The following is a 230686-nucleotide window of genomic DNA, read 5'->3' on the forward strand; positions in this document are numbered from 1 at the left end:
TTTATCCTCGGTTCGGCCGCTTTTATCGGCTGGGCGATTCCTCATATGCATTATCCGGCTCTCTTAGGCAGCTATGCACTTAGAGGCTTAGGATATCCGCTGTTTGCATACTCTTTTCTCGTGTGGGTGTCATACAGCACCTCTCATCATATTCTCGGAAAAGCCGTCGGCTGGTTTTGGTTTATGTTTACGTGCGGGCTTAACGTACTCGGTCCGTTCTATTCCAGCTATGCGGTTCCGGTCTTTGGAGAAATCAATACGCTTTGGAGCGCTTTACTGTTTGTGGCGGCAGGCGGATTCCTCGCCCTATTTTTTAACAGAGATAAATTTACACCGGTACAAAAACAAGATCAGCCGAAATGGAAAGAACTGTCGAAGGCATTTACAATTATGTTTGAAAACCCTAAAGTCGGCATCAGCGGAGTGGTCAAGACGATTAATGCCATAGGACAATTCGGATTTGCCATCTTTCTCCCTACTTATTTAGCGCGTTACGGGTATTCCGTTTCTGAATGGCTGCAAATATGGGGGACGTTGTTTTTTGTGAATATAGTGTTTAATATCATTTTCGGTGCAGTCGGAGATAAACTTGGCTGGCGCAATACCGTGATGTGGTTTGGCGGTGTCGGGTGCGGTATTTTTACGCTGGCGCTTTATTACACGCCACAGTTGATCGGGCATCAGTATTGGGTGCTGATGATTATCGCTTGCTGTTACGGTGCGGCATTGGCTGGCTACGTTCCATTAAGCGCGCTTTTGCCGACGCTTGCACCTGATAATAAAGGCGCTGCCATGTCAGTGTTGAATCTGGGATCTGGTTTATGTGCGTTTATCGCGCCGGGCATCGTAAGTCTTTTCATTGGACCGCTCGGCGCAGGCGGGGTTATTTGGATCTTTGCGGTATTGTATTTTTTCAGCGCTTTTCTGACACAATTCTTGACGATTTCTGAGAAAAGCGCCGGTGTGTATACGGAGGAACGGCTTGTCAGAGAAAACGTGCAAACAAATTTCGAGAAAACGGTTAAGCAGTAGCCTCTTTGGTCAAACTAGTCATAAACGTGTGCAAAGAGGTGTAGAGGGTGAAACGATTCAGCACGGCGTATCTTTTGCTGGGCATTCTTTGCTCAGCCGCAGCATTTCTAATAGGTGCTCCTCCCCGCGCGCTTGGGGCGGAAGTGGAGCACTATGAACCGCTGCAAGTGCATGTGCAGCTTGAGAAAGTGTATTTGGACGGAGATGTCAGCATTGAGCATAAACGTGAAAAAGTGCTTTCTATGGATGATTTTTGGGCAGCCTATGCCGGCTGGACGCTTGTCGAACAAAAAAAGGGATATGTGCTCTTCCGGAAGCAAATGGACGATATTTCACCGCTCAGTAAGGTAAATGGGTATATCGGTGTATCGGATAATGGAGTGATCTCCACTTTTCATGGTCGGCCTGAGTCAGCTTCCGAACCGATTCAGTCTTTTTTTCAAATTGATTTAGAAAGGCTGGAAAGCCATATGCAAAAAAATCTGCTGAAGGGCATTCCATTTCGGACAAAAGCGGAGTTTGAGGATGTCATAGAACACATAAAGACATACAGCGGGTAACGTCCGCTGATTGAAGACATGTAATCATGTCTTTTTTTTCGTGGAAGAATGAGAGAGAAGCGAACGTATGTTAACTTTTCTATAAGACTTTGGCTGTTTTTATGGTACAATGAAGAACAGTCAAAGAGGTGAATTTGCGTGATCGAATTTGTTAAAGGGACGATTGATTATGTATCTCCCCAATATATTGTGATAGAGAACGGCGGCATTGGCTATCAGATTTTCACGCCGAATCCGTTTATATATAAGGAGAGAAACCAAGAAACGATTTTTACGTACCATCATATCAGAGAGGATGCTTTTTCGCTTTACGGTTTTTCAACAAGAGAGGAGAAGGCGCTCTTTACAAAACTGTTAAACGTGACCGGAATCGGTCCAAAAGGCGCACTCGCCATCTTGGGCTCAGGTGATCCGGGAGCGGTAATACAAGCGATTGAAAATGAGGATGAAGCCTTTTTGGTCAAGTTTCCTGGTGTAGGAAAGAAAACTGCTCGCCAGATTATTCTTGACTTAAAAGGAAAACTCGCTGATGTTGTGCCTGAAATGATTGAAAATCTGTTTAATCATGAAGAAAGGCTTGAAAAACAAACAGCAGAAACAGCTCTGGAAGAAGCGCTAGAGGCCCTCAGGGTTCTCGGATATGCTGAAAAAGAAATCAAAAAGGTGCTTCCTCACTTAAAAGAAGATACTGGACTCACAACAGACCAATATGTGAAAAAAGCATTACAAAAACTATTGAAGTAAGGTGATGTTCATGGATGAACGGCTCGTCTCAAGTGAAGCAGACAACCATGAATCAGTGATAGAGCAAAGCCTGAGGCCGCAAAATTTGGAACAGTATATCGGGCAGCATAAGGTGAAAGAAAATTTGCGCGTGTTTATAGATGCGGCAAAAATGAGACAGGAGACACTTGATCATGTTCTTCTGTACGGGCCGCCCGGACTCGGGAAAACAACGCTTGCTTCCATCGTTGCCAATGAAATGGGAGTGGAATTACGTACGACATCTGGGCCTGCGATTGAAAGACCTGGTGATTTGGCTGCCATATTAACGGCGCTAGAGCCGGGAGATGTATTATTTATCGATGAAATACATAGGCTTCATAGATCGATTGAAGAGGTGCTGTATCCTGCGATGGAAGACTTTTGTCTGGATATTGTGATCGGCAAAGGCCCTTCTGCCCGCTCGGTCCGGCTCGATCTTCCTCCTTTTACGCTGGTAGGCGCAACGACGAGGGTAGGGCTTTTGACGGCGCCGTTAAGAGATCGTTTCGGCGTAATGTCTCGCCTTGAGTACTATACGCAAGAAGAGCTGGCGGACATTGTCACAAGAACCGCTGATGTATTCGAGGTTGAAATTGATAACCCGTCTGCTCTCGAAATCGCGAGGCGATCGAGAGGGACGCCCCGCGTAGCGAACCGCCTGCTGAGAAGGGTCCGGGATTTCGCCCAGGTGCTGGGTGACAGCCGGATCACGGAAGAGATTTCGCAGGATGCGCTGGAGCGGCTGCAGGTTGACCGTCTCGGTTTGGATCATATTGATCACAAGCTGCTGATGGGCATGATCGAAAAATTTAACGGCGGTCCGGTGGGTCTTGATACCATTTCAGCCACGATCGGCGAAGAACCGCATACGATTGAAGACGTGTACGAACCGTACCTCCTGCAAATCGGATTTATCCAAAGAACGCCGCGGGGAAGGATCGTGACACCGGCCGTTTATCATCATTTCCAAATGGAGGCTCCCCGATATGACTGAATTTCCTAAGATCATTATGATTCTTGGTGCTGTTTTGCTTATCATCGGAGCAGTGTTGCATTTTGTCGGCAAGATGCCGGGAGATATTTTTGTGAAAAAAGGAAATGTCACGTTTTTCTTCCCGGTTGTCACTTGTATCATCATAAGTGTGGTATTATCAATTTTGCTTAATCTATTCGGCAGAATGAAATAACAAAAGACTAGAATAAAGGTGAAATCATCATGAAAGTCGATTTATTTGATTTTGAATTACCGGAACGTTTAATTGCACAAGTGCCGTTGGAGCAGCGTGATGCTTCAAGGCTGATGGTGCTTGATAAACATACAGGAGAGCTGACTGACAGCTCGTTTAAACACATTATCAGCTTCTTTAAAGAAGGAGATTGTCTTGTGCTGAACAATACCCGTGTGCTGCCTGCGCGGTTATTCGGCACAAAAGAGGATACTGGCGCGAAAGTGGAACTGCTTTTGCTGAAACAGGAAGCTGGTGACAGGTGGGAAACACTTGCCAAACCGGCGAAACGGGTAAAAAAAGGAACCATTGTGACATTTGGAGACGGAAGGTTGAAGGCTGTCTGCACGGAAGAGCTTGAGCATGGCGGCAGAAAAATGGAATTCCAGTATGACGGTATTTTCTACGAAGTGCTGGAATCCCTTGGAGAGATGCCGCTCCCGCCATATATTAAAGAACAGCTTGATGACAGAGAGCGCTACCAGACCGTGTATTCTAAAGAAATCGGCTCTGCCGCCGCGCCTACTGCAGGCCTTCACTTCACGGAAGAAATCTTACAGCAATTGAAAGACAAAGGTGTGCAAATTGAGTTCATCACTCTACACGTAGGCCTTGGAACGTTTCGCCCTGTGAGTGCCGATGACGTTGAAGAGCATAATATGCATGCGGAGTTTTATCAAATGTCAGAAGAAACGGCTGCAGCCTTAAACAAAGTGAGAGAAAAGGGCGGCCGGATCATTTCCGTCGGCACGACATCGACACGCACGCTTGAAACGATTGCCGGGGAACATGACGGACAATTTAAAGCATCAAGCGGCTGGACATCTATTTTTATTTATCCGGGCTATGAATTTAAAGCCATTGACGGAATGATTACAAACTTCCATTTGCCGAAATCGTCTTTGATTATGCTGGTGAGCGCACTTGCTGGAAGAGAAAACGTTCTGCGCGCTTATAATCATGCGGTGGAAGAGGAATACCGTTTCTTCAGCTTCGGAGACGCGATGCTGATTCTATAATTTAAGAACAGGAGGCCTCATCAAAAGTGGCTGAACTACCAATACGCTATGAATTTATAAAAGAATGCAAACAAACAGGAGCGCGGCTGGGCAAAGTGCATACCCCTCACGGCTCCTTTGAAACGCCAGTTTTTATGCCGGTCGGCACACTGGCGACAGTCAAAACGATGTCACCTGAAGAGCTGAAAGCAATGGATGCGGGCATCATTTTAAGCAACACTTATCACCTATGGCTCCGCCCGGGTCACGATATTGTCAAAGAAGCCGGCGGGCTCCATAAATTTATGAACTGGGACCGCGCGATTTTAACAGATTCAGGTGGTTTTCAGGTCTTTTCTTTAAGCAAGTTTCGTAATATAGAGGAAGAGGGCGTTCATTTCCGCAATCACCTAAATGGAGACAAGCTGTTTTTATCTCCGGAAAAAGCGATGGAGATCCAAAACGCACTCGGCTCTGATATTATGATGGCGTTTGACGAATGCCCGCCATATCCGGCAGAGTACGATTATATGAAGCGGTCAGTAGAACGGACAAGCCGCTGGGCAGAACGGTGCCTGAATGCCCACAACCGTCAGGATGAACAAGGGCTGTTTGGCATTGTACAAGGAGGAGAATATGAAGATCTGCGCACGCAAAGCGCGAAGGACTTGATTTCTCTTGATTTTCCGGGATATGCTATAGGCGGATTATCTGTCGGTGAACCGAAGGATGTCATGAACCGTGTGCTCGAGTTTACAACACCGCTTTTGCCGAAGGATAAACCGAGATATCTGATGGGAGTTGGTTCTCCGGACGCGCTGATCGACGGAGCGATCCGCGGGGTCGACATGTTTGACTGTGTGCTGCCTACCCGGATTGCAAGAAACGGCACTGTGTTTACAGCTGAAGGCCGTCTCAATATGAAAAATGCGAAATTTGAAAGAGACTTCCGTCCGATTGATGAAGAGTGTGATTGCTATACATGTAAAAACTACACTCGCGCGTATATCAGACACTTGATCCGCTGCAATGAAACATTCGGCCTTCGATTAACAACTTACCATAACCTTCATTTTCTGTTACACTTAATGGAGCAGGTAAGACAGGCTATTCGCGAGGATCGTCTGGGTGATTTCCGAGAAGAGTTCTTTGAGCGTTACGGCTACAACAAGCCAAATGCGAAAAGCTTCTAAATAAAAATGAAAACCAGGCTTACAGAAAGGGGTGAAAATCATGACAGGCACTTTAGGTACATTGGTTCCTATTATTTTAATGTTTGCGGTCCTTTACTTCTTGCTGATTCGTCCTCAGCAAAAACAGCAAAAGGCAGTACGCCGAATGCAGGAGGAACTGAAAAAAGGCGATTCAGTAGTGACAATCGGGGGATTGCACGGTACTGTTGACTCTATCGACGAAAGCAAAGTCGTCATTAAGACTGGTGAAAACACACGTCTTACGTTCGACCGCCGCGCGATCAGAGAAGTTTCTGCTGCTGAATAACAGCAGGAGCTATACATAGCAAACAAAAAAGAGCGGGTGAGTGAGCCCGCTCTTTTTTATGTGGAAGACCTGTTTCCCCTCATGTTCACGCCGAAAACCCCGCCCAGCATGCACACCCCTAAAAATCCAAGATGGAAGAGCAGTTGTTCCGCTGTAAATGTCTTTCCGAATCCTAAATACTGAAACAATAAAATAATCAGAGAAAAGCTCAAGGCAGTCAATGCCCCGATCATCCAGCCTCTTTCCTTTCCTTTACCGCCAGAAATGAACCCGCCGATGAACAAAGAAAGAAATGAGATGGCGGTGATCAGCCAGTTGAATGATGACTCTTCCAGTGAGGTTGCCGTCAGTAAAAGTGAAACGGCTAAACTTGTCAGGAGCATGGCTGAGAAAATGGCGATTAAGCCGTAAAGAATGCCTTTTCCAACTTGTTTCGTTTCCTCCATAAATGTCTCCTCTCTGCCTGTATTAAAAGGCTTCTGTTCTTTTTCAACAAAGCCGCCAGACATGCTGATGGCTCGTCTTTGTAAAAATGTATTCCCCTATCGCATGAATTAGACGTAAAAGCTTTATGAAATACGATCGCTTTTTCCTTACATAAATTGTTCGTTTTGTTGCATCCTATAATGAGTTGGAGGTGCAAGATGGAAGAGCTTCTCACTATTACGTTTCGCACAATCATATTGTATTTTGTAATATTGGTCATTTTTCGTTTTATGGGCAAACGGGAGATCGGGGAGCTTAGCATTTTAGATCTCGTTGTCTTTATCATGATGGCTGAAATTGCCGTTTTAGCCATAGAAAACGTAGAAGATCATCTATTTCACACTATTTTGCCAATGCTTGTATTAATGATCATCCAAGTGACTTTGGCATACTTTTCTTTAAAAAACCGAAAAGTCCGCCAGCTTCTTGACGGAAAGCCGACCATTATTATTAAATATGGGAAAATTGACGAAGACGCCATGAAATCACAGCGTTATAATTTCGATGATTTAATGGTTCAGCTCAGAGAAAATAACATCGACAGAGTGGCTGATGTATCATTTGCCATTTTAGAGCCGTCAGGCAAACTGACTGTTGTAAAGAAAGAAAACAGCGGAGAGCATCGGCAGCTCGAAATGCCGCTTATTATAGATGGCTCTATTCAAATGGAAAACCTGTCCAGGATTGAAAAAGATCAACAGTGGCTGCTTGAAAAACTAAGAAAACACGGATATGCAAACCCTTCAGATATTTCATTTTGCTCGTTTACTGACGGTGAGTTATTTATAGATAAAAAAGATGGGCACCGCACGTGACCTTTAGCGGACGATCAGACGTCCGATAATAGGAATGCGGCGAAGCTCATCTTTTTTAATTAAACGGAAAGCGAGTAAGAGGATGATATAGATGGCAGTACTTATTGCAATCCATCCGGCGACATTCACAGCCTCGGACGATCCAAAGCTTACATATTGTTTAATGCCGGAGCTGATGAATCCGCAAATTACAATAACAGCGAAGCTGAGCGCGTACTCCTTGATTTTAATACTGATCGGCAGCACCTTGCTTACGGTTGCCGCGTGTAAAAGCGTGACGAGCACCATACCTGTCACAATGGCTAATGCCGCGCCCATAATACCGAGAGACGGCCTGGTGGCGAGGACAAAAATAAGGCCGGTTTTGACAAGCGCTCCGATTAAACTGTTCATCATCGCAGCCCCTGCTAAATTAAGCGCCTGCAGCACAGCTTGAAGAGGGCCTTGGAAATAATAAAGTAGAAAAAACGGGGCCATCACTTTTATAAATACAGCTGCGCCTGAGGAACCGTACATCACCCTCATCAGCTCATCCGCAAATACAAATAAAATGACAACTGAAATGCCTCCGCTGAGCAGACACAGACGCATGGCCTGTTCCAAGCGGTATTCCACCACCTGCAATTTTTTCTGCTCCATTCCTTCACTGATCGCAGGAACAAGCGCGGTCGATAAAGAATATGTAATAAAGCTGGGCAGAGTCAGCAGGGTCATGGCAAAGCCGGTCAGCTCCCCGTATTGCTTTGTAGCGGCAACTGTCGCCACACCGGCGATGGCAAGGCTTTGAGCGACGACAATCGGCTCGAAAAACCAAGAGAGGTTGCCGATAAAGCGGCTCCCGGTCGTTGGAAGGGACACGCTCATTAATTGGGAAAATGTTTGTTTTCCGTTTTTAATCGACTGGAAAAAGTGCTTTCTGATTTTAATTGTCTTTTTATATTTAAAACAAACAAATAAATACAGAAGTGACGCCAGCTCCCCTGCAACTGAGGATAGCATTGCCCCCGCAGCGGCGTATTCAATTCCGTAAGGGAGAAAAATCGTCGTACAGACAGCGACGAGTGAAATGCGGACGACCTGTTCAAGGACTTGGGACACAGCAAGCGGGTTCATATTCTGTTTTCCTTGAAAGTATCCCCTCAGCACACTTGATATGGCGATAATCGGCACAACCGGCGTAATGGCCAGGAGCGGATACAGTGTTCTTTTATCTGTCAGCATCGTTTCAGCCATAACCGGGGCGAAAAACAGAAATAGCGGTGTAAAAATCAGGCTGAGCACTCCTGTGATGGTCAGAGACATGACTAAAATATTTTTTGTTTTTTGATGGTCTCCGCGCGCGCTGGCTTCAGCGACAAGCTTGCTGATCGCTACCGGCAGACCGAATTGAGTTAGTGTAGTGGCCAAGAAGAAGGTAGGCGCCGCCATCATGTAAAGCCCGACTCCTTCTTCACCGATAAAACGGGCGATAACCACCCGGTTGACAAACCCGAGCATTCTTGTAACCATTCCTGCTGCGATAAGAATAAGAGTGCCCCTTAAAAACGTCTGTTTCGCCATTTTTACCCCCTGCCTTCTCAAACTACCTGTAATCATATACAATAAAGATATGCGTATATATCGTCCAAGCATGACAAGTCTTCTTGAAAAACAATAAAAAAGGAGCGTGGAATTCATGGAGAAGCATCCTGCTGATCTATATAAAGACCACGTCAGGCCGTTTCTTTACAGCAAACTGGAAGAGTTTAAGATTCTCGGGTATGATGATGTTGAACTCGAAAGTTTGTGGTCATACTTAACAGGTAAGAAGTGGAAAAAGAAAACGGAACTGCACATTTATGAAATGACGAGCGATATTTTATCAGTAAAAATTGGCGAATTTATGAACTATGCAACTGTTGAGTCATTTAAAACGTCTAATTGGCTGGGCAGTGAAGAAGGCCAGGAAGCATTGGAAGAACTGCTGAGATAGCAGGTTGATTCGCACAGGTTTAAGGGAGGATATACATAATGAAAAAAGGACGCTTGATTGCGTTTTTCCTTTTCGTTTTATTGATCGGCACAGGCTTGGGCTACTTTACGAAGCCTGCCGCGAACAATATTACGTTAGGATTGGATTTGCAAGGCGGATTTGAGGTGCTGTATGATGTACAGCCCGTAAAAAAAGGTGACACAATCACAAAAGACGTTCTGGTCAGCACAGTAGAGGCGTTGAACCGCAGGGCCAATGTCCTCGGTGTCAGCGAACCGAACATCCAAATTGAAGGAAATAACCGAATTCGCGTTCAGCTCGCTGGGGTGACAAACCAAAACAGAGCGCGTGAAATTCTTGCGACTGAAGCGCAGCTTTCCTTCAGAGATGCAAATGATAAGGAACTGCTGAACGGTGCTGATCTCGTCGAAAATGGGGCTAAACAAACCTATGACAGCACAACAAATGAGCCGATTGTCACTATCAAACTGAAAGACGCTGATAAATTCGGCGAAGTGACCAAAAAGGTCATGAATATGGCGCCCAATAACCAGCTTGTCATTTGGCTGGATTACGAAAAAGGCGATTCCTTTAAGAAAGAAGTTCAAAAAGAGCATCCTAAATATGTATCCGCTCCAAATGTAAGTCAGGAGCTAAATACAACTGATGTAAAAATTGAAGGGCATTTCACAGCTCAAGAAGCGAAAGATTTAGCCAGTATTTTAAACGCCGGCGCGCTTCCTGTGAAACTGACTGAAAAATATTCAACATCAGTAGGTGCACAATTCGGGCAGCAGGCGCTCCATGAGACGGTGTTTGCCGGTATTGTCGGTATCGCAATTATTTTCTTATTTATGCTTTTCTATTACCGCCTGCCGGGATTTATTGCGGTGATTACGCTATCGGTTTATATCTACATTACACTCCAGGTCTTTGACTGGATGAATGCTGTGCTCACGCTTCCGGGAATTGCCGCGCTCATTTTAGGTGTCGGGATGGCTGTCGACGCCAACATCATCACCTATGAGCGGATTAAAGAAGAGCTCAAGCTAGGAAAGTCAGTCCGCTCTGCCTTCCGTTCAGGAAACAGACGGTCATTCGCGACGATTCTTGATGCGAATGTTACAACGATTATTGCGGCCGTTGTGCTCTTCATCTTTGGGACAAGCTCTGTAAAAGGGTTTGCGACGATGCTGATTCTGTCGATTTTGACAAGCTTTATCACTGCCGTTTTCTTATCAAGATTTCTCCTTGCTCTCCTTGTGGAAAGCAGATGGCTTGATCGGAAAAAAGGCTGGTTCGGCGTCAACAAGAAGCACATTATGAATATTCAGGATACAGATGAAAATACAGAGCCGCATACGCCGTTCCAAAAATGGGATTTCACGAGCAAACGCAAATATTTCTTTATCATCTCAAGTGCAATCACAATTGCCGGGATTATTATCCTGCTTGTGTTTAAGTTGAATCTAGGCATTGACTTTGCGAGCGGTGCACGGATTGAAGTCCAAAGTGACCATAAGCTGACAACAGAGCAGGTGGAGAAAGATTTTGAATCACTTGGCATGGACCCTGACACCATTGTTCTGTCAGGCGAAAAGAAAAATATCGGTGTTGCCCGTTTTGTTGGAGTGCCAGATAAAGAGACGATCGCCAAAGTAAAAACGCACTTTAAAGACAAATACGGGACAGAGCCAAATGTCAGCACAGTTTCACCGACAGTCGGTAAAGAGCTTGCGAGAAATGCTCTGTACGCACTTGCTATAGCTTCTATTGGAATCATTATTTACGTTTCGATCCGATTCGAATATAGAATGGCGATCGCCGCGATAGCTTCACTGCTATATGACGCATTCTTTATCGTCACGGTTTTCAGTATTACAAGGCTGGAGGTAGATGTTACGTTCATCGCCGCTATACTGACGATTATCGGGTATTCGATTAACGATACAATCGTTACATTTGACAGGATTCGCGAGCATATGAAGAAGCGCAAGCCGAAAACATTTGCCGACCTCAACCATATTGTAAACCTGAGCCTGCAGCAAACCTTTACACGTTCAATTAACACTGTATTAACTGTCGTAATTGTTGTAGTGACACTGCTCATCTTTGGAGCATCTTCGATTACAAACTTCTCAGTCGCTTTATTGGTCGGGCTGTTAACAGGCGTTTACTCCTCTCTCTACATTGCCGCACAAATTTGGCTTGTATGGAAAGGAAAAGAACTGAAAAAAGATTCGGTGCAATAAAAAATTCAGGCTGTCCTTTGCAGGGCAGCCTGTTTTTGAAGTTTCGTTGAACTTAAAATAGACATTTGCTATAATGACATACGCTTACATTTACACATATAAATGGTGTTAAGAGTGGGTTTTCAGATATGTAGGAGGGTTTATATATGAGGGTTCGCGAAGCGCAGCTGCCGGGCATAGGGCATAAAGTTGAAATCATTACTAGAAACTGCGATAAAATTTCAATTATCATTCATCATGACGGCCGGAGAGAGCTGTACTATTTTGACGAAAATGATCATGAAGAATGTATTGCCTCCGTGCAGTTTGATGACGCTGAAGCGAGGCAGATTTCTGCAATTCTCGGCGGAATGGCATATAAACCGAAAGAATTAGAAAGGGTCGAGGCAGCCCTTGATGATTTAATCATAGAGTGGTGTAAAGCAGAGACGGGCGCGCCTGCTATTCATCATACAATTGGTGATTTGGATGCGAGGCAGGAATATCATGTGACGGTCATCGCGATTATTAAGAAGAATCAGGATAAACAACTAAATCCGGGATCTGAAACAGTCATTGATGAAGGTGATACACTTGTGATGTCAGGTGATGGAAACGGACTGAAGAGACTGATCCGGGAAAAATTAACCGCAATTGAGGCTTGACCGAGCGTCAAGTCATGTTTAAAACCAGTCTTGACAGGGAAAGTTACCTCAGGTAAATAAACTTTGGGGGAAAGAGAATGAATAAACAATGGACAATAATTTTCGCACTTATTTTTACCTTAATTGTCGCTATTTTTGCAGTCATTAATGTAAGATCCGTAGAAGTTGATTACCTGTTTGGCAGATCGGAGTGGCCGCTCATTCTTGTCATTTTAGGCTCAGTTTTAATGGGCGCGCTGATCGTATTTTCTGCCGGCATTTTTCAGGTGATGAAATTAAAGCGGGAAATAAAAGCGTTGCGGAAAGAAAACAAAACAACACAAGAGACGATACATAAACAAGAAGATACACTGTATGCTGAACAGAACGACATACAGGATACATCAACCGGACTTGAGAAAAAAGACTAGTTTTCGAATAATATTTGAAACCCCTCAGCCTGCTCTAGTATAATAGGGTGGTTGAGGGGTGAATTTATGTTAGCGTCAAAAATGCGATGGGAAATCCAGCGACCAGATCAGGATAAGGTCAAATCACTCACAGAACAATTGCATATAACACCTCTTGTTGCGTCCCTGCTTGTAAAAAGAGGCTTTGATACGGCAGAAAGCGCAAGGCTGTTTTTACATACAAAGGATGCCGAGTTTTATGACCCTTTCGAAATGAAGGGCATGAAAGAAGCGGCAGATCGAATAAAACAGGCGATTTCACAACAAGAACAGATTATGATATATGGCGATTATGACGCCGATGGAGTTACCAGTACGTCAGTGATGCTTCACACGCTGCAAAAGCTGTCGGCTCAAGTTGATTTTTATATACCTGACCGCTTTAAAGAAGGATATGGCCCTAATGAACAGGCGTTTCGTTCGATTAAAGAACGGGGCTTCTCTCTGATTATTACGGTTGATACAGGAATTGCCGCTGTGCATGAAGCGAAGGTGGCAAAGGAACTCGGGCTGGATGTCATTATTACCGATCACCATGAGCCGGGACCGGAGCTTCCGGATGTCCATGCGATCGTCCACCCGAAGCAGCCTGGCTGCACCTACCCGTTTAAAGAACTTGCCGGGGTCGGAGTTGCGTTTAAGCTTGCCCACGCTTTATTGGGCGAACTCCCGGATGAACTGCTTGACTTGGCGGCAATCGGCACCATTGCCGATCTTGTCCCGTTGCATGACGAAAACAGATTAATTGCAACACTAGGACTTGAAAGGCTTCGTCGGACGAATCGGCTGGGCTTAAAAGAGCTGGTCAAGCTGTCAGGCGGAGACATCGGAGAAGCGACCGAAGAAACAGTCGGGTTCCAGATAGCACCAAGGCTGAATGCCGTCGGACGAATCGAACAGGCGGATCCTGCTGTTCATTTGCTCATGTCAGAGGATTCGTTTGAAGCGGAAGGGCTTGCCGCTGAAATTGACCAGCTGAACAAAGAGCGCCAAAAAATGGTCAGCAAAATGACGGATGAAGCGATTGAAATGGTTGAACAGCAAGGTCTCGATCAAACTGCAATCGTCGTGGCCAAAGCCGGGTGGAATCCAGGAGTCGTCGGGATTGTGGCTTCAAAGCTTGTGGACCGTTTCTATCGTCCGGCCATTGTGCTTGGCATTGATGAAGAAAAAGGGATCGCTAAAGGTTCGGCCCGAAGCATCAGAGGCTTTAATTTATTCGAGAGTCTTTCTGAATGCAGAGATATTCTTCCTCATTTCGGCGGCCATCCAATGGCTGCGGGGATGACGTTGAATGCCGAAGATGTGCCGGATTTGCGAAACAGGCTGAATGAAATTGCAGACAATACGCTCACGGAAGAGGATTTTATTCCTGTACAGGAAGTCGATCTCGTCTGCGGTGTCGAGGACATTACGGTTGAAAGCATCACAGAAATGAACCTGCTGTCCCCATTTGGCATGCTGAACCCGAAACCGCACGTTCTCGTAGAAAACGCTGTGCTGGAAGATGTCCGCAAGATCGGCGCTAATAAAAATCATGTGAAAATGACGGTCAGAAACGAGTCGTCTCAGCTTGATTGCGTCGGTTTTAATAAAGGTGAGCTCGAAGAAGGCATCGTCCCGGGTTCAAGAATTTCAATTGTCGGTGAGATGTCTATCAACGAATGGAACAATAGAAAAAAACCGCAGTTAATGATTAAGGATGCCGCTGTTTCTGAATGGCAGCTGTTTGATTTAAGGGGAAAACGGATGTGGGAAGACACAGTTTCCGTCCTTCCATCTGCTAAACGGGCCATTGTCTCTTTCAAAGAAGACTCAACAACACTTCTTCAGACTGAAGATCTTCGCCGTGAAGTGCACGTCATCAGCTCTGAAGATCAAGCGAAGGCGTTTGACCTTGATGGTGCATATATTGTATTGCTGGATCCGCCGCCTTCGTTGGACATGCTCGCACGTTTGCTGGAAGGCAAGACGCCTGAGCGGATATATTTCATTTTTCTCAATCAAGAGGACCACTTTTTATCAACATTTCCCGCAAGAGACCATTTTAAATGGTATTATGCGTTCTTGCTGAAAAGAGGCGCTTTTGACGTAAAAAAACACGGATCAGAGCTTGCAAGACATAAAGGCTGGTCTGTTGAAACAATCAATTTCATGACAAAGGTGTTTTTTGATCTAGGTTTTGTTAAAATAGAGAATGGTGTGCTGTCTGTGGTTAGCGGAGTAAAGAAACGCGACCTAACAGACTCACAAACATATCAGGCGAAACAGCAGCTGATGGAACTGGATCAAAAGCTGAATTATTCTTCTGCTGAAGAGCTGAAGGAATGGCTGAATAAGCTGATGAAACAAGATTCAGAGGCTTATGAAAGTACGAGGAGGACATAAAACAGATGGATTTAAAACAATACGTAACAATTGTACCGGATTACCCGAAAGAGGGCGTGCAATTTAAAGATATTACGACACTGATGGATAAAGGCGACGTATACCGCTATGCTACAGACCAAATTGTTGAATATGCGAAAGAAAAGCAAATTGATTTGGTCGTCGGCCCTGAAGCGCGCGGCTTTATTATCGGCTGTCCCGTTGCTTACGCGCTTGGCGTAGGTTTTGCGCCGGTCCGCAAAGAAGGCAAATTGCCTCGTGAAGTGATCAAAGTGGACTACGGCTTGGAATACGGGAAAGACGTATTAACGATCCACAAAGATGCGATTAAACCGGGTCAGCGTGTGCTTATTACAGATGACCTGCTTGCGACAGGCGGCACAATTGAAGCAACAATCCAACTTGTTGAAGAGCTTGGCGGCGTTGTTGCTGGTATCGCTTTCTTAATCGAGCTTTCTTACCTTGACGGCAGAAAGAAGCTTGAAGATTATGACATATTAACATTGATGAAATACTAAAGATAATCGCATAACGAAAAAAGCACTCCATGTCAGGGTGCTTTTTTCCTATTGTTTTGCATTTATTTTATATAATATTTGGCTATTTGAACTTCTGCTCTTTACATCTTTCGTTTTTTTCTTGATAATAAACTACAATACAGTTTACATTCTAAAAAAGGTGATTCCATGGCGAACGAACAAGTATTGACTGCCGAGCAAGTTATAGATAAAGCGCGCAGCTATCTATCTGATGAGCATATCGCATTTGTCGAAAAAGCATATCTGTACGCTGAAGATGCTCATCGCGAGCAATACCGCAAATCGGGCGAGCCATATATTATTCATCCGATTCAGGTTGCGGGGATTCTCGTTGATCTTGAAATGGACCCTTCCACAATTGCGGGCGGATTTCTGCACGATGTCGTGGAAGATACAGATGTGACGCTCGATGACCTGAAAGAAGCATTTTCCGAAGAAGTGGCAATGCTTGTGGACGGCGTAACGAAGCTCGGTAAAATTAAATATAAATCTCAAGAGGAACAGCAGGCGGAAAATCATCGCAAAATGTTTGTCGCTATGGCTCAAGATATCCGGGTCATACTGATCAAGCTGGCGGATCGTCTCCACAATATGCGGACGCTGAAACATCTGCCTCAGGAAAAACAGCGGAGAATTTCCAATGAAACACTGGAGATTTTTGCTCCTTTGGCGCATCGTCTCGGGATTTCAAAAATCAAGTGGGAATTGGAAGATACGGCGCTCCGTTATTTGAATCCTCAGCAATATTACAGAATTGTCAACCTCATGAAGAAGAAACGCGCAGAACGTGAGCTTTATGTCGATGAGGTTGTCAATGAAGTGAAGAAACGTGTCGAAGAAGTGAACATCAAGGCTGACTTCTCGGGACGTCCGAAACATATTTACAGCATTTATCGCAAAATGGTGCTGCAAAATAAGCAATTCAACGAAATTTACGATTTGCTGGCTGTCCGCATTCTTGTGAATAGCATAAAGGACTGCTATGCGGTGCTCGGCATCATTCACACATGCTGGAAGCCGATGCCCGGCAGATTCAAAGATTATATCGCAATGCCGAAGCCGAATATGTATCAATCGCTTCATACAACGGTTATCGGGCCTAAAGGCGATCCGCTGGAAGTGCAGATTCGCACCTTTGAAATGCATGAAATTGCGGAATACGGGGTTGCGGCTCACTGGGCTTATAAAGAAGGGAAAGCGGCCAACGAAGGCGCAACCTTTGAGAAAAAGCTTTCTTGGTTCCGTGAAATTTTAGAATTTCAAAATGAATCAACAGATGCAGAAGAATTTATGGAATCGCTCAAAATCGATTTGTTTTCTGACATGGTGTATGTTTTTACGCCGAAAGGAGATGTAATCGAGCTTCCGTCCGGTTCTGTTCCGATTGATTTTTCTTACCGGATTCACTCGGAAATCGGCAATAAAACAATCGGTGCCAAAGTAAACGGAAAAATGGTAACGCTGGACCATAAGCTTCGGACAGGTGATATCGTTGAAATTCTCACCTCTAAGCATTCTTACGGTCCGAGCCAGGATTGGGTCAAGCTTGCGCAAACATCCCAGGCGAAGCATAAGATCCGTCAATTCTTTAAGAAACAGCGGCGCGAAGAAAATGTCGAAAAAGGCCGTGAGCTGGTCGAAAAAGAAATTAAAAATCTGGATTTCGAAGTGAAGGAAGTCTTAACGCCGGAAAATATCCAGAAGGTTGCTGACAAGTTTAATTTCTCAAATGAAGAGGATATGTACGCAGCGGTCGGCTACAACGGCATTACAGCCTTACAGGTGGCAAACCGCCTGACAGAAAAAGAGAGAAAGCAGCGCGATCAGGAAGAACAGGAAAAGATCGTTCAAGAAGTCAATGCGGAACCTAAACCATACCCGCAGGGCAGAAAACGGGAAGCGGGCGTTCGTGTCAAGGGCATCGACAATCTTCTTGTCCGTTTGTCAAAATGCTGCAATCCTGTACCGGGTGACGATATTGTCGGATTTATCACAAAAGGCAGAGGGGTTTCGGTCCATCGTGAAGACTGTCCGAATGTCAAAACGAATGAAGCCCAGGAGCGGCTGATCCCGGTAGAGTGGGAACATGAGTCACAGGTTCAAAAGCGCAAGGAATACAATGTTGAGATAGAGATTCTTGGTTATGACCGCCGCGGATTGCTGAACGAGGTGCTGCAGGCAGTAAATGAAACGAAAACAAATATTTCATCCGTCTCTGGCAAATCGGATCGCAATAAAGTGGCAACCATTCATATGGCGATTTTTATTCAGAACATTAATCACTTGCACAAAGTCGTCGAGCGTATTAAACAGATAAGAGATATCTATTCTGTGCGCCGCGTCATGAACTAAAGGGGTTAGAAAATGAGATTAGTTGTTCAGCGAGTAACAAAAGCAAGCGTTACAGTGGATGAAGAGGTCGTCGGCCAAATTGGACAAGGCATCATGGTGCTGGTCGGCATCACTCACGATGATACAGAAGAGGATGCAGCTTATTTAGCTGATAAAGTTGTTCATCTTCGTATTTTCGATGACAGTGAAGGAAAAATGAATCTGTCTCTTTTAGATATAGGAGGAGAGATTTTATCTGTCTCACAGTTTACGCTTTATGGAGATACGAGAAAAGGGCGCCGTCCGAACTACATGAACGCCGCCAAACCTGATAAAGCTTTAAGTCTTTATGAAAAATGGAACGACCTGCTTCGTGAAAAAGGAATCAAAGTGGAGACCGGATCGTTTGGAGCGATGATGGATGTTCAGCTTACAAACTCTGGACCGGTCACGCTCATTATGGATTCAAAATAAAAAAAGCTGCCAAAAGGCAGCTTTTTTTATTGGAAATATTTCTCTAATCCGTTTTCAATCCCGTCTGTAACTTTTTCTTGGTATGAATTGCTATGTACAATGGCTTCTTCCTGCGGATGGCTTACATATCCCAGCTCATACAGCATAGCGGGCTGTCTATTTTCCCGAAGCACATAATAATCTCCGAATAATACGCCGCGGTCAGGAATGGAAGAACGCTTCACCACTTCAGAGTGTACATCTGATGCCAGTTCCTCATCTTTAGCAGGACTGTAGTAGTAAGCAGTGCTGCCTCTCGTGGAAGTATCCGCATAGCTGTCATAGTGAATGCTGATAAATGCGTCAGCGTTGCGATAGTGAGACGTAGAAACACGTGACTGTAAGCTGACAAAGGTATCATCCTGGCGTGTCACATACACATCGGCTCCGGCTGATCTGAGTTTACTGGCAAGCAGTTTTGCCGTTTTGATCGTCAGGTTTTTCTCGAATTTACCCGAATAGCCGATCGTTCCGCTGTCTTTTCCTCCGTGTCCCGGGTCAACAATAATCGTTTTATTGTTCAGAGAACCGTTTCCGGACGGGGAATCAGAGACAGGGGGTTCACCTGCTTTTTCTGCGCTTTTAGACGTTGAGACCACCCAATTGGCTACATAACCAGTCTGCCCGTTATCAAGCTTAATCTCATACCAGCTGCCCTTTGAACCTGTAATGGTAAACGAATCGCCTTTGGCAGCACGTTCAACGATCGAAGCTGATGTAGATGCATCACTTCTTACATTCGTTCCTCCGTATACAATATAGGCTTTTTTAGCGGAGGATGAACTGCCGGCATTTGTCGAACTTTCAGCTGGATCAGAACTAGATAAAAGGTAATGGCTTGCAACCCAGCCTTTCAGCCCGTTCACCTCGATGTGGGCCCAGCCGTTTTTCTCGTTGAGAATCGTAAGCTTCGTTCCGCGATCAAGTTTCGTTAAAATCGCTGCGTCATGTGAGGCGGAGGCTCTTACATTTAGTGAAGATACACCGACCGTGCCCGTTGAAGCACCGGAAGATTCGGTTTGAGCACTCTCAGAAGACGCTGAACTGCTGCGGCCTGATGTAACATATTCAGATGACACCCACCCAGTGGCATTTTGATAGGATATCTTGATCCAGCCTGAATCTTTATCGATGACAGACGCTTGGCTGCCTTGCGGGAATTTGCCGATGACTTCGTATGAAGTACCTGGTCCGGTTCTCATCCGCAGATCGGGGTCTGTTGATGTCACAGTATCACTGCTTTCCGTAGAGCTTGTGCTGGCCTGGTCTTCCTTTGTAATAAGCCAGGAGACCACCCATCCTTTTTCTCCGGAACCAAGCTGTATCTGCACCCAGTCTCCATCTTCCTTTAAAATCGGGTAGCGCTCTCCTTTTTTCGCTTCCGCTGTAATCCCGTAGCTAAGCCCCGGACCGCTTCTGACGTTCATTTCATCTGTTGCGATGACCGCTTCTCCTTGAGCGGCTGTAACGGAGGAAAGTGGCGGGAAAAGCGCCCCGGCGAAAATAATAGATACAATAAGAACAAAGTATTTCTTGCTCATTGTGTCCTCCTTTCTGATGATCATTAAAAAAGCATTCTTGCTTATTATCGTAAAGTCCTTTCTGATTTTTAAATAAAAATAAAATGATTTGTTTATACTAGGCATAAATACAATCAAAAAGGTGTGCAAATCATGAAATATCATCCAAAAATGGGACGTGCATTTCACGACGGTGAAGCAAATCTGCATTACAGCGATCACGCAGATCCCGAAACGACCGGTTATCTTACTGAAACAGCATCTGAATTTGGTCTTATGTCCAAAGAAGCAGCGATGAGGAAAAACAACCGGAATAAAGCTTGACAGAGAACCCCAATCCCATTATTATAATAGAAATTGAGTACATAGCAAATAATGAAAGATTTGAACCAATAATGGAGAAGAGTAGGTCAGATTGCATGGCTAGAGAGGAACCGCCCCAGGCTGAAAGCGGATCCCATTGCGTCTTTCTCGAAACAACACTCCGGAGGTTTCCTGCTGAACGCGTTAATCCCGTCATTAGGCAGTGAACGTGAACCTGCGTTAAAGGATCGAGCGGGAATATGAATATATTCCAACTAGGGTGGCACCACGGGTATAACTCTCGTCCCTACTATACATGTATAGTAGGGACGAGAGTTTTTTTCATTTTCATCATTACCGATCATTGTATATTTTATAAGGAATACATAAGGAGGCCTACATATGGGATATAGCATTCCAAGAGGAACACAGGATATTCTGCCTGGAGAATCAGGTCGCTGGCAGTTTGTTGAACAAATTATGAGAGACACTTGCCGCACTTATCAATATAAAGAAATCCGCACACCGATTTTTGAGCATACAGAACTGTTTGCCAGAGGCGTCGGAGAATCGACGGATATCGTACAAAAAGAAATGTATACTTTTCAGGACCGAAAAGGCAGAAGCCTGACGCTTCGTCCGGAAGGAACAGCAGCGGCGGTTCGCGCTTTTAATGAAAACAAGCTATTCGCAAATCCTGTCCAGCCGACAAAGCTTTATTATGTCGGGCCGATGTTCCGTTATGAACGTCCGCAGACGGGCCGCTACCGCCAGTTTTATCAGTTTGGAATTGAAGCGATAGGCTCGAAAGATCCTGCAATCGATGCCGAAGTAATGGCGCTAGCGATGAGTATTTATCAAAAAGCAGGCTTGCAAAACGTTAAGCTTGTCATAAACAGCCTCGGCGACCAAGAAAGCCGCAAAAGCTACAGAGAAGCGCTCGTAAAACATTTTGAGCCTCGCATCGAAGAGTTTTGTTCAGACTGCCAGTCACGTCTGCACACAAACCCGCTCAGAATCTTGGATTGCAAAAAAGACCGCGATCATGAGCTGATGAAATCGGCACCTTCGATTCTGACATATTTAAATGAAGAATCAGCCGCTTATTTTGAGAAAGTGAAACAATACTTAAACGATCTTGGCATTTCGTATGAAATTGACTCTAACCTTGTGAGAGGGCTGGATTATTACAACCATACCGCATTTGAAATCATGAGCAATGCGGAGGGCTTTGGCGCGATTACGACACTTGCCGGCGGAGGACGCTACGACGGACTTGTCGAACAAATCGGCGGTCCTGAAGCGCCGGGCATCGGATTTGCGATGAGCATTGAACGCCTGCTTGCCGCAATTGATGCTGAAAAAAGAGAGCTGCCTGTTGATCAGGGAATCGACTGTTATATCGTCACACTCGGCGAAAAAGCCAAGGATTATTCTGTTTCATTGGTGTACAAACTGAGAGAAGCAGGCATTTCCAGCGAAATCGATTATGAAAATAAGAAAATGAAAGGCCAGTTTAAAACAGCTGACCGCCTGAATGCCAGATTTATTGCGATTTTGGGTGAAGATGAGCTTGCCCAAAATAAAATCAATGTAAAGGATGCACAGACGGGCGAACAGATTGAAGTGGCACTTGATGAATTTATACATGTGATGAAGGCAAACCAAAAGGGATAAGGAGTGGAATGTATTGTTTGGAAGAACATATTATTGCGGTGATATAACTGAAAAAGCAATCGGTGAATCTGTAACGCTAAAAGGCTGGGTCCAAAAAAGACGGGATCTCGGCGGATTGATTTTTATTGACTTGCGTGACCGTACAGGAATTGTTCAAGTCGTGTTTAACCCTGATGTGTCAAAAGAAGCGCTTGCTATTGCGGAAGGCATCAGAAACGAATACGTGCTTGATATTCAAGGAAAAGTGGTGGCGCGTGAAGAAGGCACAGTCAATGCGAATTTGAAAACAGGCGCGATCGAAATTCACGCTGATGGAGTGACCGTATTAAGTGCTGCAAAGACACCTCCGTTTGCGATTTCTGATCAAGCTGAAGACGTATCAGAGGACGTCCGTTTAAAACACCGTTACTTAGATTTGCGCAGACCAGCTATGTTTCAAACGATGCAGATGCGACATAACGTGACGAAAGCTGTCCGCAGCTTTTTAGATGATAACGGGTTTCTTGATATTGAAACGCCGATTTTAACCAAAAGCACACCTGAGGGCGCACGTGACTACTTGGTGCCGAGCCGTGTGCACGAAGGTGAATTCTATGCGCTGCCTCAGTCTCCGCAGCTATTTAAACAGCTTCTGATGGTATCCGGCATTGAACGCTATTATCAGATTGCCCGCTGTTTCCGCGATGAAGACTTGCGTGCAGACCGCCAGCCTGAGTTTACGCAGATCGATATTGAAATGTCCTTTATGAGCCAGGAAGACATTATGTCATTGGCTGAAGATATGATGGCAAAGATTATGCGTGAAACAAAAGGTGTGGAACTCAAGCTTCCTCTTCCTCGTATGACGTATGACGAGGCGATGAACAGTTATGGTTCGGATAAACCGGATACGCGTTTTGATATGCTTTTGACAGATGTATCTGACATTGTGAAGGACACAGAATTTAAAGTATTCTCATCCGCTGTGGCAAACGGCGGTGTGGTAAAAGCCATCAATGTAAAAGGCGGAGCTGGCGATTACTCCAGAAAAGACATCGACGCTCTAGGCGCTTTTGCAGCTAACTACGGGGCGAAAGGACTTGCCTGGGTGAAAGTTGAGGCAGACGGAGTGAAAGGCCCGATCTCCAAATTCTTTGATGAAGAAAAGCAGTCTAAGCTGATTGAAGCACTTGATGCTGCTGAGGGTGATTTGCTGCTGTTCGGAGCGGATAAATTCGAAGTCGTAGCCGCATCACTCGGCGCCCTGCGCTTAAAGCTTGGGAAAGAACGAGGGCTGATTGACGAAAATCTGTTCAATTTCTTATGGGTCATCGACTGGCCGCTCTTAGAGCATGATCCGGAGGAAGGCCGTTTTTACGCAGCCCACCATCCGTTCACAATGCCTGTCCGTGAAGACCTTGAGTTGATTGAAACAGCGCCTGAAGACATGAAAGCACAAGCCTATGACCTCGTCTTAAACGGCTATGAGCTTGGCGGCGGTTCGATCCGTATTTTCGAAAAGGATATTCAGGAAAAAATGTTTGCGCTCCTCGGCTTCTCCCAAGAAGAAGCGGCTGAGCAGTTCGGATTCTTACTGGAAGCATTTGAATACGGCGCTCCTCCGCACGGCGGAATCGCGCTCGGCTTAGACCGTCTCGTCATGCTTCTCGCAGGACGTACGAACCTAAGAGATACAATTGCATTCCCGAAAACCGCAAGCGCAAGCTGCCTGATGACAGAAGCGCCAGGGGAAGTAAGCGACGCCCAGCTTGATGAGCTTCATCTTTCCATCAAGAAAAAAGTTAAGAACTAAATTGAGCAGTTCGATTCTTGAAAATCAAAATCGTCTGTGATATGATTTTGACAAGTTAAATAAAGTCCTGATGTGTTAGTTGTACACCTAGTTTTGACCGAACATTTTTTTGATTTGGGAGCCCGCATTTTTAAATGGCGTACATGCCTCTTTTCATTCGGTAAAGAGGACTTACAAGGTTTAAAAGAGGGCACCCACCTGCTGAGAGCGGGTTCAAAACAAAGGAAAGCTGCAACGGCACTATTGGGACTTTATTTTTTGTGCGCAGAAAAATCGGCTGCTCATGGATCAGCCATTTTATAGATGAAACCAGAATACGAATGTGGAGTGAGGTTCTTGTTACACCAGTTTTCACGCAATGAATTAGCTATCGGAAAAGAAGGCCTTGAAACGCTGAAAAACAGCACGGTTGCTGTGCTTGGGGTCGGCGGAGTCGGATCGTTCGCGGCGGAAGCTCTCGCGCGGTCAGGCGTCGGCCGCATTCTGCTTGTCGACAAAGATGATGTGGACATTACAAATGTAAACCGTCAGCTTCACGCGCTTCTTTCAACAGTCGGACAGCCGAAAGTTGATTTAATGAAAGCACGGATCGCAGACATTAACCCTGAGTGTGAAGTGATCGCGTTAAAAATGTTCTATACGGAAGAAACGTATGAGCAATTTTTTGAATATAATATTGACTATGTCATTGATGCGTCAGACACTATCCATTACAAAATCCATTTAATGAAAGAATGTTTGAAACGGGATATTCCGCTCATCTCCAGCATGGGTGCCGCGAATAAAACGGATCCGACACGCTTCCAAATCGCTGATATTTCAAAAACGCACACTGATCCAATTGCGAAGGTCGTCCGTACGAGATTACGCAAAGAGGGCATCAAAAAGGGCGTCCAAGTGATTTTCTCCGACGAAAGCCCGATTGTCATTCGGGAAGATGTCAGAAAAGAAGTGGGGAATGACGAAGCGAAAATCCGCAAAGCAAAAATGCCGCCATCCTCTAATGCTTTTGTGCCGTCAGTTGCCGGTTTGATTATGGGCGGACATGTTGTCATGGATCTTTTGAAAGACATTGAAATCAAACGCGTGAAGGATAAATAACGCATAAGAAACAGCCTTGATTATACGCAAGGCTGTTTTTGTTTTATTTTCTTTTCATTAATTTGTCATACACCTGCTTTAAGGCGGACTCGAATTTTCCTGTCTGTTTCGGCTTGTAATATTGCTTGTTCTTTAAAGGATCAGGGAGATATTGCTGTTCGACCCATCCGTTGTCGTAATTGTGCGGGTATTTATAGTCGATTCCTCTTCCTAATTCCTGAGCTCCTTTATAATGCGCGTCTTTTAAATGCTTCGGAATATCCCCGATTTTTCCGGCTCTGATATCTGCAAGCGCCTCATCGATTGCCAGAATGGCTGAGTTTGATTTTGGTGAGAGGCAAAGTTCAATGACTGCGTTGGCCAGCGGGATTCGCGCTTCGGGAAATCCGACTCGCTCCGCGGTCTGAATAGCGTGCAGCACTCTTGGACCGGCATGCGGGCTTGCTAAGCCGATATCTTCATATGCGATGACAAGCAGTCGTCTTGCGATGCTTTCCAGATCACCGGCTTCAATTAATCTTGCCAAATAGTGAAGAGCGGCATTGGCATCAGAGCCGCGGATCGATTTTTGAAAAGCGGACAATACATCATAATGCGCATCACCATCTTTATCGTGAGAAAAGCTCTTTTTCTGCAAACATTCCTCCGCGGTTTCTAATGTAATATGAATCACGCCGTCGGCTGACTCCTTCGTTGACAAGACGGCCAGCTCAAGCGCATTTAAAGCGGAGCGGACATCTCCTCCGCATCCGCGGGCAAAATGCTCCATCGCCTGATCATCGATGGATACAGAATATGTGCCAAGGCCCCGATGCTCATCATGAAGCGCACGTTCCAGAGCCTGTTTAATCAGTTCCGGTGTTAACGGTTCAAGCTCAAAGATCTGTGTCCGGCTTCTGATCGCCGGATTAATGGCATGATATGGGTTTGCCGTGGTTGCTCCAATCAAAATGATCATCCCGTTTTCTAAATAGGGCAAAAGAAAATCTTGCTTCCCTTTATCCAGCCTGTGAACTTCATCCAGAATCAAAATCACCTGGCCTGACATTTTAGCTTCCTGGGCTACGATTTCCATATCTTTTTTATTGTTAATGACAGCATTGAGCTTTCGAAAAGCAATACTTGTTGAACCGGCGATTGCTGTTGCGATTGATGTTTTTCCAATCCCGGGCGGTCCGTACAAAATCATGGATGACAAATGTTTTGCCTGAACCATTCTGCCGATAATTTTATCTTCAGCCACCAGATGCTGCTGGCCGATAATATCCTCTATTTTTGTCGGACGCATCCGATATGCCAATGGCTTCATCATCATCTCTCCTTACTTAATTACAGGGTAACGGAAAAGCGGACATTAGAAAAGGGGGAAGGCCCGTTTCCGCCTGCCTCAATGAAAATTAGCTGAAGGTATGTTATAATAACAGTTGGTCTATTAGATAATAAACGGACGAATCATATAGAAATTACCATTATAAATGTGGAAAATCATGAAATAACAGAGGTGTTCATGTTGAAAATATCAACTAAGGGAAGATACGGTCTCACGATTATGATCGAGCTTGCAAAAAAGCATGGTGAAGGCCCGACTTCATTAAAAAGCATCGCACAGACGAATAATTTGTCCGAGCATTATTTGGAGCAGCTGGTATCGCCGCTCAGAAATGCCGGTTTAGTGAAAAGCATCAGAGGCGCATATGGCGGATATGTATTAGGCAGCGAGCCGGATGCGATTACGGCGGGAGATATTATCCGTGTACTCGAGGGGCCGATCAGTCCTGTTGAAGTGCTGGAAGACGAGGAGCCTGCCAAGCGCGAGCTCTGGATTCGCATACGGGATGCCGTGAAAGAGGTTTTAGACAGTACAACATTAGAGGATCTTGCCAGCTATACAGACGGAGAGCAAGAAGCTTATATGTTCTATATTTAGATCAGAGGTGTAAACATAATGGAACGGATTTATTTAGATCATGCCGCAACGTCTCCGATGGATGAGCGTGTGCTCGAAAAAATGATACCGCATTTCTCCGGCAATTTCGGCAATCCATCCAGTATCCATTCATTTGGAAGAGAATCTCGAAAATGGGTGGACGAAGCAAGAGCGCAGATTGCAGCAGAAATCGGAGCGGCAGAGCAGGAGATCATTTTTACAAGCGGGGGAACGGAAGCCGATAACTTGGCGATTATGGGAACCGCGCGTGCAAGAAAAGATCTGGGCAAACATATCATCACGACAAAAATTGAGCATCACGCTGTGCTCCACACATGTGAAAAACTCGAGGAAGACGGATTTGAAGTAACGTATCTAGACGTTGACCAAAATGGAAGAGTCAGTGCAAAACAGGTGAAAGAAGCACTGCGTGATGATACAATCCTTGTGACAGTGATGTATGGAAATAATGAAGTCGGAACAGTGCAGCCGATCGATGAAATCGGTGAGCTGCTGAAGGAACACCAGTCATATTTTCATACCGATGCTGTTCAGGCATTCGGATTGCTGCCAATTGACGTAAAAAACAGCCATATTGACCTTCTGTCTGTTTCTGGGCACAAGCTCAACGGGCCAAAAGGGACAGGCTTTTTATATGCAAGTAAAGATGTGAAACTTTCCCCGCTCTTATTCGGAGGAGAGCAAGAAAGAAAACGCCGTGCCGGTACAGAAAATGTTCCCGGCATTGTCGGGCTGAAAGAAGCTATCAAGCTGTCAAGTGAAGAACGGGACGAAAAAAACGAGAAGTATCAATCGTTTAAAACTATCATTGCTGACACGCTTGAAAATGCCGGTGTGGCATTCGAGATTAACGGGGACAAAGAGCATAGTCTGCCGCATGTTCTGAATCTTTATTTCCCCGGTGTATCAGTGGAAGCGCTGCTGGTGAATCTTGACATGGCGGGAGTCGCTGTCTCAAGCGGATCAGCGTGCACGGCCGGTTCAGTCCTGCCGTCACATGTTCTGACTGCCATGTTCGGAGAAGAAAGTGACCGGCTGACGTCCTCGATTCGGATCAGCTTCGGCCTCGGCAATACGGCTGAGCAAGTGAAAACTGCTGCCAAACATGTGGCTGACGTTGTAAAACGGCTCACACAATAAGGCGGCTTAGTTATTGGAGTGAATGAAATGGAAAAACGGCCGGAAGATACTAGAGTTGTCGTCGGCATGTCCGGCGGAGTGGACTCCTCTGTGGCGGCCCTGCTGTTAAAAGAACAGGGCTATGATGTAATCGGAATCTTTATGAAAAACTGGGATGATACGGACGAAAACGGTTTTTGCACGGCGACAGAGGATTATGAAGATGTGATCCGCGTCTGCAACCAAATCGGAATTCCGTACTATGCCGTAAATTTTGAAAAGCAATATTACGAGAAGGTATTTCAATACTTCCTTGATGAATATAAAGCAGGCAGAACACCAAACCCGGATGTGCTGTGCAACAAAGAAATTAAATTCAAGGCATTTTTGGAGCACGCCCTGTCACTTGGCGCTGATTATTTAGCGACTGGCCACTATGCAAGGGTAGACAGAAGCGGCGGCAAAGTCAGAATGTTGCGCGGCATTGATGAAAACAAGGATCAAACGTACTTCTTGAATCAGCTGACAGAAGATACGCTAAGCAAAGTCATGTTCCCGATCGGCGAGCTTCAAAAAAGCCGTGTGCGTGAAATTGCCAAAGAAGCAGATCTTGCAACAGCGACGAAAAAAGACAGTACGGGCATCTGTTTTATCGGCGAACGCAACTTCAAAACGTTTCTCAGCCAATACCTCCCTGCACAGCCGGGCGATATGATGACGATGGACGGAGAAGTAAAAGGACGCCACGACGGGTTAATGTACTACACGATCGGACAGCGTCACGGCCTTGGCATCGGCGGAAGCGGCGAGCCGTGGTTTGCAGTTGGTAAAGATCTTGAAAAAAACATTCTCTACGTGGATCAAGGGTTCCATAACCCGCTTCTTTATTCCGACAAAATCACAGCAACAAATATCAGCTGGGTTCGTTCGGATATCATGAAGGGCGAAGAGATTGTCTGCACGGCAAAATTCCGTTACCGCCAAGAAGATCATAAAGTAACGGTGCGCATGACAGGTGAAGGCGAAGCGGAAGTCATCTTTGATGAACAAGTCCGCGCTGTAACGCCTGGACAAGCCGTTGTCTTCTATGACGGCGAAGAATGCCTTGGCGGCGGAACAATTGATGATGTGTACAAAGACGGAACAAAATTGTGGTACGTATAAAAGATGAAAAACCTCAACACTGAGTTGGGGTTTTTTAATGAAAGGAAGATGATCGGTGGATTATAATCAACTCGGTATAGAGGCGATGCAGGAAGGCGATTACGAGAAAGCGGCAGAGGCATTTACAAAAGCGATTGAAGAAAATAAAGAAGACGCGATTCCTTATATCAATTTTGCTAACCTGCTTTCATCCGTAAACGAGCTGGAACGGGCGCTTGCGTTTTATGATAAAGCGCTTGAATTAGACAATAACGCAGCCACTGCTTATTATGGAGCAGGAAATGTCTATGTTGTAAAAGAAATGTACAAAGAAGCGAAAGACATGTTTGAAAAAGCATTTCGAGCCGGGATGGAAAACGGCGACCTGTTCTACATGCTCGGAACGGTTCTTGTCAAGCTCGAACAGCCTAAGCTTGCACTGCCGTATTTACAAAGAGCGGTCGAACTGAATGAAAATGATACGGAAGCGCGCTTTCAATTTGGGATGTGCTTAGCGAACGAGGGCATGCTGGACGAAGCGCTCAGCCAATTCGAAGCTGTAACAGAGCAAGATCCGGACCACGCCGATGCATTTTATAATGCGGGTGTTGCTTATGCTTATAAAGAAAATCGAGAAAAAGCACTGGAAATGCTGGACAAGGCGATCGACATCCAGCCAGATCATATGCTTGCGCTTCATGCTAAAAAACTAATCGCCCCATCATAACAGGCACAGGAGGAGGGAAAAGCTCGTGCAGCAGCATCCGGATCAGCTTAAACTGGAGGAAGAGCCCTATTTAAAGGGGACAGTCAACACAGTCATCTATCATAACGACACCAATTTATATACGGTTCTGAAAGTAAAAGTCACAGAAACCTCCGAAGCGATTGAAGATAAAGCCGTATCCGTGACGGGCTACTTCCCTGCGCTTCAAGAAGAAGAGACCTACACGTTTTACGGAAAGATCGTAACCCATCCAAAATTCGGGCTCCAATTTCAGGCGGAGCATTTCAAAAAGGAGATCCCGACGACTAAGGAAGGCATCATTCAGTATTTATCGAGTGATTTGTTCGAGGGAATCGGCAAAAAAACAGCTGAAGAAATTGTGAAAAAGCTGGGCGACAGTGCCATTAATAAAATTTTGGCCGACGCTTCCGTGCTTTATGATGTTCCGAGACTGTCAAAAAAGAAAGCTGATACGCTAGCCGGCGCTTTGCAGCGGCATCAGGGACTTGAGCAAATCATGATTTCCCTGAATCAGTTCGGCTTTGGCCCTCAGCTGTCTATGAAAATCTATCAGGCCTATGAATCCGAGACGCTTGAAAAGATTCAGGAAAACCCTTATCAGCTTGTGAAAGATGTAGAAGGGATCGGGTTTGGGAAAGCGGATGAGCTTGGCAGCAGAATGGGACTTTCGGGTAATCATCCTGAGCGGGTAAAAGCCGCCATTTTGTACACGCTTGAAACGACTTGTCTGTCAGAAGGGCATACGTACATAGAAACGGAGCAGCTGATTATCGACACCCAATCACTGTTGAACCAGTCAGCAAGGGAAGGACAGCGCATCACAGAAATGGATGCCGCTAACGCGATTATTGCCCTTGGAGAAAATAAAGACATTGTCATAGAAGACGGACGCTGTTATTTTCCATCGCTGTTTTACGCAGAACAAAACGTTGCAAAGCGTGTGAAACATATCGCAAGCCAAACCGAATATGATGACCAGTTTCCTGAATCAGAATTTCTGCTCGCTTTAGGAGAACTGGAAGAACGGATGAATGTTCAGTATGCCCCGAGCCAGAAGGAAGCGATTCAAAAAGCCCTTTCCTCACCAATGCTTCTTTTAACTGGAGGCCCGGGAACAGGGAAAACGACGGTAATCAGAGGAATTGTCGAACTATACGGAGAGCTTCACGGCGTGTCACTAGACCCGTCAGCTTATAAAAAGGATGAAGCTTTTCCGGTTGTATTGGCCGCACCGACAGGAAGAGCGGCGAAACGGATGAGTGAATCAACGGGTCTTCCGGCAGTCACGATACACAGGCTGCTTGGCTGGAACGGCGCTGAAGGCTTTACCCATACAGAGGATCAGCCGATCGAAGGAAAGCTGTTAATTATCGATGAAGCCAGCATGCTTGATATATGGCTGGCGAACCACTTGTTCAAGGCGATCCCTGATCATATTCAAATCATCATTGTCGGAGATGAAGATCAACTGCCTTCTGTCGGTCCGGGCCAAGTGCTGAGAGACCTTTTGGCATCTAAGGTAATTCCGACTGTGAGACTGACAGACATCTACCGCCAGGCTGAGGGGTCATCAATCGTTGAGCTTGCCCACCAGATGAAAAATGGATTGCTGCCGAACAATTTGACTGCCCCGACGAAGGATCGTTCCTTTATTCGCTGCGGCGGCTCGCAAATAAAAGAAGTAGTCGAAAAGGTTGTCGCCAATGCATTGAAAAAAGGCTATACGGCAAAGGACATACAGGTTCTCGCCCCGATGTACAGAGGGAAAGCAGGCATCAATGAACTGAACGTGATGCTGCAGGACATCTTGAATCCTCCTAAAGAAAAACGGAGAGAATTGAAGTTCGGAGATGTTGTCTACAGAACCGGAGATAAAATTTTGCAGCTTGTCAATCAGCCGGAAAACAATGTGTTCAACGGAGATATTGGCGAAATCACGTCGATATTTTATGCGAAGGAAAATACAGAAAAAGAAGACATGGCCGTTGTTAATTTTGACGGCAATGAAATGACATTTACGAAAAAAGATTTTAACCAGTTTACCCATGCGTATTGCTGCTCTATTCATAAATCGCAGGGAAGTGAATTTCCGATTGTGGTTTTGCCTGTTGTAAAAGGCTACTATAGAATGCTCAGAAGAAACCTTCTTTATACCGCTATTACAAGAGCAAAGAAATTTCTCATTTTATGCGGGGAAGAGGAGGCGCTGGAGTGGGGCGTAAAAAATAATGACGCAACTGTCAGACAGACTTCCTTGAAAAACAGGCTGTCATTACAGATTGAGGAAATGGATGCCGAGCTTGAGGCTTTGCAAAAAGAGCTCCCGTTCAGTGTGCACGATGCCAATATTGGTATGGAAGGCATTACACCATTCGATTTTATGAAAGAAGAACAGCTGTAAAAAGGCTCCCGTGTTAGCGGGAGTTTTTTCATTTGCAGTGGAAGTGATTTCATCGTATGAGTCAAAGGCGCAAAGCAAAACCTAAGCCTGTTCAACAAAAGGTGGTTGATCACACTTTGAGAACATGCCATGAGATAGAAGGATTCCCAGTATACTCAGAACGAACTTCTTGTTATCTTGGGACAATTTCCGATATTTGTTTTTCTCTGACAGGAGATTGTCTCGGGTTTATTCTTGCACAAAAACGGTTTTTGCATCATCATCATGCGCTTTTACGGGCGTGTGATATCTCTTGCATTCTTGATGACCGCATATTGGCCTCGGTCAGTTCTGGCCAGCTTCTGCCTCTTCCGAAGTCATGCTTCACATACGAGCAGATGAAAATGAAGCTTGTGAAATCGCAAGAGGGAGATATATTGGGGATGCTGGAAGATGTATACTTTTGTTTGGACAGGGGCATAATCGTAGCATATGAACTCTCGGACGGTTTCTTTTCTGACCTGGCGGGAAGCAAGCGCCAGATCCAAAAAGCGGATTCGCTTGTCGAGGTGCGGAAAGATGAGATCGTTCTGAACGGATAGAGGTGTGAGATATGCTTATATGCCCGAACTGCAAAAGTAAGGATATCGGGAAAATTGGCGTAAACCAATATTATTGCTGGGGTTGTTTTATTGAACTGACAGTCGCGAAAGGGAAGATTGCAACTCATCAGGTGGAAGAGGACGGAACGTTAAGCAGCTTGGATGATTTGTTTTCTGAGGATGAACGCAGCATCAATTTTTGATCATGAAGGGAGATGCGCAGGATGAATCGGACGATGACTTCTCTTTTGGCATTAGGAGCCGGGGCTCTCGTGTACCGAATGGCGACTCAATCCGATATGCTGAATAATCGAAGCATGAAGCGGATGAGAAGAAGAATAACGAAAATGTTTTAATGTGAAAAAGGATACTCTTTGAGTATCCTTTTTGTTATGAGGAGAGAGAATAATTCCCACCGTTCCTCAAAAGATATAGAAGAGGTGAAAGCAGATGCTTCAAAAACCGGTGCAGCTTTTGTTGTGGGTGGCAATTTGTTTGCTGGTCCTGTTAACAGTTTACGTCTTTTTTATGCTTGATATGTTATGGTCGCCTTTTTGGCTCGTCATAAAAACGATCTTTATTCCCTTAATCATTTCTATTTTTATTTCTTATTTATTACTTCCGGTCACGGAGTGGCTGCACGGCAAAGGATTGCCGAGGACTTTGAGCATCCTGGTGATTTATGTTCTTTTTTTTGGCGGAATTGGCTGGGCGCTGTATAAAGGGGTGCCTGTTTTAATTGTGCAGCTGACGGATTTATCAGAAAATATACCTATGTTTGCCGAAACGTATAACGGGCTCCTTCTTCATGTGCATAACCATACTGATGACTGGCCTGACGGCATGCACCATCGTATAGATAAAATGATCCGCCAGACGGAGGCGTTTTTTGCGGGAACGATAGAAGGTGCAATCAGCGGGATCCGCAACGTGCTTGATTATTTCTTAATTGCGGCAACAATTCCTTTTCTCGTGTTTTATATGGTAAAGGATATTGAGTTGATGAAAAAGACAGTATGGTACTTGACCCCGAAGTCGTGGAGAAAGCGGGGAAGCGCCTTTTTGCGGGATGTGGATGACTCCCTTGGCGATTACATCCGCGGCCAGCTTCTGGTCTGCTTGATTCTCGGCGTGATGGCGGGCATTACGTTCTGGATATTCGGACTTCCGTATCCGTTGATCTTAGGTCTTATTTCTGGGATAACGAATGTCATACCGTATTTTGGTCCGTTTATCGGAGCGATTCCTGCGCTTTTAATTGCGATGACGGTCTCAGTCAAAGCGATTCTTGTTGTGGTGATTACAGTGTTTATTCTGCAGTTTATGGAAGGGAATATCCTCAGTCCGTTCATTGTCGGCAGAAGCCTTAAAATGCATCCTGTCGTCATCATGCTTGCACTGCTTGCCGGAGGAGAGCTTGCGGGAATCGTCGGAATGATTCTGGCTGTTCCTGCGACGGCTGTTTTAAAAGTGATGATGATCCATTTTTTACGGATGAGGACGGAGCATTGACATTGGCGTGCAGCTTGTCTATAATTTCTCGTAGAATACATACGAATCTCGAGTGACGGATCTGAGTACGCCGAAGCCCTGTTAAAGAGAGAAGCTCCGTAAGCTGAAAGGAGCTTTATCAGAAGATCGGAGGAAGCTAATCCTGAGTGCAGTTAATCACTGCCGCATATCCTGCGTTACAGGGTAAAAGGTGACGGGCGAATGTTAAGGCCCGTAATCAGGGTGGTACCGCGAGACAGCTCTCGTCCCTGTGTAAACGCGTGGTTTGCATAGGGGGAGGGCTTTTTTGCTGTCACTAAAGAGAATTTCGATTTTTATAGAGGAGGAAATACAATGAAACACTTAACTTCTGCGGAAGTGCGTCAAATGTTTTTGGATTTCTTTAAAGAAAAAGGACATGCGGTAGAGCCGAGCGCCTCATTAGTGCCTCATGAGGATCCTTCACTGCTTTGGATCAACAGCGGTGTTGCGACGCTGAAAAAATATTTTGACGGCCGTGTTGTTCCGGAAAATCCAAGAATCGTAAACGCTCAAAAAGCGATCAGAACAAACGATATAGAAAATGTAGGTAAAACTGCGCGCCATCACACATTCTTTGAAATGCTCGGAAACTTTTCCATCGGCGATTATTTCAAAGAAGAAGCCATTACATGGGCGTGGGAGTTTTTAACGAGTGACAAGTGGATCGGTTTCGACAAAGAGCTTCTCTCTGTTACGGTTCACCCTGAAGATGAAGAGGCGTATGAATTCTGGGCGAAAAAAATCGGTATTCCTGAGGAAAGAATTATTCGCCTGGAAGGGAACTTCTGGGACATCGGTGAAGGACCGAGCGGACCGAACACGGAGATCTTCTACGACCGCGGTGAGGCATACGGAAACGATCCAGAAGATCCGGAGCTTTACCCAGGCGGAGAAAACGACCGTTACCTGGAAGTATGGAATCTTGTGTTCTCTGAGTTCAACCATAACCCTGACGGTACGTACACGCCGCTTCCGAAGAAAAACATTGATACGGGCATGGGGCTTGAAAGAATGGTATCAGTCATCCAGAATGTCCCGACAAACTTTGATACCGATTTATTTGTTCCAATCATCAAAGCAACAGAAACCATTTCCGGTGAAACATACGGCACAGACAATGTGAAAGATACTGCGTTTAAAGTGATTGCCGACCACATCAGAACGGTTGCCTTTGCTGTCAGTGACGGAGCGCTTCCGTCAAATGAAGGCCGCGGCTATGTATTAAGACGCTTATTGCGCCGGGCTGTGCGTTATGCCAAAACGATCAACATCCACCGCCCGTTCATGTACGATTTAGTGCCGGTTGTCGCTGAAATCATGGCTGATTTCTATCCTGAAGTGAAAGAGAAAGCGGATTTCATCGCAAAAGTCATCAAAACCGAGGAAGAGCGCTTCCACGAAACACTTAATGAAGGGCTTGCCATCCTGTCAGAAATGATCAAAAAAGAAAAAGACAAGGGCAGCAGCGTTATTTCAGGTGCTGACGTGTTTAAATTGTACGATACGTACGGATTCCCGGTTGAGCTGACTGAGGAATACGCAGAAGACGAGAACATGACGGTTGACCATAAAGGTTTTGAAGAAGAAATGAATCAGCAGCGTGAACGGGCAAGAAACGCTCGCCAGGATGTCGGCAGCATGCAGGTGCAGGGCGGCGCATTACGCGAGGTGACCGATGAAAGCACATTTGTCGGGTACTCTCAAACAAAAGCTGATGCCAATGTCATTGTGCTTCTTCAGGACGGCCAATTAATTGATGAGGCTCATGAAGGAGAAAGCGTACAAATTATTCTTAATGAAACACCATTCTATGCTGAAAGCGGCGGCCAAATCGGGGATAAAGGCTATCTCCGCAGCGAACAGGCAATAGTGAGAGTTAAAGATGTGCAAAAAGCGCCGAACGGCCAGCATGTGCATGAAGGTGTTGTCGAGAGCGGTACTGTACAAAAAGGCTTGCATGTAACTGCTGAAGTTGAAGACCATATGAGAAGCAGCGTCATTAAAAACCATACGGCAACGCATTTATTGCATCAGGCACTAAAAGACGTTCTAGGAACTCATGTCAATCAGGCAGGATCTCTTGTGACTGAAAACCGTCTTCGTTTTGACTTCTCGCATTTTGGCCAAGTGACAAAAGAAGAGCTTGAGCAAATTGAAAGAATCGTAAACGAAAAGATCTGGGCGAGCATCCCGGTCAGCATCGACTTGAAGCCGATCGCTGAAGCAAAAGAAATGGGCGCGATGGCTCTGTTCGGCGAAAAATACGGCGATATTGTCCGGGTCGTTCAAGTCGGAGATTATAGTTTAGAGCTATGCGGCGGCTGTCATGTCAGAAATACAGCAGAAATCGGTCTGTTTAAAATCGTTTCTGAATCTGGAATCGGAGCAGGCACAAGACGGATTGAAGCTGTAACGGGACAAGGCGCTTACGTCGAAATGAACAGCCAGATTTCAGTATTACAGCAGGCTGCTGACGAGCTGAAAACAAATATCAAAGAAGTGCCGAAACGGGTTGCGGCTCTGCAGGCTGAACTGAAGGAAGCACAAAGAGAAAAAGAATCTCTTCTTGCGAAACTCGGCAACGTGGAAGCAGGAGCGATCCTGTCGAAAGTAAAAGAAGTTGACGGCGTGAGTGTGCTTGCGGAAAAAGTAAATGCGAAAGATATGAACCATCTGCGCACAATGGTGGATGAACTCAAAGCAAAGCTTGGCTCTGCGGTGATCGTGCTTGGTGCGGTACAAAACGATAAAGTCAATATCTCTGCCGGAGTCACAAAGGATCTCATTGAGAAAGGCCTACATGCCGGCAAGCTGGTCAAACAAGCTGCGGAAGTTTGCGGCGGAGGCGGCGGAGGCCGTCCGGATATGGCACAGGCAGGCGGCAAACAGCCGGAAAAATTAGAAGAAGCTTTGGCTTCTGTAGAAGATTGGGTGAAATCCGTTTTATAATTTGCCCATGTAGTGTAGAATGATGGTAAGATTAGGACCCCAGGCTGAACTTTGCCTGCGAATTTGGGAAAGAGGTGCAAAACGGTGAGCTCGTTTGATAAAACGATGAAATTTAATTTCTCCGATGATTCTGCTGAGACTAACGTAAATGAGGTGCTGATTACAGTGTATGACGCGCTTCAGGAAAAGGGCTACAATCCAATCAATCAGATTGTCGGATACTTGCTGTCAGGTGATCCCGCTTATATTCCTAGGCATCGTGACGCTCGCAATTTAATTCGCAAACTTGAAAGAGACGAATTAATCGAGGAATTGGTGAAGTCTTATTTAGAACAGCATAAAGAGGCGTAAATAAAAAATGAGAATATTAGGACTCGATTTAGGAACCAAAACACTCGGTGTTGCTCTGAGCGATGAAATGGGCTGGACTGCCCAAGGCATTGAGACCATAAAGATCAATGAAGCGGAAGGCGATTATGGTTTATCCCGTTTATCTGAACTGATAAAGGAGTATACTATAGATAAAATCGTGCTCGGCTTTCCTAAGAACATGAACGGAACAGTCGGCCCGAGAGGCGAAGCCAGCCAAACATTTGCGAAAGTGCTTGAAACAACGTACAATGTTCCTGTTGTGCTGTGGGACGAGCGTCTTACCACAATGGCGGCTGAAAAAATGCTGATTGCCGCTGATGTCAGCAGGCAAAAACGAAAAAAAGTCATTGATAAAATGGCGGCTGTTATGATTTTGCAAGGATATCTTGACAGCTTAAATTAAAGCCAGAGGTGAAGGAAATGGAACACGGCGAAAAAAATATTACAATTGTTGACGATCAAGGAAATGAACAGCTTTGTGAAGTGCTGTTTACATTTGAAAACGAAGAGTTTGACAAGTCTTATGTGTTGTACTACCCAATCGAAACAAAAGATGATGAAGAAGTAGAAATTCTTGCTTCCAGCTTCACGCCAAACGAAGACGGTGAAAACGGTGAGCTATTCCCGATCGAAACTGACGAAGAATGGGATATGATCGAAGAAACACTAAACACGTTCTTAGCGGACGAAGACGAAGAATAAAACACCGCGCCAAACCAAAGCCGGAGCCATACTGCTCCGGCTTTTTTCTGCTGTATCAAGGCCCCTTTCCACCTTTTTTTGTAATAAATTGCCGAAATACAATGAATCATGTAGTATAAGAGCTGATGGGAGGAGACCTAATGTATATCAATCAGCAAAAAAAATCATTTTTCAATAAAAAAAGAATCATACTGTCTTCCATTATTGTGCTGCTTCTCATCATTGGCGGGGCATTTTTATATGGGAAATCATTGCTTGAACCTGTAGAAAAAGACAGTAAAACGACAGTTAACATTCACATTCCGAGCGGCTCGTCTGTTTCGTCCATCGCATCGATATTAAAGAAAAACGATGTCATAAAAAGCGAGAAGGCTTTTCAGTATTACGTGAAATATAAAGGCGCTTCCGGGTTTCAGGCGGGATTCTACCATCTGAATAAAGGAATGGATTTGGATGAGATAATTCATAAGCTGACAAGCGGGGCCACAAGCTATGCCTTTCAAATTACCGTGACTGAGGGAGCACAGCTGACACAAATTGCGGCCGCTATTGCTGATGAAACGAAATACTCTAAAAAACAAATCATAGCGAAGCTGGACGATGAAACATTTATCAATCAGCTGAAGAAAGAATTCCCGGACACTGTGACAAACGATGTTTTCAATAAAAACATTAAGCATCCGCTGGAAGGGTACCTGTTCCCGGCTACATACCCTTTTGACGATCCTGACACGTCACTTGAAGACATTATCACGGCAATGATCAAACAGACAAATTCTTACGTGGAAACATACAAATCAGAAATGAAGAAAAATAAACTATCTGTGCATAAGCTGCTGACGATGGCTTCTTTGATTGAAGAAGAAGCGACTGAAAAAGCCGACCGCCATAAAATTGCGAGTGTCTTTTATAACCGCCTGAAGAAGAAAATGCCGCTCCAAACAGATCCGACCGTGCTGTACGCGGCAGGCAAGCATAAAGATCGGGTACTTTATAAGGATCTGGAAATCGATTCACCGTACAATACGTACAAAAACACAGGACTGACGCCAGGGCCGATTGCCAATGCTGGCATGTCGTCATGGGAAGCGGCGCTGCATCCAGATCAAACGGACTATCTGTACTTCTTGGCCAAATCAAATGGTGAGGTCGTATTTACAAAAACGCTAAAAGAGCATAATAAAGCAAAAGAAAAATACATTACCTCAAAAAATGAGAAATAAAAGGAGAGCAAAAAGCTCTCCTTTTATTCGCTTTCCGCAAGGTTTTATGATAAAATATATCGGGTTGTTTACCGATGTATCATGATGTATTCAGAGAGTGTCCTGTGTAAAAAGACTGGGGCACTCCTTTTTAGAACGGAGCTGTTTGTTGTGACTGACCGGTATGAACAAATAAATGACTATATAGAAGCATTATTGAAGCCTCGGCCGGAAAACGTGAAGAAGCTTGAAGCATATGCAGAAGAACATCATGTCCCGATCATGGAAAAAGCGGGCATGGAGGTGTTGCTTCAAATTTTGTCTGTGAAACAGCCGAAAAAAATACTAGAAATCGGAACGGCCATTGGTTATTCCGCCATTCGAATGGCGTTGGAGCTGCCGTCTGCTGAAATATATACAATTGAACGCAATGAGAAACGGCATGAAGAAGCGGTAAACAATATCAAGGAATTTCAGCTTGATGACCGGATTCATGTTTTTTACGGAGACGCGCTTGAATTAGCCGACGCCGTTCATGTAACCGCGCCTTACGATGTCATTTTTATTGACGCTGCAAAAGGTCAGTATCAAAACTTTTTTCATTTATATGAACCGATGCTTTCACCGGACGGGGTGATTTTAACAGACAACGTGCTGTTTAAAGGTCTGGTGGCAGAGGATTACAGCAAAATAGAACCGAAAAGAAGGCGCAGGCTGGTAACAAAAATTGATGAATATAATCATTGGCTGATGAATCATCCCGATTATCAAACTGCGATTATTCCTGTCGGGGATGGACTTGCGATTAGTAAAAAGAAGAGGTGAACGTCATGAAAAAACCAGAGCTCTTAGTGACGCCGACGAGTACGGCGGACATTTTGCCGCTGATACAGGCGGGAGCAACTGCGTTTTTAGTTGGGGAACAGAGATACGGCTTGAGATTAGCCGGAGAATTTTCTCGTGAAGATGTAACAAAAGCCGTAGAGATGGCTCACAAAGAAGGGGCAAAAGTATACGTTGCTGTAAATGCAATTTTCCATAACGATAAAGTAGGTGAGCTTGGCGAATATCTGGCTTTCTTAGCGGAAACCGGTGTCGATGCAGCGGTATTCGGTGATCCTGCCGTGCTTATGGCTGCTCGTGAATCTGCGCCTGACATGAAGCTTCATTGGAGCACAGAAACGACAGGCACCAACTACTATACATGCAACTACTGGGGACGAAAAGGCGCGGCGCGTTCTGTGCTTGCCAGAGAGTTAAACATGGACAGCATTGTGGAGATTAAAGAAAACGCTGAAGTCGAAATTGAAATCCACGTGCATGGAATGACGTGCATGTTCCAATCGAAGCGTTCTTTGATTGGAAACTATTTTGAATACCAAGGCAAAGTCATGGACATTGAAGGAAAGAAAAAAGAATCGGGCATGTTCTTGCATGATAAAGAACGTGATAATAAATATCCGATTTTCGAAGACGAAAACGGCACGCACATCATGAGCCCGAATGATGTGTGCATCATTGATGAGCTTGAGGAATTGATTGATGCAGGCATTGATTCTTTCAAAATCGATGGTGTCCTGAAAACGCCTGAATACCTAATAGAAGTCACCAAAATGTACAGAGAAGCGATTGATCTGTGTGTGGAAAACCGTGACGAATACGAAGCGAAAAAAGAAGACTGGATTGAACGCATAGAAAGCATCCAGCCAGTGAACAGAAAAATCGATACCGGATTCTTCTTCAAAGAAACGGTTTATTAATCAAAAGGAGGTTAAGCTATGACTGCCGTAAATGATAAAATATCCACAATCGTCAATGGGAAGCGTGTGATTACAAAAAAGCCGGAGCTCCTCGCACCTGCGGGTAATCTTGAAAAGCTGAAAATCGCTGTTCATTACGGAGCGGACGCGGTCTTTATCGGAGGACAGGAATATGGGCTGCGCTCAAATGCCGATAACTTTACGATCGAAGAAATTGCAGAAGGCGTTGAATTCGCGAAACAATATGGCGCGAAGATCTACGTAACGACAAATATTTTCGCCCATAATGAAAACATGGACGGGCTTGAAGAATACTTGAAAGCACTTGGAGACGCCAACGTTGCCGGCATCATTGTGGCAGATCCGCTTATTATCGAAACATGCCGCAGAGTGGCGCCGAATGTTGAGGTTCACTTGAGCACACAGCAGTCTCTTTCAAACTGGAAGGCTGTCCAGTTCTGGAAGGAAGAAGGCCTTGACCGCGTCGTGCTGGCACGTGAAACAAGCGCTCTGGAAATCAGAGAAATGAAAGAAAAAGTAGATATCGAAATCGAATCCTTTATTCACGGCGCGATGTGTATCGCATATTCCGGCCGCTGTGTCCTGAGCAATCACATGACAGCGCGGGATTCCAATCGCGGAGGCTGCTGCCAGTCATGCCGCTGGGATTATGATCTTTATCAAACAGACGGTGCCAACGCCGTTGCCTTGTATGGTGAAGAAGATGCGCCATTTGCGATGAGCCCGAAAGATTTGAAGCTGATTGAATCCATTCCGAAAATGATCGAAATGGGCATCGACAGCTTAAAGATTGAAGGTCGCATGAAATCAATTCACTATGTAGCAACAGTTGTCAGCGTATACCGCAAAGTCATTGACGCCTATTGCGCTGATCCGGATAACTTTGTGATTCAAAAAGAATGGCTTGAAGAGCTTGATAAGTGTGCCAACCGGGACACTGCGACAGCTTTCTTTGAAGGAACGCCAGGCTATGAAGAGCAAATGTTCGGTGAGCACGCCAAAAAAACGACGTTTGATTTTGTCGGCTTAGTGCTGAATTATGATGAAGACACACAAATGGTCACACTTCAGCAGCGCAATTTCTTCAAAAAAGGCGACGAAGTGGAATTTTTCGGTCCGGAAATCGAAAACTTTACACATACGATTGAAACCATTTGGGACGAAGACGGTAATGAGCTAGATGCTGCCCGCCATCCCCTGCAAATTGTCAAATTCAAACTAGACAAAAAGATTTATCCGAGCAACATGATGAGAAAGGGGAAGTAACACCCATGGGTAAGAATCCAGTAGTCATTGGGATCGCAGGAGGTTCCGGTTCAGGAAAAACGAGTGTCACACGGTCCATCTATGAACAATTTAAAGGGCACTCGATTTTAATGATCCAGCAAGACCTTTATTATAAAGACCAAAGCCATCTTCCATTTGAAGAAAGGCTCAACACAAACTATGATCATCCACTTGCGTTTGATAATGACTATTTAATCGAGCATATTCAAGATCTATTGAATTACCGCCCGATTGAAAAGCCGATTTACGACTATAAGCTTCACACACGTTCAGAAGAAACGGTTCACGTAGAGCCCAAGGATGTTATTATCCTTGAAGGCATTCTAGTTCTTGAAGACAAAAGGCTCCGTGATCTGATGGATATCAAGCTTTACGTTGATACAGACGCTGACTTGCGTATCATCAGACGGATTATGAGAGATATTAATGAGCGCGGCCGCTCTATTGACTCTGTCATTGAACAATATGTGTCAGTTGTCCGCCCGATGCATAACCAATTTGTCGAGCCGACGAAACGATACGCTGATATTATTATCCCGGAAGGCGGACAGAATCACGTCGCAATTGATCTGATGGTCACGAAGATTCAGACGATACTAGAGAAAAACCTTATGCAATAAGTTTTTGGAGTGGGTGGGCAAGGTCAAAAATATGATCTTGCCCATTTTTTGCCCACAGTTTTTAAGACAATGTATTTTCTTTTCATTCTATTGCTCTTTAGAACCTCGATAATAACATGAAAAAGACACAGCAATTCCTTACTGTGTCCTGTTTGAATTCTTATTGTTCTTGACTGCGAAAATTGAGGCACAAATAACACATATGATCTGTAAGATGATTCCGATCACCAATGAATAGTCAAGGACATTTTCTAATGCAAAGCCTGCTATAAGAAACCCTTCGGATAAAATAATGAACAATACTACATAGTTCATCCTCAACTTCATCATTTACAGCACCTCCCTTTCCATTATTATACTATTGGTCACACTTAACTTAAAACTAACTCAAGAACAAAGGTTAGGAAAAGTCTTTAAAAGATTTCATTTGCAACAGCATTGAATTGAACGATTGCTTCAGTTTTGGTATCTTTCATGATGTGCGAATAAATATCTAATGTTGTTTTGGAGGAAGCATGTCCTAAACGTTTTTGAGCTTCCTTCAATTTAACTTCTGCGTCAATCAGCAGTGATGCATATGTGTGTCTCAGGTTATGGGGAGTGATCCGGGTGACATCGGATTTTTTTATATAAGTGTCTAATTTATAATTGAAATTCCGGGCAGGGATAGGGCGGCCGGTTTTGTCTGTGAACACAAATCCCTCATCCTTATACTGGTCTCGGTTTTCCATTTTGATGTGATTCTGTATATGTTTCAGTATTCTTAATTGATTGATGACTTGGGGCGGCACAGGAACATTTCTTATTGAGGATGAAGTTTTGGGACTGAGCAATTTATAATTGTCTCTCAGACCGCCTTGCTGATACAACGTATAGCGAACTCGTATGATTGATTCCTCGAAGTCTATCTTGTCCCATTTTAAAGCCACAGCTTCACCAATTCTAAGCCCTGAATAAACGAGCAGGATAAACATTGCTAAATCTTGCGGTCGACCTCTCCTTTTTACACATTGTAGGAATTGAGATATCTCTTCCTTCTCCCAGAATTTAATGTCTTTCAGATCCTGATCATCTGTGACTCGTTCAGCGTCTTTTGCACGAGGCAAACGAATCCCCACAAGTGGATCAAGTTTGAAGTATTGATCTCTCATAGCATTTTTAGTCATCATCTTAAAAACTTGGTGTACGCCTGTTAGCGTGTTCTTTGCATAATCAGGGGCTATGTCATTCAGAAATTTTTGATACATAGACGCATTGATGTTTTTCACCTTGATGCTTCCGATATGTTTTTTTATGATGACCATGCTATCTTTCCGGGCCTTCCACGAGCTTTCTTTTACAGTGTGTTTGTACGTGTCAAACCACAAGTCTAAATACTCTGAAATTGTAATGGAATCGTTCTTCTCATAGAATTGTTGGTCAATATTTAATTCAGCCTCTGCAGCTGCGATCATAGCTTCTTTCTTTGTTCGGAAGCCTTTTTTAGTTTTTTCTCGACGTCTTCTGGTTATAGGGTCATTGTAAGTGATTCTATATTCCCAGTTATCCCCGCGCTTCCTATAACTCGCCATGGGTACTCCCTCCAAACTTTTTCTAAAATATAACTCTAATACTATTATGCAATGTTACATATTGTTTTTGTAGGAAAAAATACACGAAGTTGATACTAAGGCAGTAAATCAATAATAATTGATTCTATTAATTTTGAATTAAAATAACATATAAAATATATCTTTTTAGTCAGAATTATGGTATAATAAAGAAGAATCGGAAAATTATTTCTATTTAAATTTTTTGTTCTTTCTTTGACTCTTTCGTCATTAATCGACAATCTTTTTTTGTTCAGTATGTTAAATTAATTTTGAAATGGTGATTATGATGAGTGAAGGTATAGTTGATGTTAGAAATCATTTAAAGCGTATAATTGAGTCTTCGGATGAAAAACAGAAAGAGATTGCCGATAAAATTGGGATTAGTGCTGCCCACTTAAGCAAGTTTTTGAATGGGCAAGAAATTTCACTTTGGATGGTGTTGGAGATAGTGCGTTATCTTGATAAGGATAACGAGGTCGATATCATGCGCCAATGCTGTCTTGAGGCGACTAAGAAGAATATAAAAACTGCTTTTGAATATGCTCATTCAAAAAGTTTGGACTCAGTCACTTGTATGTTGCTTAACAAAACATTGGACGGAAATAACAGAGAGTTAAAGGAATGGGCAATAGTCTATCAGTGGCAACTATGGTCAAAACACAATCGTGTTTATAGCGAAGTTGATTACCTTGAGATGTTGAAAGAGCTGCAACCTAATTCTGACGACTTAAAAACACTTTTGCAAATTCTTGAGATGCTTTGTTTTTATTATAGTGAGAAGTATGATTTGTCTCTACACTACATAAGAAAAATTCACAATATGCTTCCTGAAATGAAAGATCCGTTTATTAAAAAAGCATTTTTAAGCCGCACAGATGAAGCTCTTGCCAATATGTATCTTAAGTTTGAAAATGAAATAGACAAATCTAGAAGAGTTGCTGAAAAGCTTATCGAAAGAAATTTTAGTGTTAATTCTGTGACTAATGGATATTTTATATTGGGTTTATCTTATTTATTTGAATCATACGAGAAAACATCAAACTTTCTCAAGAAAGGAATTCAGTTAAATAACACGAAAGAAAGATATTTTGTAGCAAATGACTTACGAGAACAATTAGCGATAACAAACCTATTCTGGAATAGACCTGTACCAGAAGAATATATAGTGACTGATTTTATTAAATCTGTTGTCAATAAAGCTAATTTGAAATATTTTTATGATGACAAATACTATTCAGCCTTAGCTTTTTATTTTGACGGGAGAAGAGAAAAAAATCAGGAGAAACTACTGTTATCGCTGCATGTTTTTTGTGAAAAGAAAGATTACTTTAGAGCAAATCTACCAAAAATAGAGTTGCTAAAATTAGGAGTTGATTATAATATATTAAAAAGGGAGGTGAAAATTAGTGAAAAAGACAATTATAGGAGTTTTGATTACTTTAGCAATAGCACTAGCATTTGTTTTTAGTGCAAATAGCGCGGATGCTCCGGCTTCTAAGAGCAATATAGTCGTTCCATCAACAGGAACTAAACAACTGGCTGATCCTCCAGTTGGAATGAGTTATAAGTTAACCAAAGAAACACCAAAACCTAAAAAAGAAAAAGCTATATTTTATTAAAAAGACGCTGCCAATTACATAGGCAACGTCTTTCGTGTTTTTGAAGGGGATTTCCTATTTTGACAAAATGAGAAAATAGGAAATCCTCATCACAACATTTATTTTCACAATGTATTCAATTATAATAGGAACTAATGTTCTGATGAGGGGATAAAGAAAATGGCAATTGTTTTTGATCAATTACTCAGTATTATTAAACAAACAAAAAAAGAAGATCAAAATCAATCTTCTTCTAAATCATCCAAAAACTTAGCTTTGGATTCACGATAAGACTTAAGAGCGTTTAACATAAATTCTCTTTCATCTTCGGTGATTTTTTTGCCTTCGTTGTCTATTATGTCAGCTTTTTTAATTGTATCGAGGGTTAAGTTTCTAGAGAATACTAATTCTTTTTCTTCTTCACTCATTTTATTTAGTTCATCTTCGACTGTAGCGAAGTAGGAAACATCTACATTAAAATATTTTGCAATCGCGTTTAGTTTTTCATAAGAGGGCTTTTTAATTTTATCTCCTGCCTCAAGTTTAGAGAGATAACCTTGTGTGACACCTGTAGCATCAGCCAGTTGACGGAGAGTCATCTTTTTTTGCTTTCTTAGTTTTGCGATATTCCGTCCAATTATTTTATTTTTTTCCATTAGAAAGCAATCACCTTTCTATTCAAAAAAATTCGTTGTTTACTGTAGTCAATATTATAACATGTATTGATTCCTGTAGGATACAAATTCATCAAATAGGGGTTTACAAAGTAATGAGTAAGGTGCTATATTTGATTTAAGTTATTCCTGTAGGAATATTTTAAGGGGGTGAGAATATTGAATAGTAATATCATTTTCGGTGAGAAAATTAGAGAAATACGCAAAGACAAAAATATGTCCTTTAATGAATTTGCTGATTTCACAGGGTTTACAAGCTCTTATATTTATAAGTTAGAGAATGGGAAAATAAATCCTACCCTAAAAAGCATTAATCAATTCTGCGAAAAATTAAATGTTCCTGTTGTGTATTTTTTTTAGGAAAGAAGTTTCCTGTAGGAATATTAGGAGGAGGGATAACTTTTGAAAATAGAACTTGAACAAACAGATATTGAAAGAATTACAAACGATGTTATCGCAAATGTGAGTGCGGCTTTGATACCTAAAATTCAAGAAATGATTTCAGTTTTATCCTCACAAGACCAACTTCTGACTAAAAAAGAAGTGTATGAGGGGATCTTGAAATGCACAGCTAGAACAGCAGAGGAGTTATATTTCAGTCAGCCTGATTTTCCGGTATTTGAACTACCGGGGCGGCCCGGATCAGGAAAAACACAACAGAGGTTTTCGCGGCGTGCAGTCGAGGCGTGGATTGCTCAAAAAAATTGCACTAGAGCGGAAAGGATTGGATGAAATGTTCTTAGTAAGTCATGTTTGGCAAAATAACAAATTTCATTTGGTGATCAGTGAATCTGAGTCAACTCATCAAAAAGCTTTGGATAAAATTCTTTCTCAAGACGGAAAGGTTATCCGAAGTGAAAGAGCTGACAATCTATTGGGAACAGTCATCGTTAACGGAAAGAGATCGCCCTGGCCTTTAACTAAGTCGGAAAGGATTGAACAAAATGTCTGAGGTTAAGTGGATTAAGTTAAGCACTCAGATGTTTGAGGACGAAAAAATTAAGTTAATAGAGCAAATGCCTGAATCAGATACGATTTTAATTATTTGGGTCAAATTACTTTCTCAAGCTGGGAAAACCAATGCTTCTGGATACATTTATTTAAGCGAAAACATACCTTATACAGAAGAAATGCTTGCAGCTATTTTTGGACGTCCTTTGGGTACAGTAAGGCTTGCACTGCAAACGTTTAGACAATTTGGAATGATTGACATTACTGATGACAATTACATATCAATCTCAAATTGGGAAAAGTATCAAAATCTTGACAGATTGGAAGAAATTAGGGAGCGAAACAGGATAAGAAAGCAGAGACAAAGGGATAAGCAAAAGCTTTTATCTGTTGATAAAAGTATGTCACGTGACGTCACGGAAAAAGTCACGCCGAGTCACGCAACAGATATAGATAAAGAATTAGATATAGATAAAGAAAAAGATAAAGATATATTGTCGGGTAAACCCGACGACTCATCTTCTTCAAAAAAAGAAAAGGAAGAGATTCCATACAAACTGATCATTGATCTATTGAACAAAGTAGCGGGTACACGATACCGACATACTACACCTAAAACAAAAAAAGACATCAAGGCACGCTGGAACGAAGGTTTTCGCTTTGAAGATTTTAAACATGTCATTCTAGTAAAAACAGATGAATGGCTCAATGATCCTGCTATGAATAGATTTTTACGTCCTGAAACATTGTTCGGTACAAAGTTCGAGTCTTATCTTAACCAAAAAGGAGGCTTATCACATGGAGGAAATCACAAGGGAGCGGGCAGCCGCAGTCAAGGGCGAAATATCTCGGAGGATGACATTCCATACTGATGAAGCTGGAAATCCTGTCTACTGCAATAAACATACAAGAATTATCAGCAGCAAAGAAAAGCCTTATCCTGTTCAACTGATGAAGCTGCATGACGGCTCAGTAAAATGCCCGATGTGCGAAAGGGAACAGCGCAATAAGGAGATTGAACAAGAAGCTGAGACATGGCGCCGGCAAGTAGAGAGAAAGGTTCTTTCTACACATTCGCTTATTGCTGATCCAACTCTTGTAAAGGCAACGTTCGAAACGTTTCATTGTTACAACAATGAGGACGCAGAGAACAAATGCCGGATGCTTGAACTGGTAGACCAGATCAAAGCGGGCGCGGTCATGAATATATTTCTAACTGGCGAGTCCAACGCTGGAAAGAGTCATCTTGCAATATCTGCTCTTAAAGAACTGAACAAACAGAATTCAGAAGAATATGCAAAATCAGCGCTTTTCGTTAATAGTGATGCACTTATGCGACGTATCAAAAGTTCTTTCAACGATGATTCTGAAAAGCTTACGGAGTTTAAGGCAATCGAACTGCTTACACGAGTCGATTACCTCGTTATTGACGACTTAGGGAGCGAAGTGGGTGACACAGATAACGAGAAAAGGACAGCACCTGATTTCATTCAAAGAGTTTGGTATGGGGTCTCTACTGGCAGACAAGGCAAGGTGACCATAGTGACAACAAATCTTACCGGCGTTGCTTTAGCAAAGCTTTATGACAGAAAGACCGTCAACCGCCTTACAGCCCATCTTGAACAAATTGATTTTGAAGAGAAGCAAAAGAACAAGGGGCGTAAGACACCGGCTCTGCTGAATTAAGGGGGGAAACAAATGGTACAAGCAGTGATGCCCGGCGTTTGGGAGCTCAAGCCAGAACGGAAGCTTACTGACGCTGAGCGCAAGCAAGAGGTTAATAAACTCATTGCTCACATTGATCAGAAAATAGCAGACTATCAAAACTCTAGGAGGAATGCAGTGTGAAACATGGTAAACGTCCAACACGCGCGCAAATGGACATTATCAAGGCAAACGGTCTAACTGTTGAAAACTGGCTCGTATCAAAAGATTTGCGGCAGGAGCATCGTCTCATTCTAGTTCATCGGAATACTGGGAGAGTTAGGAAGTGTTTGGCATGAGTGTCGTAGCCCTTGCTGGTCGGTTAGAAATTGCCTTGGTGGATCTTAATTTTGAATGGTCCCTGGTGCAAATGCGTCAGGTTGTTGATTATTGGTACGACGGAAAATCCATTTATGACATAGCTGAGCTGCTGAACAGAAAGCCGGATGAAATCATTTTGCTGATTGTAGACTTTGCAAGAGGCCGCGCGCTTCCGCCACGTCCCTACGGGTTAAATGCGAATAACCGAATCTTCATCAGTAAAAAGCATCTGAGAGAAAAAAAAGATAATTTGAAGCGGTTCGTGCAGGATAGTCCGGTGTATATTCCATTCATCGAAAAAAACTTTGTCTGGAATGATTGGGAGATCAAGAGATTCCGTGAAATGTGGGAAGCCGATGATTCAATCATCTGGATATCAAAGCAGCTTAATAGAGACATAGATGAAGTGTTATTCCTGATCATTGATCAAGCGGGCAAAGGTATCATTGATCCGCGGAAAAACGGACTTCTCGGAAAGGATGCGACAGAGCATGATCTTATCAGGCAGCGCCTTCCCTTTTGAGAAAGCAACCATTCACCAGCTTATGATCATTGTGAGGTATGAAGAATGCCCGGCTGACTATAAAAATGCTGCGATGCAGTTATTGATCAAGAAGGGAGCGGAGACAGTTGAAATGGACAGAACGCCAGCACTTGATTGAATGGCTCACTATTTTGGGCGGATACGGAAAAGCATTTCTGGAACGCCAGTCAGACAATGAAATTGAGACACTTTACAATCTACGCATCAAACAATTAAACGAAGAGTAAGGAGGCGAGGATATGACAGAAAATAAAGACTTACGTCAGCATGGGGAAGTCATTACATGGGTTATGACGGAAGAGGAGCGTTTGGAGTATATAAAAAAACATCCAATCATCCCAACAGAAGAACCACAGACGAAGCTGCAAGTTTTCCCGTTGAACGATTGGATGTGACGGCCAACTGATCAGCCGTTCCCGTATGGTAAATAATAAAAACTCGACACTTTTATTATACCATACGGGGGCGTTTACAGTGAACTGTCCAAAACATATAGAAAATCTCGAACAGGTAATAAATCAAATTGAAAATAACAAAAATTACGTCATTGTGATTGACGGAAACAATAGATCATTCAAGTTAACGGAAATGCCGGAGCACGGAAAAACCATCGTGCAAACATCAAAAGGCAATCTTTCAAGAATTGATTTTGAAATCGGCTATAAAATGTGACGCAGAGGGGCCGGTCCTCTCTGCGATATGGGAGGAACGGACATGAACCAATATAAATTCACTTTATTATCGGGCGTTGTGTTTCGTAAAGATATTTCAGGGGTTTGTTATACCGAGCTGGGTTCTAACAGTCTACCACTCGGCAAGGATCAGGCGGTAAACCTTCTTGCTGATGAAGTTATTGGGCTAAAGGAGATCATCGAGGAAAACAAGCGCCAACAGGAAGTCACGGTACATCAATTCCGGCAGGCACATAAGGATATTCAGCAACTAAGTGGCGATAGGAAACGATACAAACAGGCATTAGAGAAGATCATTACTAATCTGAACTTCGCGATAACAGTTGCCCAAAATGAATTGGAGGGTGATGCGCAATGACTCCTTTGAAATTAAAGGAGGGAGCCAGTTTACAGATAAATACGATTTATTTAATGGACTGTATAAAAGGGATGAAACTCATCCCTTCCCAAAGTATAGATATGATTCTCTGTGATCTTCCATATGGAATAACGAATTGTAAATGGGATTCCGTAATTGATCCGGTTGCCCTCTGGTCCGAATACGAAAGAATTATAAAAGATAACGGAGCTATTCTGCTATTCGCTCAAACTCCTTTTGATAAAGTGCTGGGAAGCAGCAATTTAAAACTGCTTCGTTATGAATGGATATGGGAAAAGACTGCCGCAACAGGCCATTTGAACGCTAAAAAGATGCCAATGAAGGCTCATGAAAATATACTCGTTTTTTATAAGAAAACGCCTATATACAATCCTCAAAAAACATCAGGCCATAAACCTGTTAACAGTTATAAGAAGAGGATTGACGTTCAAAACCGTACAGACATTTACAACAAGACAAGCAAAGAAATAAGTGGCGGCGGAGCTACTACCCGTTATCCAAGAAGCGTTCTTTGTTTCCCCTCTGATAAGCAAAAGGAACGTATACATCCGACACAAAAGCCAGTTGCTCTTTGTGAATATCTGATAAAAACATACACAAATGAGGGGCAATTAGTTTTGGATAACTGCATGGGATCAGCTACTACTGCAGTTGCTGCATTGAACGCCAATAGAAATTTTATAGGGTTCGAAATTGATGAAGAGTTCTTTTTAAAAGGCAAACAGCGAATAAAAGAAGCGAAGCAAAAGAACATTCAGCTTGAGTTGTGTCTTAAATAATAACGCCTTTGAGCGGTATTGGAGGAATTATAGTGATACCTTTACAAGTTGAGCTGCAGCGGGCAGTCAAAGCCACAAAAGACGAAGCGATGACCATTTATGAGGCGGCGCAGTATTTAAAGGTTGAGGTTGAGGCAGTACCTATGTTGGTGGCTCAAGCAGAGGATTTGAAGATGATTGGGAATGAAGCAATTATTGCAAAGCGTGATAAAACAAATAGCTGGCTTATATTGTTGATTGTTATAGGTGCTTTTTTTGTTATATCTATATTGCCTTATTGGATTACCGGATAAATTCAAGGATAACCATGATAAATGAGTTTTCATTTGATTAATTATTAAAATTTTAGAAGAATAAGGTATAATGTGATTATTAAGTCCTGGAGTAAAAGGAGTTTTATTTTGGATAGCGTAAAATTTACCTTATTTGATGTAAATCGATTTTGGACAGGTTTTAATGATTATAAAAAGTTCAAAGTAGACAATAAAGAACATGATTTTTTTCAACTGTTTCGCAATGAAATTCCCGCGTCTATCGGAAAAGCCTTAAAAGAAAGGCAATTCAAAAATCTAGACCATATCAGCATAAAAGCCTCTACAGGTACAGGTAGGATTTCAGATTCATTTTGGATTGCTTTTCTTGATGATCGTTTAACAACTAAAGGGAATAGAGTATCAACACAAGTAGGGATTTATATTGTTATTTTGTTTTCAGAAGACGGTCAAAACTTTTATTTGAGCATTGCCACAGGTACTGAAAAATTCAGTCTATCAAAAATTAGAGAACAAGCTAAACAAGGTAGAGAATTTTTTGCAAAACAAATTCAATCAAATGATGAGTTATTAGGTTTTAATACAAATGAATTTTATTTGGGTAAATCTGAGAGACCGAAAAAATATGCTGCCAGTGCTCTTATAAACAAGAGATATAATTTATTTACATTTGATGAAGCGCAATTGCTTAAAGATTTAATTACCTTAAATGATCTCTTTTACGATTATGTCTATGAACATTATTTAGAAGATAATAATAGCCAAACGCAATTAGACAGTCTTGAAAAGAAAAAAATGACTATAAGAAGAGTTATAAATGTAGAAAAATATAAACAGCTACGTAGAGAGAAAGAAATTGCTAATGAGCTTACTGGAAAAGCAGCAGAAGACTTTGTATTTAATAAAGAAAAAGATGTTTTAATAAAAGAAGGCAGAACTGATTTGGCTCAAAAAGTTGATTGGATTTCAAGTAGAGAAGATGGGCACGGATATGATATAAGGTCTTATTTTCCGGACGGCACTGACAAGTTTATTGAAGTTAAAGGGACAAAGTTCAAAAACAGTAACTATCAGTTCTATTTATCCGAACGTGAAAGAGTTATTGCTAAAGAAAAAGGCAATCAATATGTTTTGGTATTAGTTGAAAATGTCGGTAATCCGAATCTTACAAGAATTATAAAAGAGGTTAGAGATCCTATTTGCAGCATATCTTTTAAGCCAATTAATTATTTGTGTTCTCTAACAATACCGGAAGTGAAGGAAAATGAGTAAATTTAAATTATTTCTTAGAATATCTATATCTTACATAAAAATTTTAGGAGCTTTTGCTGCTCTGCTTGTTGGCTTATCAGCTATCCTACTTTTCTTAGAATATAAAGGGTGGAATAAATGGAGTCCTGATATTTTTGTAATCGGATCGCATATGTCTGTGTGGCTTGCAATCTTTTTCATAAATAATGCAGCGTTTTCTTTTAATAAGAAACCAAATAATCTCTATGAGTGGTTGAATAATCCTATTCTAATGAAGGAAGACGATTTTTTAGCTGGTTTAAAAAAAGAAAAAATAAATGATCTAATGTGGAATTTAGAAAAAATAAGTAAATCCATATTATTTTACGCAGATTTTAATATCAACAAACTAAGATTGTTAAAAAGCTACATAAAAACAAACGATACAGAAGGTAGTCGAGAAATTTTAATTCGAACTATACTCACCTTATTATCAGGACCAATATTTTTAATTGTAATAAAGAGTCCTAAGATTCTAGGTTGGATAAAAGTGGAGCAAACTGGCGCTAATGAAACAGTAATGGATATTACAACGATTATTACAATTTTGATTATATTTGGTTTTTTTCTAAATGCGATAATAACAGATCTCTTTGCTAGTAAAAAGAAAAACAAGCTACTTGAAGAGATTATAGATGCGAGCATAGAAAGCTTAAAAAAGAATTAATAGTCCAAGATGGAGACGCCTGCGGACACTAATCACTGTACAGAGAAAATCTGTGCTTTGGTTGGTGTCCGTTTTTTATTTGAACGGAGGGATGGCATGAAGAAGAGGAAGAAAAAGCCCAATAAAAACGCACAGGAGCGTCCTGACTGGTTTTAGCGGCAAATGATGGGCAAGAAAGGCAAACATTGAAAAGAGGCAAAGGCGGGGCATTAAGACGTAAATAAACGGGAGGGTAAAAATATGAATCAATTAACATTAAACATTCCTCAGATTGACGAAGAAGCGACTAAATTAAAAGCAGAGAAGCTGCTGGATCAATACCGGTTATATCTCTTACAGGTGCCAGATGATTTTTTGCCAAAGGTTACACCTACTTACAGCATTGTTCCGCCGAGCATTACGAATGAATTTCATTCATCGACGGAAGATGCTGCATTAAAGCGTCTTGATTGGGAGATTCAGCGTGACAAATTCTTAAAAAGGATTCAAAGGGCAGTTAACCGGCTTTCTCAAAGAGAACGGCAGATCATTGTCATGCTCTATATGCAGCCGGAAGAAATGTATGATTATGAAGTATATGCAGAAATGGACCTGAGCCAGCGCAGCTATTATCGTGTGAAGGCAAAGGCTCTATATCGGTTGGCATTTGCTCTGAGAGAAGAAGTCTACAAGAAAGGGGCAGCTTCTTAATGAATTTTGTTCAGCCTATACGTGATCCGGAACGTATCTTCTACATCAAGAGGTTTTTAAAAGAGCAAAACATGAGGAATTACATGCTATTTGTCACCGGTATCAATTCAGGGCTCCGCATATCGGATATTCTGCAGCTGAGAGTAAGAGACGCGAAACGGCCATACTTCAATCTCATAGAGAAGAAAACGAAAAAGAAAAAGAGAATTGATATGACGCCAGCTCTTCAAAGAGAATTTAAGGCCTATGTCGAAGGGAAAGAGGACCATGAGTTTCTCTTTAAAAGCCGTGAAGGGATTAACAAGCCGATATCCCGGTCGATGGCATACAAGATTCTCAGGGCGGCTGCTGAGTATGTTGGTTTAGATGACATTGGAACGCATACATTGAGGAAAACATTTGGCTATCACTTTTACAAACAAACGAAGGACGTTGCAATGCTGCAGGAGATATTTAATCACTCGGATCAACGGACAACCTTGCGGTATATCGGAATCAATCAAGACGCCATGAACAACGCTATGAAGAAATTTAAAATATAACCAGGCTCATTCAAAACAATAAGGATGGGCCTTTTTCTTTGCATTTTTCATCAATTCCTCAAAAATAACAGGTGTGTAATTCATTTTAGGGATATTGGTTAAAAACAGAGATGACAAGGGGTTGGCTCAGTTCGACGAGTTGCACAGTATATAAGTTATGTGTAATAGATGTGATAAAATAACAAATGTACTTTAAGGAGGAGAGATTAATGGTTAAAATGAGAAAAATTATCTATTTCGATGAAGCCTCAGCGTTAGACTGCCTTGACCAAATTTCTAATGGAAGATCTGAAGAATTGGTTCAATCGATGCTGAATAAAGCGAAAGGATTTTCGACTGATGGTTCCCTTAGTATTGGAGGTGCATTCTTAGATTTATTTAAAATGGGAGCAAAAGCAAACTTGAAAGGAAATTATGAGAGAAGTGGGTCAAATATAATAACAAAAACAATTACAAATACTTTATTAACTGATTTTATAAAAGAATTGGATAAAAAGGATTCAGGTTTTAATTTTTCAAAAATAACTAACTATAAATTAACTATTCCAAATAACTCTATGACATTCTTGAAAACATTGGCTCCATTCATTAAGTTATATACTAACAATGACAGTAGCGAAGGAGAAGTAGATGAAAACTTGACAGAAAACAACATAGATGTATCTCAGTTTGATGAGATTTTAACAACTGCAAAAGGGTACTATGAAGTGCTAGCCACTCAAGGCGACGAAAAAAAAGTACTCAGATTTAATCTTGAAGGGTTAAGGAATAATTATAAGTTATCCGATCTTCAGAAGATGAATCTTACTGTCTATGGTATACCTGTTGGAAAGTGCTCCATTGAGAGTCTAGATATTGATAATGAAATTCAAAGTAGTACGACAGATGTAGAAGGAAATATAGGAGTGACAGCTGAGGAACTATTAAACCAAAATAATGGAGAAGAAGAAAACCAAATAGAAGTAATTGATGTTATTCTGGCAGGAGTTGAATAAATAATGGAAGCAAAGATTGTTATTTATTTTGGTCCCACAAGAGAATTCATTAAAGGTATAGAGGAAACAAATTTAATTCAATTAAGAACGCTAGTAAACTGGATTGATAAAGGGATTGATAAAGAAGAAAAAAATATTTTTGATAATAAAAAAGATTTAGTTTGTTTTTCGGAAGGATATGCTGCAATTACCGAAGGTTTTTTAGGAGAACTACCAATTATACTCAAACAATTAGTAGATTGTGGGTATTTACATCGTTGTTATATTCAGAATCCTCCTAACTTTTTTCTAACAGGTTTAAAACGTGTCTTTAATGATGATGAAATAGAAATTAAACAGCATGAATTTGAACATGTTAAGAAATCTCAAATTAAGGATTTGTTTATTAATTATAAAGATAAAATTTTGGGACAAGATGAAGCAATTAAAAATGCAATTTCAACAATTTATCCTTTAACTTCTAAAAAGCATGAAAGCCCAATTGTCATAATGTTTTATGGACCAGCAGGGGTTGGTAAAACAGAGACCGGAAACTTTTTGAGTGAACGTTTATTTGCTGGGAAATTATTCAGAAAACAACTATCGATGATACAGGCTGGCGAGTCAGTTCAATACTTTTTAGGAGATAGTATAAATAAAAATTCTTTTGGGAGAGACTTACTAGAACGAGAATCAAACGTTATCCTATTAGATGAGTTTGATAAGTGTAATTCCATTATATATAGCGCTTTCTATCAAATGTTTGATGAGGGGGTTTATGTTGATAAAAATTATACTGTGAACTTAAAAAACACAATTATTATTTGTACATCCAACTTTGAGTCAAGACAACAAATGCTTAGTTACTTAGGGGAACCTATATACTCTAGGTTTAATGGATTTATAAAATTTAATCCACTATCAACTGAAGTGAAATCTCAACTTATTTCTAAAATCTATGAACAGCAACTAAAACTATGGGACGAAGATGAAATTAAGATTATAGAGGAAAGCAACTTATTATATACCCTTAAAGAACAAGCATCTAAGTTTTCTAACGTAAGAAACATTAGAAATGAAATGAAGACCCTTATGTCAAGAAAAATATGTGAGGATTTTTTTGAAGAGTTATAAAATTATTATTTGAGAAAAGGTGAAATCTTTTTTATAAGCATTTATTTTTCATTTAGAAAATTGTATTTACATACTTAAGTGCTAATGTGGCAAGGATGGTGCAATAAATCTATAGAATCAGCACAGCATACATATTTGGCAGAAAAATGACACTTTAAAGGCACGCTATTTTGTATAAGGTGAGTTATTATGGTAATAGGCATGAAATCAGCAGAAACTTCGCTTTCCCAATCGGGAGGGCGTTTTTTGTTTTGGGAGGACTAACTTTGCCAGAGAATGATTTGTATAATATTCTTTATTCATATTCTTTAGGAGAAGCCTTGAGAAAAGTTTTATATAAAAGCTCGTGGTCTTACTCATGAAAAAACCATTAAAACCTTGCAATGAACCCGGCTGTCCTAACCTAACAAGGGCTGGCTACTGTGAACAGCACAAGCGAACCAAGTCAGCCTATGATCAATACCGGAAGTCCGCTGCCAAAAGGGGGTATAACGGCAAGTGGCGACAGGCACGTCTAGGCTACCTGTCAAAGCATCCGTACTGTGTATCTTGCATGCTGGAAGGTATACGGGTCCCGGCAACAGTAGTCGATCATATCAAACCGCATAAAGGAGACAAGAAACTCTTTTGGGACTCAGGCAACTGGCAACCCTTATGTGCTCCGTGCCACAGCAGAAAGACAGCGAAGGAGGATGGAGGATTTGGGAACAGAACATCAGACGTGCATGTGTGATGAATGTGGAACATTGCTCTTGGTCAAAGGATGCTCAAAGGTCAGGAAGCATGACGACGGCATCCGTGAGCATTATATCAAGTGTCCTCGGTGTCGGACTGAGTATACATCTTATTACACCAATGCTGACATAAGACGTATGCAACAGAAGGTAAAGAAACTGTTTGCTCTTCGTGCAACGATGAAAAAGGAAACAGCATTCGATCTGTATACAAAGAAATTAAAAGAAGCACAAAAGAAATTAGAAGCCGCAATGCTGCAGTTGAAAGAGGAAATGAGCACCCCCCACCCTAAAATCTCTGAGGGATGAACGCCGGAGACCGCGCTCCCCTCCCCATTTTGAAAAATTCCCTAAATGAAAATTCGGAAGGAGGTGAGGGAATGGCTAGACCGCGGCAACCTGTTGATTTGCTACTGGTGAAAGGGAAGAAACACCTGACACAGCAAGAGATTGAGGAACGTCGAGAACAGGAAATAAAGGCACCAAACGACAAAGTAAAAGCTCCTTCTTATTTGCCAAAAGACTTAAAAAGAGAGTTTAAAAAGATAGCGGACGAGCTAAAAAACATCGGGATTATGACCAATTTAGATGTTGATGCGCTTGCCCGTTTTTTGTTTGCCCGGAAATTATATTTGCAAGTAACAGAGCAATTGCTTGAACGGGGTCCGATGAAAAAAGTGATCGTTAGAAAATTTGACGATGAAGGCAATGTAATAGGAGAAGAAGAAAAACTTGTTCCCAATGATGACTATTCTGAACTATTGATAAACCAAGACAAGCTGTTTAAACAATGCCGGCAAGCTTCCAGTGATTTAGGGCTGACCATTTCCTCTCGCTGTAGACTTGTCATCCCGAAAAAAGATGATGGGAAACCGAAGTCAAAAGAGGAAGAACGGTTCGGGGGCCGCATGTAATGCAAGAGATTAATGCCGAAATTCTCATTGAACGGGTATGGTCATACGCTGAGAAAATCCGTTCTGGTGAAATCAAGGCAAGCAAAAAGCACAGATGGGCGGTTGAGCGTTTTTTTCGAGATGTTGAACGCCTTGCAGATGATGACTGCCCTTATTATTTTGATGCCGAGGCTGTTGTCGATTTTTATGAATGGGCGCGGCAATTCAGACACGTCGAGGGGATTCTTTCTGGACAGCCGATTGAGCTTACAGACTTTCAGCTTTTTATAGCGGCTAATATCTACGGTTTCTATAAAAAAGAAAACGGTGCTCGGCGTTTCAGAAAAGTTTATATCCAGTTGGCCCGTAAAAATGCAAAATCGCAGTTTCTTGCTTTAATGGCGTCATACGAGATTTTTCCGACGCAAGAAAAACACCGGGTATTTATCGCCGGCTGGTCCAGAGAACAATCAGATGAGGTTTATCAAGCCATACTTGAACAGCTGCACCATGCGCCCATACTGAAAGGTAAATACTCCTCAGCCAATGGGCGAGTAAAAAAATACAAGACAAACTCCATCATTCAGCCTTTATCTCGGGAAGCCCGGAAGTTAGGAGACGGTAAAAACCCATCTATTGGGATAGTTGACGAATATCATGCACATGAAACAAGTGAAATATATGATGTTCTTGACAGTGGTATGGTCGCCCGTCGTAGCCCGTTAATGGCCGTTATTACGACAGCCGGCTTTCATATGGAAAGGCCATGTTTCAGTGAATATCAATATACAAGTAAAATCCTTGATCCAGACATTGATACAGAAAATGATGATTATTTTGTTATGATCTGTGAGCTTGATCCCGAGGACGATATAAAAGACGAGTCAAATTGGATTAAAGCCAATCCCATTGTTGCAACATATCCAGAGGGCATGGAGTCTTTGCGTGCTGCACTTAAAGTAGCGCTGGAAGTTCCAGAAAAAATGAGAAGCTTCTTGACTAAAAATATGAATCGGTGGGTTGATCAAAAGGATAATGGATATATGAACATGACAAAATGGCGGTCATGCAGCGGCGACATTCCTGATCTGCAGGGCATGTCAGTTTATCTGGGGCTTGATCTGTCCATGACTACAGACTTAACATCCGTTGGATATGTGGCCGTGCAGGAGGGCTTGTTCTACGTTGGTCAACATTCCTTTATGCCGGAGGCGCGAGCAAAAGAAAAAATGGCCACCGATAAGGTGCCATATGACTTGTGGAAGGAGATGGGTTACATCACGTACACGGCAGGGGAAGCGGTTGATTATCAACGAGTCGAACAATGGATCTTGGAATTTATTCATAAACATCGTTTTCGGCCGCAAGAGATCGTATACGATAAATGGAACGCTCTTCATTTAGCCCAACGTCTTGAATCTAAAGGGCTGACGACAGTCGAAATGCCGCAAAGAATAAATCATCTTTCATTACCTACAAAGAGTTTTCGAGAAAATGTTTACGAGGGGAAAGTCATACACGATGACGATCCGGTTTTAACATGGGCTATCAATAACGCGATCATGAAAATTGATCCACAGGAAAATATCATGCTGGATAAAGCGAAATCCCCGCAAAGGATTGACCCTATTGCAGCGGTTATAAATGCGTATGCCCGTGCGATGTACTTCGGTAATAGTGGAAGAGTTGATTTGAATGAGCACTTTGGATCGGGAAATTTCAGTTTTTAGGATGTGATAGGGATGAAGAAAGTGTTCTCTTTTTTCATGTTAATACTAAACGATTTGCTGTTTGTGGCGGGTGCCGTCTTTATCCTGACAGCTGCTTATAGATGGAATACAAACATCGGTCTGATTCTGACGGGTGTCTTTTTTATGTTTTATGCCTATCTTCTGACCAAGAAAGCGAGGTGAAATAGTTGTTAATAGATCGGATATTCGAGAAGCGTTCGGATTCGTCAGATAGTGAAGATGGTTTTAATAATATTTTATTAAACATGTTCGGCGGCCGGAAAACAGCAAGCGGTGAAAGAGTGAGTGAAAGTAATTCACTTGTGCATCCGGACATATTTGCATGTGTGAATGTATTGTCTGATGATATTGCAAAACTGCCAATTCACACTTATAGAAAAACGGACGTAGGCATAGAGCGAAAACCTGATCATAAGTCAGCGCATGCTGTTTATGCTCGGCCTAATCCTTACATGACAGCCTTCACATGGAAAAAACTCATGATGACTCATGTTCTGACTTGGGGAAATGCATTTTCCTATATACAATTCGGGTCACATGGTTTCCCAGAAGCGTTAACCCCATTACGACCTGATTTTACAAATGCTTATGTTCATCCAACAACAGGCATGTTGTGGTATCAAACGGTGGTCAATGGAAAGACCATGGAGCTGTATGATCATGAAGTGCTGCATTTTAAAGGACTGTCTACAGATGGCATACACGGAAAATCGCCCATAGGGGTAGTGAGGGAACATATCGGGGCGCAAGCGGCTGCCACAAAATATAACGCTAAACTGTACAAAAACGAGGCAACACCTCGGGGGATTTTGAAAGTCCCGGCATTCTTGGATGAAAAACCAAAAGAGAACGTGCGCAAAGAGTGGAAACGGGTAAACGAAGGTGAAAATATCGCCATCATAGATAACGGCTTGGAATATCAATCTATTTCCATGCCTCTACAAGAAGCTCAATTCGTTGAGTCCATGAAGTTTAACAAAGCCCAGATTTCCATGATTTATAAAGTGCCGTTGCATAAGCTAAACGAATTGGATAAAGCAACATTTTCAAATATTGAACATCAGTCTATTGAATATGTTAGGAACACACTGCAGCCATGGATCGTGAATTTTGAACAAGAGCTTAATGTGAAATTGTTTTTAGACCACGATCAGAAAAGCGGCCATTACGTGAAATTCAATATAGACAGCGAGCTGCGAGGAGACAGTAAGACGCAGGCAGAGTATTTGAAAACACTGCATGAAACAGGGGTGCTGAATAAAGACGAAATCAGGGAATTACTTGAGCGCAACCCGATTGAGAAAGGCGACAAGTATATATCCAGCTTAAACTATGTATTCCTCGATTTTATGGAAGAATATCAGCGGATTAAAGCTGGCGGCGCCGTGAAGGGGGGTGACAACAAGAATGAAGGATAAAGAGGTTCGGCATTTGACGACGCCGATTGAGCTGCGTTCCGAAGGTGAGGGGCAAAGCGAATTTGTCGAAGGGTACGCTTTGAAATTTGAAAAGTGGTCAGAGCGTTTAGGGTGGTTCAAGGAAATTATCAGCAGGGATGCACTTGAATCAGCCGATCTTTCAAATGTTATTGCCCTTTTTAATCACCAGCAAGACTTTCCTTTGGCGAGAAATACTGTTTCTGGCGACGCTGGGCGTCTTGAGCTTGAAATAGATGGAATAGGTCTGAAATTCAGGTTTAAGCCCTCAGACACGTCATATGCGCGTGATTTGATGGAAAATGTCCGTAACGGTGTTATCAATCAATGTTCTTTTGCTTTTTCACTAGATTATAGCGATACAGACGCGGACGAGTGGCGGCTGAATGAAGACGAGGACATCTATGAGAGAAGAATCAATAAAATCAATCGTATTTTTGATATTTCTCTTGTCACAACGCCGGCCTATAGCGATACAGAGGCTGTCGTAGGCGCCCGCAGTTTGGAAAAAGTGGAGCAGTTGAAGGAGAGCCGAAACGCATCAGATGAAACATTAAAAATGGAATTGGAATTACTTGACCTTGTACTCCCGGAGTAAGGTCTTTTTTTGTGTCTAAATAAGGAGGAAACCAATATGCCAATGCAAATGAGCAAAAAAGAAATTCAATTAAGACAGCAATTTACGGAAAAGAAGCAGCAAGCAGACAAGGCGCTGCAGGAGGGAAAAACCGATGAAGCGCGTGCCTTGCTTGATGAAGTGAAGCAGCTCAAGAATCAAATCGACTTGATGACCGAAGGGCGTTCTCTTGATGTGCCTGACTTGCCGGGCGGTGTGAATTTTGTGCCGGAGCAGGAACGGAATCCAGAAGGTAGGACAGGTGATACAGGAGCAAAAGAGGAGCGTCAAAAGATGTTCGCTCAAGCATTCATGAAGTCTCTTCGCGGTAAGCGTTTGAGTGATGAGGAACGTGATCTTTTTGAAAGCGAAGAGTTTCGGGCAATGTCCGGAAAAAATGAAGAAGACGGCGGCATCCTGATCCCTGAAGATATTTCTAGATTAATTAAAGAGTTAAAACGGGAGCAAGTGCATCAGTTGGAGCAATACGTGACTGTTGAGCCAGTTGCAACTCGTTCTGGAAGTCGGATGCTTGAGAAAAATAGTGATTTGACTCCGTTTGCAGTTCTTGAAGAAATGGACGAGATTCAAGAAACGGATCAGCCGAAATTCTCCAAACTCTCTTATAACATTGTGGATTATGCTGGCATATTGCCACTTTCAAATACATTGCTTCAAGACACAGATCAAGCAATCATGGCCTATGTTGCTAAGTGGTTTGTGAAGAAATCAATCACAACTCGAAATGCTTTGATTTTAGCGATTCTTGATGACTTGAAAAAGACAGAATTTAAAGGTCTGGATGCTATCAAAAAGACTTTAAACGTAACGCTTGATCCAGCAATATCACCAAACGCAATTATCATGACGAACCAAGACGGATTTGACTATCTTGATCAGTTAAAGGATGCAGACGGCAAATATCTGCTTAAAGATATCCCAACTGAACCGACAAATAAAATGCTGTTTGGCCGCCGGGTAGTAGTCATTCCAAACAAGATTCTAAAAACAAAATCAGGGAAAGCGCCTGTTATTGTCGGCGATCTAAAAGAAGCGATTGTATTATTTGACCGCCAGCAACAATCAATCGCCTCTACTGATGTCGGTGCTGGTGCATTTGAGACAAATACAACTAAAGTGCGCGCGATTGAGCGTGAAGATGTAAAACTGTGGGACTCTGAGGCGGTCGTGTATGGTCAGTTGACTTTGCCTACTGAGTAATAAAGGAGGGTTTATTATGCGAGTAACTAAAAATTACACCACTGATGGCGGGGATCGTACCGTCATTGGCGGTGTTTTAGCCATTGATGGCGGAACTGTAATGAAAGACGGTCAGGAAATTTCATTAGGCGGCGGAAATCAAGCCGAAATGGGTGCAGGCAGTGTAACCCATGAAATGCTGCAGGATAAGTCAGTCCGCAGCAACAATATAGGCACCGGAAGCGTAATGGAAGAGCACTTGAATTCAGCTATCACAGAAAGACTTTCAAGTTTAGAAAATAGATTGAAAGCATTAGAGACAGCGAAAACAGTACCAGCTGCAACTGAATGAAAAATATAATAGAAAAGGATGAGCGAAAATGGCAGAAGATTATCTTTATGAGAGTGGCGGAGTAAAAACATCATCAGAAAAGGGGGCTGACGGTAAAGCAATCACACCTGTTTATCTAAAAGAAAACAGTGAGGATAACCCTGTTTATGTGAAAGGACTTCAAGGTGAACCCGGGCCGCCCGGTCCAAAGGGCGATCCAGCTGTAATTGAAGAAGGCTCTATTACTCACGAAATGTTGGGGGACAAGTCTGTTCGCAGCAATAACATTGGCTCTGGAAGTGTCATGATGGACAATTTAAATTCAGATGTAAAAACAGTATTTGACCAGCTGCAGAAACAAATTGACGAGCTGAAAACTGAGGTGCAAACGCTTAAAGGAACAGATGAAGCGCCGCAAGAATAAGGGCGGTGATATAGCATGGATTTATTAAGCGCCGTCAAACATTATTTAAAAATAGAGCATGATGCAGATGATCGCCAGCTCTTGAGACAAATAGCTGCGGCCAAAAGCTACATCGTGAATGCAATCGGTAGATATACGGAAGGGCACGCACAGTTTGAAGTAGTGCTTCAAATGTTGGTTGCACACTGGTATGAAAATAGAGGGATGTATGAGTCAGGGACAACCGGCTCATCCATCCCTTTTACTGTTGAGCATTTATTGACTCAATTACGTTACACATCCGAAGGAGAGCAAGATCATGAAGAAGAAAATCAGCGAACTCCGGCACAGACTGACCTTTCAAAAGAAGGAGTCGATACAGGATGAAGAGCTGAATTGGAATGAGGAATATATTGATCTTTTCACTGTATGGGGAGCCATAGAAGGATTTAGTTCTCTCGGAAACAATGAATCTGTTGTCGCGGGAGCATTGGGAGTCAAATCACCAAAAAAAATCACCATACGTTATCGAGACGACGTTCAACAAGATATGAGAATTGTGAAGTGTGTCGGCCGAGATAAAAAGGATGAACCGGTGTTCCGCACGTTTGATGTATTAGATTTTAATGATCCCGAGGATAACAAGGAAGAGCTTGAGATCATGTGTCAGGAGGTTGGATTGAATGGCTAACATGGACATTGACGGCCTCGAAGAGTTAACTGTGTACTTTGAAAAGATTGGCGGGGATGTTGAGAAAGTTGAACCTGTGGCATTAAAGGCCGGCGGTGAAATTATTGCTGAACGGCAGCGCGGCCATGTTAACCGAAGTAATAAACAACAGCCTCATATGCAGGACAATATTACAGTCTCTAATGTAAGAAAATCCAAGGACGGAGAGAAATTTGTTGCTGTTGGTCCGAATAAAAAAGTAGCGTTCCGAGGGAAATTCTTAGAATGGGGCACTTCAAAAATGCCGCCGTATCCGTTCATTGAAAAAGGTGGACAAGAAGGGGAGGGGCCTGCTGTGGATTTAATGGAGCGAATACTTACAGCGCCGATCAAATGACGATGGACCCGGTCAGTGAATTGGTCAAAACTCTTACGTCCAGTTCTAAATTGAGTGAATTAGTAACGGGTGGAATTCATAATCTCACCGCAAATGATGTGAATGCATTTCCGAGAGTCGTATTTTATGAGCTTAAAGATGCTGATGCCGGTTATGCAGATAACGAAGCATACTGTTTTGAAGTTCGGTTTCAGATGAGTATATTCACTCAAGCAAGTACGCGGAGATTTGAAAAGCTCATTGCTTATGAAATAGATAAATTAATGCGATCAATTGGTTATGGTCGATATGATTCGCAAGCATTGTACGAAGAAGACACAAAAGTCTATCACAAAGCTATGAGGTATATGAAAGGCTATTTTAAGGAGGAAGAATAGATGGGAAAAATCTTAACCGGACTGGATATGTTCCATATCGCAGAAGTTCTGCAAGATACAAAAGATGAACTTGAATTTTCAGTACCAGAGGAATTACCGGGTGCAGTTAGTATGAAACTTGATCCGAAGTCTGAAACAGAAACTTTCTATGCGGATAACGGTGCGTATGCACAGTTAAGCAGCTTAGGAGACATTGACGGGGAAATGGAAGTCGCAGATTTACCCCTTGATATGCAGGCGAGGATTTTCGGGAAAACGGTTGAAAATGGTATTCATTTCTCTAGTGCAGATGACCGGCCACTAGAGATTGCGCTGGGTTTCCGTGCGAAAATTTCAACTGGTGGATACCGTTACTATTGGGCTTTAAAAGGGAAGCCGGAACTAGTTCCAGTTGAACATAAAACGGAGGAAGGAAAACCGTCGCCTCAATCTACACAAGTGAAAATTAAATTTAGTCCATTGACAAATGTGAAAAAAGGAAAGAGAAGATGGGAAGCCAAAGCCGAAGAAGGAAACGGCATTAATGCTGATACTTGGTTCAGACAAGTTGTCTATAACAAAGATAGTTTTATTTCTGGCGGAAATGATGAAGTTGTTGACGTTGGTAAATAAGTAACCTGAGCGCTTTAAGCGCTCTTTTTTCTTGAATGAAAAGGAGGAATGAAAGTGGAGGCTTTAACAATCACTCTAAGAATTGACGGGAAAGACAAAAAGTTTGTGACACCAGACTTCATTTCCGGAAAGTTGTTTCGCAGTGCTGCGGCTATTGCGGAAGACTTTGAATCTAACGATACTGACAGGCTGTTTACTGAAAAACAAAATGAATTTGTCTGTAATGTATTCGGAAATAAATTCACGCTTGATCAATTTGAAGAGGGAATCGATTCCCGACTAGCTGGAAGAACAATTTATGCTACTGCAACTTATGTCTTAGGAAACATAACTGAAGCCAGTGCATTATTAAATCCGGATCAGAATGCAGATGGTGAAGAACCGGGGGAGTAAGTTTGTCCGAGGCTGTCATGGATATGTACAACGCCTTGGAAGAAGTCGGGTTCTCTCAAAACCAAATTGACGAAATGGACATTGTTTATCATCTCAAACGGTTAGCTAGGAGAAAAGAAACGACTGAAAATCCAAAACCTAATGAGAATGATCAAGTGTACATAGATCAGATTTTAGGATAAGGAGGTGCCCGATTGAGCAAGGACATTAAAGTCAAACTGTATTCCAATTCATCGCAGTTTAATACTGAAATGCGTGGTATTGCTGTCCAGATGAAAAATATCAAATCAGAGTTTGAGAAGAACCGTACAGCAGTTGGCGTATGGGGGAATCAGTTAAAGACTGCCCAAGTAACAGCCCGGACTCTTAGCCAACAGCTTGAGCAGCATAAACAAAAAGTAAAAGCCCTTGAAAGAGCTTATGCAGATGCAGCAATCAAAAAAGGGAAGGATGCAAAAGAGACACAAGCTCTTGCACGCCGACTGAACAATGCGACTGCACAGATGAATAGAACGCAACATGCCTTGAAGGAAACGACTCAGAAGATAAAAGAGATGGAGAGTGCATCAAAAAGAGCTGCGGCGCGAATCAGACAGATGGGGCAGCGCATGAATTCTGTTGGCGGTACGATGCGCTCTGTGGGATCATCGGTTGCAATGACGTCGGGCGTGGCCTTCGGTGGTTTAGTTTTGACATTCAGAGACGCCATACAAACCGGTATGGAATTTGAAAAGCAAATGAGCAAGGTAAAAGCGATCTCCGGCGGAACAACGTCAGAGGTAGCCAAATTGAAAGAGCAAGCGAAAGAGCTCGGTGCAACCACTGCCTTTACAGCGAGTCAGGCGGCGGATGCACAGGGCTTTTTAGCGATGGCTGGATTCAAAGTAAATGAAATTTACGATGCGATGCCGGGCATGCTCAGTCTTGCGGCTGCTGGTCAGTTAGAGCTCGGTGCTGCGGCAGATATTACATCAAATATCATGACTGCATTTGCTCTAAAAGCTAAAGAATCAGGTCATGCATCGGATGTCATTGCGTATGCGGCTTCTAATGCAAACACAAATGTAGAGCAGATGGGGGAAGCCATGAAATTCTTGGCGCCTAATGCTCATTCACTTGGATGGGGCATGGAGGAATCAGCTGCCGCAGTTATGGCCTTTGGTGATGCTGGTCTTCAAGGGACATTAGCAGGACAAGCATTTGGTACATCTTTGACTCGCCTTGCAGCGCCTTCCAAAAAGGCAGCTAAAGAAATAGAAAGGCTAGGTCTTAATTTCTTTGATGCTGCTGGGAATATGAAGAGCATGCCTGAAGTAATTGCTGAGATGGAAAAAGGTATGAAGGGCATGACGAAAGAGCAACAGACTGCTACGCTGAAAACAATCGTAGGAGCCGAGGCGTATAAACATTGGACAATACTTCTTGAAAAAGGATCGAAAGCCCTCGGAGATAATACAAAAGCCCTTGAAAAGTCAGATGGTGCAGCCAAGAAAATGGCTGATACTATGCTTGATAATGCACAAGGCAGCATTGTTGCTTTTCAGTCTGCGCTTGAAGGTGCAAAGATCAAACTAACTGAAAATCTTCTGCCGGCGCTTGGTGATCTGGCCGAAAAAGGAACAGAGATTATATCTGTTTTTAATAATATGGATTCCAGCACAGTTCAAACCATTGCCAAAACTGCTCTTCTTGCCACTGGAGTTCTAGGCGTAACAACAGCCGTTGCGACGTTAACAGCTGGAATAGGAGCTCTTCTAGCATTTACCGGTCCTGTTGGCCTTGCTATTGTCGGTGGAACTGCCCTTCTCGGAGGAATCACTGTTGCCACTTATGCTTACAATGAAGAATTAAAGAATCAAAAGAAGAAGCAGGAAGAGGCACGGGAAGCTGCATTGCTTTACGGCGAAGGAGTTTCTAAAGCAACTCAAAAATCAGCAGCAGCTTATGTTGATTTAAGAGAAAAAGCTGAACTTCAATTGTTTGAATTGAGCCGGGTTTCCGGTGAAGAAGCAGAAAAAATGTCTTCTAAACTTGTAACCACTTATTCTCAAATGCGGGACAGTCTAATCAAGGAACTTGAGGGATTAAAGAAAGATGCGTTAGTTGTTCTCAAAGGATTATTTGAAGATACAGACGAGAATACCAAGAAACAAGGCGAAAAGATCACAGATAAGATGGTCGGCGCTATTGATAAGGACATGCAGGAAGCCCGCCAAAAAGTAAAAGAATTAGAACAGCTACAGAAGGACACGGGTCTTGTATCCTCAAAAATGAATGAATCGCAAAAGGCTAAATTCAATGAGATTCTTTCATATTTTGAGCAATCTACAAGTAAGTTTGCGGCCAATCAAAAAGAAGCTATCGCCATGCAAAAAGCTGTTTCCGAGCAACAAGGGAAACTATCATTCAAACAGGCGAAACAGTACAACGATGATATTAAGAAGGTTTATGAAGATGGACAAAAAGCAGCCAAAAAGGACTTGGATTATCGGAATGATGTCATTGAAAAACTATATGCACAGGGCTATATTGATGCAGAAAAACGCAATACTTTGCTCAGTAAGAGCACAGCTGATTATGACAAGGCTTTAGCAAAAAACACAGCTGCTTATGAAAAGAATTCAAGTGCTCTCTTCTCAAAAATGTCGAGAGACGGACAACTATTAGATTTAGAGACTGGAAAAGCATTAAAGCGACAAGATGAATATATTTCTAACTCAATGGGGATTATGGTCAAAACTGAGGAATCTGAATCCGCCTATCAAGAACGTTGGGCCAATAAACAGATTGAGTTTCTCCAAAGTCTAGGTAAAAGCAAAGAAGAAGCCATTGCCACGACACAGCAGGCACTTCAAGAGTTTTATCAAGGCGTGGGGATGACAGAAGGTGAAGCACGGGCAGAAGCAAGCAAAGTCGTCTCGGCTGTTGAAGATGAAATGAATAAGCCGGGTAACACGCAAGCTGCCGGTGAAAAAGTGGTTCGTGACTTTGCCAGCGGCTTAAAACAAGCAAAGCCAGCTGTTGTGGGTGAAGGAACAGTTTTACAACAGGCTTTAAATAATTCATTGAAGTCTGATACTGCTACACCTAACCAAGCCGGTAAGTCTAAAGGGAACGCATTCAAATCAGGTTTAAATTCCACAAAAAACTCTAATGTTCAAAGTGGCTCGGTCTTGCGTCAAGCTGTGCTAAGTGAACTCAACAAAGGCGGCGGGCAGGCCAATTCAGCAGGGCAGAACAAGGGGAATAAACATAAAGCTGGTTTAAATTCCACTAAAGGTGCCAATACTTCCGCGGCCGGCTCGCTTAGTTCAACGGTCACAGGCTCTTTAGCCAAAACCACAGATGGTGGCGGAGGGAAAAAGGCAGGGAGAGAGTTAGCAAGTGGAGTGAACAGCCAAAAAGGAAGTGCGAATTCTGCTGGTAAAAACGTCTCAAATAGCGCGAAAACAGGTTTGAAAAGCGCGAAAACAAACAGTGTAGGTCAAGACTTTGTAACGGGATTTATAAACGGCATGGGTTCAAAAAATGGCTCTCTTTTCAGCGCTGCATGGAATCTCGGTAAGTCTGCATTAAGTGCACTAAAGAAATCCATTGACTCTCATTCTCCGTCAAAACTAACTCAATCTGAGGGTCATAACTTCTCTGATGGTTTTGCAATTGGGATTCAAGATAAGGCAAAAAAAGTGAAGAAAAGCGCTGTTTCCATGGCTCAAAGTACCATGAGTTCATTTAAACAGGAACTTAGCCAGATGGCTTTTGACATAAAGGGCGCGGCCGATCAGCTGATTTCCATGAAATCGGAACTTGTGGTCAGAAATGAAGTGGATACCCCATCGTTAAACCAAAAGCTTGATGCTTTGATCACGCTTTTATCCAAGGGACTTACAGGTGATGGAGGAGGAAGCGCAGGAATGGCACAAGCTCCATTTGTCATTTATCCTGCACCTGTTCAGATAGATGGTCAGCATGTTGCAAATATCCTGTTTGAAAAAGGAGATGGGAAAATTCTTGATCAAAAAAGCGCGGATCGTTACAACCAGAGTGCCTATAAAGGTGGGGTGAGAGGTTAATGATTGATCTATATATAGATTTTAACGATGGAAAGGGGGAGCGAGAGCTAAAAAGCTTGCTCCCTCGTTTTAGTGTGAGGAGTTTTACACCCGACTCTCCCAATATTGAGCGAGAAACAACAACGATCCCGAGGATAAACGGCTTAGTCTTGCCGCAGCATCCTCGGGATGTTGTGTATAAAGAGCGTAGTGTCAAAGTTGAATTTCTTCTTGATTCAATTATCGCTGAGACGTTTTACCAGAACAGGCATGAGCTTTATGCCTTGTTAGTGCAGCCGTTTCCTTATTACATTTCAACGGACTTGCTTCCTAACCGTCGTTTTCTGGTTACCTGTGACGGAAACTTCTCTATCCAGAAAGATAAACAGAAAAACTATGCAACATTCACAGTAGATTTTACAGACATTCTCGGGATGGCTGAATCTAAGTATACCTCTTCAACTCTTCAGAATTTCAACGGAGAACATTGGAGTTCGGGCATGGGGATTTTAATGAGAGATGATCTGGAATATCACTTCAAAAACAAGAAGCGATTCAGCGTTTACAATCCGGGAGATGGCATTGTAAATACATTGCGGCATAACTACAATGTTACCCTTTGGGCAAAAGGTAAGAATGTCACAATAGTGAATCGCACAAACGGTGAAAAGATAAAAATTGAGCAAGAGCTTCAACGATCTCAGAAGGTATCGTTCATCAAACAATATACAGTGATTAATGATAAACGAATTAAAACCTCTGGCCGGCTTCCGTCTTTAGATATTGGATGGAACGAGTTTGAAATACAAAACTCGAATGATTTTGAAATCAAATTTGATACCCATTTTTATTACAAGTAAGGAGGGATGATATGGCTGCAGCAGACTTTATTAAAAGCCTTGTGCCCGGTGCCCAAAATGTATACAAAAAATACAATGTTCTCGCCAGCCTTGTCATCGCTCAGGGGTGTCTTGAAAGTGGGTACGGCACAAGTGGACTTGCTCAAAAAGCTCATAACCTTTTCGGCATAAAAGGGACATATAACGGTCAGTATGTCTTGATGTGGACAAGCGAGCAAGACAAATACGGAAACGTTACTCGGATTCAAGCGAAGTTTAGAAAGTATCCCACCTATGCAGAAAGCTTGGCTGATTTAGGAAGCTTGTATAACCGTCTTGATCGGTATAAGGCGGTTGTGGGTGAGAACAACTATAAAAAAGCATGCCAAGCAGTAAAAGACGGCGGCTATGCTACAGATGTAAAATACCCGAGCAAGTTAATCAGTATCATAGATAAATATAATTTGACGCAATATGACAACATTACGACGCTGCCTGACGAACCAGATGTACCTGATAATCCAGATACACCGGTTGAGGAGCCTGTATTTCCAAGTAAGGAGTATGCGGGGAAAGACGTTTCTTTAAATAAAAACTTGCCTTCAGACGTTGATTTTCCTCAATTGTTTGTTTCTACGACGGACGGAACGGATGTTGTTGAAATAACAGGAGTTATTGTTGATTTGACAGATGACACAACGGGAAAGAAAAGCTTTACTTTCACGATTATAAAAACACAGCAGAATGCAGCTGAATTTGATCTTTTAATAAACGACAATATCCTTTATATCGACGAGAGAAAGTTCAATCATCAGAAATACTACATTACGGATGTTGACCTGAAACAATCAAAAAATGTAATCATAAAAACGATTACCGCGAATCATATCTATTCTGTCCTTCTAGTCGAAAACCGTGTTGAGGAAAATGTCTCTAAAAAGCTAAAGCTAAAAGAGGCGCTTGATATTGCTTTAAAAGGGACGGACTTCACTTATGTATTAGAAGCTCCTGAAAGTAATTTCCCATCGGCAGAAGAAGAGAATTTCGGAGAGAAAAACAGCACAGAATTGATGGATCAGATCATAGAAGATTATGACTTAGAAATTGATGTTGATAATTATAAGGTTCATGTTTACAAGAAAATGGGGAAGGAAGTAGACTTCACGCTTGATTCCCGTTATAACATGCCGGGAATTAACATCAAAACAAACTCGCAAAACTGCACCACTCGAGCATGGGGATACGGTGCCATGGCAAAGGATAACAATGCAACAGATAAAAAACCCAAGTATGTTTTTGAGCCTATTCTTTATGTTCATCCCGAAGAGAAAAAATTCTTGCGGGAAGGTAAACCTAGATGGGCCGATCCGATAAAAGATGAAACAATCAAAAAGTCGGGCAGCATGGTCTCAGCCTTGAAGAAACATGTCAATCCTTACCCAGAAACAACGGTAAGCGTGGACTATCAATATATCTATGAACCTAAGCTTTTATCCATAGAAAAGCCTTTTTGGAAAGGTGACACCATTCATGTTTTGGCTGATACGGCCGACGGTATTACGTTTGAAGATGATGTTCGTCTATTGACCATTCAATACAATCCATTGAACCCTTACAGCAGTCCTAAGCTAACGTTTGCGAATTTTAGAAAGGACATTCAAGACATTGCAGTTAATCAGACCAAGAAAATAAGAGATCAAAAACGCTATATTGACCAGTTAATGCGAACGCTCCGATAAGCGTTTTTTATTTTGTTCAAGAAAGGAGTGCTGCTGTTGTTAACGCTAAGGAAGTATTTTGGCACCAACAGAAACACATTATATGAGGAACAGCTTGCAAATGATTTAGGAAGCATTGAAACTGCTGTGAATGGTATTGAGCGAGATATTACGAATCATAAAAGGGCAGACAATGCTCATACATCTTCACAGGTCGCTCATGGCGGCGGACTAACTGTCTATGAAGAAATTGAAATAGCAAAAGCGCGTATCCGAAACCTTGTTTTACAAGCAGACGGAACCAATATAAAAGAAATGCTGGATGCTCGCGTAGATAAGCGAGGAAAGGTTTATCCAACATTACGGGATCATCTAATTGCAAAAGAGACAGAAGTTGAAAACTTAGATTCCATTGTTCAAAGAGAAATGGGTTTCGACTTTACAACCGTTCCGCCGGTTTACCATACAAACTTGAATTTAGCAGATAAAACAGTGCTGCAATGTTTTGTCATTGATGAACCAACAGGTGATATCTACGCCACACAGGTTGCCAGCGGCAACAAAGATAAAAGTGAAAGTTTCACCATTACCCGCATGAATCAAAACGGGGTGATGCTGGACAGTATGACGCTCGTTCACGGCGGTCACGGTACCACAATTGGACTGGAACGGGAAAACGGGAAAATGTATATCTGGTCCAACTATAATGTTGTCGATTCGAACGGAAACACTGTCGGGAACGATCTTGTGCGTTTTCCTTATACAGCAGGCGCGACACTGAATGGCGGCAGCGGTGGGATCAAGCGCTATAACAAATTCAACGATTACTACACGATCCCTGTTATTGATAGAGAAAATGGCTTTATAGCGTTCCGAATGAGATTAAAAGATGATACTAGTTTGGTAGAGCTTCGGAAATTAAGTGACGTGAAAAACGGAGTAAATAAAGTGCTGGGACAGGTGATCATTCCGAATGACTTGTTTTATCTCCAAGGCTTCACAATAGACGGGTACGACTTGTACTGGTACACCGGCGATACAAACAACAAAACCTATCCATGTGAGCTGGCGTTATTTAGTTTCAAGGATGGAAGCTTAAAAAAACGCATCTCTTGTGATTTTGGTTATGGGCCAGATGGCAAATATGAAGATGGTTTCCGTGAGCCTGAGTCCATCTTTTTATACAAGGACCCGAAGACAGGGAAAAAATCACTATTTGCAGGCGTAGTGACGGGCGCCGTCGGAAAAAGGCTTGCCAAGGTATATGCCTACCATTCGAAAGAGAATGCAGCCAAATTCGGCATTGATTTGGCTCAAGGTTATCAAGGGTATAAACTCACTCAAAACAATGGCTATTCAAAACGGCTTCCGGACGGCTTAAAGTCTCTAAAAGAATTCAGGCAACCCGGTTTTTACTATATGCTGACGACAGAAACAAAAACGCTTTCGGATCATCCGGACAGCGGTAATGCCGGCTGGTGGTTAAATATTGCCCCGGCTGATCGTGCTGGCTCAGTCATTCAAACATTGACCCGTAACTCAACAGGGCGTCCAATTAAAATTTTGACAAGGGTTGTGACAAATGACGGTAATGCTGGCGAATGGTCAGAGATTTCATCAAGTGGAAATTTACCTTGGGCAAACCTGCCTTTAAAGAATGGCGCAAAGAACCCAGACAGCAACTTTCGCCTCCAATTTGCAGTGCAGGGAGGTTTTCTTTTTGTAAGGGGCCGAGTTACGATTCCGAAAAAAGATGGCATCGATTTCGCCACGTTGCCTGCCAGTGCCCGGCCTCAAAAGAATGCATTTAAAAGTTGTCCTGTAGCCGGAACAACAGGAGAGCGAAAGATCGTTTTTCGATCCAATGGAAATATCTCTGCACACGGGCTGTTAGCCAAAAACGAGTCGAATGCAACATACACCTATATTGATGAAATCATCAAACTGGACTAAAAAGGGGTGTCAATATGGAAGATGAACAAATATGGGCTTACCAATATGATGAAAATTATATTTATGATTGTCCTGTTGAAATTCAATATATTGAAGATGATGAAGGAAATATGCAACGGATTGTGCCGGAAAATGCAACTGAGATCAGTCCGGGTGACTTGGTGCAGGCCAAGTGGACGGGAACAGAATGGGTAGAAAGCGCATCGGCTGAATACATTGAATCTCTTGAGACCGCTGATTCAGTTGAAGAAAGCGACGGGGCAAAGGCGCTGAAAGCTGTTGCCGATATACTGGAAACAATGGTAAGGGGTGATGCGGGATGAGCAGCCCTTTTTATAATGCCATTAAGACGTGTTATTTATCAGGGCATTGGGACGGTAAGGAGGAACTTCTTTCTATGGCCGTAGAGCAAGGCAAAATAACAGATGAGGAAATGAACGAGATCAAAAGGCTGCGACAGGCTGAAAAAGGATCTCCTTCTGTAGAAGAGTAAAGGAGGGGTACCATGCCGTACAAAGACGAATCACTTACATTTACGATCAATGGCCGGCGCAAAAGCCCGGTACAAACGAATATCCAATATACAACCCAAGACAAAGGCACAGCAAAGCTATCATTCCAGCTTATGAAAGACGGGGTTCCCCTGCCGTTATCCGCGGCAGTGGTGAAGCTCGTCCTTTTCATGTCAGACGGCAGCCGGTTTGTCCGAAACATTGAGATCATTGATAAATTGAACGGCCGGCTGTCGTATGTTCTCTCTGATGAAGAAATCAGACACGTTGGGACCGTTCAGGCTGAGCTGGATGTTTCGTACACCAATCAGCAGGCGATGTCGATTCATGAGTTTTCTTTTGAGATTAAGAAAGCCTTGATTGACACTGCTATCCTGCCAAGTGCGGAATACTATATAGATGATTTTGAGTCCTTGAAACATAAAATCAACGAGCTTTACAACGAGACCATTCAGACCGTTGAAGAGCTGCGGAAAAAATTTGAGGACTTAGAGAACATCGAAACAAAAGATGGGGCGCAGAAAAAGGCTGATGCTGTTCAGTTGAATTTAGACACGCATATAAATGATAAATCTAATCCCCACGGTGTTACAAAAAATCAGGTAGGCTTGGGAAACGTTGAAAACGTAAAACAAGCGTCAAAGACAGAAGTCGATAACCATAAAGATGATACATCAAACCCGCATAAAGTGACGGCCGATCAAGTGGGATTGGGGAATGTTGATAATGTCAAACAGGCCGATTTTTATGAGTTCAGACAACATAACTTTAACAATGAACGCCATGTTTCAAAAAACGAGAAGGACAAATGGAATGCCAGTCAACTGTTTAAAATAACGGCTGATAACGGAACACAGAAAATCAATTTAACGTCTGGCTCGTTTTATGAGTCGCTAAAAGACGTTGGATCAGTTTCTTTCTATGGAACTAATGCAGTGACGGATAACCCGTCAGACACAAGCCTGCGTGGCATGCAATTGGTCGGGCAGCCGGGGATAGGCATTGGATATGCTGTGGACATAAGAGGAAATGCTTGGTGGTTCTATTATAATTCGAATCATACAGCGATCAAATGGTATCCCGTTGAGTCTACAGCAGGGGCACAAGCCAAGGTGAATGACCATGCAAAGGATTCTGGAATTCATATCACCTCTACAGAAAGAACGAAGTGGAATGGAGCCCAGTTATCAAAAATTACAAATGATGTCGGGGGAGTATCTTTTGCAGTAAACGAAGGGGAAGACATGCTTCAGGCAATTATAAGTAGAGGTAGGAGCATGGGCACATTTTATGCAAATGGAAAAGCAATAAATTCTCCTTCCACCGCCTCCACAAGAGGCTTTTTTCAAATGACTAGCCAATCATCTGATGGTAAAGGCATGTATGGCTGGGTGTATGCGATGGACTACAGAAATAATGTCTTTACTAATTATTGGGATGGTAACACCGTTGGCTGGCGGGGGTGGAAGCGACTCCTTACCGAAGACGATACTGACAATGTATCATGGCTTAACGCCACATATAAAAATGGAGCAAAAACAGGAGATCGTCAGCTGCAGTTTAAAAAAGTAGCGGATGCCCTTCATCTTACTGGACATGTAGTGACAGACCGTGAAATCGTTTTTGCATCCATTCCCTCTTCCTATGCACCGTCTAAAGGAGCGATGGATCTAGTTGCTGTAAGTGGAATAACAGGACAAAGTAAATTAATCGTGTTTCCGTCAGGGGATCTTAAATTGACCGGTCTGATGGCAAATGATAGCAGCAAAGTGACTGGCTACTATATAGATAAAGTGATCCCATTAAACTAAGGAGGGAGAAGCATGATCTTAATTTATCCGTATAGAGAAGATGGCTTTTATGTTGGACAACCTGTTGAGCTTTTTCCTGACGCTGAAACAGGCAAGTATAATATACCGCCTAATGCTACTGATAAACCGCCTGAAAAAAACGGTTCGGGCATGTGGCTCCCTTGGTTTGACGTTGACAAACAAGAGTGGATTGAAAAAGCTGATCAGGAATATAAAGACAGTTTGAAGGGACCAGACCCTCCTTCTGTTTTAGATGAATTGAAAGCACAAAACGCATTGACGATAGTACAGCTGGCTGAGGCTCAGAACGTGATAGAGTCTCAGAACAAAATGATTTCGGACTTGTTTCTGATGATGGCCGAGGGAGGGAAAGCATAATGGATTATTGGTTTAGAAATATCAAGATCATCTATGGATGGGGGAGACAGTATTACACAAACGCTGATGTTGCCCGTTTTGTTGAGCTCAATAGGATAACAGAAGAACAATATAAAGAAATCACCGGTCTGACTTATCCAGCCACTGAGCCGGTTGTCGTAGATTTAGGAAGTTAACCAGCACCCAAAGAGGTGTTTTTATTTTGCCTCTAAGGAGGTGATAACAAGAAATGGAGGAAACGACTGTGTTTATTAATTTTGAAACATTAGATTTAGCGAGAGTGTACCTGTTTGGGGGTGTGAAATATCTTGATTTACTGCTTGTTCTGAGCATTCTTGACGTAATAACAGGCGTCATCAAGGCTTGGAAATTTAAGAAACTGCGGAGCCGGAGCGCGTGGTTCGGTTATGTTCGGAAAATGCTTAGTTTTTCAGTGGTCATTGTGGCAAACATTATAGATACAATTCTCAATCTGAACGGGGTCCTGACATTTGGAACCGTTCTTTTTTATATCGCCAATGAAGGGCTTTCCATTACGGAGAATCTGGCACAGATCGGCGTTAAGATTCCGGCAGCCATCACTGACAGACTTCACGTAATTGAAAATGACAACGAACAAACAAATGAAAAGGATGAACAGGCTGCTGGGTAACCCGGCGGCTTTTTCAATATCAAAAATAAAGGAGAGAACATTTATGACAATCACAGTGAAAAAGAATCTTGTATCAAAATCTAAATACGGTTTGAAATGTCCGAACGCAATGACTGCGAAGTACATCACCATCCACAATACAGCTAATGACGCGTCAGCTGCCAATGAGATCAGTTATATGATCGGGAATACAAGCTCGACAAGCTTTCACTTTGCAGTCGATGACAAAGAGGTGCGGCAGGGCATCCCTACAAATCGCAATGCATGGCACACAGGAGACGGCACAAACGGCACCGGGAACCGTAAGTCTATCGGCGTTGAAATCTGCTACAGCAAGTCAGGAGGTGCACGGTATAAAAAAGCTGAAGCGCTGGCCGTTAAGTTTGTGGCGCAGCTGCTTAAAGAACGCGGCTGGGGGATTGATCGTGTACGAAAGCATCAAGACTGGAACGGCAAGTATTGCCCGCACCGTATTTTATCTGAGGGAAGATGGGCACAAGTGAAGGCGGCCATTGCTGCAGAATTAGAACGCCTTGGTGGTAAAAAAGCACCTTCTCCTACGAAAACGAAAACAAAGGCTAACGGGGCGACGTACACCGTGAAGAAAGGTGATGCTCTTTCTGTCATTGCACAGAAAACAGGCGTAAGTATGGCAACCCTGCAAAGGTTGAACGGTATCAAGAATCCGAACTTGATAAAGGTCGGCCAAGTATTAAAGCTCACAGGCTCAAGCGCTTCAAGCACTAAACCAAGCAGTAAAAAAACGTCATATGCACTGCCTTCCGGAGTTATTAAAGTGACAAGTCCGATGACGAAAGGAACGAAAGTCAGACAGGTTCAAAACGCTCTGGCGGCTCTTTATTTCTATCCAGATAAAGGAGCAAAGAATAACGGTATCGACGGCGTATATGGTCCGAAAACAGCAAATGCAGTCACACGGTTCCAGTCAGTGAACGGTCTGACTGCTGATGGCATTTATGGACCGAAAACGAAAGCAAAAATTAAAGGGCTTTTGAAGTAATAAAAGGTCCCTTGAATTTTCAAGGGACCTTTTATGGATTATAAAGTTTCAATATTCTTTTCTATTTTTTGAATAACTTGTTCGAGCCATACTAATGGAGATACTCCGTAACTACGAATGTCCACTCCGTCAGCAGCTTCATCGATAAAATCATTCTTTTCTTCATCCGAATAATCACTGTTAATAAAATCTTTTAATGCTGCTATATCAGTTTCTTGCTCTTCTTTTGGAATCTCTTCTAAGTATTCGTCCAGTGCTGTATCTGGAGAATCAATATCCTGATGAAAATAACCGCCAAGGAATCCAAATACAGAATCAGAAACTTCGATTTCTATCATTACTTATCACCACCAAGAAATGTTAACTTCAAATCTGAGAAATGGTGCGTATCTTATTCTATATAACTCTCTGCTATATCAATATCGTTTGTCATTTCTAAGTCAGGGTACTTTTCATCTAATTTTCTTAAGCAATTAATAAGTTCTTTACTTTGCAAACTTTCAGCTAAATCTTCAAATACCTCACTGATCCAATATAAATCTTCTTTATTACAATTTTCTAGATAGTTAATTGTATTTTCTTCATTTTCTGAGAGCACTTCAATTATTTCATCCCAACTTTTTTGAATTCCATAGTCATCATTAAGATTAAGTTTTTTTCTTTTAATTAATATAGCTTCCATTTTTTTCTCTAAATTCATATTGATCCTCCATACTTTGTCTATGGTTGTTTAGTTGCATCGGGGAAAATGGTTCCTATTTCTCCATTTGTTTTAATAACTCCAACCCTAACACCTTTATACTCTCCGAATATAGTCACACCATTTTCTGCATTAGCGAATTCGGGTAATTCAGCAATCTTTGCACCGGCTGCTGCAATATCAGACTCTGTCCAACTTTCGGGAAACCAAGATTGATTGGAGCCTGATCTTTTTGCTTTCACCTTGTGTCCGGGAACATTACCTACTCTAACACCATTTTCATATACTTTATTTATGTTATAGTCTATATTATTTTTTTCAAGAAATTCAATGTTACTTTGTCCATGTCCTCCACCTTTCATTTTTGAAATATCACCTGTTTTCGGGTTTTTAGTAAAATCACCTATGTCTGAGTGCTTAATGCTACTATCAGGAATATTACTCTTAAGACTGCCAGTATCTCTATGATTCCCACCGTTTGGTTTTTCTGACTTGAAGAGTACACTGCTTTTTTCATTTTCCGCAATACTTTTTAATAACGGAGTATTTTTAACGTTAATAGTATTCCCGACGTCTTGTAGAATCCCTTCTAATGCAGGAGTATATCGATTAACATAAGGTTTGACAGATGGTTTGCCATTCTTAATCTTTTCACTAGTTGCTTTCCCAACTTTAGCAAGATCTTTCGAGCCTGTTGAGACAGAGGACTTTCCACCTTTCAATAACAGAAGGCTTCCACCCAAGTAAGTAACATAGTGCAGCCGCGTGTATGCATCTCCGTGAATCATTTTTTTATCCCAATCATCCTTCAATGTGTCAACCATGCTTTGAAAGGCAGCTTGATAGTCGTATTCCAGAACTGTATCCAGCACTTTTTGAGGATCTTTGTTAAGGTTGTCAATTGTCCAACCGATATTCCATCCGAGTTGAATGGCTCCTTCACCTGTATCCTTGGCAAGATCGTATAAACCAACAACTATACCTTTATCGCCATCTCCTATGATTCGCAACAATTCTTTTCCATTATCTAGGAAATATTTACGCTTTTCAAGAAATGAAACAAATTCAAGCTGTTCAGGGGTAAGATTCTCATAGCCGACCTTCTTGGCAATGTCTAAGTATTCATCCGGATCCGTCACTCCGTCAGCTAGCTTCTTTTTCAGCTCTTTGATTTCTCGTTCTTTCGCTTCATCCTTCTTAATCGTCAAATAAGCTTCTGTCTGTTTCTCGATATCGCCTTTTTTCTTATGTATGTCACTTTCTCTATATGCTTTGGCATTGTAGTGGATAGGGGAAGCATCCTTGCCTTTGCCTGTGGATTCCTCAAGCTTTTGGAAGTCCTTCTTGATGAATTGCTCGTTAGGCTCTGATTGGGCATATTCAGAAACAAGCGCTTCGTCCACGCTGCCTAATTTATCGACGATTTTTTTGCGTTTATTCTCAGCATCGGCGAGTTCGTCTTTAAAGTCTTCAGTTGAAAACAGATCAAGCGGAAGGATATCGTCGATATCATGTAAGATGTCTTTCATGGCTTTCTTTTGTTCAGACATAATCGATTTTGATTTTGTGTAGGCGTTAGCCAGCTCGTGTTCTAAGAAGGATTCTTCTATATATGCATCAGATAAGCTGGCGTCCTCTAGAGTGCCTGAAATGCTTGTCAAGAAAGCAATTTTCATATCAAGTAAGTCAATCCAATTATCAGCTACACCTGCGTGGTCTTGATAAAATGCTTTAATGTTGTCAGCGCCTTTGCCGGAAAACTCACTGTCATCTAAATCAGCTACAGCTTTAAAGGCTTTCTGTAGATTGATCATCTGACTTCTTAGTTCCTTGTATTCTTTTGTACGGCTTTCAGCCTCGGAAAGCAGTGTTTTGGCCTCAAATACTTTCATGATCATATCCCTTCTTTTGGTATTGCACATCCAAAATTTTACCACGAGGAAAAGGCGAATAATTGAAAAGTCTTTGTCTTATAGGAAAATGATTCATTTGATCTGTGTCTTTGTTCCTGTTTTGTAAAACGGAAAAGTCCCGACTCATTTCACAGCGGGACTTTATATAATCCATATTTTGTTTTTTTTATCCCATGAAAGCGCGCCTTTGCGGATCAGACTTTTTGTAGTCTCACGGATCTCCTGTTCGCTTTTCCCAGTCTTTCTTTTGAGTTCTTGTAAAGTCGGGTTCTTTCTATATAAATGCATGTTCACAATGATCCGATATAACTTTCGTTCAAAGTCGGTCATGGTAAAAACCTACTTGATGATTTTCTCATTAATTTGTTAGTGGCTTTACCTGCAGAATGCCGGGTAATGCTTTTTCTGAGCGATCCTTTACTTGTTGCTTGCACATTGCCTAAGATGCGTGCTAAAGTAAGTGAAAATCCATGGGCGTTGTTAAGAATCAAATGAGTCACTCCCTTATCAAGTACACACATCAATTATACTAGAAGAGAAATGCCCACATTGCCCACAGTTTGCCCATACTTTTTTATAAAACAGTGTAAACCAGAGCAAATTGACATATACGGAAACCTTACATAAAGCCTGACATAGTAGGATTTCGTTATAAATGGGTTGTACTCACTACTCTAGAGGAACAATTGATCTGATGGTCACAAAAATCCAAACCATTCTTGAACAAAACGCGATTTTGTAATACCATAGCATAGACATAAATAACTCTGACCATATTATGTATAGGCAGGAAGGGGATGTGCAAATTCCCTTCTTTCCCTGTTTATAAACGCGAAATATTTGCAGAACGACAAGATTCAGTTTAAGATAAACAGTACCTATATGGGAGAGAAGAACGAGGACTGCCCTGTGTTCTCATTCTTGTATTTTTTAGTTTATGCTCTCATACATAATCGAAGATGTTGAGGGACAACCAGAAGGAGTGAAGGGACATGGCACAAGAGAAAGTTTTTCCTATGACTGAAGAAGGAAAACAAAAACTTGAACAAGAATTAGAATATTTGAAAACGGTTAAACGAAAAGAAGTAGTAGAACGCATCAAAATTGCGAGAAGTTTCGGAGACCTTTCCGAGAACTCTGAATACGATTCAGCGAAAGAAGAGCAGGCATTCGTAGAGGGTCGTGTGACGACTCTTGAAAATATGATCCGCAACGCGAAAATCATTGAAGATGACGGCGGCTCTAACGTTGTCGGTTTGGGTAAAACCGTCACTTTCGTCGAACTGCCTGACGGTGATGAAGAATCATATACAATCGTTGGAAGCGCTGAAGCTGATCCGTTTGAAGGGAAAATCTCAAACGATTCACCGATCGCAAAAAGCCTGCTGGGCAAAAAAGTAGATGAAGAAGTCACAGTTCAAACACCGGGTGGAGAAATGCTCGTGAAAATTGTGAAAATTTCATAATATCCGTTTAGCAAAGAAACACCTCGTCCACAATGTGGGTGAGGTGTTTTTTTATGAAGATATCGAAACGAATGAAGCTGGCAGTCATTGCTTTTTTGATCGTGTTTTTTCTGCTTCTGCTAAGGCTGGCGGAAATCCAGCTGTTTTTCACAGAATCATTTTCAAAAAAGAAAATCAATTTGATCCAGGAAAGCGTGAAACAGCGGACGGAGGAAGTGCTCATTTCTGACGGAAGAGGCTCCTTTTTAGATCGAAACGGGCAGGCGCTGACCGGCCAAAGCGAGCCTGCGGTTGTTTTGTTTCCTTTTCTGCTGACGCAGGATTGGCCGATCAAAAAGGTTGCGGACATCCTCGGCATGTCTGAAGATGAACTGCACCAGACACTCGCAAAAGCGAAAAAACCGGTCATTTTGCAACAAAAGAAAATCAAAACACTTTCGAAACAATCCATCACAAAAATCAATTCTTTGAAATATCCCGGCGTTTACGGCGTATATATGGAGAATGAAGACAAGCCCAGCCTTGCTTCACATACAATAGGGAGCACGAATCAAGATCCGGCGCTTCTCCGCAAGAAATATCCTGATATGGAGAACCTTCCGATTACAACAAAAATCGGTACAACCGGTTTAGAACGGACATTTGATGAGTTTTTGCTTCCGGAACAAGACACAAAGCTTTTATATCATGTGGACGGAAAAGGAAACCCTTTGTTTGGCATGGACGTCAAATATACAGCTGAAGCCAATACATTTTATCCGCTCCAGATCAAAACAACGATCGATCAAAGCATTCAAAAAGCGATGGAGGAGGTATTGGATGAACAGGGGCTGAAAAAAGGAGGAGCTGTGCTGCTGGACATCGAAAATAGCAGCGTTCTGGGAATTGTAAGCAAACCGGATGCCGATGTCTCACGGCAAAACACGCTTCAAAATTATATGCTGACGCCAATCTATCCCGGTTCTGTTTTTAAAACAGTCATTGCCGCAGCTGCGATCGAAAATGATACGGTGAAGCCGAGCCAAACCTTTAATTGTAATTTAAACCTGTACAGGGAACCGGGCGACGACAAAGGAACCTTGTCTTTTGATGAAAGTTTTGCCCAAAGCTGCAATTACACATTTACGAGTCTTGCAGAACAATTAATGAAAAAAGACAGCTCGGTTATTGAAGACATGTCCGAAAAGCTGGCTCTCACTGATCGGGCAGGCTGGGAAGGAAAACTGTATCACGAAACAGATTTCCGCCAGTTGTATAACGAAAAAAGCGGCGTGATTTGGGGGGATGAAAAAGACAAATCAGTCAAAAAAGCCATTGCGCAAACAGCGATCGGGCAGAAAAATGTAAGGGTAACGCCACTCGAGGTAGCCAATATGATGGCGACAATCGCCCGCGGCGGAGACAAGCGGCAGGTGAAAATCGCTGAACAAATTGAATATAAAAACGGCACAACACTCGTTAAGTTTAAAGATCAAAAGCTCAAAGGAGAAACGATAGATAAATATACGGCACAGCAGCTTCAAAAAATGCTGCGGCGGGTGGTGGAATCTCCTTCCGGAACGGGCAGAAGGTTTCAGGATCTTCCGTATACTGTAGCAGGGAAGTCAGGCACAGCCCAGACAGGCAAGCTTTCAAAAGAGAAAGAAACACTCTATGAAAAATGGTTTGCCGGATATTTTCCGGCGGATAAGCCGAAATACGCTCTTGTCGTATTACACATGGATACGCCGGGGGATAAGGCTCTGACAAATTCGGTGTTTTATGATATTGTTAAAAAAGTACACGAAATTGAAATCAATAAGAAATAGAACAACTTCTCAGCACATGGTAAAATATATGCTGAGCCAAGAGGGATAAAGGAGTGCAGAATTATTGAGCAATAATCAATCTCGTTATGAAAACCGTGATAAGCGCAGGAAAGCTAATTTAGTGCTTAACATTTTAATCGCAATCGTATCCATACTAATTGTCGTAGTAGCAGCTAATCTCTTCATTAACAGTCCTTCTAGCAAAGATGTCAGCAAGGATTCTGAAACAGCGCAAAAACAGGAATCTCCGGCTTCAGGAAAGACGGAAAAGAAATCGGACGAAGATATAAAAGACAGCAAGAAAGATACATCTGACAGCGAAAAGGATTCTGAGAAATCTTCTGACTCAGATTCCAAAAAAGATGATTCTTCTTCTAAAAGTGATGATTCTGATTCAGACTCAAGCTCAGATTCAGATGACCCGCTTAAAGACGCAAAAGTTACTGAAGGCGGCTCATCAAGCGACGTGGAAAAAACGTATGAAAATCCTGACTGGAAAGCAGTTGGAACTGAGCAGACGGGCGAACACGCCGCCACTTATGACTCAAGCTCACAAGACTGGGCTGAGATGCTAAAAGCCATTTCATATGCAACTGGTGTTTCAACAGATCACATGACGGTGCTCTGGCTCGGAAACAACGGCAGCCCTCAGGATGCCAAAGGCAAGATTTTAGACAAGACGACTGGGGATAAATATCAAGTCACGATTACATGGGTTGATGAAAAAGGCTGGAAGCCGACAAAAGTAGAAAAACTAAAATAAACAAAAGCAGCCGGTTAAGAGCCGGCTGCTTTTGTTTTAGGCCTCAGCTGCGAAATGAACAACCGCGCTGTACAATATTCTTCCGTCTGCCACAGCAGTTTGGTGTGATACAGATTTCACCCGGAGCATGATGGCTTTATTGTTTTCAATTTGTGTATTGATTTTCTTTTCAAGCTCCTGCAATGAAGCCGCTTCAAAAAATTCCACTTTGTCTTTTATCAAATCTAATTGAAAATTCATCTCTCGACCCTCCAGCTTTCACAAGTCATATGAAGTATAAGCTTTTTTGCGGTAAACGCGCAATATAGATGGCATAAAATACACAAAGTGTTTTAGTACCTGCTTTCCAGAAGATGTGGTATTATAGGAACTGTTCCATCATTAATTCATAGTATGCATATAGGAATTATAAAATATGGAGTGTGACAAATATGGGGCGTGAATTTATCCCTCTCTTTGAAGACTGGGCAGCAACTTATGACCAAACAGTACAAGGTTTTGATATTCAGTATAAAGAAGCGTTCAGAGGCTACGATGATATCCTTGATGCCATCGTCAGCAGGTCTGGAACGCATGTGTTAGAATTTGGCCCGGGGACGGGGAATTTGACAGCCAAGCTGCTGGAGGCGGGCAAATCTGTATTTGGAATTGAACCGTCTCCCGCAATGCGCAAATTGGCTTCTGACAAGCTTTCAGGCAGGGCGGAAATCGTTGACGGGGACTTCCTGGCATTTCCTGAACCGCCATTTCATGCTGACACAATTGTCAGTTCATATGCTTTTCATCACTTGACCGACGAAGAAAAGCGGGCTGCCATAAAGCAATATGGCAAATACCTTCACTTGCATGATAGAATAGTGTTTGCCGATACCGTCTTTGAAGATGTGCAAGCATATCAACAGGCTATTGATAAAGCCCGTTCTCAAGGCTTCTATCAGCTGGCAAATGATTTAGAGACGGAGCATTATCCTACATTGGATGCGTTGAAAGCGATGTTTACAGCTGAAGGTTTTGCAGTCCAATTCACTCAGCAAAACGACTTCGTGTGGATAATGGAGGCGATCAAACGGTAAAGTGAAGGGAATGTGAATAGATGAAACTAGCAGTCATCGGAGCAATGGAAGAGGAAGTTACCATCCTAAGAAGCAAACTTGAAAATGCAAAAACAGAAACAATCGCACACTGTGAATTTACAACAGGCGAATATGAAGGAACCGAAGTGATTCTTTTAAAATCAGGAATTGGAAAAGTAAATGCTGCCATCAGCACAACGCTTCTGCTTGACCGTTACAAGCCTGATTATGTCATTAACACAGGCTCAGCGGGCGGATTTCATCATACACTGAATGTAGGAGACGTCGTTATTTCTACTGATGTTCGCCACCATGATGTAGATGTAACAGCCTTTGATTATGAATACGGTCAGGTTCCGGGTCTTCCTGCTGCTTATGCGGCAGATGAAAAGCTGATCAGCATCACTGAAGAAGCAATTTCTGAACTAGACGGCATTCAGGTCGCAAAAGGAACGATCGCAACAGGCGATTCTTTCATGAACGATCCAAAGCGGGTTGAAGAGGTGCGTGCGAGATTTTCTGATCTGTACGCGGTTGAAATGGAGGCTGCGGCAGTAGCTCAAGTGTGCCATCAATTTAAAACGCCGTTTGTCGTCATCAGAGCGTTATCTGATATCGCAGGAAAAGAATCACATGTATCATTTGACCAATTTTTAGAGCAGGCGGCTGTCAATTCAACAGAGCTTGTGTTAAAAGTGATCAAACGAATTCATTAAAAACGGGGGAGAATTCTCCTCCGTTTTCCCTAAAAACAACCTCTATCAAGGAGGAGGACATATATGACTGTTATTACGGACATTACCGAGCTGATTGGGAACACACCGCTTCTCCGCCTGAAGAACTTTGATGTCCCTGAAGGAGTCGCAGTGTATGCCAAGCTTGAAATGATGAATCCCGGTGGAAGCATCAAAGACAGACTGGGAGATATGCTGATCCGTGACGCCCTGGAGTCGGGAAAGGTGAAGCCCGGCGGAGTGATTATAGAAGCCACGGCAGGCAATACAGGGATCGGCCTTGCGCTGAGTGCCAGAAAATATGGGTTAAAAGCGATTTTCTGTGTCCCTGAACATTTCAGCACAGAGAAGCAGCAAATTATGCAAGCGCTTGGATCATCAATTATCCATACACCGCGTCAAGACGGAATGCAGGGAGCCATTCAAAAAGCCATTCAGCTGGAGACAGAAATTGAAAATTCTTATTGCGTTTTGCAATTTAAAAACCAAGTAAATCCATCGACTTACTACAAGACGCTTGGACCTGAAATATGGGAAGCGCTTGACGGCAATATTCATACGTTTGTCGCAGGGGCAGGATCAGGGGGCACATTCGCAGGAACTGCTTCCTTCTTAAAAGAAAAACATCCAGCAGTCAAAACAGTGATTGTTGAACCAGAGGGCTCCATTTTAAATGGCGGAGAGCCACACGCTCATAAAACAGAAGGCATCGGCATGGAGTTCATCCCCGATTATATGAATGAGAGCCATTTTGATGAGATCTACACCGTAACAGATGAGAATGCGTTTAGACTTGTGAAAGAAGCGGCAGAAAAAGAAGGTCTGCTGATCGGAAGCTCTTCAGGTGCAGCGCTTTATGCAGCATTGGAGGAAGCGAAAAAAGCATCCGCAGGAACAAACATTGTCACCGTATTTCCTGACAGCAGTGATCGATATATCAGCAAACAAATATACGAAGGAGGCATCTGATATGAAGAAAAAAACATTGATGATTCATGGGGGAATCACAGGTGATGAGAAAACAGGCGCAGTGTCCGTGCCTATTTATCAAGTAAGCACGTACAAGCAGCCGAAAGCAGGGCAGCATACCGGCTATGAGTATTCAAGAACGGCCAATCCGACAAGGTCCGCTCTCGAAGCACTTGTGACAGAGCTGGAAGGCGGGGAAGCAGGCTATGCGTTCAGTTCTGGAATGGCTGCTATTACAGCGGTTATGATGCTGTTTAACAGCGGAGATCATGTCGTGTTGACTGATGATGTGTATGGCGGAACATACCGCGTGATGACAAAGGTACTTAATCGTCTTGGCATTGAATCAACATTTGTCGATACAAGCAGCAGAGAAGAAGTTGAAAAAGCGATTCGCCCAAACACAAAAGCCATTTATATTGAGACACCGACAAACCCGCTGCTCAAAATCACCGACTTGGCGCTCATGGCTGATATCGCAAAAAAAGCGGGTGTTCTGCTTATCGTCGACAATACCTTTAACACTCCTTATTTTCAGCAGCCGCTTACTTTAGGAGCTGATATCGTGCTTCACAGTGCGACAAAATATCTTGGCGGACACAGTGACGTCGTCGGCGGTTTAGTTGTGACAGCTTCGAAAGAGCTTGGAGAAGAGCTGCATTTTGTGCAAAACTCCACAGGCGGCGTCCTTGGCCCTCAAGATTCCTGGCTGTTAATGAGAGGAATCAAAACATTGGGACTCAGAATGGAAGCGATCGATCAAAATGCGCGGAAAATCGCAAGTTTTCTGGAGAATCATCCTGGTGTCCAAACGTTATATTATCCTGGTTCTTCAAATCATCCCGGACATGAGCTGGCAAAAACACAAGGGTCTGGCTTCGGTGGCATGATCTCCTTTGATATCGGCAGTGAAGAGCGGGTTGATGCATTTTTAGGGAATCTGAAACTGTTTACCATTGCTGAAAGCCTGGGCGCGGTAGAAAGCTTAATTTCTGTTCCGGCAAGAATGACACATGCCTCTATTCCGAGAGAGCGCAGGCTTGAATTAGGCATTACGGACGGATTGATTAGAATTTCTGTAGGAATTGAAGATGCGGAGGATTTGCTGGAAGATATTGAGCAGGCGCTTGAAAATATATAACAAATGGATAGAATTACTTTCTCTGTAAGCTGCCAGATTATATTATAATAGTCGTATACTATGAATCTGGCAGGTGATTCTTTTGAATAAAAATAGAATGAAATCTTTAAAAGAAGACTACAAGCATTTTGCTTTTACATTGCTTGCAGTCAGCACTTTTTTATATATAGGCGCAGTTCTTCCCGATCAAGGCTTAACGTTAGGCCAGAAATCGATGATGTTTTTGGTGGATTGCGTGTTTTTAGCAGGTGCCTTCTTTTGCGTTGATCGTTCATTGATTTACAAGAAGCGTTTGGAAGAAGCCGACGAATAAAAAACAGCCATCAACTCAGCGATGGCTGTTTTTTTATTATTTTTCTTGCAGTTCTTTTCCCATGCCTTTTAAAAACTGAAGGCCGAAGCCGACGGCTCTGTTGATATCAGGATCGTTCATGGCTTTTAAAAGGTCAAGAATTCCTACTTTCTTGTCTTCTTTTAAAAAGCTTTGCGCCTGTTCAGTTCCAGCCATCACGCTTTCTAAAAGCTTTCCTGTGAACTCAGGATCTGCTTTTGTTAATGCGCCTCCGGCGGCCATCATCGTGTTGATGAGATTGGTGACGGGCTCACGCGAAACCTGGCCAAGCGCAATCTTGGCGATGTCTTCTTTCGCTCTCAGCATGCTTGTTGCCGCATCAAAAATTCCAAGTTCATTCAGTTCATTCATTAACGTCATCGTTTTAGAGACGGCATCCTCATTTTCCGCCAGCAGCTCTTTCAGCTCTTCTATTTTTTCAAGCTTGATTTGTTCTGCTGTTTTTGTTTCTTTTTTGATCGTCGTAATCGGAGTGGCCATTCGTTTTCCTCCTTTCGTTTAATCAGTCAGATGGACATAGCCCGGACGGTTCCATTTTCTTTCTGCTTCGACCCCGTTTTGCGGGTGCCGTTTTTTGTTCCGCGGATTTGTTTTCGGAAGCGGCGCTGTTTCGCAGCCTCCAAGCACCTCCATGCGGACCTTCGTCTGTTTATAAGCAGGCGTGTTCGTCCGTTTATCAGCTGCAGGCCCCGTCAGGAAGTTAATCGCTGACTCTTTGTCTGTTGAGTTCATTGGCAGATAAAGTTCATTTTTCCGCACACGGTCTGTGATCAGCGCGTTTAATTTGACTGCTCCGAACGGAGAAACGAGCCGTACAAGCGAACCGTCACAAACACCCCGCTCCTGTGCAAGCTCAGGCGAGATTTCAACAAATACATTCGGCACTTTTGCTTGAATGCCTTTCGATTTATTTGTCATGTTTCCTTCGTGGAAATGCTCCAGCATCCGGCCGTTATTGATATGAAGATCGTATTCTTCCGGAAATGCCGCTGGCTCAGTCCAATCAGAAAGGGCAAAGCGGGCTTTTTTGTCAGGGAAATTAAATCCGTCTTCATACAGAAGCGGTGTGCTTTCACCTGAGTAGCTGCCCCATAGGAAGCTGTTCCAGCCTTCAAGCACCTCATAGCTTGCTTTGGCAAACAGAGGAGAAAGGCTCGCCATTTCTGAGAAAATGTCACTTGGATGGCTGTAATTCCAGTTCGCTCCTAAGCGGTTTGCCACCTCTTGAATGATCCACCAATCCGGTTTCGCGTCACCAAGTGTCGGCAGCGCCTGATATAATCGCTGCACGCGGCGTTCAGTATTGGTAAATGTTCCGTCTTTCTCAAGTGAAGGAGTAGCCGGCAAGACGACATCAGCATATTGAGCTGTTCTTGACAAGAAGATATCCTGAACCACGAAGAAATCAAGGCTTGATAAAATATCATGCACATGGTTCGCATTTGAATCGACAAGTGCCATATCCTCACCGACAAGATACATTGCTTTCATTTTTCCTTCTTCAATGGAATGAAGCATTTGAATATTATCTAAACCAGGCTTTCCATCAATCTCGACACCATAAGCCTCTTCAAATTTAGCGCGGGCTTTGTCATCTGTTATATGCTGATATCCAGGCAGCCAGCCAGGCAGTGTTCCCATATCGCAAGCGCCTTGTACGTTATTGTGTCCGCGCAGAGGATAAGCGCCGGCACCCGGACGGCGATAGTTGCCCGTAGCAAGAAGCAGGTTTGAAATCGCTGCTGACGTATCAGAACCGCCTGTATTTTGTGTGACACCCATTCCCCAAAGGACACAAGTTCCATCAGCGTCACGAATCATTTCGGCAATTCGAATGATGTTTTCTTTAGAAAGGCCTGTGATGCGTTCCGCATAATCAAGCGTATAGGTTTTAAGCGTTTCTTTATAATCTTCAAAGTAATTCACGTTCTCATCAATAAACGCCTGATCGTGCCAGCCTTGGTCGATCATATATTTCGTAACAGCCATCAGCCAAACTTGGTCTGTTCCTTGTTTAGGGCTGATGAATAGATCAGACCGCTCAGCCATCTCATTTTTGCGCAAGTCGGCAACGATCAGTTTTTGACCGTGGAGCTTGTGCGCCCGTTTGACACGTGTTGCAAGCACCGGATGTCCTTCCGCCGGATTGGCGCCGACAATGATGACGAGACCGGCCTTGGCAATATCTTTAATCGTGCCGGCGTCACCGCCCATGCCGACAGTGCGGAACAATCCGTCGGTAGCAGGAGACTGGCAGTAGCGTGAGCAGTTATCGACGTTGTTTGTTTCAAATACCTGACGCGCTAATTTTTGAATGACATAGTTTTCTTCATTCGTAATTTTAGAAGAAGAAATAAACCCAACAGATCCATTGCCATACTGCTCTTTAATCGAGCCTAATCTGCTTGCAACAAGATCGAGGGCTTCTTCCCAAGAAGATTCCACAAATGCCCCGTTTTTACGGATTAAAGGCTTTGTGATCCGCTCTTCAGAATTGACGAAATCCCAGCCGAATTTCCCTTTGACACATGTAGAAATCGCGTTAACCGGAGCGTCAGAAACAGGCTGGATCTTTAAAATATCCCGTCCTTTTGTCCATACTTCAAAAGAACATCCGACACCGCAGAACGTACATACAGTTTTGGTTTTTTTCGTTCTCGTTTCACGCATTGCCGCCTCGACTTCAGAAATGGCAAAAATGCTGCCGTAATCAGGTTCAACGTTTTTCACGAGGTCAATCATCGGTTCCATGACATCCTCTTTGATGCCTGTCATAAAGCCTGCCTGCCCGAGCATTGATTTTTCCATCAGCGCATTACATGGGCACACTGTGACACACTGGCCGCAGCTGACACAAGAAGATTCATTGATCGAAACTCCCTCATCCCAAATCACGCGAGGACGTTCGCGTTCCCAGTCGATTGAGAGTGTTTCATTTACCTGAAGGTTTTGACACACCTCAACACACTGGCCGCAGGCAATACATTGGTTTGGATCATAGCGGTAAAACGGGTGAGACATGTCAACCGCGCAAGACGGATCTTCTTTTGGCGTGTATGGGTATTTTTGATGCTCGATCCCCATCATTTCCGCTGTATTATGCAGCGTACAGTTCCCATTGTTGTTATCGCAAACCGTACAATACAGCAAGTGATTTTCAAGAAGGCGGTCCATCGCTTCGGTTTGTGCTTCTTTCACCCGATTTCCGGAAAGATCAATTGACATTCCATTTTCTGCGACCGTAGAGCATGAACGAACCAGTTTGCCGTTTGCCTCTACAATGCAAGTATCACAAGTTTGAATTGGGTCAACCTCTGGAACGTGGCAAATCTGTGGGTACTCAATTCCGTTTTCATTTAAAATATCTAAAATTGTGGCCCCTGCTCGTGCTTGAATTTCTGTTCCGTCAACACGGACACTGATCGACTTAACGTCCATCATATTCATATTCCCCTCCATCTTTCTTTCAAGAAGTCAAAAAAAGCCATGTATAGATACACCTGTCCTTAATTCTAAGAAGGTGTAAACACACATGGCGGAATAGTTCACTAGCAAGTCTTACTAACAGACCAATCCTTGATTTTTATAAACCGATAGACTCATAACAAGATCTTATTACAAATCCATCAACACTGCTTTTATTATAAAGTGATATTTATTATAATACAATATATCAGGAAAATTTTAACCAAGTGAAATGTCCTGAGGGGAACCGGGAAAAGCCTGATGAGGCAGTATCGGAAGGGGTAATCAGCATGTCTAAAAAAATTCATGAGTTCAATGATATTATTCGAAAACTTCGCAAAGAATTGTTCGGAAAAGGGCCTGAACGGATTCATACTGTATTTGTAGAAAACATGGCAGTCTCAACACTGTACGGAAATCTGAGTGCAAGCGAGCAGTTTATCGCCCGCACGCCTGAAGGAAGAGAAATGGTACATGCGGCCCGGACAAGCCTGATTCAAGATCTTTATTCCAAACAAACGCCGGAAGGAATGGAGGAACTGATGGGGGCTAAGCTTGTCCATTTGTTTTCTGATATTAAAATTGAGGAAAATATCGCTGTATCTGTGTTTGTCTTTGACAAAAAAATAGATGATCAAAAAGAAGCTCTGCAAAGCTAGCATATTTATCATTGACACAAATTTGTCACATTTGATATGATGTTGCTACAGTTATAGAAGGCAAAAAGCAATGGGATTGTATGCACGAACTGTATATATTCTCTTTCAATATCTTAATTCTGCTTGATATTGTTGTATGGGTATGCATACAAGTTAGGCAGCATTCAAACGCCTGGTTTTACACAGGTTATTTGAGTGCTGCCTTTTTTATTGCCTTTCTGCCAAAACTGTGAGAAAAGAAGAAATAATGGAGGCGTTTTAGTATGGCTTTTCGGAAACCGGATGAAATAGCAGATGCAGCAATTGAAGCAGGGGTGAAAAAAATAAAGCTTCCGCTGCCGTCTCTGCTTGTGCTGGGGTTTTTAGGAGGCGCATTTATCGCGCTTGGGTACTTGCTTGATATCAGGGTGATCGGCGACCTGCCGAAAGAATGGGGAAGCCTGTCCAGCTTGATCGGGGCTGCAGTATTTCCCGTCGGTCTGATCCTTGTGGTTCTCGCTGGCGCTGAACTGATCACAGGAAATATGATGTCCGTTGCGATGGCTTTATTTTCGAGAAAAATATCAGTAAAAGAATTGGCGGTTAACTGGGGAATCGTCACAATTATGAACTTAATCGGCGCATTATTTGTTGCTTACTTTTTCGGGCATTTGGTTGGATTGACTGAAACAGGCCCTTATTTAGAAAAAACAATCGCCGTTGCACAAGGAAAGCTCGATATGAGCTTCGGCAAGGTTCTCGTTTCCGGCATCGGCTGTAACTGGCTTGTATGTCTTGCCGTTTGGCTTTCTTTCGGCGCTCAAGACGGAGCAGGAAAAATTCTTGGCATCTGGTTCCCAATAATGGCTTTTGTGGCAATCGGATTTCAGCACGTTGTCGCCAACATGTTTGTGATTCCCGCTGCCATTTTTGCTGGCTCGTTCACGTGGGGGCAGTTTATCGGAAACATCATTCCGGCTTTTATCGGCAATGTCATCGGCGGAGCGGTATTTGTCGGTCTCATTTACTTTATCGCATATCATAAGAAAGACCGCTCCAGAAAAGAAATGAAGCAGGTATCATGACCAAAGGATAAATCTATTCGATGATTTGCACAATTTCCGTCCATTTTTAGAAAAAGATGTTTACAAAATGGAATTTAGTGGATATACTTACAAAGTAAGAAAAAAGCAAAGGAGGCTGAACAAAATGACAATGAGACAACGACGTCAACCTGTACGTGATGCACAAGTAAAAGTTCATGGTTCATTCAGCCTGTGGAAGAGTTCGTGTCCTTCCTTAACCGATGCTTATCGCACGCATTAAATCGGAATTAGTCGGACATACGCAACTCCCCGCAGGCAGTAGAGGCATTGGTGTCTTCTTTTGTCTGCGGTTTTTATTTGCCCGCGGCAGAAGGACTGATGCCGCGGGTTATTTCGCTTGAAGCGGACTTTGGAAGGGGGTGAGCGATATGACGATTAACCTATTCTTTTTAACGTTAACGATTAACAAACGGTTTAAAAGCCCGGAAGAATTCGAACGAGAACAGCAGATTGAGCAGATTTATGATGAAATGAAAGAGTCTCAGTTAAAGCATCTTTATTTAACAAACTGGCGCTAAAAGCAATGAAAAGCTGAAGGAGGAGATGACATATGCTTAGAATGGAATTATTGATGCATTATACAATGGAGAAGGACCAAGTTTAGCGAAACAGCTGTCAAGAAAATGCCGGCCTGCATATGATAAATCAACGTTACGGTAAGGCAGGTGATGGCATGATGAACGATTATCAAAAAAGGCTGCCGTCGATAGGCCATGGTTATGCGTCCATGCCGCATTCCTTCAAACATGGTTATGGAAATCCATTCCGTCAGCAGAGGCTGATGGCCATGCAGCAGCATAGGCTGTATGTATTCCCTTATCATTGGCACTAGAAAGAGGGCAGAAAACATTTTGTTTTCTGCTTTTTTTTGCGGATTAAAATGAAAAAGTTCAGTTCCATTGAAACATTTTTAAACACATTGCCGTCTAGTTGATATCTTCATTCCCATTTAGAAATGAAGGTGATGTTTATTTTTCGAATATAATAAATAAACATAGGAAACCAAAAGCAGGTGTTTAAAATGCTAGAAAATAGACTCTATAAACGATCGAATCTTTTGAAATTATTTTCTCGGAAATATAAGCAAACCAAAACAATTGAGCATATGATGATTGACTCTATAGACATACAAGAAAATGACAGAATTTTAGAAATTGGAGTCGGAAAAGGCACTGTCTTTAAGAGCATAACCGAGAAACTGGAAAAGGGAAGCTTAAAAAGCATTGACCCATCAAAGCGAAAGGTAAGGCAAATATCACGCGCGAATCGAAAAAACATCGGAAAAGGGGAGCTTTTTCATGGCTATCCGGAGAACATTCCCTTTGATGACCGTACCTTTAATAAAGTGTTTTCCTTACATACGGTTCAGAGCTGCACTGATATTAGGCTTGCATTAAGAGAAATTTACCGGGTGCTTCAAATTGATGGCCGATTTTACATCAGTATTGATACAAATACTGATGTAAAAGAGAAAATGTATATTCAACTGCTGAAAGACCAGCATTTCAGGGATCTTTCTGTCATTAGGCGTGATTCCTGTCTTTGCATTGTGGCTGTTAAATAAAATCATTTCTCGGGAAATATATCCAGAGCCCTTATATGGGGATTTGGGTATATTTTCTTAATTTTTTATTTTTTGCATATACTTTATATTAAAAAAAGTTTTTTTCATATAAACTGATAACATAAGAAAGGGTAAAGAGGTGATATCAGACAGATCGGGCATTCATTATGAACAAGCGGAATGAATATTCATTCCGTAACAAATCGGAGGTTGTAACATTACATGTTATCCGCATCCAGCAGTAAATACGACATGATTATGAAAGCGTCGGTCTCACTTTTTACGGAAAGGGGATTTAATGCTACCACTATCCCTATGATAGCTGAACGAGCTCATGTGGGAACAGGAACGATCTATCGTTATTTTGACAGCAAAGAAACACTCGTCAACGTATTGTTTCAGGAAAGCATCCAGCGCTTTACGGAAAAGCTGAAGCAAGATTTTTCGGAATTGCCTGTCAGAGAAGGCTTCCACCACGTATTTTGCTGTCTCGTTCAATTTACGAAAGAGAGTGACTATGCGCTTTTTTTTCTTGAAACGAAAAAAAACGCTCATTACTTAAATGACACAAGCAGAAAAATGATAGAAAATCTGACTCATATGCTTGATGACTATTTTAATAAGGGAAAAGCAGAAGGTGTAATTCGCAGCCTGCCCTCTAATGTGTTAATTGCGATTGTGTTAGGGGCATTTCTCAAGATATATCAACTCGTCCAAACGGGTGATATAGAGATGGACATGGATTTAATTACTGAATTGGAACAATGCTGCTGGGACGCCATTAAGCTTCATTCATCACAAAATTAGGAAAGGAAGATGTATTAATGAAACAGGCAAGTGCAATACCTCAGCCCAAAACATACGGACCTTTAAAAAATCTTCCGCATCTGGAAAAAGAGCAGCTTTCTCAATCCTTATGGCGGATAGCCGATGAATTGGGGCCGATTTTCCGTTTCGATTTTCCAGGGGTGTCCAGTGTTTTTGTATCCGGCCACAATCTCGTGGCTGAAGTGTGTGATGAAAGCCGCTTTGACAAAAACCTTGGCAAAGGCTTGCTAAAGGTGCGCGAATTCGGCGGAGACGGCTTATTTACAAGCTGGACACACGAACCGAATTGGCAAAAAGCCCACCGCATTTTGCTGCCGAGTTTCAGTCAAAAAGCGATGAAAGGCTATCATTCTATGATGCTGGATATCGCAACCCAGCTGATTCAAAAATGGAGCCGGCTTAATCCTAATGAAGAAATTGATGTAGCGGACGACATGACCCGTCTGACGCTTGATACGATTGGGTTATGCGGGTTTAACTATCGCTTCAACAGCTTTTACCGTGATTCTCAGCATCCGTTTATCACCAGTATGCTCCGTGCCTTAAAAGAGGCGATGAACCAATCGAAAAGACTGGGCCTGCAAGATAAGATGATGGTGAAAACGAAGCTGCAGTTCCAAAAGGATATAGAAGTCATGAACTCCCTGGTCGATAGATTGATAGCGGAGCGAAAAGCGAATCCGGATGAAAACATTAAGGATCTTTTATCACTCATGCTTTATGCCAAAGATCCTGTAACAGGTGAAACGCTCGATGATGAAAACATTCGATACCAAATCATAACGTTTTTAATTGCAGGGCATGAAACAACAAGCGGTTTGCTTTCCTTTGCGATTTACTGTCTGCTTACACATCCGGAAAAACTGAAAAAAGCGCAAGAGGAAGCGGATCGCGTGTTAACGGATGACACGCCGGAATATAGACAAATCCAGCAGCTGAAATACATTCGGATGATTTTAAATGAAACACTCAGGCTGTACCCAACAGCTCCGGCCTTTTCTCTCTATGCCAAGGAAGATACTGTTTTAGGCGGGGAATATCCGATCAGCAAAGGGCAGCCTGTCACCGTTTTGATTCCGAAACTGCACCGGGATCAAAACGCTTGGGGAGAGGATGCAGAAGATTTTCGTCCGGAACGGTTTGAAGACCCTTCGCGTATTCCTCACCATGCGTATAAGCCGTTTGGAAACGGGCAGCGTGCTTGTATTGGCATGCAGTTTGCTCTCCAAGAAGCGACAATGGTTCTCGGTCTTGTATTAAAGCATTTTGATGTGATGAACCATACTGGATACGAACTGAAAATCAAAGAGGCATTAACGATCAAACCGGATGAATTTAAGATTACTGTGAAACCGCGGAAAACAGCGGCAATCAATGTACAGAGAAAAGAACAGGCTGACATCAAAACAGAAACGAAGCCAAAAGAAACAAAGCCTAAACACGGCACACCATTACTCGTTCTTTACGGCTCGAATCTTGGGACAGCAGAAGGAATAGCCGGTGAACTGGCTGCTTACGGCCGCCAGATGGGTTTTACAGCCGAAACGGCGCCGCTTGATGATTATATCGGCAAGCTTCCAGAACAAGGCGCAGTCGTCATCGTTACGGCTTCTTATAATGGGGCGCCGCCTGATAATGCTGCAGGCTTTGTAGAGTGGCTGGAAGGGCTTGAGGAAGGACAATTGAAAGGTGTCTCTTATGCGGTATTCGGCTGCGGAAACCGGAGCTGGGCCAGCACGTATCAGCGGATTCCCCGCCTGATAGATGACATGATGAAAGCAAAGGGGGCATCACGTTTAACAGCGATTGGGGAAGGCGATGCCGCCGATGATTTTGAAAGCCATCGCGAGTCGTGGGAAAACCGCTTCTGGAAGGAAACGATGGAAGCATTTCATATAAACGAAATAGCTCAGAAAGAAGACAGGCCTTCATTATCAATTACTTTTCTCAGTGAAGCGACGGAAACGCCGCTTGCCAAAGCATATGGCGCGTTTGAAGGGAACGTTTTAGAGAACCGGGAGCTCCAGACGGCTGATAGCCCGCGTTCCACCCGCCATATTGAATTGCAGATTCCTGACGCCAAAACATATAAGGAAGGCGATCATATCGGCATATTGCCAAAAAACAGCCAGAAGCTTGTTCAGCGGGTCCTCAGCCGATTCGATTTGCAGTCCAATCATGTGATGAAAATGAGCGGCGGCCCTCATATGGCTCATCTTCCGATGGATCGGCCGATCAAATTGACGGATTTATTGGCGTCCTATGTGGAGCTGCAGGACCCGGCTTCAAGGCTTCAGCTTCGGGAGCTGGCTTCTTATACAGTCTGTCCGCCGCATAAAAAAGAGCTGGAACAGCTCGTTTCAGATGATGGCATTTATAAAGAGCAGGTACTGGCAAAACGTCTCACTATGCTTGATCTTTTAGAGGATTACCCGGCCTGCGAAATGCCGTTTGAACGGTTTTTAGCACTTTTGCCATCACTAAAACCGAGATATTATTCCATTTCAAGCTCTCCGAAAGTCCATGCCAATATCGTGAGCATGACAGTAGGCGTTGTTAAAGCCTCAGCCTGGAGCGGGCGAGGCGAATACCGGGGTGTCGCCTCTAATTATTTAGCAGAGCTGAATACAGGTGATGCAGCAACCTGTTTCATCCGAACGCCGCAATCCGGATTCCAGATGCCAGATGACCCTGAAACGCCTATGATTATGGTCGGGCCGGGTACAGGAATTGCGCCATTCAGGGGCTTTATTCAGGCAAGATCTGTTCTGAAGAAGGAAGGAAGCACACTTGGTGAAGCTCTTTTATACTTCGGCTGCCGTCGCCCCGATCATGATGATCTTTACAGAGAAGAGCTGGATCAAGCGGAACAGGATGGTTTGGTGACAATCCGCCGATGCTACTCACGCGTCGAAAACGAATCAAAAGGATATGTCCAGCACTTGCTCAAACAAGATACGCAGAAATTGATGTCGCTCATTGAAAAAGGGGCTCACATTTACGTATGCGGTGATGGATCGCAAATGGCTCCTGATGTGGAGAATACTTTGCGTCAGGCATATGAAGCTGAAAAAGGAGCAAGTCAGGAAGAATCTGCCGATTGGCTGGAAAAGCTGCAAGCGCAAAAACGTTATGTAAAAGACGTTTGGACAGGAATGTAATAAAAATAAAATCCCGCCATCAATTAGATTGGCGGGATTGCTTTGCATGTGAGAAAACCGGCACGATAATGAAATCTACTGAAAAGGATGTTATAGGGAGTATCGTGCCGGCCTTATTGTTAATATCGTCACACAGGGACAAAAGTTTAGGTTTTTTGCCTTATTTTTAAATTAAATAGTCTAAAAGTCTTGTTTTTGTGATTTGCACATCTTTTTTTGGTGTTTTGTTCTCGCCTATTCCTCAAGATGAGCCGTCTGTTGAAGAGCGATGTTTAAATTGGCGTTCCACATGTTTTCGGTAATGAAAGTCATGAATCAGCCGAATCGTGGGCCTGATTAACAGCAGCAAGCTCCCAATCGCAAACAGCCATATCCCTGCCGACATTAATTGGTCATAAAAAAAGAAAAGGCTCCCGACGAGAAACAAAGCACCAATGATAAAATCGTTTACGGTATAAAGAATCTTATATCGTTTTTTGAAAAAAAGTTCGTTTCGTTGCAGTTCTTTTTTGATGTCATGTTCTTCATTAGCTGCCACTGTCATCCCTCCATTCTATTTTGGCTTACCCTCACGCAAACGACATGTAAACATAAGAATTACCTTGGAAAATGGAGGGGTCAGAGAATGATCAACAATGTTTTTAAATAGGACTTCTTTTTTATAAAAACGATTCCATCGCCTCAACAATAAGACCAGTCAAAGCTTTAGCCCCTTGAGGAACCAAGTGTACGCCATCAGGTGTAAAGTATTCTGGATGCTGAAGAGCTTCTGTATGCCAGTCAACTAACGTAACATTTTTATGTGCGCTTGCCTGGTACTTCAAAGATTCATTTACCTTGCTTTCCCATTGACGGGGGACCCGTGTATTGACAAGGTAGATATGAGCTTTTGAGAAAGCTTGAAGCAATTGTTCAATTTGGCTGTCTGTAAAGTAACCATTGGTTCCCAGCTCAATGATGACAGCTTTGTTCGGCTGATTAAAAGACTTGTATTCCCTTGTGAGCTCCAAAGCTTGAGACATTTGTCTCCCCACCTTTCCATCAATCGTAACATGTGAAAGTGACTGCCGAAGGTGTGAGGCAATATCAAGCATGACGGAATCTCCTATAGCTAACACTTCTTTGTCAGAGTCTGCGGGTTCTTTCTCCTGCTGAGATTGCGTGTCTTTATTTTTGCTAGTCTCTTGTCCATTATTTTTGTTTTCCTTTTGATCTTGATGGGAGTCTGTTGTCTTTTGTTCGGCATCGTTTTCCTTGTCTTTATCGACTGCAGCATTCTTTCTGTCCTCAGAAGCCTGGCTGGTATCAGCGTTTGTTTCTTGTGAGCTATACGTCCATTTGGTGGGGTGCTTTTGCTCTCCGGCTAGTCCAGACAGCCCTCCCGCAAAAATAAGTACAGCGAGAATGACGAAACCAATTGACATTTTACTGAGGACAGTTGTCGTTTTCCATTCCCTGATTCTATGTATAAAAACGCGGCGGAAAAAGAATCTAAATCCCTGTGTTCGTATCGGCTTCTCAATAAAATGATAGGAAAGCTCGGCAAGTATAAATGTCACAATAACCTTTAGCACGATATGCCAAAAAACAGGGTTTCCGATTTCTTGAACTGGCGTGCTTAACACAATCACAGGGTAGTGCCAAAGATAAATACCGTAAGACCTCGTTCCAAGCCAACGAAGCGGCCTCCATGAAAGCAGATTGCCTAAAAAGCTGCTCGGATGACAAACACATGCAATAAGGATTGCGGCGACCATGCTAATCAAAAGCATTCCGCCTCTGTAAAGAAAAGGCTCGTATTCATCTGTGAAATAGACACACAACACTAAAATACAAAATGCCGAAAGTTCAGTGGCGTGCAATGTGTGCTTCAGTTTACTTGGCAGCCTGTTGGAAGACAGCCTTTTCATAGGCCAAACCAAAGCCAAGGCACATCCGATGAGAAGCTCAAACGACCGAGTATCTGTACCGTAATACACGCGGCTCGGATCTGCGCCGGGTTCATACAATATGCTCATCATCACGGCTGAACAAAGCGCAAGCAATGATACCACCGCCGCCAATCTGGCGCGGCTTTTAAATATGTACATCCCAACAACCAAGAACATCGGCCATATCATATAAAATTGTTCTTCAATCGCCAGCGACCAAAGATTTTTTAAAGGTGATGGGGAACCAAAACTATCAAAGTATGATAGTTTGTGAAAAATAAAATACCAATTACTTATATATAAGAGAGAAGAAATGGCATCTCCGCGTACAGTATGCAATAGTTCCCTATCAAACAATACAACCCAAATAACAGCAGAAAAGATCATAAGGTAAGCCGCTGGCAGAAGCCGCCGAATTCGGCGCACCCAAAAATCCCGAAAATCAAGACTGATATCATTTCCATGTGCCGGCAATAGAATAGATGTAATTAAATAGCCGGATAAAACAAAAAAGATATCAACTCCAATGAAGCCGCCGTTAGCCCAATTGAGGTTTAGGTGATAAGCGATAACTGACAGGACGGCAAAAGCCCGAAGGCCATCGAGTCCAGGGATGTATCGATGATGTTGTGTCTTGTGATACATGGGTATTCCTCCAATAGTGTGCAGATATTCTCGTTGTTTTTGATAGCTAGGTTACGATCTCACTTAGAGAAGAGAGAAAACATCCATCATATGAGTTGGATGTTTTTTTATATTATCGAACGTAACGATCTCCCACGAGCAAGCTTGATATGACGCTGGTTGGAATTTCAAACTCGGTAACGCCCATATAGCCGGGAGCGACTTCATATTCATCAAATGAGATCACAAGTTTATGGTCTTCATTAATATAAAACGTTTGATCAGGAAGAATTTTTTTGAATGGTTCTGCATCTTCTTCAGTGAGCCAATAGATTTTATTTGGATCTTCCTTCATTTGCTGTTTCATTTGTTCTTTGATGTTTTGGCTGATGACGTTGATATAGCGTTCATCTTTGAATAAGCTTTTTAATGTCAGTAAGATATCATTCTTTTTGTCAATTGTGATATAACGGCTTTGGGTGTAAGATGATGCTTGTGTTTTTTCAATATCTCGCCGGATAGAGAGTAAATCTGGCGTGTCTGTCACTGTCTCGTAATCACTATAGATGCTGAGATGCCCTTTTTTGTTTTTAGATGTGGACTGTATAAATTCCTTGTACAGCTGCTTGCTTTCTTTCAAGTATTTCTGGTTAATGCTGTTTTCAAGCTCTTTATTAGAAAGTCCGGACAGAGCAGGTGTTTTGACATCGATGCTCGATTGATCTTTCTCTTCTTTGATCTCAATAAAAGTGATGGCTTTGACAATCTTGCCGATGACAGGGATTCTCGACATCGCTTGAGCTGCGTCAGGGTTGATGTTGACAAGTGCAGTGAATAAAATAGCCGCCGTGACAGCTGCCGATGTCGGCCACATGACGATTCTTTTCTTTTTTGGTTTTTGCTGAAGGGCTTTTTCAACAATGATATCAAGTTCTTTAGGAATCTGAACATTTTTATATTCTTCTCTTAATTGCTGCAATCTCTTATCCATTAAGAAAGATCCTCCTTCGTCAACTGAATGCGCATCAGCTTCAATGCTCTGTAGAGGCGCGTTTTGACGGTATTCGTGTTTTCTCCTGTAATTTCCGCAATTTCTTCTAATTTGAGGTCTTCAAAAAAACGCAAAATAATAATGGTCTTATAGCGGTACGGCAATTCGTCAAGCGCTTCATGGAGATCGGTATCCTTGTAATGGTCTTCCTTTCCTTTGCTTAAAAACTCTATCGTTTCGTCATCCATCACTTTTACCTTTTTTTGTTTGCGCAAAAAATCAATAGCTGTCCGTACTAAAATTTTATAAAACCAGCTTTTTATCGTCTCAGGGTTTCTAACCGTTTCTACTGAGCTCAGCGCTTTTTTTATAGATTCCTGAATAATATCTAATGCGTCATCTTGATTTTTCACATAACTGAAAGCCAACCTGTAGAAATCTTGCTTATGATCAGTTATGCATGCGACAAGCAACGCTTTTGTTGTTTGTTTTTTCTTCATTGCAATAAAGGGCTCCTTTTTGAATATACGTATATCATAGGCTGTTACCTAGGATAGACGCGGAAGGCTGAAAAATAGTTTGCGCAGAATCGCATTTTTTTAAAAGAAATGATCAGAGGGGGAGGATCCTAAAAACTTTGTAGAAAGGAATGCGTAAAAAAACATGACTTGTATCAACAAGCCATGTTTTTGTACTATTGCTCTATTCCAAATAATGTTTTTTGAAATCTGAGTGGATAGAAAATTTGCGGCGTAACCGAATGAGATTTTCTCCAAAGCTTTCTTCTAAAAGCCCTCTATGCTTTTTCAAAATTTCCATGAGGTACAGATCATGAATGATCACTTCAGTTATAGGCATGACTAAACCTACATGCATTGTCCATGCAGCACGGCTGTCGTTGCCAAGAGAGACGATACCTGCTACCACTTCTGAATCATCCCCGCTATAGACAAGCCACCGTCCGTCATACTCTTCTGTAATTTCACTGCTCATATCATGAAGGTAAACAGTAGCAAAATCAGATACGATGTCTCCGTACGCAATAATGGTGACAATGACACCTTGATTTGCCGCCTGTTTTAGCTCTGATTCTATCTCATCAAAATCCTCTTTCCATATTTCTAAGAGGATTCTTTTTTTGGCGGATAAGATACAAGCCTTCACCTTTTCAAGAATTTCATTGCGTCCGGTGATATTCCAGATATTTTCCCGGTCATTTGCAGTCTGCTCGAATTTTTCAAAGTATTTCTCAGCCTGATCAAAATGCTCTTCCGCTTTGAGCCGGCGGTTTTTAATCAGTTCTTTAGCGGGTACAGGGACATATTGAGGCGTATTTCCATGACTTACAAAAACATCTCCTCTGATAACAAGGCTTTCCAGGACTTCATAAATTTTAGAACGGGGCACTCCGGATTTTTTGGCGACGGCATAGCCTGTTAAAGGTGATTCTTGCAATAAAGCAAGATATGCTTTTGATTCATATTCGGTAAAATTGAGGTTTTTTAAAATGTCTAACATATTTTCTTTCATATATCCTCCAATATAAAGAGCAATCGCTGCCTTTGTAATCGCTATTTTAACAAACCATATTGATTTATTCCAAACCCATTGATACAATTTTATGAGTAGTTACTTTTGTAGTCACTATATGTTGTGAGGATTTTTTAAAGGGGGAGAAGAAATGCACAGCTTACTCACATACATACCGATAGCTGCCATGATGGTTATTTTACCGGGTGCAGATACAATGCTTGTGATGAAAAATACCCTTAGATACGGCGCAAAGGCTGGCCGTTATAACATTCTTGGATTAGCAACAGGACTTTCCTTTTGGACCGTTATCGCCATTTTAGGTTTATCAGTGGTTATTGCAAAGTCGGTGTTTCTTTTCACAACGATCAAATATTTGGGAGCAGCGTACTTAATTTATTTAGGTATCAAAAGTTTTTTTGCCAAAAGCATGTTTTCTATAGATGACATGCAATCCCAAGCAACAACTACGGGAAATTCTCCGAAACGTTATTATAAAACTTCCTTTATGCAAGGATCACTTAGTAACATTCTCAATCCTAAAACTGTTTTGGTTTATGTTACAATCATGCCCCAATTTATCAATCTGAAGGGGAATATAAACCAGCAGCTCATCATTTTAGCTTCAATCCTAACCTTATTAGCGGTGTTATGGTTCCTCTTTCTCGTTTATATTATTGATTTCGCAAAAAAATGGATGAAAAACTCGAAGTTCCAGAAAGTGTTTCAAAAAATAACCGGAATGATATTAGTAGGTTTTGGCATCAAAACTGGTTTGAGTTAATATTCGAGGTGATACGCCTAAATGAAGTAAACGATTTTAGAGGCCAAATAAAAGCTGACATTTCATATTCAAGCTTAGCTTAATGTCTGACCCATACAAAAAAGACAAGGGAGTGAGTATCCCTTGTCTTTTTTATTATTTCATCTTATATCCTCTGCGGGTTTGCACCTTATATAAAATAATCAATAAAACAAACCAGACCGGAGTGACAAACAAAGCAACACGTGTATCATTCGCCAGTGCCAATACGACAAGAACGAACGCGAGAAATGCGAGTGTTAAGTAGTTGGATAATGGGTAAAAAGGCATTTTAAATTTGTTTGTTTTCGCTTCATCCTGCCTTGTTTTTCGATATTTCAAATGGCAAATCACCGTGATGCCCCAAATAAAAATGAAACATATTGTAGAAACACTTGTAATCAGTGTAAAGACTTGCTCGGGCATTATATAATTCAGGCTGACGCCAATTAGAATGGCGATGGTTGAAAAGAACAGCGCATTACTTGGAACTTTAGAAGAAGTCAATTTCTTCAATAATCCAGGTGCGTGATGATCCTTGGCTAGAGAATAGACCATGCGGCTTGTGCTGAATAAAGCGCTGTTAGCCGCTGATGCCGCTGATGTTAATACAACAAAATTGATCATACTGGCAGCGGCAACGATGCCTACAACAGAAAAGACTTGAACAAATGGGCTTTCATTTGGGTTCAAAACATTCCAAGGGTAGATACACATAATGACAAAAAGTGCGCCGACATAAAAAAGTAAAATCCGGGCAGGGATTTGATTGATGGCTTTAGGGATCACTTTTTGGGGATTTTCTGTTTCACCTGCTGTCAGTCCAACAAGTTCAATTCCCACAAAAGCGAAGACAACCATTTGGAATGAAAGGATAAATCCATGCCATCCATTTGGAAACATGCCGCCGTGCTTCCAAAGATTCGTGAGGCTGGCTGAGCCGGAAGCTGTGGAAAAACCTTTCGCAATCAAGAAAATACCAGTTACGATAAGAGCCAATATGGCAATGACTTTGATCAATGCAAACCAGAATTCTAATTCTCCGAAAAGTTTAACGGTGGCAAGATTCATGATCAGCAGGATGATAAGCGCAAGAAGACCCGGCAGCCATTGAGGCACATCGGGAAGCCAATATTGCGTATAAATGCCGACCGCGGTTAAATCAGCCATCGCGAGAGAAATCCAGCAGAACCAGTAGGTCCAGCCAGTGATAAACGCTGCCATGTTGCCTAAATAGTCCCTTACAAAATCAACGAAAGAGTGATATCCCGTATTTGATAAGAGCAGTTCTCCTAGCGAACGCATAATGAAAAAGCAAAAGACTCCAGTGATCAAGTAAGCAAATAAAATGGATGGTCCCGCAAAGTGAATGGATTTTCCTGAGCCTAAGAATAAACCTGTCCCGATTGCACCCCCAATCGCCATTAATTGTATATGCCTGTTTTTAAGGCCTCTAGACAATTTTTGCTGTTGTCCAAAATTGTCTTTGGTAGAATTGCCTATCAATTTTGTTTTCCTCCAATAATAAAAGATGAATAAAGTTTTATCGGATATTATACCATCTAAGAGAATACAATGTTTGATTTTTAAATTTTAAAAATATAATTTTCATTTGCTTGTGCGTAAAGGTGCCAAATGTCTCCCGAAGAATATGCTTATCACAAAAGATTTTTATCAATCATTCGGTTTTGACTCAGTCGAGAATCCTTATACAAACATAAAAGTTTCGAAAAAACAGTGGGTCCATATGGAGGATCTATTTTTTCAATGGATATCTCCTTATCTATCAACATTCGGCCAAACAGTTGTTACGCCATTTCTAAGTAATGACTGGGAGGGAGGATGTCATCTGGACGATATGATGGATGATGAGTTTGCTGAGGTTTATGAAGAATATAAGGCTTTTTTAATAGGTAACGATTTGTATGATCATACGCCCACTTTGCTTGAAAACAGCAGGGGATATCAAATCGCTCATATCGGTGATTTTTCAATCCTGGGCAAGATGGCTGCAAGAAATCATCATTATTTATTCTTTGCCGATGGAGATAAAGTTTTTATGTTTACAGATTCACTGACCTTCCAGATGTATTGTAAGGATAAAGAAGTTTTGCATAATGAAATGAGAAAGATCGGGCAGTTGCTGCATCCTGATTTTTTATCGTGAATCACTGTGGCGGACACATAGAGTGTCCGGCATTTTTTTGTTTTCAATTGATGTCATGTCTAGTGGGAATGTATTTTGGGGAAAATGTCCTGATCTATTAGATTTATTTTCTGTCATTCGGGATTTTTCCATCATTACGTTCCTGAAGAATGATAAACTGTTTACTGATTATTACTTTGGAAGGAGCACAGTCTTGAAGAACTGCGAATCTAAAATACTAATATCAAACATAAATAATTTGAAGTGATAAACACATAGGCATAAAAGGTCAGTATGTCAATCTGCTATAAAGACCTTTCTGAAAGTGTATCAATAGATAATCTCAAGGCTGTCTGTCATAAAGATTCGGAATATTCTTGTTAAGGGCTTATCTAATAAGGGCAAAGGATGATAGACGTGAAAAGAATAGATAAAATATACCATCAGCTCATGCATAATTTTCATGACTCCAGCTTAGATCAACTTTTAAAAGTACAGGGGAATTCAGCAAAGGAAATTGCTGAGCAGCTGAAAATGGAGCGGTCCAATGTCAGTTTTGAATTGAACAATCTCGTCCGATCTAAAAAGGTCATAAAAATTAAAACGTTTCCTGTGCGATATATCCCAGTGGAAATAGTGGAAAGGTTATATAACAAGAAATGGGATACAGAGATGATGGAAGTGAAAGGCCTGGAGCTGTTTTCCGGGAATCCAAAACAGAATCATCAAAACATTTCCACGAATCCTCTAGAGCTTATGATTGGGGCAAAAGGCAGCTTGAAGAAAGCAATCTCCCAGGCAAAGGCAGCTGTCTTTTATCCGCCGAACGGTCTGCATATGCTCCTCTTAGGGCCAACAGGTTCCGGTAAATCCCTTTTTGCAAACCGGATTTACCAGTTTGCCATTTACTCTGACATTTTGAAGACCGGTGCTCCATTTATTACATTTAACTGTGCAGATTACTACAACAATCCTCAATTATTGCTTTCTCAATTATTCGGACACAAAAAAGGCTCATTTACAGGTGCCGGCGAGGATAAAGCTGGTTTAGTCGAACAGGCCAATGGAGGGATTCTTTTTATGGATGAAATCCATCGTCTCCCTCCTGAGGGACAAGAAATGCTGTTTTATTTTATTGACAGCGGTTCTTATAACCGGCTTGGAGAATCTGAACATAAACGAACATCAAACGTATTGTTTATTTGCGCCACTACAGAAAATCCGAGTTCTGCACTATTAAAAACATTTTTGCGAAGAATCCCAATGACCATTCATATTCCTTCGCTTGAAGAACGATCGCTTAAAGAAAGAGTGGATTTGACGACGTTTTTATTAGGGAAAGAAGCAGAGCGAATTAAGAAAAATCTGAGTGTGCACATAGATGTCTATAATGCGCTTATTCATTCTGCAAAATTTGGGAATGTGGGACAGCTGAAATCAAATGTCCAGTTAGTTTGTGCACACGGGTTTTTGCACAACCTTGACAGAAATGAGGTTATTGAACTGACTGTTCGGGATCTGCCGGATGAAATCAAGCAAGACTGGATGTCCAGCAGCAAAAACATGCAAAGAAGCAAAGCGATTTCTGAATATGTAAATATCACAACGATCATCTCTCCGATTGTAGAAGATGAAACAACAAAAATTGACGAAGATCTCTCATTTAATCTGTATCATTTGATCGAGGAAAAAGTGAAAACCCTCATGAAAGAAGGGTTATCTAAAAAGGATATTAATCAATACATCTTGACTGATATCCATTTGCATGTCAGAAGTTTTTTTCAGCATCGGGCGTTTCAAAAGGACAGCCTGCTGACATTCGTTGAAGATGACGTGATTCAAATGACCAAACAGTTAAAAGAAATAGCTGAACATGAGCTGGATTGCACATTTGACCGTAAATTTATTTATTTCTTGAGTATGCATATTGACGCATTTTTAAAGCGCGGTAAGCAAATTGATGTTTTAAACACACAGGAGACTGATGAAATCCGTGATACTCATGTGAAAGAATATCGGGTGGCGATGATTTTTAAAGATAAAATTCAGGAATATTTTAAAGTGGCTATTCCGGAAATAGAGGTCATCTACTTAACGATGCTGATTCACTCCATTAAATCGTTAAAAGAGAACAAAAGGGTCGGTATTATCGTGGCTGCACATGGAAATAGCACGGCGAGTTCAATGGTTGAAGTTGCGACAGAACTGTTAGGAAGCACTCCAATTGCAGCAGTTGATATGCCGCTTTCTGTTTCACCTTCGGACATTATCGAATGCGTAGCGGAAAAAATGAAACAGGTTGACGAAGGCGAAGGTGTTTTAATGCTGGTAGACATGGGGTCACTTGCAATGCTGGAGAGCAAGCTGGAGGAAAAAACAGGCATTGCTATCAAAACAATCAGCAATGTTACGACCTCAATGGTGCTGGATGCTGTCAGAAAGGTGAATTATTTGGATTTGAATTTGCATGCGATCTATCAATCGGTCACGAAGGATTTTATTGAATTATGGGAGCGGCAGCCAGCAGCATCTGGCAAAAAGAAAGCACTGGTCTCCATCTGCACGACAGGCAGCGGAACGGCCAAAAAGCTGGAAGACATCCTGACCACGATCGTAAACAAAGCCTCCGATACCCCGATTCACATATTGACCGTTTCATCTATTAAATTGGCAAACCGGATAAAAGAAATCGAAAAAGAGTATGAGATCCTTGCGACAGTCGGAACGAAAGACCCTAAAATCAATGCTCCGCATGTATCTTTAGAAGTGTTAATTGAAGGGGAGGGAGAGAAGCTGATTCAACAGGCGATTACCAAAGGCAGCATCCCCTTGAGCAATGGATTGAACGAAGCAAATATCATTGTCAGGGAGCTTTGTGAGGATAGCTTAAAAAAGTACCTTGTCTTCTTGAACCCCCACCATATTATCGAAATGTTATTAGAGTGGCTGCAAACTGTTCAGGATGAGCTGGGAGCCATATTCAATAATGCAGTTTTGATCAAAGTCATCATGCATACGGCGTTCGCCTTTGAAAGGGTGATTAAGCAGAATCCGATTGCTTTCTCAGAGGAAGAAGAAATAAATGATCAGATGAAAGAAATGGTGAATGTGACAGAGCGGACATTAGCGCCATATGAACAAAAGCTTGGACTTCGCATAAGTGATGATGAAAAATTATTTATAGCCGCCATCTTCGCTGAAGAAGTGCATGGCCAGCTGTTTTAAAAGCAGTTTTTTAATGTGAACCTGTATTAAATGGAACGCCATTTTAATACAGGTTTATTTTTTTGATTCCAAGTGTTTCAACAACAGACTATCATTGGCTGAAAACTTAATGAAAACGCTTAACACAACTTTGTTGGCACGATCCTTGCATTATATATGGATGTACAAAACAGGAAAGGAGCAATGTATATGATTTCAGTTATTATCAGTGGTCATGGAGATTTTCCCATAGCATTAAAAGAGTCTTCAGGGATGATATTCGGTGAAGAAAATAACCTGCTTGCAGTGCCGTTTTTTAAAGGGGAAGGCATTCAAACGCTGCAAGAAAAATATCGTCAGGCGCTCAAGGACATTCCGGAAGAAAATGAAGTGCTTTTTTTAGTCGATATTTTTGGAGGAACGCCATATAACGCGGCAGCTTCTTTCATTGCTGAGGATCAAAGAATGGATATGGCAGCCGGTGTAAACCTGCCGATTCTGCTGGAGGTATTAAGCCTGAGAGAACATCTGACACTTAAAGATTTGCTGAACAACTTAAAAGCAATGAGCCAGCAAAGCTTTCAAGTGTGCAGTGAACATTTAGAAAAAGTAAAAACTGTCAATCAGGAAACAAGAGAGGATGAATTGTAATGAACATTGTGTTAGCCAGAATTGATGACCGCTTTATTCACGGCCAAATCTTGACAAGATGGATTAAAGTCCATGCAGCAGACCGAATTATCGTTGTCTCCGATGATGTTGCACAGGACGAAATGAGAAAAACGCTGATCCTTTCTGTTGCACCTTCAAATGTAAAGGCGAGTGCCGTTTCGGTTTCAAAAATGGCAAAAGCGTTTCATAGTCCGCGCTATGAAGGGGTAACGGCAATGCTCTTGTTTGAAAATCCGTCCGATATTGTATCTCTTATTGAAGCAGGTGTGCCGATCAAAACCGTAAACGTCGGGGGAATGCGTTTTGAAAATCATCGCAGGCAAATCACAAAATCAGTCAGCGTCACAGAGCAAGATATAAAGGCGTTTGAAGCATTAAGTGACTTGGGCGTGACACTGGAATTGAGGCAGCTGCCTTCAGATGCCAGCGAGGATTTTGTACAGATTTTACGGAACGTAACAAAATAATCAAGGGGATGAGAATATGTCTTCATTACAAATTATTTTGTTGTTAATTATTGCAGCAATCACCGGCATCGCAAGTGTATTGGATGAAGGGCAGACACACCGGCCGCTTGTGGCCTGCACGCTAGTTGGCTTGGTCCTCGGGGACTTAAAAACAGGAATTATTCTCGGAGGCACACTAGAGCTGATGGCGCTGGGCTGGATGAACGTCGGCCTTGCCATGGCGCCTGATACAGCGATTGCCTCTGTCATCTCAACCATTTTAGTTATTACCGCTGATCAGGGAATTGGCGAAGGCATCGCCGTCGCTGTTGCTTTGGCAGCTGCGGGGCAGGCGCTGACTATTTTTGTGCGGACGATCACTGTCTTTTTCATTCACCGCGCTGATCAATACGCAAAAAAAGGGAATATAAAAGGAATTGAAATTATGCATATTACCGCGATGGTGTTTCAAGCGCTGCGCGTAATGATACCGACATTAATTGTCGCATTGATCAGTGTCAGCGCTGTTCAGGCGTTCTTGGGCAATATCCCGGATGTCATTACAAAAGGGCTGCAAATAGGCGGAGGCATTATCGTTGTTGTCGGATATGCCATGGTAATCAATATGATGAATATTCCTTATTTAAAGCCATTTTTCTATATAGGTTTCTTATTGGCAGCGTTTACCGATTTTAACTTAGTAGGGTTTGGAGCACTTGGTCTCTGTCTGGCGCTTTTATACCAGCAGGTGATGCAAAAACATAACGCGCACGGAGCAGTCGCCGCCGCATCAGACAGTGGTCATGTGGCTGTTTATGATGACGATGATGATGACCTTGATGCCTAAACCATAAGGGGGGATGAAAAAATGGAGAAAGAAAAAAGATTAACGAAAAAAGAAATTTTCAGCATGTTTATTCGTTCGAATTTTTTGCTCGGCTCCTTTAACTTCGAACGTGTGCAGGCCATGGGATATTGCTATGTCATGATTCCGGCGATCAAAAAACTGTACGGACCCGGAGCGAAAAGAAACGAAGCCTTGCAGCGGCATTTGGAATGGTTTAATACACATCCGTGGCTGACTGCGCCTATATTTGGCGTTACGGCAGCCATGGAAGAAGAAATGGCGAACAATAAAGGAATTGATGGAAAAGCAATAAGCGGAATGAAAATCGGTTTGATGGGCCCGATAGCGGGTGTAGGCGATCCGATTTTCTGGGGAACGATTCGTCCGGTCTTAGCTGCGTTAGGGGCATCCCTTGCTTTAGGAGGAAACATTGCCGGCCCTTTGCTATTCTTTTTCTTGCTGAACGCCATAAGATTAAGCACAAAATATTACGGGTTAAAGTATGGCTATGTGAAAGGAATGGAGATTCTGCAGGATTTAGCGGGGAATCGCATTCAAAAGCTTACAGAGGGTGCTTCGATTCTCGGGTTATTTGTAATGGGGGCTCTCGTTTCCAAATGGACCACGATCAACATTCCAATCGTTGTGTCCAGGATTAAGGATGAAAGTGGAAAAGTGGATGTTCAAACCGTACAAAATGTGTTAGACAGCATTATGCCGGGTGCGCTGCCTCTAGGGTTAACGTTATTGGTGGCATGGATGCTGCGCAAAGGGGTGAATCCTCTTCTCATTATTTGCGGGATCTTTATTATCGGGATTCTTGGGTATTGGGCTGGATTCTTAGCATAAGCTGTGTGATGTAAGAAAGAAGAGGGAAACTGCAGCACTCTATCATATAGTCAATCATTTGGATAACAGTGAAACAGAGGAGAATTGCGAGAAACGGATCAACTTGTGCAGCAGTCTCTCTTGAAAATGTTCAAACATGAAGAGAGGAGCGAAGGAACAAATGAAAAAGAGACTTATTCAAGTCATGATCATGTTCATCCTGCTGTTGACTATGGCATTTCCGGCTGAGGCAGCCGATTCAAGCTACTATGACGAGGATTATCGTCCTCAATATCATTTCACGCCGGAAGCAAACTGGATGAATGATCCAAACGGGATGGTATATTATGCTGGAGAATATCACTTGTTCTATCAATACCATCCATACGGGCTTCAGTGGGGCCCCATGCATTGGGGGCATGCCGTGAGCGAAGATTTGGTTACGTGGAAGCACCTTCCTGTTGCGCTGGCTCCGGATGACAAAGGCACGATCTTTTCAGGAAGCGCAGTTGTAGACAGGAATAACACAAGCGGTTTTCAGACAGGCAAAGAGAAGCCGCTTGTGGCTATTTATACACAGGATCGGGAAGGCCATCAAGTGCAGAGTATCGCCTATAGCAATGACAAAGGAAGAACGTGGACGAAATACGCTGGCAACCCTGTCATTCCAAACCCGGGAAAAAAAGATTTTCGCGATCCAAAAGTCTTTTGGTATGAAAAAGAAAACAAGTGGGTGATGGTGCTTGCGGCCGGAGACCGAATCCTCATTTATACGTCCAAAAATTTGAAGCAGTGGACGTATGCAAGTGAATTTGGACAGGGGCAAGGAAGTCATGGGGGAGTATGGGAGTGCCCGGATTTGTTTGAGCTTCCGGTAGACGGCAATCCGAATCAAAAAAAATGGGTGATGCAGGTCAGTGTCGGAAACGGAGCGGTTTCGGGAGGATCAGGCATGCAATATTTCATAGGGGACTTTGATGGAACTCATTTTAACAATGAAAATCCGTCAGACAAAGTTCTCTGGACGGATTACGGCAAAGACTTTTATGCGGCTGTATCCTGGTCTGATATTCCATCCTCAGACGGCCGGCGGCTTTGGTTAGGCTGGATGAGCAATTGGCAATATGCGAATGATGTTCCTACATCCCCATGGAGAAGTGCAACCTCCATTCCAAGAGAGGTGAAATTGAAAACGCTTACTGGAGGAGTGAGGATCGTCCAAACACCAGTAAAAGAGCTGCAAACCATTCGCGGGACCTCTAAGAGGTGGAAGAATCAGACCATATCGCCCGCAAGCCAAAATTTGTTAGCAGGCCTATCTGGAGATACGTATGAATTACATGCAGAATTTCAAGTGACCCCAGGTTCAGCAACTGAATTTGGTTTTAAAGTCCGAACAGGCAGAAATCAATTTACAAAAGTCGGCTATGATCAAAAGAACGCCAAACTGTTCGTTGACCGGAGCGAGTCGGGGAACGTCACCTTTAATCCGACCTTTAACACCGGAAAACAAACAGCTCCGCTGAAACCGGTAAATGGAAAGGTAAAGATGCGCATTTTTGTCGACCGCTCTTCAGTTGAAGTATTTGGGAATGACGGACAGCAGGTCATAACCGATATCATTCTCCCGGATAGATCTAGCAAGGGTCTTGAATTATTTGCTGCAAATGGCAGTGTAAAGCTAAAATCTTTAACGATATATCCTTTAAAAAAGGTGTGGGGAACGTCACCTTTTATCTCAAATTTGACTGATTGGACGAATGTAAATGGCACGTGGGCCGACACAATTGAGGGGAAACTAGGGAGATCGGACGGCGATTCCTTTATCATGTCTTCAGCATCCGGATCTGACTTCACCTATGAATCTGATATTACCATTAAGGATGGAAACGGAAGAGGAGCAGGAGCGCTTATGTTCCGCTCTGACAAAGATGCCAAAAACGGTTATCTTGCCAACGTGGATGCGAAGCATGACCTAGTGAAATTCTTTAAATTTGAGAACGGTGTCGCTTCTGTTATTGCCGAATACAAAACGCCGATAGACGTAAATAAAAAGTATCATCTGAAAACGGAAGCTCAAGGCGATCACTTTAAAATCTATTTAGATGACCGTCTTGTGATCGATGCAAATGATTCCGCATTCTCAGAAGGTCATTTTGGCTTAAATGTGTGGGATGCGACTGCTGTCTTTCAGAATGTAAACAAATAGTCTTAACTTGAAAAAAGGCACAGACCTAAACAGTCTGTGCCTTCTCGTTTATTTCAACAAATTTAATGATTCGCGGTTAAATGCTTCCAAATCATCAGGTGTTCTGCTTGTAACAATGTTGTGGCTGACGACTACTTCTGCATCTTTGTAGTTTGCGCCGGCATTGATTAAATCTTTGCGGATGCTGCGGTAGCCTGTGATATCTTTGCCTTTCAGAAGATCCGTATCAATCAATACTTGCGGACCGTGGCAAATAGCGAAAACAGGCTTTTCATTTTCGACAAACGCTTTCGCAAATTCTCCCGGACGATCATCTGCACGAAGCAAATCTGGAGAGAATCCCCCAGGAATTAAAAGTGCATCAAATTCATTAGCATCCACATCTGAGATTGCTTTTTCGATCTTCACTTTCTCGCCATGCTTACCGGTAACTTCTTTGCCGGCTTCCAAATCGATAGCTACGACACTGTAGCCAGCTTCTTCGTATGCTTTTACCGGACTTGTATATTCGATATCTTCGAATTGGTCTGTAACGAGAACTGCAATTTTTTTGCTCATATCAAAAACCTCCTATAACCTCTTTATGCCCATAGAATAACAGGAAGATTGACCGGCCTTCAAACCATTTGCTTAAGGAGATCGTTTTTCGTGAATTTCCAGTAAATAAAAGCGGGTCAGCCCATTTAAGGACTAACCCATTTTTTAGACTTACAATGTGGAAATATCAATCACAAATCGATACCGGACATCACTTCGGAGGATACGTTCGTATGCTTCGTCCACTTGGTCAGCGCGGATGACTTCGATTTTAGGTGCGATGCCATGCTCAGCAGCGAAATCAAGCATCTCTTGAGTTTCTGCAATTCCGCCGACAAGAGAACCTGCAAGGCTGCGGCGTCCCATGATTAAAGAAAACACACTGTATGTGTCCTGCTCAGCAGGTGCTCCGACATTTACAAGTGTTCCGTCTATACGAAGCATTGATAAATAGGCGTCTACATCAAGATTCGCGGATACTGTATTTAAGATCACGTCAAACCGCCCGGCCAATGCAGTGAATGTAGCTGGGTCGCTAGTTGCAAAGTAATGATCTGCCCCAAGTTCCAGAGCTTCCTCTTTTTTATTCATGGAGCGGCTCAGGACGGTTACCTCTGCACCCATCGCATGTGCAAATTGAATTGCCAAATGTCCAAGACCTCCAACTCCTACAATGGCAACCTTTTTACCTGGCCCAACATTCCAGTGTTTCAGCGGGGAATACGTTGTGATACCTGCACACAACAGCGGACTGGCAACATCCATTTCCAAACTGTCTGGAATTCGGACAACAAATCTCTCAGTGACAACGATTTTTTGGCTGTACCCGCCATACGTCGGATTTCCATCGTAGTCTAATGAGTTGTAAGTCTGCACAACACCCTTTGTGCAGAACTGTTCCTCACCGCTGAGACAGTATTCGCATTCTCCGCAGGAGTCAACAAAACAGCCGACACCAACTCGGTCCCCGACAGCAAACTTGGTAACTTCTGCTCCAACGGCTGTTACGACACCGGCTATTTCATGTCCGGGTACCATGGGGAAGATGCCCCCGCCCCATTCATCAAATGCACTATGGATGTCTGAATGGCAAATACCGCTGAATTGAATATCAATTAAGACATCATGCGGCCGTAATTCTCTTCGTTCAATCGTCGTTTGCTCAAATTTGGCTTTTGCATGTGATACGCTTAATACACGGGTATGATGTTGATTACACATATGAACCTATCCTTTCTTCATCATAAGTGCTGTAAATAAAAACATGCACTTATTTAAGTTTTATCGTGTCTTCAACATAACGATAAACCTTAAAGTCCGCTTTAAGGCAAGGGTTTTTTGAAAAAATCTCATATGATCGGCTTGGTTGAACCCTTATAGTAAAATCGCACCGAATCATTTGATCCGAGGCGTACATTTTTTATAAGGTATGGTACAGGTCATCATGAACAGGCTCTAACCAATCCGTTGCCCCCGGCGTAATGGCTAAGTGCACAAACCAACTGTCTTTCGCCGCACCGTGCCAATGTGTTACATGGGGCGGAATATTTATGACATCTCCGGTTTTGAGTAATTGAGCTGGTTTTCCTTCTTCTTGATACCAGCCTTCACCGCCTGTCACTAACAAAACTTGCCCAATTTTATGAGAATGCCAGTAATTGCGGGCCCCCGGAGCAAAGGTGACATTCCCGATTGAAGCATTGAGAGGCGTCTCATCGGTAAATATCATTTGTAAATATGCATCCCCGGTAAAGTTCGCTTCAACTTTTTCACCTATCGGAAAGATTGTGCTATTGCTTAATTGACCAGATGTCATGTATTGACCTGTTTTCTTTTCATTTTTAAAGATGTCTTTTGCGATATGAAATGCTGACCAAGCTTTGGGCCATCCGGCATAAAACGAGAGGTGAGTGATGATTTCTGCAATTTCCTCTTTTGTTAATCCGTTTTCCTTCGCTTTTTGAAGATGCGGAGTCAATTGTTCGAAGCTTCCTCCAGCAATTAACGCAGAAACTGTAATCATGCTGCGATCCCGTGGAGACAGTTCTTCCTCTCTTGCCCAAATGTCACCGAACAGAACATCATCGTTAAGTTCAGCAAACTTTGGCGCGAATTCTCCTAGTATATCTCGTCCAGCAGTTTGTTTTTTTGCCATTTAGCAATCCCTCCATCTAAACTGTTTTTATTGCATGGAGAAGTATAGAGCTTAAAGTGTGCTTTAAGGCAAGCCCTGTATTTTTGAAAAAAAGATTTCAGCAGCTAAAACTTGTTTCTGCTTGACTTAAAGTTAACTTTAAGTGTTACCTTCAAAACATGCAGGACGAGGACAGAGAGGTGAAGAGTATGAATATTGCGCAGGTGGCAAAGCAGTTTGGCCTAACAGCTGCAACACTCAGATATTACGAACGTGTAGGATTGATCCCGCCGGTAAAACGAAAAGAAAGCGGCATTCGCGATTATGATGAAGAAGATATCAAATGGATTGAATTCATTAAATGCATGCGAAATGCAGGACTATCGATAGAAGCGTTAATTGAATATACAACGTTATTTACTGAAGGAGATCGTACGGTAGAAGCTCGCAAAAATATCTTGGCTGATGAAAGACAGCGGCTCATAGAGAAGCGGAAAGAAATTGATGAAACAATTAAAAGATTAGATACAAAAATTGACGATTATGATGGGAAATTGCGTGAAAATGAGGCTAAACTCAAAAGCAGGCCTAAAACGGAAAGTCTTCACGGATAAGTGACGCAAGATAGCATTCTTTGTGTCCGAGGGGGCAGGTTAAAAATAAGGATTTTGTTTCGAACTTGTTTCTCCGACAAGAAATGGATACCGAAAGAGGTGGTTACATTCCTTATTCGATTGGAGAATTTGCAAACATCATCAGTGTGACAACAAGTACCCTAAGGTATTATGAAAAGGAAGGGCTCCTGAATCCTCATCGAAATGAGAATAATATACGGGAATTTACGGATCATGATATCGGCTGGGTGCGGTTTTTGCTCCATTTGAAAGATTCAGGAATGACGAGGACAGAGCTAAAACAATATACAGCATGGGCGAGCAATGGGTGAGGAAACGATTCATGAGAGAATGCATTTACTTGAAAAGCGTAAGCACATGGTAGAAATAGAAATTCAACTTTACAGCAAAACCTGCAAGTATTAAACCGTAAGATTGAATGCTATAAGGACCAGATAAAGGGGGATCAATATGAGTTTGTCCTTTATCCAAATGAAGAGGAACAGTCATAAAAACAAATGGTTTAAGGCTGAAGGTGATTTTTAAAAATGAAAATTCCCTTCAGCCTATTTTATTGTTTATTGATGAGAAGGAAACCAGCTTTTATATTTGACGTTAAGTCGAACGTTTACTTTTGCTATCAAAAAAACAGTTAGTATAGTTTATAAAAAATATAGATCCCCGTTGTTCATTTAGTCAGATTTTCCCCTCAGCCGTTTGATATCTTCTTTAGGCGGAAAACCAAACATGCGGGAGTATTCACGGCTGAATTGTGATGGGCTTTCATAGCCGACCCGGAATGCAGCATCTGCGGCATCTGTTGACTTCATGAATAACAGGCGTCTGGCTTCCTGCAATCTCAGCTGTTTTTGGAATTGAATCGGGCGCATGGCGATATAACTTTTAAAAAACAGAAGCTGAGGGACAGTTGTGGTCAATCAATACTGTTCCTCAGCAAATCAATGGTATGTTAAAGGGTTGGCAACTGAATCGCGGTTTCGATATTTTGTAAATTCAGCTTGACTTGTTCGTCTGTGTTCCAAGGATGGTACCAGCCCTTTTCCACCATATAGCTTGAGATTTGTTCGTGCATATCGAGGGCTTCCTCTAAATGCCGGGTAAGGATCTCTTTCACTTCAGGCGTTCCAGCTTCCGTTGCGGCCATCGCATAATTTCTGACTCCGTTTTTTGCTGCAATTAATAAGTCCATGGCAATGATTTGGTCTGTTAAAACATTCATGCCGGTCAGATATTCAATGATAGGATTCATTAATCATTCATCTCCTCATTCATGCTTTGCATTAGATAAAATAGAGGCAAATTCCTGTAGCTGCCGTGTGGTGGTGTCAACGTCTTGCTGCATGATTTCTTTAAGCTTCGGATCAGATACCAGCGCCTTCATTGTTTTGGATTTTGTTAAACAAAGTGTCTTAAATGCAGTCATTTCTTGGACCTCAAGCACTTCATGTAAGGCGTATTCCATTTCTGTCACCCCCGTTTTTTTAAGGTTTTAACACAACTTTTATACAATCATCCATTTTTGAATCGAAAATGTCATAACCATGCTTTGCTTCATTAAGCGGCAGGACATGGCTTACAACATCTCCAGGATCAATTTTACCCGTCGACACTAATTCAAACATGTATGGCATGTAGTGGATCACCGGAGCCTGTCCAGAGCGTATATTGATGTTTCGCTGCATGATATCACCTAACGGAAAACCGTTATATCTGCCGCCATACACTCCTGTAATTTGTATGGTTCCTCCTTTGCGAACGGCTTGGGAAGCAATGACCAATGCACTCATCGTTCCGCCATGAAGCTTTAATCCGCTGGCAAGGAACTCGAGGTCGCTCATTTTCCCATCCATCCCAACAGCGTCAATGACAACATCTGCTCCGCCTTTGGTGATTTCCTTCAAGTAACTCCCTGTATTCTCATGGTCTTCAAAATTAACGATTTCGACTTTGTTGGTTCGTTTGGCATGCTGTAAGCGATAGTTTACATAGTCAACTGCTATGACGCGTTTTGCGCCCTTTAGCCAACAAAACTTCTGGGCAAACAGGCCGACAGGTCCGCAACCGAGAACGATAACTGTATCACCGTCTTTTACCCCGGCGTTGTCAACACTCCAAAAGCCGGTGGTCATGGCATCGGCAATCACGCTTAATTTCTCATCGGGCTCATCACAAGTTTCAGGAATTTTAAAATGGGTAAAATTCGCAAATGGCACTCTTAAATATTCAGCCTGCCCGCCTGGATAACCGCCAGTATGACCTGAATAGCCGAAATAGGCACCCATTTCTCCATTGTCATTAGATTGATCACATTGGCTTTCCAGTTGGTTTTTACAAAAAAAGCATTCACCGCAGGCGATCGTAAAAGGAATAATGACACGGTCACCTTTTTTCACCTTTGTAACCCCTGGCCCAACTTCCTCAACGATTCCCATTGGTTCATGGCCGATGACATAGTCTTCATGCAGATTGGGAATCAATCCATGGATTAAATGTAAATCTGATCCGCAAATGGCTGTACTGGTGACTTTTATAATCATGTCATCTGACTTTTCAATCTTTGGATCTGGCACATCTTTGACAACAACATTTTTAATGCCTTGATACGTTACTGCCTTCATGCTGTAAAACCTCCAGTGTTAGTGTTCATCAGGTGTCCGGTCAAACATCCCTTTTCGATTTGTTTCATCAGGAAAAAGGTTCATGTTGCCGACCATGATCGAGTTTTTTGCAGAGAGCTGATCCAGCTTATACTGTTCGCTCAGCTCATACGGATGGAACCATTTTTTGCTTATCATCAGTTCCGTAATCTCTTGGTGCATCGCGATTCCTTGCATCAGCTGCTTCCGCAACAAGGCTCTTACATCTGGTGAAGCGATTTCAGTCAAAGCGACAGCAGTATTTCTCACGCCTTCTTTTGTTCGAATAAGAAAATCCATCACAAATGTAGTGTCTGCAAGTTCAGGCACATGTAGCGAATTAATAGGGTCTAAGTGATCATGATTCAAAGGTGCTTACCTTCCTTTCAATTGATGATTGGCGTTGGGCGGCTTTGTGGGACAGGGGCCTGAAATGGGGCACGCTCATAAACCGCTTGTAAATCAGTAAGGTCTTGAATGGATTGCTGCACATCTTTTTGCATCAAGTCCTTAAGATCTTGGTCAAATACAAGTCCCTGCATTAACTTCGATTTCGCTATACAAAGTGTTTTAAAGTTAACGATTTCATGTAAGTCTACAGCCTCGTGGGCAGCTAATGTTTGATGATCCATAGTGATTTAACCTCCTTTAATCAACGTTACATTTCCCGAAATTAGGGTGTAGCATACAGAAAGAACTTTTCTCCGCTAAAAATGACATATACGGAATGATCACAAGTCGCTTTATTCTCATCAAGCACACAAAACGCTTATACACAGTTGTTTATCTAAACAGCTTCTGTTGCGCCGGTTAATGAAATGATCACAAAAAGTGTATAAAAGCCTTGTCTTATTAAAAATGGACAGGTCATATTTGCACATTCGGAAAATGCGAAATGTCACGTTTTTTTTGTCGAAAACATAGGAGTAATTCCACTTTTTAAAGATCTAGTTTATGGTACATTGATAAATATATGGAAGGGGAGGGGCGTGGTTTTCTGAAAGGTAATTTCTTTTACTGGATGTAAGAAAGCAGACGTATTATAAGGGGGAGAGTATAAGGTGAATAAGCTAAAAATGCTAAGTACACTTACGGTTATGATTGCATCATTGCTCATTTTTTCTAGCCATGCACTTGCCGCTCAGTATTATACGGTCTCAACAAGCAGCGGTGCGCCTGTAAATATGCGCAGCGGCCCAGGTACAAGTTGGGGGATTGTAACGACTATTCCGAGCGGCAGCCGTATCCCGATCTTTTGCTACAAAACCGGTACAACTGTAACTGGAAAGTATGGAACGAGTAATATTTGGAATTACACAGAGCGAACGCTTGCCAGCGGAGAGGTCGTTTATGGGTTTGTCTCTGATACATATGTCTACACGGGTTCAGACGGTCCGGTTGTTCCTAAATGCAGCTGGTAGCATATGTTCTATCGCTTTAAAATGAAGGAATTGAAGAAAGAGGGATGACATTGACAAAACTGAAAATGCTGAGTATGTTAACCGTTATGATAGCATCATTATTCATTTTTTCCAGTCAGGCACTTGCCGTTCAGTACTTTACGGTCTCAACAAGCAGCGGTGCGCCTGTAAATATGCGTAGCGGTCCAGGTACAAATTATCCTATTATGCTTTCCATTCCAAGCGGCTCGCGTGTTCCTTACTATTGTTATGCTTATGGAACGACTGTTACAGGGAAGTATGGAACGAGTAATATTTGGGATCAAATCCAGTGGAAAGATTCTCGGGGTGTCGTGAATATTGGATATGTTTCTGACACATATGTGTACACAGGTTCAGACGGCCCTGTCGGTTACAAATGCAATTAGCTGTATACTCCGTACAATTGAGTCTCTTCTACAGGGCCTATCTGAATAAACCATACCAACTTTGTTGGTGTGGTTTTTCCTGTTTATAAATACCTCAATCGCTAGGATAGCCCACTCATTAATGATAACTTTAAGTACATAAATGAAAGACCGAGGAAATTGTGTTTGTATTTGTATGAACAGTCAAGAGGGCAGAAAGTAAGATGATGAAATCATGAAAACATCTCATTTTCTCTTTGATCTTTGCACAAGATAGATGTATAATACAAATCGTAATTATTTCGTTTTGGGGAAAAGGAGTGTTATAATGAAAATTTTATTTGCAAAGAGGTTAGGGATATTAGCGATTGGTTCATTACTAGTATTGGCAGGATGTCAGACTTCAGGTTCATCTAAAGGTGAGTCTAATAAAACAGCATCATCCTCAGCAGTTGAAGAAGACTCTTCTAAAACGCAAGAACAAACATCAGAATCTCATAATCATGATCACGATCATAGTCATGCACATGATGAAGAAACAGAAAAAATTTATGAAGGCTATTTTAAAGACAGTCAAGTAAAGGATCGGTCACTTTCTGATTGGGAGGGAGACTGGCAATCTGTATATCCATACCTGCAAGATGGTACTCTTGACGAAGTATTTTCATATAAATCAGAACATGAAGGTGACAAGACAGCTGAAGAATATAAAGAGTACTATAAAAAAGGGTATAAAACAGATGTTGACCGTATCTTAATCAAACAAGATACTGTAACGTTCTTCAAAAATGGAAAAGAATATTCTGGTAAGTATACGTATGATGGGTACGAAATTCTAACATATGATGCGGGTAATAGAGGGGTAAGATACATATTCAAACTAGCTAAAAAAGCTGAAGAACTTCCTCAGTATATTCAGTTTAGTGATCATAGTATCTATCCGACTAAATCCAGTCATTACCATCTGTATTGGGGTGATGACCGTAAAGCTTTACTCGATGAAGTTAAAAACTGGCCTACCTACTACCCGTCAGAAATGGACGGCCACGATATTGCCCATGAGATGATGGCGCATTAATTGAGGAGTAACATGGCCATGAAGTATGGTATTTCTTTTACACAAACGGTCATTTTGGGAAACACGCCTAGCCTTTAAGTAGATTGAATACTTAGATAGCCCTTTGTTAGCTGCTGACTCCTCGTCAGCAGCTTTTTTGCCCTCTTTAATTTTCTTCCTTTCCTTTCTCTCAGCCCGAGGGCAACTTCTATAGCAATGGCGCCTAGATAAAATAAACAAAACATTAATAAAACAGCGCTATTTCATTAACAAAGTTAAGATACGATCAATAATAACTTGACGGGTGGGAAAAAAGTGTTTTGGAGAGATCGATTAAGAGTAAGGGAGAGTATGATGAAAAAATGAAATTACTAAGGATGAAGAAGCATTTAGTAGTGGCTTTATTTTCTCTGATATTATTTCAAAGTTCTGTGAGTGTATGTTATGCGAGCACAACAGCGAAAGCAAAAACAGTAACTCCGCCGCCGCCCCCTGCTTCAGGATACTTCGTAGATCATTACAAAAATAACAGCTCTGCTAATACTACAGTGAATTCTAATCCTGCAATCGGGGTGCTTTCCGAATTTAATAAGCTTTGGACGCCCGGAAATACCTGGGATAGCGGAGCCAAACTGAACAGCAGCGTATTGGATGCCAACATTCAAAAAGTTGTAGACATTGCAGAACGCCGTACTTTCAGTGAGGAAAATGCCGCATATTTTGATGATCGCAGGAATCAGAGCTACAGTGTGATTGACGGTCTTGGTCCGCTTACTGATGTATATCGAATGAAGGCGGAGGCGACAACAACGATTAACAGTATTCCGGCAGATGCCACGATCAAAAAATATCATGATGAAGGAACCAATTCTGGCAGCACGAGTTCCAGTCTCGGCAGCGTCGTGAGTTTGGTCAATACGTTACGCGGCCCTTATTCTTCAACGAACCCGGCTAAGGGATACTTTCATTATCCCCGCCCGTTTCGCTGGGAAAGCAATTCTATTCTTGTTCCGACCCTTGTTCCTGCTATCAATCCTGATCCAGACAAAGACGGAGGTTTTCCCAGTGGGCATACGAATGCCGCATATCTCAGCGCTTTTGCTATGGCTTATGCCGTACCGGAGCGTTATCAGGAACTCCTTACCCGAGCTTCGGAACTCGGAAATAACCGCATTGTTGCCGGCATGCATTCCCCGCTTGATGTAATGGGAGGACGTGTCATGGCAACTGGCTTGGCGGCTGCTATTTTATCTGATCCAGCCAATAATCGTTTGAAAAAGGCTGCTTATGATGAAGCTCACAGTAAGTTGTTAACACAAACTGGTACAGCGGAAGATCGATTCAGCGATTATGACATGAATAAAAAACAATATTTTCAACGATTGACATACGGATTTGGGCAAATCAATCCAACTGCTAAACCAATGGTGGTTCCTAAGGGAGCTGAAGTCCTGCTGGAAACCCGTTTTCCTTACCTTGATAAAACGCAGCGCCGCTGGATTTTAGCTACTACCGGTCTTCCTGCCGGCTATCCTGTTCTTAATGACGCTGAAGGATGGGGACGGCTTAATCTCTTTTCGGCTGCCGATGGATATGGCGCTTTTGCCAAAGACGTTACCGTGAATATGGATTCTTCAAAAGGCGGCTTCCATGCATTGGATCGCTGGCGCAACGATATCTCCGGCTCCGGAAAGCTGACCAAAAAGGGGACAGGCACGTTAAAGCTGGAGGGGAACAATACATATTCCGGCGGTACGCGGATTGATCAGGGGACACTTGAGGGCGACTCGAAGACAGCATTTGGAAGAGGTGATGTTTCAAACAACGGAGGCACCCTGAAGGAAGATGTGTCAGGAAAACTGATCATCGGAGGAGACTATAAACAATCTGCCAAGGGTATACTTGAGCTGAATCTCAGCGGGAAAAATGACCTGCTTCACATTAAAGGCAAGGCAAAAATGAAAGGAATATTACGACTCCATTTTTCGAACAATTATGTACCGGCAGACGGATCCACGATCATCACCTATCATAAACGTCATGGATCATTTTCATCAATTGAGACTGTAGGTTTACCAAGCAAGTACAAAGTGAAGATCGTCTATAAGTCCAACAGTATCCAATTAAAAGTCAGGGCAAATTAGTTTGTATCCCAGTATCTGCAACTTAAAAAATGAGCAATGGTCATTACTTGGGGGAATTTATTCAATAAGAATAGTTTTCAAGCTGGTGCTTATTGCCGCCAGCTTGTTTTATGTTTATCGGAGCTCGTGATGATTGATGACGGTGAACAGGCTGACGGACCGCCGGGAAAAATACATAGTCAGTAGAACCAACGAGAGCTTCTATTTGTTCAATGCTCCCTTTGAGTAGGAACATAGCAAAAACGTTGAAAAAAGCAACTAACAATTTAGCGTTGGAAAATTTTTTTATGTGCGGGAAAGAGTATAGAGATATGATTTAGATAGTGCTGATCTTGCAAATTGACCAATAAGGTTGTTTTATTCACTTATTCATTTTTGGTTAAATAAAGTAGAGAAAAAACTTAGGCAGTTAACTGTTGAAGGAGAGACAACCAATGAATAATAGAGAGGAAGCAATTGATTATTGTTTGAGTTTTAAAGATGCATATGAAGATTATCCATTTCGTGATAAGAATTGGACATTAATGCGACACGCTAAAAACAGAAAAGTGTTTGCGTGGATATTTGAAAAAAATGATCATATTTGGATCAATGTGAAGTGTGAACCCGGTTTTCTCGATTTCTGGAGACACAAATACACTTCGGTAGTTCCAGCATTTCATCTCAATAAAGACCATTGGAATTCTATCATTCTTGACGGAACTGTTCCAGATGAAGACATATACGATATGATAAAACAAAGCTACATGTTAACTAAAACGAACTAAGCGATAGACCCGAGGGAGAGGGTATAAAACCTTGAAGTGCTACAAGAGCATTGTGTCGCATTATATGGAATCTATAAAGTGTAAGATGGCAACTGGTTTGAACATAGTAAAGGGAAAAAGCTTAATCTTTTTAAGGATTAAGCTTTTTTTAAAAAGTTCAATTATATTTAACGTCTGAAGGAATGACCCATATGCATAATCTATGCCTATCAATCTTAAATATATTACTTCATAAAGTCAGCCATTAATTCCTTAACGATGTCTTCACAGCTCTTTACTTCAGTAATGACATCAATAGCTGTGTTCATAGAAATAATTCCTTCACCCAGCTTTCCTTCTAGCATTCCTGGACGAAGACTTATTTCCTCCTCGGCAGGTTTTCCTTAAACAGGTTTTTCTCAAGTTCGTTCAGTTAGGATTTTGAAGGTAACCGTGTATAGTGGAAGAAAGAATTCTTAGAACTTAGAAGAAAGGATGAGATTGATGAAGGAATATTTTACAATTGGAGAAACAGCCCGTCTCAATAACATCTCAATTCAAACATTGCGCTATTATGATAGGATCGGAATTTTCAAGCCTTATTATACAGATCAGGAGAATGGCTATCGATATTACCATGTGAAACAGTTCTTTTATTTAGATATTATCAAGTATCTAAAATATATTAGAACACCTCTGGAAGAAATCAAGCGTTTCGGCTCATATACTTGTACCCCTGAAGATATACAACACTTTCTTGAGGAGCAAGAAAGTGTTATTGTGCAAGAAATGGAAAAACTCGAACGTGCTCGTCAATTACTTCATAGGAGAAGGAATCAGCTTAATGAACAATTAGACATATGCAGGAAAAAAGATGAAGGTTTCGTTTATTTTCGGTATTTAGATGAACAAACCATATTAAAAGTAGAGACGCCTCAAGTTAATCCTCATGATCAATCGGATTTGTATTACAGAAAGCTGGCTGATGTTATTGAAAAAATAGGAGATGTAGTAGATAACTATTATGGATTCATTTATGATTTCAAGCCCTATAAGGATTCTCGTGACATTTATTGCAACAGTATTTATACCACTGTTTGCAATGAAAAAAAGATAGACATAGGAGAAAAAAACATAAGGTTAGACACGATCCCGTCAGGTGAATATGTATGTATCGCATTTGATTGGTCTGCAAAAAATTATGATGAATATTATCAAAAACTTTATCAATATATTGAATCTCATGGCATTCAAACAGATGGAAACGTATATCAAGTTTCTCTTCCAATCGACTTTAACTCATTAAGAGAAGAAAACTTCCTCACAGAATTAAGAGTGCTAAAAAAATAACTAACCCTTGACCCTATAGTTGCTATAGGGTTTATGATTTGTGCATCTTCTTATGAATATTTGAAAGGAAGGATGTATAAGATGGCAGAAGATAAGACGCTTCGGTTACTCATGCCGCAATGGCAAGTCGAAACCAATCTGCCGGGAGCCCATTTATTAAACTGGTCTGCATCTAAAACGAATGGTCCATTTGAAGAAGTACCTGACGATTTAGATGCGAGCCTCTCAAGTTCTAATAAAAAATGAATCTTAAACAAAAGGAGCGATGAAGATGAGAGCACCGATAGATGAACCTATTTGGTACGCCTACCCTGGAATGGTAGCTGTCGTTACGGCTCAATATGAAGGTGAAAAAAACGCAATGGCTTCCGGTTGGCATACGTATATCGGATCTTCTCCTGGGATGTATGGGATATCAGTAAACAAAGAGACATATACTTACAAAATGATTGAGAAAAGTGGTGTTTTCGGTGTGAATTTTCTTCCAGGAAGATATTCGGAATTAATCCAAGCATTAGGCACCCATAGTGGTAGAGATATCAATAAGTTTGAAGAATTTAATATTCAATACGAAGAAGGGCTAAAAGCTGAGATACCGATTTTAACTGATGCGTATTTTGCTTATGAGTGTAAAGTACACAGTATTTCCACTTTGGGCGATCAAGAGTGGATTGTGGGAGAAGTTTTACAGAGATATCAAGATAAAGAGCTTTTCTTAAAAAATGGAATGCCAAATTTAGAAAAATTGGATATTCCGCTTCATATTGGAAAGTCTAGCTACCGAATATTAAATAGTAAAGCAGAGGAACGTCAACACGCCTTTTACCCCAAAACTGATTGAAACATGCAGGTTCCTCCACCTTCATGGTTACGTGGCATACCTTGAGTTCATCTCACACGATAGAGTAGAGGAAACCTTAATCAAAATAAAAAATCAGTGGATGTATGTGCAGTGGATTCCGCTGGAACCATTGACTTATATTAAGCAAAAAAGAGACCCAAAGACCGCAAAGCTTATTTAAGATAGCTTTGCGGTCTTTTATATTCTAAGACTCAATTCATCTTACCGTGGAAATATATATTCTATTTTTTTTCTTCCTATCAACTATAGTTCATAAAGGAAAGAACACTTCCTCACACAAAATGAAGGGTACTTGACACTATAGTTACGGTAGGACTTATATTTGCATAGTTCTTATCAATATTTTGAGAAAAAGGAGAATCATGTAATGCGTTATTTCTCTTTTATTAGCATTTCTAGCAGGAGCAGCCCTTAGCTTTGAAGGAGGCATATATTCTGAATTAGGAAAAACAAGCTGAGCGTATAAAATGGCTTCTAAATCAATAGTGAATTGTATTAAGGTAAACACTGTGGATAATTTAAAAAAGCTCATGGGCAGGAAAATAGATGAAGTTTTGTGAAAAATGGTCTAATTTTTCACTCACTGGTTAAGAAACTTTGTCAGCATATGGTGAGTTAATCACATAACAAAACAAACGCCATAAAGATTTCTTATGGCGTCTGTTGGATATGGGGTAAGGTGAGTTCTTAATAGCCACCGAAGAAAGAAGTCCCAACGATGATTAACAGGATGAATAGCACCACTATTAATGGAAATGACCGCATAACATCACCTTCCTTAAAAGAGGATAATACATGATATGCTGATCGAGCTCATTCGATAGTGATGATAGTTTAATTGATTGTAAAATGATTTTTTAGTCTAAGTAGAATAATTATAGAGATCTAGGGGTGGAAGATGTAATGCCAAGACCGCAGAGACTTGTGTGAAGAGAGCGGCGGAACTAAGAAGTGAAAAGACATTGGCGTCACAAGCAGCACGGTCCGCTAATGGAAAACAAACGATTACAGGAAGAAAAAATTGAAAACTATGTGAAAAAGGGAAAAGGGAAGTGATCCTTACTTCACTTTACCAGCTGTTCACATCCTACAAGGTGAGCCATTCAGTGCCACGTCGATGTGTCATCCAGTAAATTCTGCGAAAATCGCTGGTCTTGATGTGGGATCAGAAGCATTAGAGGAAGAGTGCCGTTTATCTTTGAAGATTTTGATGTGCTAGAACATAAAAATCCATATTCTAATCATTTTCACGAAAAACTGCGTACTTTAACGAAAGAAAAACCGAAAATCTCACGAGATATTCTAGAAAAAATGTGGTAAGATTAATTTAATAGTAATCCATTTCAACATGCTTCACTAAGGAATATGCATTTATTTCAAAAGAAATGCATAAAATAAAAAATACCGGAGTGCTGCAACACTCCGGCCTGTGTACAAATCTGGCTCCCATTGGGGCGCTGGCTATCGGTGTATTTAGATATGGACCAACCCTAGAAGTTTCCTAGGCCTCAAAGGGGGGGCTATTTCTTTTTGTCTAAATACGTCAACAAAGCAAGGATAAACATCCCAAACGCAAGCATTAAACTAAGAGCTTGAAATGTTGACATAGGCGTCACCCCCTTTTAGGGGATTTAGCCAGCAAACCACCTTTGAGTTAGCCGTGTAAATGTACAGGAATAATTATACACTAGACAACCATTTTGTGGTTGTCTTTTTTTGTTCTGAAACTTTGATTTTAATATCAAAGGAGCTAACGAACATGAACGAAAAAGTATATTTGTTTGGGATTTCGTAAAAGAAAAATAAAATCCACTTATTTAGTGGGAAATGCGGGCATCAGCAAATATGGCGTGTTTCAGTATCCTTGAAACAGTCTCCGATACATTAACAAGGCCTAGCTTCGGGTGCGCGTGCAAAGTTAAACAAGCACGGAAAAAAGACGTCAAAAAAGAGCTTAAAAGTATTTAAGCAATGGAGATTCCGAATCTTCAAAGTGGTTTGCCTGTCTATATTTTAATTCCCCCTTTTCTAAGGAAGTGTTTATCTTTGAAGTGAAATCTATTGAGTATTTATTGCGGTTGCAGTGTATGGTTCACTTACTCAGGCTCAATCACCTCTATGTAACTCAACCAGCTTTGAGTAAACAAATAAAGTTATTTGAAAAAGAGATAGGCTGTAAGCTATTTGTTCGTTCACCAAGCGGCATAATCCTTACGGAAAAAGGAAAAAACTAATTGATGGATATCCAGCCACTTTTGTATGCTTTAAAACGTAAAATAAGTGAGCACCGTGAATAAGATCCGTTTTGGTGTTTCGCCCTTTTTGGCAACGTATTATCTACCGGAATTAGAAGGACCGAATATAAAGGTAGATCTTACTGTTACAAAGGAAGAATGTTTTGAATTTATTCAAATGCTGGAATCAGGGGAGAAATTGATTCGGTTATCTTACAATATTATCCAATTCATCAAAGCCTGTTTTCTAAATTTCTTTATGAAGAAGAATTTCAATTAGTCGCGCCCAAAGGACACCCCTTACCCCAAAGAAACTGTTGAATTAGGGGAATGTTTGAGATACCCTCAGGTCTTGCCCAAAGAAAGCCGTTAATATTCTTTCTAAATTAAAGAAGGCTGGCATTCTCGATGCTAAAATCATTTCCGTCCCATACCATGCAATTATTGATTATGTTATGAAAGGATACGGCATAACGTATTTACCGATGCTCATTCTTCAGCATTACTCCTATGACAATCTGGAATTTATAAATATTGAGAATAAAGAGTTGAAAAGAAATTTATATCTTTATGCAAATAGCCAACATAACCTTGAACTTGTATATCATCATTTGGAAAATCCATCTTTGAAAATTATATAGCCAAGAATCTTATAAAAAAATTAAATGCTTTTCATAGAGTATAACTATAAGTTATACCCTTAATAGATACAAGTAAACACTAATCATTATATCTTAGATTCGAAAGTGCTCATTGAGGATGTAAATGATTTATTGGGAACGGCGTTAGTGAGTGACGAAGTGGATACGATAGACGGCTGGTTTATGACTCAACATATAGACGCTACAGTTGGATCTGTTTTAGAAGCTGAAGGGTATATTTTCAAAGTGCATAAAATAGTTGGGCGACATATTAATTATTTAGAAGTTGTACGAAGAAAAGAATAACATCTGGATAAAATTAAGTGAGATTTTTTCTTATGAGATCTTAAAGTATGAGATGAATTAGTTTTTTTATCCAGGCTTTTTTATCTGTTTTTATACTTATGAAAATCCCCTCATTATGACAAATAGCTATAATAATGATGAGTCAGCTTCCTGTAATTAAGGTTCAAACGTTTCTTAGCAAACGAAGGGGGCTTGGAAACCATTTAAGAACCTATAGCTCTTTTACCATTACTTTTTCGCCACTAAAATCGAGTTCACCATTAAATTGAAAACCAAACCTTTGATAAAGGCGAAGAGCATGAATATTATTTTCAAATATACTTAAATAAATCCTCTTACATTTATATAACTCAGCAAGGTGTTGAATGAGAGCTTTAAGCATTTTCTTTCCTAATCCTTTTCCCTGATAGTGTTCGTCAATAAAGAATCGATCAAGCCAGACTCTTCCATTTTTATTATCTTCATCATATTCAGGAAACAATCCATACATTGCAAAACCGACTAGATCTCCTTCATAGTAAAGCCCGACAGGTTTATAATAGTGACATTCTTTTGCATCCTCTAAACATGCTTTTGTTGATTCAATATATGATATTTGATTCTCGCTGACATGTAGAGCAAGAATTGCAGTACGATTATCGTCAGTAACTGCTTTTATTTTTATACTCATACTACATTCTCCTTATTTTCTTATTCCGAAAAGGATAATATATTTTCAAGGGATGATAATAAATAACCCCAGGCTAACGGACATGCAAGACACATGGACATGCTTCCGAGAAATATAGGAAGAATCAAGAGGAAAGGTATCAATAAAATCTGGCTTCTGTTTAGGGTGATGGCAGATGAAATCCTAAGATTGCTGACAGCTTGACAATACTCAGCATAAACTATATTCACCTCAAGGAACATGTAGCTGATCAAATAAAGAACCTTTCCTTCTTGTGCCTAATCTGAGGCATTCCCTGCTATCTAAATGTCAAAATTTGATTTTATAGAGAATAGAGTTAATTCAAGGTTGAAACATCATTCCATTTTTCTTTCCAAACCATTGTAAGACCAAGACCGACAATCATAACGAAACCTGCAAAAAGGAAAGGATAATGAATGTTAAGATCAAATAGTATACCGCCTAGAGCAGGACCAAATATATTTCCCAGGCTGGTGTATGTGGAGTTCATGCCTGCTACGAACCCCTGCTGGTTACCGGCCATATTGGATAAATGAGTAGTTAAGGCCGGGCGTAGCAAATCGAACGCCAGAAAAATAAAACAAGTTACAAGCAAAACAGTTATAAATCCTGACATAACAGTAGACACGAAAGCTAAGATCGCACCGACTATTAAGCAAAGCTGAATCATTCTTTTCTCTCCAAGTTTGTTGACCAATTTCCCGAATAGTAAAACTTGAATAACTACCGCAACAATGGAACTTATCGTAATAATGGTTGCGATATCTTTTGGCGTGAAGCCAAATTTATGATCAGAAAACAAGCTGAATACCGTTTCATAAGCTGATAAACCGAAAGCCATTACAAAGACGATAATAAATGCAATAAAATAGACTGGATGAATGGACCTCTTCAAGTCTTTTAAAAAATTTGATTCCTTTGTATGAGACGAGAGCTGATGGCGTTCTTCTTTTGACAATGACTCTTTTAGTATAAAAACGGAAGATACAGCTGCCATTAATGCTATGGCGGAAGCGAAGAAAAACGGCATGCGGATGCCAAAGCCGGCAATAAACCCTCCCGCACCTGGTCCAATAATAAAGCCGGTGCTAATTGCAGCCGAAACATATCCCATAGCCTTTGATCTTTCCTTTACGGTTGTAATATCAGCTACATATGCTGTTACCGCGGGCATGATAAAAGCAGCGCTTATGCCACCCAGTATCCTCGAAAAATAAAATATTGAAACATGAGTCCCTAATCCGAAAATCAACTCTGATAAACTGAAAATAAGCAACCCGAGAACAATCATTTTTTTTCTCCCGAAACGGTCAACCCACCTTCCCGCAAAAGGTGAAGTAATTAACTGAGAAATGGCGAAAGCCGCAACAAGATAACCCATAGTGCTGCCAGATAAATGCATGATTTTCATAAAAGAAGGCATAACTGGGATAATTAAACCGATACCAAGAAATGCTACGAAGATGTTGCTTAATAGTATAATGAATATCATTTTTTGATCATTTATTGATTTTTTCATCTGAATTCCCCTTTACTAAATTGAAACCCTTGTTACCTATCCTATCCTTTTCTTTGTAGATTGAAGCTCTTTTCAAGTACAATCAAATCATAAGGTATATGGTTACCGTATAGTCAAGGAGGTTTTTATGAGCGAAGATGTGAGGAAGTATTTCACAACAGGTGAGTTTTCGAAGCTCTGTCGTGTAAAAAAACAAACCTTATTTCATTATGACGAGATTGGTCTATTCTCTCCGGAAATAAAAAAAGAAAATGGGTATAGGTATTATTCCTATCATCAATTTGAGATTTTTCAAGTCATCAGTCTATTTAAAGAGCTTGGCGTTCCTTTAAAAGAAATAAAGCGTCTAATAAAAGACAAAACACCAGACAAAATATTGCATGTTCTAAAAGAAAAGTCTATTGAGATTGATAAAAAAATAAATGAGCTTAAGCAATTGCAAACGATCTTACATACAAAAGTGGCGCTTACTGAACAAGCACTTGAGACTGATTTTTCCTCGATTTCTTTTGAATATTTAAATGAAGAAAAATTCATGTTAAGCCGAAAAACATTAAACTTACCAGAACGAAAATATGTGGCTGCCATTTCAGAACTCATTCATGAAGTTCAACAGTATGAGTTAGATGAAGGATATCCGATAGGCGGAATCTTTGCACGGGAACAAATATTAGAAAAAGACTTTTACAATTACAGTTACTTTTATATAAAAGTAAAAGATGGGATAGAGAAAATAAATTATCATATACGGCCAAAAGGCCTGTATGCTGTTGGTTATGAAATAGGTGGAAACACTGAAGAGGCTTACCGCAGAATCATTGAGTTCATTGAAAAGAATGGAATGCAAATAGGAGAAAATGCATATGAGGAATATATGCTGGATGAGATGGTAGTTGACGGGTATGAAAATACATATGCAAAAATCCTCCTTCAAGTTAAGGAGGTGTAACGTTGATTTTAAAATCGACAATATAACAAGTTACTGTGATTTTGATTACGAGATTTTTTATACGGAAAAATTGTGCCCAAAATGAATATAAAACAGAGTAAATAGAGATGAATGATTTCAAGTGCTTTAATGCTTACAATAAGCTTCCACCTTTATTGAGGGGCCTAGTGGGCGTAATAATTGTCCGAGAAAACACCGATAATTTCTAACTATCGGTGTTTTTTATACTCTGCAAGTAAGGACCCATAAGCGAAGTCAACTGCTACGATCCTGACCGTCTTTCTCAGAAATTGATCATTGAGCAAGCAGTGATACTGCATTGCGACAGCAAGTTGAAAAAAGATTCTCATCACTGCTATGTCTCTTTCTCATGCAAAAATGATATGTAAAATAATTGGACAAGGGGCAAAGAAGTGCGGCAGATTCAAAAAGCGCTGGCAGCTCTTTATTTGAATTGACGGCGTATATGGACCAAAAACAGCAGATGCAATTAGACGATTTTAGTTAATGCATGGGCTTTCTCCTGATGGAATTTATGGGCCTAAGACTAAAGCGAAACTTGGAGTTATTATTAAAATGATAAAGCCCTCAAGCGAGGGCTTTATTTCAATACCTTATTAGAGGGTTGATACTTCAATTTTTTAACCAATTTATCATTGATTGATACTTCATTTCCATCTACAACACCTGAAAACGAAACTTTTTTGTTAGAAGGATCGTAGTGAAAAATGTAATAGTTGTTTTTGTCAGTTTCATTCTTTACATAAACAGTTTTAAAGAACCTTTTAGGTGAACTCAAAGAATTAAGCATAGGATAATCCTCTGATTTAATCTCTTTTTTGGGAATACCATAATCAGCAATATACTGGTCGATCTTATCTTCAGCTACTTTTCGATTGTTAAAATGAACAATTAAGGAAATGCCCCCGATAATAATGATTAGAGCTAAAAGAACAAGAGCTATTTTTTTCATATAACGCTCCTCCAATTTAATATCTGTGAACTGATAATTTTAAAGTCTTAAACAACGGAAATAACGATACCATATTTTTGCTATCAATTCCCTTAAAATTTCCTTATCATACTAAAATAATAATTTAGGAAATTTTTTTAAGGAAAACAGGCATATAAGTATGAAAGGATACTTTATTCGAATGATGTATTAAAACAGATCATTCTAAAATGTTAGTTAAAATAATGGAGGACATATTTTTTAATGAAAAAAATAATTATAAACGGAAAAGACTTTGAAAATAAAGAAGTTTTACATGAAGCTTTAAAAGATAAATTAGACTTCCCAGACTACTATGGGAAAAATTTAGACGCTTTATGGGATTGCCTTACAGGGTGGATAGAGTTGCCGTTAACTTTAGTCTGGAGAAATTTTGAGTTTAGTAAAAAGTTTTTAGGTTCATACGCTGATGATGTATTAGAAGTTTTACAAGAGGCTCAAGAGGAATTAGAGGATGAGTTTAAAATAATAGTAGAGTAGACTTTTTGGTTCTCATGGAAAATCTCTCAATGGGATCAAGAGTTTTGGGGATTAGCTCATTAAAAAACTCACTTCGTAAATGAATACAGCGCTTCAAACGGTGATTTCAAAATTTCCGCAGATCGAGTTGGTGCATAAAGAGGAAGAGCGTCAAAACTCTTCCTCTTTTATGTGGATGGAATGCAGAAATGTCCTCTTGTAAAAAATTTATTTTTTAGCAAATCCCTGTTTATTTAAATACTCAAGCATGAAGGGGAGTTTGCTTCTTTCAAGATGATCCTCGATATGATCTTTCCATCCCTTTACTTTTTTCACTGTGAAAGGCGCTTTAACTGGGCGTTCTCGGTAATACTCACGCATCTGTTGATCATAGGTTGCTAATGTTTCTTCGTCTAGTGGCTGGTACTGATTATCAAACATGACCATTGATTGAGGCAAACGTGGTTTTAGTCCGGGGTTCTCTCCAGCAGGATGGCCTATGCATAGCCCCACTAAAGGAATCACATGCTTTGGTAAATGTAATACCTCAGTTAATTCTGTAATATGAAGTCTTACTCCACCGATATATACACCACCGAGTCCCATTGATTCGGCTGCGGTCAAAGCATTTTGAGCCATTAGCCCAGCATCAAATGTACCTATTAGAAGGTATTCAATATACTCAAGGTCTACATTGGGAGCAATTTGATGATTTCGGTTAAAATCGGCACAAAAAATCCAAAACTCTGCTGCCTCTTCAATATAAGGCTGATTCGCAGAAAGTTCCATCACTTTTTTTCGAAGATCTGGATCTGTAATTCTAATGAAAATATAAATGAGAATCTAAATCTTATTAGTAAACAGAATTAAACATAATAAACAGAAATAAATAATAATAAACTAACTGCGTTTATTTATCTGATTTCCGTCTTTCCTTTAATTGCTCCGTTATAATCTCCAAAGCAGCCTGTAAGATCTCATCTGTTACCTCACCGTCTTTTGCTGCAAGGAACGTTTTGGGATTAAATCAAGATATTTACATCTATAATAACTGAAATAATTTTTATTTGGTGAATTTCGACAAAAATAGACTAGATTCGCATTTGGAATTTTACAATTTCTCTCGTATCTTAAATAAGTAGTTTCAGTTAATGCATGGGCATTCAGCCAATGGCATTTATGGACCTAATACTAAAGCGAAACTTGAAGAGTTCTTGAAATAATAAAAGAAGCCCTTCTTAAAAGAGGGGCTCTTTTTCTAACTATATTGTTTTAAGGTGTTCTTTAATTTGTTCAATGACTTGCTTAAGCCATTCTAATGGAGTTATATCATCTTCAGGAAAGTATATACCATCAGCTGCTTCTTCTATAAATTCAATCTTGTCTTCTTCTGAATAATCACTATTTACAAACTCAGTTAGTGCTATTAAATCTCTTTCTTTTAGTTTTTGTGCTGCTTCATTTAAATATTCATCAAGGGACTTTTCCGGAGACTCTATATCTTGGTGGAAATGTCCACCGAGAAATCTAAATACAGTATCAGAAACTTTAATTTCAATCATTGCTTATATACTAAATAGCCTCTTTTATTTCTGTAATTACTTTTTTCAACCATTGTAAAGGAGTTAAATCGATTGCCGGAAAATAAATCTCCGTATTTGATTTTATAAAACTTTCTTTCTCTTGATCAGATATGTTTTCATTTAAAAACTCTTCACAAAATTTTATTGTGAAAACTAAGCATTCTTTACTTGATTCAGCTATAAATTCTTTCAAAGCTTGTTCTGGTGAACCCATGTCCTGGTGAAATGTTCCTTCTAAAAAATCACTTAATTCTTCCATAGTATCATAATTCTCGTACATTGTTATTCAGAACTCCTTTTATTTTGTAGGATAGCCAGTTAAAATAAACTCCCCATTTTTACTCTTTTTCAATACTATTGTGGCGTTGGTAGCATCCTTAACAACATTTGAACCTTTTTCTACCCTTCTGCCGAGAACTTCTCCATCACCTTTGTATCTTAAAGGAAGAGTAGGTCTACTGTTAGGATTTGAGAGCCATTTTGTTATTTTACTAATGTTTTTTGGATCACTTAGAACTGAACTGGCGACTTTTTCTGCAGTAGCTCTATCTTTAAATGAAGAAGACCCAGAGATTTTTGTATCTTTTATTAAACGTTGAAATAATTCGCCATCAGTCTTCCCAACATGTCTTTCTATAAGATGCCCGCCTTTTGCTTCATGAGCAGCTAATCCTCCGCCAGGTGCGAGAGGGGTACTATCACCTTGTTTGACATTACCTATACCCATGTTGTTAGACGTCTCAGATTTTCTAAGTACACTCTCTTTTTTATCTTCAATAATACTTTTTAATAAAGGCGTATTCTTTGCATTATATGTATTGTCGATGTCTTGGGCAATCCCGACAAGTGCAAGATCATTCTTATTTCTAACAATAGAATTGATGTAAGCTTTGCCTTTGTTTATCCCTTTATTAACATGAGCAGCAGCTGTTCCACCTTCAACCACTTTACCTACTTTAGAAAGCTTGGTAGTGGTTTGCACTGCGGCGCCCGCACCTTTTGGCCCAACAATATTTCCTATCGCATAACTGATATAATGCCCTTTTTCGTATGCATCACCATTTACCATTTTATCATTCCATGAGTCGACCAGGTTTGTCCAGATGATTTTTGAATAAGAGGGGACGCTTAATACTGTTGTTATTGTTTTTGTAAGTTTTAATTCGGTAGGAAGCTGTGAATATTCCCAGGCGCCCACAACCAAGTCTTTGACGCCATATATCGTATCGTCAATCGCATCGTTAAGCCCATCATTAACTCCATCGATGAAATCAATTGCTGCCTTACCGGCATTGATAACACTTTCACCAACTTCTTCGAGCTGTTTTGCTTGTTCAAGCTGCACCACATATTGTAACTGTGCAGGCTCAAGGTTCTCATACCCGATCTTCTTGGCAATTTCTAAGTATTCATCCGGATCCGTCACTCCGTCAGTTAGCTTCTTCTTCAGCTCTTTGATTTCTCTTTCTTTCGCTTCCTCTTTCTTAATCGTCAAATAAGCCTCTGTATGCTTCTCAATATCACCTTTTTTCTTATGTATATCACTCTCACGGTACGCCTTGGCGTTGTAGTGAATGGGCGTAGCGTTTTTGCCTTTTCCCGTTGCTTCTTGGAGCTTTTGGAAATCTGACTTGATGAATTGTTCATTTGGTTCTGACAGAGCATATTCTGTCAGTAAGTCCTCGTCAAGGTCACTTAGTTTTTCAGTTGTTTTTTTACGTTTGTCATTGGCATCCGCAAGCTCATTCTTGAAGGTTTCTGTTGAAAACAGGTCGAGCGGAAGGATGTCGTCAATGTCGTTTAGGATATCTTTCATGGCTGTTTTCTGTTCAGACATGATTGATTTTGATTTTTTATGGGCGTTAGCCAGTTCATGTTCTAAAAAAGATTCTTCAATATAAGCATCAGAGAGGCCTTTGTCCTCGACAGCTCCGGCAATGCTGTTAAAAAATGCGATCTTCATGTCAATGTAGTCGATCCATTGATCAGTGACACCAACATGATCGTGATAGAATGCTTTAATGTTATTAGCGCCTTTACCTGAGAATTCGCTGTCGTCAAGTTCAGCGACGCTTTGTAAAGCTTTTCTCAAGTTGACCATTTGCGTCCTTAGTTCTTTATATTCTTTGGCGCGGTCTGTAGCTTCAGACATAAGTGTTTTAGCTTCAAAGACTTTCATATTCATACCCTCTCATTTAATCATATAACAAAATATTACCATGGAAGAAAGAAGAAACGAACTTAAAATTATCTTGATTAATCATATCAAAAGATATAGACGAAAAAGTTTGCGGTTTATTTGCGGGTGTAACACTTTCTCAAAAAGTTGGAATATTACATAGAAGGCATAAGGAGGGGGTCCTGTGAATCCGTTTTACATTTGCATATGCTATAATCGATTCAAATCCCAAAAGGGAGGTTATGAATGGTACTCTTCCGCCATACTCGCTGCAGTCACCATACCGCCCTCTTAATAATTGAACACAGCGTATTCCAATACCATAATGCTCTAGCTTAAAAGGCCGAGTTCAATTTCTCGGCCCCACCTAACTCAGTTTCTTATTAGTATCAACATTAATTCTTAGCTTCAATCCTCTTATGATTCTATTTCTCATACATAATGAGACTCTTTTTATAGTGATAGAGTAGGTCTTACAATTAATTCACTTACATCGATCTCTACTGGCTGCGAGATTGCATAAAAAATTGCATGTGCAATAGCAGAAGCAGGAAGCGCTTGTCTTCGGTATTCGATCATAGCCTCACTCGCCTGTTTATCGGTAATATGATCGGCTAGTTCTGATTCCGTTACGCCCGGTGCAATTACAGTTGTTCGAATATTATTAGTTGCTTCCTGTCGTAAGCCTTCTGTGATGGCACGGACGGCATACTTGGTTGCGCAATAAACTGCTGCAGTGGGGGTAACCTCATATGCGCCTATGGAAGCTATATTGACGATATGTCCGCTATTCTGCTCTTTCATTATAGGCAAAACTGCTCCAATACCATGCAGGACTCCACGGATATTTACATCGATCATACGATTCCATTCAGCGATTTTCAGAGATTCCAATTTAGATAATGGCATTACACCCGCATTATTTACAATGACATCGATTTTTCCGTATGCTTCTATAATTTCTTGGACGATATGCTGCATTTGTTCAAAGTCTGTGACATCCAGTTGCTTATAATCTGCACTATATCCTTTTTGGAGAAGAGTGGATACGAGTGTTTCTAACTTATCTGTTCTCCGCGCTGCTGCTATTACCGTAGCTCCATTTCCAGCTAATAAATCAACAGTTGCTGCTCCAATACCGCTGCTTCCACCAGTGACAAGAACAACTTTATTCTTTATACTCATCTTTGTATCATCCTCTTTTAAGTAATTTTTCTTTAAGGAATCTTTAGCTTCTTTCACGATGCAGTACCATCCCTGCGTGATATAGAATTCCGTTTATAAAATCTCCATCAGCTGTGAATCCTGTATCATCTTGATATTCAATGTGGTCACCTGTAATTTGGTAATTGCCTATATATGCACATTCGACATTGCCGCGAGCTTCAACATAGCGTCCATCGGACAGTAGTTCATGCCTGATATACCGATCTTTGGTAACCCAAAGTCCAGCATAAGAATGAGTGGTTTTTTTCATACATCATCAACTCCTTTCCTGTTCTACTATTAGTATCAGGGAAAGATAGCATAGAGTGGTAGCCGGTATCTCTTTAATTCTTGCCTTATCCTCCAAGAGTCGATAAGCCTTATAAAAGGAGGGATTTCATGTCTCTGGAAGAACAATTGCAATCGAAAGAAGAGGAGCTTACTAATCTTGTGTCATCCTTTGCAGCCAAGGAGGGTACGAACGTAACGTCAATCTCTGGGTTGGAATTTATTCGATCTGCCAAGCCGCTGGTGCCTGTACATACTATGCATGAACCTGCTTTGTGTATTGTTCTGCAAGGAAGAAAAGTGATTTCTATAATTGGAGAAGACTTCTTTTACGGAAAAGGGGAATACTTAGTCGTGGCAGTCGATCTGCCAGTTATCGGGGAAATTTTAAAAGCAAGTGAGATGGAACCTTATTTATGTCTTCGATTGAATTTTAACTTAATGCAAATTGCAGAGGTCTCAAAAGAGTATAAGCAACATAGCACTAATCATAATGTTACAGGGCGAGGAATATTTGTTGATCAGACAGATGAGGTCATTCTGGATGCACTTATCCGACTCGTGAAACTACTTCATACCCCTGAAGATACAGAAATACTTGCACCTTTAATCATTAAGGAAATTCTATACCGCATTATGCAGGGAAAGCATGGTCACACAGTAAAAAGCCTTGTTGCCAAGGGGAGTAAATTATCTGAAGTGGCTGTTGCTCTGGATTATTTAAGAAATCATTTTTCTCAGGAAATAAAGATAGATGCACTAGCTAAAAAAGTAAACCTTAGCCCATCAGCTTTATATCATCATTTTAAACAAGTTACAATGATGACTCCGATCCAATACCAGAGAGCTTTACGTCTTCATGAAGCAAGGCGGTTGATTTTCGGGAAAGATATGAGGGTTGCTGATGCTGCTTTTCAAGTTGGCTATGAAAGTCCTTCTTATTTTAATAGAGAGTATAGAAAGATGTTTGGCAAGCCTCCAGGGAAAGATCGTAAAGAGAATCTGAATTTATATAATGTGTAGTTCAAATCAAGAAGTCGCATACAGATGCGACTTCAGTATAAACAATATGTAGGTGAACAAGATTCGCTTATCTTTCTTAAAAATAAGAAAAAGCCGTTAGAAACGGCTAAAGGGAATCATAACTAATGTTGTTTATCGAATCAAACAAGGAATTCATGAGTAGGTGCTAGAGTTACATTCCGGGATGCTTCCTTCATTTCGCCATTAGACATAGATCCGAAAAAGGCAAGTCCAATTAAAACGGCGGATAAACTGATAAACAATTTAGATTTCATACATGCATTCCCCTTTCGATATTTGCTTTTGAGCATATACCATCTTCTTGAAACAGATGATGCTATCCTCTATTTTTCCATTATAATCGAAAAGGTTGCCTCCTAACAATGCCAGATCTTCCAGATAAGGGTATCCTTTGCCGTTCTCTAAACGAGAGAAAATGTTGAGGAGTTTAGGTGTATCGCCATTTCTTATATAAAGAACGTCTAATGCTTCAAATAAGTTCATAAAAAGTTCGTCTTTAAAATCTACAGCACTTCTAATTCCTTTGCGGAAGCAATCCATTGCTTGTTCTTTTTTGCCTTGTTTAAAATAAATCAATGCTAGGTCATGATAAGCTTGCGGAAGTACGTCAGAGTTAATTTTTCTGTATTGAACCAAGGCTTGTTCGATGTAACGAGCAGCCTTATTTAAGTTGTCCATTTTGTGATAGCAATTGCCGAGATTGAAAAATGCGGTGGCATAGATGTGAGTATTTTTACTTTTAAGCAGCTCAGCTCCTTTTAAAGCTTCTTGAAGGTGGGGGAGAGCTTTTTCATGGTTTTCAAGGTCATCGTAGTTACCGGCTATGACAAAATGGCACTGTATACGCCGAACAGAATAAAGTTCATGTTTTTTATAGATATTGTATGAAAGCTCGGCGTAGTGCATTGAGATATGAGTCATTTTCATATGATAATAGACTTCGGATAATTTAAAATAAAACTCAGCTTTTTCAATCTTGTCGGAGATCGTTGGAATTTTGCGTTCAGCTTTTTTGTAATATGTAATGGCCTTTGTGTATTCACCGTTTCTAAACTCATACATCCCGCGGAAGAAGTTATAATAATAAGCGCGCATATTATCTAGTTTTTTCTTATGCCCTTCTATTTTATTTAAATATTCTGAAAGTTACATTCGATTTTCATCAGTTGGCAGCGTGTATTCTAACATAATTTTATGGCGAAAGGCCATCAATTGATAATAAATAAGCAAATCTTGATCTTCTTCCATAACCTCTATATCACGTTCTATTTCAGCTTTTAACATTTCAGCATCAGTAACGTTGAATTTTTGAATATGCCTATGCCATTCATTAATCTTCATTCCCACTTCAGCTGATGTGATTGATATCAAGATATTCACCCTTCCCTTAACTCTACTAGTAATGTAAATATTAACAAGTTTTCGTTTGCAGAAAAAGGCAATAAGGCACCGCAATTTAAATTTTCGGTGAGACCGCAATAACTTTTTGGTTCTCATGAAGAATCTGTGCGATGGGGAATTAGGTGGTTTTGGAGATTAGTTCATTAAAAAACTCACTTCGTAGATAAGATAGACCTTCAAAAGCTGGTTTTAAAATTGCAGGAGATCAAGTTTGGGACTAATGGGAAGGGGAAGAACCTTCATTTTTTTAATTGGACGGATTAAAAACAGTGCCCATATTATCCCCGTATTGAGTAAAAAATGATTCAAATAAATATACAGGCTTTTGTAACTGATCCACTTTATTAAGGGACTCGATTTAGATGAAGATACCAAAGCATATTGGTATCTTTTTTGTTGTTGGAGTTATTAAACCTCTTTTGGAGTTCATGCCAGGACACCAATGACATTGGCACAACAATTTTAATAACCGATATTATTTACTGGGGAAAGAAGAAGGGTTAATCTAATTATATAAAAAAATATATTTTTCTTTCATTTTCATATAAAAAAATATATAATAAAATCGATTAAAGGAAAAGTGAAAGTTAGGTGTTTAGGGTTTGACTGAAGCAAAACAGATATTAAAAAGTTATATACCATTTGCAAAAACGATAGGGGAAATGTTTGGGTCAAATTGTGAAGTCGTCATTCATGATTTGACAACACCGCAGTCTTCCGTCATTTTTACAATGAATAACCATGTGACGGGAAGAGAGGTTGGCCAATCCTTTGATCACTTAGTGAGAAAGGTTCTTTTATCCAACGAATTTAAAGGTGATTACTTAGCAGGATATGAAATCCAAACTGATGATCGGAGAACAATAAAATCATCGACTACCCTCATTAGAGATGGCCACCAGCAGGTGATTGGGGCATTTTGCATCAACTATGATATGAATGTCATGATTCAAATGAAAGAAGTACTAGATGCATTTATACCTGGCACTGAAAAGAACAATCAAATACAAGCTCCAAATACGGTGGAACAGGAAGCTTCCATTCAGAATGTAGAAGAGATCACGAATCAGTTAATTGAACAAATTGTAGCGAACCGCAAACATTCTCTGATGAAACGCCCGGAAAAAATCGAGCTGATTAGATTTATGGATGAAAAGGGGATATTCCTCATGAAAGGTGCGGTTGATAAAGTGGCAGAACAATTAGGTATTTCAAAGGTAACTGTCTATAGTTATTTGGATGAAGTGAAAAAAAGACAATAGGAGTGAGTAGAGTGGAGAGTATTTTTGAGGCAGGGAATTTAAAATCGAACGGTCATTATGCCTTAGCTGTGATTCATCAAAACACGGTCTATGTATCAGGGCAATTTGCCATTGATCCAATCACGCAGGAAAAGAAATTTGGCACCATTGAAGAAGAGACTTTGCAGGTATTGTCAAATATAGAGTATATCTTAAAAAAAGCCGGCAGTCATAAAGGAAAAACTTTAAAGATAACCTTATATCTTCACGATATCAATTTGTTAGACCGTGTTGACAATGTCTGTCAGGGTTTTTTTCACGATTATCGCCCAGCACGGTCAGTTGTTTCGACGAACGAGCTGCATTACGGTTTTCAGGTTGAAATTGAAGCAATCGCCAGTCTGTAATATATTTTTTTGTCTAAAACATATAAAAAAATATATAAAATATAAAAAAATATATAATAGGAGGGTCTAAAAATAATGGAACAGTATCAATGTCATTCTTGCCGTACGAAATACAATGTGTCTGAACAGGTGTGGAAATGCCAGTGTGGCGGAGTGTTAGACCTTGTAAAAGAAAAAGTAGAATGGTCCGATTCAAAAGTGCTCAAAGATATTCCTTCTATGTGGAGATATATTGATGCTATGCCATTTGATCGCGACTCCACCATATGGAGCGGCATCACTATGGGGGAGGGATACACACCTTTAATCGTGTTAGACAGCGGGGAGCCGAACACTCTTGTGAAAGTGGAATATATGATGCCTACTTTGTCTTTTAAAGATCGCGGTGCTGCTGTATTAATAGCTAAGGCAAAGGAGCTGGGAGTGAAGCATGTGATAGCTGACAGCAGTGGAAATGCAGGGACATCTATTGCAGCTTACGCCAAGCGGGCTAACATCGCATGTGACATATTTCTTGGGAAGGGTACATCACCTAAGAAAATCGCGCAGGTGAAAGCGCATGGGGCCAACGTTCGCGAAATTGAAGGCACAAGAGAAGATGTGGCCGAAGCAGCGCAAAAGGCTGTGAATATAGAGAAAAAATTCTATGCAAGTCACGTTTTTAATCCATATTTCTATGAAGGAACAAAAACGTATGCCTTTGAGATTTGGGAACAAATGAATGGAGCGCCGGATACGCTTATTATTCCAGTTGGCAATGGTACGTTATTACTTGGGGTTTACTATGGATTTAAAGAATTACTAGAGAACAAATGTATAGACAAAATGCCAAGACTGGTTGCGATACAGGCAGAGAATTGTGCGCCGTTAGCAAAGGCATTTATCAACAATCAACAAGTTGCTCAACCCGTCGAAAACAGGGGAACACTTGCAGAGGGCATCTCGATTGCCAAACCGGCAAGATCAGCTCAAATATTAGAAGCCATCCGTGCCACAAAAGGTCAAATCATTACAACCAATGAGGAAGAGATTCTAAAAGCTCGTACAGCATTAGCAAGTAAAGGCTTTTATGTTGAGCCAACAACAGCAGCTAACTATGCAGGATATTTAAAATACGATCATTCTTCTGATGAAAAAATCGTGATTCCATTATGCGGGGCTGGGATTAAATCTAATTAGGAACGAAGAGAGAAACATTTAATATGAAAATGGGGGAGTTATCATGGAAAACAAGAAAATCATTTTACTGAGTACCGGCGGTACAATTGCAAGTAAGCCTGATCCTGAAACAGGTCTATTAGAAGCAGGTGCTATGACAGGTGAAGAGCTTTCTGAAATGTGTCGACTGCCTTCTCATATAGAGATTGAAATCAAGTCAGTCTTTCAAATGTCAAGCAGTCATATGACTTTTCATCACCTTGACATTCTGAAGCAAAATATAGAGAGTTTCTTCCGGAATGAGGATGTTGCCGGAATTGTGATATCGCATGGAACAGATACCCTTGAAGAGACTTCGTATTTCCTTGATCTGGTTATTTCTGATGAAAGGCCGGTCGTGTTAACGGGGTCACAAAGAGGACCGACACTTGAAGGTACAGATGCATTTGTGAACCTAAGACAAGCTTTCTTATTAGCGGCACATCCTGATGCGCGAGGCTTAGGTGTAACAGTGTTGTTTAATGAGAGGGTCTTTGCTGCTCGATATGTGAAAAAACAGCATGCGTCAAATGTTGATGGTTTTTTCTCTCCGGGATTCGGTTATTTGGGAACGGCTGATCAAGATGAGATCGCAATTCATCAAAGGTTAATCAAGCGTGAGACGTATCAACTAATTCAACCATTGCCAAATGTAGAACTTATTAAGTGTTCACTTGGATCAGACGGAAAGTTTATAGATTATGCAGTTAAGTGCGGAAGTGCAGGAATCATTATTGAGGCGCCGGGAAGAGGGCATACGGCTCCAGCAATATTAGAAAGTGCAAAGAAAGCCGTAGAGAAAGGGATTCCTGTCGTTCTGACAACAAGTGCTGACGAAGGTGAAGTCAAGGGAGTATATGGATTCAAAGGAAGTGCTTCAACATATGCAGATGCCGGAATTATACTAGGCGGCAGCTATGACAGTAAGAAAGCAAGGATCAAACTCGCTGTTTTGCTGGCTGCTGGACAGAAGATTGATGAGGCTAGCTTTAAATATTAAGAATAATAGGGGGAGATTATATTGAAGCCTGTACACACTAAGTATTCAACACGGGATGGGGGCCATTACGTGCCAGCTATGGAACACAATGATGTTCTCTATATTTCAGGGCAGTTGTCGATGAATCCGGAAACGGGGAAAATTCCAGCTGGGGGCATAAAAGAAGAAGCAAAACAGGCATTGGCAAATATGGAGTTTGTCCTCAAGGAACGGGGATTAGCCAAGGAAGATGTGATATTATGCAGACTTTATACCCCAGATGTAAAGTATTGGCCGGATATCAATGAGGTTTATGCTCATTTCTTCGGCAATCATAAACCGGCAAGAGTAGTTGTTCCATCAAATCATTTATATGCCGGATGTCTGGTTGAAGTTGAAGCCATTGCAGCGATAAAGGAGGAGGTACAATGAATTATATAGAATTAGATACACCAGCTCTTTTAATCGATAAAGACGTGATGCAAGGCAATATGAAGTATATGCAAAATTACGCTAATGAACAGAAAGTAAACTTACGACCTCATACAAAAACACATAAAATGCCTAAATTAGCTAAACTACAAGAGGAAATGGGAGCTATAGGAATCGCTGTGGCGAAAGTAGGAGAAGCTGAAATAATGGCCATAAATGGTTTGAAGGATATTTTTATTGCAAATGAGATTGTTGGGAAATCAAAGATTGAACGTATTAAAAAACTATCTGAAACAATTGATATCTCCTTTGGTATTGACAGTGTGTATCAAGTGCATGAGATTGAAGAAGTATTTGAAGGAGCCACAAAGAAAGCCCAGGTGTTAGTGGAAATTGAAGTAGGAGAACAACGCTCTGGGATTATTGAAGAACATGATTTTCGTACTTTATTAGAATTAATCAAAACGTGTAAAAATGTCGATCTTAAAGGAATCTTCTCACATGACGGGCATTCTTATAAAGCGAAAAGTATAGAACATTGTAAAGAGCTTTATAGAGAAAGTGTAGAACGAACATTACATTTTGCTCGAATAGCGGAAGAAATGAACCTTAAGCCGAAAGTAATAAGTATTGGCTCTACCCCTCCCTTCATGTTTAAGTTTGATATTCCAGAAGGAGTTACAGAAATTAGACCTGGTACTTACATTTTTATGGATGCCTCACAGGCAAATGTAATTGGTACGTATGATCGCTGTGCAGCTTCTGTACTCACAACCGTGATTAGTAAACCAACAAAAGAACGAGTCATTACAGATGTAGGGGCAAAGGGAATTACCGCCCAAACACGAAGTGAAGGGCTTACAGCAACCAAAGGGCTTGGTCGTATCAAAGAATACGAGGGCGTTTACATTCATGGAGTATTCGACGAACATGCTATTATTTACAATGCAGACTTTAGAAACCAAGTGAATATAGGAGATAAGGTTCAAATTATTCCTAATCACATTTGTCCGGTTGTTAATTTACATGAAAAAGCCTATCTAGTCTCTAATGGAGAAGTTGTAGACGAAGTAGACATTGAGGCTAGAGGCAGACTTCAATAATTATAGCATGAAGAGCCTTTTTAAAAATATCCATAACGTATTTGGAAAACTTCATATATAAGGGGATAGGCATGAGCATACGTAATCACAAACTATTTTACAAAGATCCCTATCTAAAAACGTTTGAAACGAAAATCTTGAAACAACAACAGGACAAAAAAGGTGATGTTTACATTACCTTAGAGAAAACAGCCTTTTATCCAACCGGCGGTGGCCAGCCACATGATATAGGGACATTGAATGGAGTCAAAGTTTTAAACGTTGAAGAGGTAGATGGAGAAATTCGTCATTATATAGAAAGGGCTTTACCACATTCAGATGATAAGGTCGTTGGGGTTATTGACTGGGAACGACGCTTTGATCACATGCAACAGCACACGGGTCAGCATATTTTGTCAGCGGCATTTGCACAGTTGTATGATATTCATACAGTTGGATTTCATCTTGGAAAAGATATAGTTACCATTGACCTTGACATATCAGAATTAACAGAGGAAATAGTAGGAAAAGCAGAGAAGCTTGCAAACGACATGATAATGGACAATAGACCAATAGTTACAAAGTGGATAGAATATGATGACTTAGTAAATTATCCAATTCGTAAAACCCCATCTGTAAAAGAAAATATTCGTCTTGTCATTATCGATGAATTTGATTATAACGGATGCGGTGGAACACATCCTAGTGCTACAGGGGAAGTCGGAGCAATTAAAGTATTGAATTGGGAAAGACAAAGAAAAAAAATTCGTTTGTATTTTGTATGTGGTAATCGGGTAATAGCCCAATTCGATCAAAAACAAAAGGTATTGGTTGAATTGACTGGATTGCTTAATCGTCCTGAAGGGGAATTAAGTGAAGCTGTAAAACGTTCACTTGAAAATGTAAAGAAGCTAGAGAAAGAGCTTCTAGAATCTAATGAAAAAATACTTCAGTATGAAGCCAATGATTTATTAGCCAACAGCACAATTCAAAATGATACTGTAGTTATTATAGAAACCTTTTCAGATCGATCTATCCAAGAACTTCAAAAGCTAGCAAAAATGATTGCCGAGCAAGAAAAACGATCCCTTATTTTTCTCTTATCAGAGAACGATAATCGCTACCAACTGGTTTGTGGGCGAGGATCAACAAATAAAATGGACATGAGAACCCTTATGCAAGAAAGCCTTTCTCTTATTAATGGAAAAGGGGGGGGAAATAAAACGTTAGCTCAAGGTGGAGGGACTGCGTCATTAACAAAAAAGGAATTTCTGAGGAACGTTATTAACATTATAGCTAAACAAATAAAGTCAGAGGAAATACGATATTCGATTAAAAAGTAACTTCTTTAACTTAATGTAAGGACTCAAAATAAAGAATATGAAAAGTGTCAAAATTTATGAATGACTTTTGTGTAAATATTCCTTTAGAGAAATAAATTTCTGGGAAAGTCCAGATAGAGAAACATTAATTAGCTGCAGTAACTATTTGATAACTATACCAATTATTCAGAATAACCAATGATATGGATTTACTATGTTGAGGGACTCGATTTAGATGAAGATACCAAATCATATTGGTATCTTTTTTGCTTTATATTTATTATAGGAGTTCATGACTTGTCACCAATAACATGTCATGTATCTTTCTGGTGATGAAAAACCTACTCCATTTTTACTCCACAATATGAATAAATCATTGCAAAACAACATAATCAAAATAAATAAACACTGATATATAAAGGTTTTTTAACAGAAAACACAGTTTCACTTTATTGAGGGCCTAGTGGGTGTCGAAAAACCGATGATTTTAACTATCGGTTTTTTTACTGCTTTTTTATACTCATTGAAAATCACCTCATTAGGACAAACAGTTATTACATAGCATTACCCAAGGGGTGATGCATTTTATGAAGGTAATAATCATCGAGGGACCTCATGCTGACAAATGCATTAACGATTGCTATCATTATTTAATAAAACTTTATAGGAAGGAGATCCAGGGTGATAGCAATATATGTAAGGGTATCGACCGAGGAGCAAGCGATCAAGGGATCGAGCATCGACAGCCAGATCGAGGCCTGTATCAAGAAAGCAGGGACTAAGGATGTGTTGAAGTATGCCGATGAAGGATTTTCTGGGGAGCTTTTAGAACGTCCGGCTTTGAATCGCTTGAGGGAGGACGCAAGCAAAGGACTTATAAGTCAAGTCATTTGTTACGATCCTGAGAGCTTATCAGCGATGACAAAAAATGATTTTTATAACTCTTTCATATATTCTTTCTCTAATTCTTTTAAAAGAAACTTTAATGAAATAGAGAAAAGCCGGAATGTTAAACCCGGCCTCCCCAAATCATTTCCCCTTCGCTTTCTTCCGCTTTTCCTTCTCCGCCCGGTAAAACTCATGAAACATCTTCATCAGCGCCCGCTTTTCAATCCGTGATACATAGCTGCGCGAAATACCGAGTTCTTTGGCAATCTCACGCTGCGTTTTTTCCTTCTTCAAATCAAGCCCAAACCGCCCGACAATCACTTCTTTCTCACGGTCATCTAAAATGTCAATGTATTGTTTCACTTTTTCAAGCTCCATATTGAGTTGGATCGTATCTATCACGTCTTCGTTTTCTGATTTCAAAACGTCAATCAGGCTTATTTCATTCCCTTCCTTATCCTGCCCGATCGGATCATGAAGGGAAACGTCTTTTTTTGTTTTTTTCAATGCGCGCAAATGCATGAGGATTTCATTTTCAATACACCGCGCGGCATACGTCGCCAGCTTTGTCCCTTTTCCGGCGGAATAGCTTTCAATTCCTTTGATCAGCCCGATTGTTCCGATGGAGATTAAGTCCTCTGCATCTTCACCTGTATTTTCGAACTTTTTCACAATATGGGCGACCAAGCGAAGATTATGCTCAATCAGCATGTTTCTGGCATGTTCATCCCCTTTAGCCATGAGCTCTAAGTATTTTTTTTCCTCGCTGCTTGAGAGCGGTTGTGGAAAGGCATTGTTTTTCACGTAAGATACTAAAAAGACAAGCTCTTTAACAACAAAGCCGAGCGCTGCGAAAACACCTGTCACCATCGTCACCTCCACAAAAGTATGTAGGCAAAAGCCTATATGTAAATGTATGTGAGCGGGAGGCTGTCTGTGTCTGTACCGGGAAATTTCTCGCAGGGGAGCTTGGCTTTTGTAAGCAGCATATGAATTTCAAATTTTAAAAATAATCTTTATCAAGCGCCCATACATTGAAATGAACAAATGTATGGGGGGATGAGAATGAAAAAATGGATGGCAGGCCTGTTTCTTGCTGCAGCAGTTCTTCTTTGTTTAATGGTTCCGCAACAGATCCAAGGCGCTTCTTTGTATGACAAAGTGTTGTATTTTCCGTTGTCTCGTTATCCGGAAACGGGGGATCATATTAAAGATGCGATTGCAGATGGTCATTCTGATATTTGCACCATCGACAGGGATGGAGCGGACAAAAGGCGGCAGGAATCATTAAAAGGAATTCCGACGAAGCCGGGCTATGATCGGGATGAGTGGCCGATGGCGGTTTGTGAGGAAGGCGGCGCAGGAGCTGATGTCCGATATGTCACGCCTTCTGATAATCGCGGGGCCGGCTCGTGGGTAGGGAATCAAATGAGCGGTTATCCTGACGGCACCAGAGTGCTCTTTATTGTGCAGTAATCAAGAAGAGGCTCTTTCTTGAGCCTCTGTTGTTACGTTCCTTCGCGATGCTGAATGTTCGGAGGATAGGTTTGTGCTTTTCTCCAATACTGGCGTGTTCCTTCGTCTCGAACAACGATACCCAGCTGTGCCAGTTCGAGACGGAATTCTTCCACATCGTCTGTTTCCTCGTCTTTCAGTGCATGGTGACGAGCTTTCAATAAAGCATGGGCGCCTGGCGAGAGGTCTGGTGCATCAGGTATCCACCGGCGATATTGATCTTTAAACGGATCACCATCTGTTGACCATTCGTAATGATGCTGTCTAAAGGCCTTCTCGACGTTTACTGGTTTTTCATCAATTTCTTCCCGTACTAATTCATATCCGGCTGTTCCTAAGAGGACAAGCCGTTTGTGATCGATAAACACAAGAGCGATGTCGTCGGAACGAATCGTCTGTACTTTCTTTCCTTTGGTTAATTCCACTGTGTCATCTGTTATCTTTACAGACAACAGCATTGCAATAACAGAGTGAGCGAACCAAATCCCCGCAGACATTCCGAGCAGGGCAGTAATAAATGCAGCTGCCTGAAAAGAGGTGACCAGCCGGAGCGGTCCTTCAAAAGGAATCCACGGGAGGGATAATGCCCATTTCGCAAATTGCGGGATAAAATACCCGATTGTAAGTCCGATGATTGCAAGTAAGGCGTATAAAAAGTATGCAGTGGTTTTCGTAACTCCAATGAGAGTGTGAGATTGATCGCGCAACATGTCACCTTCTTTACTGAAAAAATCGAATTCTCTTCCCATATTTTAACTTAAAGTGGTGGTAAATCAAGGATAAACTGATGGTTTTTGTTATAAAAGGAGAGTCGGTAATGGGGGAACAAAAACATAAGAAATGCACCTGATTTTGCAGTCGTGCAAGTAAAATCGATAAAGCGCTTCGGAAAAAAATCTGATGCTGAACAACGCAAATTAAAATGGAGGAAGGCACAGTGAAATCCTGTAAGCCTTTTGTTTTTTGCGTATCACAATACATTTCAAAGGGAACATAAAGAGTAAAGGCTTTTTAGACAACCAGGAGGAACAGACATGAAAATCGGATTAATCGGCTTAGGGAAAATGGGCATAAACATAGGAAAGCAATTCATAGACCGCAATCATCAAGCGGTCGGGTATGATGTAAACCAAGCGGCTGTTGATGAACTGAAAGCATATGGGGCTGAGGGGACAACGAATCTAAAAGAGTTGATTTCTTCATTAGACACGCCGCGTATACTATGGGTTATGGTGCCGCATGGCGTTGTCGATGCTGTTTTGCGTGATGTGACACCTTTATTAAGCAAAGGCGATATTGTCATTGAAGCCGGAAACTCTCATTATAAAGAATCGATTCGCCGCTACAATCAAATGAAAGAAGCGGGTATTCATTATCTCGATGCCGGAACGTCGGGCGGAATGGAAGGTGCGCGCCATGGAGCCTGTTTTATGGTGGGAGGTGACCCCGAAGCATGGGAGATTGTAGAGCCGCTGTTTCGGGATACTGCTGTCGAAAACGGATATCTATACGCAGGTGAAGCGGGAAGCGGACATTTCTTAAAGATGATCCATAATGGCATTGAGTACGGAATAATGGCGGCGATCGGTGAAGGATTCGAAGTGCTTGAAAACAGCCAATTTGATTTTGACTACGAAAAGGTTGCGAGAGTGTGGAATCATGGCTCTGTCATTCGCTCTTGGCTCATGGGGCTGACTGAGCGAGCGTTCTCTAAAGATGCGAAGCTGGATCAGATCAAAGGCATTATGCATTCCTCAGGTGAAGGGAAATGGACGGTGGAAACCGCGCTTGATCTGCAGACGGCAACTCCGGTGATCGCTATGTCGCTGCTGATGAGATACCGTTCTTTAACAAACGATACGTTTACAGGAAAGGTTGTCGCTGCGCTTCGAAATGAATTCGGAGGCCATGCGACAGAGAAAAAGTAAGGGGGCGAACAGGCCTCCTTATTTTTTTTGCACTTTCAGCAGATGAGGGAACTTTTTATAAATGATCAGCATCATGATCAGAATGTAGGCTCCGTAAATACTGAAAGACAGTAATTTATTGCTGGTAAAATGAGCGCCTGCAATAGTGACAACGATAATATTCGGGATTTTTCCTATGAAAGACGCGAAGAAAAAAACATGCCAGCGAACCTGACTCAGTCCGCATATTACGTTCATGACAAGAGAAGGAATAACCGGAATGAGTCTTCCTAGTAAAACAGCGGCAAAAGCATTTTTGTGGAAGGAAGCCTCGTAGCTTTGGATGGCAGGATAGGCCTGAACTTTTTTTCTGGCCCAGTCTCTAAAGCTGTACCTGGCGAAAAAAAACAGCATCATTGTACCAAGCATTGAGCCAGTTAATGTAATCCAAATCCCATTGGCCATTCCGAACACAGCGCCATTTAAAGCGGCAACCAAAGCAAACGGCACAATTGGAAAAAAGACATCAGCGGCAATCAGCAGCATACTGAATAAAACAGAAAACAGCCCTCCTGCTTTGATTGCATCAAGCCAAGCTTCTTTCTGAAAAAAACCGACTGCAATGATAGTAATCATCACGATGATACCTAGTATCTTTTTTAACATTTCTATGGTCACTCCCAACTAAGGTGATGTCAGGAGCCAAAATCTCCGTCATCTAGGATTAGTATAACTGGTGTCATTTCAGCGGTTCAACTGAAAACCGTGTATGGATTGGGAACACAATTCTTTTGTATCTTGTAAAATAGGCTGTCCAACTTTCTGTTTTCTGCATTTCTTAATAGTAGGGAGGGATAGAAATGGTCACGATAAAAAAGGATTTTATACCGGCATCGAACGATAATCGTCCTGGCTATGCGATGACACCAGCTTACATTACGGTGCATAATACAGCGAATACCGCAAAAGGCGCGGATGCGAAAATGCATGCCAATTATGTGAAAAATCCAAGCACATCTGAAAGCTGGCATTATACAGTTGACGATTCAGTCATTTATCAGCATCTCCCGATAGATGAAAACGGCTGGCATGCGGGTGACGGCACAAATGGGACAGGGAACCGCAAATCGATTGGGATTGAAATCTGCGAAAATGCTGACGGCGATTTTGAAAAAGCAACAGCAAATGCCCAGTGGCTGATCCGAAAACTAATGAAGGAAAACAATATTCCGCTGAAACATGTCGTTCCCCATAAAAAATGGTCCGGGAAAGAATGTCCGCGAAAACTCTTGGATCAGTGGAGTTCTTTTATAAACGGAATTTCTTCCTCCAATACACCTCCAAAGGAGTCATCTCCAACATATCCGCTGCCGTCAGGGGTTATCAAACTCACTTCGCCTTATCGAAAGGGCACGAACGTCCTGCAGCTGCAAAAGGCTTTAGCCGCGCTTCATTTTTATCCTGATAAGGGCGCCAAAAATAATGGAATAGACGGGGTTTATGGACCGAAAACAGCGAATGCCGTCAAGCGTTTTCAGCTCATGAACGGATTAACGGCAGACGGTATCTATGGACCAAAAACGAAGGCCAAGATCAAATCGAAGTTAAAGTGAATGTGGGACTTAAGGGATAGCCTGTTTCCAGTGTGGATTCAGGTTATTTTCTTTCCTTTTAATTGTGTGTTTTTTCGATTGAGGAGAAGGGAATTTGAAAAGAATCACCTGATATGCCGCATTAAAAGAATGATTTTCATAGAGGGGGACACGTTAACAATAGTGATAACGAAAAAACTCTTCGTTGAATGAAGGGAAACAGAGGTATAACATTAAGGTAAGGCTTTTGGGGGTGTAAAGATGAAGCATTTTTTCATCCTTTTTCTTCTGCTGTTTGTTACAGCAGGATGCGAAGGAAGGGGATATGAAGACGTTGTAGCATTTGGTGACAGCAATACGCGAGGCTCTAATTGGGATTATCGCGATTATCCAAAAGCACAACAGTGGGTCAATATATTAAAAACGGCTGAGCGCGGAAAGCTTGATATACTCAATGCGGGAATCGGCGGACAGACGACAGAGGATGCCCGTCTGCGGTTTCAGACAGATGTTCTGGATCAAAAACCGAAGCATTTGTTTATTATGTTCGGCACGAATGATGCCGCGATACTGACTGAGGGGAAACCGCGAGTGTCGAAGCAGCGTTTTAGAGAAAATCTGGTTTATTTTATTAAAGAAAGCAGAAAACACGGGATCAAGCCCATCCTAATGACATGTATCCCAATTATTGAAGGAAACGGGAAGCATCATCTGTTTTACTATTCGAGATATAAAGCAGCTGCTTTTGAACCGAAAGGCGGGGCGAGGAAATGGCACAACTCATACAACGATATTACAAGAGATGTGTCGAAGCGCCTGGATGTCCCTCTTGTAGACAACTGGAAGCATTTTATAGAAGCAGACGGCGGAAAAGCAACTGATGAAGCGCTTATCCAATCCGGTCTGATAGATCCTTCAGGCAATCATATGACACCTAAAGGGGCAAGGATTGTATATGAAGGAATACAAGATGGGCAGGTTTTGAAGTACTGAGCCGGACAACGGCCTAAGCCGTTTTATTTCTCCTACATAGGCTGTTATAAACCTTATTTAAGGAGGCGCTTCACATGTATGGCGCAGGCAGAGCATATGGATACGCTTTTATCGTTGTTTTAGTTGTTGTTCTCCTGGTTGTGGGCGGCATATATTGGTTAGCATAGTAACCAGCTCTTTAAAACACCTCTTTTTAGGGGTGTTTTTTACTGAAAACAGTAGTAAAGCCCGTAACCGAAGTGATATAATATCAGTCATCTGAGTAAAAAAAGGAAATACGCCCGGAAAAAATAGACAAGTTCCTATTAAGAAGATACGGAAATAATATGTCCGAGCGATCTTCTTTTTATTTCGTTTTCAATTAACTCGATAAAGTCACGGTTTAAATTCATTTCGGTGGCTTTGAAATAAGATTCTATTAGTAATTCATCAGACAGTTTTCTCATGCTAGGAACCCAATTAATGGGAGAGACACCTCCTTAAAAGTTGGAATCATTCATGATTTTAACGCATACATTGATAAGTTGCGTTCATCTGTGGCTGAAGTTATCTTTAATCTACCATGAATTGCATATAAGAACAATCGTTCTGTTATCCACACCAGAAAGTGGATAACTTGTGAGTATCGTGTTTATAATTTGTCTAAAGAGTGATGTAATAAGAGTGGATAGTGTGTGTAATTTTATCCACACCTGGTGAAGAAACCCAATTTTTGTCGAAATTTTTTTGCTCAGTTTTTCTTTAGGCGCAAGTTCGATTTTTTTCGACAATCATTTTGAGAGAAAGAAAAGGGAAGGGTGCGGGTTTTGTTAAAAAAGTTTTTTTTACCTGACGAGTTTGTAAAAAATATTTTTCATATTACACCTGAGAAATTAAAGGAACGAAATGTAAAAGGAATTATTACTGACCTGGATAATACGCTTGTTGAGTGGGACAGACCGAACGCGACGCCGCGTTTGATCGAGTGGTTTGAAGAAATGAAGGAGCACGGCATTAAAGTGACAATTGTCTCTAATAATAATGAGAGAAGAGTAAAACTTTTCTCAGAACCGCTTGGAATCCCATTCATTTATAAAGCAAGAAAACCGATGGGCAAAGCCTTTAACAGAGCGGTGCGCAATATGGAGCTGAAAAAAGAGGACTGCGTTGTCATCGGAGACCAGCTGCTGACTGATGTACTCGGAGGAAACCGAAATGGCTACCATACAATTTTGGTCGTGCCTGTCGCTTCTTCTGACGGATTCATTACGCGCTTTAACCGCCAGGTCGAACGCAGAATACTGAGTGCTCTCAAACGAAAAGGGCACATTCAGTGGGAGGAGTAAGAAATGGATAAGGTTGTTTGTATCGGCTGCGGAGTTACAATCCAAACCGAGGACAAAACAGGTCTGGGATACGCGCCGCCTGCATCGCTTACGAAAGAAAATGTGATTTGCCAGCGCTGCTTCAGACTGAAAAACTATAATGAAATACAAGATGTTTCCTTAACGGATGATGATTTCTTAAACATTCTTCACGGTATTGGGGAAACGGATTCTCTTGTTGTTAAAATTGTTGATATTTTTGATTTTAACGGCAGCTGGATCAATGGGCTGCAACGCTTAGTGGGTGGAAACCCTATCTTATTGGTTGGGAATAAAGCGGATATTTTGCCTAAGTCTTTGAAAAGGGAGCGTCTGATCCAGTGGATGAAGCGTGAGGCGAAAGAGCTTGGCTTAAAACCGGTTGACGTGTTTTTGGTCAGTGCGGGACGCGGTCAGGGGATCAGAGAAGTAATTGATGCGATTGAGCATTATCGAAACGGCAAAGACGTCTATGTTGTCGGATGTACCAATGTAGGGAAGTCAACCTTTATTAACCGGGTTATTAAAGAAGTATCAGGTGAAGAAGATATTATTACGACATCCCAATTTCCTGGCACAACCCTTGATGCAATTGAAATCCCGCTGGACGACGGCTCAGCGCTTTATGATACACCGGGAATTATCAACCACCATCAAATGGCGCATTATGTCAATAAAAAGGACCTGAAAATACTATCTCCTAAAAAGGAGCTGAAACCTCGCACATTCCAGCTTAATGATCAGCAAACACTGTATTTCGGCGGACTTGCAAGGTTTGATTATGTGTCAGGGGAAAGGTCTCCTTTTATTTGCTATATGCCGAATGAGCTGATGATTCATAGAACAAAACTGGAAAATGCAGATGTACTTTATGAAAAGCATGCAGGGGAATTGCTCACACCTCCGGGAAAAGATGAAATGGATGAGTTTCCGGAATTGATCGCCCATACGTTTACGATAAAAGACACAAAGACAGATATCGTTTTCTCAGGGTTAGGCTGGGTAACAGTGCATGACGCCGATAAAAAAGTAACTGCTTACGCGCCAAAAGGCGTTCACGTATTTGTTCGGCGCTCATTAATTTAATGAAAAGGGGAGAGGAGTATGAAAAAGCTGTACGGGGTTATCGGAAATCCGATTGGCCATTCCATGTCACCTGATATTCATAACGCATCATTGAAAGATCTCAGTCTAGACGGACATTACCATGCCTTCAAAGTAGAAGAGGATGATCTGGAAGATGCGGTAAAAGGAATAAGAGCACTCGGCGTACATGGAATCAATGTCACTGTTCCGCATAAGGTTTCCATTATGGATTATCTGGATCATATTGATGATAGTGCAAAAGTGATCGGTGCCGTAAACACGGTCAGAAGAGAGGGAGACAAGCTTGTTGGATACAATACCGACGGGGAAGGCTTTGTGAAGTCATTAATGAAGGTATTGGACAAGCCCATCTCTGAACTGTCATTCTTAATAATCGGCGCGGGCGGGGCGGCAAGAGCCATCTTTACAACAATTGCCCGCAATGTCCCGAAAAAGTTTGACATTTGCAACCGGACGTTGGAAAAAGCAAAGCAGCTTACAGAATCCACTCCCTCGTTTCACAATAAAGAAGTGTTAAGCATAAAAGAAGCAGAAGAACGGCTTGAGCAGTATGATGTAATTATCCATACAACGTCTGTGGGCATGTATCCGAACGTGGACGATGTGCCGATTTCATTACAGCGTGCTGCAAGCAGTGCCGTCGTATGTGATATCGTGTATAATCCAATTCAGACGGCTCTTTTAAAAGAAGCACACCAAAAAGGCCTGAAAACACTCGATGGAGTGGGCATGTTTGTTGAACAGGCAGCATTGTCTTTCCAGCTGTGGACTGGACAAGAGCCTGATATTGAAAAAATGAGATCAATTGTCATAGGAAAATTAGGAGGAACAGAATGTTAACAGGTAAACAAAAACGTTTTTTGCGTTCAAAAGCGCATCATTTAACGCCGATTTTTCAAGTAGGTAAAGGCGGAGTAAACGACAACATGATTAAGCAAATTGCTGAGGCGCTTGAAGCGAGAGAGCTGATTAAAGTCAGTGTTCTTCAGAATTGCGAAGATGATAAAAATGATGTAGCGGAAGCCCTGGTAAAAGGAAGCCGCTCTCAATTGGTGCAGACAATCGGCAATACGATTGTGTTATATAAAGAATCAAAGGAAAATAAACAAATCGAGCTTCCTTAAAGGTGGTTGAAATGAAGAAAATCGGAATTTTCGGAGGCACGTTTGATCCTCCGCATAACGGTCACCTCTTAATGGCCAATGAGGTGCTGTATCAAGCGGTGCTTGATGAAATTTGGTTTATGCCTAATCAAATTCCGCCGCATAAACAGGACGAAGACTATACGGACAGCTTTCATCGCGTGGAAATGCTGAAGCTTGCGATTCAGTCTAATCCGTCCTTTAAGCTGGAGCTGGCTGAAATGGAAAGAGAAGGGCCTTCATATACCTTTGATACCGTTACTTTACTGAAGCAGCGTTATCCGAATGATCAGCTGTTCTTTATTATCGGTGCTGATATGATTGAATATTTGCCGAAATGGTATAAGCTGGACGAGCTGCTGAACCTCATTCAATTTATTGGAGTAAAGCGCCCCGGTTTTCATATTGAAACCCCTTATCCGCTTCTCTTTGCAGACGTTCCGGAATTTGAGGTATCATCAACTATGATAAGGGAACGGTTTAAAAGCAAGAAGCCCACTGACTACTTAATCCCTGATAAAGTGAAGAAGTATGTAGAGGAGAATGGTTTATATGAATCGTGAGGAGGCACTTGCATGCGTTAAGCAGCAATTGACCGAACACCGATATATCCACACGATTGGCGTGATGAACACGGCGATCGAACTTTCGGAGCGTTTTGGAGCCGATCCTAAAAAAGCGGAAACAGCGGCTATTTTTCATGATTACGCCAAATTCCGTCCGAAAGAAGAGATGAAACAAATTATTGCGCGTGAAAAAATGCCTTCGCATTTATTGGATCATAATCCGGAGCTGTGGCACGCTCCGGTCGGCGCTTATTTGGTCCAAAGAGAAGCGGGGGTTCAAGATGAAGACATTCTTGACGCCATCAGGTATCATACCTCTGGGCGGCCTGGCATGACACTTTTAGAAAAAGTCATTTACGTTGCCGATTACATTGAGCCCAATCGGGCATTTCCTGGGGTCGATGAGGTGCGTAAGCTTGCTGAGACAGATTTGAATCAAGCGCTGATTCAATCCATCAAAAATACCATGATGTTTCTTATGAAAAAAAATCAACCGGTTTTTCCAGATACATTTTCAACATATAACTGGCTTGTGTCTGGCAACTGAACAGGAGGAATTTGTGAATGAATCAAAAGTCCATTTTAAAGATCGCAGCTGCGGCTTGCGATGATAAACGGGCAGAGGATATTTTAGCACTGGATATGGAAGGCATTTCTCTGGTTGCTGATTATTTTCTGATCTGCCACGGGAATTCAGATAAACAGGTGCAGGCGATCGCCCGTGAAATCAAGGATCAGGCTGAAGAAAACGGCATTCAAGTCAAAAAGATGGAAGGCTTCGATGAAGCAAGATGGGTGCTCGTTGACCTTGGCGATGTGATTGTCCATGTCTTCCACAAGGACGAAAGAAGCTACTACAACCTTGAAAAGCTGTGGGGAGACGCTCCGCTCGCAGATCTTGAGCTTGGAATGAACCAATGATTTACCAAGGCTTTGCAAGCGTGTATGACGAGTTAATGTCACACGCACCTTACGATCAATGGACAAAGTGGGTTGAAGCATCTCTCCCGGAAAAAGGACGTATCCTCGATTTGGCATGCGGCACGGGAGAAATCTCAATCCGGCTTGCCGAAAAAGGCTTCGAGGTCACGGGGATCGACCTCAGTGAAGAAATGCTTTCCTATGCCCAGCAAAAGGTCTCTAGTAACCAGCCTATTCTTTTTCTGCAGCAGGATATGAGAGAGATTACCGGCTTTGACGGCCAGTTTGACGCTGTTGCGATATGCTGTGACTCGTTAAATTATTTAAAAACGAAAAATGATGTAATCGAAACCTTTAAAAGTGTATTTCGGGTGTTGAAGCCCGAAGGCATTTTGCTGTTTGATGTTCATTCATCTTATAAAATGGCCGAAGTCTTTCCGGATAGCACATTTGCTGACCAGGACGAAGATATCAGCTATATTTGGCAGAGCTTTGCCGGAAGTGAAGAGCTGTCTGTCATTCATGACATGTCGTTTTTTGTGTGGAACGGAGAAGCGTATGACCGCTTTGATGAGACGCACGAGCAAAGAACATTCCCAGTGGATGAATACGAAGAAATGCTGAAGAGCTGCGGCTTTCAGCTTCATCGCGTGACAGCTGATTTTACGGATTCAGAGCCATCAGCACAATCAGAACGCCTATTTTTCAAGGCGCAGAAATCAAAAACCATCGTTTCCTAAGACGATGGTTTTTTAAAATGCTTTTTTATGCTTTTGCAGTACAGACAAACGTATGACATACTCGTCTACACATGAAACTGCTTCTTCACTGCGGATATATCCTCTTCGTACTTCAAATGAGTATTTTGAAATACCCGGTGAAACATATCCTGCACACCGCTTTCCAGCGCTTTAATGCCTTCTCCGGTCACTCCGCCTTTAACGCAAACCTTTTCCTGTAATGCAGGCAGGGTATACAATTCGGTTTCTAACAGTTTCCCCATTCCGACAAGCATTTCCTTACACATCAGAATGGCGTCCTGTTTGGACACTGACGTTTCAGAAACGGCTGCATCTATAAACCGCTGAATCAGATAGCTCATAAAAGCGGGACCACAGCTTACGATATCTGATGCCACCCTCGTGATGTCACTTTCAATTTGCAGCGGATGAGAGATATGCTTCATCAGCTCATTGATTTTCGCTTTTGCAGATTCTCCGCAGCTTGTGCCGAAAGTGACGAGAGAAACGCCTGCCAGCGCCCTGTTCGTAATACTTGGGATCACTCGCGCTACTTGACATGGCACATACTGTTCGAGCTGTTCGGTTTGAACTGGGCTTGTAATTGAAATGAGAATATGATCCTTTCTCAAATAAGGTAACGCTCTTGCAAGTAAAGGGTATATATCAAGCGGCTTAACACAAATAAAAATCATCTCGTTCTCAGATACAAGATTTTCCAGACTTTCTGTTACGTTTATGCTGTTGTAGCGGTTTTTTATGTGCAACGCTTTTTCAATTGTGCGGTTTGTGATTGTCATGTTTGAGGGATCGGCTGCTTTTGATTCAATAAATGATTCTATAAGGATCGTACCCATATTTCCTGTGCCGATAAAGCCTATCTTCAATGGTTTCCCCTCCTTTTAGCTATTATCCTCTAAACCATATGTGTTACCAAAATAAAATATGACGAAAGTGGGGAACATGCACGATGAATTGGTTGAACCAGCATAAGAAAGCAATTATTTTAGCGGCTTCTGCGGCTGTTTTCATAGCGGTTATTTTCTTCCTGGCCAGTGGGAAAAACAAAGAACCGATGAAGCAGACTGTATCAACTGAGACAGAAAATACGGAGGTAAAGCAGGAAGCATTCAAAGACGAGTCAAACGAAACGATTGTGATTGACATCAAAGGTGCTGTTAAGCATCCTGGTGTTTATGAAATGCGAACAGGGGACAGATTATCTCAGGCAATTGAGAAAGCCGGCGGGACCAGTGAACAAGCAGACGAAATGCAAGTGAATTTGGCGGAGCTGCTGCAGGACGGGACAGTGGTGTACATCCCGAAAAGGGGTGAGGAGACAGCGGTGCATCAAGGAGTCGGAGGCGCCATCCAAAGCTGAAGCTATTATTGCATATCGGGAAGAAAATGGGCGTTTCCAGACAACTGAAGATATCACGAAGGTTTCAGGAATCGGTGAAAAGTCGTTTGAGAAAATAAAGTCTTCCATTACAGTAAAGTGATTTGACGGTCATGCATATTGATAGGTAAACTAAAGGTCAGGCAACACAACATTTGGAGGGAACAACGTGGAAAGAATTTCATGGAATCAATACTTTATGGCTCAAAGCCATTTACTGGCGCTGCGCAGCACCTGCCCGAGATTGTCTGTCGGCGCTACTATAGTCAGAGATAAACGTATGATTGCTGGAGGCTATAACGGGTCAATCGCGGGCGGTGTGCATTGTGCAGATGAAGGATGCCTCATGATAGATGATCATTGCGCAAGAACGATTCATGCGGAAATGAATGCAATTCTTCAATGCTCTAAGTTCGGAGTGCCGACTGATGGAGCAGAGATTTATGTAACGCATTATCCATGCATTCAATGCTGCAAATCTATCATTCAAGCTGGTATCAAAACGGTTTATTATGCTGAGGATTACAAATCAAATCCTTATGCACAGGAATTATTTGAACAGGCGGGTGTAACTGTTGAACAGGTTGAACTCGATGAAATGATCGTTGATCTGAAAAACAGAGAAAAGCTTTCATTTGTAGCGGGTCTTTTAGAGAAACTAGCGGATGCCGGTCTAGCAGAGGAAGATTTGAAAAAGATACATGAACAGGCTAATAGACTTTTCACGAGCTACGTGTGATTAATGCGTAATTCGCGTTTGGTATTGCCTTTGGCGGCAGCTTCGGCAACGGCTGGAATTACTGCCGCCGCTTATTTCTCCGCTGTTTTTCTCTTCCTCCTCTTTCTCCTCATCGTTTTAATCAAAACGAGACACGCTTTTCTCATTTTTGTTTGTTTCTTCTCTTTTATATTGTTTTTTGCACTGTATGCAGTGACAGATTCCCAGAATGTCTCTTTATATCAGCGGGGCACCTATCAATTCAAGGCAGTGATTGACAGTATTCCTAAAATTGATGGTGACCGTATGTCTATGGTCGTTAAGACGCCTGATAGTGAAAAATGGGCCGCATCGTATCGCATTCAGTCTGCTGATGAAAAAGATCGGCTTTCATACATAGAACCAGGAATGGCATGTGAATTAACTGGTTCATTGGAAGAACCGAAACATTCAACTGTGCCGGGTACATTTGATTATAACGAATATCTTTACCGACAGCATATTCACTGGAACTATTCTGTCACATCGATCCAAAATTGCAGCGACCCTGCAAATTTTAAGCATAAGCTGCTCAGTTTGAGAAAATACATTGTATCATTCACAAACGACCTGCTGCCTCCTAATTCGGCAGGAATCGTACAAGCACTTACAGTCGGTGACAGATTTTATGTGGAAGACGAAGTGCTTAACGCGTATCAAAAGCTTGGTGTCGTCCATCTCTTGGCGATTTCAGGACTCCACATCGGCATTTTGACAGCCGGCTTGTTTTATATCATGATCCGTATTGGGGTAACAAGAGAAAAGGCGGCAATCATGTTGCTGTTATTTCTGCCGCTCTATGTGATGTTGACGGGCGCTGCTCCTTCAGTGCTTCGCGCCGCTCTGATGTCGGGCATTTACTTAGCTGGAAGTCTCGTGAAATGGCGTGTACATTCAGCAGGTGCAATCTGTCTTTCATATATCGTCCTCTTGCTCTTCAATCCTTACCATCTCTTCGAAGCCGGTTTTCAGCTGTCGTTCGCCGTCAGTTTTTCTTTAATACTATCCTCTTCTATTTTTCAGCAAGTCAAAACCTTCTTAGGTCAGCTGGCAATGGTATCGATGATCGCTCAGCTGGGCTCACTTCCTGTTCTCCTGTATCATTTCCAGCAGTTTTCCATGATCAGCATACCGATGAACATGGTGCTGGTTCCTTTTTATACCTTCTGTGTTTTGCCGGGGGCTGTAGCAGGTGTTTTTCTATTAAGCCTTTTCGCTTCGGCCGGTCGATTGTTTTTCAGCTGGTTTGATTTCTTGATAAGCTGGACCAACAAGCTCATCACAAAAATTGCAGAGATTGATGTATTCACGATCATCATTGCACGTCCCGCACCTGCTCTGCTCTTTTTGTTCACGGTTACGATCATCCTATTGCTTATGGCGATTGAAAAACGCTCCTTTTCGCAGCTGATGGTAACTGGCGGCATGTGCTGCGCTGTGCTCAGTCTTCTCTTTATTTATCCTCGTCTTAGTTCTGAAGGAGAGGCCGATATGATTGATATTGGACAGGGTGACAGCATGTATGTAGGTGCTCCGCATCAGCGGGGCCATGTCTTAATTGATACTGGCGGCACTTTGTCTTACTTGTCAGAGCCTTGGCGGCAAAAACAGCACCCGTTTTCACTGGGAGAAAAGGTGCTGATTCCGTTTTTAACTGCTAAGGGAATTAAACAGCTTGATGCTTTAATTCTGACGCATGCTGACCAAGATCATATTGGAGAGGCGGAGACTCTGCTGAAGCATCATAAAGTGAAACGCCTCGTGATTCCGAAAGGGTTCGTGTCGGAACCTAAAGACGAAAAAGTGCTGCAGGCTGCCAGAGAGGAGGGAGTCCCAATTGAAGAGGTGAAGCGAGGCGATGTATTGCAAATAAAGGATTTGCAGTTCCATGTACTGTCACCGGAAACACCTGATCCGGCGAGCAAAAATAATTCTTCTCTTGTTCTGTGGATGAAAACGGGCGGTATGAGCTGGATCTTGACGGGGGATCTGGAGAAAGAAGGGGAACAGGAGGTAATGAACGTGTTTCCGAATATAAAAGCGGACGTATTAAAGGTGGGGCACCATGGAAGCAAAGGCTCTACCGGTGAAGAATTCATCAAACAGCTTCAGCCGAAAACGGCCATTATCTCGGTGGGGGCAAACAATCGGTACCATCATCCCCATCAAGAAGTTCTGCAAATATTACAGAGACATTCCATCCGCGTGCTCCGCACCGATCAAAACGGAACAATCCAATATAGATATAAAAACAGAGTTGGAACCTTTTCTGTCTATCCTCCATATGATACATCAGATATAACAGAGACGAACTAAAAAAAGACTGCTGAGAAATCAGCAGCCCGGGCAGTCGCTGTTATGAACCAACCAGGTGAATAACCGTTGCCATAACAAACAAGAAGGCGAAAAATCCGAAGGACACAACAAAACCAACAGCTGAATCTACAGCATCATTTCGTTTGCTTTGAACGTTTTTTTCAAAATCATTCAACTTTATCCCTCCTGACTGATTTAAGTATAATGGAATCGTTTTGAAAAATCTAGAAGCTAAGGTAACGTTTTCTGTTCTGGTGATTATCGCCTTTTTACAAGCTGTCCCGGGGGCTTGCGAACAGGCGTTTAATATAAATGGGGAAGCAGCAGTCAGGCTTCCTCTTTACTATTTTGCAAACTCAATTTAGGATAGAAGGGGATGATGAAAGAGAGGAAGTCGTACAACAATGGTATTTGATGTGTGGAAAAGCCTGAAAAAGGGAGATGTTCATCCAGTTTATTGTTTATACGGAAAAGAGACGTATCTGTTGCAAGAAACCGTCAATAGGATCAGACAGACGGTCATTGATCAGGAGACAAAGGATTTCAATCTATCCGTTTTTGATCTGGAAGAGGACCCGCTGGATCAAGCAATTGCAGATGCTGAAACGTTCCCGTTTATGGGGGAGCGGCGTCTTGTTATTGTGAAAAATCCATACTTTTTAACAGGTGAAAAGAAAAAAGAAAAAATTGAGCACAACGTCAGTGCGCTTGAAACATATATACAATCTCCTGCGCCTTACACGGTCTTTGTCCTGCTTGCCCCGTATGAAAAGCTGGATGAGCGGAAAAAACTGACGAAAGCGCTAAAGAAGCACGCATTTATGGTGGAGGCGAAGGAATTAAACGCAAAGGAGACGACAGATTTTACTGTCAACCTTGCAAAAACCGAGCAGAAAACAATCGGCACGGAAGCGGCGGAGCATTTGGTTCTGCTTGTGAATGGACATCTGTCATCGATTTTTCAGGAGATTCAAAAGCTCTGCACGTTTATTGGAGATCGTGAAGAAATTACGCTGGATGATGTGAAAATGCTTGTTGCGAGAAGCCTTGAACAAAATATTTTTGAGCTGATTAATAAAATCGTCAACCGAAAACGAACGGAGAGTCTGCAAATTTTTTATGATTTGCTCAAACAAAATGAAGAACCAATCAAAATCATGGCGCTTATTTCGAACCAGTTCCGGCTGATCCTGCAAACAAAGTACTTCGCGGAACAAGGATACGGACAAAAGCAAATCGCTTCTAACTTAAAAGTTCATCCATTTCGGGTAAAGCTGGCGATGGATCAAGCAAGGCTTTTTTCAGAAGCCGAGCTCCGGTCAATTATTGAACAGCTTGCCGTCATGGACTATGAGATGAAAACAGGGAAAAAGGACAAGCAGCTCCTGCTCGAACTGTTCCTTTTACAGCTGTTAAAAAGAAATGAAAAAAACGATCCCCATTATTGAGGATCGTTTTTATATTATGCAGAAAGTCCGTTCACTTTTTTCGCTAGTCTTGATTTGTAACGAGCTGCGGTATTTTTGTGTACGAGACCTGTTTTCACTGCTTTATCAATACGTTTAGCTGCTTCAGTAAGAGCAGTTTTCGCTTTGTCAGCTTCGTTGTTGGCAACAGAAGCTTCAACTTGTTTGATTGCAGTACGCATAGCAGATTTGATTGTCGCGTTATGAACGCGGCGTTCGTTGTTTGTTTTTGTACGTTTAATCGCTGATTTAATGTTTGGCATGTGTTTCACCTCCTAAGATACAACCTGTAGCACAGTGTCTTAAGGTTAAATCTTCTTCACAATAGAACAAATTGTATTCTATCAAACACATCTTTAGATTGCAATATAAATGTAAAGTATTTTTCATTGAAGGGTCTCTTTTTAGCATGATTCATTCAGCAAATGGCAACAATATAGGTACTTAATGTGAAGGAGGCCCCCTGATGAAAAAGAGTGAGCTAGATGTTAATCAGTATTTGATACGTACCGATTTAGCAGTTGAAACGAAGGAAGCGATGGCCAATCAGCAGGCTGTGCCGACAAAAGAAATTAAAGGTTTTATTGAAAAAGAACGCGATCGCGGCGGCATTAAAATCCGCACTGTTGATATTACAAAGGAAGGCGCGGAGCTCTCGGGAAAAAAAGAAGGGCGCTATTTAACGCTTGAGGCACAAGGAATCAGAGAGAATGATTCGGAAATGCAGGAAAAGGTCTCTGCTGTCTTTGCGGAGGAATTCTCGGCTTTTCTTGAAAGCCTTAATATCTCAAAAGATGCGAGCTGTTTGATCGTCGGGCTCGGCAACTGGAACGTAACACCTGACGCGCTGGGACCGATGGCTGTAGAAAATCTTTTGGTCACAAGGCACTTGTTTAAGCTTCAGCCGGAAAATGTGCAGGAGGGCTACAGGCCCGTCAGTGCGTTTGCACCTGGTGTGATGGGGATTACGGGAATCGAAACAAGCGACATTATTAAAGGTGTGATTGAGCAATCGAAGCCTGATTTTGTCATTGCCATTGATGCATTGGCGGCGCGGGCGGTGGAAAGGGTCAACACTACCATTCAAATATCGGATACAGGCATTCACCCGGGATCAGGGGTGGGGAATAAACGAAAAGATTTAAGCAAAGACACGCTTGGCGTACCGGTGATTGCAATCGGAGTTCCGACGGTCGTTGATGCCGTGACGATTGCCAGCGATACGGTGGACTACATATTAAAACATTTTGGCAGAGAAATGAAGGATAACAGGCCGTCAAGATCGCTTGTTCCGGCTGGCATGACGTTTGGGAAAAAGAAAGTGCTCACTGAAGAAGATCTTCCTGATCAAAAGCAGCGTCAATCGTTCCTCGGCATTGTCGGAACCCTTCAAGAAGATGAAAAACGACAGCTCATTCACGAGGTGCTTTCGCCTTTAGGCCACAACTTAATGGTTACGCCGAAGGAAGTTGATTCTTTTATCGACGATATGGCAAATGTGCTGGCGAATGGGTTAAACACAGCGCTTCACGAAAAAGTGTCACAAGAAAACAAAGGCTCCTACAATCACTAAACGGTTCTACTTCCTCTAGCTTGTTCATAGAGTAATTACTAGACAAGCGCTGGAGGGATTCAATGAGAAATAAACGCAGAAACAGACAAATTGTTGTTGCGGTAAATGGCGGGAAAGCGGTAAAAGCCATCTTTCTATTTATCGCAAGCCTTATCGTGATTTTTGTTCTATCCGGTGTGCTGACGTCTCTCCGGCCGGAACTCAGGCCGTCGTCTGACTCTTTTTACGGAATTGCTGAAGAATTGCCGGGTGACGTGTTTGCACACTTGCTGCGGATGGAAAACCATTATTTCGCTTCTGATCTATCTCAAACCGATAGCTCATTTCATCTTTCGCGTCTTTCTTTGAAGCTGGCGACAAGTATTAACCTCGAAGATCCGCGGAGCTTTCTCGGCCGGGAGCTGCCGGGGTTTGCGCAATTTGATACTGAGATTCTGTTAGCTGGACAAGGCACGGACTATACGAATATGCCGGCGGAATCCCCGCCGCCGTCTAAGGTAATGGAGGAAGAAAGAGAAGCGAATTTGGCAGAGATTGAAAAACAGCAAACACAATCAGACAATGCGCAAAAAGATCCGCCGAAACAAACAACTGGTGATAAAAAGGTTGTCTTTATCTATCACACGCACAATACGGAATCATATCTTCCTCTATTAAAAGGCGAGACCGATCCTGATATGGCGCGCCATTCTAAAGCCAACGTCACGCTCGTAGGAGATATGTTCGGAAAAGCGCTTGAATCTCAAGGCATCGGAGCCACAGTGAACAAAACCGATATACAGGCAAAGCTGAACAAAAAAGGCTTAAACTATGCCAGATCCTATGATGAATCAAGACCGGTCGTCAAAGATGCGCTCGCCTCAAACAAAAATCTGCAATATATCATTGACATCCACAGAGACTCACGGCGCAAAAAAGATACGACGGCAACGATTAAGGGGAAAAGCTATGCCCGGGTAGCCTTTGTCGTTGGCAAAAAAAGCAAAAACTTCGAAGAAAACTATAAAATTGCGAGCGAGCTTCATAAGCTGATGGAGAAAAAATACCCCGGACTCAGCACAGGTGTCTTTTCAAAAGGCTCGCCAGGTGATAATGGTGTTTACAACCAGGATTTAACTGACAGAGCGCTTTTGCTCGAATTTGGCGGAGTGGATAATAATCTCGAAGAGCTGCAGCGTGCGGCTGACGCAGCCGCGGATGTATTCAGCGAATTGTACTGGGATGCTGAAAAGGTCAACGCGGAGAGCGGCGAGACGAAAAAACAATAAGAAATAGGTGGTTGATTTGATTGCATACTTTGGCAAATGCTTGCTGCTTGTCACAATCATGTTTTTAGGTGTTCTGTTCGGCATGCAGCAGGCGAATAACGGGATGCTCAGTATGAAAGGTTATCATGACCCTTCACTTAAGGGGGCGTTTACGCTCACTGACGGAAAAAACAATGAAAAAGAAGCCTCGATCTTAGGAGAAACAGTCACGGCGAAAGATTTAGAAGAAAAACAAAAAGAACTGGAACAGGTGGAAACATTCAATGTGTTCTCTAAAGCCGGAAAAGCGCTTTCGGACACCGTAACCAACACAGCCCAGTCAATGTATGAATGGATACGGGATCTGAATCAATAGGTGCGTGAAAGAGAAAAGCAGCCCAGGTATGGCAGGGAACTTTTCTCTTTCTTGTTTTACATTGAATCTTTACAATCCTATTGATATAATCTAAGCTAGTGTATTTTGCGTTTAATAGTAGGAGTGATAGATTGTGACAGATAAAGAAAAGCGTTTAGAGAGGCAGTCGAGAATACGGAACTTCTCTATCATTGCCCATATTGACCACGGAAAATCGACCTTAGCGGATCGTATTTTAGAAAAAACGTCGGCAATCACTCAACGAGAAATGAAAGAACAATTGCTCGATTCTATGGATCTTGAACGTGAACGGGGTATAACGATTAAGTTAAACTCTGTTCAGCTTAAATACAAAGCAAAAGACGGAGAGGAATACATTTTTCATCTGATTGATACGCCAGGACACGTCGACTTCACGTACGAAGTATCCCGAAGCCTTGCTGCCTGCGAAGGAGCGATTCTTGTCGTGGATGCAGCACAGGGAATTGAAGCGCAGACGCTCGCCAATGTCTACTTAGCGCTTGACAACGATCTTGAAATACTTCCGGTCATCAATAAAATCGATCTGCCGAGCGCCGAGCCGGAACGCGTGCGCCAAGAGGTAGAGGATGTTATTGGCCTTGACGCATCAGAAGCCGTGCTTGCTTCAGCAAAAGCCGGTATCGGGATTGAGGAGATTTTAGAACAGATCGTAGAAAAGGTGCCCGCTCCGACCGGAGATCCGGAGGCGCCGCTCAAAGCGCTGATCTTCGACTCGCTTTATGACGCTTACCGCGGTGTCGTGGCGTATATCAGAGTTGTTGAAGGAACGGTAAAGCCGGGGCAAAAAATCAAAATGATGGCGACCGGCAAAGAGTTTGAAGTGACAGAAGTCGGTGTGTTCACGCCGAAAGCAACTCCGACAGATGAACTGACGGTCGGTGATGTAGGCTTTTTAACTGCCGCGATCAAAAATGTCGGTGACACACGCGTCGGTGACACGATAACAAGCGCGGCCGATCAGGCTGCCGAAGCATTGCCTGGATATCGCAAGCTGAACCCGATGGTGTATTGCGGTTTATATCCGATCGATACGGCCAAATACAACGATTTAAGGGAAGCTCTTGAAAAGCTTGAGCTGAATGACTCATCGCTTCAATATGAAGCAGAGACATCCCAAGCGCTCGGATTCGGTTTCCGCTGCGGATTTTTAGGTATGCTTCACATGGAAATCATCCAGGAGCGGATTGAGCGTGAGTTTAAAATTGACCTGATCACCACAGCACCGAGTGTTATATATGATGTGTATATGACAGACGGAGAAAAAGTGGTGGTTGATAATCCGTCAAATATGCCTGACCCTCAAAAGATTGAACGGATAGAAGAGCCGTATGTAAAAGCGACAATGATGGTGCCGAACGATTATGTCGGTGCAGTGATGGAGCTTTGCCAAGGAAAACGCGGCAATTTTATCGACATGCAATATTTAGACGCTAATCGCGTCAGCATTGTTTATGACATGCCATTAGCGGAAATCGTCTATGAGTTTTTTGATCAGCTGAAATCAAGCACAAAAGGCTACGCGTCCTTTGATTACGAACTGATCGGCTACAAACCGTCTAAACTTGTCAAGATGGACATTATGCTGAACGGAGAAAAAATCGACGCCCTTTCATTTATTGTGCATCGCGATTACGCGTACGAACGCGGAAAAGTAATTGTAGAAAAACTGAAAGAGCTCATTCCGCGCCAGCACTTTGAAGTACCGATTCAAGCGGCGATCGGCCAGAAAATCGTGGCCCGCTCTACCATTAAAGCGATGCGTAAAAACGTATTGGCTAAATGTTACGGCGGAGACATCTCGCGGAAACGGAAGCTTCTTGAAAAACAAAAAGAAGGAAAACGCCGAATGAAGCAGGTCGGCTCAGTTGAAGTGCCGCAAGAAGCATTTATGGCGGTCCTGAAAATGGACGACAGTCCGAAAAAATAATAGAAGCCGCCGCAGTCCTGTACTGCGGCTTCTTTCTGTAAAGAAGGTGAATTCGTTGAAATCAGCTTATATCCATATCCCATTTTGTGAGCACATTTGCCACTACTGCGATTTCAATAAATATTTTATTCAAAGCCAGCCTGTTGACGAGTATTTAAACGCACTCGAACAGGAAATGATAAATACAATAGCAAAAACAGGGAAGCCTGACCTCAAAACGATCTTTATCGGAGGAGGCACGCCGACCTCTCTCACTGAGGAACAGCTCAAAAAGTTGATGGACATGATCATACGAGTGCTGAAGCCCTCAAGCGCATTATCGGAATTTGCGGTTGAAGCGAATCCGGACGACTTGTCCGCAGAGAAATTAAACATATTAAAAGAAGCCGGCGTAAATCGCCTCAGCTTTGGTGTCCAAACGTTCGAAGACGATCTGTTAGAAAAAATCGGCCGGGTGCACAAGCAAAAAGATGTATTTGCCTCTTTTGAAAGGGCGCGGGAAATCGGTTTTGACAATATCAGTCTTGATTTAATGTTCGGGCTCCCGGGACAAACCCTCAAGCATCTGGATCATTCTTTAAACACTGCTTTATCGCTGGATGCCGAGCATTATTCCGTATACTCCCTCATTGTAGAGCCGAAAACGGTATTTTATAATTTGATGCAAAAAGGGCGGCTTCATCTTCCGCCGCAGGAGCAGGAAGCCGAAATGTATGAAATGGTGATGAGACGTATGGAAGCTCACGGCATTCATCAATATGAAATCAGCAACTTTGCCAAGGCAGATTTGGAATCAAAGCACAATCTGACGTATTGGAGCAACGAGGAATATTTCGGCTTCGGAGCAGGGGCCCACGGATATATCAGCGGCACACGGACAGTAAACGTAGGACCTGTCAAACATTACATTGACCTGATAGCCGAAAAAGGCTTTCCGTATAGAGATACACATGACGTGACAACAGAGGAACAAATTGAAGAAGAAATGTTTTTGGGGTTGAGAAAAACAGCCGGTGTCAGCAAAAAACGATTTGCAGAAAAATACGGTCGTTCACTGGATGAACTTTTTCCAAACGTATTAAAAGACCTCACTGAAAAAGGGCTGATTCACAATTCGGAGTCTGCCGTTTGTTTGACTCATCAGGGGAAATTATTAGGTAATGAAGTTTTTGGCGCTTTTTTGGGTGAGTTATAATTGACATTTTTCTTGTGGTTTGATACTTTTGTTATAGAATTAGCACTCGCTTATTGAGAGTGCTAACAGAGGTGATGATGATGTTAACAAATCGTCAGCTGCTGATCCTTCAGGTCATAATCAACGATTTTATTAAATCGGCACAGCCGGTAGGATCAAGAACTCTTTCGAAAAAAGATGAAATCACATTTAGCTCTGCAACAATAAGAAACGAGATGGCTGACTTGGAAGAATTGGGCTTCATTGAAAAAACCCATTCATCCTCAGGACGTGTTCCGTCGGAAAAAGGGTACCGGTACTATGTTGACCATTTGCTTTCACCCGTCAAACTGACAAAAAGCGACCTGGACCAAATCCACTCGATCTTCAAAGAGAAAATTTTCGAGCTGGAGAAGACAGTTCAAAAATCAGCGCAAATATTGTCCGATCTGACGAATTACACATCCATCGTACTCGGGCCGAAGCTGAGTGAGAATTACCTTAAACAGATTCAAATCATACCGATTCAACCTGATATGGCGGTAGCAATTCTCGTTACCAATACAGGGCATGTGGAAAACAAAACGATTAATTTTCCAGCCAAAATGGATCTGTCTGATATTGAAAAGCTGGTAAATATATTGAACGACCGTTTAAGCGGCGTTCCAATGGATGAACTGAATGAGCGTATATTTAAGGAAGTCGTCATGTACTTAAGACAGCACATTAAGAACTATGACAATATTCTTGACGCGCTTCGTTCAACTTTTCATTCCACAAATCACGTTGAAAAATTGTTTTTCGGCGGAAAAATCAATATGCTGAACCAGCCAGAGTTCCATGATATCACTAGAGTTCGGTCACTGCTCTCATTAATCGAAAAAGAACAGGATGTTTTAAAGCTCGTTCAATCCCCACACACGGGAATTTCGATTAAAATCGGGAAAGAAAACGACTATGAAGAGATGGAAAACTGCAGTCTGATTACGGCTTCTTATTCCGTTGATCAGAAGCAGATCGGCTCAATTGCGATCATCGGTCCAACCCGCATGAATTATTCCAGGGTTGTCAGCCTGCTTCAGCATGTGACTTCGGACTTGTCAAAAGCATTAACAAGTTTGTATGATGAATAAGGGAATTTTGGCAAATTTTATCGAAGGGCAGCAACCGCCCTTCTCCTTACACTTTGAGGGAGGTGAACACAATGTCAGAAGAAAAACAAACCGTTGAACAAAACGAAACAGAAGAGCAAGAAGTCATTGAAGAACAAGCTGCCGCTGAAGAACAGCAGGAAGAAACAAATGAAAGCGAACTTCTTCAAAATCAAATTAACGAATTGCAAGGTTTGCTTGAGGAAAAAGAAAACAAACTTTTGCGTGTTCAAGCAGACTTTGAAAACTATAAACGACGCAGCCGTTTAGAGATGGAAGCGTCCCAAAAATACCGTTCTCAAAACATCGTGGCTGATTTGCTGCCGGCTCTTGACAGCTTTGAAAGAGCGCTTCAAGTTGAAGCCGACAATGAACAGACGAAAAGTTTGCTCCAGGGAATGGAAATGGTCCACCGTCAGCTCGTAGAAGCCTTGAAAAAAGAAGGCGTGGAAGCCATCGAAGCTGTAGGGCAGGAATTTGATCCTAATCTGCATCAAGCCGTTATGCAGGCTGAAGATGAAAACTATGGCTCCAACATTGTTGTTGAGGAAATGCAAAAAGGCTATAAGCTGAAGGATCGCGTCATTCGCCCTTCCATGGTAAAAGTGAATCAATAATTACATAGCAGGAGGTTATTCAAGTGAGTAAAGTTATCGGAATCGACTTAGGAACAACAAACTCATGTGTGGCAGTGCTTGAAGGCGGCGAGCCTAAAGTTATTGCTAACGCTGAAGGAAACCGCACAACGCCATCAGTTGTTGCATTCAAAAACGGCGAACGCCAAGTAGGGGAAGTGGCTAAACGCCAATCTATCACAAACCCTAACACAATCATGTCTGTTAAACGCCATATGGGTACTGACTATAAAGTGGAAATTGAAGGAAAAGATTACACTCCTCAAGAAGTGTCTGCTATCATCCTTCAACACCTTAAATCATACGCTGAAAGCTATCTTGGCGAAACAGTATCAAAAGCAGTTATCACAGTTCCTGCTTACTTTAACGATGCTGAGCGTCAAGCGACAAAAGACGCTGGTAAAATTGCAGGTCTTGAAGTAGAACGTATCATCAACGAGCCGACTGCAGCAGCGCTTGCATACGGACTTGATAAAACAGATGAAGATCAAACGATCCTAGTATACGACCTTGGTGGCGGTACATTCGACGTTTCAATCCTTGAACTTGGCGACGGTGTATTCGAAGTTCGTTCAACTGCCGGTGACAACCGTCTGGGCGGTGACGATTTTGACCAAGTCATCATCGATCACCTTGTGTCTGAATTCAAAAAAGAAAACGGCATTGATCTGTCAAAAGACAAAATGGCGCTTCAACGTTTGAAAGACGCAGCTGAAAAAGCGAAAAAAGATCTTTCCGGCGTATCTTCTACGCAAATTTCTTTACCGTTTATCACAGCTGGAGAAGCAGGACCGCTTCACCTTGAACTTACATTAACTCGCGCTAAATTCGAAGAGCTTTCTTCTCATTTAGTAGAGCGCACAATGGGTCCTGTCCGTCAAGCGCTTCAAGATGCAGGGCTTTCTGCAAGCGAAATCGACAAAGTTATCCTTGTCGGCGGATCAACTCGTATCCCTGCCGTACAAGAAGCAATCAAAAAAGAAACTGGAAAAGAAGCGCATAAAGGCGTAAACCCAGATGAAGTTGTGGCGCTTGGTGCTGCGATTCAGGGCGGTGTTATCACTGGTGACGTAAAAGACGTAGTTCTTCTTGACGTTACACCGCTTTCTCTCGGTATCGAAACAATGGGCGGCGTGTTCACAAAACTGATCGACCGCAATACGACGATCCCGACAAGCAAATCTCAAGTGTTCTCAACTGCTGCTGATAACCAAACAGCTGTTGATATCCATGTTCTTCAAGGTGAGCGCCCTATGTCTGCCGACAACAAAACACTCGGCCGCTTCCAGCTTACTGATATCCCGCCAGCACCGCGCGGCGTACCTCAAATCGAAGTTTCTTTCGATATTGACAAAAACGGTATCGTAAACGTAAGAGCAAAAGACTTAGGCACAGGAAAAGAGCAAAACATTACAATCAAATCTTCTTCAGGTCTTTCTGATGATGAGATCGAACGCATGGTAAAAGAAGCGGAAGAAAATGCTGACGCTGATGCGAAGAAAAAAGAAGAAATCGAAGTCCGCAACGAAGCAGATCAGCTTGTTTTCCAAACTGAGAAAACATTAAAAGATCTTGAAGGCAAAGTGGACGAAGAACAAGTGAAAAAAGCCAATGATGCCAAAGACGCTTTAAAAGCAGCGATTGAGAAAAATGAATTTGAAGAGATCAAAGCGAAAAAAGATGAGCTTCAAGCAATCGTTCAAGAGCTTTCTATGAAGCTTTATGAAGAAGCTGCCAAAGCACAGCAAGCTCAAGGCGGAGCAAACGCTGAAGGCAAAGCGGATGACAACGTTGTTGACGCTGAATACGAAGAAGTAAACGACGACCAAAACAAAAAATAAGTTCTTCTCCGAGTCAGTCCCGCTTCTGGGGCTGACCAAAAGAGCACATTTCATAATCTGATTCAATGATTAGAAAGTCAAAGTCAGGCATCTCTTGGCTTTGACTTTTTTTCTTGCCCGGGATAAAAGGAATTGAAAAATCATAATTCAAAATGATACAATCTAATTTATGTGAGAAATTCGGGAGAGTGAAGCGAGATGAGTAAGCGTGATTACTATGAAGTGCTGGGAGTAAGTAAGAGCGCTTCAAAGGATGAAATTAAAAAAGCTTATCGGAAGCTGTCAAAAAAATATCATCCAGATATTAATAAAGAAGCCGGATCAGATGAAAAATTTAAAGAGGTAAAAGAAGCGTACGAAGCGCTGTCAGATGACCAAAAACGTGCGCATTACGACCAATTTGGGCATACTGATCCTAATCAGGGCTTCGGCGGCGGAGGTTTTGGCGGCGGCGATTTCGGCGGTTTTGGTTTCGATGATATTTTTTCAAGTATTTTCGGCGGAGGCACAAGACGAAGAGATCCAAACGCACCGCGCCAAGGTGCCGATTTGCAATATACGATGACCTTGTCGTTTGAGGATGCCGCTTTCGGTAAAGAAACAACCATCGAAATTCCGCGTGAGGAAACGTGCGACACATGTAAAGGTTCAGGTGCGAAACCTGGAACAAACCCGGAAACGTGCTCCCACTGTGGAGGCTCCGGCCAGTTAAACGTGGAGCAAAATACGCCGTTTGGAAAAGTCGTGAACAGACGGGTCTGCCACCACTGTGAAGGTACGGGCAAAATTATTAAAGACAAATGTGCGGATTGCGGCGGCAAAGGAAAAATCAAAAAACGCAAAAAAATTAACGTGACAATTCCAGCCGGTGTAGATGACGGACAGCAGCTTCGTCTCTCGGGACAGGGTGAACCAGGAGTAAACGGCGGCCCTGCCGGGGATTTATTTGTCGTGTTCCACGTGCGCGCCCACGAGTTCTTCGAGCGTGACGGCGATGATATTTACTGTGAAATGCCGTTAACGTTTGCTCAGGCTGCTCTTGGTGATGAAGTGGAAGTTCCGACGCTGCATGGAAAAGTGAAATTGAAAATTCCTGCCGGTACACAAACAGGGACAAAATTCAGATTAAGAGGAAAAGGCGTTCAAAATGTCAGAGGCTATGGACAGGGTGACCAGCATATCGTCGTCCGCGTCGTTACGCCGACAAACCTGACAGATAAACAAAAAGACATTATCCGCGAATTTGCCGAGGTCAGCGGAAACCTGCCTGACGAACAGGAAATGAGTTTCTTTGACAAGGTAAAACGCGCGTTTAAAGGCGATTAATTATTGGATGAGGAGTTGGTAGTTTTGAAATGGTCCGAATTAAGCATTCACACAACACATGAAGCGGTCGAACCTATCTCAAATATATTGCATGAAGCTGGTGCAAGTGGGGTTGTGATAGAGGACCCGCTTGATTTAATTAAAGAACGTGAGAATGTGTACGGGGAAATCTACCAGCTCGACCCCAATGATTATCCAGACGAGGGTGTCATTGTCAAAGCATACCTGCCGGTTAACAGTTTTCTAGGCGAAACGGTGGACGGCATTAAAGAAACGATTAATAATCTGCTTCTCTATAATATTGATTTGGGCAGAAATCACATCACCATTTCTGAAGTGAATGAAGAAGAGTGGGCGACTGCCTGGAAAAAGTATTATCATCCTGTGAAAATTTCTGAAAAGTTTACAATTGTGCCGACGTGGGAGGAATATACGCCGGTCCATACTGATGAACTGATTATAGAAATGGACCCTGGTATGGCTTTCGGCACAGGCACACACCCGACAACCGTCCTCTGCATTCAGGCGCTTGAACGCATTGTGCAAAAGGGTGATAAGGTGATTGATGTCGGTACAGGTTCTGGCATTTTAAGTATTGCGGCTGCAATGCTTGAGGCTGAATCGGTCCATGCTTACGATCTTGATCCCGTGGCTGTAGAAAGTGCACGCCTCAATCTCAAGCTGAACAAAGTGAGCGATATTGCTCAAGTCAAGCAAAACAATTTGTTAGACGGGATTGAAGGGGAGCATGATGTGATTGTTGCCAACATTTTGGCTGAAGTCATTCTTCGCTTTACCTCACAAGCGTACAGCCTGTTAAAAGAAGACGGCCATTTTATTACATCAGGAATCATCGGGCATAAAAAACAAGAAGTAAAAGAATCACTGGAACAAGCTGGCTTTACCATTGTAGAAATCCTTTCAATGGAAGATTGGGTCAGCATTATTGCGAAAAAATAACAGTTAGTAGGTGTCACTGCGTATGCAACGATATTTTATCGAGCTCACGAAGCAGCAAATGGAGGAAGCGCCGGCTTTTTCGGTTACCGGCGAAGATGTTCATCATATTGTGAACGTGATGAGAATGAATGAGGGAGATCAGATTATCTGCTGTTCTCAGGACGGCTTCGAGGCAAAATGTGAACTTCAATCTGTTTCCAAAGATAATGTGTCCTGCCTTGTGGTAGAATGGACGAATGAAAACAGAGAGCTTCCGATAAAGGTCTATATTGCGTGCGGCCTCCCGAAAGGAGATAAACTTGAATGGATTATCCAAAAGGGGACTGAGCTCGGAGCTCACGCCTTTATTCCTTTTCAAGCCGCGCGTTCTGTTGTTAAGCTGGATGACAAAAAGGCAAAGAAAAAGCGGGAAAGATGGGCGAAAATTGCGAAGGAAGCGGCTGAACAATCGTACCGTAACGAAGTGCCGCAAGTGATGGATGTCCATTCTTTTCAGCAGCTTCTTCAATGGATGCAAGATTTCGATAAATGTGTCGTTGCATACGAGGAGTCATCGAAGAAAGGTGAAATAAGCGCATTCAGCGCAGTTGTACGAAGCCTTCCGAAAGGATCATCCCTTTTGATCGTATTTGGTCCCGAAGGCGGTTTAACAGAAGCGGAGGTTGAACGGCTCACAGAGAAAGACAGTGTGCCGTGCGGCCTTGGACCGAGAATTTTAAGGACAGAAACCGCTCCGCTATACGCGTTGAGTGCGATTTCTTATCAAACAGAGTTATTAAGAGGTGATCAGTAATGGCAACTGTTGCTTTCCATACGCTTGGCTGTAAAGTCAACCATTATGAAACAGAAGCAATCTGGCAGCTTTTCAAAGAAGCGGGCTATGAAAGAAGAGACTTTGAACAAACAGCTGATGTATATGTCATTAATACATGTACGGTAACAAATACGGGGGATAAAAAAAGCCGCCAAGTGATCAGACGCGCCATTCGTCAAAATCCTGACGGTGTCATCTGTGTCACAGGCTGCTATGCGCAAACCTCGCCTGCTGAGATTATGGCGATCCCTGGTGTCGATATTGTAGTCGGAACACAGGATCGGGAAAAAATGCTCGGCTACATCGACCAATACCGTGAAGAACGCCAGCCGATTAACGGCGTCAGCAACATCATGAAAGCAAGAGTGTATGAAGAGCTTGATGTACCTGCTTTCACTGACCGGACAAGAGCGTCATTGAAAATACAGGAAGGCTGCAATAATTTCTGCACATTCTGTATCATTCCGTGGGCGCGCGGCCTGCTCCGGTCCCGCGACCCTGAAGAAGTCATTAAACAAGCGCAGCAGCTCGTCGATGCCGGATATAAAGAAATTGTTCTTACAGGTATTCATACAGGCGGCTACGGCGAAGATATGAAAGATTACAACTTTGCGAAGCTCTTGAGCGAATTAGACACTCGTGTTGAAGGTGTTAAACGAATTAGAATTTCTTCAATTGAAGCCAGCCAAATCACAGACGAAGTGATCGAAGTCTTAGACCGCTCAGATAAGATTGTAAATCATTTGCATATTCCTATCCAATCTGGATCAAACACAGTTCTTAAACGGATGAGACGTAAATATACGATGGAGTTTTTTGCAGACCGTTTAAACAAACTGAAAAAAGCATTGCCAGGCTTAGCTGTTACTTCTGATGTCATTGTAGGGTTCCCTGGCGAAACAGAAGAAGAATTTATGGAAACCTATAACTTTATTAAAGAACATAAATTCTCTGAACTGCATGTTTTCCCTTACAGTAAACGTACAGGAACGCCAGCTGCACGAATGGAAGACCAAGTAGATGAAAACGTAAAAAATGAACGTGTACACCGCCTGATTGCTCTATCTAACCAGCTTGCGAAGGAATATGCTTCTCAGTATGAAAATGAAGTGCTTGAGATCATCCCTGAGGAAGCGTATAAGGAAACGGAAGAAGAGAACATGTTTGTCGGTTACACAGATAACTATATGAAGGTTGTTTTTAAAGGTGCGGAAGATATGATCGGCAAAATCGTGAAAGTCAAAATCCTAAAAGCAGGCTATCCTTACAATGAAGGGCAATTTGTCCGTGTTGTTGAGGATGAAATAACTGAACACATGCGTTTGTCTTCTTAATCTAAACCCGGTGCATCTACATGTACCGGGTTTTTTTATTTAGCTGGAATAAGAAAGTGAATCAAGCGGTAAAACAAGTTTGTAAGCGGAAGAAATAAAAGAGCTGTCACCACATTAAATAAAAGGCTGAAATGTGCGATCCTTTGTGCGGGATCAGGTGATAACTGTTCTACAAAACCGGTCGCTGCCGTCAGAAAAGGAAATACAAGAGCCACGCCCAGCACGTTAAACACCACATGGGCATACGCTGTCTGTTTCGCCGCATATCCGCCGGATACAGCAGCCATGACAGCTGTAATGCATGTCCCGATGTTTGAACCGAGCACGACGCTCATCGCCTGTGTCAGTCCGATAATGCCTTCATTCATAAAGCTCATCAAAATGCCGATACAGACAGAGCTTGAGTGAATGATTGCGGTTAACACCATACCGATAAGCAAAGCGGACCAGTTTGAATCGTTAACATGGTATAGAACTTCAGCTCCCGTTTTCAGCTTTGTAAGCGGCCCTGCAAGGTGGCTGAACCCGCTGATGCAAAAAAAGATGATGCCGAGACCGAGGAAGCTTGTTCCCAGCTGTTTCAACGGATATCTGCCAGTCAGAAAAAACAATAAACCTCCTATTAAAAGAACCCAAATCAAAATATCCATTTTGATAGCAATAAACTCAGTTGTAAAGGTAGATCCGACATTTGTTCCCAGAATCATCGGTATCGTCCGCTTAAAAGAAAGAACGCCCGCACTGACAAAGCCGATGACAATAACCATAAAGGCTGAACTGCTCTGAAGAATCCCTGTAAATACAATGCTGATCAGAAACGCTTTTAACGGATGGTCCGTAAATAAAAGCAAACGTTCTTCAATTTTTGAGTACGCCATTGAAATTAAGCCTTTTCGAAGCATGTTCATGCCTGCGAGAAAGAATAATATAAGAACAGTAAAGCTAATCAGAATTAACATCCTATTCATCAACCCCTTTCTATCATTATATAGACAGGCAGTCGCACACATGACGGAAAAGTGAACTCACTTAGTTGACCTGACTGAAGGCTTATATTATAATGTCAAAGTACATGTTTATATGTGTAACTTAAAGGTAGTCGATTGGTGTATTCGGAGGGAGGGAAAGAGAATGTCAAAAACGGTCGTTAGAAAAAACGAATCGCTTGAAGATGCTCTTCGTCGCTTCAAACGCAGTGTATCAAAGACAGGTACTTTGCAAGAAGCAAGAAAGCGCGAATTTTATGAAAAACCTAGCGTAAAGCGCAAGAAAAAGTCTGAAGCTGCTAGAAAACGCAAATTCTAAAAGAGGGTGGATTTATGAGTCTTCTTGAGCGTCTTAACCAGGATATGAAGCTATATATGAAAAACCGTGAGAAAGACAAACTGACTGTCGTTCGAATGGTTAAGGCTTCACTTCAAAATGAAGCAATTAAGCTTAAGAAAGACAGTTTGACCGAGGATGAGGAACTCACTGTCCTTTCTCGTGAACTTAAGCAACGTAAAGACTCCCTCCAGGAATTTTCAAACGCTAATCGTTTAGATTTAGTAGATAAAGTTCAAAAAGAGCTGGACATTTTAGAAGTTTATTTACCCGAGCAGCTGTCAGAAGAAGAACTGCTTACAATCGTAAATGAAACCATTGCTGAGGTTGGTGCGAGCTCAAAAGCGGACATGGGAAAAGTAATGGGTGCAATTATGCCTAAAGTAAAAGGTAAAGCTGACGGAAGCTTAATTAATAAGCTTGTCAGCAGTCAATTGTCTTAAAAGGCGTAAAAAAGGACATCTTTCTAAGAGAGATGTCTTTTTTTATACATAAAAAAATGAAACCTTTGATACATTTGTTACGTATGAAGAGAAGGCACCTATTATAAATGGAAGGAGGGATACACCGCCCTTGCTTCAAATCAAAGGATTTCGTGCTGCTCTTTTGAGTATATTTTTACTTTCTTTATTAGGCGTACAGCTGAACGCCAAAGCAGAAAAACAAACGGTTTATGTGATCCCGGTTGAAAAAAATGTCGAACAGGGCCTCGCCTCGTTTTTGTCCCGTTCGTTACAGGATGCAAAAGAAGCACATGCAGATCATATTATTCTTGATATCAATACGCCGGGAGGATTGGTCAAATCAGCTATTGATATAGCGGACTCGGTAACTGAAAGCGAGATCCCCGTAACTGCATATGTAAACAAACGTGCGTTGTCAGCTGGTGCATATATTGCCCTGCAAGCCGATAACATTTATATGGCGCCCGGCGGAAAAATGGGAGCAGCCGCGATTATTGACGGTAAAGGCAATGCCGCTGACCAAAAAGCTGAATCACTTTGGCTGGCAGAGCTGGAAGATGCCGCAGTGAAAAATAATCGCGATCCAAAATATGCGCTCGCAATGGCTGATCCGGATATAGATGCCAAGGAAGCCGGCGCGCCGAAGGGAGATCTGCTGACACTCAACGCTGATAAGGCGATTGATGTAGGTTATTCAGAAGGTACGGCTGACAATTTATCCGCGCTCGTAAAGAAGCTAGGGTTCGAAAAGGCGGAAACCATCTATGCAAAGGAAAGCTTTGCAGAAAAGACAGCAAGATGGCTGACGAATCCGGTCATTGTTCCTATTCTGTTGACAATCGCTTTTTTAGGCCTGACAGTAGAGCTTTTTTCCCCGGGCGTCGGCATTCCTGGAACGGTTGGATTCATCGCCTTGTTGCTGTTCTTTTACGGGCATCTTGCAGCCGGCTTTGCCGGATACGAGACAGTTCTTCTCTTTATAGCAGGGGTGATCCTCATCCTGCTTGAGATTTTCCTTCCCGGGGGAATCATTGGATTACTGGGCTTAGGAGCGATTATTGCGAGCCTGTTTTTAGCCGCGGGGAGCTTCACTGTCATGGCGGTTTCTCTCTTGATCGCCTCAGCTGTTTCTATAACAGCTTTCATCTTACTGACAAGGGTGTTGGGAAAGCGTATGAAATTCTTTAAGAAATTTGTATTAAATGATTCTACAAATACGGAGAGCGGCTACGTATCAAATCAAACGCGCACGGATTTAATAGGCAAAGTAGGAGTAACCTTTACACCGCTGCGTCCTGCTGGTACTGTCATTATTGATGATGAACGCCTTGACGTTGTTTCGGAGGGATCGTTTACAGAAAAAGATAAGAAAGTAAAAGTAGTAAAAGTGGAAGGCTCACGCATCGTCGTGAGAGAAATTTAAACAGAAACGAGGAGAATTGATATGGATCCATCAACACTTATGATTCTGGCTATTATCGTAGTGGGGATCATTGTTTTAGCTGTATTTTTTACATTTGTGCCTGTTATGCTTTGGATTTCCGCATTAGCAGCCGGAGTGAGAATCAGCATATTCACTTTAATCGGAATGAGGCTTCGCCGCGTTATACCAAACCGAGTGGTGAACCCATTGATTAAAGCGCATAAAGCTGGGCTTAATGTTGCCACTAATCAGCTTGAAAGCCATTATCTCGCCGGAGGAAATGTTGACAGAGTCGTTAACGCACTGATTGCTGCTCAGCGAGCCAACATTGAACTCACATTCGAACGCTGTGCCGCCATCGATCTTGCTGGCCGTGACGTCTTGGAAGCCGTTCAAATGAGCGTTAACCCTAAGGTAATTGAAACGCCGTTCATTGCTGGTGTGGCTATGGACGGAATTGAAGTAAAAGCGAAAGCGAGAATTACAGTAAGAGCGAATATCGACCGTCTCGTTGGGGGAGCAGGGGAAGAAACCATTGTGGCCCGTGTCGGCGAAGGGATTGTCTCTACAATTGGTTCATCCGAAAGTCACAAGAAAGTGCTTGAAAACCCTGACATGATTTCACAAACAGTACTTGGAAAAGGGTTGGACTCAGGAACTGCGTTTGAAATTCTCTCGATCGATATTGCCGATGTTGACATTGGCAAAAACATCGGCGCGATTTTACAAACCGATCAGGCCGAGGCTGATAAAAACATCGCGCAGGCTAAAGCGGAAGAGCGCCGTGCGATGGCTGTCGCTCAAGAACAGGAAATGCGTGCCCGCGTAGAGGAAATGCGCGCGAAAGTGGTAGAAGCGGAAGCGGAAGTGCCGCTTGCGATGGCAGAAGCTTTGCGTGAAGGGAATATTGGCGTCATGGACTACATGAATATCAAAAACATTGATGCTGATACAGAAATGCGCGATTCATTCGGCAAGTTGACGAAAGATTCGTCTGATGAAGACAGTAAATCATAATCTCTCTAAGAAGGGAGAACGCTGATGGAAGATATACTGACCAATCCGCTAATCATCGCAGCGGTTATCGGAATCATTTCTATGATTTTCGGTAAAAAGAGCAAAGAGGAAAAGAACAACAGCCAAAACAGAAATAAACCTCAGCAGGTGCAAACGGCTTCTCCTCAAAAGAAGCAGTCAAAAGAAGAGGCTCCTGTACCTATTCCCAACCGCATGGAACAGGTAAGGCGGGAAGCGGAAGAAAGACGCAGAGAAACAGAAAGAAACCTGAAAGGGCTGGAACGTGACCTTACTGCAGGTAAACAAAAAGCAGTATACACAAAACAAAAAATGCTCCAGGTTAATAAAGACACTGTGGTACAGGGGATCGTCTTAGGAGAGGTATTCGGGCCTCCAAGAGCGAAAAAACCTCACCATACGATGCGCTCGGCCCGTAAAAATTAAAGTGTTAGAACCTCCTTTCAAATCATACATATGAGATGAAAGGGGGTTCTTTTTGTATGGGGCAAAGAAAGAATCGTATGAAAGCTTGGCTGACAAGAGCATTGGAAATTCCCCCGGACGTTATGATGGATCTGCCGCGGATTACAATGGTTGGCAGACTTCATATCTACATAGAAAACCACAGAGGCCTATTGCTTTTCAGTGAGAATGAAGTGAGGTTGATGCTGAAGCAGGGCCAGTGCATCATATCAGGTAAAAACTTTGTCATCAAGGCAATTCTTCCGGAAGAAATTCTTTTGGAGGGTACGATTGATGTCGTTCGATATGTTGAGTCATAAAGCCGAGGGGGAAATGTTGTGAAAAATAAATGGCTGTCTTTTTTTTCGGGTAAGGTCCAGCTTGAATTGACGGGAAGAGGGATCGAGAGGCTCCTTAATGAATGCACAAGACAGGGGATTCCGGTTTTTCATGTCAAAAAAAAGAAAGAAGCCGTATCGTTATATATACAGCTTCAGGATGTACATGCCTTTCGGCGGGTCAGAAGAAAATTTAAATGTAAAGCCCGATTTATCAATCGGAAGGGATTTCCTTTCCTGTTGCTGAAATCAAAGCTGAATATAGGGTTTACGATCGGTTTTGCAATGTTTTTCATCCTTTTGTTTTTGCTTTCCAATATGGTGTGGAAAATTGATGTGACAGGCGCTAAGCCTGAAACGGAACATCAAATGATGCAGCATCTTAATGAAATCGGCGTCAAAAAGGGGCGTCTGCAGTTTTTAATGATGTCGCCCGAAAAAATACAAAAATCGTTAACCAATGGAATAGACAATATCACTTGGGTCGGAGTTGATCTGAAGGGGACGACCATTCACATGAAAGTCGTGGAGAAAAATGAGCCCGAAAAAGAAAAGTATGTTAGCCCGCGCGATATTGTCGCCAAAAAGAAAGCAACCATTACAAGAATGTTTGTGCAAAAAGGACAGCCGATGGCCGCAATCCACGATCATGTGGAAAAGGGACAGCTGCTTGTTTCGGGACTGATCGGCAGTGAAGAGCATCAGCAGGAAGTCGCCTCAAAAGCAGAAATTTATGGAGAAACCTGGTACAGATCCGAAGTGACGGTCCCGCTTGAAACATTATTTAACGTCTATACGGGCAAAGTAAGGACAAAGCACAAGCTTTCTTTTGGCTCTTTGGCAATCCCGATCTGGGGGATGACGTTTAAAAAAGAGGAATTGAAGCACCCAAAAACAGAACAAGAAAAGCATTCGCTGAATTTTCTCGGATTTAAGCTCCCTGTATCCTATATCAAAGAGCAAACGAGAGAAAGTGAAGAGGCTTTGCGAAAATATACGAAAGAAGAAGCAGTTCAAGAAGGCATTAAATTGGGTAAACAGGATGTAGAGGATAAAATAGGCGAAGACGGCGAGGTGAAAAGTGAAAAAGTTTTGCACCAGACTGTTGAGAATGGTAAAGTAAAGTTGATTATTCTCTACCAAGTTATAGAAGATATCGTTCAAACCACACCTATTGTCAGGGAGACTGAAGAATGACAGAACATTTACTTGCGATGAATCAAAAACTGAAAAGCCCGGACGAGGCGCTTTCACTGTTCGGGAACCAAGATTCTTTTTTGAAATTGATGGAGAAAGATCTGAATGTAAATATCATTACGCGCGGCGAAACGATTTATGTTTCAGGCGATGAAGAATCGTTTCAGATTGCAGACAGGCTGCTGGGATCGCTCCTCGCTTTAATTCGCAAGGGGATAGAGATCTCTGAACGTGATGTGATTTACGCCGTCAAAATGGCAAAGAAGAATGAACTTGAATACTTTGAAAGCATGTATGAAGAAGAAATTACAAACACTGCAAAAGGCAAACCAATCCGTGTGAAAACAATGGGACAGCGGGAATACGTGGCCGCTATGAAGCGGAATGACCTTGTATTCGGCATCGGCCCGGCGGGAACCGGGAAAACGTATCTGGCTGTCGTAAAAGCAGTCCATGCTTTAAAAAACGGACATATCAAAAAAATCATTTTAACAAGACCTGCCGTGGAAGCTGGTGAAAGCCTCGGTTTTCTCCCAGGTGACCTCAAAGAAAAAGTAGATCCTTATTTGCGCCCGCTGTATGACGCTCTTCATGATGTGCTTGGGGCAGATCATACAGAACGTCTGATGGAAAGAGGCATCATTGAAATTGCTCCGCTTGCATATATGAGGGGACGGACGCTTGATGATGCTTATGTTATACTTGATGAAGCACAGAATACCACGCCTGCTCAAATGAAAATGTTTTTGACGAGACTGGGTTTTGGCTCTAAAATGATCATTACAGGTGACGTTAGCCAAATTGATCTGCCGAAAGGCGTCAAATCGGGACTTGCAGTAGCGAAGGAGATGCTGAGAGGAATAGACGGCATTTCTATGATTGAGCTAGACCAAACAGACGTGGTCAGACATCCGCTTGTTGCGAAAATTATTGAAGCATACGATAAGCAAAATTAATGCTGAATGACCCGATCGCGCGTTATCGGGTCATTTTTATGATTGCTTATGGGCTTGATGTTTCAAGAGGAGGTTCTTGTGTTGAAAAAGAAGGGGAAGACCAAAAGCAGCTCAAAAAAATGGAGCAGCTTTAAAAATGCCCGCTCCATGCATGTACTGCTGTATCTTCTGCTGGCTGCCATTATGTTTGCTTTGCTCTTTGTACATGTTAAGCCGGAAACACTTGATTTAGACCTATTTTCAGTCAGCGACAAGACCATTTATGCTCCGGCAACCGTGGAAGATCAAAAAGCCACAGAGGAAAAAAAGCAAGCCGCTGAGGACGCGGTTGAAGATCAATATACATTAAAAAAAGAATACACAGACAACCGGATTGACCTTGTGTCATCTATATTTGACAGTATCAGCGAAGTGAAAAAATCATCAGAAGAAGACAGCAAATCACCATCGGAAAAATCAATGGTTAAGTCTGTGAAGAACAAATTAACGTCAGATGTGAATGATTCCATATCAGAGGATTCCATCAAGACATTGCTGAAAGCAGACAGTGAAGACTTTTCTTTTGTCAGAGATACGGTCATCACGGCAGTGAATACGGTCATGAGCAGTGAAATCTCATCGGATAAACTATCTGATGCAAAGGATAAAGTAGAAAAAGAGCTAAAGGGCAATTCTATCCCATCTAAATACTTGGGAGCTGCGACAGAAATCGGGCGTTTTGCTATTATCCCGAATTACGTCTTCGATCCGAAAGCGACAGAGGCAAAGCGGCAGGAAGCGTCAGACAATGTCCAGCAGGTTCAGATCAAACAGGGTCAGGTGCTCGTGGAAGAAAATGACCTTATTGATCGGGAAGTGTACAGAAAACTCGAGCTGACCGGGTTATTAAATAACTCAAATCTCTTTAAACCGATCAGCGGCCTATTGATTATGATCGGACTTTTCATTGCAACACTTGTATATTATTTTGAAAAACAGAAACAAAACCTGAAGTTTAAAAACCAATCCATCCTGCTGTTCTCCATTATCACAACGCTTTTGCTTGTTATTATGGAGGTTGTCAGTTTGTTCCAGAAGATGGAATATAATAATATCGGCTACCTGGTACCCATTGCGGCCGGCGCGATCTTAATCAAACTGCTGATGAATGAACGCATTGCCATTTTGGGAAGTATCATTCTTGCGATTTGCGGAAGTATGATGTTTAATCAGGGTGTGACAGGAACATTCAATTATGTCATAGGAATTTATTATTTGATCAGCGGGATTTCAGGTGTTTTATTTTTAGGAAAACACAATGCAAGATCAAAGATTTTGCAGACCGGGCTTTTCGTAGCGTTTATTAATATGGTTGTCGTTCTTTCTTTGTTATTGATCCAAAACACTGCGCTATCGGGTCTTGAAATCGGCACGTTAATGCTGATGGGCGTTGTGTCGGGATTTGCTTCGTCTGTATTGATCATCGGCCTGATGCCGTTTTTTGAGACAGGCTTTGGCATTTTATCCACTATGAGGCTGCTTGAGCTGTCTAATCCTAACCATCCGCTGCTGCGAAAAATATTAACAGAAACACCAGGTACATATCATCACAGTGTAATGGTCGCCAATTTGTCAGAGGCAGCCTGTGAGGCGGTTGGAGCCAATGGTTTGCTTGCAAGAGTCGGCGCGTATTACCACGATCTTGGGAAAACAAAGCGTCCGCAATATTTTATTGAAAACCAAATGAATATTGACAATCCGCATGACAAGCTGTCTCCTCAGCTGAGTAAAAATATCATCATTTCTCATACCACTGACGGTGCGAATATGCTGAGAAGCTATAAATTTCCGAAAGAGCTTGTCGATATTGCTGAGCAGCATCATGGAACCTCGCTTTTAAAGTTCTTTTATTATAAAGCGAAGGAAAAAGGCGACCAGATTACAGAAGAAGAGTTCCGTTATCCAGGACCAAAGCCGCAGTCAAAGGAAGCCGCGATTATATCAGTTGCTGACAGTGTTGAAGCGGCAGTCAGATCCATGCATAATCCAAATCCTGAACGAATTGAAAAGCTTGTCCGGGGTATTATATCCGATAAGCTTCAGGACGGACAGTTCAGTGAATGCGATTTGACATTTAAGGAGCTGGATACAATCGCAAAAACGCTCTGTGCAACATTAAAAGGAATTTTCCACTCCCGGATTGAATATCCGGAGGCTACTAAGAAGGTGAAATAGATGAGTTTACTGATTGATATTGTTGATGAAACGGGGAGTGTCTCTGAAGAGATGCTCAAAGAAGTAGAAAATCTGCTTCAATTTGCCGCTGAACGTGAAGGCGTTCAGGATCAGGCTGAAGTTTCTGTCACGATCGTTACCAATGAAGACATCCAGCAGATCAATAAAGATTACCGCGGAAAGGATACGCCGACAGACGTCATCTCATTTGCTCTTGAAGAAGAGGGAGAAGGCGAGGTTGAAATCGTAGGCGCAGAAATGCCGCCGGTTTTAGGTGATATTATCATCAGTGCGGATCGCACAAGGGAGCAGGCAGAGGAATATAATCATTCTTTTAAAAGAGAGCTCGGATTTCTTGCCGTCCATGGATTTCTGCATCTTTTAGGATATGACCATATGACGAAAGAGGAAGAAAAGGAGATGTTTACTAAGCAAAAGGATTTGCTGGACGCCTATGGACTCAAGAGATCATAGAAATGAGCTGAAGCGATTCTTCAAAAGCTTCGTGCATGCAGGCCGGGGCATCTGGGAAACAGCGCGGACGGAGCGGAATTTCCAATTTCATGTCGCAGCCGCCTGCGCTGTTCTCATTTGCGGCTTCCTCGTGGAGCTCAGCCCAATTGAGTGGGCGATTATTATCCTTTTGATCGGAGGAATGTTTTCGCTGGAGCTTTTAAATACAGCCGTTGAGCATACGGTTGATTTAATAACAGACAAACATCACCCACTTGCTAAAGCGGCTAAGGACGCTGCCGCCGGGGCTGTTTGCGTTTTTGCCGTCATTTCGTGTATCATTGGTTTACTTATTTTTTTGCCAAAGCTGTAATGGCTGAAGATTCTTACATTTATTTTACATTTTTAGAAATGGGCGTGAAAAAAAGCGCGCGATTATGTAAAATATAAAGTGATAGCGGTACCATTATAGGTAAGAGAGGAACATGTACACATGAACAAACAAGAATTGATAACAGAAGCTTTAAAAGCACGTGATATGGCATATGCGCCGTATTCCAAGTTTCAAGTAGGAGCCGCTCTTCTTACCAAGGATGGAAAAGTGTACAGAGGCTGCAACATCGAGAACGCGGCATACAGCATGTGCAATTGCGCTGAGCGTACCGCTTTATTTAAAGCTGTTTCTGAAGGGGATACAGAGTTTCAGATGCTGGCCGTTGCGGCTGACACCCCTGGACCGGTATCTCCGTGCGGAGCCTGCCGCCAGGTGATTTCTGAGCTTTGCACAAAGGACGTTATTGTCGTGTTGACTAATTTACAAGGACAAATAAAAGAAATGACTGTGGAAGAATTATTGCCAGGCGCATTTTCATCGGAGGATTTACATGACGAACGAAAGCTTTAAATCAGGATTTGTATCCATTATTGGAAGACCAAACGTAGGAAAGTCTACATTTTTGAACAGAGTCATTGGACAAAAAATCGCGATCATGAGCGATAAGCCCCAAACGACGAGAAACAAGGTGCAAGGAGTTTTGACGACAGGCACATCACAAACGATTTTTATTGACACACCAGGGATTCATAAACCTAAGCATAAGCTTGGGGACTTTATGATGAAAGTGGCGCAAAATACATTAAAAGAAGTCGATTTGATCTTGTTTATGATCAACGCCGAGGAAGGCTACGGGAAGGGCGACGAATTCATCATTGAGAAATTGCAGAATATGTCTACGCCTGTATTTTTAATCGTAAACAAAATTGACAAAATTCATCCCGATCAATTGCTTTTGTTAATTGACGAATATCGGGGACGTTATCCTTTTAAGGAAATTGTTCCGATTTCTGCTTTAGAAGGAAATAATATCGAAACATTGCTCACACAGATTGAAGCGTATTTGCCGGAAGGGCCGCAATTCTATCCGAGTGATCAGGTAACCGACCATCCAGAGCGCTTTATCATTTCTGAATTAATCAGGGAAAAGGTGCTGCATCTGACGAGAGAAGAAATCCCGCACAGCATTGCGGTGGCCATCGAATCCATCAAAGGACAGGACAACGGTTCTGTGCACGTAGCGGCAACGATTGTGGTCGAACGGGATTCCCAGAAAGGCATTGTGATCGGAAAAAAAGGAAGCCTGCTGAAAGAGGTTGGAAAAAGAGCGAGAGCGGATATTGAAGCACTGTTAGGCTCCCGTGTCTACCTTGAATTGTGGGTCAAAGTGCAGAAAGACTGGCGCAATAAAATGTCCCAGCTTCGCGATTTTGGCTTTAAAGAGGACGAATATTAATCTCCTTGCTGTGTCATTTTCTCACAGGAACAGGGATACATTAGCAAATTTTGTTTAACATGAAATGGAGGACATCTGGTCAAGATAAAGGTAAGAATTTGGAGTTAGGTAAGCTAGTTTAACTACAGAAAGGTGGGTTTCTTGTGTTGAATTTTACCTGGAACGTATTTTCTCAAACAGGAAATGTTGATACGTATCTTCTTTTTAAAGAGCTGGAAAAAGAGAACATGGAAAGACCCGAAGAACTAGAAGATGAGCTAGCCCGATTTGATTATCCAATTTTATAAACCTCTTGGCCGCTCCTGCTTTAGGAAGGTGCGGAAATGCTGACAAAATGTGAAGGAATCGTTCTTCGCACAAATGATTACGGAGAGACGAATAAAATCGTTACATTACTGACAAGAGAACACGGAAAAATAGGTGTTATGGCAAGAGGCGCCAAAAAACCGAACAGCCGTTTATCAGCAGTCAGCCAGCCCTTTTTGTATGGTTCATTTTTAATGCAAAAAACAACGGGCCTCGGAACGCTTCAGCAGGGTGAAATGATCCTCAGCATGAGAGGCATCAGGGAAGATTTGTTTTTAACAGCATATGCTGCTTATATTGCTGAGCTAGTCGACAAAGGCACAGAAGAAAAGAAGCCAAACCCTTATTTGTTTGAATTCATTTTAGAATCGTTTAAACAGCTGAATGAAGGAACAGATCCGGATGTCATCATCTTCATTGCTCAAATGAAGATGCTCGGTGTCATGGGGCTGTACCCTGAGCTGAATCACTGTGTGCATTGTAAAAGCCAGGATGGGACCTTCCATTTTTCTGTTCGTGATAACGGTTTTATTTGCCATCGCTGCTTTGAAAAAGATCCCTACAGGGTTCCAATTAAACCGCAAACGGCAAGGCTTTTGAGACTGTTTTATTACTTCGATTTGTCGAGGTTGGGCAATGTGTCCTTAAAGCAGGAAACAAAAGCTGAATTAAAGCAAGTGATTGATTTATATTATGAAGAATATTCAGGGTTATATTTAAAATCAAAGCGCTTTTTAGATCAAATGGAAAGCATGAAACATCTGATGGGTGAAAACAAAAGTTGACATCTGGTCCATCTTTTTATATGATCATTTATTATAAAATATGTTGCAGTGAGAGAAAGAAGTACTTGCGTTTACCTCATGAAAGCGACCTTAGGACGGTGTAAGCTAAGGATGAGCACGCAACGAAAGGCATTCTTGAGCAATTTCAAAAAAAGAGGCTGGGATTTTGTTCTCAGCAACTAGGGTGGAACCGCGGGAGAACTCTCGTCCCTATGTTTGCGGCTGGCAAGCATAGAGACGGGAGTTTTTTGGTTGCTGCCGCAGTCATTTTATGAAGGAAAAGTGGAGGTGCTTGAAATGAATATTCAAGACATGATTCTAACATTGCAAAAGCATTGGTCCAGTCAGGGCTGTGTGCTTATGCAGGCTTACGATGTAGAAAAAGGGGCCGGCACGATGAGCCCGTATACGTTTTTGCGCAGTATCGGCCCTGAGCCGTGGAAAGTGGCTTATGTAGAGCCTTCCAGACGCCCTGCCGACGGACGATACGGGGAGAACCCGAACAGACTGTATCAGCATCATCAGTTTCAGGTCATTATTAAACCGTCTCCTGATAACATTCAAGAGCTGTATTTAGATTCCTTGCGCGCGCTTGGAATTGATCCGCTTGAGCACGATATTCGCTTTGTTGAAGACAACTGGGAAAATCCGTCTTTAGGCTGCGCAGGTCTTGGCTGGGAAGTATGGCTTGACGGAATGGAAATCACACAATTTACGTATTTCCAGCAGGTCGGAGGACTAGAGTGTAAACCGGTTTCTGTAGAGATTACGTACGGAATTGAGCGTCTCGCGTCTTATATCCAGGATAAAGAAAATGTTTTCGACTTGGAATGGACGTCAGGGTTTACAGTAAAAGATTTATTCATGATGGCGGAATACGAGCATTCCGTTTACACGTTTGAAACGTCAGATGTCGATATGCTGTTCCAGTTGTTCAGCACGTATGAAAAAGAAGCGATTAAGCAAATGGATAACGGACTTGTTCATCCTGCATATGACTATGTGCTAAAATGCTCGCACACCTTCAACCTGCTTGACGCCAAAGGTGCGATCTCTGTTACCGAGCGGACAGGCTATATCGCAAGAGTGCGAAATTTAGCGAGAAAAGTAGCAAAAACCTATTATGAGGAACGAGAAAAACTAGGGTTCCCAATGCTTAAAGGGGAGGGTTCTTCTCATGAGTAAACAGGATTTACTTTTAGAGATCGGTTTAGAGGAAATGCCGGCGCGCTTTTTAAATGATAGCATGGTTCAGCTTGGTGAGAAGCTGACAGGCTGGCTTAAAGAAAAAAATATCACACACGGTGAAGTGAAGCTTTTCAATACACCGAGACGCCTTGCTGTCTTCGTAAAGGATGTAGCAGAAAAGCAGGATGATATAAAAGAAGAGGCGAAAGGGCCTGCGAAAAAAATTGCCCTTGATGCAGACGGCAACTGGACAAAAGCGGCAATCGGCTTTTCAAAGGGCCAAGGCGCAGACGTAAAAGACCTGTACATCAAAGAAGTAAAAGGCACAGAGTATGTATTCGTGCAAAAATTCCAAGCCGGCCAAGAAACGAAATCGCTTCTGCCGGAACTGAGCGGTTTAGTTACTAGCTTGCATTTCCCAAAAAACATGCGCTGGGGAAATGAGGATTTGCGTTATATACGGCCAATCAAATGGATTGCCGCTTTATTTGGACAGGATGTCATTCCATTTTCGATCACAAACGTTGAGTCTGGACGGACAACGCAGGGACACCGTTTCCTTGGACATGAAGTGTCAATTGAATCACCTTCAGCTTATGAAGAGCAGCTGAAAGAACAGCACGTTATTGCTGATCCTAACGTCCGAAAACAAATGATTCAATCTCAGCTGGAAGCGATGGCTGCAGAAAACAATTGGAGCATTCCAGTTGACGAAGATCTTCTTGATGAAGTGAATCATTTAGTAGAATACCCAACAGCTCTTTATGGTTCATTTGAATCTGAGTTTCTGTCAATTCCTGAGGAAGTGCTTGTCACGACAATGAAAGAGCATCAGCGCTACTTCCCTGTCAAAGACAAGAACGGAGAATTGCTGCCTCACTTTATCACAGTCAGAAACGGGAACAGCCACGCGATCGAAAATGTGGCCAGAGGCAATGAAAAAGTGCTGCGCGCGCGTTTATCTGATGCTTCATTCTTCTACAAGGAAGATCAGAAACTAAATATTGATGCAAACGTGAAGAAGCTTGAAAACATTGTTTTTCATGAAGAGCTTGGTTCTCTGGCAGATAAGGTTAGAAGAGTCACTTCAATCGCAGAAAAGCTTGCCGTTCGTCTTCAGGCCAATGAAGATACATTAAAACATGTGAAGCGAGCTGCTGAAATTTCTAAATTTGATCTTGTCACGCACATGATATACGAATTCCCTGAGCTCCAAGGAATTATGGGTGAAAAGTATGCGAGAATGCTTGGCGAAGATGAAGCTGTGGCTGCGGCAGTCAACGAACACTATATGCCTAGATCAGCAGGCGGAGAAACGCCTTCTACTTTCACCGGAGCTGTTGTAGCAATGGCGGATAAGCTAGACACAATCGTTTCATTCTTCTCTATCGGCGTTATTCCGACCGGTTCTCAGGATCCTTACGGGCTGCGTCGCCAAGCAAGCGGTATTGTTGCAATTCTTCTGGACCGCAACTGGGGAATTTCGTTTGAAGAGCTGCTTTCTTTCGTACAAACCGAAAAAGAAAATGAACTGATGGATTTCTTCACTCAGCGCCTGAAATTTGTTTTGAATGCGGAACAGATTCGACACGATGTCATCGACGCCGTGCTGGAAAGCTCTGAGCTTGAGCCATACTCAGCGCTGCATAAAGCACAAGTGCTGGAACAAAAGCTTGGTGCACCGGGCTTTAAGGAAACAGCTGAGGCTTTAGGCAGAGTGATCTCTATCAGCAAAAAAGGAGTCCACGGAGACATTCAGCCTGATCTGTTTGAAAATGAATACGAGGCAAAACTGTTTGATGCCTACCAAACAGCGAAGCAAAACCTGCAGGAAAACTTTAGCAAAAAAGATTATGAGGCGGCGCTTGCTTCACTTGCAGCCTTAAAAGAACCGATCGATGCTTACTTCGATCATACAATGGTTATAGCAGATAATGAGACATTAAAGGCAAACCGTTTGGCGCAAATGGTAAGCTTGGCGGATGAGATCAAGTCCTTTGCGAATATGAATGCCCTTATTGTAAAATAAAGAGAGAAAAGGCGGTTGCTGTGTGATCGGTAATCGTCTTTTCCCCATTTATGAGTTTTTTTGTTTGATTACAAGATATTTACGATATAATATGGATTATTATTCTTTACATAGATATGAAGTGAAAAGGTGGTGAGTACGATCGAACTAAATAAACGGCAAGAACATATTTTGCAGATTGTAAAAGAAAACGGGCCGATTACAGGGGAGCATATTGCAGAAAAGCTGAACCTAACCAGGGCAACATTGCGTCCGGATTTAGCCATACTCACCATGTCAGGATTCCTTGAGGCGCGCCCGAGAGTCGGTTATTTCTACACTGGGAAAACCGGCACCCAGCTTTTGGCAGATAAACTCAAAAAGCTTCAAGTGAAAGACTTTCAATCTATCCCCGTCGTGATTCACGAAAATGTTTCTGTGTACGATGCGATTTGCACCATGTTTTTAGAAGATGTAGGTACTCTGTTTGTGGTGGACCGCGATGCTGTTTTAGTCGGGGTGCTTTCACGAAAAGACTTGCTGAGAGCGAGCATAGGCCAGCAGGAGCTTACATCTGTCCCTGTTCACATCATCATGACAAGGATGCCGAATATTACGGTGTGCAGACGCGAGGATTATGTGATGGACATTGCAAAGCACTTGATAGAAAAACAAATTGATGCACTGCCTGTCATCAAAGATACCGACAAAGGCTTTGAAGTCATCGGCAGAGTGACAAAAACAAATATGACAAAAATACTTGTCAGTTTATCTGAAAATGAAATCCTATAAGATCGCAAACTAACGGGGGGATAATATGAATAACCGCATCATCTATGTTGTATCGGATTCCGTCGGTGAAACGGCTGAATTGGTAGTAAAAGCAGCGCTCAGCCAATTTAACGGTTCAGCGGACGATACACATGTCAGAAGAATTCCTTATGTTGAAGATATAGGCACTATCAATGAAGTGATTTCACTTGCAAAGGCAGACGGCGGCATTATTTGTTTCACACTAGTTGTGCCGGAAATCAGAGAATATTTGATTTCCGAAGCGGATAAAGCAAATGTTTTATATTATGATATTATCGGCCCGTTAATTGATAAAATGGAAACAGCCTACGGTTTAACAGCGAAATACGAACCAGGGCGGGTGCGCCAGCTTGATGAAGACTATTTCAAAAAAGTGGAGGCTATCGAGTTTGCAGTAAAATACGATGATGGACGTGATCCAAGAGGGATTTTAAAAGCTGATATCGTTTTGATCGGGGTATCCAGAACGTCTAAAACACCGCTGTCTCAATATCTCGCCCACAAGCGCCTGAAGGTTGCCAATGTTCCGATTGTTCCCGAGGTTGACCCGCCGGAAGAACTCTTTAACGTTGATCCGAAAAAATGTATCGGCTTGAAGATTAGCCCGGATAAACTGAATCATATCAGAAAAGAACGGTTAAAATCACTTGGGCTTAATGACAAAGCGATCTATGCAAATATCAACAGAATCAAAGAGGAACTGGAATATTTCGAAAAGATTGTGGACCGGATCGGATGCCAGGTTGTTGATGTTTCAAATAAAGCGGTTGAAGAAACAGCAAATATTATCCATCATCTCAAAACAAAAAACATGTAACTCAGGACGCTCTATCCTGGGTTTTTGGCTATGCCAAAAGGGAATAATGAAAAATAATAGCATCTTTGTGAAGTTTGTATTATAATAAAAAATTGTGATAAAATGATTAATTTTAGGTTTAAGGTTCGTGTGATACGAATAAACTATTATGGGTAAGATGTCAAGAATTTCTCCCGGAAATTTTTCGACAAATTCATATACGTCCGCAATGTTAAAGGATGTGCGATTTTGCTTGCTTTTATGCAGGAGTTTAATGGAGGGATGGAGAATTACTCTTCTTAATGAACAAGAAAAGACGATTTTTGTCGATGCAGATGCTTGTCCGGTAAAAGATGAAATTTTACAAACAGCATCCAAGTATGAAGTTCAAGTTCTTTTTGTCGCTTCATTTGAACATTATCAGCTTTCGAGAAGCAATGAAGAAAAATGGAAGTATGTTGATCCTCATAAAGAAGCTGCTGATTTATATATCGCAAATCACGTAAAACCGGGAGATATTGTTGTGACGCAGGACATCGGATTAGCATCCCTGCTGTTGAACAGAAATGTCTCCGTCATGTCGGAAAGAGGGCGTCTTTACAAAGAGGGCACGATTGATTTTGCTCTTGAGAGCCGTCATTTTTCCGGCAAACAAAGGAGAAAAGGCATATACGCCAAAGGGCCTAAAAAATTGAATAAAGAAGATCGAGAACGATTTATTACACTGCTGCAAAAAATCCTGTCGAACGATGAAGGGATTTTGCACTAAAGCATCGAATAATGTACGACGGAGTGTTATAAGATGGGAAATCGGATACCAGATGAAATTGTGGATCAGGTACAAAAGTCGGCAGATATCGTTGAAGTCATAGGTGATTATGTTCAATTAAAGAAGCAAGGCCGAAACTACTTTGGACTCTGTCCTTTTCATGGAGAAAGCACACCTTCGTTTTCCGTATCGCCCGACAAACAGATTTTTCATTGCTTTGGCTGCGGAGCGGGCGGCAATGTTTTCTCTTTTTTAAGGCAGATGGAAGGCTATTCATTTGCCGAGTCGGTTTCTCACCTTGCTGACAAATACCAAATTGATTTTCCAGATAATATAACAGTCCATTCCGGAGCCCGGCCAGAATCTTCTGGAGAACAAAAAATGGCTGAGGCTCATGAGCTCCTAAAGAAATTTTACCATCATTTGTTAATAAATACAAAAGAAGGTCAAGAGGCGCTGGATTATCTGCTTTCAAGGGGCTTTACGAAAGAGCTGATAGATGAATTTCAGATCGGCTATGCTCTTGATTCTTGGGACTTCATCACGAAATTTCTTGTAAAGAGAGGCTTTAGTGAGGCGCAAATGGAAAAAGCGGGTCTCCTGATCAGACGCGAAGACGGGAGCGGATATTTTGACCGTTTCAGAAACCGCGTCATGTTTCCGATCCATGATCACCACGGGTCTGTTGTTGCTTTCTCTGGCAGGGCTCTTGGCAGCCAGCAGCCTAAGTATATGAACAGTCCTGAAACACCGCTCTTTCATAAAAGTAAACTGCTTTACAATTTTTATAAGGCCCGCCTTCATATCAGAAAGCAGGAAAGAGCAGTCTTATTTGAAGGATTTGCCGATGTCATATCGGCCGTAAGCTCGGGTGTGAAAGAAAGCATAGCCACGATGGGAACGTCTCTGACAGATGATCATGTCAAGATCCTGAGAAGAAATGTCGAAGAAATCATTCTTTGCTATGACTCTGATAAAGCCGGTTATGAAGCCACTTTAAAAGCTTCAGATCTTCTGCAAAATAAAGGCTGCAAAGTCAGAGTTGCAATGATTCCTGACGGGTTGGACCCTGACGATTACATCAAAAAGTTCGGCGGGGAAAAATTTAAAAACGACATTATCGACGCCAGTGTCACCGTAATGGCGTTCAAAATGCAATATTTCCGAAAGGGAAAGAACCTGTCTGATGAAGGCGACCGCTTAGCTTACATTAAAGACGTACTGAAAGAAATCAGCACGCTTTCAGGGTCTCTTGAGCAGGAAGTCTATGTAAAACAGCTTGCTTCAGAGTTTTCGCTGTCACAGGAGTCTTTAACCGAGCAGCTGTCTGTTTTCAGCAAGCAAAACAAACCTGCTGACAGTGGCGGTGATACGAAAACGCGGCGAGCGCATCTGACGACAAAAGCAAGGCAAAAACGTCTGCGCCCGGCGTATGAAAATGCAGAAAGGCTGTTACTCGCCCACATGCTTCGAGATCGGAGCGTTATCAAAAAAGTGATTGACCGGGTAGGCTTTCAATTTAATATTGATGAGCACCGCGCATTAGCCGCCTATCTTTACGCTTTTTATGAAGAAGGTGCCGAGCTGACGCCTCAGCATCTGATGGCCAGGGTGACGGATGATCAAATTAGCCAGCTCTTGTCTGATATATTAATGCTTCAGATTAATCAAGAGCTCAGCGAAGCCGAGTTATCAGATTATGTAAAAAAAGTGTTGAATCAAAGAAATTGGTCAATGATAAAAGAAAAAGAGGCGGAAAGAGCCGAAGCCGAAAGGCAAAAAGATTTTTTGAGAGCTGCTTCTCTGGCTCAAGAAATCGTTACATTGAACCGATCTTTAAAATAACTGGAAAACCGGTGAGAAGCATTTATTGGCAATGATTCCTTGCGGAGGAGCAAATAGATCGCTTAACCTCATCATGAATTGTCATTTCATTATTCGCACATTGTTAAAGGCAGTTCACATAGAAAACGCCTGAATGGACCGAATAAGAATCATACCGCTTATAGAATTCGTTGCAAGCTTTGGAAGGAGGGATCCATAATGGCTGATAAACAAACCCACGAGACAGAATTAACATTCGACCAAGTAAAAGAGCAATTAACAGAGTCTGGTAAAAAACGTGGCGTTTTGACATATGAAGAAATTGCCGAGCGTATGTCCAGCTTTGAAATTGAATCAGACCAAATGGATGAGTATTATGAATTTTTAGGTGAACAAGGTGTTGAATTAATTAGTGAGAATGAAGAAACAGAAGATCCTAATATTCAGCAGCTTGCCAAAGCCGAAGAAGAATTTGACCTTAATGACCTAAGTGTACCGCCTGGCGTCAAAATCAATGACCCAGTTCGTATGTATCTAAAGGAAATCGGCCGGGTTAACCTTCTTTCTGCAAAAGAAGAAATCGCCTACGCTCAAAAGATTGAGGAGGGTGACGAAGAATCTAAACGCAGATTGGCTGAAGCGAACCTGCGGCTTGTTGTCAGTATCGCAAAACGGTATGTCGGACGCGGAATGCTGTTCCTTGACCTGATCCAGGAAGGTAACATGGGTCTGATGAAAGCCGTTGAAAAATTTGATTACCGCAAAGGTTATAAATTCAGTACGTATGCTACGTGGTGGATCAGACAGGCAATTACTCGCGCCATTGCCGATCAGGCGAGAACGATCCGGATTCCCGTTCATATGGTTGAAACCATTAATAAATTAATCCGTGTGCAGCGTCAATTACTGCAAGATTTAGGCAGAGAACCAACACCTGAAGAAATTGCGGAAGATATGGATTTAACACCTGAAAAAGTACGCGAAATCTTAAAGATTGCACAAGAGCCGGTATCGCTGGAAACACCGATCGGTGAAGAGGATGATTCGCATCTTGGTGATTTCATTGAAGACCAAGAAGCAACTTCACCTTCAGACCACGCCGCATATGAGCTATTGAAAGAGCAGCTGGAAGATGTACTTGATACGTTAACTGATCGTGAAGAAAATGTATTGCGTCTTCGATTCGGTCTTGATGATGGCCGTACAAGAACATTAGAAGAGGTCGGCAAGGTATTTGGAGTAACGAGAGAGCGTATTCGACAAATCGAAGCCAAAGCGTTGCGGAAACTAAGACATCCTAGCAGAAGTAAACGTTTGAAAGATTTTCTCGAATAAGATGGAACGGGTCTTGCAGATCCGTTCTTCTTTTTTCAAAAAGATATATGGATAATATGCCTTTATTTTACTGAAAAATGATGTCATTTGCAAATGGACATTGTGACGAAAAATTTCAAATATGATTCCATATTTTCTATTGTAAGCGTATACAATACATTATACAATAGAATAAAAAGGATATCAGAGAAATAGGCATGTTTCTATTCAATTTTGTATAAAGTGTGAATAAAAAACTTTTGTATAGCAATCCATTTACTTTTTGTAAAATTAAGTTAGAATTAGAAGTGTTTACATAGGGGAAGGATCAAAAAGGGGGAAGGGAAATGAAATGGAACCCGCTTATTCCATTTTTATTGATCGCTGTTTTAGGAATTGGTCTAACTTTCTTTTTATCAGTAAAGGGGCTTGATGACTCTCGGGAGATTGCAAGCGGCGGAGAAAGCAAATCTGCTGAAAAGGAAGATGCAAACGCTTCACCGGAGGATATTTACAAGGCAAACTGTATCGCGTGCCACGGTGAAAATTATGAAGGTGTTTCAGGTCCGAGCTTAAAAGGTGTAGGGGATAAGAAAGATGTCGGTGAGATTAAAACAAAGATCGAAAAAGGTGGCAATGGAATGCCTTCCGGTCTTGTTCCGGCTGATAAGCTAGATGATATGGCAGAGTGGGTGTCAAAAATTAAATAAAAAATCTATCTTTCTCCTTATTCGTTCTCAGGCCGCCGAGATGTTCTCGACAGCCTTTTATTTTTGTCTGCGTATGTAGACACACATCAAAAGAAATAAACTGAAAATCATTCGCTCAGCTTGGATTCCGGGCTGATTTTTTATATGATAGTAAAGGAAAAAATGATGGAGAAAAGTTGTGATGACAAGTGAACGAATTAAAATTATCTAAACGATTGCAAACAGTAGCGGAATACATACCGAATGGAGCGGTGATGGCCGATATCGGGTCTGACCACGCTTACCTTCCTTGTTATGCGGTGCTGAATCATAAAGCCAGCGGGGCAATTGCGGGAGAAATAACAGACGGCCCGTTTTTGTCTGCCAAGCGGCAGGTAGAAAAATCAGGCTTAAGCGCGCACATTTCTGTAAGGCAGGGAGACGGCCTGGAAGTCATTAAAAAAGGTGAAGCCGATGCCATTACGATTGCCGGAATGGGCGGATCTTTGATCGCTCACATTTTAGAAGCGGGTAAAGACAAATTAACCGGGAAAGAACGGCTTATTTTACAGCCGAATATTCATGCTGTTTATATCAGGGAGTGGCTTTATAAAGAAGGATATGCGCTGACAGATGAAGTGATCCTTGAAGAAGACGGAAAGTGCTATGAGGTGCTTGTCGCCGAAGCGGGAGACAGAGATGCGGCTTATGCCGGTATTTCATTATCAGCTGGTATGCTCGTCGGTCCTTTCTTGGCAAAAGAAAAGAATGCTGTCTTTTTGAAAAAATGGACACAAGAGCTTCAGCACACGCAAAACATTTATGAACAGATCAGCCGAGCTGCAAGTACAGAGCAAAATAAACAGAAATTAAAGGAGCTCGCGGATCGAATAGAGCTGCTAAAGGAGGTTATCGATCATGGCTAAAAGCGTAAATGGGCAGCAGATCATCCAGCTGTTTGAACAATTTTCCCCGAAAGCCTATGCGGTCGAAGGCGATAAAATCGGCCTGCAAATCGGCACCTTAAACAAACCGATTAAAAATGTGATGGTTACACTTGATGTGTTGGAGAGTGTTATCGATGAAGCGATTGAAAAAGAGGTTGATTTGATTATTGCACACCATCCTCCTATTTTCAGGCCACTAAAGCATATTTCAACAGATCAGCCTGCCGGAAGATTAATTGAAAAGTGTTTGAAGCATGATATCGCTGTTTATGCAGCTCACACAAATTTAGACATTGCAGACGGCGGCGTCAATGACTTGCTTGCTGAAGCATTAGAGCTGAGTGAAACAGAGGTGTTGGTGCCTACTTATACTGATCCTCTGAAAAAGCTGGCCGTATACGTGCCGAAGGAATATGAAGAGCAGGTCAGAACAGCGCTTGGAAATGCGGGAGCCGGCCATATCGGCGAATACAGCCATTGCGCATTTTCATCTGAAGGAATCGGCAGCTTTAAGCCATTGGATGGCGCCAAGCCTTTTATCGGTGAAGTGGGAGAGCTTGAGCTTGTTCATGAAGTTAGGCTAGAGACTGTGTTTCCTAAAAGCATCGAAAAAGGTGTTATACATGCAATGATAAAAAGCCATCCATATGAAGAAGTCGCTTACGACATCTATCCTGTCGAACAGTCTCCTGCCGAAAAAGGGCTCGGCCGTGTCGGAACACTTAAAAATGAGATGACGCTCAAGGAATTCGCTTTATTTGTAAAAGACAAGCTTGAAGTGAATGGCGTCAGAATGGTGGGTGAAGCTGACAGCATGGTGAAGAAGGTAGCTGTTCTAGGCGGAGATGGAAACAAGTATATTCATCATGCGAAACGAAAGGGCGCCGATGTTTACGTCACAGGAGATTTATACTTCCATGTGGCTCATGATGCGATGATGCTAGGCCTGAATGTTGTTGATCCGGGACATTACGCGGAAAAAATCATGAAAGAAGGCGTCACGAGAAAATTGACGTCAATGTGCAATGATAAAAAGCTGGACGTAACTATCTTTGTTTCTGAAACAGATACAAATCCATTTGCATTTCTATAAAAAAACTGAGGCTTATACAGCCTCAGTTTTTTGCTTTTACTTTCGGAAGTATTTTTTTGAGCGGTACATTGTGTTCCGTTGTCCAAGTTGATGGATCTTCATGCTCATACTGCTCCAAAAAGCGAATGACTTCTTTTGTGATCGGCGTTGGTGTTGAAGCCCCCGCAGTAACTGCAACGGTATTAACGCCTTTCAGCCATTCGAGTTTTAATTCGCTTAGGTCTCCGATTCGGTATGCTTTTGTGCCGGCTATTTCCTCTGACACTTGAGCGAGCCTATTTGAATTGTTGCTTTTCGGGTCGCCGACAACGATTGTTAAGTCCGCTTTTTTCGCTTGTTCTGATACAGCTTCTTGCCGTACTTGAGTAGCGAGGCAAATCTCTTGATGATATTCGACATGAGGATATTTCTCTTTGACAAGCTCCATGATGTCGTGAACATCCCATTGAGACATCGTTGTCTGATTGGTCACGATTAATTTCTCTGCTTGGATATCAAGGTTTTTCACATCTTCTTCTGTTTCAACTAAGTGAACGATCTCAGGCGCTACGCCAACGGCTCCTTCAGGCTCTGGATGCCCTTTTTTGCCGACATAGATCACGTGATAACCTTTTTCTTTCATCTCTAGAATTAAATTGTGGGTTTTCGTCACATCCGGACATGTAGCATCAATTGCGACTAATCCTTTTTCCTCAGCGATTTTTCTGACTTCGGGAGAAACACCATGCGCAGTGAAAATAACAGTTCCTTTTTCAACCTGCTTCAGGATGTCCAGACGGTTAGCACCGTCCAAAGTAAAGATTCCTTCCTCTTCAAACGCATCAGTGACGTGTTTATTATGAACAATCATCCCGAGTATATAGATGGGTCTTGGCAAGCTTTTATCTAGTGACGCGTTTTTGGCAATGACCATAGCATCAACAACGCCATAGCAATAGCCGCGCGGCGAAATTTTAATTACGTCCATTTTCGGTTGTCCTCCAATACTGAAGTGAGTAAAGGCAATATAAAAAGCCGTAATCAAACGGCTCTATTCTTGCATTCTTCTGATCTCATTATAGCCAATCTCACTTCAGATATCAAAGAATGTTAAATATATAATCTCGGCTTTGAACTGCCTGATGTTCTTTTCGGAGAAGGAGAGGCAGCTTCATTTTTCTTCGGGGCAGATGTTTTTGATTTTTGTTCTTTACTGTCAGATGTTTTTGATTTCTTGGATAGAGAAGAACTTTTTGGTTGTGATTTTTTGTTCCCATCTGAGCTTTTGGTTTCAGCCTCGTTCTTTGTTTCTGAGGTTTCTTGTGAATCTGTTTGATTTTCATTTTCCTCATTGCTCTCTGTATCATCACTTTTACTTAATTGGCTGTACAGCTTCATCATTGCCGGCAGATTGCGGACTAATGGGCCGTACTGCTGGATCATGGGGGTGACTTGCTGAGCCATACCTAGCACTTTTTGCACATTCCCAAGCATACTGGATAAAGATGCAGGATTGGCGATATTTTGAATGCTTTGCAGACCTGCTCCCCCGCTCGCTGCGGCGCCTGCTCCTGGAGCTCCGGCGCCGCCAGCGCCTCCTCCGCCGGGTAAGAACCTTGACAGCATTCCTTTTAGGCCTCCGCCCGCACCATTTCTCGCCCCGGCATTTGCCTGAGGAAGAAATTGTCCGGATTGCTGAAAACCTTGCTGCTGCGGTCCAAATGAAGGCCTTCGCATATTAGGCGGTCTTCTGCCCATCATTTGCTGATTTGGCATGGGGCGGGGCGGTCCGGCCTGCGGATAATTTCTCATCGGCTGCTGCGGTGAAAACATACTTGTACCTCCTTTCAGCTCTCTCTGCTATTAGAATATGCATGGGCTGCGGTATTTGCTTTACATAACTGAATAAAACAAACGCCTTGCAAACGTGGTGTTTTTATGCAAAATCGGGTATAATGTGATGATGGACACATAATGTGCCGCTTTAAGGAGCTGGGAAAAATGAAAGAAACGAAATTTGAACTTTATGAATTGAAACCATTTATTATAGATGCAGTACACCGCCTTGGTTTTTACGAACCGACTGATATTCAGAAAAGGCTGATTCCTGCAGTGTTAAAAAAAGAAAGCGTCATCGGCCAGTCACAGACGGGAACTGGAAAGACGCATGCTTATTTACTGCCTTTATTAAACAAAATCGATCCTGCCAAGGATGTCGTTCAGGTTGTCATTACGGCTCCGACTAGAGAGCTTGCCAACCAGATTCATCAGGAAGCGCTTAAAATCACACAGAGTGAGGAAGGCAGCCAGATTCGCTCGAAATGTTTTATCGGAGGCACAGATAAACAAAAATCGATTGATAAACTGAAGACACAGCCGCATCTTGTTGTCGGTACGCCCGGACGGATTGCCGATTTAATCAAAGAACAGGCGTTAAGTGTTCATAAAGCGGAATCTCTCGTCATTGATGAAGCGGATTTAATGCTGGACATGGGATTTATTGCAGATGTAGATTACATTGGTTCTCGCATGCCTGAGGATCTGCAGATGCTTGTGTTCTCAGCGACGATTCCGGAAAAGCTGAAACCATTTTTGAAAAAATATATGGAAAATCCGAAATACGCCCACGTGGAGCCAAAACAGGTGACTGCTGCGAAAATCGAGCATATTCTCATTCCTTCGAAACATCGTGACAAGGACAAGCTCCTTTTTGACATCATGTCTCATCTGAATCCATACTTGGGCATTGTGTTTGCCAATACGAAAAACACTGCTGACCATATCGCTCAATATTTAACTGGAAAAGGTATGAAAATCGGGCTGCTGCACGGCGGATTAACGCCTCGTGAACGGAAAAAAGTCATGAAGCAGATCAATGATTTAGAATTCACTTATGTCATTGCAACGGACCTTGCCGCAAGAGGCATTGATATTAAAGGTGTCAGTCATGTTATCAACTATGAGCTGCCGGATGATCTCGATTTCTATATTCACCGTGTGGGCAGAACGGCTCGCGCTGGCTCATCAGGACAAGCGATGACCATTTTCGAGCTTTCTGATGAGGATTCATTAGCCAGACTTGAGAAAATGGGCATCGAATTTGATTACTTAGAGCTTGAAAAGGGCGAGTGGAAAAAAGGCGATGACCGCCAGCGCCGCAAAAAACGCAAAAAAACGCCGAACGAAGCGGATGAAATTGCGCATCGTCTTGTGAAAAAGCCGAAAAAGGTAAAGCCTGGATATAAAAAGAAAATGAGCTACGAGATGGAGAAAATCAAGAAAAAACAGAGAAGAAACCAATCTAAAAAAAGAAAGTAGGGGAACCTGTTGTTGAGAATAGGCTCACACGTCTCTATGAGCGGAAAACATATGCTTCTTGCTGCAAGCCAGGAAGCAGTCTCTTATGGAGCGAACACGTTTATGATCTATACAGGCGCACCACAAAATACGCGCCGAAAGAAAATTGAAGACTTAAATATAGAAGCTGGCCGGGCACACATGCAAGAAAACGGCATTGACGAGATTATCGTACACGCGCCTTATATTATTAATATTGGCAACACGACAAATCCGTCGACTTTTGAGCTTGGTGTCGATTTTCTTCGTTCTGAAATTGAGCGGACAGCGGCCATCGGAGCGAAGCAAATTGTCCTTCACCCGGGCGCTCACGTAGGAGCGGGAGCTGAAGCAGGCATCAAAAAAATTATTGAAGGCTTAAATGAAGTGATTGATCCGAATCAAAATGTCCAGATTGCATTAGAAACTATGGCAGGAAAAGGATCAGAATGCGGCAGAAGCTTTGAAGAGCTTGCACAGATTATCGATGGCGTTACACACAATGAGCATTTGTCAGTATGCTTTGACACGTGCCATACACATGATGCCGGATATCAGATTGTCGAAGACTTTGACGGAGTGCTGAATGAGTTCGATAAAATCGTCGGTATTGACCTTATTAAAGTGCTTCATATCAATGACAGCAAAAATGTCAAAGGTGCAAGAAAAGACCGCCATGAAAACATTGGCTTTGGTGAAATCGGATTTGACGCCCTGCAATATGTTGTTCACCATGAGCAGTTAAAAGACATTCCAAAAATTCTTGAAACGCCGTATGTCGGTGAAGATAAAAAGAATAAAAAACCGCCATACCGTTTCGAGATTGAAATGCTCAAAGAAAAACAATTTGATGACACATTGCTCGAAAAGATTTTACAGCAATAAAAAATGGGGGATAGCTCCCCCATTTTTTAGGTTGTAAATTGTTTGAATAGTTCATTAACAGTTTGGGCTGTTTCTTTTGATGTAATTGCCTCTACTTGTTTCAGCAGCCGCGTTCGTTCACTCTCGTTAAAAATGTTCACATTTTTCCCGTATAACAGGTTTGCTACTTCAATGGCCTGCGGTCTTGTTAAACTGATTCCGTATTGTTTTGAGTACTTCAGCAAATCGTCAGCAGTAGCCTGATTAAGCCGCTGCAAAATAATTCTTTGAAATAAAATCATCGACCATTCCACCTCCAGACTTAATGTATGGGCAAAACAGTAAAATGTGTCAGTGTTTAATGGTAAAATAGATTTATAATGTATTTAAAATAGTTATTGCAGGAAAGGAGATTTTATGACCCCAACAAAACAACATAAGAGAGAAACATTTTCCCACTTTATTTTCAGGGTCTTCATGATTCTGGCAGGAGCTGCATGTGCGGCTGTAAGTATCGAATTATTTTTAATCCCCAACGATTTTATTGATGGCGGGATCATCGGTGTATCACTAATTTTAGACCACCTCTTTAAGTCAACCCCAATTCTGAATTTCGCTTTATTCGTTGTCGTGTTAAATATTCCTTTTATGATCTTCGGATATAAATATATCGGTAAGACCTTCCTTGTCTCTACGATGATTGGGATTGTTGGGCTTGCCGTTATTGAATCCTCGCTTCACCATGTAGAAGCTATTACAACTCAGCCTATCTTGGCCACTGTGTTCGGAGGTCTTTTACTCGGCTTTGGAGTCGGGCTCGTTATTCGAAACGGAGGTTCAATGGATGGTACAGAAATTCTCGGTATTTTGCTGACGAAAAAGTTGCCGTTTTCAGTAGGTGAGTTCGTTATGTTCATCAATGTATTCATTTTCATTTGGGCTGTTTTTGTGTTCGGTCCTGAGCAAGCAATGTACTCTTTCATGACTTATTATATTGCGATGAAAACAATTGATGCCGTAATTCAGGGGCTTGATGAAACAAAAGCTGTCATTATAGTGTCTGATCAGTATGATGAGATTTCCGACGCGATTTTGCACCGTCTCGGTCGCGGAACAACCAAGCTGAAAGGGAAAGGCGGATATACGGACGAAGAAAAGGACGTGATTTACGCGGTTGTCACAAGGCTGGAAGTGACTAAGCTAAAATCGATCGTGTTTGAAGTCGATCAAAATGCATTCATAACAATTATGAATACTCATGAAACGAGAGGCGGGAAATTCAAAAACGCAATCCACTAGGCTTTCATTTACTTTTATTCATTTTATGGGTATAATTTTATCTGCAGTAGAGAAAATGGCTTGCTGGTCAGACAGCTGCCATTTTCTTTTTCATACATGTGATACGTTCTTAAGCAAAGCGAAAAGGGGGAACCTTCATGAACGTACAAGAAGCGCTGAACCTACTGAAAGAAAATGGATATAAATATACAAACAAACGGGAGGATATGCTGCAGCTTTTTGCTGATTCAGACAGATATCTTACCGCTAAAAACGTACTGTCTGCATTAAATGATGATTATCCCGGCTTAAGCTTTGATACAATCTACAGAAACCTTTCTTTATATGAAGAACTTGGTATTTTGGAAACAACCGAGCTGTCCGGTGAAAAACTCTTCCGATTTAAGTGTTCATTTACCCATCATCATCATCACTTTATTTGTCTTGCTTGCGGTAAAACCAAGGAAATTGAATCATGTCCGATGGACAAGCTTTGTGATGATTTGGATGGCTATCAGGTCAGCGGGCATAAATTTGAGATTTACGGCACATGCCCTAATTGTACAGTGGAAAATCAAGAAAACACGACTGCTTAATTGCATATATATGAGAAAAGGAGCCCAGTTTGGCTCCTTTTTCAGTTATTGACACGTATGAAGTGATGTTTGTTTTTATTCATCCATTGAACGGCTTCTAGCCAGTTGTTTACTCTGATGATGTTTGAATCAATCGGAAGCTGATTATAAGGGGAATTGAATAAAATTACCGGTATACCGGCTTCTTTCGCGATCATCATCGCGTTTCCGTGATGATCCTCAAAAAACAAGTCGATGTTATGATTTTTGACTGCCTCAACTTTATGATGACCGCCAACGAGTTCGATGTGGTCGTAGTGAATGTTTTGTCTGTCAAACCATTCATAGGTAATATCAGTTAAATGAGTCCGTCTTGCTGTAATATAAATAAGCTTGTGCTCCTCTTTGAGGAGGTCAAGTGACTGTTTTGCATGCTGTGCAAGCAATGCTTCCTTATATATGATCGCTTCATTTTGATTCATCCAATCCCAAAATTCTTCCTGCGTAATGTTTAACAGCTTTGTTAAATCATAATCCGTCATATCGTTTAATGAAATGGAAAGATTAAACGAGCGGTTCAAATAAGGGACGAATGTATCCTGAGCCGTGATTGTGCCGTCAATATCTATTCCTAAGCGTAACATGCCCACACTCCTTCAGTTTCATCCCTTCAAGTGTAACATAAACAATTGACATTAACAGAAAAGTTTAGCAAACATGAATCAGGCGAAATAGATCAAACTATAAAAGCTCCTTTAATAAAAACAGAAGGGGGAATTGAAGGTGGCAAACGATTACGAAAAACGTGATAACAACGGCTACTATGTTGATAATGGTTCTGAAGGAACAAATATTACCCGCGACAATGATGGTTTTTTTGAGGAAACGGCTGCTGAAATCGCAGAGCCTTACCGTGCTGCTGACCGCAGCAATGACCGAGACAATGACCGCAGCGGCGGCAATGTCAATGAAGGACGGGGAATAGGGTATATTGCTTTAGCCTTGTCCATTATTTCATTGTTTGTACTGCCTGTTTTATTGGGAGCTGCCGGTATTATTGTCGGCTATATCGCAAGAAGAAGAGGTGCCCAAGGCCTTGGAGCTTGGGCGATGGGTATCGGTGTCGTCTCATTAGTGCTTGGAATATTTATTATTCCTTTCTTCTAACACAAAAAAGCTTGACGGGTTCCCGTCAAGCTTTTTGTGTCTCTTCTTTTAATTTTGCTTTTTCAGCTTCAAGCTTTGCATAGTGTTCTTCAGCAAGAATGTCGATTTCTTTCTTGAGTTCTTCTACCATTGTTTCCTCTGGAACCTTACGGACAATTTTCCCTTTCCGGAATAACAGCCCTTCGCCGCGAGCTCCGGCGATGCCGATATCAGCTTCTCTCGCTTCACCAGGTCCGTTTACGGCACAGCCGAGAACAGCGACTTTAATCGGCGCTTTAATTTTAGAAATATATTCTTCCACTTCATTGGCAATGCTGATTAGATCAATCTCAATACGGCCGCAAGTCGGACATGAGATGAGCGTGGCAGCATTGGAGGCTAAACCGAAAGATTTCAGAAGCTCTCTTGCTACTTTTACCTCTTCCACAGGATCTGCGCTTAATGAAATGCGCATTGTGTTCCCGATGCCCTTGCTTAAAATCGCGCCGAGTCCTGCTGCGCTCTTTACTGTACCGGCAAACAGTGTTCCTGACTCGGTGATCCCGAGGTGCAGCGGGTAGTCAAATGCTTTCGCCGCTTTTTCATAAGCCTCGATTGCGAGGTTCACGTCAGATGCCTTCATGCTGACAATAATATCGTGAAAATCGAGATCTTCAAGAATTTTAATGTGATGAAGTGCGCTTTCTACCATTCCGTCGGCAGTCGGATAACCGTATTTTTCTAAAATCCGTTTTTCAAGTGAACCGGCGTTTACTCCGATTCTGATCGGAATCCCTTTTTCTTTCGCCGCTTGAACGACCGCTTCGACTTTTTCGCGGCGGCCGATGTTGCCGGGGTTGATTCGGATTTTATCTGCGCCGCCTTCAATGGCTTTTAACGCAAGTTTATAATCGAAATGTATGTCAACAACGAGCGGAATGGAAATGCGTTTTTTAATATCTGCAATGGCGTTTGCCGCCCGTTCATCCGGACATGCTACCCGGACGATTTGACATCCGGCTTCAGCCAAACGGTTAATTTCTGCAACCGTTGCTTCTACATCATGTGTTTTTGTTGTTGTCATGCTTTGGATGACAACTTCATTGTTGCCGCCTATTGTTAAAGGTCCCACTTTGACGGGACGCGTTTTTGTACGATGTGTGATTTCACTCACTTGCAATCGCTCCTTAATTGTAGTTGCCGCTTCTAGATATAACAATTCTAGTATGGTTTATGTGAATTTATTTTACAAATTATATTGTAACAGTGTCTTCGCCGAACTGACAAGAAATTAACGTTAATTAAGGGTAGACCGGGAATTTGTACGCTGCTCCTGCTTGAATGGCGTTGGCTTTCACATTCGGATTCAGTGCTTCAAAATCCTTTACAATGTCGTCTGGAGAACCTGCTGATCCGACAATCGACATAACCGTATCACCCGGCTTTACCTTCACTGTTTTATATGCTGGTTCTTGTGCAGCCGTTTTTGCTGATGCTTCGTAGACAGGGAGGTCCTGAATGGGTATTGTTCCAATTTTGAGATCATAAAAAAGAATAAAAAGAATAAAAACAAAACTGCATACAAAAGTGAGACGCTTCATCGCTTTTCCTCCCGCATACGAAATTTTATACCATAGTATGCTTGTCCAATTAGATTCATGACAAAAGAAAAGAGACTGCCAAGGCAGTCTCGGATTATACAGCAGTTTTTTTGGAAGGAATCTCTTTTAAAACAAGAAACAGGATGACAAAGTTGACAAACCAGTTCAGCAAAAATTCACTTGGAACTGTCACTTCTAACGCTCGCATAATCGTAAAGAATACAGTCGAAAGGGTGATGGAATAAGCAGAAAGCTTCCAGAGCTGATGGTAGGACAGATGTTTTTTCTGTGAATTCTTAATGATTACCCCGATTAGCGCTAAAAATGATACTTCAATAAATTTTCCTGCGGCTGTTACGAGAAAAATGAGAGCCGAAAGAACAGTTACGATCATCGTTTTATTTTGATTTAAACCTGCAATGACATCTTTTTTCTTTAACTCTGACGGCATCATTGAGTAAGGCATTTCTTGGGCTTGTCCGTCAATGGCCAAAACAAATTTGTTCTGAAGGATGCCGATCGCGTTTTGCTTTGCTTCAATTTGTTCGGTGCCGTAGGCGTCTGTCGGATCAAACACGATAACGAAACCATTTGCCTGTGATTCCGTGGCTTTTTTCTCATCCGTTTGAAGTTTGCCGTTTGAAATTGTGAAATCAGGGAAATCTTTGTTTAAAACGGTTTTAAAGCCGTTCATTGATTTTACGGTCCCTGAGCTTACATAATAAGCGGTTGGAATTGCAAAAAGGACAGAGAGCAAAAATACATAAAGAATCGCTTTTCCGATTCCTTGAAATCTTGTTTTTGCAATATCACGGGGAGAGTATGTACTTTTGATGAAAAGCTGAAATACATTCACTATCTTCACTTCCTAGCTATACTAATATATGTTGCTTATTGTATCGTTGCCTGCGTGTGAATACAAGGAAGACATGAAGAAGATGGATGTAAAAAGGGAGGATGGATGTCATGGATTTGTTGTATTGGCTGGTGATTGCGGCGGTATTTATCATCGCCTTTATCGGGCTGGTGTATCCCGTTATTCCAAGTGTAGTATTTATCGTTGCTGGCTTTGTATTGTATGGATTTTTGTTTTCGTTCGGTCCGTATTCTTATATGTTCTGGCTCATTGAAGCTGTTTTTGCCGCAGTATTATTCGCCGCAGATTACGTGTCTAATCTGCTTGGAGTAAAAAGATTCGGCGGAAGCAAAGCCGCCATATGGGGAAGCACGATCGGTTTATTAATCGGGCCTTTCGTCATTCCGGTTGCGGGGATCATATTAGGGCCGTTTATCGGGGCGGTTTGTGCAGAACTTATCGTCCATCAAAAGGACTTAAAGTCAGCGTTTAAAATCGGTCTCGGCTCACTCATTGGCTTTTTAACAGGGGCTATTGCAAAGGGCATCATACAGCTTTTGATGATCGGATATTTTTTATGGACGGTCCTATAAGAATTGTGGGCGGCAGGTTTAATAGGGCGGATTATCGGTTAAAGTGAAATATGTCCGCTGAAATGAGCCAAAATGTGAGCATTTTCATTGATTACCAAGCATTCTTTTGTTACATTGAATGAAGAAAGGCTCGCTGTGAAGCGGCATTTCAGTACATATATATATTAAGGAGGAATTATCATGGCTTACGAACTTCCAGAATTACCTTATGCGTACGATGCTTTAGAACCGCATATCGACAAGGAAACTATGACTATTCACCATACGAAACACCACAACACATACGTTACAAATTTAAACAAAGCGGTTGAAGGAAACACTGCTCTTGCAAACAAATCAGTTGAAGAGCTTGTTGCAGATCTTAATTCTGTTCCTGAAAACATCCGCACTGCAGTCCGCAACAACGGCGGCGGACACGCGAACCACAAATTATTCTGGACGCTTTTATCTCCAAACGGCGGAGGCGAGCCGACTGGCGCGCTTGCTGATGAGATCAAAAGTGTATTTGGAAGCTTTGACAAATTCAAAGAGCAATTCGCAGCTGCAGCAGCTGGACGCTTCGGTTCTGGCTGGGCATGGCTTGTTGTGAACAACGGCAAACTTGAGATCACAAGCACGCCAAACCAAGATTCTCCGCTTTCTGAAGGCAAAACGCCTATCTTAGGTCTTGACGTTTGGGAGCATGCATACTACCTTAACTATCAAAACCGCCGTCCTGATTACATTTCAGCGTTCTGGAATGTTGTGAACTGGGACGAAGTGGCTCGTCTATACAGCGAAGCAAAATAATGACACAAGCAAGGTCCTCAATATAGGGCCTTGTTTTTTTATGTCTTCTTTTTACATATCTCGGTTTGAGTGAGACAGACTAAGGGATAGTAAAGGGGAGTCAGTAATGAGCAAACTAAAAAAAGTGATTGGCGATGTAGACGTAAACAAAGGATTACTCTTTCTGCTGACCATTGGCGGGCTTTATTCGCTAGGAATTGCACTGTCCAATACATTTGTTAATGTGTATCTTTGGAAGCAGTCAGGGAAATTTATTGATTTAGCGATATATAATTTATCCATTGTGATAATGCAGCCGATAACCTTTTATTTGGCTGGACGGTTAGCCAAAAAAATAGACAGGGTGTTCATTTTAAGGTTCGGTGTGATTTTTTTAGCTGCCTTTTATTTAAGTGTTCTTTTAGCCGGAGAAACGGCGGCCAGCCGGCTTGTACTGATCGGCGCGGTGCTCGGAGTGGGCTATGGCTTTTATTGGCTTGCGTTTAACGTGCTGACCTTTGAAATAACAGAGCCTGATACGCGGGACTTTTTCAACGGATTTATGGGTATTCTCTCTTCCTCTGCAGGAATGATCGGCCCGATTGTAGCGGGATTCGTTATCTCGAGGCTTGAAAATAATACGGGTTATACAGTGATTTTCAGTCTCTCCCTCAGTTTATTTGCCTTGGCTGTCGTGATGAGCTTTTTTTTAAAGCGGAGAGAATCAAAGGGCCGTTTTATGCTGAGCAAAGTATTTGGAGAGCGCCATAGCAATATGAACTGGCGGAGAATTACGAATGCGCATTTTTTTCAGGGTTTGAGAGAAGGGATTTTTGTCTTTTTAATCAGTGTATTTGTATTTATTGAGACAAACAGCGAACTGGCCCTCGGCACATTTGGCCTCGTCAACTCAGCTGTTTCCTTCTTTGCCTACTACTTTGCATCCAGGCTGATTAAGAAAAAGAACAGAAAAAAATCGATTTTGCTGGGCGGACTTATTCTGTATGGAGCGCTGTTTTTGATTCTGTTTCATATGAGCTTTACGACATTATTGACATACGGCGTTTTTATTGCCATCGGCTATCCACTTTTGCTCGTTCCATATGTATCACTTACATATGATGTGATAGGACGGGCGAGGCATGCCAGAAAAGCAAGAATTGAATATATCGTGCTGAGGGAATTGTTTTTAAACGCCGGCAGGATTGTCTCCATTTTATGTTTTCTTCTGATTGTGGCCCTTCTGAAAGAGGATGTGGGAATTCCTTTGGCACTTGCTATATTGGGCGTAGGACATCCGCTGATTTATTACTTTGTCAAGGATATCCGTTTTAAGGAGAAAGAAGAGGGAAATGAAACCATGGAAGAAGACGGCCAAAAACGGGTAACTGAACCGAATCTTTTAAAAGGTGAAAGATAATTTTTTGTCAAAAAGGGGTTATCTGTAGAAAAAAGTCGAAAAAACCTTTAAAATGAAAACTGGCACTCTTACTTGAGTGTCTTTTCTTTCTGTAAATAGAAAAAGGTGATGTTATGAGGAGAAATAAACCAAAAAAGCAAAATCATAAAGAGAAAAAGAAGTCGCTTCCGATCCGGCTGAATATTTTATTCTTGGCTGCCTTTGTCATATTTACCTGGATCATTGTGGAACTGGGCATCAAGCAGATCGTGCAAGGCGATGATTACAAAAATCAAGCTAATAAGCAGGAACAAAGTGAAGTCAGCTCGGCGGTGCCGCGCGGGAAAATTTATGATCGAAACTTCAATGCCATCGTGACAAATAAGGCTTTAAATGCAATCACATACACCAGATCTAAATCGACCACGCAAGAGCAGCGTTTAAAGATTGCAAAAAAGCTGTCTGAAATGATTAAAGTCGACACAAAAAAAGTAACAGAACGGGATAAAAAAGATTATTGGATTTTGACTAGACCGAAAGAAGCGAAAAAGCTGGTTACCTCTAAAGAAAGACAGCAGGTTGAAGACAAAAAATTATCCGATGACGATTTATATCAGCTACAGCTAAAACGGATTACTGATAAGCAGCTGAATGAACTGACGGATAAAGACATGCAGATCCTTGCTATCAAAAGACAGATGGATTCAGGATATGCATTGACCCCTCAATATATCAAAAATGAAGATGTATCAGCGAAAGAAATGGCAGTAGTGAGTGAACATTTAGACGAACTGCCGGGTGTTGATGTTACGTCCGATTGGGAACGTGAATATCCGTATAAAAACCTTCTTCGCTCAGTGCTCGGAAGTGTTTCCAGCTCTGATGAAGGATTGCCGTCCAACTTGCTCGACCATTATCTGTCGCTTGGCTACAGCCGAAATGACAGGGTTGGAAAAAGTTATCTGGAATACCAATACGAAAGCCTTCTGCAGGGCCAAAAAGCAAAAGTTGAAAATATCACCGATTCAAACGGCAATGTGACGGGAACAAAAACGGTTTCTGAAGGCAAAGCCGGTAAAGATCTCGTGCTTACGATTGATATTGATTTACAAAAAGAAGTGGAAAAAATTATTGAGAAGAATCTAAAATCTGCTAAAGCACGAGCAAGCACTCAATTGTTAGACCGTGCTTTCGTTGTCATGATGGATCCAAGAAACGGTGAAGTGCTAACGATGGCGGGTAAGCAGATTAAACGAGAGAATGGAACATACAAGTTTGATGATTATGCATTAGGAAATATGACTTCATCCTATGCCATGGGATCAGCTGTTAAAGGTGCAACTGTTTTGACCGGCCTGCAAACTGGCGCTATTAATTTGAATACGATTTTTAAGGATGAACCTTTGTATATCGGGCAAGATAAAAAAGGGAAAAAGTCTTGGGAAAACATGGGGCCAGTTGATATTCAGACTGCATTACAGAAATCTTCCAACGTATTTATGTTTAAAACTGCAATCGCAATAGGTAAAGGTGAATATAAACCGCATCAAGCTTTACCGATTGATACTGCGGCTTTTGATACATTCCGAAATTATTTCAGTCAATTTGGACTCGGTGTAAAAACTGGGATTGACCTTCCAAATGAAATGACAGGCTATAAAGGAACAAGCAGATTGACAGGATTCTTGCTGGATTATGCGATCGGCCAGTACGATACGTATACACCGTTGGAACTGGCGCAATACGTATCAACAATTGCAAACGGAGGTTACCGCTTAAAGCCTCAGCTTGTGAAGGAAGTCAGAGAACCTAATCCTGATAAAGGAATCGGTGCTGTCGTGCAATCCGTTCAGCCAGAAGTGCTGAATAAAATCGACATGAAAAGCGATTATATTAAAGAAGTTCAAGCAGGATTTAGACGAGTGGCGACGAAGGGGACAGCTGCCAGTCAACTTGCCTCAGCATCTTATAAACCAGCTGCTAAAACAGGAACAGCACAGTCGTTCTATGATGGGCCAGATAAATCAAAATCAGGAACAGCGGCTTATAATACGACACTTGTTGCATATGCGCCTGCCGATAATCCTGAGATTGCGATCTCTGTAGTAGTACCTTGGGCTTATGTTGATTACAGCGCTAAATATACCATTACGAACGAAATCGGCAGAGAGGTATTGGATAAATACTTTGAGCTGAAATCGAAACAGGACAAAGAAGATACTCAGCAAAAGAATAAAGATAAAATTGAAGAGAATGCAGAAAACACAACGTCTTCTGATAACTAAAAAGAAACGCTCACATGATGTGGGCGTTTTTTTTATACAAAAAAACGCACTGATTTACAAAAGCTTAACATTCGATTCAAACCCTTTTTACACAGAACCTTTACTCTATACGTGTAGGACAAATTACACATTATACGCAGGGGGAATTCAGGAAATGAAAAAAAACAAATTGGTGCTTATGCTTCTGATGGCTGCTTTTATGATGATCGCAGCTGCATGCGGAAATGCAGGAGAAAGTGAAAAAACGAATAGCGATTCTGCAAAAGGAGAAGGAAAGGCATCAGGTTCTTTAACCATTTCTGGTTCATCGGCTATGCAGCCATTGGTACTTGCAGCAGCAGAAAAATTTATGGAAGAAAACCCTGATGCAGATATACAGGTACAAGCCGGCGGTTCTGGAACAGGGCTTTCTCAAGTCTCTGAAGGAGCTGTTCAGATCGGGAATTCAGACGTTTTTGCTGAAGAAAAAGAAGGGATCGATGCAAAAGCGCTTGTCGATCATCAAGTCGCAGTAGTTGGTATGGCAGCAGCTGTAAACCCTGATGCTGGAGTGAAGGATATTTCAAAAGATGAATTGAAAAAAATCTTCACTGGCAAAATCAAAAACTGGAAAGAGCTTGGCGGCAAAGACCAAAAGATTACACTTGTAAACCGTCCTGATTCTTCTGGCACACGTGCTACATTTGTGAAATATGCGCTTGACGGAGAAGAACCTGCAGAAGGCATTACTGAAGATTCTTCTAACACAGTGAAAAAGATCATTGCTGACACACCGGGAGCGATTGGATATCTTGCATTCTCATATTTAACAGATGACAAAGTAACGGCTCTATCAATTGACGGCGTAAAACCTGAAGCGAAAAATGTTGCAACTGGCGAGTATCCGATCTGGGCTTATCAGCATTCTTACACAAAAGGTGAAGCAACAGATTTAGCTAAAGAATTTCTTGATTATCTAAAGAGTGAAGACATTCAAAAAAGCATTGTTACCGACCAAGGCTACATTCCGGTTACTGATATGAAAGTGACACGCGATGCCAACGGGAAGCAAAGCTGATCTTAATAAAAAGAGGAGTGCGGGGACAACCGTTTCTCCTCTTAACACATTCATAGGAGTGTAAAACAATGATAAACAATAGAGAAAATATGTCTGTGAGCGAGCGTTTGATCAGCTCAAGGCAAAATCGGCAATTGGATGAAGTTCGGGGAAGAATGATTGTGACAGCTTGTGCGCTTATTATGATAGCGGCATCTGTTGCGATCACTATTTTCCTCGGCGTTAAGGGGCTGCAATCTTTTCTTGTAAATGGTGTAAGCCCAATTGAATTCTTAACGAGCCTAAATTGGAACCCTACAGATACTGATCCGAAATATGGAGTGCTGCCATTTATTTTTGGATCATTTGCAGTAACGATTCTTTCTGCTCTCATTGCTGCGCCGCTTGGCATTGCAGGTGCGATTTTCATGACAGAAATTGCGCCGAATTGGGGAAAGAAAGTGCTGCAGCCGGTAATTGAGCTTTTAGTCGGCATTCCATCTGTTGTTTATGGATTCATAGGTCTTACAGTATTGGTGCCATTTATCGCCCAGTTCAAATCGAGCGGGACAGGGCACAGTTTATTGGCGGGAACAATTGTCCTTTCTATCATGATTCTGCCGACCATCACATCGATCTCTGCTGATGCGATGGCTTCCCTTCCGAAGAGCTTAAGAGAAGGTTCTTACGCGTTAGGTGCGACTAGATGGCAGACGATCAGAAAAGTACTAGTGCCTGCAGCCTTTCCAACATTAATGACGGCTGTTGTGCTTGGTATGGCACGGGCGTTTGGTGAAGCTTTGGCTGTTCAGATGGTCATTGGAAATACAAGAGTATTGCCAGAAAGCCTGTTTGACACTGCTGGAACACTGACAACGATCATCACGCTGAATATGGGCCACACCACATACGGCAGCGTTGAAAACAATACGCTGTGGTCAATGGGGCTTGTGCTTCTGGTGATGTCATTCTTGTTCATCTTGCTGATTCGCTACTTGTCATCTAGGAGGAAAGTGTAATGAACCGCAAAATAACAGATAAACTGGCGACTGGAATGTTTGGTTTGTGCGCAGCCATTATCGCTGCAATTCTAGTAGGCTTGTTTTCCTATATTATTATAAACGGTGTTTCTCAGCTAAGCTTCGACTTTATTACGACAAAATCGAGCGCCATTGCAGCTGGAGGAGGAATACGCGACCAGCTGTTTAACTCCTTTTATATTTTGTTTATTACGATGCTGATTACAATCCCGCTCGGTGTGGGCGGCGGAGTGTTCATGGCTGAGTACGCACCTAATAACAAAGTGACTGATTTCATCAGAACATGTATAGAGGTGCTTTCGTCTCTTCCGTCTATTGTCATTGGAATGTTTGGATTATTGATGTTTGTCAACTTAACAGGCTGGGGATATACGATCATAGGCGGGGCGCTTGCGTTAACTGTTTTTAACCTTCCTGTCATGGTGCGTGTGACAGAAGATGCGATCCGTTCGGTCCCTAAAGATCTGAAGGAAGCCTCTCTCGCTTTAGGTGTATCACGCTGGCATACTGTAAAAACGGTTTTAATTCCAAGTGCGATTCCTTCTATCATCACAGGAGCAATTTTAGCGTCAGGAAGGGTGTTCGGGGAAGCAGCGGCATTATTATTTACAGCCGGTCTGACAACGCCACGTCTTAATTTTACGGAGTGGAACCCGTTTTCTGAAACATCGCCGCTTAATATTTTCAGGCCAGCTGAAACACTTGCGGTTCACATTTGGAACGTAAATACGCAAGGAATCATTCCGGATGCTGAAGCGATTGCCAACGGAGGTTCTGCGGTGCTGGTGATTTCTGTTCTTGTGTTTAATCTCGCAGCAAGATGGCTTGGCACGATGATCTACAAAAAGCTTACGGCAAATTAGAACGGAAAGAGGCGAAAAAACATGTCTGTACAAATGGTAAAAGAAAAGCCAGAGCGTGCTGTTTTCGTTCCAAAACAGCGCCACGTGCTCGAAGTGAAAGATCTATCTATTTTTTACGGAACTAAACAAGCGGTTCACCATGTGAATATGGATATTGAAAAGAACGCGGTGACCGCTTTGATTGGGCCGTCAGGATGCGGAAAGTCTACTTTTTTGAGAAACATTAACCGAATGAATGACTTAATTCCGTCTGCAAGAGCTGAAGGTGAAATCCTTTATGAAGGGTTAAATATACTGGGTGGCAATATTAATGTTGTCAGCTTAAGAAGAGAAATCGGAATGGTTTTCCAAAAACCGAATCCCTTTCCGAAATCAATCTATGCGAATATCACACATGCATTGAAATATGCCGGAGAGCGGAATAAAGCTGTTTTAGATGAGATTGTGGAAGAAAGCTTAACAAAAGCAGCACTCTGGGATGAGGTGAAGGATCGTTTGCATTCATCTGCACTCTCGTTATCGGGAGGCCAGCAGCAGCGTTTATGCATCGCGAGAACGCTTGCGATGAAGCCGGCCGTTCTACTGCTAGATGAACCAGCTTCAGCGCTAGATCCGATTTCAAATGCAAAAATAGAGGAATTAATTACAGAATTAAAAAGCGAATACTCGATTATTATCGTCACGCACAATATGCAGCAGGCTCTGCGGGTTTCTGACCGGACGGCATTCTTTTTAAACGGCGAGCTTGTAGAATACGGACAGACTGAACAGATTTTCACCAGTCCGAAGCAGCAAAAGACAGAGGATTATATTAACGGGAAATTCGGATAGGAGGGCGGCAATGAGTATTGCTACCGAAGCTGTAATGAAACAGGAAGTCTATCAAGTCAATGGAATGAACTTATGGTATGGACAGCATCATGCTTTGAAAAATATCAATTTAAGCATTCATGAAAACGAGGTCATGGCGATTATCGGACCATCAGGATGCGGGAAATCGACCTTTATTAAAACATTGAATTTAATGATTCAAATGACGCCGAATGTAAAACTT

General features: G+C 42.0%; 254 protein-coding genes, 1 other RNA gene, 12 pseudogenes and 2 other annotated features (2 of these 269 running past the window's edge). Of the genes and pseudogenes, 209 read left to right on the forward strand and 58 right to left on the reverse strand.

The features are described from left to right. The 8 genes from AC0DBE_RS01410 to yajC all read left to right on the forward strand — a co-directional run. Positions 1–1032, forward strand: the 3' portion of a protein-coding gene (locus AC0DBE_RS01410; protein WP_472960804.1) for an RbtT/DalT/CsbX family MFS transporter. It extends 276 nt beyond the left edge of the window; 1032 of the gene's 1308 nt are visible here — the last part of the coding sequence; the start codon falls outside the window, past its left edge; the stop codon is at positions 1030–1032. Positions 1033–1079: 47 nt separating this feature from the next. After that, complete coding sequence (gene bofC, locus AC0DBE_RS01415; RefSeq protein WP_079288040.1) at positions 1080–1592, forward strand: sporulation cell-cell signaling protein BofC; 513 nt, start codon at positions 1080–1082, stop codon at positions 1590–1592. Positions 1593–1730: 138 nt separating this feature from the next. Further along, positions 1731–2336: a Holliday junction branch migration protein RuvA gene (gene ruvA, locus AC0DBE_RS01420; protein ID WP_003222665.1), complete on the forward strand. Its 606-nt coding sequence runs from the start codon at positions 1731–1733 to the stop codon at positions 2334–2336. Positions 2337–2346: 10 nt separating this feature from the next. Further along, on the forward strand, positions 2347–3351 hold the full coding sequence (ruvB, locus tag AC0DBE_RS01425) for a Holliday junction branch migration DNA helicase RuvB (RefSeq protein WP_061186679.1): 1005 nt from the start codon (positions 2347–2349) through the stop codon (positions 3349–3351). Beyond that, a complete protein-coding gene (locus AC0DBE_RS01430; protein WP_003222669.1) occupies positions 3344–3544 on the forward strand; it encodes a DUF2905 domain-containing protein in 201 nt (66 codons plus the stop codon). The genes ruvB and AC0DBE_RS01430 overlap by 8 nt, the downstream gene beginning before the upstream one ends. 29 nt (positions 3545–3573) lie before the next feature. Beyond that, positions 3574–4602, forward strand: coding sequence for a tRNA preQ1(34) S-adenosylmethionine ribosyltransferase-isomerase QueA (gene queA / locus AC0DBE_RS01435; protein ID WP_088679377.1), 1029 nt, complete (start codon positions 3574–3576; stop codon positions 4600–4602). A gap of 26 nt (positions 4603–4628) precedes the next feature. Continuing rightward, a complete protein-coding gene (gene tgt / locus AC0DBE_RS01440) occupies positions 4629–5774 on the forward strand; it encodes a tRNA guanosine(34) transglycosylase Tgt (protein WP_472960808.1) in 1146 nt (381 codons plus the stop codon). 40 nt (positions 5775–5814) lie between these two features. Next, a complete protein-coding gene (gene yajC / locus AC0DBE_RS01445; RefSeq protein WP_003222677.1) occupies positions 5815–6081 on the forward strand; it encodes a preprotein translocase subunit YajC in 267 nt (88 codons plus the stop codon). A gap of 56 nt (positions 6082–6137) precedes the next feature. On the opposite strand, the gene AC0DBE_RS01450 is transcribed toward yajC, so the two are convergent. Next, positions 6138–6527 (reverse strand): TIGR04086 family membrane protein, encoded by a 390-nt coding sequence (locus AC0DBE_RS01450; RefSeq protein WP_041521187.1) that lies wholly within the window; start codon positions 6525–6527, stop codon positions 6138–6140. Between the two features lie 198 nt (positions 6528–6725). Between AC0DBE_RS01450 and AC0DBE_RS01455 the strand changes: the two genes are divergently transcribed. Continuing rightward, positions 6726–7382: a DUF421 domain-containing protein gene (locus AC0DBE_RS01455; RefSeq protein ID WP_014114625.1), complete on the forward strand. Its 657-nt coding sequence runs from the start codon at positions 6726–6728 to the stop codon at positions 7380–7382. A gap of 3 nt (positions 7383–7385) precedes the next feature. On the opposite strand, the gene spoVB is transcribed toward AC0DBE_RS01455, so the two are convergent. Then, positions 7386–8942, reverse strand: coding sequence for a stage V sporulation protein B (gene spoVB / locus AC0DBE_RS01460; RefSeq protein WP_014114624.1), 1557 nt, complete (start codon positions 8940–8942; stop codon positions 7386–7388). A gap of 115 nt (positions 8943–9057) precedes the next feature. Here spoVB and comN point away from each other — a divergent pair, with 115 nt between their 5' ends. From comN to dtd, 8 genes are all read left to right on the forward strand, one after another. Next, on the forward strand, positions 9058–9354 hold the full coding sequence (gene comN, locus AC0DBE_RS01465; protein WP_003222684.1) for a post-transcriptional regulator ComN: 297 nt from the start codon (positions 9058–9060) through the stop codon (positions 9352–9354). 38 nt (positions 9355–9392) lie between these two features. Further along, the gene (gene secDF / locus AC0DBE_RS01470; RefSeq protein ID WP_268454866.1) at positions 9393–11606 is read left to right on the forward strand and encodes a protein translocase subunit SecDF; all 2214 of its coding nucleotides are present in this window, start codon (positions 9393–9395) and stop codon (positions 11604–11606) included. Positions 11607–11752: 146 nt separating this feature from the next. Beyond that, complete coding sequence (locus AC0DBE_RS01475; RefSeq protein WP_061186676.1) at positions 11753–12250, forward strand: cation:proton antiporter regulatory subunit; 498 nt, start codon at positions 11753–11755, stop codon at positions 12248–12250. Positions 12251–12327: 77 nt separating this feature from the next. After that, a complete protein-coding gene (locus AC0DBE_RS01480) occupies positions 12328–12660 on the forward strand; it encodes a LapA family protein (protein WP_079288037.1) in 333 nt (110 codons plus the stop codon). Between the two features lie 66 nt (positions 12661–12726). Then, complete coding sequence (recJ, locus tag AC0DBE_RS01485) at positions 12727–15087, forward strand: single-stranded-DNA-specific exonuclease RecJ (protein WP_472960814.1); 2361 nt, start codon at positions 12727–12729, stop codon at positions 15085–15087. 5 nt (positions 15088–15092) lie between these two features. Further along, positions 15093–15605: an adenine phosphoribosyltransferase gene (locus AC0DBE_RS01490; RefSeq protein WP_014114618.1), complete on the forward strand. Its 513-nt coding sequence runs from the start codon at positions 15093–15095 to the stop codon at positions 15603–15605. Positions 15606–15773: 168 nt separating this feature from the next. Next, positions 15774–17978, forward strand: coding sequence for a GTP diphosphokinase (gene relA / locus AC0DBE_RS01495; protein ID WP_014114617.1), 2205 nt, complete (start codon positions 15774–15776; stop codon positions 17976–17978). Positions 17979–17990: 12 nt separating this feature from the next. Further along, the gene (gene dtd, locus AC0DBE_RS01500; protein WP_472960817.1) at positions 17991–18431 is read left to right on the forward strand and encodes a D-aminoacyl-tRNA deacylase; all 441 of its coding nucleotides are present in this window, start codon (positions 17991–17993) and stop codon (positions 18429–18431) included. Positions 18432–18457: 26 nt separating this feature from the next. Here dtd and AC0DBE_RS01505 read toward each other — a convergent pair whose 3' ends face one another. Continuing rightward, positions 18458–20011 carry an SH3 domain-containing protein gene (locus AC0DBE_RS01505; protein ID WP_472960819.1) on the reverse strand — a complete coding sequence of 518 codons (1554 nt, stop codon included), beginning with the start codon at positions 20009–20011 and terminating at the stop codon, positions 18458–18460. A gap of 132 nt (positions 20012–20143) precedes the next feature. Here AC0DBE_RS01505 and AC0DBE_RS01510 point away from each other — a divergent pair, with 132 nt between their 5' ends. From AC0DBE_RS01510 to AC0DBE_RS01530, 5 genes are all read left to right on the forward strand, one after another. Next, the gene (locus AC0DBE_RS01510) at positions 20144–20314 is read left to right on the forward strand and encodes a YrzK family protein (protein ID WP_003222701.1); all 171 of its coding nucleotides are present in this window, start codon (positions 20144–20146) and stop codon (positions 20312–20314) included. 59 nt (positions 20315–20373) lie between these two features. Next, positions 20374–20605: a binding site (T-box leader), on the forward strand. Positions 20606–20695: 90 nt separating this feature from the next. Continuing rightward, the gene (gene hisS, locus AC0DBE_RS01515) at positions 20696–21970 is read left to right on the forward strand and encodes a histidine--tRNA ligase (RefSeq protein ID WP_268454872.1); all 1275 of its coding nucleotides are present in this window, start codon (positions 20696–20698) and stop codon (positions 21968–21970) included. A gap of 13 nt (positions 21971–21983) precedes the next feature. Further along, entirely contained in the window at positions 21984–23762 is a 1779-nt protein-coding gene (gene aspS / locus AC0DBE_RS01520) for an aspartate--tRNA ligase (protein WP_472960821.1), read from the forward strand. Positions 23763–23823: 61 nt separating this feature from the next. After that, positions 23824–24016: non-coding RNA, 6S RNA (ssrS, locus tag AC0DBE_RS01525), on the forward strand. An 82-nt stretch (positions 24017–24098) separates the two neighbouring features. Continuing rightward, positions 24099–24863 (forward strand): tRNA threonylcarbamoyladenosine dehydratase, encoded by a 765-nt coding sequence (locus AC0DBE_RS01530; RefSeq protein ID WP_061186668.1) that lies wholly within the window; start codon positions 24099–24101, stop codon positions 24861–24863. 43 nt (positions 24864–24906) lie between these two features. Here AC0DBE_RS01530 and AC0DBE_RS01535 read toward each other — a convergent pair whose 3' ends face one another. Further along, positions 24907–26172, reverse strand: a complete 1266-nt coding sequence (locus tag AC0DBE_RS01535; RefSeq protein WP_087986790.1) for a replication-associated recombination protein A — start codon at positions 26170–26172, stop codon at positions 24907–24909. A gap of 201 nt (positions 26173–26373) precedes the next feature. On the opposite strand from AC0DBE_RS01535, the gene cymR reads away from it, so the two are divergent. From cymR to udk, 18 genes are all read left to right on the forward strand, one after another. After that, positions 26374–26790 carry a cysteine metabolism transcriptional regulator CymR gene (gene cymR, locus AC0DBE_RS01540; protein ID WP_003225879.1) on the forward strand — a complete coding sequence of 139 codons (417 nt, stop codon included), beginning with the start codon at positions 26374–26376 and terminating at the stop codon, positions 26788–26790. An 18-nt stretch (positions 26791–26808) separates the two neighbouring features. After that, positions 26809–27951, forward strand: a complete 1143-nt coding sequence (locus AC0DBE_RS01545; RefSeq protein ID WP_472960826.1) for a cysteine desulfurase family protein — start codon at positions 26809–26811, stop codon at positions 27949–27951. 27 nt (positions 27952–27978) lie between these two features. After that, positions 27979–29094, forward strand: a complete 1116-nt coding sequence (gene mnmA, locus AC0DBE_RS01550) for a tRNA 2-thiouridine(34) synthase MnmA (protein WP_087986794.1) — start codon at positions 27979–27981, stop codon at positions 29092–29094. 85 nt (positions 29095–29179) lie between these two features. After that, positions 29180–29800 (forward strand): tetratricopeptide repeat protein, encoded by a 621-nt coding sequence (locus AC0DBE_RS01555; RefSeq protein WP_472961327.1) that lies wholly within the window; start codon positions 29180–29182, stop codon positions 29798–29800. A 25-nt stretch (positions 29801–29825) separates the two neighbouring features. Then, positions 29826–32222 (forward strand): SF1B family DNA helicase RecD2, encoded by a 2397-nt coding sequence (gene recD2, locus AC0DBE_RS01560; RefSeq protein ID WP_072566616.1) that lies wholly within the window; start codon positions 29826–29828, stop codon positions 32220–32222. Positions 32223–32278: 56 nt separating this feature from the next. After that, positions 32279–32803, forward strand: a complete 525-nt coding sequence (locus AC0DBE_RS01565) for a PRC-barrel domain-containing protein (protein ID WP_072566615.1) — start codon at positions 32279–32281, stop codon at positions 32801–32803. Positions 32804–32814: 11 nt separating this feature from the next. Further along, the gene (locus AC0DBE_RS01570) at positions 32815–33006 is read left to right on the forward strand and encodes a hypothetical protein (protein WP_003225893.1); all 192 of its coding nucleotides are present in this window, start codon (positions 32815–32817) and stop codon (positions 33004–33006) included. Between the two features lie 21 nt (positions 33007–33027). Further along, complete coding sequence (locus tag AC0DBE_RS01575; RefSeq protein WP_003225895.1) at positions 33028–33159, forward strand: YrzQ family protein; 132 nt, start codon at positions 33028–33030, stop codon at positions 33157–33159. Positions 33160–33253: 94 nt separating this feature from the next. Continuing rightward, complete coding sequence (locus AC0DBE_RS01580; RefSeq protein WP_072566614.1) at positions 33254–34315, forward strand: AI-2E family transporter; 1062 nt, start codon at positions 33254–33256, stop codon at positions 34313–34315. A gap of 333 nt (positions 34316–34648) precedes the next feature. Further along, positions 34649–37285: an alanine--tRNA ligase gene (gene alaS / locus AC0DBE_RS01585; protein WP_472960830.1), complete on the forward strand. Its 2637-nt coding sequence runs from the start codon at positions 34649–34651 to the stop codon at positions 37283–37285. 84 nt (positions 37286–37369) lie between these two features. After that, positions 37370–37636 carry an IreB family regulatory phosphoprotein gene (locus AC0DBE_RS01590; protein ID WP_003225903.1) on the forward strand — a complete coding sequence of 89 codons (267 nt, stop codon included), beginning with the start codon at positions 37370–37372 and terminating at the stop codon, positions 37634–37636. 7 nt (positions 37637–37643) lie between these two features. Then, the gene (gene ruvX / locus AC0DBE_RS01595; protein WP_003225905.1) at positions 37644–38060 is read left to right on the forward strand and encodes a Holliday junction resolvase RuvX; all 417 of its coding nucleotides are present in this window, start codon (positions 37644–37646) and stop codon (positions 38058–38060) included. A 17-nt stretch (positions 38061–38077) separates the two neighbouring features. Next, the gene (locus AC0DBE_RS01600) at positions 38078–38359 is read left to right on the forward strand and encodes a DUF1292 domain-containing protein (protein ID WP_003237470.1); all 282 of its coding nucleotides are present in this window, start codon (positions 38078–38080) and stop codon (positions 38357–38359) included. Between the two features lie 140 nt (positions 38360–38499). Further along, complete coding sequence (gene mltG, locus AC0DBE_RS01605) at positions 38500–39582, forward strand: endolytic transglycosylase MltG (RefSeq protein ID WP_072182147.1); 1083 nt, start codon at positions 38500–38502, stop codon at positions 39580–39582. A 150-nt stretch (positions 39583–39732) separates the two neighbouring features. After that, a complete protein-coding gene (locus AC0DBE_RS01610; protein WP_014114600.1) occupies positions 39733–40386 on the forward strand; it encodes an O-methyltransferase in 654 nt (217 codons plus the stop codon). Positions 40387–40391: 5 nt separating this feature from the next. Next, positions 40392–41321: a peptidase U32 family protein gene (locus AC0DBE_RS01615; RefSeq protein ID WP_072182146.1), complete on the forward strand. Its 930-nt coding sequence runs from the start codon at positions 40392–40394 to the stop codon at positions 41319–41321. A gap of 18 nt (positions 41322–41339) precedes the next feature. Beyond that, a complete protein-coding gene (locus AC0DBE_RS01620) occupies positions 41340–42608 on the forward strand; it encodes a peptidase U32 family protein (RefSeq protein WP_014114598.1) in 1269 nt (422 codons plus the stop codon). A 5-nt stretch (positions 42609–42613) separates the two neighbouring features. Continuing rightward, positions 42614–43249 (forward strand): uridine kinase, encoded by a 636-nt coding sequence (gene udk, locus AC0DBE_RS01625; RefSeq protein ID WP_148962195.1) that lies wholly within the window; start codon positions 42614–42616, stop codon positions 43247–43249. 413 nt (positions 43250–43662) lie between these two features. Here udk and AC0DBE_RS01630 read toward each other — a convergent pair whose 3' ends face one another. Next, positions 43663–44820, reverse strand: a complete 1158-nt coding sequence (locus tag AC0DBE_RS01630) for a tyrosine-type recombinase/integrase (RefSeq protein WP_472960836.1) — start codon at positions 44818–44820, stop codon at positions 43663–43665. 307 nt (positions 44821–45127) lie between these two features. On the opposite strand from AC0DBE_RS01630, the gene AC0DBE_RS01635 reads away from it, so the two are divergent. Continuing rightward, positions 45128–46309 (forward strand): AimR family lysis-lysogeny pheromone receptor, encoded by a 1182-nt coding sequence (locus AC0DBE_RS01635; RefSeq protein ID WP_472960838.1) that lies wholly within the window; start codon positions 45128–45130, stop codon positions 46307–46309. Beyond that, on the forward strand, positions 46248–46460 hold the full coding sequence (locus AC0DBE_RS01640) for a hypothetical protein (RefSeq protein ID WP_151268223.1): 213 nt from the start codon (positions 46248–46250) through the stop codon (positions 46458–46460). Before AC0DBE_RS01635 ends, AC0DBE_RS01640 begins: the two co-directional genes overlap by 62 nt. Positions 46461–46681: 221 nt before the next feature. On the opposite strand, the gene AC0DBE_RS01645 is transcribed toward AC0DBE_RS01640, so the two are convergent. Then, a complete protein-coding gene (locus AC0DBE_RS01645; protein WP_151268222.1) occupies positions 46682–47095 on the reverse strand; it encodes a helix-turn-helix domain-containing protein in 414 nt (137 codons plus the stop codon). A 168-nt stretch (positions 47096–47263) separates the two neighbouring features. Here AC0DBE_RS01645 and AC0DBE_RS01650 point away from each other — a divergent pair, with 168 nt between their 5' ends. From AC0DBE_RS01650 to AC0DBE_RS01885, 48 genes are all read left to right on the forward strand, one after another. After that, complete coding sequence (locus AC0DBE_RS01650) at positions 47264–47473, forward strand: helix-turn-helix domain-containing protein (protein WP_472960840.1); 210 nt, start codon at positions 47264–47266, stop codon at positions 47471–47473. Positions 47474–47515: 42 nt separating this feature from the next. Then, positions 47516–47845, forward strand: coding sequence for a hypothetical protein (locus AC0DBE_RS01655; RefSeq protein ID WP_151268221.1), 330 nt, complete (start codon positions 47516–47518; stop codon positions 47843–47845). 212 nt (positions 47846–48057) lie between these two features. After that, entirely contained in the window at positions 48058–48936 is an 879-nt protein-coding gene (locus AC0DBE_RS01660; protein WP_472960842.1) for a phage replisome organizer N-terminal domain-containing protein, read from the forward strand. Further along, entirely contained in the window at positions 48920–49750 is an 831-nt protein-coding gene (locus tag AC0DBE_RS01665) for a DnaA ATPase domain-containing protein (RefSeq protein WP_472961329.1), read from the forward strand. Before AC0DBE_RS01660 ends, AC0DBE_RS01665 begins: the two co-directional genes overlap by 17 nt. A gap of 12 nt (positions 49751–49762) precedes the next feature. Further along, positions 49763–49912, forward strand: a complete 150-nt coding sequence (locus AC0DBE_RS01670; protein ID WP_252684375.1) for a hypothetical protein — start codon at positions 49763–49765, stop codon at positions 49910–49912. Positions 49913–49941: 29 nt separating this feature from the next. After that, positions 49942–50067, forward strand: coding sequence for a DUF6906 family protein (locus tag AC0DBE_RS01675; RefSeq protein WP_472961331.1), 126 nt, complete (start codon positions 49942–49944; stop codon positions 50065–50067). After that, positions 50064–50612: a hypothetical protein gene (locus AC0DBE_RS01680; protein WP_472960844.1), complete on the forward strand. Its 549-nt coding sequence runs from the start codon at positions 50064–50066 to the stop codon at positions 50610–50612. Before AC0DBE_RS01675 ends, AC0DBE_RS01680 begins: the two co-directional genes overlap by 4 nt. Continuing rightward, positions 50581–50751 carry a hypothetical protein gene (locus AC0DBE_RS01685; RefSeq protein ID WP_268530292.1) on the forward strand — a complete coding sequence of 57 codons (171 nt, stop codon included), beginning with the start codon at positions 50581–50583 and terminating at the stop codon, positions 50749–50751. Before AC0DBE_RS01680 ends, AC0DBE_RS01685 begins: the two co-directional genes overlap by 32 nt. Beyond that, a complete protein-coding gene (locus AC0DBE_RS01690; protein WP_142354794.1) occupies positions 50720–50860 on the forward strand; it encodes a BH0509 family protein in 141 nt (46 codons plus the stop codon). The genes AC0DBE_RS01685 and AC0DBE_RS01690 overlap by 32 nt, the downstream gene beginning before the upstream one ends. A gap of 12 nt (positions 50861–50872) precedes the next feature. Then, complete coding sequence (locus AC0DBE_RS01695; RefSeq protein ID WP_010330969.1) at positions 50873–51028, forward strand: hypothetical protein; 156 nt, start codon at positions 50873–50875, stop codon at positions 51026–51028. 79 nt (positions 51029–51107) lie between these two features. Further along, positions 51108–51305 (forward strand): XtrA/YqaO family protein, encoded by a 198-nt coding sequence (locus AC0DBE_RS01700; RefSeq protein ID WP_100739991.1) that lies wholly within the window; start codon positions 51108–51110, stop codon positions 51303–51305. A gap of 42 nt (positions 51306–51347) precedes the next feature. Further along, entirely contained in the window at positions 51348–51683 is a 336-nt protein-coding gene (locus AC0DBE_RS01705; protein ID WP_472960847.1) for a hypothetical protein, read from the forward strand. Next, complete coding sequence (locus AC0DBE_RS01710) at positions 51680–52483, forward strand: DNA-methyltransferase (protein ID WP_472960849.1); 804 nt, start codon at positions 51680–51682, stop codon at positions 52481–52483. Before AC0DBE_RS01705 ends, AC0DBE_RS01710 begins: the two co-directional genes overlap by 4 nt. Positions 52484–52515: 32 nt before the next feature. Next, positions 52516–52776: a hypothetical protein gene (locus AC0DBE_RS01715; RefSeq protein ID WP_472960851.1), complete on the forward strand. Its 261-nt coding sequence runs from the start codon at positions 52516–52518 to the stop codon at positions 52774–52776. A 108-nt stretch (positions 52777–52884) separates the two neighbouring features. Next, positions 52885–54027 (forward strand): MrcB family domain-containing protein, encoded by a 1143-nt coding sequence (locus tag AC0DBE_RS01720; RefSeq protein WP_472960853.1) that lies wholly within the window; start codon positions 52885–52887, stop codon positions 54025–54027. Next, complete coding sequence (locus AC0DBE_RS01725) at positions 54020–54712, forward strand: hypothetical protein (protein WP_045384233.1); 693 nt, start codon at positions 54020–54022, stop codon at positions 54710–54712. Before AC0DBE_RS01720 ends, AC0DBE_RS01725 begins: the two co-directional genes overlap by 8 nt. Positions 54713–54952: 240 nt before the next feature. Beyond that, a complete protein-coding gene (locus tag AC0DBE_RS01730) occupies positions 54953–55402 on the forward strand; it encodes an ArpU family phage packaging/lysis transcriptional regulator (RefSeq protein ID WP_003220267.1) in 450 nt (149 codons plus the stop codon). Beyond that, positions 55402–55944, forward strand: coding sequence for a tyrosine-type recombinase/integrase (locus tag AC0DBE_RS01735; RefSeq protein ID WP_121642606.1), 543 nt, complete (start codon positions 55402–55404; stop codon positions 55942–55944). Before AC0DBE_RS01730 ends, AC0DBE_RS01735 begins: the two co-directional genes overlap by 1 nt. A 209-nt stretch (positions 55945–56153) precedes the next feature. Continuing rightward, positions 56154–56939, forward strand: coding sequence for a DUF6414 family protein (locus AC0DBE_RS01740; RefSeq protein ID WP_472960856.1), 786 nt, complete (start codon positions 56154–56156; stop codon positions 56937–56939). A 3-nt stretch (positions 56940–56942) separates the two neighbouring features. Continuing rightward, positions 56943–58052 carry an AAA family ATPase gene (locus AC0DBE_RS01745; RefSeq protein ID WP_472960858.1) on the forward strand — a complete coding sequence of 370 codons (1110 nt, stop codon included), beginning with the start codon at positions 56943–56945 and terminating at the stop codon, positions 58050–58052. Positions 58053–58410: 358 nt separating this feature from the next. After that, positions 58411–58785, forward strand: coding sequence for an HNH endonuclease signature motif containing protein (locus tag AC0DBE_RS01750; RefSeq protein WP_472960859.1), 375 nt, complete (start codon positions 58411–58413; stop codon positions 58783–58785). Continuing rightward, positions 58745–59095 carry a transglycosylase gene (locus AC0DBE_RS01755; protein WP_250540063.1) on the forward strand — a complete coding sequence of 117 codons (351 nt, stop codon included), beginning with the start codon at positions 58745–58747 and terminating at the stop codon, positions 59093–59095. Before AC0DBE_RS01750 ends, AC0DBE_RS01755 begins: the two co-directional genes overlap by 41 nt. Positions 59096–59166: 71 nt before the next feature. Beyond that, a complete protein-coding gene (locus AC0DBE_RS01760) occupies positions 59167–59700 on the forward strand; it encodes a phage terminase small subunit P27 family (RefSeq protein ID WP_472960861.1) in 534 nt (177 codons plus the stop codon). Continuing rightward, on the forward strand, positions 59700–61409 hold the full coding sequence (locus AC0DBE_RS01765) for a terminase large subunit (protein ID WP_472960863.1): 1710 nt from the start codon (positions 59700–59702) through the stop codon (positions 61407–61409). The genes AC0DBE_RS01760 and AC0DBE_RS01765 overlap by 1 nt, the downstream gene beginning before the upstream one ends. A gap of 12 nt (positions 61410–61421) precedes the next feature. Further along, entirely contained in the window at positions 61422–61592 is a 171-nt protein-coding gene (locus tag AC0DBE_RS01770; protein WP_472960865.1) for a hypothetical protein, read from the forward strand. 5 nt (positions 61593–61597) lie between these two features. Further along, positions 61598–62848, forward strand: a complete 1251-nt coding sequence (locus AC0DBE_RS01775) for a phage portal protein (protein ID WP_472960867.1) — start codon at positions 61598–61600, stop codon at positions 62846–62848. After that, positions 62838–63464 carry an HK97 family phage prohead protease gene (locus AC0DBE_RS01780; protein ID WP_472960869.1) on the forward strand — a complete coding sequence of 209 codons (627 nt, stop codon included), beginning with the start codon at positions 62838–62840 and terminating at the stop codon, positions 63462–63464. The genes AC0DBE_RS01775 and AC0DBE_RS01780 overlap by 11 nt, the downstream gene beginning before the upstream one ends. 36 nt (positions 63465–63500) lie before the next feature. Next, positions 63501–64703 (forward strand): phage major capsid protein, encoded by a 1203-nt coding sequence (locus tag AC0DBE_RS01785; protein WP_472960871.1) that lies wholly within the window; start codon positions 63501–63503, stop codon positions 64701–64703. Positions 64704–64719: 16 nt separating this feature from the next. Next, positions 64720–65034 (forward strand): hypothetical protein, encoded by a 315-nt coding sequence (locus tag AC0DBE_RS01790; protein ID WP_472961359.1) that lies wholly within the window; start codon positions 64720–64722, stop codon positions 65032–65034. Positions 65035–65062: 28 nt separating this feature from the next. Next, positions 65063–65437 carry a collagen-like protein gene (locus AC0DBE_RS01795; RefSeq protein ID WP_100739960.1) on the forward strand — a complete coding sequence of 125 codons (375 nt, stop codon included), beginning with the start codon at positions 65063–65065 and terminating at the stop codon, positions 65435–65437. A gap of 15 nt (positions 65438–65452) precedes the next feature. Beyond that, positions 65453–65803, forward strand: a complete 351-nt coding sequence (locus tag AC0DBE_RS01800; protein ID WP_100739959.1) for a head-tail connector protein — start codon at positions 65453–65455, stop codon at positions 65801–65803. After that, positions 65736–66107: a phage head closure protein gene (locus AC0DBE_RS01805; RefSeq protein WP_472960873.1), complete on the forward strand. Its 372-nt coding sequence runs from the start codon at positions 65736–65738 to the stop codon at positions 66105–66107. The genes AC0DBE_RS01800 and AC0DBE_RS01805 overlap by 68 nt, the downstream gene beginning before the upstream one ends. Further along, the gene (locus tag AC0DBE_RS01810; protein ID WP_472960874.1) at positions 66100–66483 is read left to right on the forward strand and encodes an HK97-gp10 family putative phage morphogenesis protein; all 384 of its coding nucleotides are present in this window, start codon (positions 66100–66102) and stop codon (positions 66481–66483) included. The genes AC0DBE_RS01805 and AC0DBE_RS01810 overlap by 8 nt, the downstream gene beginning before the upstream one ends. Beyond that, positions 66480–66860, forward strand: a complete 381-nt coding sequence (locus AC0DBE_RS01815) for a hypothetical protein (RefSeq protein ID WP_472960876.1) — start codon at positions 66480–66482, stop codon at positions 66858–66860. The genes AC0DBE_RS01810 and AC0DBE_RS01815 overlap by 4 nt, the downstream gene beginning before the upstream one ends. Then, entirely contained in the window at positions 66861–67472 is a 612-nt protein-coding gene (locus AC0DBE_RS01820; protein ID WP_268395707.1) for a major tail protein, read from the forward strand. It abuts the gene before it with no gap. A gap of 54 nt (positions 67473–67526) precedes the next feature. After that, complete coding sequence (gene gpG, locus AC0DBE_RS01825; RefSeq protein WP_268377659.1) at positions 67527–67865, forward strand: phage tail assembly chaperone G; 339 nt, start codon at positions 67527–67529, stop codon at positions 67863–67865. 2 nt (positions 67866–67867) lie between these two features. Beyond that, the gene (locus AC0DBE_RS01830) at positions 67868–68047 is read left to right on the forward strand and encodes a hypothetical protein (RefSeq protein WP_268377658.1); all 180 of its coding nucleotides are present in this window, start codon (positions 67868–67870) and stop codon (positions 68045–68047) included. A 12-nt stretch (positions 68048–68059) separates the two neighbouring features. Continuing rightward, positions 68060–71938, forward strand: coding sequence for a phage tail tape measure protein (locus tag AC0DBE_RS01835; protein ID WP_472960878.1), 3879 nt, complete (start codon positions 68060–68062; stop codon positions 71936–71938). Then, complete coding sequence (locus AC0DBE_RS01840; RefSeq protein WP_472960879.1) at positions 71938–72777, forward strand: phage tail domain-containing protein; 840 nt, start codon at positions 71938–71940, stop codon at positions 72775–72777. Before AC0DBE_RS01835 ends, AC0DBE_RS01840 begins: the two co-directional genes overlap by 1 nt. A gap of 11 nt (positions 72778–72788) precedes the next feature. Beyond that, positions 72789–74495 carry a phage tail protein gene (locus AC0DBE_RS01845; RefSeq protein ID WP_472960880.1) on the forward strand — a complete coding sequence of 569 codons (1707 nt, stop codon included), beginning with the start codon at positions 72789–72791 and terminating at the stop codon, positions 74493–74495. A gap of 27 nt (positions 74496–74522) precedes the next feature. Continuing rightward, entirely contained in the window at positions 74523–76427 is a 1905-nt protein-coding gene (locus AC0DBE_RS01850; RefSeq protein WP_472961333.1) for a phage baseplate protein, read from the forward strand. 14 nt (positions 76428–76441) lie between these two features. Then, on the forward strand, positions 76442–76750 hold the full coding sequence (locus AC0DBE_RS01855) for a hypothetical protein (protein WP_268523114.1): 309 nt from the start codon (positions 76442–76444) through the stop codon (positions 76748–76750). Next, the gene (locus AC0DBE_RS01860) at positions 76747–76920 is read left to right on the forward strand and encodes a hypothetical protein (RefSeq protein ID WP_472960881.1); all 174 of its coding nucleotides are present in this window, start codon (positions 76747–76749) and stop codon (positions 76918–76920) included. The genes AC0DBE_RS01855 and AC0DBE_RS01860 overlap by 4 nt, the downstream gene beginning before the upstream one ends. A 12-nt stretch (positions 76921–76932) precedes the next feature. Next, positions 76933–78750 (forward strand): BppU family phage baseplate upper protein, encoded by a 1818-nt coding sequence (locus AC0DBE_RS01865; protein ID WP_472960882.1) that lies wholly within the window; start codon positions 76933–76935, stop codon positions 78748–78750. A 12-nt stretch (positions 78751–78762) separates the two neighbouring features. Further along, positions 78763–79128, forward strand: a complete 366-nt coding sequence (locus tag AC0DBE_RS01870; protein WP_472960883.1) for a hypothetical protein — start codon at positions 78763–78765, stop codon at positions 79126–79128. Continuing rightward, on the forward strand, positions 79128–79304 hold the full coding sequence (locus AC0DBE_RS01875) for an XkdX family protein (RefSeq protein WP_252684466.1): 177 nt from the start codon (positions 79128–79130) through the stop codon (positions 79302–79304). Before AC0DBE_RS01870 ends, AC0DBE_RS01875 begins: the two co-directional genes overlap by 1 nt. A 53-nt stretch (positions 79305–79357) precedes the next feature. Further along, a complete protein-coding gene (locus AC0DBE_RS01880; RefSeq protein WP_326139141.1) occupies positions 79358–79780 on the forward strand; it encodes a phage holin family protein in 423 nt (140 codons plus the stop codon). 43 nt (positions 79781–79823) lie between these two features. Then, positions 79824–80801 (forward strand): N-acetylmuramoyl-L-alanine amidase, encoded by a 978-nt coding sequence (locus AC0DBE_RS01885; protein ID WP_472960885.1) that lies wholly within the window; start codon positions 79824–79826, stop codon positions 80799–80801. A gap of 38 nt (positions 80802–80839) precedes the next feature. Here the strand turns inward: AC0DBE_RS01885 and AC0DBE_RS01890 are convergent, their stop codons facing one another. From AC0DBE_RS01890 to AC0DBE_RS01905, 4 genes are all read right to left on the reverse strand, one after another. Further along, entirely contained in the window at positions 80840–81139 is a 300-nt protein-coding gene (locus tag AC0DBE_RS01890) for a contact-dependent growth inhibition system immunity protein (RefSeq protein ID WP_100740751.1), read from the reverse strand. Positions 81140–81192: 53 nt separating this feature from the next. Further along, positions 81193–81501 (reverse strand): hypothetical protein, encoded by a 309-nt coding sequence (locus AC0DBE_RS01895; protein WP_100740753.1) that lies wholly within the window; start codon positions 81499–81501, stop codon positions 81193–81195. 20 nt (positions 81502–81521) lie between these two features. Continuing rightward, the gene (locus AC0DBE_RS01900; RefSeq protein ID WP_472960887.1) at positions 81522–83393 is read right to left on the reverse strand and encodes a T7SS effector LXG polymorphic toxin; all 1872 of its coding nucleotides are present in this window, start codon (positions 83391–83393) and stop codon (positions 81522–81524) included. Between the two features lie 162 nt (positions 83394–83555). Next, positions 83556–83744: a hypothetical protein gene (locus AC0DBE_RS01905; protein ID WP_333516595.1), complete on the reverse strand. Its 189-nt coding sequence runs from the start codon at positions 83742–83744 to the stop codon at positions 83556–83558. Positions 83745–84406: 662 nt separating this feature from the next. Between AC0DBE_RS01905 and greA the strand changes: the two genes are divergently transcribed. The 3 genes from greA (at position 84407) to AC0DBE_RS01920 (ending at position 87451) form a co-directional block, all read left to right on the forward strand. Then, a complete protein-coding gene (gene greA, locus AC0DBE_RS01910; protein ID WP_003225918.1) occupies positions 84407–84880 on the forward strand; it encodes a transcription elongation factor GreA in 474 nt (157 codons plus the stop codon). Between the two features lie 53 nt (positions 84881–84933). Further along, positions 84934–86688: a peptidoglycan D,D-transpeptidase FtsI family protein gene (locus AC0DBE_RS01915; RefSeq protein WP_472960889.1), complete on the forward strand. Its 1755-nt coding sequence runs from the start codon at positions 84934–84936 to the stop codon at positions 86686–86688. 64 nt (positions 86689–86752) lie between these two features. Further along, entirely contained in the window at positions 86753–87451 is a 699-nt protein-coding gene (locus tag AC0DBE_RS01920; protein WP_003225922.1) for a YrrS family protein, read from the forward strand. Between the two features lie 36 nt (positions 87452–87487). Here the strand turns inward: AC0DBE_RS01920 and AC0DBE_RS01925 are convergent, their stop codons facing one another. Continuing rightward, positions 87488–87691, reverse strand: coding sequence for a YrzA family protein (locus AC0DBE_RS01925; RefSeq protein ID WP_003225924.1), 204 nt, complete (start codon positions 87689–87691; stop codon positions 87488–87490). Positions 87692–87882: 191 nt separating this feature from the next. Here AC0DBE_RS01925 and AC0DBE_RS01930 point away from each other — a divergent pair, with 191 nt between their 5' ends. The 5 genes from AC0DBE_RS01930 to AC0DBE_RS01950 all read left to right on the forward strand — a co-directional run bounded on the left by AC0DBE_RS01930 (position 87883) and on the right by AC0DBE_RS01950 (position 91681). Continuing rightward, complete coding sequence (locus AC0DBE_RS01930; protein ID WP_072566613.1) at positions 87883–88524, forward strand: class I SAM-dependent DNA methyltransferase; 642 nt, start codon at positions 87883–87885, stop codon at positions 88522–88524. 20 nt (positions 88525–88544) lie between these two features. After that, positions 88545–89240, forward strand: coding sequence for a 5'-methylthioadenosine/S-adenosylhomocysteine nucleosidase (gene mtnN / locus AC0DBE_RS01935; RefSeq protein ID WP_061186654.1), 696 nt, complete (start codon positions 88545–88547; stop codon positions 89238–89240). 63 nt (positions 89241–89303) lie between these two features. Next, positions 89304–90227, forward strand: coding sequence for an O-acetylserine dependent cystathionine beta-synthase (locus tag AC0DBE_RS01940; RefSeq protein WP_072566612.1), 924 nt, complete (start codon positions 89304–89306; stop codon positions 90225–90227). Between the two features lies 1 nt (position 90228). Next, positions 90229–91368 carry a bifunctional cystathionine gamma-lyase/homocysteine desulfhydrase gene (locus AC0DBE_RS01945; RefSeq protein WP_014114592.1) on the forward strand — a complete coding sequence of 380 codons (1140 nt, stop codon included), beginning with the start codon at positions 90229–90231 and terminating at the stop codon, positions 91366–91368. Between the two features lie 82 nt (positions 91369–91450). Continuing rightward, a complete protein-coding gene (locus AC0DBE_RS01950) occupies positions 91451–91681 on the forward strand; it encodes a YrhC family protein (RefSeq protein WP_472960890.1) in 231 nt (76 codons plus the stop codon). A 36-nt stretch (positions 91682–91717) separates the two neighbouring features. On the opposite strand, the gene AC0DBE_RS01955 is transcribed toward AC0DBE_RS01950, so the two are convergent. Further along, a complete protein-coding gene (locus AC0DBE_RS01955) occupies positions 91718–92200 on the reverse strand; it encodes a helical membrane plugin domain-containing protein (RefSeq protein ID WP_003225938.1) in 483 nt (160 codons plus the stop codon). A gap of 18 nt (positions 92201–92218) precedes the next feature. Then, the gene (gene fdhF, locus AC0DBE_RS01960; protein WP_072182157.1) at positions 92219–95161 is read right to left on the reverse strand and encodes a formate dehydrogenase subunit alpha; all 2943 of its coding nucleotides are present in this window, start codon (positions 95159–95161) and stop codon (positions 92219–92221) included. Between the two features lie 314 nt (positions 95162–95475). Between fdhF and AC0DBE_RS01965 the strand changes: the two genes are divergently transcribed. From AC0DBE_RS01965 to cypB, 7 genes are all read left to right on the forward strand, one after another. Further along, positions 95476–95844, forward strand: coding sequence for a Na-translocating system protein MpsC family protein (locus AC0DBE_RS01965; RefSeq protein WP_003237353.1), 369 nt, complete (start codon positions 95476–95478; stop codon positions 95842–95844). A 263-nt stretch (positions 95845–96107) separates the two neighbouring features. Continuing rightward, entirely contained in the window at positions 96108–96908 is an 801-nt protein-coding gene (locus tag AC0DBE_RS01970; protein ID WP_003225944.1) for a formate/nitrite transporter family protein, read from the forward strand. Positions 96909–97297: 389 nt separating this feature from the next. After that, positions 97298–97447, forward strand: coding sequence for a YrzI family small protein (locus AC0DBE_RS01975; RefSeq protein ID WP_003237348.1), 150 nt, complete (start codon positions 97298–97300; stop codon positions 97445–97447). 155 nt (positions 97448–97602) lie between these two features. Continuing rightward, positions 97603–97761 carry a hypothetical protein gene (locus AC0DBE_RS01980; protein WP_014114589.1) on the forward strand — a complete coding sequence of 53 codons (159 nt, stop codon included), beginning with the start codon at positions 97603–97605 and terminating at the stop codon, positions 97759–97761. A gap of 189 nt (positions 97762–97950) precedes the next feature. Beyond that, the gene (locus AC0DBE_RS01985; protein ID WP_061186650.1) at positions 97951–98493 is read left to right on the forward strand and encodes a class I SAM-dependent methyltransferase; all 543 of its coding nucleotides are present in this window, start codon (positions 97951–97953) and stop codon (positions 98491–98493) included. Positions 98494–98715: 222 nt separating this feature from the next. After that, positions 98716–99300, forward strand: coding sequence for a transcriptional regulator FatR (gene fatR, locus AC0DBE_RS01990; protein WP_041521019.1), 585 nt, complete (start codon positions 98716–98718; stop codon positions 99298–99300). Positions 99301–99317: 17 nt separating this feature from the next. After that, entirely contained in the window at positions 99318–102482 is a 3165-nt protein-coding gene (cypB, locus tag AC0DBE_RS01995) for a bifunctional cytochrome P450/NADPH--P450 reductase CypB (RefSeq protein ID WP_472960893.1), read from the forward strand. Positions 102483–102723: 241 nt separating this feature from the next. Here cypB and AC0DBE_RS02000 read toward each other — a convergent pair whose 3' ends face one another. The 5 genes from AC0DBE_RS02000 to AC0DBE_RS02020 all read right to left on the reverse strand — a co-directional run bounded on the left by AC0DBE_RS02000 (position 102724) and on the right by AC0DBE_RS02020 (position 107558). Continuing rightward, a complete protein-coding gene (locus tag AC0DBE_RS02000; RefSeq protein WP_088884223.1) occupies positions 102724–103020 on the reverse strand; it encodes a YrhK family protein in 297 nt (98 codons plus the stop codon). Between the two features lie 121 nt (positions 103021–103141). Next, complete coding sequence (locus tag AC0DBE_RS02005) at positions 103142–105058, reverse strand: acyltransferase family protein (RefSeq protein WP_472960895.1); 1917 nt, start codon at positions 105056–105058, stop codon at positions 103142–103144. Positions 105059–105170: 112 nt separating this feature from the next. Next, the gene (rsiV, locus tag AC0DBE_RS02010; protein ID WP_472960897.1) at positions 105171–106028 is read right to left on the reverse strand and encodes an anti-sigma-V factor RsiV; all 858 of its coding nucleotides are present in this window, start codon (positions 106026–106028) and stop codon (positions 105171–105173) included. Further along, on the reverse strand, positions 106028–106528 hold the full coding sequence (gene sigV, locus AC0DBE_RS02015; RefSeq protein WP_014114581.1) for an RNA polymerase sigma factor SigV: 501 nt from the start codon (positions 106526–106528) through the stop codon (positions 106028–106030). The genes rsiV and sigV overlap by 1 nt, the downstream gene beginning before the upstream one ends. A 202-nt stretch (positions 106529–106730) precedes the next feature. After that, a complete protein-coding gene (locus tag AC0DBE_RS02020; RefSeq protein ID WP_014114580.1) occupies positions 106731–107558 on the reverse strand; it encodes a TrmB family transcriptional regulator in 828 nt (275 codons plus the stop codon). Between the two features lie 151 nt (positions 107559–107709). On the opposite strand from AC0DBE_RS02020, the gene AC0DBE_RS02025 reads away from it, so the two are divergent. Next, complete coding sequence (locus AC0DBE_RS02025; RefSeq protein ID WP_014114579.1) at positions 107710–108342, forward strand: LysE family transporter; 633 nt, start codon at positions 107710–107712, stop codon at positions 108340–108342. A gap of 135 nt (positions 108343–108477) precedes the next feature. Here AC0DBE_RS02025 and AC0DBE_RS02030 read toward each other — a convergent pair whose 3' ends face one another. Further along, entirely contained in the window at positions 108478–109866 is a 1389-nt protein-coding gene (locus AC0DBE_RS02030; protein ID WP_014114578.1) for an amino acid permease, read from the reverse strand. 241 nt (positions 109867–110107) lie between these two features. Here AC0DBE_RS02030 and AC0DBE_RS02035 point away from each other — a divergent pair, with 241 nt between their 5' ends. The 8 genes from AC0DBE_RS02035 to AC0DBE_RS02070 all read left to right on the forward strand — a co-directional run bounded on the left by AC0DBE_RS02035 (position 110108) and on the right by AC0DBE_RS02070 (position 118712). Further along, complete coding sequence (locus tag AC0DBE_RS02035; protein ID WP_238528862.1) at positions 110108–110527, forward strand: hypothetical protein; 420 nt, start codon at positions 110108–110110, stop codon at positions 110525–110527. A gap of 396 nt (positions 110528–110923) precedes the next feature. Further along, on the forward strand, positions 110924–113731 hold the full coding sequence (gene levR / locus AC0DBE_RS02040; protein WP_014114575.1) for a transcriptional regulator LevR: 2808 nt from the start codon (positions 110924–110926) through the stop codon (positions 113729–113731). A gap of 189 nt (positions 113732–113920) precedes the next feature. Beyond that, on the forward strand, positions 113921–114361 hold the full coding sequence (gene levD, locus AC0DBE_RS02045; RefSeq protein WP_061186644.1) for a PTS fructose transporter subunit IIA: 441 nt from the start codon (positions 113921–113923) through the stop codon (positions 114359–114361). Next, positions 114361–114849 (forward strand): PTS fructose transporter subunit IIB, encoded by a 489-nt coding sequence (gene levE, locus AC0DBE_RS02050; RefSeq protein WP_014114573.1) that lies wholly within the window; start codon positions 114361–114363, stop codon positions 114847–114849. The genes levD and levE overlap by 1 nt, the downstream gene beginning before the upstream one ends. Before the next feature lie 16 nt (positions 114850–114865). Further along, positions 114866–115675, forward strand: coding sequence for a PTS fructose transporter subunit IIC (gene levF, locus AC0DBE_RS02055; RefSeq protein ID WP_014114572.1), 810 nt, complete (start codon positions 114866–114868; stop codon positions 115673–115675). 21 nt (positions 115676–115696) lie between these two features. Continuing rightward, positions 115697–116524 carry a PTS fructose transporter subunit IID gene (gene levG, locus AC0DBE_RS02060; protein WP_014114571.1) on the forward strand — a complete coding sequence of 276 codons (828 nt, stop codon included), beginning with the start codon at positions 115697–115699 and terminating at the stop codon, positions 116522–116524. Between the two features lie 84 nt (positions 116525–116608). Next, positions 116609–116752: a hypothetical protein gene (locus tag AC0DBE_RS02065; RefSeq protein ID WP_326201652.1), complete on the forward strand. Its 144-nt coding sequence runs from the start codon at positions 116609–116611 to the stop codon at positions 116750–116752. After that, positions 116685–118712, forward strand: coding sequence for a glycoside hydrolase family 32 protein (locus tag AC0DBE_RS02070; RefSeq protein WP_072183450.1), 2028 nt, complete (start codon positions 116685–116687; stop codon positions 118710–118712). Before AC0DBE_RS02065 ends, AC0DBE_RS02070 begins: the two co-directional genes overlap by 68 nt. Positions 118713–118760: 48 nt before the next feature. On the opposite strand, the gene yraA is transcribed toward AC0DBE_RS02070, so the two are convergent. The 4 genes and pseudogenes from yraA to AC0DBE_RS02090 form a co-directional block, all read right to left on the reverse strand. Next, a complete protein-coding gene (yraA, locus tag AC0DBE_RS02075) occupies positions 118761–119270 on the reverse strand; it encodes a cysteine protease YraA (protein ID WP_014114569.1) in 510 nt (169 codons plus the stop codon). 150 nt (positions 119271–119420) lie between these two features. Then, positions 119421–120470 carry an NAD(P)-dependent alcohol dehydrogenase gene (locus tag AC0DBE_RS02080; RefSeq protein ID WP_072183449.1) on the reverse strand — a complete coding sequence of 350 codons (1050 nt, stop codon included), beginning with the start codon at positions 120468–120470 and terminating at the stop codon, positions 119421–119423. A 199-nt stretch (positions 120471–120669) separates the two neighbouring features. Next, positions 120670–121065 (reverse strand): cupin domain-containing protein, encoded by a 396-nt coding sequence (locus tag AC0DBE_RS02085; RefSeq protein ID WP_472961336.1) that lies wholly within the window; start codon positions 121063–121065, stop codon positions 120670–120672. A gap of 45 nt (positions 121066–121110) precedes the next feature. Next, a pseudogene (locus tag AC0DBE_RS02090) lies at positions 121111–121404 on the reverse strand (carboxymuconolactone decarboxylase family protein); the annotation flags it as partial. Positions 121405–121592: 188 nt separating this feature from the next. Here AC0DBE_RS02090 and adhR point away from each other — a divergent pair. Both adhR and AC0DBE_RS02100 read left to right on the forward strand, forming a co-directional pair. Then, positions 121593–121997, forward strand: a complete 405-nt coding sequence (gene adhR, locus AC0DBE_RS02095) for an aldehyde stress transcriptional regulator AdhR (RefSeq protein WP_014114566.1) — start codon at positions 121593–121595, stop codon at positions 121995–121997. An 83-nt stretch (positions 121998–122080) separates the two neighbouring features. Beyond that, entirely contained in the window at positions 122081–122329 is a 249-nt protein-coding gene (locus AC0DBE_RS02100; protein ID WP_472961338.1) for a MerR family transcriptional regulator, read from the forward strand. Positions 122330–122689: 360 nt separating this feature from the next. On the opposite strand, the pseudogene AC0DBE_RS02105 reads toward AC0DBE_RS02100, so the two are convergent. From AC0DBE_RS02105 to AC0DBE_RS02130, 6 genes and pseudogenes are all read right to left on the reverse strand, one after another. Continuing rightward, positions 122690–122905, reverse strand: a pseudogene (locus AC0DBE_RS02105) (helix-turn-helix domain-containing protein); the annotation flags it as partial. Positions 122906–122967: 62 nt separating this feature from the next. After that, positions 122968–123267, reverse strand: coding sequence for a spore coat protein (locus tag AC0DBE_RS02110; protein WP_472960903.1), 300 nt, complete (start codon positions 123265–123267; stop codon positions 122968–122970). 15 nt (positions 123268–123282) lie between these two features. Further along, positions 123283–123480 (reverse strand): hypothetical protein, encoded by a 198-nt coding sequence (locus AC0DBE_RS02115; protein ID WP_003226012.1) that lies wholly within the window; start codon positions 123478–123480, stop codon positions 123283–123285. A gap of 19 nt (positions 123481–123499) precedes the next feature. After that, positions 123500–124636, reverse strand: a complete 1137-nt coding sequence (locus tag AC0DBE_RS02120; protein WP_472960906.1) for a zinc-dependent alcohol dehydrogenase — start codon at positions 124634–124636, stop codon at positions 123500–123502. A gap of 18 nt (positions 124637–124654) precedes the next feature. Beyond that, entirely contained in the window at positions 124655–125023 is a 369-nt protein-coding gene (locus tag AC0DBE_RS02125) for a spore coat protein (protein WP_472960908.1), read from the reverse strand. Positions 125024–125040: 17 nt separating this feature from the next. Further along, complete coding sequence (locus AC0DBE_RS02130) at positions 125041–125286, reverse strand: hypothetical protein (protein WP_061186636.1); 246 nt, start codon at positions 125284–125286, stop codon at positions 125041–125043. Positions 125287–125715: 429 nt separating this feature from the next. Here AC0DBE_RS02130 and AC0DBE_RS02135 point away from each other — a divergent pair, with 429 nt between their 5' ends. From AC0DBE_RS02135 to AC0DBE_RS02170, 8 genes are all read left to right on the forward strand, one after another. Further along, the gene (locus tag AC0DBE_RS02135) at positions 125716–126075 is read left to right on the forward strand and encodes an SH3 domain-containing protein (protein ID WP_014114562.1); all 360 of its coding nucleotides are present in this window, start codon (positions 125716–125718) and stop codon (positions 126073–126075) included. A 50-nt stretch (positions 126076–126125) separates the two neighbouring features. Further along, positions 126126–126482, forward strand: a complete 357-nt coding sequence (locus AC0DBE_RS02140) for an SH3 domain-containing protein (RefSeq protein ID WP_004398671.1) — start codon at positions 126126–126128, stop codon at positions 126480–126482. A gap of 307 nt (positions 126483–126789) precedes the next feature. Further along, positions 126790–127539, forward strand: a complete 750-nt coding sequence (locus AC0DBE_RS02145) for a metal-binding protein ZinT (protein ID WP_472960912.1) — start codon at positions 126790–126792, stop codon at positions 127537–127539. 341 nt (positions 127540–127880) lie between these two features. Then, positions 127881–129662, forward strand: coding sequence for an acid phosphatase (locus tag AC0DBE_RS02150; protein ID WP_472960914.1), 1782 nt, complete (start codon positions 127881–127883; stop codon positions 129660–129662). A 434-nt stretch (positions 129663–130096) separates the two neighbouring features. After that, positions 130097–130429 carry an MmcQ/YjbR family DNA-binding protein gene (locus tag AC0DBE_RS02155; protein ID WP_472960917.1) on the forward strand — a complete coding sequence of 111 codons (333 nt, stop codon included), beginning with the start codon at positions 130097–130099 and terminating at the stop codon, positions 130427–130429. A 483-nt stretch (positions 130430–130912) separates the two neighbouring features. Further along, on the forward strand, positions 130913–131758 hold the full coding sequence (locus AC0DBE_RS02160) for a MerR family transcriptional regulator (protein ID WP_014114551.1): 846 nt from the start codon (positions 130913–130915) through the stop codon (positions 131756–131758). A gap of 81 nt (positions 131759–131839) precedes the next feature. Next, positions 131840–132004 carry an arginase gene (locus AC0DBE_RS02165; RefSeq protein ID WP_014114550.1) on the forward strand — a complete coding sequence of 55 codons (165 nt, stop codon included), beginning with the start codon at positions 131840–131842 and terminating at the stop codon, positions 132002–132004. Between the two features lie 25 nt (positions 132005–132029). Continuing rightward, positions 132030–132599 carry a flavin reductase family protein gene (locus AC0DBE_RS02170; RefSeq protein ID WP_014114549.1) on the forward strand — a complete coding sequence of 190 codons (570 nt, stop codon included), beginning with the start codon at positions 132030–132032 and terminating at the stop codon, positions 132597–132599. 708 nt (positions 132600–133307) lie between these two features. On the opposite strand, the gene AC0DBE_RS02175 is transcribed toward AC0DBE_RS02170, so the two are convergent. Continuing rightward, positions 133308–133385, reverse strand: a complete 78-nt coding sequence (locus AC0DBE_RS02175; protein ID WP_072175780.1) for a YjcZ family sporulation protein — start codon at positions 133383–133385, stop codon at positions 133308–133310. Between the two features lie 277 nt (positions 133386–133662). Here AC0DBE_RS02175 and AC0DBE_RS02180 point away from each other — a divergent pair. Further along, positions 133663–133841: pseudogene (locus AC0DBE_RS02180) on the forward strand (phage tail tube protein); the annotation flags it as partial. A gap of 299 nt (positions 133842–134140) precedes the next feature. Here the strand turns inward: AC0DBE_RS02180 and AC0DBE_RS02185 are convergent. Beyond that, the gene (locus tag AC0DBE_RS02185; RefSeq protein WP_072592549.1) at positions 134141–134227 is read right to left on the reverse strand and encodes a putative holin-like toxin; all 87 of its coding nucleotides are present in this window, start codon (positions 134225–134227) and stop codon (positions 134141–134143) included. Positions 134228–134707: 480 nt separating this feature from the next. Here AC0DBE_RS02185 and AC0DBE_RS02190 point away from each other — a divergent pair, with 480 nt between their 5' ends. Beyond that, positions 134708–134854: a LysR family transcriptional regulator gene (locus AC0DBE_RS02190; protein ID WP_371864117.1), complete on the forward strand. Its 147-nt coding sequence runs from the start codon at positions 134708–134710 to the stop codon at positions 134852–134854. Between the two features lie 710 nt (positions 134855–135564). Beyond that, positions 135565–135801: pseudogene (locus tag AC0DBE_RS02195) on the forward strand (transporter associated domain-containing protein); the annotation flags it as partial. A gap of 211 nt (positions 135802–136012) precedes the next feature. Here AC0DBE_RS02195 and bltD read toward each other — a convergent pair. Together bltD and blt are read right to left on the reverse strand one after the other, a co-directional pair. Then, positions 136013–136471 (reverse strand): spermine/spermidine acetyltransferase, encoded by a 459-nt coding sequence (gene bltD, locus AC0DBE_RS02200; protein ID WP_014114543.1) that lies wholly within the window; start codon positions 136469–136471, stop codon positions 136013–136015. Positions 136472–136808: 337 nt separating this feature from the next. After that, positions 136809–138011, reverse strand: coding sequence for a multidrug efflux MFS transporter Blt (gene blt / locus AC0DBE_RS02205; RefSeq protein ID WP_014114542.1), 1203 nt, complete (start codon positions 138009–138011; stop codon positions 136809–136811). A gap of 127 nt (positions 138012–138138) precedes the next feature. Here blt and bltR point away from each other — a divergent pair, with 127 nt between their 5' ends. Together bltR and AC0DBE_RS02215 are read left to right on the forward strand one after the other, a co-directional pair. Next, entirely contained in the window at positions 138139–138960 is an 822-nt protein-coding gene (bltR, locus tag AC0DBE_RS02210) for a multidrug efflux transcriptional regulator BltR (RefSeq protein WP_014114541.1), read from the forward strand. Between the two features lie 401 nt (positions 138961–139361). Then, positions 139362–139581 (forward strand): annotated as a pseudogene (locus AC0DBE_RS02215) (peptidoglycan-binding domain-containing protein); the annotation flags it as partial. On the opposite strand, the gene AC0DBE_RS02220 reads toward AC0DBE_RS02215, so the two are convergent. Beyond that, positions 139562–139933, reverse strand: a complete 372-nt coding sequence (locus tag AC0DBE_RS02220; RefSeq protein ID WP_472960922.1) for a hypothetical protein — start codon at positions 139931–139933, stop codon at positions 139562–139564. The pseudogene AC0DBE_RS02215 and the gene AC0DBE_RS02220 overlap by 20 nt on opposite strands. 243 nt (positions 139934–140176) lie before the next feature. Between AC0DBE_RS02220 and AC0DBE_RS02225 the strand changes: the two genes are divergently transcribed. Beyond that, a complete protein-coding gene (locus AC0DBE_RS02225; RefSeq protein WP_061186623.1) occupies positions 140177–140452 on the forward strand; it encodes a barstar family protein in 276 nt (91 codons plus the stop codon). A gap of 207 nt (positions 140453–140659) precedes the next feature. On the opposite strand, the pseudogene nfsA reads toward AC0DBE_RS02225, so the two are convergent. Further along, positions 140660–141256, reverse strand: a pseudogene (gene nfsA, locus AC0DBE_RS02230) (oxygen-insensitive NADPH nitroreductase); the annotation flags it as partial. Between the two features lie 85 nt (positions 141257–141341). Further along, positions 141342–141455 (reverse strand): annotated as a pseudogene (locus tag AC0DBE_RS02235) (transcriptional regulator); the annotation flags it as partial. A gap of 118 nt (positions 141456–141573) precedes the next feature. On the opposite strand from AC0DBE_RS02235, the pseudogene AC0DBE_RS02240 reads away from it, so the two are divergent. Beyond that, a pseudogene (locus AC0DBE_RS02240) lies at positions 141574–141654 on the forward strand (peptidoglycan-binding domain-containing protein); the annotation flags it as partial. 39 nt (positions 141655–141693) lie between these two features. Here the strand turns inward: AC0DBE_RS02240 and AC0DBE_RS02245 are convergent. The 5 genes from AC0DBE_RS02245 to AC0DBE_RS02265 all read right to left on the reverse strand — a co-directional run bounded on the left by AC0DBE_RS02245 (position 141694) and on the right by AC0DBE_RS02265 (position 145670). After that, positions 141694–141993, reverse strand: a complete 300-nt coding sequence (locus AC0DBE_RS02245; protein ID WP_372401713.1) for a contact-dependent growth inhibition system immunity protein — start codon at positions 141991–141993, stop codon at positions 141694–141696. 10 nt (positions 141994–142003) lie between these two features. Further along, positions 142004–142294, reverse strand: a complete 291-nt coding sequence (locus AC0DBE_RS02250; protein ID WP_072566588.1) for a contact-dependent growth inhibition system immunity protein — start codon at positions 142292–142294, stop codon at positions 142004–142006. Between the two features lie 18 nt (positions 142295–142312). After that, the gene (locus AC0DBE_RS02255) at positions 142313–144193 is read right to left on the reverse strand and encodes a T7SS effector LXG polymorphic toxin (RefSeq protein ID WP_472960925.1); all 1881 of its coding nucleotides are present in this window, start codon (positions 144191–144193) and stop codon (positions 142313–142315) included. Between the two features lie 453 nt (positions 144194–144646). After that, positions 144647–145378: an SDR family oxidoreductase gene (locus AC0DBE_RS02260; protein WP_072566850.1), complete on the reverse strand. Its 732-nt coding sequence runs from the start codon at positions 145376–145378 to the stop codon at positions 144647–144649. 43 nt (positions 145379–145421) lie between these two features. Further along, positions 145422–145670 (reverse strand): Atu4866 domain-containing protein, encoded by a 249-nt coding sequence (locus AC0DBE_RS02265; protein ID WP_003226067.1) that lies wholly within the window; start codon positions 145668–145670, stop codon positions 145422–145424. Between the two features lie 128 nt (positions 145671–145798). Between AC0DBE_RS02265 and AC0DBE_RS02270 the strand changes: the two genes are divergently transcribed. After that, on the forward strand, positions 145799–146710 hold the full coding sequence (locus AC0DBE_RS02270) for an AraC family transcriptional regulator (RefSeq protein WP_072566586.1): 912 nt from the start codon (positions 145799–145801) through the stop codon (positions 146708–146710). A gap of 140 nt (positions 146711–146850) precedes the next feature. Here the strand turns inward: AC0DBE_RS02270 and phrE are convergent, their stop codons facing one another. Together phrE and rapE are read right to left on the reverse strand one after the other, a co-directional pair. Beyond that, on the reverse strand, positions 146851–146985 hold the full coding sequence (gene phrE, locus AC0DBE_RS02275; protein WP_014114495.1) for a phosphatase RapE inhibitor PhrE: 135 nt from the start codon (positions 146983–146985) through the stop codon (positions 146851–146853). Beyond that, positions 146975–148102 (reverse strand): annotated as a pseudogene (gene rapE, locus AC0DBE_RS02280) (response regulator aspartate phosphatase RapE). Before rapE ends, phrE begins: the two are co-directional and overlap by 11 nt. A gap of 632 nt (positions 148103–148734) precedes the next feature. Here rapE and AC0DBE_RS02285 point away from each other — a divergent pair. From AC0DBE_RS02285 to AC0DBE_RS02325, 9 genes and pseudogenes are all read left to right on the forward strand, one after another. Further along, positions 148735–149394: a helix-turn-helix transcriptional regulator gene (locus AC0DBE_RS02285; RefSeq protein ID WP_014114493.1), complete on the forward strand. Its 660-nt coding sequence runs from the start codon at positions 148735–148737 to the stop codon at positions 149392–149394. Between the two features lie 11 nt (positions 149395–149405). Beyond that, complete coding sequence (locus AC0DBE_RS02290; protein WP_014114492.1) at positions 149406–149780, forward strand: RidA family protein; 375 nt, start codon at positions 149406–149408, stop codon at positions 149778–149780. Positions 149781–149855: 75 nt separating this feature from the next. After that, the gene (locus AC0DBE_RS02295; RefSeq protein WP_472960929.1) at positions 149856–150959 is read left to right on the forward strand and encodes a threonine synthase; all 1104 of its coding nucleotides are present in this window, start codon (positions 149856–149858) and stop codon (positions 150957–150959) included. Positions 150960–151002: 43 nt separating this feature from the next. Continuing rightward, entirely contained in the window at positions 151003–151977 is a 975-nt protein-coding gene (locus tag AC0DBE_RS02300; RefSeq protein WP_014114490.1) for an asparaginase, read from the forward strand. 21 nt (positions 151978–151998) lie between these two features. Next, positions 151999–152388: a RidA family protein gene (locus tag AC0DBE_RS02305; RefSeq protein ID WP_041521011.1), complete on the forward strand. Its 390-nt coding sequence runs from the start codon at positions 151999–152001 to the stop codon at positions 152386–152388. Then, positions 152385–153491: a D-TA family PLP-dependent enzyme gene (locus AC0DBE_RS02310; protein ID WP_472960932.1), complete on the forward strand. Its 1107-nt coding sequence runs from the start codon at positions 152385–152387 to the stop codon at positions 153489–153491. Before AC0DBE_RS02305 ends, AC0DBE_RS02310 begins: the two co-directional genes overlap by 4 nt. A gap of 71 nt (positions 153492–153562) precedes the next feature. Further along, positions 153563–154813: an alanyl-tRNA editing protein gene (locus tag AC0DBE_RS02315; protein WP_472960934.1), complete on the forward strand. Its 1251-nt coding sequence runs from the start codon at positions 153563–153565 to the stop codon at positions 154811–154813. Positions 154814–155379: 566 nt separating this feature from the next. Continuing rightward, positions 155380–155585 (forward strand): annotated as a pseudogene (locus AC0DBE_RS02320) (hypothetical protein). Further along, a pseudogene (locus tag AC0DBE_RS02325) lies at positions 155516–155722 on the forward strand (recombinase family protein); the annotation flags it as partial. The pseudogenes AC0DBE_RS02320 and AC0DBE_RS02325, both read left to right, overlap by 70 nt. 99 nt (positions 155723–155821) lie before the next feature. On the opposite strand, the gene sigK reads toward AC0DBE_RS02325, so the two are convergent. Then, positions 155822–156550, reverse strand: a complete 729-nt coding sequence (sigK, locus tag AC0DBE_RS02330) for an RNA polymerase sporulation sigma factor SigK (RefSeq protein ID WP_013308023.1) — start codon at positions 156548–156550, stop codon at positions 155822–155824. 195 nt (positions 156551–156745) lie between these two features. Here sigK and nucB point away from each other — a divergent pair, with 195 nt between their 5' ends. Then, complete coding sequence (gene nucB / locus AC0DBE_RS02335; RefSeq protein ID WP_014114486.1) at positions 156746–157156, forward strand: sporulation-specific Dnase NucB; 411 nt, start codon at positions 156746–156748, stop codon at positions 157154–157156. Between the two features lie 32 nt (positions 157157–157188). Here nucB and AC0DBE_RS02340 read toward each other — a convergent pair whose 3' ends face one another. Beyond that, on the reverse strand, positions 157189–157905 hold the full coding sequence (locus tag AC0DBE_RS02340; RefSeq protein ID WP_072183534.1) for a YqeB family protein: 717 nt from the start codon (positions 157903–157905) through the stop codon (positions 157189–157191). 324 nt (positions 157906–158229) lie between these two features. On the opposite strand from AC0DBE_RS02340, the gene gnd reads away from it, so the two are divergent. After that, positions 158230–159123, forward strand: coding sequence for a phosphogluconate dehydrogenase (NAD(+)-dependent, decarboxylating) (gene gnd / locus AC0DBE_RS02345; RefSeq protein ID WP_079287983.1), 894 nt, complete (start codon positions 158230–158232; stop codon positions 159121–159123). Between the two features lie 18 nt (positions 159124–159141). Here gnd and AC0DBE_RS02350 read toward each other — a convergent pair whose 3' ends face one another. Continuing rightward, positions 159142–159768, reverse strand: coding sequence for a TVP38/TMEM64 family protein (locus AC0DBE_RS02350; RefSeq protein WP_014114483.1), 627 nt, complete (start codon positions 159766–159768; stop codon positions 159142–159144). A 194-nt stretch (positions 159769–159962) separates the two neighbouring features. Between AC0DBE_RS02350 and AC0DBE_RS02355 the strand changes: the two genes are divergently transcribed. Both AC0DBE_RS02355 and AC0DBE_RS02360 read left to right on the forward strand, forming a co-directional pair. Continuing rightward, positions 159963–160715, forward strand: coding sequence for a peptidoglycan recognition protein family protein (locus tag AC0DBE_RS02355; protein WP_079287982.1), 753 nt, complete (start codon positions 159963–159965; stop codon positions 160713–160715). A gap of 240 nt (positions 160716–160955) precedes the next feature. Continuing rightward, positions 160956–161687, forward strand: a complete 732-nt coding sequence (locus AC0DBE_RS02360; protein ID WP_003226118.1) for an SGNH/GDSL hydrolase family protein — start codon at positions 160956–160958, stop codon at positions 161685–161687. Positions 161688–161992: 305 nt separating this feature from the next. On the opposite strand, the gene sda is transcribed toward AC0DBE_RS02360, so the two are convergent. After that, a complete protein-coding gene (gene sda / locus AC0DBE_RS02365) occupies positions 161993–162133 on the reverse strand; it encodes a sporulation histidine kinase inhibitor Sda (RefSeq protein WP_003226124.1) in 141 nt (46 codons plus the stop codon). A 360-nt stretch (positions 162134–162493) separates the two neighbouring features. Here sda and AC0DBE_RS02370 point away from each other — a divergent pair, with 360 nt between their 5' ends. From AC0DBE_RS02370 to AC0DBE_RS02405, 8 genes are read left to right on the forward strand one after another with little or no spacing between them, the layout of a single operon-like run. Continuing rightward, a complete protein-coding gene (locus tag AC0DBE_RS02370) occupies positions 162494–163012 on the forward strand; it encodes a YqeG family HAD IIIA-type phosphatase (RefSeq protein ID WP_003226126.1) in 519 nt (172 codons plus the stop codon). Between the two features lie 3 nt (positions 163013–163015). Then, positions 163016–164116, forward strand: coding sequence for a ribosome biogenesis GTPase YqeH (gene yqeH, locus AC0DBE_RS02375; RefSeq protein WP_472960939.1), 1101 nt, complete (start codon positions 163016–163018; stop codon positions 164114–164116). An 18-nt stretch (positions 164117–164134) separates the two neighbouring features. Continuing rightward, positions 164135–164977, forward strand: coding sequence for a shikimate dehydrogenase (aroE, locus tag AC0DBE_RS02380; RefSeq protein ID WP_472960940.1), 843 nt, complete (start codon positions 164135–164137; stop codon positions 164975–164977). Continuing rightward, positions 164971–165261, forward strand: coding sequence for a ribosome assembly RNA-binding protein YhbY (gene yhbY, locus AC0DBE_RS02385; RefSeq protein WP_014114478.1), 291 nt, complete (start codon positions 164971–164973; stop codon positions 165259–165261). Before aroE ends, yhbY begins: the two co-directional genes overlap by 7 nt. Before the next feature lie 11 nt (positions 165262–165272). Next, positions 165273–165842 carry a nicotinate-nucleotide adenylyltransferase gene (locus tag AC0DBE_RS02390; RefSeq protein WP_472960942.1) on the forward strand — a complete coding sequence of 190 codons (570 nt, stop codon included), beginning with the start codon at positions 165273–165275 and terminating at the stop codon, positions 165840–165842. After that, the gene (yqeK, locus tag AC0DBE_RS02395) at positions 165832–166392 is read left to right on the forward strand and encodes a bis(5'-nucleosyl)-tetraphosphatase (symmetrical) YqeK (RefSeq protein ID WP_268393819.1); all 561 of its coding nucleotides are present in this window, start codon (positions 165832–165834) and stop codon (positions 166390–166392) included. Before AC0DBE_RS02390 ends, yqeK begins: the two co-directional genes overlap by 11 nt. Positions 166393–166409: 17 nt before the next feature. After that, positions 166410–166766 carry a ribosome silencing factor gene (rsfS, locus tag AC0DBE_RS02400; protein ID WP_003237112.1) on the forward strand — a complete coding sequence of 119 codons (357 nt, stop codon included), beginning with the start codon at positions 166410–166412 and terminating at the stop codon, positions 166764–166766. Further along, a complete protein-coding gene (locus tag AC0DBE_RS02405) occupies positions 166763–167506 on the forward strand; it encodes a class I SAM-dependent DNA methyltransferase (protein WP_072183540.1) in 744 nt (247 codons plus the stop codon). Before rsfS ends, AC0DBE_RS02405 begins: the two co-directional genes overlap by 4 nt. Before the next feature lie 65 nt (positions 167507–167571). On the opposite strand, the gene comER is transcribed toward AC0DBE_RS02405, so the two are convergent. Further along, on the reverse strand, positions 167572–168393 hold the full coding sequence (gene comER / locus AC0DBE_RS02410; protein WP_472960946.1) for a late competence protein ComER: 822 nt from the start codon (positions 168391–168393) through the stop codon (positions 167572–167574). 83 nt (positions 168394–168476) lie between these two features. Between comER and AC0DBE_RS02415 the strand changes: the two are divergent. The 3 genes and pseudogenes from AC0DBE_RS02415 to AC0DBE_RS02425 all read left to right on the forward strand — a co-directional run bounded on the left by AC0DBE_RS02415 (position 168477) and on the right by AC0DBE_RS02425 (position 171978). Beyond that, positions 168477–169008 (forward strand): annotated as a pseudogene (locus AC0DBE_RS02415) (SLBB domain-containing protein). A 66-nt stretch (positions 169009–169074) separates the two neighbouring features. After that, the gene (locus AC0DBE_RS02420; RefSeq protein ID WP_061186853.1) at positions 169075–169644 is read left to right on the forward strand and encodes a ComE operon protein 2; all 570 of its coding nucleotides are present in this window, start codon (positions 169075–169077) and stop codon (positions 169642–169644) included. 3 nt (positions 169645–169647) lie between these two features. Beyond that, complete coding sequence (locus AC0DBE_RS02425; protein ID WP_472960948.1) at positions 169648–171978, forward strand: DNA internalization-related competence protein ComEC/Rec2; 2331 nt, start codon at positions 169648–169650, stop codon at positions 171976–171978. A 40-nt stretch (positions 171979–172018) separates the two neighbouring features. Here the strand turns inward: AC0DBE_RS02425 and AC0DBE_RS02430 are convergent, their stop codons facing one another. After that, positions 172019–172153, reverse strand: coding sequence for a YqzM family protein (locus AC0DBE_RS02430; protein WP_003229983.1), 135 nt, complete (start codon positions 172151–172153; stop codon positions 172019–172021). A 40-nt stretch (positions 172154–172193) separates the two neighbouring features. Here AC0DBE_RS02430 and AC0DBE_RS02435 point away from each other — a divergent pair, with 40 nt between their 5' ends. Then, the gene (locus AC0DBE_RS02435) at positions 172194–172343 is read left to right on the forward strand and encodes a hypothetical protein (RefSeq protein ID WP_003229985.1); all 150 of its coding nucleotides are present in this window, start codon (positions 172194–172196) and stop codon (positions 172341–172343) included. A gap of 39 nt (positions 172344–172382) precedes the next feature. Next, a complete protein-coding gene (gene holA, locus AC0DBE_RS02440) occupies positions 172383–173426 on the forward strand; it encodes a DNA polymerase III subunit delta (protein ID WP_472960951.1) in 1044 nt (347 codons plus the stop codon). A gap of 14 nt (positions 173427–173440) precedes the next feature. Here the strand turns inward: holA and rpsT are convergent, their stop codons facing one another. Then, positions 173441–173707: a 30S ribosomal protein S20 gene (gene rpsT / locus AC0DBE_RS02445; RefSeq protein ID WP_003229989.1), complete on the reverse strand. Its 267-nt coding sequence runs from the start codon at positions 173705–173707 to the stop codon at positions 173441–173443. Positions 173708–173910: 203 nt separating this feature from the next. On the opposite strand from rpsT, the gene gpr reads away from it, so the two are divergent. From gpr to mtaB, 12 genes are all read left to right on the forward strand, one after another. Continuing rightward, on the forward strand, positions 173911–175017 hold the full coding sequence (gene gpr / locus AC0DBE_RS02450) for a GPR endopeptidase (RefSeq protein ID WP_041905682.1): 1107 nt from the start codon (positions 173911–173913) through the stop codon (positions 175015–175017). Positions 175018–175079: 62 nt separating this feature from the next. Further along, positions 175080–176285 (forward strand): spore autolysin SpoIIP, encoded by a 1206-nt coding sequence (gene spoIIP, locus AC0DBE_RS02455; protein WP_072183545.1) that lies wholly within the window; start codon positions 175080–175082, stop codon positions 176283–176285. Positions 176286–176301: 16 nt separating this feature from the next. Continuing rightward, on the forward strand, positions 176302–176640 hold the full coding sequence (locus AC0DBE_RS02460) for a YqxA family protein (RefSeq protein WP_061186856.1): 339 nt from the start codon (positions 176302–176304) through the stop codon (positions 176638–176640). A 133-nt stretch (positions 176641–176773) separates the two neighbouring features. After that, the gene (gene lepA, locus AC0DBE_RS02465; RefSeq protein ID WP_014114466.1) at positions 176774–178609 is read left to right on the forward strand and encodes a translation elongation factor 4; all 1836 of its coding nucleotides are present in this window, start codon (positions 176774–176776) and stop codon (positions 178607–178609) included. Between the two features lie 55 nt (positions 178610–178664). After that, positions 178665–179804 (forward strand): radical SAM family heme chaperone HemW, encoded by a 1140-nt coding sequence (gene hemW, locus AC0DBE_RS02470; RefSeq protein WP_472960955.1) that lies wholly within the window; start codon positions 178665–178667, stop codon positions 179802–179804. An 80-nt stretch (positions 179805–179884) separates the two neighbouring features. Further along, entirely contained in the window at positions 179885–180916 is a 1032-nt protein-coding gene (gene hrcA, locus AC0DBE_RS02475) for a heat-inducible transcriptional repressor HrcA (protein ID WP_014114464.1), read from the forward strand. A 71-nt stretch (positions 180917–180987) separates the two neighbouring features. Beyond that, positions 180988–181551, forward strand: a complete 564-nt coding sequence (grpE, locus tag AC0DBE_RS02480) for a nucleotide exchange factor GrpE (RefSeq protein WP_003237097.1) — start codon at positions 180988–180990, stop codon at positions 181549–181551. Between the two features lie 23 nt (positions 181552–181574). Beyond that, positions 181575–183410 (forward strand): molecular chaperone DnaK, encoded by a 1836-nt coding sequence (gene dnaK / locus AC0DBE_RS02485; RefSeq protein ID WP_014114462.1) that lies wholly within the window; start codon positions 181575–181577, stop codon positions 183408–183410. Between the two features lie 198 nt (positions 183411–183608). Next, positions 183609–184736, forward strand: a complete 1128-nt coding sequence (gene dnaJ / locus AC0DBE_RS02490; protein WP_014114461.1) for a molecular chaperone DnaJ — start codon at positions 183609–183611, stop codon at positions 184734–184736. Between the two features lie 24 nt (positions 184737–184760). Beyond that, positions 184761–185696 carry a 50S ribosomal protein L11 methyltransferase gene (gene prmA, locus AC0DBE_RS02495; protein WP_014114460.1) on the forward strand — a complete coding sequence of 312 codons (936 nt, stop codon included), beginning with the start codon at positions 184761–184763 and terminating at the stop codon, positions 185694–185696. 22 nt (positions 185697–185718) lie between these two features. After that, positions 185719–186489: a 16S rRNA (uracil(1498)-N(3))-methyltransferase gene (locus AC0DBE_RS02500; RefSeq protein ID WP_472960960.1), complete on the forward strand. Its 771-nt coding sequence runs from the start codon at positions 185719–185721 to the stop codon at positions 186487–186489. Next, entirely contained in the window at positions 186489–187844 is a 1356-nt protein-coding gene (mtaB, locus tag AC0DBE_RS02505; RefSeq protein ID WP_472960962.1) for a tRNA (N(6)-L-threonylcarbamoyladenosine(37)-C(2))-methylthiotransferase MtaB, read from the forward strand. Before AC0DBE_RS02500 ends, mtaB begins: the two co-directional genes overlap by 1 nt. Positions 187845–187879: 35 nt before the next feature. On the opposite strand, the gene AC0DBE_RS02510 is transcribed toward mtaB, so the two are convergent. Further along, a complete protein-coding gene (locus tag AC0DBE_RS02510; protein WP_472960964.1) occupies positions 187880–188803 on the reverse strand; it encodes a Na/Pi symporter in 924 nt (307 codons plus the stop codon). A 172-nt stretch (positions 188804–188975) separates the two neighbouring features. On the opposite strand from AC0DBE_RS02510, the gene rpsU reads away from it, so the two are divergent. From rpsU to AC0DBE_RS02635, 25 genes are all read left to right on the forward strand, one after another. Continuing rightward, positions 188976–189149 carry a 30S ribosomal protein S21 gene (gene rpsU / locus AC0DBE_RS02515; protein WP_003152957.1) on the forward strand — a complete coding sequence of 58 codons (174 nt, stop codon included), beginning with the start codon at positions 188976–188978 and terminating at the stop codon, positions 189147–189149. A 14-nt stretch (positions 189150–189163) separates the two neighbouring features. After that, positions 189164–189610 (forward strand): GatB/YqeY domain-containing protein, encoded by a 447-nt coding sequence (locus AC0DBE_RS02520; RefSeq protein ID WP_003226182.1) that lies wholly within the window; start codon positions 189164–189166, stop codon positions 189608–189610. A 130-nt stretch (positions 189611–189740) separates the two neighbouring features. After that, the gene (locus AC0DBE_RS02525; RefSeq protein ID WP_072183156.1) at positions 189741–191054 is read left to right on the forward strand and encodes an NfeD family protein; all 1314 of its coding nucleotides are present in this window, start codon (positions 189741–189743) and stop codon (positions 191052–191054) included. A 21-nt stretch (positions 191055–191075) separates the two neighbouring features. Further along, positions 191076–192071 (forward strand): flotillin-like protein FloA, encoded by a 996-nt coding sequence (gene floA / locus AC0DBE_RS02530; RefSeq protein ID WP_014114455.1) that lies wholly within the window; start codon positions 191076–191078, stop codon positions 192069–192071. A 24-nt stretch (positions 192072–192095) separates the two neighbouring features. Further along, on the forward strand, positions 192096–192515 hold the full coding sequence (locus tag AC0DBE_RS02535; protein WP_072566565.1) for a hypothetical protein: 420 nt from the start codon (positions 192096–192098) through the stop codon (positions 192513–192515). A 56-nt stretch (positions 192516–192571) separates the two neighbouring features. Beyond that, positions 192572–192853, forward strand: a complete 282-nt coding sequence (yqfC, locus tag AC0DBE_RS02540) for a sporulation protein YqfC (RefSeq protein ID WP_003226191.1) — start codon at positions 192572–192574, stop codon at positions 192851–192853. Positions 192854–192871: 18 nt separating this feature from the next. Continuing rightward, positions 192872–194068 carry a sporulation protein YqfD gene (gene yqfD / locus AC0DBE_RS02545; protein WP_072566564.1) on the forward strand — a complete coding sequence of 399 codons (1197 nt, stop codon included), beginning with the start codon at positions 192872–192874 and terminating at the stop codon, positions 194066–194068. After that, positions 194065–195024: a PhoH family protein gene (locus AC0DBE_RS02550; RefSeq protein WP_472960969.1), complete on the forward strand. Its 960-nt coding sequence runs from the start codon at positions 194065–194067 to the stop codon at positions 195022–195024. Before yqfD ends, AC0DBE_RS02550 begins: the two co-directional genes overlap by 4 nt. A 78-nt stretch (positions 195025–195102) precedes the next feature. Then, entirely contained in the window at positions 195103–197238 is a 2136-nt protein-coding gene (gene pgpH, locus AC0DBE_RS02555) for a cyclic-di-AMP phosphodiesterase PgpH (protein ID WP_072566562.1), read from the forward strand. Continuing rightward, entirely contained in the window at positions 197239–197712 is a 474-nt protein-coding gene (ybeY, locus tag AC0DBE_RS02560) for an rRNA maturation RNase YbeY (protein WP_014114451.1), read from the forward strand. Beyond that, positions 197693–198064: a diacylglycerol kinase family protein gene (locus AC0DBE_RS02565; RefSeq protein WP_072566561.1), complete on the forward strand. Its 372-nt coding sequence runs from the start codon at positions 197693–197695 to the stop codon at positions 198062–198064. The genes ybeY and AC0DBE_RS02565 overlap by 20 nt, the downstream gene beginning before the upstream one ends. Positions 198065–198184: 120 nt before the next feature. Further along, positions 198185–198595: a cytidine deaminase gene (locus AC0DBE_RS02570; RefSeq protein WP_003226204.1), complete on the forward strand. Its 411-nt coding sequence runs from the start codon at positions 198185–198187 to the stop codon at positions 198593–198595. Further along, positions 198576–199481, forward strand: a complete 906-nt coding sequence (era, locus tag AC0DBE_RS02575; RefSeq protein ID WP_014114448.1) for a GTPase Era — start codon at positions 198576–198578, stop codon at positions 199479–199481. The genes AC0DBE_RS02570 and era overlap by 20 nt, the downstream gene beginning before the upstream one ends. A 143-nt stretch (positions 199482–199624) precedes the next feature. Then, on the forward strand, positions 199625–199768 hold the full coding sequence (locus AC0DBE_RS02580; RefSeq protein WP_003230053.1) for a YqzL family protein: 144 nt from the start codon (positions 199625–199627) through the stop codon (positions 199766–199768). Between the two features lie 36 nt (positions 199769–199804). Then, positions 199805–200572 carry a DNA repair protein RecO gene (recO, locus tag AC0DBE_RS02585; protein ID WP_014114447.1) on the forward strand — a complete coding sequence of 256 codons (768 nt, stop codon included), beginning with the start codon at positions 199805–199807 and terminating at the stop codon, positions 200570–200572. A gap of 39 nt (positions 200573–200611) precedes the next feature. Then, positions 200612–200787 (forward strand) — a binding site (T-box leader). Between the two features lie 82 nt (positions 200788–200869). Further along, a complete protein-coding gene (gene glyQ / locus AC0DBE_RS02590; RefSeq protein WP_003226213.1) occupies positions 200870–201757 on the forward strand; it encodes a glycine--tRNA ligase subunit alpha in 888 nt (295 codons plus the stop codon). Then, the gene (gene glyS, locus AC0DBE_RS02595; RefSeq protein WP_242734014.1) at positions 201750–203789 is read left to right on the forward strand and encodes a glycine--tRNA ligase subunit beta; all 2040 of its coding nucleotides are present in this window, start codon (positions 201750–201752) and stop codon (positions 203787–203789) included. Before glyQ ends, glyS begins: the two co-directional genes overlap by 8 nt. Before the next feature lie 132 nt (positions 203790–203921). Continuing rightward, on the forward strand, positions 203922–204560 hold the full coding sequence (ccpN, locus tag AC0DBE_RS02600) for a transcriptional regulator CcpN (RefSeq protein WP_003237058.1): 639 nt from the start codon (positions 203922–203924) through the stop codon (positions 204558–204560). A 25-nt stretch (positions 204561–204585) separates the two neighbouring features. Next, complete coding sequence (locus AC0DBE_RS02605) at positions 204586–205398, forward strand: pyruvate, water dikinase regulatory protein (protein ID WP_079287971.1); 813 nt, start codon at positions 204586–204588, stop codon at positions 205396–205398. A gap of 253 nt (positions 205399–205651) precedes the next feature. Continuing rightward, entirely contained in the window at positions 205652–206146 is a 495-nt protein-coding gene (locus AC0DBE_RS02610; protein ID WP_014114445.1) for a YaiI/YqxD family protein, read from the forward strand. 33 nt (positions 206147–206179) lie between these two features. Then, the gene (gene dnaG, locus AC0DBE_RS02615) at positions 206180–207991 is read left to right on the forward strand and encodes a DNA primase (protein WP_079287970.1); all 1812 of its coding nucleotides are present in this window, start codon (positions 206180–206182) and stop codon (positions 207989–207991) included. Between the two features lie 198 nt (positions 207992–208189). Continuing rightward, complete coding sequence (gene rpoD, locus AC0DBE_RS02620) at positions 208190–209305, forward strand: RNA polymerase sigma factor RpoD (RefSeq protein WP_003226225.1); 1116 nt, start codon at positions 208190–208192, stop codon at positions 209303–209305. A 326-nt stretch (positions 209306–209631) separates the two neighbouring features. Further along, positions 209632–209994, forward strand: coding sequence for a cytochrome c550 (cccA, locus tag AC0DBE_RS02625; RefSeq protein WP_014114442.1), 363 nt, complete (start codon positions 209632–209634; stop codon positions 209992–209994). A 254-nt stretch (positions 209995–210248) separates the two neighbouring features. Then, complete coding sequence (trmK, locus tag AC0DBE_RS02630) at positions 210249–210899, forward strand: tRNA (adenine(22)-N(1))-methyltransferase TrmK (RefSeq protein WP_242734156.1); 651 nt, start codon at positions 210249–210251, stop codon at positions 210897–210899. Further along, complete coding sequence (locus tag AC0DBE_RS02635; RefSeq protein ID WP_014114440.1) at positions 210892–212013, forward strand: Nif3-like dinuclear metal center hexameric protein; 1122 nt, start codon at positions 210892–210894, stop codon at positions 212011–212013. Before trmK ends, AC0DBE_RS02635 begins: the two co-directional genes overlap by 8 nt. Before the next feature lie 22 nt (positions 212014–212035). Here the strand turns inward: AC0DBE_RS02635 and AC0DBE_RS02640 are convergent, their stop codons facing one another. Both AC0DBE_RS02640 and vrrA read right to left on the reverse strand, forming a co-directional pair. Continuing rightward, positions 212036–212980: a 4-hydroxy-3-methylbut-2-enyl diphosphate reductase gene (locus tag AC0DBE_RS02640; RefSeq protein WP_014114439.1), complete on the reverse strand. Its 945-nt coding sequence runs from the start codon at positions 212978–212980 to the stop codon at positions 212036–212038. 122 nt (positions 212981–213102) lie between these two features. Further along, entirely contained in the window at positions 213103–213825 is a 723-nt protein-coding gene (gene vrrA, locus AC0DBE_RS02645) for a VrrA/YqfQ family protein (protein ID WP_061186859.1), read from the reverse strand. 168 nt (positions 213826–213993) lie between these two features. Between vrrA and cshB the strand changes: the two genes are divergently transcribed. Next, positions 213994–215310: a DEAD-box ATP-dependent RNA helicase CshB gene (gene cshB / locus AC0DBE_RS02650; RefSeq protein ID WP_472960979.1), complete on the forward strand. Its 1317-nt coding sequence runs from the start codon at positions 213994–213996 to the stop codon at positions 215308–215310. 9 nt (positions 215311–215319) lie between these two features. After that, positions 215320–216213 (forward strand): deoxyribonuclease IV, encoded by an 894-nt coding sequence (locus tag AC0DBE_RS02655; RefSeq protein WP_472960981.1) that lies wholly within the window; start codon positions 215320–215322, stop codon positions 216211–216213. A gap of 26 nt (positions 216214–216239) precedes the next feature. On the opposite strand, the gene AC0DBE_RS02660 is transcribed toward AC0DBE_RS02655, so the two are convergent. Further along, positions 216240–216494, reverse strand: coding sequence for a DUF2624 domain-containing protein (locus AC0DBE_RS02660; protein WP_003226238.1), 255 nt, complete (start codon positions 216492–216494; stop codon positions 216240–216242). Positions 216495–216609: 115 nt separating this feature from the next. Between AC0DBE_RS02660 and AC0DBE_RS02665 the strand changes: the two genes are divergently transcribed. Together AC0DBE_RS02665 and zur are read left to right on the forward strand one after the other, a co-directional pair. Then, positions 216610–217491: a YitT family protein gene (locus tag AC0DBE_RS02665; protein WP_014114434.1), complete on the forward strand. Its 882-nt coding sequence runs from the start codon at positions 216610–216612 to the stop codon at positions 217489–217491. Between the two features lie 137 nt (positions 217492–217628). Then, positions 217629–218066, forward strand: a complete 438-nt coding sequence (zur, locus tag AC0DBE_RS02670) for a zinc uptake transcriptional repressor Zur (protein WP_014114433.1) — start codon at positions 217629–217631, stop codon at positions 218064–218066. Positions 218067–218107: 41 nt separating this feature from the next. On the opposite strand, the gene AC0DBE_RS02675 is transcribed toward zur, so the two are convergent. Then, entirely contained in the window at positions 218108–218689 is a 582-nt protein-coding gene (locus tag AC0DBE_RS02675) for a nucleotidase (RefSeq protein ID WP_014114432.1), read from the reverse strand. 133 nt (positions 218690–218822) lie between these two features. Here AC0DBE_RS02675 and AC0DBE_RS02680 point away from each other — a divergent pair, with 133 nt between their 5' ends. Beyond that, entirely contained in the window at positions 218823–219212 is a 390-nt protein-coding gene (locus tag AC0DBE_RS02680; RefSeq protein WP_088884227.1) for a DUF308 domain-containing protein, read from the forward strand. Positions 219213–219237: 25 nt separating this feature from the next. Here AC0DBE_RS02680 and ispG read toward each other — a convergent pair whose 3' ends face one another. The 3 genes from ispG to AC0DBE_RS02695 all read right to left on the reverse strand — a co-directional run bounded on the left by ispG (position 219238) and on the right by AC0DBE_RS02695 (position 221648). After that, the gene (ispG, locus tag AC0DBE_RS02685) at positions 219238–220371 is read right to left on the reverse strand and encodes a flavodoxin-dependent (E)-4-hydroxy-3-methylbut-2-enyl-diphosphate synthase (RefSeq protein WP_072181759.1); all 1134 of its coding nucleotides are present in this window, start codon (positions 220369–220371) and stop codon (positions 219238–219240) included. A gap of 121 nt (positions 220372–220492) precedes the next feature. Continuing rightward, positions 220493–220792 carry a LysM peptidoglycan-binding domain-containing protein gene (locus AC0DBE_RS02690; protein WP_014114429.1) on the reverse strand — a complete coding sequence of 100 codons (300 nt, stop codon included), beginning with the start codon at positions 220790–220792 and terminating at the stop codon, positions 220493–220495. A 94-nt stretch (positions 220793–220886) separates the two neighbouring features. Then, positions 220887–221648, reverse strand: coding sequence for a DUF1189 domain-containing protein (locus tag AC0DBE_RS02695; protein WP_061186862.1), 762 nt, complete (start codon positions 221646–221648; stop codon positions 220887–220889). Between the two features lie 110 nt (positions 221649–221758). Between AC0DBE_RS02695 and AC0DBE_RS02700 the strand changes: the two genes are divergently transcribed. The 9 genes from AC0DBE_RS02700 to pstB (AC0DBE_RS02740) all read left to right on the forward strand — a co-directional run. Then, positions 221759–222241: a DUF456 domain-containing protein gene (locus AC0DBE_RS02700; protein ID WP_472960986.1), complete on the forward strand. Its 483-nt coding sequence runs from the start codon at positions 221759–221761 to the stop codon at positions 222239–222241. Positions 222242–222421: 180 nt separating this feature from the next. Beyond that, on the forward strand, positions 222422–223030 hold the full coding sequence (sodA, locus tag AC0DBE_RS02705; protein WP_472960988.1) for a superoxide dismutase SodA: 609 nt from the start codon (positions 222422–222424) through the stop codon (positions 223028–223030). Between the two features lie 106 nt (positions 223031–223136). Next, positions 223137–224429, forward strand: a complete 1293-nt coding sequence (locus AC0DBE_RS02710) for an MFS transporter (protein ID WP_061186863.1) — start codon at positions 223137–223139, stop codon at positions 224427–224429. A 113-nt stretch (positions 224430–224542) separates the two neighbouring features. After that, positions 224543–226693 (forward strand): penicillin-binding protein 2A, encoded by a 2151-nt coding sequence (pbpA, locus tag AC0DBE_RS02715; protein WP_472960991.1) that lies wholly within the window; start codon positions 224543–224545, stop codon positions 226691–226693. Positions 226694–226847: 154 nt separating this feature from the next. Then, positions 226848–227750, forward strand: a complete 903-nt coding sequence (locus AC0DBE_RS02720; protein WP_014114424.1) for a phosphate ABC transporter substrate-binding protein — start codon at positions 226848–226850, stop codon at positions 227748–227750. Between the two features lie 68 nt (positions 227751–227818). After that, entirely contained in the window at positions 227819–228748 is a 930-nt protein-coding gene (gene pstC / locus AC0DBE_RS02725; protein ID WP_013308020.1) for a phosphate ABC transporter permease subunit PstC, read from the forward strand. Beyond that, on the forward strand, positions 228748–229632 hold the full coding sequence (pstA, locus tag AC0DBE_RS02730; RefSeq protein ID WP_014114423.1) for a phosphate ABC transporter permease PstA: 885 nt from the start codon (positions 228748–228750) through the stop codon (positions 229630–229632). Before pstC ends, pstA begins: the two co-directional genes overlap by 1 nt. Positions 229633–229653: 21 nt before the next feature. Further along, complete coding sequence (gene pstB / locus AC0DBE_RS02735) at positions 229654–230463, forward strand: phosphate ABC transporter ATP-binding protein PstB (protein ID WP_041521005.1); 810 nt, start codon at positions 229654–229656, stop codon at positions 230461–230463. Between the two features lie 10 nt (positions 230464–230473). After that, positions 230474–230686, forward strand: the beginning of a protein-coding gene (gene pstB / locus AC0DBE_RS02740) for a phosphate ABC transporter ATP-binding protein PstB (RefSeq protein WP_061186865.1). Its footprint extends 570 nt past the window's final position; 213 of the gene's 783 nt are visible here — the first part of the coding sequence; its start codon is at positions 230474–230476; its stop codon lies off the right edge, out of view.

It is taken from the genome of Bacillus sp. VA15 (assembly GCF_055721145.1).

Excerpts from the sequence above, each read along its gene's own strand:
- holA (WP_472960951.1), top strand. The coding sequence starts at position 172,383 with ATGGTATTTGATGTGTGGAAAAGCCTGAAAAAGGGAGATGTTCATCCA.
- AC0DBE_RS01635 (WP_472960838.1), top strand. The coding sequence starts at position 45,128 with ATGAGTGAAGGTATAGTTGATGTTAGAAATCATTTAAAGCGTATAATT.
- levE (WP_014114573.1), top strand. The coding sequence starts at position 114,361 with ATGAACATTGTGTTAGCCAGAATTGATGACCGCTTTATTCACGGCCAA.
- AC0DBE_RS02160 (WP_014114551.1), top strand. The coding sequence starts at position 130,913 with ATGAAGGAATATTTTACAATTGGAGAAACAGCCCGTCTCAATAACATC.
- AC0DBE_RS02340 (WP_072183534.1), bottom strand. The coding sequence starts at position 157,905 with ATGTTGCGCGATCAATCTCACACTCTCATTGGAGTTACGAAAACCACT.
- glyS (WP_242734014.1), top strand. The coding sequence starts at position 201,750 with ATGAGTAAACAGGATTTACTTTTAGAGATCGGTTTAGAGGAAATGCCG.
- hisS (WP_268454872.1), top strand. The coding sequence starts at position 20,696 with ATGGGATATAGCATTCCAAGAGGAACACAGGATATTCTGCCTGGAGAA.
- AC0DBE_RS02310 (WP_472960932.1), top strand. The coding sequence starts at position 152,385 with ATGAATTATATAGAATTAGATACACCAGCTCTTTTAATCGATAAAGAC.
- AC0DBE_RS01535 (WP_087986790.1), bottom strand. The coding sequence starts at position 26,172 with ATGAAGCCATTGGCATATCGGATGCGTCCGACAAAAATAGAGGATATT.
- AC0DBE_RS01780 (WP_472960869.1), top strand. The coding sequence starts at position 62,838 with ATGAAGGATAAAGAGGTTCGGCATTTGACGACGCCGATTGAGCTGCGT.
- AC0DBE_RS02610 (WP_014114445.1), top strand. The coding sequence starts at position 205,652 with ATGGAGGGATGGAGAATTACTCTTCTTAATGAACAAGAAAAGACGATT.
- AC0DBE_RS01895 (WP_100740753.1), bottom strand. The coding sequence starts at position 81,501 with ATGAATTTAGAGAAAAAAATGGAAGCTATATTAATTAAAAGAAAAAAA.
- AC0DBE_RS02005 (WP_472960895.1), bottom strand. The coding sequence starts at position 105,058 with ATGTATCACAAGACACAACATCATCGATACATCCCTGGACTCGATGGC.
- AC0DBE_RS01975 (WP_003237348.1), top strand. The coding sequence starts at position 97,298 with ATGACGATTAACCTATTCTTTTTAACGTTAACGATTAACAAACGGTTT.
- vrrA (WP_061186859.1), bottom strand. The coding sequence starts at position 213,825 with ATGTTTTCACCGCAGCAGCCGATGAGAAATTATCCGCAGGCCGGACCG.
- yhbY (WP_014114478.1), top strand. The coding sequence starts at position 164,971 with ATGTTAACAGGTAAACAAAAACGTTTTTTGCGTTCAAAAGCGCATCAT.
- AC0DBE_RS01570 (WP_003225893.1), top strand. The coding sequence starts at position 32,815 with ATGCTTATATGCCCGAACTGCAAAAGTAAGGATATCGGGAAAATTGGC.
- cypB (WP_472960893.1), top strand. The coding sequence starts at position 99,318 with ATGAAACAGGCAAGTGCAATACCTCAGCCCAAAACATACGGACCTTTA.
- recO (WP_014114447.1), top strand. The coding sequence starts at position 199,805 with ATGCTGACAAAATGTGAAGGAATCGTTCTTCGCACAAATGATTACGGA.
- AC0DBE_RS01505 (WP_472960819.1), bottom strand. The coding sequence starts at position 20,011 with ATGAGCAAGAAATACTTTGTTCTTATTGTATCTATTATTTTCGCCGGG.
- AC0DBE_RS02190 (WP_371864117.1), top strand. The coding sequence starts at position 134,708 with ATGGTTCACTTACTCAGGCTCAATCACCTCTATGTAACTCAACCAGCT.
- AC0DBE_RS02270 (WP_072566586.1), top strand. The coding sequence starts at position 145,799 with ATGTCTCTGGAAGAACAATTGCAATCGAAAGAAGAGGAGCTTACTAAT.
- era (WP_014114448.1), top strand. The coding sequence starts at position 198,576 with ATGACGAACGAAAGCTTTAAATCAGGATTTGTATCCATTATTGGAAGA.
- AC0DBE_RS01805 (WP_472960873.1), top strand. The coding sequence starts at position 65,736 with ATGAAGAAGAAAATCAGCGAACTCCGGCACAGACTGACCTTTCAAAAG.
- sigK (WP_013308023.1), bottom strand. The coding sequence starts at position 156,550 with ATGGTGACAGGTGTTTTCGCAGCGCTCGGCTTTGTTGTTAAAGAGCTT.
- AC0DBE_RS02520 (WP_003226182.1), top strand. The coding sequence starts at position 189,164 with ATGAGTCTTCTTGAGCGTCTTAACCAGGATATGAAGCTATATATGAAA.
- AC0DBE_RS02405 (WP_072183540.1), top strand. The coding sequence starts at position 166,763 with ATGATTTACCAAGGCTTTGCAAGCGTGTATGACGAGTTAATGTCACAC.
- pstA (WP_014114423.1), top strand. The coding sequence starts at position 228,748 with ATGAACCGCAAAATAACAGATAAACTGGCGACTGGAATGTTTGGTTTG.
- AC0DBE_RS01795 (WP_100739960.1), top strand. The coding sequence starts at position 65,063 with ATGGCAGAAGATTATCTTTATGAGAGTGGCGGAGTAAAAACATCATCA.
- AC0DBE_RS02025 (WP_014114579.1), top strand. The coding sequence starts at position 107,710 with ATGCACAGCTTACTCACATACATACCGATAGCTGCCATGATGGTTATT.
- AC0DBE_RS01660 (WP_472960842.1), top strand. The coding sequence starts at position 48,058 with ATGTCTGAGGTTAAGTGGATTAAGTTAAGCACTCAGATGTTTGAGGAC.
- AC0DBE_RS02425 (WP_472960948.1), top strand. The coding sequence starts at position 169,648 with ATGCGTAATTCGCGTTTGGTATTGCCTTTGGCGGCAGCTTCGGCAACG.
- AC0DBE_RS01845 (WP_472960880.1), top strand. The coding sequence starts at position 72,789 with ATGGCTGCAGCAGACTTTATTAAAAGCCTTGTGCCCGGTGCCCAAAAT.
- AC0DBE_RS01985 (WP_061186650.1), top strand. The coding sequence starts at position 97,951 with ATGCTAGAAAATAGACTCTATAAACGATCGAATCTTTTGAAATTATTT.
- AC0DBE_RS02355 (WP_079287982.1), top strand. The coding sequence starts at position 159,963 with ATGGTCACGATAAAAAAGGATTTTATACCGGCATCGAACGATAATCGT.
- AC0DBE_RS01785 (WP_472960871.1), top strand. The coding sequence starts at position 63,501 with ATGCCAATGCAAATGAGCAAAAAAGAAATTCAATTAAGACAGCAATTT.
- AC0DBE_RS02185 (WP_072592549.1), bottom strand. The coding sequence starts at position 134,227 with ATGTCAACATTTCAAGCTCTTAGTTTAATGCTTGCGTTTGGGATGTTT.
- AC0DBE_RS01820 (WP_268395707.1), top strand. The coding sequence starts at position 66,861 with ATGGGAAAAATCTTAACCGGACTGGATATGTTCCATATCGCAGAAGTT.
- AC0DBE_RS01760 (WP_472960861.1), top strand. The coding sequence starts at position 59,167 with ATGGCTAGACCGCGGCAACCTGTTGATTTGCTACTGGTGAAAGGGAAG.
- AC0DBE_RS01865 (WP_472960882.1), top strand. The coding sequence starts at position 76,933 with ATGCCGTACAAAGACGAATCACTTACATTTACGATCAATGGCCGGCGC.
- AC0DBE_RS01745 (WP_472960858.1), top strand. The coding sequence starts at position 56,943 with ATGGAAGCAAAGATTGTTATTTATTTTGGTCCCACAAGAGAATTCATT.
- AC0DBE_RS01900 (WP_472960887.1), bottom strand. The coding sequence starts at position 83,393 with ATGAAAGTATTTGAGGCCAAAACACTGCTTTCCGAGGCTGAAAGCCGT.
- AC0DBE_RS01580 (WP_072566614.1), top strand. The coding sequence starts at position 33,254 with ATGCTTCAAAAACCGGTGCAGCTTTTGTTGTGGGTGGCAATTTGTTTG.
- sodA (WP_472960988.1), top strand. The coding sequence starts at position 222,422 with ATGGCTTACGAACTTCCAGAATTACCTTATGCGTACGATGCTTTAGAA.
- AC0DBE_RS01740 (WP_472960856.1), top strand. The coding sequence starts at position 56,154 with ATGGTTAAAATGAGAAAAATTATCTATTTCGATGAAGCCTCAGCGTTA.
- AC0DBE_RS01430 (WP_003222669.1), top strand. The coding sequence starts at position 3,344 with ATGACTGAATTTCCTAAGATCATTATGATTCTTGGTGCTGTTTTGCTT.
- AC0DBE_RS02155 (WP_472960917.1), top strand. The coding sequence starts at position 130,097 with ATGAATAATAGAGAGGAAGCAATTGATTATTGTTTGAGTTTTAAAGAT.
- AC0DBE_RS01955 (WP_003225938.1), bottom strand. The coding sequence starts at position 92,200 with ATGGCCACTCCGATTACGACGATCAAAAAAGAAACAAAAACAGCAGAA.
- AC0DBE_RS01730 (WP_003220267.1), top strand. The coding sequence starts at position 54,953 with ATGAATCAATTAACATTAAACATTCCTCAGATTGACGAAGAAGCGACT.
- AC0DBE_RS02110 (WP_472960903.1), bottom strand. The coding sequence starts at position 123,267 with ATGAATCCTATCATTGAATATCTGACCGGCATGAATGTTTTAACAGAC.
- AC0DBE_RS02245 (WP_372401713.1), bottom strand. The coding sequence starts at position 141,993 with ATGATTGAAATTAAAGTTTCTGATACTGTATTTAGATTTCTCGGTGGA.
- AC0DBE_RS01810 (WP_472960874.1), top strand. The coding sequence starts at position 66,100 with ATGGCTAACATGGACATTGACGGCCTCGAAGAGTTAACTGTGTACTTT.
- AC0DBE_RS01755 (WP_250540063.1), top strand. The coding sequence starts at position 58,745 with ATGGAGGATTTGGGAACAGAACATCAGACGTGCATGTGTGATGAATGT.
- spoVB (WP_014114624.1), bottom strand. The coding sequence starts at position 8,942 with ATGGCGAAACAGACGTTTTTAAGGGGCACTCTTATTCTTATCGCAGCA.
- AC0DBE_RS02605 (WP_079287971.1), top strand. The coding sequence starts at position 204,586 with ATGAATAACCGCATCATCTATGTTGTATCGGATTCCGTCGGTGAAACG.
- dnaJ (WP_014114461.1), top strand. The coding sequence starts at position 183,609 with ATGAGTAAGCGTGATTACTATGAAGTGCTGGGAGTAAGTAAGAGCGCT.
- ybeY (WP_014114451.1), top strand. The coding sequence starts at position 197,239 with ATGAGTTTACTGATTGATATTGTTGATGAAACGGGGAGTGTCTCTGAA.
- cccA (WP_014114442.1), top strand. The coding sequence starts at position 209,632 with ATGAAATGGAACCCGCTTATTCCATTTTTATTGATCGCTGTTTTAGGA.
- cshB (WP_472960979.1), top strand. The coding sequence starts at position 213,994 with ATGAAAGAAACGAAATTTGAACTTTATGAATTGAAACCATTTATTATA.
- AC0DBE_RS01925 (WP_003225924.1), bottom strand. The coding sequence starts at position 87,691 with ATGAATTTTCAATTAGATTTGATAAAAGACAAAGTGGAATTTTTTGAA.
- AC0DBE_RS02535 (WP_072566565.1), top strand. The coding sequence starts at position 192,096 with ATGGAAGATATACTGACCAATCCGCTAATCATCGCAGCGGTTATCGGA.
- AC0DBE_RS02120 (WP_472960906.1), bottom strand. The coding sequence starts at position 124,636 with ATGAAGGCAGTAACGTATCAAGGCATTAAAAATGTTGTTGTCAAAGAT.
- AC0DBE_RS01620 (WP_014114598.1), top strand. The coding sequence starts at position 41,340 with ATGACTGCCGTAAATGATAAAATATCCACAATCGTCAATGGGAAGCGT.
- adhR (WP_014114566.1), top strand. The coding sequence starts at position 121,593 with ATGAATATTGCGCAGGTGGCAAAGCAGTTTGGCCTAACAGCTGCAACA.
- bltR (WP_014114541.1), top strand. The coding sequence starts at position 138,139 with ATGAGCGAAGATGTGAGGAAGTATTTCACAACAGGTGAGTTTTCGAAG.
- AC0DBE_RS01800 (WP_100739959.1), top strand. The coding sequence starts at position 65,453 with ATGGATTTATTAAGCGCCGTCAAACATTATTTAAAAATAGAGCATGAT.
- AC0DBE_RS02710 (WP_061186863.1), top strand. The coding sequence starts at position 223,137 with ATGAGCAAACTAAAAAAAGTGATTGGCGATGTAGACGTAAACAAAGGA.
- yqfC (WP_003226191.1), top strand. The coding sequence starts at position 192,572 with ATGGGGCAAAGAAAGAATCGTATGAAAGCTTGGCTGACAAGAGCATTG.
- AC0DBE_RS01685 (WP_268530292.1), top strand. The coding sequence starts at position 50,581 with ATGATCTTATCAGGCAGCGCCTTCCCTTTTGAGAAAGCAACCATTCAC.
- mltG (WP_072182147.1), top strand. The coding sequence starts at position 38,500 with ATGTATATCAATCAGCAAAAAAAATCATTTTTCAATAAAAAAAGAATC.
- AC0DBE_RS01750 (WP_472960859.1), top strand. The coding sequence starts at position 58,411 with ATGAAAAAACCATTAAAACCTTGCAATGAACCCGGCTGTCCTAACCTA.
- spoIIP (WP_072183545.1), top strand. The coding sequence starts at position 175,080 with ATGAGAAATAAACGCAGAAACAGACAAATTGTTGTTGCGGTAAATGGC.
- AC0DBE_RS01930 (WP_072566613.1), top strand. The coding sequence starts at position 87,883 with ATGGGGCGTGAATTTATCCCTCTCTTTGAAGACTGGGCAGCAACTTAT.
- glyQ (WP_003226213.1), top strand. The coding sequence starts at position 200,870 with ATGAATATTCAAGACATGATTCTAACATTGCAAAAGCATTGGTCCAGT.
- yraA (WP_014114569.1), bottom strand. The coding sequence starts at position 119,270 with ATGAGCAAAAAAATTGCAGTTCTCGTTACAGACCAATTCGAAGATATC.
- udk (WP_148962195.1), top strand. The coding sequence starts at position 42,614 with ATGGGTAAGAATCCAGTAGTCATTGGGATCGCAGGAGGTTCCGGTTCA.
- yajC (WP_003222677.1), top strand. The coding sequence starts at position 5,815 with ATGACAGGCACTTTAGGTACATTGGTTCCTATTATTTTAATGTTTGCG.
- pbpA (WP_472960991.1), top strand. The coding sequence starts at position 224,543 with ATGAGGAGAAATAAACCAAAAAAGCAAAATCATAAAGAGAAAAAGAAG.
- AC0DBE_RS01725 (WP_045384233.1), top strand. The coding sequence starts at position 54,020 with ATGAGTAAATTTAAATTATTTCTTAGAATATCTATATCTTACATAAAA.
- yqeK (WP_268393819.1), top strand. The coding sequence starts at position 165,832 with ATGAATCGTGAGGAGGCACTTGCATGCGTTAAGCAGCAATTGACCGAA.
- levG (WP_014114571.1), top strand. The coding sequence starts at position 115,697 with ATGGAGAAAGAAAAAAGATTAACGAAAAAAGAAATTTTCAGCATGTTT.
- aroE (WP_472960940.1), top strand. The coding sequence starts at position 164,135 with ATGAAAAAGCTGTACGGGGTTATCGGAAATCCGATTGGCCATTCCATG.
- AC0DBE_RS01575 (WP_003225895.1), top strand. The coding sequence starts at position 33,028 with ATGAATCGGACGATGACTTCTCTTTTGGCATTAGGAGCCGGGGCTCTC.
- sda (WP_003226124.1), bottom strand. The coding sequence starts at position 162,133 with ATGAGAAAACTGTCTGATGAATTACTAATAGAATCTTATTTCAAAGCC.
- AC0DBE_RS01680 (WP_472960844.1), top strand. The coding sequence starts at position 50,064 with ATGAGTGTCGTAGCCCTTGCTGGTCGGTTAGAAATTGCCTTGGTGGAT.
- AC0DBE_RS02565 (WP_072566561.1), top strand. The coding sequence starts at position 197,693 with ATGGACTCAAGAGATCATAGAAATGAGCTGAAGCGATTCTTCAAAAGC.
- AC0DBE_RS01970 (WP_003225944.1), top strand. The coding sequence starts at position 96,108 with ATGGCTTTTCGGAAACCGGATGAAATAGCAGATGCAGCAATTGAAGCA.
- AC0DBE_RS01675 (WP_472961331.1), top strand. The coding sequence starts at position 49,942 with ATGGACATTATCAAGGCAAACGGTCTAACTGTTGAAAACTGGCTCGTA.
- floA (WP_014114455.1), top strand. The coding sequence starts at position 191,076 with ATGGATCCATCAACACTTATGATTCTGGCTATTATCGTAGTGGGGATC.
- fatR (WP_041521019.1), top strand. The coding sequence starts at position 98,716 with ATGTTATCCGCATCCAGCAGTAAATACGACATGATTATGAAAGCGTCG.
- AC0DBE_RS02035 (WP_238528862.1), top strand. The coding sequence starts at position 110,108 with ATGGAGGATCTATTTTTTCAATGGATATCTCCTTATCTATCAACATTC.
- grpE (WP_003237097.1), top strand. The coding sequence starts at position 180,988 with ATGTCAGAAGAAAAACAAACCGTTGAACAAAACGAAACAGAAGAGCAA.
- AC0DBE_RS02080 (WP_072183449.1), bottom strand. The coding sequence starts at position 120,470 with ATGTGTAATCAACATCATACCCGTGTATTAAGCGTATCACATGCAAAA.
- AC0DBE_RS02510 (WP_472960964.1), bottom strand. The coding sequence starts at position 188,803 with ATGTTAATTCTGATTAGCTTTACTGTTCTTATATTATTCTTTCTCGCA.
- AC0DBE_RS01815 (WP_472960876.1), top strand. The coding sequence starts at position 66,480 with ATGACGATGGACCCGGTCAGTGAATTGGTCAAAACTCTTACGTCCAGT.
- AC0DBE_RS02660 (WP_003226238.1), bottom strand. The coding sequence starts at position 216,494 with ATGATTTTATTTCAAAGAATTATTTTGCAGCGGCTTAATCAGGCTACT.
- relA (WP_014114617.1), top strand. The coding sequence starts at position 15,774 with ATGGCGAACGAACAAGTATTGACTGCCGAGCAAGTTATAGATAAAGCG.
- AC0DBE_RS01770 (WP_472960865.1), top strand. The coding sequence starts at position 61,422 with ATGAAGAAAGTGTTCTCTTTTTTCATGTTAATACTAAACGATTTGCTG.
- levF (WP_014114572.1), top strand. The coding sequence starts at position 114,866 with ATGTCTTCATTACAAATTATTTTGTTGTTAATTATTGCAGCAATCACC.
- AC0DBE_RS02225 (WP_061186623.1), top strand. The coding sequence starts at position 140,177 with ATGAAAAAAATAATTATAAACGGAAAAGACTTTGAAAATAAAGAAGTT.
- AC0DBE_RS02145 (WP_472960912.1), top strand. The coding sequence starts at position 126,790 with ATGAAAATTTTATTTGCAAAGAGGTTAGGGATATTAGCGATTGGTTCA.
- AC0DBE_RS01480 (WP_079288037.1), top strand. The coding sequence starts at position 12,328 with ATGAATAAACAATGGACAATAATTTTCGCACTTATTTTTACCTTAATT.
- AC0DBE_RS02390 (WP_472960942.1), top strand. The coding sequence starts at position 165,273 with ATGAAGAAAATCGGAATTTTCGGAGGCACGTTTGATCCTCCGCATAAC.
- greA (WP_003225918.1), top strand. The coding sequence starts at position 84,407 with ATGGCACAAGAGAAAGTTTTTCCTATGACTGAAGAAGGAAAACAAAAA.
- dnaG (WP_079287970.1), top strand. The coding sequence starts at position 206,180 with ATGGGAAATCGGATACCAGATGAAATTGTGGATCAGGTACAAAAGTCG.
- AC0DBE_RS02170 (WP_014114549.1), top strand. The coding sequence starts at position 132,030 with ATGAGAGCACCGATAGATGAACCTATTTGGTACGCCTACCCTGGAATG.
- AC0DBE_RS02500 (WP_472960960.1), top strand. The coding sequence starts at position 185,719 with ATGCAACGATATTTTATCGAGCTCACGAAGCAGCAAATGGAGGAAGCG.
- AC0DBE_RS01945 (WP_014114592.1), top strand. The coding sequence starts at position 90,229 with ATGAAGAAAAAAACATTGATGATTCATGGGGGAATCACAGGTGATGAG.
- blt (WP_014114542.1), bottom strand. The coding sequence starts at position 138,011 with ATGAAAAAATCAATAAATGATCAAAAAATGATATTCATTATACTATTA.
- AC0DBE_RS02690 (WP_014114429.1), bottom strand. The coding sequence starts at position 220,792 with ATGAAGCGTCTCACTTTTGTATGCAGTTTTGTTTTTATTCTTTTTATT.
- recJ (WP_472960814.1), top strand. The coding sequence starts at position 12,727 with ATGTTAGCGTCAAAAATGCGATGGGAAATCCAGCGACCAGATCAGGAT.
- comN (WP_003222684.1), top strand. The coding sequence starts at position 9,058 with ATGGAGAAGCATCCTGCTGATCTATATAAAGACCACGTCAGGCCGTTT.
- AC0DBE_RS02175 (WP_072175780.1), bottom strand. The coding sequence starts at position 133,385 with ATGCGGTCATTTCCATTAATAGTGGTGCTATTCATCCTGTTAATCATC.
- AC0DBE_RS02300 (WP_014114490.1), top strand. The coding sequence starts at position 151,003 with ATGGAAAACAAGAAAATCATTTTACTGAGTACCGGCGGTACAATTGCA.
- AC0DBE_RS02165 (WP_014114550.1), top strand. The coding sequence starts at position 131,840 with ATGGCAGAAGATAAGACGCTTCGGTTACTCATGCCGCAATGGCAAGTC.
- AC0DBE_RS01875 (WP_252684466.1), top strand. The coding sequence starts at position 79,128 with ATGGATTATTGGTTTAGAAATATCAAGATCATCTATGGATGGGGGAGA.
- AC0DBE_RS02635 (WP_014114440.1), top strand. The coding sequence starts at position 210,892 with ATGGCTAAAAGCGTAAATGGGCAGCAGATCATCCAGCTGTTTGAACAA.
- pstB (WP_041521005.1), top strand. The coding sequence starts at position 229,654 with ATGTCTGTACAAATGGTAAAAGAAAAGCCAGAGCGTGCTGTTTTCGTT.
- zur (WP_014114433.1), top strand. The coding sequence starts at position 217,629 with ATGAACGTACAAGAAGCGCTGAACCTACTGAAAGAAAATGGATATAAA.
- AC0DBE_RS02115 (WP_003226012.1), bottom strand. The coding sequence starts at position 123,480 with ATGGAATACGCCTTACATGAAGTGCTTGAGGTCCAAGAAATGACTGCA.
- AC0DBE_RS01705 (WP_472960847.1), top strand. The coding sequence starts at position 51,348 with ATGAACCAATATAAATTCACTTTATTATCGGGCGTTGTGTTTCGTAAA.
- AC0DBE_RS02720 (WP_014114424.1), top strand. The coding sequence starts at position 226,848 with ATGAAAAAAAACAAATTGGTGCTTATGCTTCTGATGGCTGCTTTTATG.
- AC0DBE_RS01645 (WP_151268222.1), bottom strand. The coding sequence starts at position 47,095 with ATGGAAAAAAATAAAATAATTGGACGGAATATCGCAAAACTAAGAAAG.
- AC0DBE_RS02100 (WP_472961338.1), top strand. The coding sequence starts at position 122,081 with ATGGATACCGAAAGAGGTGGTTACATTCCTTATTCGATTGGAGAATTT.
- alaS (WP_472960830.1), top strand. The coding sequence starts at position 34,649 with ATGAAACACTTAACTTCTGCGGAAGTGCGTCAAATGTTTTTGGATTTC.
- pstC (WP_013308020.1), top strand. The coding sequence starts at position 227,819 with ATGATAAACAATAGAGAAAATATGTCTGTGAGCGAGCGTTTGATCAGC.
- AC0DBE_RS02665 (WP_014114434.1), top strand. The coding sequence starts at position 216,610 with ATGACCCCAACAAAACAACATAAGAGAGAAACATTTTCCCACTTTATT.
- AC0DBE_RS02255 (WP_472960925.1), bottom strand. The coding sequence starts at position 144,193 with ATGAAAGTCTTTGAAGCTAAAACACTTATGTCTGAAGCTACAGACCGC.
- AC0DBE_RS02295 (WP_472960929.1), top strand. The coding sequence starts at position 149,856 with ATGGAACAGTATCAATGTCATTCTTGCCGTACGAAATACAATGTGTCT.
- rsfS (WP_003237112.1), top strand. The coding sequence starts at position 166,410 with ATGAATCAAAAGTCCATTTTAAAGATCGCAGCTGCGGCTTGCGATGAT.
- AC0DBE_RS01880 (WP_326139141.1), top strand. The coding sequence starts at position 79,358 with ATGGAGGAAACGACTGTGTTTATTAATTTTGAAACATTAGATTTAGCG.
- gnd (WP_079287983.1), top strand. The coding sequence starts at position 158,230 with ATGAAAATCGGATTAATCGGCTTAGGGAAAATGGGCATAAACATAGGA.
- AC0DBE_RS02265 (WP_003226067.1), bottom strand. The coding sequence starts at position 145,670 with ATGAAAAAAACCACTCATTCTTATGCTGGACTTTGGGTTACCAAAGAT.
- AC0DBE_RS01670 (WP_252684375.1), top strand. The coding sequence starts at position 49,763 with ATGGTACAAGCAGTGATGCCCGGCGTTTGGGAGCTCAAGCCAGAACGG.
- AC0DBE_RS02150 (WP_472960914.1), top strand. The coding sequence starts at position 127,881 with ATGAAATTACTAAGGATGAAGAAGCATTTAGTAGTGGCTTTATTTTCT.
- AC0DBE_RS01600 (WP_003237470.1), top strand. The coding sequence starts at position 38,078 with ATGGAACACGGCGAAAAAAATATTACAATTGTTGACGATCAAGGAAAT.
- AC0DBE_RS01885 (WP_472960885.1), top strand. The coding sequence starts at position 79,824 with ATGACAATCACAGTGAAAAAGAATCTTGTATCAAAATCTAAATACGGT.
- AC0DBE_RS02675 (WP_014114432.1), bottom strand. The coding sequence starts at position 218,689 with ATGTTACGCTTAGGAATAGATATTGACGGCACAATCACGGCTCAGGAT.
- dtd (WP_472960817.1), top strand. The coding sequence starts at position 17,991 with ATGAGATTAGTTGTTCAGCGAGTAACAAAAGCAAGCGTTACAGTGGAT.
- bltD (WP_014114543.1), bottom strand. The coding sequence starts at position 136,471 with ATGAGTATAAAAATAAAAGCAGTTACTGACGATAATCGTACTGCAATT.
- trmK (WP_242734156.1), top strand. The coding sequence starts at position 210,249 with ATGGCCGATATCGGGTCTGACCACGCTTACCTTCCTTGTTATGCGGTG.
- AC0DBE_RS02085 (WP_472961336.1), bottom strand. The coding sequence starts at position 121,065 with ATGACATCTGGTCAATTAAGCAATAGCACAATCTTTCCGATAGGTGAA.
- AC0DBE_RS01710 (WP_472960849.1), top strand. The coding sequence starts at position 51,680 with ATGACTCCTTTGAAATTAAAGGAGGGAGCCAGTTTACAGATAAATACG.
- AC0DBE_RS01855 (WP_268523114.1), top strand. The coding sequence starts at position 76,442 with ATGGAAGATGAACAAATATGGGCTTACCAATATGATGAAAATTATATT.
- AC0DBE_RS01890 (WP_100740751.1), bottom strand. The coding sequence starts at position 81,139 with ATGATAGAAATCGAAGTTTCTGATTCTGTATTTGGATTCCTTGGCGGT.
- rpsT (WP_003229989.1), bottom strand. The coding sequence starts at position 173,707 with ATGCCAAACATTAAATCAGCGATTAAACGTACAAAAACAAACAACGAA.
- AC0DBE_RS01965 (WP_003237353.1), top strand. The coding sequence starts at position 95,476 with ATGTCTAAAAAAATTCATGAGTTCAATGATATTATTCGAAAACTTCGC.
- mtaB (WP_472960962.1), top strand. The coding sequence starts at position 186,489 with ATGGCAACTGTTGCTTTCCATACGCTTGGCTGTAAAGTCAACCATTAT.
- AC0DBE_RS02700 (WP_472960986.1), top strand. The coding sequence starts at position 221,759 with ATGGATTTGTTGTATTGGCTGGTGATTGCGGCGGTATTTATCATCGCC.
- ruvB (WP_061186679.1), top strand. The coding sequence starts at position 2,347 with ATGGATGAACGGCTCGTCTCAAGTGAAGCAGACAACCATGAATCAGTG.
- AC0DBE_RS01665 (WP_472961329.1), top strand. The coding sequence starts at position 48,920 with ATGACATTCCATACTGATGAAGCTGGAAATCCTGTCTACTGCAATAAA.
- AC0DBE_RS01490 (WP_014114618.1), top strand. The coding sequence starts at position 15,093 with ATGGATTTAAAACAATACGTAACAATTGTACCGGATTACCCGAAAGAG.
- AC0DBE_RS01450 (WP_041521187.1), bottom strand. The coding sequence starts at position 6,527 with ATGGAGGAAACGAAACAAGTTGGAAAAGGCATTCTTTACGGCTTAATC.
- sigV (WP_014114581.1), bottom strand. The coding sequence starts at position 106,528 with ATGAAGAAAAAACAAACAACAAAAGCGTTGCTTGTCGCATGCATAACT.
- AC0DBE_RS01765 (WP_472960863.1), top strand. The coding sequence starts at position 59,700 with ATGCAAGAGATTAATGCCGAAATTCTCATTGAACGGGTATGGTCATAC.
- AC0DBE_RS02315 (WP_472960934.1), top strand. The coding sequence starts at position 153,563 with ATGAGCATACGTAATCACAAACTATTTTACAAAGATCCCTATCTAAAA.
- AC0DBE_RS01860 (WP_472960881.1), top strand. The coding sequence starts at position 76,747 with ATGAGCAGCCCTTTTTATAATGCCATTAAGACGTGTTATTTATCAGGG.
- queA (WP_088679377.1), top strand. The coding sequence starts at position 3,574 with ATGAAAGTCGATTTATTTGATTTTGAATTACCGGAACGTTTAATTGCA.
- rpsU (WP_003152957.1), top strand. The coding sequence starts at position 188,976 with ATGTCAAAAACGGTCGTTAGAAAAAACGAATCGCTTGAAGATGCTCTT.
- AC0DBE_RS01455 (WP_014114625.1), top strand. The coding sequence starts at position 6,726 with ATGGAAGAGCTTCTCACTATTACGTTTCGCACAATCATATTGTATTTT.
- AC0DBE_RS01695 (WP_010330969.1), top strand. The coding sequence starts at position 50,873 with ATGACAGAAAATAAAGACTTACGTCAGCATGGGGAAGTCATTACATGG.
- AC0DBE_RS02220 (WP_472960922.1), bottom strand. The coding sequence starts at position 139,933 with ATGAAAAAAATAGCTCTTGTTCTTTTAGCTCTAATCATTATTATCGGG.
- AC0DBE_RS01555 (WP_472961327.1), top strand. The coding sequence starts at position 29,180 with ATGCAGGAAGGCGATTACGAGAAAGCGGCAGAGGCATTTACAAAAGCG.
- AC0DBE_RS02570 (WP_003226204.1), top strand. The coding sequence starts at position 198,185 with ATGAACAAACAAGAATTGATAACAGAAGCTTTAAAAGCACGTGATATG.
- AC0DBE_RS02130 (WP_061186636.1), bottom strand. The coding sequence starts at position 125,286 with ATGGATCATCAAACATTAGCTGCCCACGAGGCTGTAGACTTACATGAA.
- AC0DBE_RS02550 (WP_472960969.1), top strand. The coding sequence starts at position 194,065 with ATGACAGAACATTTACTTGCGATGAATCAAAAACTGAAAAGCCCGGAC.
- AC0DBE_RS01475 (WP_061186676.1), top strand. The coding sequence starts at position 11,753 with ATGAGGGTTCGCGAAGCGCAGCTGCCGGGCATAGGGCATAAAGTTGAA.
- AC0DBE_RS02250 (WP_072566588.1), bottom strand. The coding sequence starts at position 142,294 with ATGTACGAGAATTATGATACTATGGAAGAATTAAGTGATTTTTTAGAA.
- phrE (WP_014114495.1), bottom strand. The coding sequence starts at position 146,985 with ATGAAATCTAAATTGTTTATCAGTTTATCCGCCGTTTTAATTGGACTT.
- AC0DBE_RS01565 (WP_072566615.1), top strand. The coding sequence starts at position 32,279 with ATGAGTCAAAGGCGCAAAGCAAAACCTAAGCCTGTTCAACAAAAGGTG.
- AC0DBE_RS02070 (WP_072183450.1), top strand. The coding sequence starts at position 116,685 with ATGAAAAAGAGACTTATTCAAGTCATGATCATGTTCATCCTGCTGTTG.
- hrcA (WP_014114464.1), top strand. The coding sequence starts at position 179,885 with ATGTTAACAAATCGTCAGCTGCTGATCCTTCAGGTCATAATCAACGAT.
- mnmA (WP_087986794.1), top strand. The coding sequence starts at position 27,979 with ATGGAAAAACGGCCGGAAGATACTAGAGTTGTCGTCGGCATGTCCGGC.
- AC0DBE_RS01630 (WP_472960836.1), bottom strand. The coding sequence starts at position 44,820 with ATGGCGAGTTATAGGAAGCGCGGGGATAACTGGGAATATAGAATCACT.
- AC0DBE_RS01615 (WP_072182146.1), top strand. The coding sequence starts at position 40,392 with ATGAAAAAACCAGAGCTCTTAGTGACGCCGACGAGTACGGCGGACATT.
- ruvX (WP_003225905.1), top strand. The coding sequence starts at position 37,644 with ATGAGAATATTAGGACTCGATTTAGGAACCAAAACACTCGGTGTTGCT.
- AC0DBE_RS02350 (WP_014114483.1), bottom strand. The coding sequence starts at position 159,768 with ATGTTAAAAAAGATACTAGGTATCATCGTGATGATTACTATCATTGCA.
- AC0DBE_RS01940 (WP_072566612.1), top strand. The coding sequence starts at position 89,304 with ATGACTGTTATTACGGACATTACCGAGCTGATTGGGAACACACCGCTT.
- AC0DBE_RS02640 (WP_014114439.1), bottom strand. The coding sequence starts at position 212,980 with ATGGACGTAATTAAAATTTCGCCGCGCGGCTATTGCTATGGCGTTGTT.
- AC0DBE_RS01545 (WP_472960826.1), top strand. The coding sequence starts at position 26,809 with ATGGAACGGATTTATTTAGATCATGCCGCAACGTCTCCGATGGATGAG.
- fdhF (WP_072182157.1), bottom strand. The coding sequence starts at position 95,161 with ATGATGGACGTTAAGTCGATCAGTGTCCGTGTTGACGGAACAGAAATT.
- secDF (WP_268454866.1), top strand. The coding sequence starts at position 9,393 with ATGAAAAAAGGACGCTTGATTGCGTTTTTCCTTTTCGTTTTATTGATC.
- levD (WP_061186644.1), top strand. The coding sequence starts at position 113,921 with ATGATTTCAGTTATTATCAGTGGTCATGGAGATTTTCCCATAGCATTA.
- AC0DBE_RS01735 (WP_121642606.1), top strand. The coding sequence starts at position 55,402 with ATGAATTTTGTTCAGCCTATACGTGATCCGGAACGTATCTTCTACATC.
- yqeH (WP_472960939.1), top strand. The coding sequence starts at position 163,016 with ATGGATAAGGTTGTTTGTATCGGCTGCGGAGTTACAATCCAAACCGAG.
- AC0DBE_RS01840 (WP_472960879.1), top strand. The coding sequence starts at position 71,938 with ATGATTGATCTATATATAGATTTTAACGATGGAAAGGGGGAGCGAGAG.
- gpr (WP_041905682.1), top strand. The coding sequence starts at position 173,911 with ATGAAAAAGAGTGAGCTAGATGTTAATCAGTATTTGATACGTACCGAT.
- mtnN (WP_061186654.1), top strand. The coding sequence starts at position 88,545 with ATGAAACTAGCAGTCATCGGAGCAATGGAAGAGGAAGTTACCATCCTA.
- AC0DBE_RS02360 (WP_003226118.1), top strand. The coding sequence starts at position 160,956 with ATGAAGCATTTTTTCATCCTTTTTCTTCTGCTGTTTGTTACAGCAGGA.
- AC0DBE_RS01790 (WP_472961359.1), top strand. The coding sequence starts at position 64,720 with ATGCGAGTAACTAAAAATTACACCACTGATGGCGGGGATCGTACCGTC.
- AC0DBE_RS01915 (WP_472960889.1), top strand. The coding sequence starts at position 84,934 with ATGAAGATATCGAAACGAATGAAGCTGGCAGTCATTGCTTTTTTGATC.
- AC0DBE_RS02260 (WP_072566850.1), bottom strand. The coding sequence starts at position 145,378 with ATGAGTATAAAGAATAAAGTTGTTCTTGTCACTGGTGGAAGCAGCGGT.
- rpoD (WP_003226225.1), top strand. The coding sequence starts at position 208,190 with ATGGCTGATAAACAAACCCACGAGACAGAATTAACATTCGACCAAGTA.
- AC0DBE_RS01870 (WP_472960883.1), top strand. The coding sequence starts at position 78,763 with ATGATCTTAATTTATCCGTATAGAGAAGATGGCTTTTATGTTGGACAA.
- nucB (WP_014114486.1), top strand. The coding sequence starts at position 156,746 with ATGAAAAAATGGATGGCAGGCCTGTTTCTTGCTGCAGCAGTTCTTCTT.
- rsiV (WP_472960897.1), bottom strand. The coding sequence starts at position 106,028 with ATGGATAAGAGATTGCAGCAATTAAGAGAAGAATATAAAAATGTTCAG.
- AC0DBE_RS02020 (WP_014114580.1), bottom strand. The coding sequence starts at position 107,558 with ATGAAAGAAAATATGTTAGACATTTTAAAAAACCTCAATTTTACCGAA.
- AC0DBE_RS01980 (WP_014114589.1), top strand. The coding sequence starts at position 97,603 with ATGATGAACGATTATCAAAAAAGGCTGCCGTCGATAGGCCATGGTTAT.
- AC0DBE_RS01905 (WP_333516595.1), bottom strand. The coding sequence starts at position 83,744 with ATGACCGACTTTGAACGAAAGTTATATCGGATCATTGTGAACATGCAT.
- AC0DBE_RS01510 (WP_003222701.1), top strand. The coding sequence starts at position 20,144 with ATGAAATATCATCCAAAAATGGGACGTGCATTTCACGACGGTGAAGCA.